This window comes from Sulfitobacter sp. IGS-18 (assembly GCF_059628195.1).
In genome coordinates, this window is the sequence record NZ_CM184556.1 from 1,289,234 (window position 1) to 1,515,071 (window position 225,838).

At 63.9% G+C, this 225,838-nt stretch carries 207 protein-coding genes, 3 tRNA genes, 1 other RNA gene, 1 pseudogene and 1 riboswitch (2 of these 213 cut by a window edge); of the genes and pseudogenes, 122 read left to right on the forward strand and 90 right to left on the reverse strand.

Annotated elements, in window-relative coordinates; translation table 11 throughout:
• Together ACWNZ3_RS06210 and ACWNZ3_RS06215 are read left to right on the forward strand one after the other, a co-directional pair.
• On the forward strand, positions 1-111 hold the end of the coding sequence (locus tag ACWNZ3_RS06210) for a TRAP transporter small permease subunit (protein WP_269365088.1). It extends 519 nt beyond the left edge of the window; only the last 111 of its 630 coding nucleotides appear in the window; its start codon lies beyond the left edge, outside the window; it ends in the stop codon at positions 109-111.
• Positions 111-1,511, forward strand: coding sequence for a TRAP transporter large permease (locus tag ACWNZ3_RS06215; RefSeq protein WP_269365087.1), 1,401 nt, complete (start codon positions 111-113; stop codon positions 1,509-1,511). Before ACWNZ3_RS06210 ends, ACWNZ3_RS06215 begins: the two co-directional genes overlap by 1 nt.
• A gap of 6 nt (positions 1,512-1,517) precedes the next feature.
• Here the strand turns inward: ACWNZ3_RS06215 and ACWNZ3_RS06220 are convergent, their stop codons facing one another.
• Positions 1,518-2,603: an AI-2E family transporter gene (locus ACWNZ3_RS06220; protein ID WP_274576336.1), complete on the reverse strand. Its 1,086-nt coding sequence runs from the start codon at positions 2,601-2,603 to the stop codon at positions 1,518-1,520.
• A gap of 189 nt (positions 2,604-2,792) precedes the next feature.
• Between ACWNZ3_RS06220 and ACWNZ3_RS06225 the strand changes: the two genes are divergently transcribed.
• Complete coding sequence (locus ACWNZ3_RS06225; protein ID WP_496901560.1) at positions 2,793-4,463, forward strand: thiamine pyrophosphate-dependent enzyme; 1,671 nt, start codon at positions 2,793-2,795, stop codon at positions 4,461-4,463.
• A gap of 30 nt (positions 4,464-4,493) precedes the next feature.
• Here ACWNZ3_RS06225 and ACWNZ3_RS06230 read toward each other — a convergent pair whose 3' ends face one another.
• Complete coding sequence (locus tag ACWNZ3_RS06230; protein WP_496901561.1) at positions 4,494-6,146, reverse strand: sulfatase-like hydrolase/transferase; 1,653 nt, start codon at positions 6,144-6,146, stop codon at positions 4,494-4,496.
• 120 nt (positions 6,147-6,266) lie between these two features.
• Positions 6,267-6,731 carry a DUF3237 domain-containing protein gene (locus ACWNZ3_RS06235; protein WP_274576328.1) on the reverse strand — a complete coding sequence of 155 codons (465 nt, stop codon included), beginning with the start codon at positions 6,729-6,731 and terminating at the stop codon, positions 6,267-6,269.
• 113 nt (positions 6,732-6,844) lie between these two features.
• On the opposite strand from ACWNZ3_RS06235, the gene ACWNZ3_RS06240 reads away from it, so the two are divergent.
• Genes ACWNZ3_RS06240 through ACWNZ3_RS06250 form a run of 3 tightly spaced genes read left to right on the forward strand, consistent with a single transcriptional unit; the run spans position 6,845 to position 9,876 of the window.
• Positions 6,845-7,297 (forward strand): MarR family winged helix-turn-helix transcriptional regulator, encoded by a 453-nt coding sequence (locus ACWNZ3_RS06240; RefSeq protein ID WP_269365076.1) that lies wholly within the window; start codon positions 6,845-6,847, stop codon positions 7,295-7,297.
• Positions 7,294-8,067: an SDR family NAD(P)-dependent oxidoreductase gene (locus ACWNZ3_RS06245; protein ID WP_496901562.1), complete on the forward strand. Its 774-nt coding sequence runs from the start codon at positions 7,294-7,296 to the stop codon at positions 8,065-8,067. Before ACWNZ3_RS06240 ends, ACWNZ3_RS06245 begins: the two co-directional genes overlap by 4 nt.
• 15 nt (positions 8,068-8,082) lie before the next feature.
• Entirely contained in the window at positions 8,083-9,876 is a 1,794-nt protein-coding gene (locus ACWNZ3_RS06250; protein ID WP_496901563.1) for a feruloyl-CoA synthase, read from the forward strand.
• A gap of 4 nt (positions 9,877-9,880) precedes the next feature.
• Here the strand turns inward: ACWNZ3_RS06250 and ACWNZ3_RS06255 are convergent, their stop codons facing one another.
• From ACWNZ3_RS06255 to ACWNZ3_RS06275, 5 genes are all read right to left on the reverse strand, one after another.
• Positions 9,881-11,065 (reverse strand): MFS transporter, encoded by a 1,185-nt coding sequence (locus ACWNZ3_RS06255; protein WP_496901564.1) that lies wholly within the window; start codon positions 11,063-11,065, stop codon positions 9,881-9,883.
• A 79-nt stretch (positions 11,066-11,144) separates the two neighbouring features.
• Positions 11,145-12,476 (reverse strand): TRAP transporter large permease, encoded by a 1,332-nt coding sequence (locus tag ACWNZ3_RS06260; RefSeq protein WP_274576320.1) that lies wholly within the window; start codon positions 12,474-12,476, stop codon positions 11,145-11,147.
• A 2-nt stretch (positions 12,477-12,478) separates the two neighbouring features.
• Positions 12,479-12,997, reverse strand: coding sequence for a TRAP transporter small permease (locus ACWNZ3_RS06265; RefSeq protein WP_274576319.1), 519 nt, complete (start codon positions 12,995-12,997; stop codon positions 12,479-12,481).
• A gap of 61 nt (positions 12,998-13,058) precedes the next feature.
• Complete coding sequence (locus ACWNZ3_RS06270) at positions 13,059-14,096, reverse strand: TRAP transporter substrate-binding protein (RefSeq protein WP_269365064.1); 1,038 nt, start codon at positions 14,094-14,096, stop codon at positions 13,059-13,061.
• 58 nt (positions 14,097-14,154) lie between these two features.
• Positions 14,155-14,937 carry a crotonase/enoyl-CoA hydratase family protein gene (locus tag ACWNZ3_RS06275; RefSeq protein ID WP_269365063.1) on the reverse strand — a complete coding sequence of 261 codons (783 nt, stop codon included), beginning with the start codon at positions 14,935-14,937 and terminating at the stop codon, positions 14,155-14,157.
• A gap of 102 nt (positions 14,938-15,039) precedes the next feature.
• On the opposite strand from ACWNZ3_RS06275, the gene ACWNZ3_RS06280 reads away from it, so the two are divergent.
• From ACWNZ3_RS06280 to ACWNZ3_RS06345, 14 genes are all read left to right on the forward strand, one after another.
• Positions 15,040-15,927: an amidohydrolase family protein gene (locus ACWNZ3_RS06280; RefSeq protein ID WP_269365061.1), complete on the forward strand. Its 888-nt coding sequence runs from the start codon at positions 15,040-15,042 to the stop codon at positions 15,925-15,927.
• Positions 15,928-15,972: 45 nt separating this feature from the next.
• Positions 15,973-17,619, forward strand: a complete 1,647-nt coding sequence (locus ACWNZ3_RS06285) for a tannase/feruloyl esterase family alpha/beta hydrolase (RefSeq protein ID WP_496901565.1) — start codon at positions 15,973-15,975, stop codon at positions 17,617-17,619.
• Positions 17,620-17,681: 62 nt separating this feature from the next.
• Positions 17,682-18,860: a cytochrome P450 gene (locus tag ACWNZ3_RS06290; RefSeq protein ID WP_269365057.1), complete on the forward strand. Its 1,179-nt coding sequence runs from the start codon at positions 17,682-17,684 to the stop codon at positions 18,858-18,860.
• 148 nt (positions 18,861-19,008) lie between these two features.
• Entirely contained in the window at positions 19,009-20,034 is a 1,026-nt protein-coding gene (locus ACWNZ3_RS06295) for a LacI family DNA-binding transcriptional regulator (RefSeq protein WP_496901566.1), read from the forward strand.
• A gap of 95 nt (positions 20,035-20,129) precedes the next feature.
• Positions 20,130-21,446 (forward strand): ABC transporter substrate-binding protein, encoded by a 1,317-nt coding sequence (locus ACWNZ3_RS06300; RefSeq protein ID WP_274576312.1) that lies wholly within the window; start codon positions 20,130-20,132, stop codon positions 21,444-21,446.
• A 128-nt stretch (positions 21,447-21,574) separates the two neighbouring features.
• Positions 21,575-22,441, forward strand: a complete 867-nt coding sequence (locus tag ACWNZ3_RS06305; RefSeq protein ID WP_114273084.1) for a carbohydrate ABC transporter permease — start codon at positions 21,575-21,577, stop codon at positions 22,439-22,441.
• 15 nt (positions 22,442-22,456) lie between these two features.
• Positions 22,457-23,287, forward strand: a complete 831-nt coding sequence (locus ACWNZ3_RS06310; RefSeq protein WP_269365051.1) for a carbohydrate ABC transporter permease — start codon at positions 22,457-22,459, stop codon at positions 23,285-23,287.
• Between the two features lie 12 nt (positions 23,288-23,299).
• Positions 23,300-24,304, forward strand: coding sequence for an ABC transporter ATP-binding protein (locus tag ACWNZ3_RS06315; RefSeq protein ID WP_496901567.1), 1,005 nt, complete (start codon positions 23,300-23,302; stop codon positions 24,302-24,304).
• A complete protein-coding gene (locus ACWNZ3_RS06320) occupies positions 24,301-25,074 on the forward strand; it encodes an L-iditol 2-dehydrogenase (protein WP_496901568.1) in 774 nt (257 codons plus the stop codon). The genes ACWNZ3_RS06315 and ACWNZ3_RS06320 overlap by 4 nt, the downstream gene beginning before the upstream one ends.
• Before the next feature lies 1 nt (position 25,075).
• Complete coding sequence (locus tag ACWNZ3_RS06325) at positions 25,076-26,560, forward strand: mannitol dehydrogenase family protein (RefSeq protein ID WP_496901569.1); 1,485 nt, start codon at positions 25,076-25,078, stop codon at positions 26,558-26,560.
• Positions 26,561-26,871: 311 nt separating this feature from the next.
• Entirely contained in the window at positions 26,872-27,834 is a 963-nt protein-coding gene (gene dusA / locus ACWNZ3_RS06330) for a tRNA dihydrouridine(20/20a) synthase DusA (protein WP_496901570.1), read from the forward strand.
• A gap of 27 nt (positions 27,835-27,861) precedes the next feature.
• The gene (locus ACWNZ3_RS06335) at positions 27,862-28,683 is read left to right on the forward strand and encodes a sulfite exporter TauE/SafE family protein (RefSeq protein ID WP_496901571.1); all 822 of its coding nucleotides are present in this window, start codon (positions 27,862-27,864) and stop codon (positions 28,681-28,683) included.
• On the forward strand, positions 28,680-29,414 hold the full coding sequence (locus tag ACWNZ3_RS06340; protein ID WP_496901572.1) for a hypothetical protein: 735 nt from the start codon (positions 28,680-28,682) through the stop codon (positions 29,412-29,414). The genes ACWNZ3_RS06335 and ACWNZ3_RS06340 overlap by 4 nt, the downstream gene beginning before the upstream one ends.
• Before the next feature lie 174 nt (positions 29,415-29,588).
• Complete coding sequence (locus ACWNZ3_RS06345; RefSeq protein ID WP_496901573.1) at positions 29,589-29,753, forward strand: hypothetical protein; 165 nt, start codon at positions 29,589-29,591, stop codon at positions 29,751-29,753.
• Positions 29,754-29,775: 22 nt separating this feature from the next.
• Here ACWNZ3_RS06345 and ACWNZ3_RS06350 read toward each other — a convergent pair whose 3' ends face one another.
• Genes ACWNZ3_RS06350 through ccmI form a run of 3 tightly spaced genes read right to left on the reverse strand, consistent with a single transcriptional unit; the run spans position 29,776 to position 31,713 of the window.
• Positions 29,776-30,015, reverse strand: coding sequence for a DUF1289 domain-containing protein (locus ACWNZ3_RS06350; RefSeq protein ID WP_269365015.1), 240 nt, complete (start codon positions 30,013-30,015; stop codon positions 29,776-29,778).
• Positions 30,008-30,496 (reverse strand): Holliday junction resolvase RuvX, encoded by a 489-nt coding sequence (ruvX, locus tag ACWNZ3_RS06355; RefSeq protein WP_269365013.1) that lies wholly within the window; start codon positions 30,494-30,496, stop codon positions 30,008-30,010. The genes ACWNZ3_RS06350 and ruvX overlap by 8 nt, the downstream gene beginning before the upstream one ends.
• Positions 30,493-31,713: a c-type cytochrome biogenesis protein CcmI gene (ccmI, locus tag ACWNZ3_RS06360; RefSeq protein ID WP_496901574.1), complete on the reverse strand. Its 1,221-nt coding sequence runs from the start codon at positions 31,711-31,713 to the stop codon at positions 30,493-30,495. The genes ruvX and ccmI overlap by 4 nt, the downstream gene beginning before the upstream one ends.
• 232 nt (positions 31,714-31,945) lie before the next feature.
• On the opposite strand from ccmI, the gene ACWNZ3_RS06365 reads away from it, so the two are divergent.
• From ACWNZ3_RS06365 to ACWNZ3_RS06400, 8 genes are all read left to right on the forward strand, one after another.
• Positions 31,946-33,190 (forward strand): sarcosine oxidase subunit beta family protein, encoded by a 1,245-nt coding sequence (locus ACWNZ3_RS06365; RefSeq protein ID WP_269365010.1) that lies wholly within the window; start codon positions 31,946-31,948, stop codon positions 33,188-33,190.
• Positions 33,191-33,338: 148 nt separating this feature from the next.
• Positions 33,339-33,668: a hypothetical protein gene (locus tag ACWNZ3_RS06370; protein ID WP_274576297.1), complete on the forward strand. Its 330-nt coding sequence runs from the start codon at positions 33,339-33,341 to the stop codon at positions 33,666-33,668.
• A gap of 111 nt (positions 33,669-33,779) precedes the next feature.
• Entirely contained in the window at positions 33,780-34,106 is a 327-nt protein-coding gene (locus tag ACWNZ3_RS06375) for a sarcosine oxidase subunit delta (protein WP_269365186.1), read from the forward strand.
• Between the two features lie 82 nt (positions 34,107-34,188).
• On the forward strand, positions 34,189-37,206 hold the full coding sequence (locus tag ACWNZ3_RS06380; protein WP_496901575.1) for a sarcosine oxidase subunit alpha family protein: 3,018 nt from the start codon (positions 34,189-34,191) through the stop codon (positions 37,204-37,206).
• Positions 37,199-37,783: a sarcosine oxidase subunit gamma gene (locus tag ACWNZ3_RS06385; protein WP_269365004.1), complete on the forward strand. Its 585-nt coding sequence runs from the start codon at positions 37,199-37,201 to the stop codon at positions 37,781-37,783. The genes ACWNZ3_RS06380 and ACWNZ3_RS06385 overlap by 8 nt, the downstream gene beginning before the upstream one ends.
• 134 nt (positions 37,784-37,917) lie before the next feature.
• The gene (locus ACWNZ3_RS06390; RefSeq protein ID WP_114273101.1) at positions 37,918-38,517 is read left to right on the forward strand and encodes a superoxide dismutase; all 600 of its coding nucleotides are present in this window, start codon (positions 37,918-37,920) and stop codon (positions 38,515-38,517) included.
• A 723-nt stretch (positions 38,518-39,240) separates the two neighbouring features.
• Positions 39,241-39,450, forward strand: coding sequence for a hypothetical protein (locus ACWNZ3_RS06395; RefSeq protein ID WP_269365001.1), 210 nt, complete (start codon positions 39,241-39,243; stop codon positions 39,448-39,450).
• Entirely contained in the window at positions 39,447-39,899 is a 453-nt protein-coding gene (locus ACWNZ3_RS06400; protein ID WP_269364999.1) for a host attachment family protein, read from the forward strand. Before ACWNZ3_RS06395 ends, ACWNZ3_RS06400 begins: the two co-directional genes overlap by 4 nt.
• A gap of 46 nt (positions 39,900-39,945) precedes the next feature.
• Here the strand turns inward: ACWNZ3_RS06400 and ACWNZ3_RS06405 are convergent, their stop codons facing one another.
• Positions 39,946-40,509, reverse strand: coding sequence for an LOG family protein (locus ACWNZ3_RS06405; RefSeq protein WP_496901577.1), 564 nt, complete (start codon positions 40,507-40,509; stop codon positions 39,946-39,948).
• A 103-nt stretch (positions 40,510-40,612) separates the two neighbouring features.
• Between ACWNZ3_RS06405 and ACWNZ3_RS06410 the strand changes: the two genes are divergently transcribed.
• On the forward strand, positions 40,613-42,109 hold the full coding sequence (locus tag ACWNZ3_RS06410) for a LysM peptidoglycan-binding domain-containing protein (protein WP_496901578.1): 1,497 nt from the start codon (positions 40,613-40,615) through the stop codon (positions 42,107-42,109).
• A gap of 115 nt (positions 42,110-42,224) precedes the next feature.
• Positions 42,225-44,084 carry an ABCB family ABC transporter ATP-binding protein/permease gene (locus tag ACWNZ3_RS06415; RefSeq protein ID WP_496901579.1) on the forward strand — a complete coding sequence of 620 codons (1,860 nt, stop codon included), beginning with the start codon at positions 42,225-42,227 and terminating at the stop codon, positions 44,082-44,084.
• A 234-nt stretch (positions 44,085-44,318) separates the two neighbouring features.
• Here the strand turns inward: ACWNZ3_RS06415 and ACWNZ3_RS06420 are convergent, their stop codons facing one another.
• Together ACWNZ3_RS06420 and ACWNZ3_RS06425 are read right to left on the reverse strand one after the other, a co-directional pair.
• Positions 44,319-48,206 (reverse strand): efflux RND transporter permease subunit, encoded by a 3,888-nt coding sequence (locus ACWNZ3_RS06420; RefSeq protein ID WP_496901580.1) that lies wholly within the window; start codon positions 48,204-48,206, stop codon positions 44,319-44,321.
• Positions 48,203-49,459: an efflux RND transporter periplasmic adaptor subunit gene (locus tag ACWNZ3_RS06425; protein WP_269364989.1), complete on the reverse strand. Its 1,257-nt coding sequence runs from the start codon at positions 49,457-49,459 to the stop codon at positions 48,203-48,205. The genes ACWNZ3_RS06420 and ACWNZ3_RS06425 overlap by 4 nt, the downstream gene beginning before the upstream one ends.
• 232 nt (positions 49,460-49,691) lie before the next feature.
• On the opposite strand from ACWNZ3_RS06425, the gene ACWNZ3_RS06430 reads away from it, so the two are divergent.
• The 3 genes from ACWNZ3_RS06430 to der are packed head-to-tail and all read left to right on the forward strand — an operon-like array spanning position 49,692 to position 53,325.
• Positions 49,692-50,399, forward strand: a complete 708-nt coding sequence (locus ACWNZ3_RS06430; RefSeq protein WP_496901581.1) for a hypothetical protein — start codon at positions 49,692-49,694, stop codon at positions 50,397-50,399.
• 38 nt (positions 50,400-50,437) lie between these two features.
• Positions 50,438-51,805, forward strand: a complete 1,368-nt coding sequence (locus ACWNZ3_RS06435; protein ID WP_496901582.1) for a PQQ-like beta-propeller repeat protein — start codon at positions 50,438-50,440, stop codon at positions 51,803-51,805.
• A 56-nt stretch (positions 51,806-51,861) separates the two neighbouring features.
• Positions 51,862-53,325, forward strand: coding sequence for a ribosome biogenesis GTPase Der (gene der / locus ACWNZ3_RS06440; protein WP_114273110.1), 1,464 nt, complete (start codon positions 51,862-51,864; stop codon positions 53,323-53,325).
• A 164-nt stretch (positions 53,326-53,489) separates the two neighbouring features.
• Here der and ACWNZ3_RS06445 read toward each other — a convergent pair whose 3' ends face one another.
• The 3 genes from ACWNZ3_RS06445 to ACWNZ3_RS06455 all read right to left on the reverse strand — a co-directional run bounded on the left by ACWNZ3_RS06445 (position 53,490) and on the right by ACWNZ3_RS06455 (position 57,184).
• A complete protein-coding gene (locus ACWNZ3_RS06445) occupies positions 53,490-54,206 on the reverse strand; it encodes a TspO-related membrane protein (protein ID WP_496901583.1) in 717 nt (238 codons plus the stop codon).
• A 96-nt stretch (positions 54,207-54,302) separates the two neighbouring features.
• Positions 54,303-55,595: a serine--tRNA ligase gene (serS, locus tag ACWNZ3_RS06450; RefSeq protein ID WP_496901584.1), complete on the reverse strand. Its 1,293-nt coding sequence runs from the start codon at positions 55,593-55,595 to the stop codon at positions 54,303-54,305.
• A gap of 68 nt (positions 55,596-55,663) precedes the next feature.
• Complete coding sequence (locus tag ACWNZ3_RS06455; RefSeq protein ID WP_496901585.1) at positions 55,664-57,184, reverse strand: pentapeptide repeat-containing protein; 1,521 nt, start codon at positions 57,182-57,184, stop codon at positions 55,664-55,666.
• A gap of 169 nt (positions 57,185-57,353) precedes the next feature.
• On the opposite strand from ACWNZ3_RS06455, the gene yajC reads away from it, so the two are divergent.
• From yajC to secF, 3 genes are read left to right on the forward strand one after another with little or no spacing between them, the layout of a single operon-like run.
• Entirely contained in the window at positions 57,354-57,632 is a 279-nt protein-coding gene (yajC, locus tag ACWNZ3_RS06460) for a preprotein translocase subunit YajC (protein ID WP_067289430.1), read from the forward strand.
• A 34-nt stretch (positions 57,633-57,666) separates the two neighbouring features.
• A complete protein-coding gene (gene secD / locus ACWNZ3_RS06465; RefSeq protein ID WP_496901586.1) occupies positions 57,667-59,316 on the forward strand; it encodes a protein translocase subunit SecD in 1,650 nt (549 codons plus the stop codon).
• A 1-nt stretch (position 59,317) separates the two neighbouring features.
• The gene (gene secF / locus ACWNZ3_RS06470; protein WP_269364969.1) at positions 59,318-60,286 is read left to right on the forward strand and encodes a protein translocase subunit SecF; all 969 of its coding nucleotides are present in this window, start codon (positions 59,318-59,320) and stop codon (positions 60,284-60,286) included.
• Positions 60,287-60,412: 126 nt separating this feature from the next.
• Here secF and ACWNZ3_RS06475 read toward each other — a convergent pair whose 3' ends face one another.
• From ACWNZ3_RS06475 to ACWNZ3_RS06495, 5 genes are all read right to left on the reverse strand, one after another.
• Complete coding sequence (locus tag ACWNZ3_RS06475) at positions 60,413-61,420, reverse strand: DUF6925 family protein (RefSeq protein ID WP_496901587.1); 1,008 nt, start codon at positions 61,418-61,420, stop codon at positions 60,413-60,415.
• A 6-nt stretch (positions 61,421-61,426) separates the two neighbouring features.
• On the reverse strand, positions 61,427-61,582 hold the full coding sequence (locus tag ACWNZ3_RS06480) for an adenosylcobinamide amidohydrolase (protein ID WP_496901588.1): 156 nt from the start codon (positions 61,580-61,582) through the stop codon (positions 61,427-61,429).
• Positions 61,579-61,890 (reverse strand): adenosylcobinamide amidohydrolase, encoded by a 312-nt coding sequence (locus ACWNZ3_RS06485; protein WP_496901589.1) that lies wholly within the window; start codon positions 61,888-61,890, stop codon positions 61,579-61,581. Before ACWNZ3_RS06485 ends, ACWNZ3_RS06480 begins: the two co-directional genes overlap by 4 nt.
• Entirely contained in the window at positions 61,887-62,483 is a 597-nt protein-coding gene (locus tag ACWNZ3_RS06490) for a hypothetical protein (protein ID WP_496901590.1), read from the reverse strand. The genes ACWNZ3_RS06485 and ACWNZ3_RS06490 overlap by 4 nt, the downstream gene beginning before the upstream one ends.
• Before the next feature lie 281 nt (positions 62,484-62,764).
• On the reverse strand, positions 62,765-63,361 hold the full coding sequence (locus ACWNZ3_RS06495; protein ID WP_496901591.1) for a TonB-dependent receptor: 597 nt from the start codon (positions 63,359-63,361) through the stop codon (positions 62,765-62,767).
• A 125-nt stretch (positions 63,362-63,486) separates the two neighbouring features.
• A riboswitch (cobalamin riboswitch) is annotated at positions 63,487-63,693 on the reverse strand.
• Between the two features lie 164 nt (positions 63,694-63,857).
• On the opposite strand from ACWNZ3_RS06495, the gene ACWNZ3_RS06500 reads away from it, so the two are divergent.
• The 6 genes from ACWNZ3_RS06500 to ACWNZ3_RS06525 all read left to right on the forward strand — a co-directional run bounded on the left by ACWNZ3_RS06500 (position 63,858) and on the right by ACWNZ3_RS06525 (position 67,070).
• Positions 63,858-64,211, forward strand: coding sequence for an Mth938-like domain-containing protein (locus ACWNZ3_RS06500; protein WP_269365579.1), 354 nt, complete (start codon positions 63,858-63,860; stop codon positions 64,209-64,211).
• Positions 64,212-64,300: 89 nt separating this feature from the next.
• Complete coding sequence (gene ccmA, locus ACWNZ3_RS06505; protein ID WP_496901592.1) at positions 64,301-64,918, forward strand: heme ABC exporter ATP-binding protein CcmA; 618 nt, start codon at positions 64,301-64,303, stop codon at positions 64,916-64,918.
• Positions 64,915-65,571 (forward strand): heme exporter protein CcmB, encoded by a 657-nt coding sequence (gene ccmB / locus ACWNZ3_RS06510; protein ID WP_274576265.1) that lies wholly within the window; start codon positions 64,915-64,917, stop codon positions 65,569-65,571. Before ccmA ends, ccmB begins: the two co-directional genes overlap by 4 nt.
• 83 nt (positions 65,572-65,654) lie before the next feature.
• Complete coding sequence (locus tag ACWNZ3_RS06515; protein ID WP_269365577.1) at positions 65,655-66,389, forward strand: heme ABC transporter permease; 735 nt, start codon at positions 65,655-65,657, stop codon at positions 66,387-66,389.
• Positions 66,389-66,544, forward strand: a complete 156-nt coding sequence (gene ccmD, locus ACWNZ3_RS06520) for a heme exporter protein CcmD (protein WP_496901593.1) — start codon at positions 66,389-66,391, stop codon at positions 66,542-66,544. The genes ACWNZ3_RS06515 and ccmD overlap by 1 nt, the downstream gene beginning before the upstream one ends.
• Positions 66,537-67,070 carry a DsbE family thiol:disulfide interchange protein gene (locus tag ACWNZ3_RS06525; protein WP_496901594.1) on the forward strand — a complete coding sequence of 178 codons (534 nt, stop codon included), beginning with the start codon at positions 66,537-66,539 and terminating at the stop codon, positions 67,068-67,070. The genes ccmD and ACWNZ3_RS06525 overlap by 8 nt, the downstream gene beginning before the upstream one ends.
• Positions 67,071-67,139: 69 nt before the next feature.
• On the opposite strand, the gene ACWNZ3_RS06530 is transcribed toward ACWNZ3_RS06525, so the two are convergent.
• Positions 67,140-67,826, reverse strand: a complete 687-nt coding sequence (locus ACWNZ3_RS06530) for an SDR family NAD(P)-dependent oxidoreductase (RefSeq protein ID WP_496901595.1) — start codon at positions 67,824-67,826, stop codon at positions 67,140-67,142.
• Positions 67,827-68,027: 201 nt separating this feature from the next.
• Positions 68,028-70,817, reverse strand: coding sequence for an aconitate hydratase AcnA (gene acnA / locus ACWNZ3_RS06535; protein WP_496901596.1), 2,790 nt, complete (start codon positions 70,815-70,817; stop codon positions 68,028-68,030).
• 224 nt (positions 70,818-71,041) lie between these two features.
• Between acnA and ACWNZ3_RS06540 the strand changes: the two genes are divergently transcribed.
• The 3 genes from ACWNZ3_RS06540 to ACWNZ3_RS06550 all read left to right on the forward strand — a co-directional run bounded on the left by ACWNZ3_RS06540 (position 71,042) and on the right by ACWNZ3_RS06550 (position 73,000).
• Complete coding sequence (locus ACWNZ3_RS06540; protein WP_496901597.1) at positions 71,042-71,740, forward strand: DUF1223 domain-containing protein; 699 nt, start codon at positions 71,042-71,044, stop codon at positions 71,738-71,740.
• Positions 71,741-72,186: 446 nt separating this feature from the next.
• On the forward strand, positions 72,187-72,708 hold the full coding sequence (locus ACWNZ3_RS06545) for a GFA family protein (RefSeq protein ID WP_496901598.1): 522 nt from the start codon (positions 72,187-72,189) through the stop codon (positions 72,706-72,708).
• The gene (locus ACWNZ3_RS06550; protein ID WP_496901599.1) at positions 72,701-73,000 is read left to right on the forward strand and encodes a DUF6958 family protein; all 300 of its coding nucleotides are present in this window, start codon (positions 72,701-72,703) and stop codon (positions 72,998-73,000) included. Before ACWNZ3_RS06545 ends, ACWNZ3_RS06550 begins: the two co-directional genes overlap by 8 nt.
• 399 nt (positions 73,001-73,399) lie before the next feature.
• Here ACWNZ3_RS06550 and ACWNZ3_RS06555 read toward each other — a convergent pair whose 3' ends face one another.
• From ACWNZ3_RS06555 to purB, 4 genes are all read right to left on the reverse strand, one after another.
• Positions 73,400-74,296: a lysophospholipid acyltransferase family protein gene (locus tag ACWNZ3_RS06555; protein WP_496901600.1), complete on the reverse strand. Its 897-nt coding sequence runs from the start codon at positions 74,294-74,296 to the stop codon at positions 73,400-73,402.
• A gap of 81 nt (positions 74,297-74,377) precedes the next feature.
• Positions 74,378-75,457 (reverse strand): flagellar motor switch protein FliG, encoded by a 1,080-nt coding sequence (locus tag ACWNZ3_RS06560; RefSeq protein ID WP_496901601.1) that lies wholly within the window; start codon positions 75,455-75,457, stop codon positions 74,378-74,380.
• A gap of 62 nt (positions 75,458-75,519) precedes the next feature.
• Complete coding sequence (locus tag ACWNZ3_RS06565; RefSeq protein ID WP_496901602.1) at positions 75,520-76,047, reverse strand: hypothetical protein; 528 nt, start codon at positions 76,045-76,047, stop codon at positions 75,520-75,522.
• A 1,052-nt stretch (positions 76,048-77,099) separates the two neighbouring features.
• The gene (gene purB, locus ACWNZ3_RS06570; RefSeq protein WP_269365554.1) at positions 77,100-78,419 is read right to left on the reverse strand and encodes an adenylosuccinate lyase; all 1,320 of its coding nucleotides are present in this window, start codon (positions 78,417-78,419) and stop codon (positions 77,100-77,102) included.
• 205 nt (positions 78,420-78,624) lie between these two features.
• On the opposite strand from purB, the gene ACWNZ3_RS06575 reads away from it, so the two are divergent.
• Positions 78,625-78,843, forward strand: coding sequence for a DUF6500 family protein (locus tag ACWNZ3_RS06575; RefSeq protein ID WP_496901603.1), 219 nt, complete (start codon positions 78,625-78,627; stop codon positions 78,841-78,843).
• Between the two features lie 14 nt (positions 78,844-78,857).
• Here the strand turns inward: ACWNZ3_RS06575 and ACWNZ3_RS06580 are convergent, their stop codons facing one another.
• A complete protein-coding gene (locus ACWNZ3_RS06580) occupies positions 78,858-80,072 on the reverse strand; it encodes a bifunctional alpha/beta hydrolase/OsmC family protein (protein ID WP_496901604.1) in 1,215 nt (404 codons plus the stop codon).
• A gap of 163 nt (positions 80,073-80,235) precedes the next feature.
• On the opposite strand from ACWNZ3_RS06580, the gene ACWNZ3_RS06585 reads away from it, so the two are divergent.
• Entirely contained in the window at positions 80,236-81,390 is a 1,155-nt protein-coding gene (locus ACWNZ3_RS06585) for a trans-sulfuration enzyme family protein (RefSeq protein WP_496901605.1), read from the forward strand.
• A gap of 424 nt (positions 81,391-81,814) precedes the next feature.
• Here the strand turns inward: ACWNZ3_RS06585 and ACWNZ3_RS06590 are convergent, their stop codons facing one another.
• Complete coding sequence (locus ACWNZ3_RS06590; protein WP_496901606.1) at positions 81,815-82,495, reverse strand: DUF1295 domain-containing protein; 681 nt, start codon at positions 82,493-82,495, stop codon at positions 81,815-81,817.
• Between ACWNZ3_RS06590 and ACWNZ3_RS06595 the strand changes: the two genes are divergently transcribed.
• Complete coding sequence (locus ACWNZ3_RS06595) at positions 82,460-82,687, forward strand: hypothetical protein (RefSeq protein ID WP_496901607.1); 228 nt, start codon at positions 82,460-82,462, stop codon at positions 82,685-82,687. The two genes, ACWNZ3_RS06590 and ACWNZ3_RS06595, sit on opposite strands and share 36 nt — an antisense overlap.
• Complete coding sequence (locus tag ACWNZ3_RS06600) at positions 82,671-83,147, forward strand: TetR/AcrR family transcriptional regulator (protein WP_496901609.1); 477 nt, start codon at positions 82,671-82,673, stop codon at positions 83,145-83,147. Before ACWNZ3_RS06595 ends, ACWNZ3_RS06600 begins: the two co-directional genes overlap by 17 nt.
• A gap of 13 nt (positions 83,148-83,160) precedes the next feature.
• On the opposite strand, the gene dddP is transcribed toward ACWNZ3_RS06600, so the two are convergent.
• Positions 83,161-84,504, reverse strand: a complete 1,344-nt coding sequence (dddP, locus tag ACWNZ3_RS06605) for a dimethylsulfonioproprionate lyase DddP (protein WP_496901610.1) — start codon at positions 84,502-84,504, stop codon at positions 83,161-83,163.
• 123 nt (positions 84,505-84,627) lie between these two features.
• Between dddP and ACWNZ3_RS06610 the strand changes: the two genes are divergently transcribed.
• A complete protein-coding gene (locus tag ACWNZ3_RS06610; protein ID WP_269365543.1) occupies positions 84,628-85,344 on the forward strand; it encodes a heme-dependent oxidative N-demethylase family protein in 717 nt (238 codons plus the stop codon).
• Positions 85,345-85,843: 499 nt separating this feature from the next.
• On the opposite strand, the gene ACWNZ3_RS06615 is transcribed toward ACWNZ3_RS06610, so the two are convergent.
• The 5 genes from ACWNZ3_RS06615 to ACWNZ3_RS06635 all read right to left on the reverse strand — a co-directional run bounded on the left by ACWNZ3_RS06615 (position 85,844) and on the right by ACWNZ3_RS06635 (position 89,660).
• Positions 85,844-86,296, reverse strand: coding sequence for a glyoxalase superfamily protein (locus tag ACWNZ3_RS06615; RefSeq protein ID WP_496901611.1), 453 nt, complete (start codon positions 86,294-86,296; stop codon positions 85,844-85,846).
• A 264-nt stretch (positions 86,297-86,560) separates the two neighbouring features.
• Complete coding sequence (locus tag ACWNZ3_RS06620; RefSeq protein ID WP_496901612.1) at positions 86,561-87,364, reverse strand: lytic murein transglycosylase; 804 nt, start codon at positions 87,362-87,364, stop codon at positions 86,561-86,563.
• Between the two features lie 110 nt (positions 87,365-87,474).
• Entirely contained in the window at positions 87,475-87,723 is a 249-nt protein-coding gene (locus tag ACWNZ3_RS06625) for a hypothetical protein (RefSeq protein WP_274576231.1), read from the reverse strand.
• A gap of 160 nt (positions 87,724-87,883) precedes the next feature.
• On the reverse strand, positions 87,884-89,290 hold the full coding sequence (gene glnA / locus ACWNZ3_RS06630; RefSeq protein WP_269365535.1) for a type I glutamate--ammonia ligase: 1,407 nt from the start codon (positions 89,288-89,290) through the stop codon (positions 87,884-87,886).
• Positions 89,291-89,321: 31 nt separating this feature from the next.
• Positions 89,322-89,660: a P-II family nitrogen regulator gene (locus tag ACWNZ3_RS06635; RefSeq protein ID WP_114273140.1), complete on the reverse strand. Its 339-nt coding sequence runs from the start codon at positions 89,658-89,660 to the stop codon at positions 89,322-89,324.
• Positions 89,661-89,835: 175 nt separating this feature from the next.
• Between ACWNZ3_RS06635 and ACWNZ3_RS06640 the strand changes: the two genes are divergently transcribed.
• Positions 89,836-91,440: an NAD(P)H-hydrate dehydratase gene (locus ACWNZ3_RS06640; protein WP_496901613.1), complete on the forward strand. Its 1,605-nt coding sequence runs from the start codon at positions 89,836-89,838 to the stop codon at positions 91,438-91,440.
• 2 nt (positions 91,441-91,442) lie between these two features.
• Here the strand turns inward: ACWNZ3_RS06640 and ACWNZ3_RS06645 are convergent, their stop codons facing one another.
• Positions 91,443-91,964, reverse strand: a complete 522-nt coding sequence (locus ACWNZ3_RS06645) for a Hint domain-containing protein (protein ID WP_496901614.1) — start codon at positions 91,962-91,964, stop codon at positions 91,443-91,445.
• 163 nt (positions 91,965-92,127) lie between these two features.
• Between ACWNZ3_RS06645 and ACWNZ3_RS06650 the strand changes: the two genes are divergently transcribed.
• The 15 genes and pseudogenes from ACWNZ3_RS06650 (at position 92,128) to ACWNZ3_RS06720 (ending at position 119,227) form a co-directional block, all read left to right on the forward strand.
• Positions 92,128-92,211: transfer RNA gene (locus ACWNZ3_RS06650), tRNA-Leu, on the forward strand.
• Between the two features lie 307 nt (positions 92,212-92,518).
• Positions 92,519-93,228 (forward strand): annotated as a pseudogene (locus ACWNZ3_RS06655) (IS6 family transposase).
• Between the two features lie 300 nt (positions 93,229-93,528).
• Positions 93,529-95,532 (forward strand): ICP22 family protein, encoded by a 2,004-nt coding sequence (locus ACWNZ3_RS06660; RefSeq protein ID WP_496901615.1) that lies wholly within the window; start codon positions 93,529-93,531, stop codon positions 95,530-95,532.
• A 24-nt stretch (positions 95,533-95,556) separates the two neighbouring features.
• Positions 95,557-96,825 (forward strand): AAA family ATPase, encoded by a 1,269-nt coding sequence (locus ACWNZ3_RS06665; protein WP_496901616.1) that lies wholly within the window; start codon positions 95,557-95,559, stop codon positions 96,823-96,825.
• Positions 96,825-97,826: a DUF58 domain-containing protein gene (locus ACWNZ3_RS06670; protein ID WP_496901617.1), complete on the forward strand. Its 1,002-nt coding sequence runs from the start codon at positions 96,825-96,827 to the stop codon at positions 97,824-97,826. Before ACWNZ3_RS06665 ends, ACWNZ3_RS06670 begins: the two co-directional genes overlap by 1 nt.
• A 14-nt stretch (positions 97,827-97,840) precedes the next feature.
• Entirely contained in the window at positions 97,841-99,535 is a 1,695-nt protein-coding gene (locus ACWNZ3_RS06675) for a hypothetical protein (protein ID WP_496901618.1), read from the forward strand.
• Positions 99,535-102,114: a VWA domain-containing protein gene (locus ACWNZ3_RS06680; protein WP_496901619.1), complete on the forward strand. Its 2,580-nt coding sequence runs from the start codon at positions 99,535-99,537 to the stop codon at positions 102,112-102,114. The genes ACWNZ3_RS06675 and ACWNZ3_RS06680 overlap by 1 nt, the downstream gene beginning before the upstream one ends.
• Positions 102,111-102,965, forward strand: coding sequence for a hypothetical protein (locus ACWNZ3_RS06685; protein ID WP_496901620.1), 855 nt, complete (start codon positions 102,111-102,113; stop codon positions 102,963-102,965). Before ACWNZ3_RS06680 ends, ACWNZ3_RS06685 begins: the two co-directional genes overlap by 4 nt.
• 21 nt (positions 102,966-102,986) lie before the next feature.
• Positions 102,987-104,048 (forward strand): AAA family ATPase, encoded by a 1,062-nt coding sequence (locus ACWNZ3_RS06690; protein ID WP_496901621.1) that lies wholly within the window; start codon positions 102,987-102,989, stop codon positions 104,046-104,048.
• Complete coding sequence (locus ACWNZ3_RS06695) at positions 104,045-105,733, forward strand: hypothetical protein (protein WP_496901622.1); 1,689 nt, start codon at positions 104,045-104,047, stop codon at positions 105,731-105,733. Before ACWNZ3_RS06690 ends, ACWNZ3_RS06695 begins: the two co-directional genes overlap by 4 nt.
• Positions 105,726-107,831 carry a hypothetical protein gene (locus ACWNZ3_RS06700; protein ID WP_496901623.1) on the forward strand — a complete coding sequence of 702 codons (2,106 nt, stop codon included), beginning with the start codon at positions 105,726-105,728 and terminating at the stop codon, positions 107,829-107,831. The genes ACWNZ3_RS06695 and ACWNZ3_RS06700 overlap by 8 nt, the downstream gene beginning before the upstream one ends.
• A complete protein-coding gene (locus ACWNZ3_RS06705; protein ID WP_496901624.1) occupies positions 107,828-108,301 on the forward strand; it encodes a hypothetical protein in 474 nt (157 codons plus the stop codon). The genes ACWNZ3_RS06700 and ACWNZ3_RS06705 overlap by 4 nt, the downstream gene beginning before the upstream one ends.
• A 53-nt stretch (positions 108,302-108,354) precedes the next feature.
• Entirely contained in the window at positions 108,355-109,566 is a 1,212-nt protein-coding gene (locus ACWNZ3_RS06710) for a hypothetical protein (protein ID WP_496901625.1), read from the forward strand.
• Entirely contained in the window at positions 109,563-118,088 is an 8,526-nt protein-coding gene (locus ACWNZ3_RS06715; RefSeq protein ID WP_496901626.1) for a hypothetical protein, read from the forward strand. Before ACWNZ3_RS06710 ends, ACWNZ3_RS06715 begins: the two co-directional genes overlap by 4 nt.
• On the forward strand, positions 118,085-119,227 hold the full coding sequence (locus tag ACWNZ3_RS06720) for a hypothetical protein (protein WP_496901627.1): 1,143 nt from the start codon (positions 118,085-118,087) through the stop codon (positions 119,225-119,227). Before ACWNZ3_RS06715 ends, ACWNZ3_RS06720 begins: the two co-directional genes overlap by 4 nt.
• 81 nt (positions 119,228-119,308) lie before the next feature.
• On the opposite strand, the gene ACWNZ3_RS06725 is transcribed toward ACWNZ3_RS06720, so the two are convergent.
• The 9 genes from ACWNZ3_RS06725 to katG all read right to left on the reverse strand — a co-directional run bounded on the left by ACWNZ3_RS06725 (position 119,309) and on the right by katG (position 129,178).
• A complete protein-coding gene (locus ACWNZ3_RS06725) occupies positions 119,309-119,572 on the reverse strand; it encodes a hypothetical protein (protein WP_496901628.1) in 264 nt (87 codons plus the stop codon).
• Positions 119,573-119,807: 235 nt separating this feature from the next.
• Positions 119,808-120,257, reverse strand: coding sequence for an HGGxSTG domain-containing protein (locus ACWNZ3_RS06730; protein ID WP_496901629.1), 450 nt, complete (start codon positions 120,255-120,257; stop codon positions 119,808-119,810).
• A 465-nt stretch (positions 120,258-120,722) separates the two neighbouring features.
• Positions 120,723-122,240, reverse strand: a complete 1,518-nt coding sequence (locus tag ACWNZ3_RS06735) for a YfjI family protein (RefSeq protein ID WP_496901630.1) — start codon at positions 122,238-122,240, stop codon at positions 120,723-120,725.
• On the reverse strand, positions 122,237-123,109 hold the full coding sequence (locus ACWNZ3_RS06740) for a DUF7146 domain-containing protein (RefSeq protein ID WP_496901631.1): 873 nt from the start codon (positions 123,107-123,109) through the stop codon (positions 122,237-122,239). Before ACWNZ3_RS06740 ends, ACWNZ3_RS06735 begins: the two co-directional genes overlap by 4 nt.
• A gap of 121 nt (positions 123,110-123,230) precedes the next feature.
• On the reverse strand, positions 123,231-123,452 hold the full coding sequence (locus ACWNZ3_RS06745; RefSeq protein WP_496901632.1) for a helix-turn-helix transcriptional regulator: 222 nt from the start codon (positions 123,450-123,452) through the stop codon (positions 123,231-123,233).
• 50 nt (positions 123,453-123,502) lie between these two features.
• Complete coding sequence (locus tag ACWNZ3_RS06750) at positions 123,503-124,150, reverse strand: hypothetical protein (RefSeq protein ID WP_496901633.1); 648 nt, start codon at positions 124,148-124,150, stop codon at positions 123,503-123,505.
• Positions 124,147-125,337 carry a tyrosine-type recombinase/integrase gene (locus tag ACWNZ3_RS06755; protein ID WP_496901634.1) on the reverse strand — a complete coding sequence of 397 codons (1,191 nt, stop codon included), beginning with the start codon at positions 125,335-125,337 and terminating at the stop codon, positions 124,147-124,149. Before ACWNZ3_RS06755 ends, ACWNZ3_RS06750 begins: the two co-directional genes overlap by 4 nt.
• A 513-nt stretch (positions 125,338-125,850) precedes the next feature.
• Complete coding sequence (locus ACWNZ3_RS06760) at positions 125,851-126,855, reverse strand: aminoglycoside phosphotransferase family protein (RefSeq protein ID WP_496901635.1); 1,005 nt, start codon at positions 126,853-126,855, stop codon at positions 125,851-125,853.
• Between the two features lie 97 nt (positions 126,856-126,952).
• Positions 126,953-129,178: a catalase/peroxidase HPI gene (gene katG / locus ACWNZ3_RS06765; protein ID WP_496901636.1), complete on the reverse strand. Its 2,226-nt coding sequence runs from the start codon at positions 129,176-129,178 to the stop codon at positions 126,953-126,955.
• Between the two features lie 96 nt (positions 129,179-129,274).
• On the opposite strand from katG, the gene ACWNZ3_RS06770 reads away from it, so the two are divergent.
• On the forward strand, positions 129,275-130,201 hold the full coding sequence (locus ACWNZ3_RS06770) for a hydrogen peroxide-inducible genes activator (RefSeq protein WP_496901637.1): 927 nt from the start codon (positions 129,275-129,277) through the stop codon (positions 130,199-130,201).
• Between the two features lie 156 nt (positions 130,202-130,357).
• On the forward strand, positions 130,358-132,946 hold the full coding sequence (locus ACWNZ3_RS06775) for a methyl-accepting chemotaxis protein (RefSeq protein WP_496901638.1): 2,589 nt from the start codon (positions 130,358-130,360) through the stop codon (positions 132,944-132,946).
• A gap of 89 nt (positions 132,947-133,035) precedes the next feature.
• Here ACWNZ3_RS06775 and metG read toward each other — a convergent pair whose 3' ends face one another.
• Together metG and ACWNZ3_RS06785 are read right to left on the reverse strand one after the other, a co-directional pair.
• A complete protein-coding gene (metG, locus tag ACWNZ3_RS06780) occupies positions 133,036-134,748 on the reverse strand; it encodes a methionine--tRNA ligase (RefSeq protein WP_496901639.1) in 1,713 nt (570 codons plus the stop codon).
• A 64-nt stretch (positions 134,749-134,812) separates the two neighbouring features.
• Complete coding sequence (locus tag ACWNZ3_RS06785) at positions 134,813-136,045, reverse strand: MFS transporter (RefSeq protein WP_269365519.1); 1,233 nt, start codon at positions 136,043-136,045, stop codon at positions 134,813-134,815.
• Positions 136,046-136,227: 182 nt separating this feature from the next.
• Here ACWNZ3_RS06785 and ACWNZ3_RS06790 point away from each other — a divergent pair, with 182 nt between their 5' ends.
• Positions 136,228-137,271 carry an aldo/keto reductase gene (locus ACWNZ3_RS06790; RefSeq protein ID WP_496901640.1) on the forward strand — a complete coding sequence of 348 codons (1,044 nt, stop codon included), beginning with the start codon at positions 136,228-136,230 and terminating at the stop codon, positions 137,269-137,271.
• A 464-nt stretch (positions 137,272-137,735) separates the two neighbouring features.
• Here the strand turns inward: ACWNZ3_RS06790 and ACWNZ3_RS06795 are convergent, their stop codons facing one another.
• Positions 137,736-138,683 carry a GlxA family transcriptional regulator gene (locus ACWNZ3_RS06795; RefSeq protein ID WP_496901641.1) on the reverse strand — a complete coding sequence of 316 codons (948 nt, stop codon included), beginning with the start codon at positions 138,681-138,683 and terminating at the stop codon, positions 137,736-137,738.
• A 79-nt stretch (positions 138,684-138,762) separates the two neighbouring features.
• Between ACWNZ3_RS06795 and bcoG the strand changes: the two genes are divergently transcribed.
• Genes bcoG through ACWNZ3_RS06815 form a run of 4 tightly spaced genes read left to right on the forward strand, consistent with a single transcriptional unit; the run spans position 138,763 to position 141,801 of the window.
• On the forward strand, positions 138,763-139,674 hold the full coding sequence (gene bcoG / locus ACWNZ3_RS06800) for a 3-dehydrocarnitine:acetyl-CoA trimethylamine transferase BcoG (protein ID WP_114273172.1): 912 nt from the start codon (positions 138,763-138,765) through the stop codon (positions 139,672-139,674).
• A gap of 5 nt (positions 139,675-139,679) precedes the next feature.
• Entirely contained in the window at positions 139,680-140,162 is a 483-nt protein-coding gene (locus ACWNZ3_RS06805; RefSeq protein WP_496901642.1) for a lipocalin/fatty-acid binding family protein, read from the forward strand.
• Positions 140,159-140,332 carry a hypothetical protein gene (locus ACWNZ3_RS06810; protein ID WP_496901643.1) on the forward strand — a complete coding sequence of 58 codons (174 nt, stop codon included), beginning with the start codon at positions 140,159-140,161 and terminating at the stop codon, positions 140,330-140,332. The genes ACWNZ3_RS06805 and ACWNZ3_RS06810 overlap by 4 nt, the downstream gene beginning before the upstream one ends.
• Entirely contained in the window at positions 140,329-141,801 is a 1,473-nt protein-coding gene (locus ACWNZ3_RS06815) for a carnitine 3-dehydrogenase (protein WP_496901644.1), read from the forward strand. The genes ACWNZ3_RS06810 and ACWNZ3_RS06815 overlap by 4 nt, the downstream gene beginning before the upstream one ends.
• Positions 141,802-142,081: 280 nt before the next feature.
• Here ACWNZ3_RS06815 and ACWNZ3_RS06820 read toward each other — a convergent pair whose 3' ends face one another.
• On the reverse strand, positions 142,082-142,942 hold the full coding sequence (locus tag ACWNZ3_RS06820; protein ID WP_496901645.1) for a helix-turn-helix domain-containing protein: 861 nt from the start codon (positions 142,940-142,942) through the stop codon (positions 142,082-142,084).
• A gap of 107 nt (positions 142,943-143,049) precedes the next feature.
• On the opposite strand from ACWNZ3_RS06820, the gene ACWNZ3_RS06825 reads away from it, so the two are divergent.
• On the forward strand, positions 143,050-144,003 hold the full coding sequence (locus tag ACWNZ3_RS06825; protein WP_496901646.1) for a fatty acid desaturase: 954 nt from the start codon (positions 143,050-143,052) through the stop codon (positions 144,001-144,003).
• Between the two features lie 14 nt (positions 144,004-144,017).
• Positions 144,018-144,935 (forward strand): EamA family transporter, encoded by a 918-nt coding sequence (locus ACWNZ3_RS06830; protein ID WP_114273153.1) that lies wholly within the window; start codon positions 144,018-144,020, stop codon positions 144,933-144,935.
• 178 nt (positions 144,936-145,113) lie between these two features.
• Here the strand turns inward: ACWNZ3_RS06830 and ACWNZ3_RS06835 are convergent, their stop codons facing one another.
• Together ACWNZ3_RS06835 and ACWNZ3_RS06840 are read right to left on the reverse strand one after the other, a co-directional pair.
• Positions 145,114-145,809 (reverse strand): NUDIX hydrolase, encoded by a 696-nt coding sequence (locus ACWNZ3_RS06835; protein ID WP_496901647.1) that lies wholly within the window; start codon positions 145,807-145,809, stop codon positions 145,114-145,116.
• A 35-nt stretch (positions 145,810-145,844) separates the two neighbouring features.
• On the reverse strand, positions 145,845-146,261 hold the full coding sequence (locus ACWNZ3_RS06840) for a DUF983 domain-containing protein (RefSeq protein ID WP_114273154.1): 417 nt from the start codon (positions 146,259-146,261) through the stop codon (positions 145,845-145,847).
• Between the two features lie 201 nt (positions 146,262-146,462).
• On the opposite strand from ACWNZ3_RS06840, the gene ACWNZ3_RS06845 reads away from it, so the two are divergent.
• From ACWNZ3_RS06845 to ACWNZ3_RS06865, 5 genes are all read left to right on the forward strand, one after another.
• On the forward strand, positions 146,463-147,023 hold the full coding sequence (locus ACWNZ3_RS06845) for an EF-hand domain-containing protein (protein ID WP_496901648.1): 561 nt from the start codon (positions 146,463-146,465) through the stop codon (positions 147,021-147,023).
• A 55-nt stretch (positions 147,024-147,078) separates the two neighbouring features.
• Positions 147,079-147,660, forward strand: a complete 582-nt coding sequence (locus ACWNZ3_RS06850) for an RNA polymerase sigma factor (protein WP_496901649.1) — start codon at positions 147,079-147,081, stop codon at positions 147,658-147,660.
• Entirely contained in the window at positions 147,657-148,004 is a 348-nt protein-coding gene (locus tag ACWNZ3_RS06855) for a hypothetical protein (protein WP_269365495.1), read from the forward strand. Before ACWNZ3_RS06850 ends, ACWNZ3_RS06855 begins: the two co-directional genes overlap by 4 nt.
• Positions 148,005-148,040: 36 nt before the next feature.
• Entirely contained in the window at positions 148,041-148,529 is a 489-nt protein-coding gene (locus tag ACWNZ3_RS06860) for a periplasmic heavy metal sensor (RefSeq protein WP_496901650.1), read from the forward strand.
• Positions 148,530-149,305: 776 nt separating this feature from the next.
• Entirely contained in the window at positions 149,306-149,797 is a 492-nt protein-coding gene (locus ACWNZ3_RS06865; protein ID WP_496901651.1) for a hypothetical protein, read from the forward strand.
• A 139-nt stretch (positions 149,798-149,936) separates the two neighbouring features.
• Here the strand turns inward: ACWNZ3_RS06865 and ACWNZ3_RS06870 are convergent, their stop codons facing one another.
• From ACWNZ3_RS06870 to ACWNZ3_RS06880, 3 genes are read right to left on the reverse strand one after another with little or no spacing between them, the layout of a single operon-like run.
• Positions 149,937-150,512: a TadE/TadG family type IV pilus assembly protein gene (locus ACWNZ3_RS06870; RefSeq protein ID WP_496901652.1), complete on the reverse strand. Its 576-nt coding sequence runs from the start codon at positions 150,510-150,512 to the stop codon at positions 149,937-149,939.
• A complete protein-coding gene (locus ACWNZ3_RS06875) occupies positions 150,509-151,048 on the reverse strand; it encodes a TadE/TadG family type IV pilus assembly protein (RefSeq protein WP_269365486.1) in 540 nt (179 codons plus the stop codon). The genes ACWNZ3_RS06870 and ACWNZ3_RS06875 overlap by 4 nt, the downstream gene beginning before the upstream one ends.
• Positions 151,045-152,460: a pilus assembly protein TadG-related protein gene (locus ACWNZ3_RS06880; RefSeq protein WP_269365484.1), complete on the reverse strand. Its 1,416-nt coding sequence runs from the start codon at positions 152,458-152,460 to the stop codon at positions 151,045-151,047. Before ACWNZ3_RS06880 ends, ACWNZ3_RS06875 begins: the two co-directional genes overlap by 4 nt.
• 344 nt (positions 152,461-152,804) lie before the next feature.
• Here ACWNZ3_RS06880 and ACWNZ3_RS06885 point away from each other — a divergent pair, with 344 nt between their 5' ends.
• The 8 genes from ACWNZ3_RS06885 to rpoD all read left to right on the forward strand — a co-directional run bounded on the left by ACWNZ3_RS06885 (position 152,805) and on the right by rpoD (position 163,995).
• The gene (locus ACWNZ3_RS06885) at positions 152,805-154,235 is read left to right on the forward strand and encodes a Glu/Leu/Phe/Val family dehydrogenase (protein WP_269365481.1); all 1,431 of its coding nucleotides are present in this window, start codon (positions 152,805-152,807) and stop codon (positions 154,233-154,235) included.
• 157 nt (positions 154,236-154,392) lie between these two features.
• Entirely contained in the window at positions 154,393-155,646 is a 1,254-nt protein-coding gene (locus tag ACWNZ3_RS06890; RefSeq protein ID WP_269365480.1) for a sarcosine oxidase subunit beta family protein, read from the forward strand.
• Positions 155,647-155,739: 93 nt separating this feature from the next.
• Entirely contained in the window at positions 155,740-156,012 is a 273-nt protein-coding gene (locus ACWNZ3_RS06895; protein ID WP_269365478.1) for a sarcosine oxidase subunit delta, read from the forward strand.
• Positions 156,009-158,942 (forward strand): sarcosine oxidase subunit alpha family protein, encoded by a 2,934-nt coding sequence (locus tag ACWNZ3_RS06900; RefSeq protein WP_496901653.1) that lies wholly within the window; start codon positions 156,009-156,011, stop codon positions 158,940-158,942. Before ACWNZ3_RS06895 ends, ACWNZ3_RS06900 begins: the two co-directional genes overlap by 4 nt.
• Complete coding sequence (locus tag ACWNZ3_RS06905; RefSeq protein ID WP_496901654.1) at positions 158,935-159,477, forward strand: sarcosine oxidase subunit gamma; 543 nt, start codon at positions 158,935-158,937, stop codon at positions 159,475-159,477. Before ACWNZ3_RS06900 ends, ACWNZ3_RS06905 begins: the two co-directional genes overlap by 8 nt.
• A 31-nt stretch (positions 159,478-159,508) precedes the next feature.
• Positions 159,509-159,811, forward strand: a complete 303-nt coding sequence (locus ACWNZ3_RS06910) for a hypothetical protein (RefSeq protein WP_269365474.1) — start codon at positions 159,509-159,511, stop codon at positions 159,809-159,811.
• A gap of 102 nt (positions 159,812-159,913) precedes the next feature.
• The gene (dnaG, locus tag ACWNZ3_RS06915) at positions 159,914-161,884 is read left to right on the forward strand and encodes a DNA primase (protein WP_496901655.1); all 1,971 of its coding nucleotides are present in this window, start codon (positions 159,914-159,916) and stop codon (positions 161,882-161,884) included.
• Between the two features lie 128 nt (positions 161,885-162,012).
• Positions 162,013-163,995 (forward strand): RNA polymerase sigma factor RpoD, encoded by a 1,983-nt coding sequence (gene rpoD, locus ACWNZ3_RS06920; protein ID WP_269365470.1) that lies wholly within the window; start codon positions 162,013-162,015, stop codon positions 163,993-163,995.
• An 81-nt stretch (positions 163,996-164,076) separates the two neighbouring features.
• Here rpoD and ACWNZ3_RS06925 read toward each other — a convergent pair whose 3' ends face one another.
• Positions 164,077-164,946 (reverse strand): SDR family oxidoreductase, encoded by an 870-nt coding sequence (locus tag ACWNZ3_RS06925; RefSeq protein ID WP_496901656.1) that lies wholly within the window; start codon positions 164,944-164,946, stop codon positions 164,077-164,079.
• Between the two features lie 77 nt (positions 164,947-165,023).
• On the opposite strand from ACWNZ3_RS06925, the gene ACWNZ3_RS06930 reads away from it, so the two are divergent.
• The 6 genes from ACWNZ3_RS06930 to ribD all read left to right on the forward strand — a co-directional run bounded on the left by ACWNZ3_RS06930 (position 165,024) and on the right by ribD (position 168,764).
• Positions 165,024-165,440, forward strand: a complete 417-nt coding sequence (locus ACWNZ3_RS06930) for a winged helix-turn-helix transcriptional regulator (RefSeq protein WP_269365467.1) — start codon at positions 165,024-165,026, stop codon at positions 165,438-165,440.
• The gene (locus ACWNZ3_RS06935) at positions 165,437-165,892 is read left to right on the forward strand and encodes a thiol-disulfide oxidoreductase DCC family protein (RefSeq protein WP_496901657.1); all 456 of its coding nucleotides are present in this window, start codon (positions 165,437-165,439) and stop codon (positions 165,890-165,892) included. The genes ACWNZ3_RS06930 and ACWNZ3_RS06935 overlap by 4 nt, the downstream gene beginning before the upstream one ends.
• 137 nt (positions 165,893-166,029) lie before the next feature.
• Complete coding sequence (locus ACWNZ3_RS06940; RefSeq protein ID WP_496901658.1) at positions 166,030-166,476, forward strand: hypothetical protein; 447 nt, start codon at positions 166,030-166,032, stop codon at positions 166,474-166,476.
• Between the two features lie 62 nt (positions 166,477-166,538).
• Positions 166,539-166,961: a secondary thiamine-phosphate synthase enzyme YjbQ gene (locus tag ACWNZ3_RS06945; protein ID WP_496901659.1), complete on the forward strand. Its 423-nt coding sequence runs from the start codon at positions 166,539-166,541 to the stop codon at positions 166,959-166,961.
• A gap of 235 nt (positions 166,962-167,196) precedes the next feature.
• On the forward strand, positions 167,197-167,664 hold the full coding sequence (nrdR, locus tag ACWNZ3_RS06950; RefSeq protein ID WP_067289253.1) for a transcriptional regulator NrdR: 468 nt from the start codon (positions 167,197-167,199) through the stop codon (positions 167,662-167,664).
• A 29-nt stretch (positions 167,665-167,693) separates the two neighbouring features.
• Positions 167,694-168,764, forward strand: a complete 1,071-nt coding sequence (gene ribD, locus ACWNZ3_RS06955) for a bifunctional diaminohydroxyphosphoribosylaminopyrimidine deaminase/5-amino-6-(5-phosphoribosylamino)uracil reductase RibD (RefSeq protein ID WP_496901886.1) — start codon at positions 167,694-167,696, stop codon at positions 168,762-168,764.
• A 152-nt stretch (positions 168,765-168,916) separates the two neighbouring features.
• Here ribD and ACWNZ3_RS06960 read toward each other — a convergent pair whose 3' ends face one another.
• The 3 genes from ACWNZ3_RS06960 to ACWNZ3_RS06970 all read right to left on the reverse strand — a co-directional run bounded on the left by ACWNZ3_RS06960 (position 168,917) and on the right by ACWNZ3_RS06970 (position 173,503).
• Positions 168,917-170,959, reverse strand: a complete 2,043-nt coding sequence (locus ACWNZ3_RS06960) for a capsule polysaccharide biogenesis protein (protein WP_496901660.1) — start codon at positions 170,957-170,959, stop codon at positions 168,917-168,919.
• Between the two features lie 5 nt (positions 170,960-170,964).
• On the reverse strand, positions 170,965-172,095 hold the full coding sequence (locus tag ACWNZ3_RS06965; protein WP_269365461.1) for a polysaccharide biosynthesis/export family protein: 1,131 nt from the start codon (positions 172,093-172,095) through the stop codon (positions 170,965-170,967).
• 115 nt (positions 172,096-172,210) lie between these two features.
• Positions 172,211-173,503 carry a capsule polysaccharide biogenesis protein gene (locus ACWNZ3_RS06970; RefSeq protein ID WP_496901661.1) on the reverse strand — a complete coding sequence of 431 codons (1,293 nt, stop codon included), beginning with the start codon at positions 173,501-173,503 and terminating at the stop codon, positions 172,211-172,213.
• 130 nt (positions 173,504-173,633) lie between these two features.
• Between ACWNZ3_RS06970 and ACWNZ3_RS06975 the strand changes: the two genes are divergently transcribed.
• The 6 genes from ACWNZ3_RS06975 (at position 173,634) to ACWNZ3_RS07000 (ending at position 177,356) form a co-directional block, all read left to right on the forward strand.
• The gene (locus tag ACWNZ3_RS06975; protein ID WP_496901662.1) at positions 173,634-174,227 is read left to right on the forward strand and encodes a riboflavin synthase; all 594 of its coding nucleotides are present in this window, start codon (positions 173,634-173,636) and stop codon (positions 174,225-174,227) included.
• A complete protein-coding gene (locus ACWNZ3_RS06980; protein WP_496901663.1) occupies positions 174,224-174,790 on the forward strand; it encodes a hypothetical protein in 567 nt (188 codons plus the stop codon). The genes ACWNZ3_RS06975 and ACWNZ3_RS06980 overlap by 4 nt, the downstream gene beginning before the upstream one ends.
• Positions 174,791-174,955: 165 nt before the next feature.
• Positions 174,956-176,080, forward strand: a complete 1,125-nt coding sequence (gene ribB, locus ACWNZ3_RS06985; protein WP_269365454.1) for a 3,4-dihydroxy-2-butanone-4-phosphate synthase — start codon at positions 174,956-174,958, stop codon at positions 176,078-176,080.
• 3 nt (positions 176,081-176,083) lie between these two features.
• Positions 176,084-176,635 carry a 6,7-dimethyl-8-ribityllumazine synthase gene (locus tag ACWNZ3_RS06990; protein ID WP_269365452.1) on the forward strand — a complete coding sequence of 184 codons (552 nt, stop codon included), beginning with the start codon at positions 176,084-176,086 and terminating at the stop codon, positions 176,633-176,635.
• Entirely contained in the window at positions 176,632-177,105 is a 474-nt protein-coding gene (nusB, locus tag ACWNZ3_RS06995; protein WP_496901664.1) for a transcription antitermination factor NusB, read from the forward strand. Before ACWNZ3_RS06990 ends, nusB begins: the two co-directional genes overlap by 4 nt.
• A 113-nt stretch (positions 177,106-177,218) precedes the next feature.
• The gene (locus ACWNZ3_RS07000; protein ID WP_496901665.1) at positions 177,219-177,356 is read left to right on the forward strand and encodes a hypothetical protein; all 138 of its coding nucleotides are present in this window, start codon (positions 177,219-177,221) and stop codon (positions 177,354-177,356) included.
• 41 nt (positions 177,357-177,397) lie between these two features.
• On the opposite strand, the gene ssrS is transcribed toward ACWNZ3_RS07000, so the two are convergent.
• From ssrS to ACWNZ3_RS07015, 3 genes are all read right to left on the reverse strand, one after another.
• A non-coding RNA gene (gene ssrS / locus ACWNZ3_RS07005) (6S RNA) lies at positions 177,398-177,551 on the reverse strand.
• Positions 177,552-177,601: 50 nt separating this feature from the next.
• Positions 177,602-178,357, reverse strand: coding sequence for a COG3904 family protein (locus tag ACWNZ3_RS07010; protein ID WP_269365447.1), 756 nt, complete (start codon positions 178,355-178,357; stop codon positions 177,602-177,604).
• On the reverse strand, positions 178,354-179,661 hold the full coding sequence (locus ACWNZ3_RS07015) for a hypothetical protein (protein WP_269365445.1): 1,308 nt from the start codon (positions 179,659-179,661) through the stop codon (positions 178,354-178,356). The genes ACWNZ3_RS07010 and ACWNZ3_RS07015 overlap by 4 nt, the downstream gene beginning before the upstream one ends.
• Before the next feature lie 115 nt (positions 179,662-179,776).
• Between ACWNZ3_RS07015 and ACWNZ3_RS07020 the strand changes: the two genes are divergently transcribed.
• Entirely contained in the window at positions 179,777-180,247 is a 471-nt protein-coding gene (locus ACWNZ3_RS07020; protein WP_269365444.1) for an MmcB family DNA repair protein, read from the forward strand.
• A gap of 17 nt (positions 180,248-180,264) precedes the next feature.
• On the opposite strand, the gene ACWNZ3_RS07025 is transcribed toward ACWNZ3_RS07020, so the two are convergent.
• Entirely contained in the window at positions 180,265-180,462 is a 198-nt protein-coding gene (locus ACWNZ3_RS07025) for a DUF6324 family protein (protein ID WP_274577495.1), read from the reverse strand.
• A gap of 81 nt (positions 180,463-180,543) precedes the next feature.
• Here ACWNZ3_RS07025 and ACWNZ3_RS07030 point away from each other — a divergent pair, with 81 nt between their 5' ends.
• Positions 180,544-181,026: a GNAT family N-acetyltransferase gene (locus ACWNZ3_RS07030; RefSeq protein WP_274577496.1), complete on the forward strand. Its 483-nt coding sequence runs from the start codon at positions 180,544-180,546 to the stop codon at positions 181,024-181,026.
• A 566-nt stretch (positions 181,027-181,592) separates the two neighbouring features.
• Positions 181,593-181,669, forward strand: a tRNA-His gene (locus tag ACWNZ3_RS07035).
• 125 nt (positions 181,670-181,794) lie between these two features.
• Here ACWNZ3_RS07035 and ACWNZ3_RS07040 read toward each other — a convergent pair.
• Positions 181,795-182,097: a DUF6476 family protein gene (locus ACWNZ3_RS07040; protein ID WP_269365438.1), complete on the reverse strand. Its 303-nt coding sequence runs from the start codon at positions 182,095-182,097 to the stop codon at positions 181,795-181,797.
• Here ACWNZ3_RS07040 and ACWNZ3_RS07045 point away from each other — a divergent pair.
• The 3 genes from ACWNZ3_RS07045 to ACWNZ3_RS07055 all read left to right on the forward strand — a co-directional run bounded on the left by ACWNZ3_RS07045 (position 182,096) and on the right by ACWNZ3_RS07055 (position 185,307).
• A complete protein-coding gene (locus tag ACWNZ3_RS07045; protein WP_496901666.1) occupies positions 182,096-183,127 on the forward strand; it encodes an RluA family pseudouridine synthase in 1,032 nt (343 codons plus the stop codon). The genes ACWNZ3_RS07040 and ACWNZ3_RS07045 overlap by 2 nt on opposite strands.
• 197 nt (positions 183,128-183,324) lie before the next feature.
• Entirely contained in the window at positions 183,325-184,221 is an 897-nt protein-coding gene (gene rpoH / locus ACWNZ3_RS07050; protein WP_114273427.1) for an RNA polymerase sigma factor RpoH, read from the forward strand.
• Positions 184,222-184,338: 117 nt separating this feature from the next.
• Entirely contained in the window at positions 184,339-185,307 is a 969-nt protein-coding gene (locus tag ACWNZ3_RS07055) for a Gfo/Idh/MocA family protein (protein ID WP_496901667.1), read from the forward strand.
• Here ACWNZ3_RS07055 and ACWNZ3_RS07060 read toward each other — a convergent pair whose 3' ends face one another.
• Positions 185,308-186,483, reverse strand: a complete 1,176-nt coding sequence (locus ACWNZ3_RS07060; RefSeq protein WP_496901668.1) for a dipeptidase — start codon at positions 186,481-186,483, stop codon at positions 185,308-185,310.
• 109 nt (positions 186,484-186,592) lie between these two features.
• Here ACWNZ3_RS07060 and ACWNZ3_RS07065 point away from each other — a divergent pair, with 109 nt between their 5' ends.
• Positions 186,593-186,862: a DksA/TraR family C4-type zinc finger protein gene (locus ACWNZ3_RS07065; RefSeq protein ID WP_274577508.1), complete on the forward strand. Its 270-nt coding sequence runs from the start codon at positions 186,593-186,595 to the stop codon at positions 186,860-186,862.
• Here the strand turns inward: ACWNZ3_RS07065 and ACWNZ3_RS07070 are convergent.
• From ACWNZ3_RS07070 to ACWNZ3_RS07095, 6 genes are all read right to left on the reverse strand, one after another.
• Positions 186,765-187,106, reverse strand: coding sequence for a hypothetical protein (locus ACWNZ3_RS07070; protein WP_496901929.1), 342 nt, complete (start codon positions 187,104-187,106; stop codon positions 186,765-186,767). The genes ACWNZ3_RS07065 and ACWNZ3_RS07070 overlap by 98 nt on opposite strands.
• A 19-nt stretch (positions 187,107-187,125) precedes the next feature.
• A complete protein-coding gene (locus ACWNZ3_RS07075) occupies positions 187,126-188,946 on the reverse strand; it encodes a M3 family oligoendopeptidase (RefSeq protein ID WP_496901669.1) in 1,821 nt (606 codons plus the stop codon).
• Positions 188,947-189,170: 224 nt separating this feature from the next.
• Complete coding sequence (locus tag ACWNZ3_RS07080; RefSeq protein ID WP_496901670.1) at positions 189,171-190,769, reverse strand: ATP-dependent DNA ligase; 1,599 nt, start codon at positions 190,767-190,769, stop codon at positions 189,171-189,173.
• Positions 190,766-191,779: a ligase-associated DNA damage response exonuclease gene (locus tag ACWNZ3_RS07085; RefSeq protein WP_496901671.1), complete on the reverse strand. Its 1,014-nt coding sequence runs from the start codon at positions 191,777-191,779 to the stop codon at positions 190,766-190,768. Before ACWNZ3_RS07085 ends, ACWNZ3_RS07080 begins: the two co-directional genes overlap by 4 nt.
• A gap of 28 nt (positions 191,780-191,807) precedes the next feature.
• On the reverse strand, positions 191,808-192,755 hold the full coding sequence (locus ACWNZ3_RS07090) for an alpha/beta fold hydrolase (RefSeq protein WP_269365423.1): 948 nt from the start codon (positions 192,753-192,755) through the stop codon (positions 191,808-191,810).
• Entirely contained in the window at positions 192,755-193,045 is a 291-nt protein-coding gene (locus ACWNZ3_RS07095) for an SCP2 sterol-binding domain-containing protein (protein WP_269365422.1), read from the reverse strand. Before ACWNZ3_RS07095 ends, ACWNZ3_RS07090 begins: the two co-directional genes overlap by 1 nt.
• Positions 193,046-193,188: 143 nt before the next feature.
• Between ACWNZ3_RS07095 and ACWNZ3_RS07100 the strand changes: the two genes are divergently transcribed.
• From ACWNZ3_RS07100 to ACWNZ3_RS07120, 5 genes are all read left to right on the forward strand, one after another.
• Positions 193,189-193,677, forward strand: a complete 489-nt coding sequence (locus ACWNZ3_RS07100; protein ID WP_274577522.1) for a tetratricopeptide repeat protein — start codon at positions 193,189-193,191, stop codon at positions 193,675-193,677.
• A 13-nt stretch (positions 193,678-193,690) separates the two neighbouring features.
• Complete coding sequence (locus ACWNZ3_RS07105; protein ID WP_496901672.1) at positions 193,691-196,612, forward strand: helicase-related protein; 2,922 nt, start codon at positions 193,691-193,693, stop codon at positions 196,610-196,612.
• Complete coding sequence (locus ACWNZ3_RS07110) at positions 196,613-196,999, forward strand: RNA-binding S4 domain-containing protein (RefSeq protein ID WP_269365415.1); 387 nt, start codon at positions 196,613-196,615, stop codon at positions 196,997-196,999.
• Between the two features lie 52 nt (positions 197,000-197,051).
• A complete protein-coding gene (fdxA, locus tag ACWNZ3_RS07115; protein WP_269365413.1) occupies positions 197,052-197,390 on the forward strand; it encodes a ferredoxin FdxA in 339 nt (112 codons plus the stop codon).
• A 318-nt stretch (positions 197,391-197,708) separates the two neighbouring features.
• Positions 197,709-198,221 carry a CarD family transcriptional regulator gene (locus tag ACWNZ3_RS07120; RefSeq protein WP_067289183.1) on the forward strand — a complete coding sequence of 171 codons (513 nt, stop codon included), beginning with the start codon at positions 197,709-197,711 and terminating at the stop codon, positions 198,219-198,221.
• Positions 198,222-198,278: 57 nt separating this feature from the next.
• On the opposite strand, the gene cobS is transcribed toward ACWNZ3_RS07120, so the two are convergent.
• The gene (gene cobS / locus ACWNZ3_RS07125; RefSeq protein WP_496901673.1) at positions 198,279-199,064 is read right to left on the reverse strand and encodes an adenosylcobinamide-GDP ribazoletransferase; all 786 of its coding nucleotides are present in this window, start codon (positions 199,062-199,064) and stop codon (positions 198,279-198,281) included.
• A gap of 80 nt (positions 199,065-199,144) precedes the next feature.
• On the opposite strand from cobS, the gene cobT reads away from it, so the two are divergent.
• Entirely contained in the window at positions 199,145-200,158 is a 1,014-nt protein-coding gene (cobT, locus tag ACWNZ3_RS07130; RefSeq protein WP_496901674.1) for a nicotinate-nucleotide--dimethylbenzimidazole phosphoribosyltransferase, read from the forward strand.
• Positions 200,159-200,777: 619 nt separating this feature from the next.
• Here cobT and ACWNZ3_RS07135 read toward each other — a convergent pair.
• Entirely contained in the window at positions 200,778-202,694 is a 1,917-nt protein-coding gene (locus ACWNZ3_RS07135; RefSeq protein WP_496901675.1) for a cation:proton antiporter domain-containing protein, read from the reverse strand.
• A 20-nt stretch (positions 202,695-202,714) separates the two neighbouring features.
• Positions 202,715-203,170, reverse strand: a complete 456-nt coding sequence (locus ACWNZ3_RS07140) for an Lrp/AsnC family transcriptional regulator (RefSeq protein ID WP_114273478.1) — start codon at positions 203,168-203,170, stop codon at positions 202,715-202,717.
• Between the two features lie 144 nt (positions 203,171-203,314).
• Here ACWNZ3_RS07140 and hppD point away from each other — a divergent pair, with 144 nt between their 5' ends.
• Entirely contained in the window at positions 203,315-204,409 is a 1,095-nt protein-coding gene (hppD, locus tag ACWNZ3_RS07145) for a 4-hydroxyphenylpyruvate dioxygenase (RefSeq protein ID WP_274578075.1), read from the forward strand.
• Between the two features lie 64 nt (positions 204,410-204,473).
• On the opposite strand, the gene ACWNZ3_RS07150 is transcribed toward hppD, so the two are convergent.
• From ACWNZ3_RS07150 to ACWNZ3_RS07160, 3 genes are all read right to left on the reverse strand, one after another.
• Complete coding sequence (locus ACWNZ3_RS07150) at positions 204,474-207,290, reverse strand: hypothetical protein (RefSeq protein ID WP_496901676.1); 2,817 nt, start codon at positions 207,288-207,290, stop codon at positions 204,474-204,476.
• Between the two features lie 155 nt (positions 207,291-207,445).
• On the reverse strand, positions 207,446-208,738 hold the full coding sequence (locus ACWNZ3_RS07155) for an O-acetylhomoserine aminocarboxypropyltransferase/cysteine synthase family protein (RefSeq protein ID WP_269365401.1): 1,293 nt from the start codon (positions 208,736-208,738) through the stop codon (positions 207,446-207,448).
• Positions 208,739-208,951: 213 nt separating this feature from the next.
• Entirely contained in the window at positions 208,952-209,956 is a 1,005-nt protein-coding gene (locus tag ACWNZ3_RS07160) for a GT-B fold glycosyltransferase domain-containing protein (RefSeq protein ID WP_496901677.1), read from the reverse strand.
• Positions 209,957-210,063: 107 nt separating this feature from the next.
• Here ACWNZ3_RS07160 and ACWNZ3_RS07165 point away from each other — a divergent pair, with 107 nt between their 5' ends.
• The gene (locus tag ACWNZ3_RS07165) at positions 210,064-210,729 is read left to right on the forward strand and encodes a hypothetical protein (protein ID WP_269365398.1); all 666 of its coding nucleotides are present in this window, start codon (positions 210,064-210,066) and stop codon (positions 210,727-210,729) included.
• 26 nt (positions 210,730-210,755) lie between these two features.
• Here ACWNZ3_RS07165 and ACWNZ3_RS07170 read toward each other — a convergent pair whose 3' ends face one another.
• Both ACWNZ3_RS07170 and ACWNZ3_RS07175 read right to left on the reverse strand, forming a co-directional pair.
• A complete protein-coding gene (locus ACWNZ3_RS07170; RefSeq protein ID WP_496901678.1) occupies positions 210,756-212,801 on the reverse strand; it encodes an oxidoreductase in 2,046 nt (681 codons plus the stop codon).
• A gap of 773 nt (positions 212,802-213,574) precedes the next feature.
• Positions 213,575-213,658, reverse strand: a tRNA-Tyr gene (locus ACWNZ3_RS07175).
• Positions 213,659-213,771: 113 nt separating this feature from the next.
• Here ACWNZ3_RS07175 and rlmB point away from each other — a divergent pair.
• From rlmB to ACWNZ3_RS07190, 3 genes are all read left to right on the forward strand, one after another.
• Positions 213,772-214,551 carry a 23S rRNA (guanosine(2251)-2'-O)-methyltransferase RlmB gene (gene rlmB / locus ACWNZ3_RS07180; RefSeq protein ID WP_274578066.1) on the forward strand — a complete coding sequence of 260 codons (780 nt, stop codon included), beginning with the start codon at positions 213,772-213,774 and terminating at the stop codon, positions 214,549-214,551.
• A 12-nt stretch (positions 214,552-214,563) separates the two neighbouring features.
• Positions 214,564-214,875, forward strand: a complete 312-nt coding sequence (locus ACWNZ3_RS07185; RefSeq protein WP_496901679.1) for a hypothetical protein — start codon at positions 214,564-214,566, stop codon at positions 214,873-214,875.
• A 221-nt stretch (positions 214,876-215,096) separates the two neighbouring features.
• Entirely contained in the window at positions 215,097-215,564 is a 468-nt protein-coding gene (locus ACWNZ3_RS07190) for a CoA-binding protein (RefSeq protein WP_274578063.1), read from the forward strand.
• Between the two features lie 145 nt (positions 215,565-215,709).
• On the opposite strand, the gene ACWNZ3_RS07195 is transcribed toward ACWNZ3_RS07190, so the two are convergent.
• From ACWNZ3_RS07195 to hisA, 3 genes are read right to left on the reverse strand one after another with little or no spacing between them, the layout of a single operon-like run.
• The gene (locus ACWNZ3_RS07195) at positions 215,710-216,039 is read right to left on the reverse strand and encodes a phosphoribosyl-ATP diphosphatase (RefSeq protein ID WP_269367129.1); all 330 of its coding nucleotides are present in this window, start codon (positions 216,037-216,039) and stop codon (positions 215,710-215,712) included.
• Positions 216,036-216,797 carry an imidazole glycerol phosphate synthase subunit HisF gene (gene hisF / locus ACWNZ3_RS07200; protein ID WP_269367127.1) on the reverse strand — a complete coding sequence of 254 codons (762 nt, stop codon included), beginning with the start codon at positions 216,795-216,797 and terminating at the stop codon, positions 216,036-216,038. The genes ACWNZ3_RS07195 and hisF overlap by 4 nt, the downstream gene beginning before the upstream one ends.
• A gap of 55 nt (positions 216,798-216,852) precedes the next feature.
• On the reverse strand, positions 216,853-217,572 hold the full coding sequence (hisA, locus tag ACWNZ3_RS07205) for a 1-(5-phosphoribosyl)-5-[(5-phosphoribosylamino)methylideneamino]imidazole-4-carboxamide isomerase (protein ID WP_269367125.1): 720 nt from the start codon (positions 217,570-217,572) through the stop codon (positions 216,853-216,855).
• A 130-nt stretch (positions 217,573-217,702) separates the two neighbouring features.
• Here hisA and ACWNZ3_RS07210 point away from each other — a divergent pair, with 130 nt between their 5' ends.
• Positions 217,703-218,092, forward strand: a complete 390-nt coding sequence (locus ACWNZ3_RS07210) for a DUF2147 domain-containing protein (RefSeq protein WP_269367123.1) — start codon at positions 217,703-217,705, stop codon at positions 218,090-218,092.
• Positions 218,093-218,184: 92 nt separating this feature from the next.
• On the forward strand, positions 218,185-218,592 hold the full coding sequence (locus tag ACWNZ3_RS07215) for a DUF2147 domain-containing protein (protein WP_496901680.1): 408 nt from the start codon (positions 218,185-218,187) through the stop codon (positions 218,590-218,592).
• A 14-nt stretch (positions 218,593-218,606) separates the two neighbouring features.
• On the opposite strand, the gene hisH is transcribed toward ACWNZ3_RS07215, so the two are convergent.
• Together hisH and hisB are read right to left on the reverse strand one after the other, a co-directional pair.
• A complete protein-coding gene (gene hisH, locus ACWNZ3_RS07220) occupies positions 218,607-219,245 on the reverse strand; it encodes an imidazole glycerol phosphate synthase subunit HisH (RefSeq protein ID WP_496901887.1) in 639 nt (212 codons plus the stop codon).
• A 378-nt stretch (positions 219,246-219,623) separates the two neighbouring features.
• A complete protein-coding gene (hisB, locus tag ACWNZ3_RS07225; protein ID WP_496901681.1) occupies positions 219,624-220,211 on the reverse strand; it encodes an imidazoleglycerol-phosphate dehydratase HisB in 588 nt (195 codons plus the stop codon).
• Positions 220,212-220,338: 127 nt separating this feature from the next.
• Between hisB and ACWNZ3_RS07230 the strand changes: the two genes are divergently transcribed.
• A complete protein-coding gene (locus tag ACWNZ3_RS07230) occupies positions 220,339-220,578 on the forward strand; it encodes an Lrp/AsnC family transcriptional regulator (protein WP_067289136.1) in 240 nt (79 codons plus the stop codon).
• Positions 220,578-220,928 carry a hypothetical protein gene (locus tag ACWNZ3_RS07235; RefSeq protein WP_269367115.1) on the forward strand — a complete coding sequence of 117 codons (351 nt, stop codon included), beginning with the start codon at positions 220,578-220,580 and terminating at the stop codon, positions 220,926-220,928. Before ACWNZ3_RS07230 ends, ACWNZ3_RS07235 begins: the two co-directional genes overlap by 1 nt.
• 141 nt (positions 220,929-221,069) lie before the next feature.
• Here the strand turns inward: ACWNZ3_RS07235 and ACWNZ3_RS07240 are convergent, their stop codons facing one another.
• The 6 genes from ACWNZ3_RS07240 to urtB form a co-directional block, all read right to left on the reverse strand.
• Positions 221,070-222,050 carry a response regulator gene (locus ACWNZ3_RS07240; RefSeq protein WP_496901682.1) on the reverse strand — a complete coding sequence of 327 codons (981 nt, stop codon included), beginning with the start codon at positions 222,048-222,050 and terminating at the stop codon, positions 221,070-221,072.
• A 153-nt stretch (positions 222,051-222,203) separates the two neighbouring features.
• On the reverse strand, positions 222,204-222,899 hold the full coding sequence (gene urtE, locus ACWNZ3_RS07245) for an urea ABC transporter ATP-binding subunit UrtE (protein ID WP_269367111.1): 696 nt from the start codon (positions 222,897-222,899) through the stop codon (positions 222,204-222,206).
• Positions 222,892-223,641: an urea ABC transporter ATP-binding protein UrtD gene (gene urtD / locus ACWNZ3_RS07250; RefSeq protein ID WP_269367109.1), complete on the reverse strand. Its 750-nt coding sequence runs from the start codon at positions 223,639-223,641 to the stop codon at positions 222,892-222,894. Before urtD ends, urtE begins: the two co-directional genes overlap by 8 nt.
• Positions 223,638-224,804 carry an urea ABC transporter permease subunit UrtC gene (gene urtC / locus ACWNZ3_RS07255; protein WP_269367107.1) on the reverse strand — a complete coding sequence of 389 codons (1,167 nt, stop codon included), beginning with the start codon at positions 224,802-224,804 and terminating at the stop codon, positions 223,638-223,640. The genes urtD and urtC overlap by 4 nt, the downstream gene beginning before the upstream one ends.
• 25 nt (positions 224,805-224,829) lie before the next feature.
• Entirely contained in the window at positions 224,830-225,237 is a 408-nt protein-coding gene (locus ACWNZ3_RS07260) for a DUF6636 domain-containing protein (protein WP_496901683.1), read from the reverse strand.
• A gap of 66 nt (positions 225,238-225,303) precedes the next feature.
• Positions 225,304-225,838: the 3' portion of an urea ABC transporter permease subunit UrtB gene (urtB, locus tag ACWNZ3_RS07265; protein ID WP_496901684.1), read on the reverse strand. The gene runs 1,397 nt beyond the window's last position; only the last 535 of its 1,932 coding nucleotides appear in the window; its start codon lies off the right edge, out of view; the stop codon is at positions 225,304-225,306.

Below are 225,838 nucleotides of genomic sequence, written 5' to 3' on the forward strand. Positions count from 1 at the left end.
TATGGCCGCGCGCTGGTGCTGGGGCTGGAGAACCCGGCGGGGGTGCCGCTGAACCTGACCATTGAAGAACAGGCGATGGCCGAGGCCCGCGCGCTTGAGGAGAACGGCTGATGGAGCCCATTGAAATTGGCCTTTGGGTTTCGGGTGGCATGCTGGTCATGGTCGTGCTGGGCATGCGGGTGGCATTCGCCGCCGGTCTGGCGGGTTTTCTCGGGCTGTGCTGGCTGCGCTGGAACGGCTTTGACTATGACCCTGCGCGCCTGTGGAAAGCGATAGAGATCAGCGTCAAGATCGCAGGGCTGACCCCCCATTCCAAAGTCAGCGCCCAGGTGCTCAGCCTGATCCCGGTTTTCATCATGATCGGCTATCTTGCCTATTACGCCAAGCTGACGACGGCGCTGTTCGAGGCCTGCAAACGCTGGGTTGCCTGGGTGCCGGGGGGGCTGGCGGTATCAACCGTCTTTGCCACCGCCGGCTTTGCCGCCGTGTCGGGCGCATCGGTGGCGACCGCGGCGGTCTTTGCGCGCATTGCGATCCCCGAGATGCTGAAAGTGGGCTATAACAAGAAATTCGCAGCCGGTGTGGTGGCGGCAGGGGGCACGCTCGCCTCGCTGATTCCGCCCTCGGCCATCCTGGTGATCTATGCGATCATCGTGGAGCAGGACGTGGGCAAGCTCCTGCTTGCCGGATTCGTTCCCGGTGCATTCTCTGCCGTGGTCTACGGCGGGCTGATCGTCGGGATTGCGATGATCTGGAAGAACGTCGGCCCCCCGGTGACGGGCTTCAGCTGGAAACAGCGCTTTGAAAGCCTGCCGCCCGCGCTGCCGATCCTTGCGGTGGTCGTGATCATCATCTTCTTTGTCTACAACCCCTTTGGCGACGCCTGGGGCACCCCCACCGAAGGCGGTGCCGTGGGCGCCTTCATCGTGTTCCTGATGGCGCTCTATCGCGGCATGCGGTGGGGGCAGCTGAAAGAGGCGCTGCTGGAGACCGCCAAGCTGACGGTGATGATCTTTACCATCATCTGGGGCGTGCTGATCTATGTCCGCTTCCTGGGGTTTGCGGAACTGCCCGATGCCTTTGCCTCCTGGATCACCTCGCTTGAGATGTCGCCGCTGGTGATCCTGATCTGCATCCTGCTGGCCTATGCGGTGCTGGGCATGTTCATGGATGCCATCGGCATGCTGCTGCTGACCCTGCCGGTGGTCTATCCGGCGGTCATGGCGCTGAACGGCGGCGAGCTGGTGTCGGCGGCCGACAGCGCCTTTGGCATGTCCGGGCCGATGTGCGCGATCTGGTTCGGTATCCTTGTGGTGAAGATGGCCGAATTCTGCCTGATCACCCCGCCCATCGGCCTGAACTGCTTTGTCGTGGCGGGGGTGCGCGATGATCTGACGGTGCAGGATGTGTTCAAGGGCGTGGCGCCGTTCTTTTTCGCTGATGCGGTGACCATCGCGCTGCTGGTCGCCTTTCCCGGCATTGTCCTGTGGTTGCCGTCGCTGGCGGGGTAAGGGCCGTCAGGCCGCATCGGGTTCTTCATCGGCATCGGGCAATTTCCTGTCCTCGGAGGACAGGAAAAGCCCGATGGTGCGCAGCGGTTCGAAATTTTCGCAGACCGCCTTGAAGACCACCAGGAAGGGCACCGCCACCAAAGCGCCCGGAATGCCCCAGAGCCATCCCCAGAACACCACGGTCAGGAACACGGCAACCGTGTTCATCGCCAGCCGTCGGCCCACCAGAAAAGGTGTCAGCACCTGACCTTCAAGACTGGTCAGCGCCATGTATCCCAAAGGGGCCAGCAGCGCATAGCCGATGCTGTCAAAGGTCACGATGGCAAAGGCCCCGACAAGCACGGAGCCGATGATGCCGCCCAGATAGGGCAGAAAGTTCAGCAGGAAGGCCGCGATTCCCCAGACATAGGCCTGGGGCATGCCAAGCGCGCTGAGATAGGCAAAAAGCGCCAGACCCAATCCGGCGTTGATCAGCGTGATCGTCAACAGATAGCGCGAGACGCGCCGCTCGATGTTGTAGACCGTGGTCAGGATGCGCTTCTTGCCCGCCATGGTGGGAAAGGCCTGCACCATCTTGAGATAGAACAGCTCGCCCGAGGACAGCAGAAACATCGCCAGGATCAGCGTCACGATCAGGGATGCGCCGATCTGGGTGACGGTATCGAAAGCGGTGTCCAGCAGGCCCGGTTGCTGCACGATCACCTCGGGACTTGCGTCTTTCGATTTGGTGATCTTCTCGACCTCTTCGGTGGCGGTGCGCACCCCTTCGACCGCATCGGTCATCATGCGCAGCTTTTGCTGGATCTCTGCGCCCATTCTGGGCAATTCATCACTCCAGACCGCAACGGTGCCCGCGGACCCGCCGACAACGATGATGATCAGCAGGGCGGTCAGCGATACCAGCACCGCGCCCGAAACCGCATGGGGAATCCCGGCGCGGTAAAGTCCCCTGACCAGCGGGCTGAGGGTCAGCGCCAGCAGGAAACCCAGCATGATCGGCAGGATCAGATCGCGGGCAAAATAGCAGGTACCAAAAAGCGCGACGAGCACCAGGAACTGCAGGGATCGTCGGATCGAGGTCAGGTTGTCCAATGAGGTCTCCGGCAGCGGCAGATGCAAGGCAGTGCAGACTCAACACCCGCCGCTTGCAAAAGGTTCCGCGAATTCCGCCGGGGGATGATTCCGCAGTTTCGGCATTTCGCGGTTTCACTGGCGCGGCTTTACAGGCAGCTTGTGCGCAATTTCAGGGATTCGCGACCAAACGGGAAGGACATGCGCATCATGGCACGACACGGGGGACAATTGCTGGTGGACAGCCTGGTGGCGCTGGGCGCAACCAAGAGCTTTGGCGTGCCGGGGGAAAGCTATCTGGCGGTGCTGGACGGGATGCATGACACCGGCGGCACATTCGATTTTGTCCTGTGCCGGAACGAGGGCGGTGCCGCCTTCATGGCCGCCGCATGGGGCAAGCTGACCGGCAGTCCCGGCATCTGCATGGTCACGCGCGGGCCGGGGGCGACCAATGCCTCCATCGGGGTGCATACCGCGCATCAGGATTCCGCGCCGATGATCCTTTTCGTCGGGCAGATCGGCACCGACCAGCGGGGGAGGGAAGCGTTTCAGGAGGTCGATTACCGCGCCGTTTTCGGCACCCTTGCAAAATGGGCGGTCGAGATTGATCACGTGGACCGCATTCCCGAGATCCTGGCGCGGGCCTGGACAATGGCCACAACGGGCCGTCCCGGCCCGGTGGTCGTGGCCCTGCCGGAGGACATGCTGACCAGCATGAGCGATGCAGAGCCCCTGACCAGTCCCGCCCGGATCGAAGAGCCGGCCCCCAGTGCCGCCACAATGCAGGATGCGCTGGCGATGCTGGGCGCCTCCGAGCGTCCGCTGATCCTGACGGGCGGTTGCAACTGGACCGACGCCGGGCGCGCCGCCCTGGAAGAATTCGCCGAAGCCGCCGATATTCCCGTGGTCGCGGCCTTCCGCTTTCAGGACCGGTTCAACAACCTGTCCCCGGTCTATTGTGGCGAGGCAGGGGTGGGGATGCCGCCCCATGTCAAGGATCTGATCCGCAATGCCGATACCATTCTGGCGATCAACATCCGCTTTGGCGAGATGACGACAGATGCCTACAGGCTGCTTGATGTCCCGCATCCGAAACAGAAGATCATCCATGTCCACGGCTCCAGCGAGGAGATCGGCAAGATCTACATTCCGACCCTCGGCATCACCGCCGGCCCCAACGCCTTTGCCGCAGCGCTGACCCCGATCACCGGCGGCTGGGCCGACTGGCGTGCCAAGGGCCGCGCGGCATGGGAGGCAGGCTTTGACGCGCCTGCGCAGCCGTCGCCCGTCGACATGGCGATTGCCACCGCCCATCTGCGCGCGGTCCTGCCAGAAGATGCGATCCTGACCAATGGGGCGGGGAATTTCACCGTCTGGCCCAACAAGTTCTACAAGTTCGGCCCCAGGGCGCGGTTGCTGGCCCCGCAATCGGGGGCCATGGGATACGGCCTGCCTGCGGCCATCGCGGCCAAGGTGGCACATCCGGAGCGTACCGTGGTCTGCTTTGCGGGCGACGGGGATTTCCAGATGAACTGTCAGGAACTGGCCACCGCCGCACAGGCGGGCGCACAGCCGATCGTGCTGATCGTGAACAATGGCATCTATGGCACCATCCGCGCCCATCAGGAGCACCACTATCCAGAACGGGTGTCCGGCACGACCATGGTGAACCCGGACTTCACCACGCTTGCCAAGGCCTACGGTTTCCATGCCGAAAGGGTTGAGACCACCGCCGATTTCGCAGCCGCCTTTGACCGGGCACTGGCCTCTGAGACCGGCGCGGTGCTGGATCTGAACGTCTCTGCCGAGGCGCTGACGCCCCGCATGACCCTGTCACAGATGCGCGACGCCGGGCTGGCCGCAACAAAAGCCACAGGCTGAAGCGCCGCGCCTGCGGCTCCGTGGCCGCCTTCAGCTGCGGGGCGGCCCCGCCGGGGTCAGCGCGGCAAAGGGTTTGCCCGTGGCTGCCTCGTACTCGACCTCATCCCAGAAGCCGATCAGGATACCTTGCTCCGCCGCCATGCCCTGCTTTGAAAGCACCGCTTTGGTTGCGGTGATCCTGCTGTGGTGGCGCGTGGCCCAGGCCAGAAGCGCCTTTTCCATCCGCGCCCGGACGGCGACATGTTCTTCGGTCTGCGACCGCCCGATGTCCGTCACCTCGTCGGGGTCGATCTCAAGGTCGAACATCACCGGGTCGAACCCTTCGCAGCGCACGTATTTCCAGCGCCCGTCAAAGATCATCACCGTGCGGGCGTCCTCTTGCGGCATGTTCAGCGCCTTGGCCATCTCCGACCAGCTGTAGTCATGTTCGCTGATCGTATAGCGGCGCGCGAAACCTTCGGTGCCCTGCAGCAGCGGTGTCAGGTCGCGGCCCTCGATCACATGGGGCATCCCAGGGCAGCCAAGGGCCCGCATGAAGGTCGGCGCGAGATCGATCATCTCCACCAGTTCATCGCTGACACTGCCGCGCGTCGCTTCGGCTTCGGGGCGCGGATCGGCGATGATCAGCGGCACCTTGACCGCCATCTCGTGATAGAAATCCTTGTCGCCCATCCAATGGTCGCCCATGTAATCGCCGTGATCTGAGGTGAAGGCGACGATGGTGTTTTCACTCAGCCCGGCCGTGTCCATCCAGGTGAAGAGACGGCCAAGGTTGTCGTCGAGCTGCTTGATCAGCCCCATATAGGCCGGGATCACATGTTCGCGGACATGGTCGCGGGAAAAGCTCTGGCAGACCCGCGCCTGCAGATAGGCGGCCATCAGCGGATGATCGGTATCGCGTTCGGATGCGTGGCGGATCGGATCGACGACATGGGTGGCATCATACATGTCGTGATAGGGGGCGGGCACGATATAGGGCCAATGCGGCTTGATATAGCTCAGGTGGCACAGCCAGGGTTCATCGCGCGTCATCGCGTCCTGCATGAAGGCGATGGCGCGGTCGGTCATATATGCGGTTTCGGAATGTTCCTCGGGGACGTTCGCAGGCAGCCGGGAATTCTTCAGCAGCCAGCCGGACAGCCGCGCGCCGTCCGCGTCCAGCCCTGAATTGGCAAAGTCGCCCCAGGGGTTGGCGCTGTCAAAGCCGTGGCGCACCAGATAATCGTCATAGGCTGACCACTGCTGGCGCGGGCTGTCGGGGTGCAACCCGTCATCGCGCTCAAAGGGATCGAAACCGCATTGCGACTGGCGCACGCCGATTTCGCTGGCGGGGTCGATGCCCAGCCAGGCCATGCCATCGCGGTCGGCGATCATATGGGTCTTGCCCACCAGCGCCGCATGCGCCCCCGCGGCCCGCAGGTGATCCCCCAGCGTGGGTTCCCCGACCCGCAGCGGCATCCCGTTCCAGGTGGAACCATGGCTGCGCACATAGCGCCCGGTATAGGCGCTCATCCTGCTGGGGCCGCACACCGGCGATTGCACCCGTGCCGAGGTGAAACGCACCCCGCGCGCCGCCAGCGCGTCGATGTTCGGCGTATGCAGATGGGGGTGGCCATAGCAGCTCAGATAATCAAAGCGCAGCTGGTCGGCCATGATCCACAGGACATTCGGGCATTTCGACATGTGAGGGCTTCTTTGGGTTGCTTCGGGTCCATGACAATGCGTCAACCCGTTGATGAAGCAGCACCTCCTGCCGGTCAAGACAGGCGCGCCCTGGGTCAGCCCGTTTGCGGCGGGGCTGTCCTATCTGATGGCGTAAAGGCGGACATGGACCTGTTGCAGATGCCGCGCGCCCACGCCCATGAACAGCGTCCGGTTCACCCAGTCATAACGCGCATCGCCGGTTTCAAGCCGCGCATGGGTGCGCATGTAATAGCTGTCGGCGGATACCTCTTCGCCCCGCATGATCGCTGCCAGCACTTCCGGCGGGCCATGGCGCAATCCGTAGTTCACGATCTCGATGGTGGCGCCGTCGTGGGTTTCCATCGCGTAACGGGTGTCGAGTTCGGCCAGACCGTCCGCAAAGACGGTCTGCCAATCCGCGCCGAGGTTCAGCAGCTTGCCACGCAGCAACGGGCCGCTGACCGTGCCGCCGACAATGGGGATGATCCGTCGCTGCCCCGCCCGGCCCGGTCCCATCTCGCGGATCGGGTCCAGCGCCACACTCAGGTCGCAGGCGTGTTCCAGTCTGGGTTCGGGCAGGTTCATCGGCTAGATCCTTATCTCATTAAACTGTTTACCTGCTAAACAATATCCTGTAAACTTCCCCCAGACAAACAGGGGAGGTGCGCAGTATGGCTGCAGGGGCAAAGGTCCGGGAGATGGACCAGGATGATGATGACGTCATATCCGACCTTGAACAGTTTGTCGGCTACAACCTCAAGCGCGCCTATGTGATCGTCCAGGCTGATTTCCGTAATGCCCTGGGGCAGGATGCGCTGGCTCCGAGGGTGTTCTCGGCACTGTCGCTGGCGGTTCAGTTTCCCCACATCTCGCAGAGCAAACTGGCCCGCAAGCTGGGGATTGAACGGTCCGGCCTCGTGGCCATCGTCGATGAGCTGGAAGGGCTGGGGTATCTTTCGCGCGCAACCGTGCCGGGGGACCGCCGGGTTCAGGCGCTGGTGCCGACAGAGAAGGGGTGCCGCGCCTATGCGGAGGCGGTTGCCACCGTGCGGGCCCATGAAAAGGCGTTGCTGGCCGATCTGACAGCGGCAGAGCAGCAGACCCTGATCCGCCTGCTGCGCAAGATCAGATCGAAAGGAGAAACGGAATGACCTTGCAGGACTGGAGCGGCCATGCCGCGATCGTCACCGGTGGCGCTTCGGGTTTGGGTGCGGCGACCGCCGCCCGCCTCGCTGAGGCCGGGCTGAAGGTAATGTTGTTCGATCTGAATGCGGATCAGGGAGAGGCCCATGCCGCCCGCATCGGCGGCGCGTTCAGCCGCGTGGATGTTTCTGACCCCGCTTCCGTGGCAGAGGGGATCGCGGCGGCGGAGGCGGCCTTTGGCGTGCCGCGCGTCCTGGTGAATTGCGCGGGCATCGGCGGCGCTGCCAAGACCGTCTCGCGCGGGGCGGCACATGATCCCGACTTGTTTCAGAAAACCATCATGGTGAACCTGATGGGCAGCTTCAACTGCGCCTCGCAGACGGCGGCGCGCATGGTCGCCGCAGACCCGGTGGATGACGACGGTGCGCGCGGCGTGATCGTCAACACCGCCTCTGTCGCGGCTTTTGACGGGCAAATCGGCCAGGTGGCCTATTCCGCGTCGAAAGGCGGCATCGTGGGCATGACCCTGCCGATGGCCCGCGATCTGGCCGACAAGGGCATTCGCGTCTGTACCGTGGCACCGGGGCTGTTCCTGACACCGCTTCTGGATGAACTGCCCGAGGAGGTGCAGACCGCGCTTGGCGCGCAGGTGCCATTCCCCTCGCGCCTGGGCGATCCGGAGGAATATGCCGAGATGGTCAACCACATCACCGTGAACAAGATGCTGAACGGCGAGGTGATCCGCCTTGATGGCGGCATCCGCATGGCCCCCCGGTAAAGACAGGAACCTGTGATGAAAACCGAGACCGGATTGAAAGCGTCGGACTTCTGGCGGCCGGCGTTCGACTATGAGACTCGGCCCGACGGCACGATCCTGATGCGCCAGCGCGGCGCGCTGGGCGACTTCGAGGCGACGCTGGCGGATTACTTTGACAAATGGGCAGATGCCACGCCGGACAACACATGGATTGCCCGCCGCCACCAGGGCGGCGACTGGCGGCGCATCTCATACGGCACGGCGCGCAATCAGATCCGCGCCATCGGGGCATCCTTGCTGGCGATGGGGCTGGGGCCGGACAGGCCGCTGCTGATCCTGTCGGAAAACAGCCTGGAACACGCGCTGCTGGGCATGGCCTGCGCCTATGTCGGCATTCCCTACGCCCCGGTTTCCCCCGCCTATGCGCTGGTGTCCAAAGACCATGCGAAACTGCGCGACATCGCCGCGACATTGAATCCAGGCGCGCTTTATGCCGATGACGGCGACGCCTTTGCGCCCGCGTTCAGCGCCATCGCCGAGGAAGGCCGGCAGGTCATTGCCCTGCGCAACGCCGGGCAGGGGGCGGTCAGCTTTGAGGAGTTGCTGGCCGGTGATCCTTCCGGGGCAGAGGCCGCGCGGGCCGCGCTGAGTGATGAGACGGTGGTGAAATACCTGTTCACCTCGGGTTCCACCGGTTCGCCCAAGGCGGTGATCAACACCAACCGCATGATCTGCGCCAGCCAGGCGATGATCCGCGACTGCTACCGTTTCGTGACGCGCAAGCCGCCGGTGGTGCTGGACTGGGCGCCGTGGAACCACACTGCGGCAGGCAACAAGGTGTTCTACATGGTGACCACCAATGGCGGCACCTATTACATCGACGATGGCCGCCCGGTGCCGGGCAAGTTCGACGAGACCCTGCGCAACCTGCGCGATGTCGCCTGCAGCTGGTATTTCAATGTCCCCGTGGGCTACGACATGCTGGTTGCGGAACTGGAAAAAGACGCGGCCCTGGCCGAGAATTTCTTTCGCGACCTGGGCATGATGTTCTATGCGGGGGCCGGGATGGCGCAGCTGACCTGGGACCGCCTGCGCGCCGCCGGGCGCAAGGCGACGGGGCGCGAGGTGCTGTTGGCCACCGGGCTGGGCGCCACCGAAACCGCCCCCTTTGCGCTGGCCTGCACCGATGTGCAGGAAAAATCCGGCAACATCGGCGTGCCGGCGCTTGGGCTGACCCTGAAACTGGTGCCCAACGGCGGCAAGCTGGAGGCGCGGCTCAAGGGGCCGACGATCACGCCGGGCTATTATGGTGACCCCGCCAAGACGGCAGAGGCCTTTGACGAGGAAGGCTTCTATTGCTTTGGCGATGCGCTGCGGCCTGCCGACCCGGATGATTACGCCAAAGGGTTCTTCTTTGACGGGCGCATTGCCGAGAATTTCAAGCTGACCACCGGCACCTGGGTCGCGGTGGGCGCGGTGCGCGCGGCGCTGGTCGATGCCCTGGGCGGTTTGGTCCGGGATGTGGTGATCGTGGGCGAAAACCGCAGCGCACTGGGCGCCCTGCTGCTTTTGTCGGACAAGGGGGCCGCAATGGCGGAGGCCGCATTGCGCACAGCCCTGGGCGAGAAACTGGCCCAGGCTGCCAAATCCGCCACCGGCTCTGCCGCGCGGGTGCGCCGGGCGGTTGTCCTGCAGGATGCTCCCAGCTTTGATCGGGGTGAGGTGACCGAAAAGGGATCTTTGAACCAGCGCGCGATGCGCTCGAACAATGAAGAGCTGATTGAACGCCTCTATGCGGATGATCCGGACCCGGATGTGATCACGGTCTGACCGTTCAGGCCTCGGCAGCGCTCGCCCCGCGCCGCGCCAGACCCCGGCGCAGGGCAAGTGCGGCCTCAACCACGGCCAGCAGGGTGATGAGGATCAGCAGGGGCGTCGTGCCTACCTCAACGATCATCCAGCCTGCGATCAGCGGAAAACCGAAGATGCCGATGAAATAGGTCAGCGCGAACAATTGCAGGGTCTGCGCGCCCAGATCGTCATCTGCGTCGTCGGCGGCCATCGCCACCAGCACGGGATAGGACACGCCGTAACCAAGACCGAAAAGCACCGCGACCAGCACGTAAAGCGGCAGGCTGTCGCCGCTGACCACGAAAAGGGCAAGCCCCGCGCACATCAGGCATTGCAGCAGCGCGATGGTCATATAAGGGTTCGCGCCCCCGGTGAACCGCGCCATGACCAGCCGGAAAATTACCGAGGTCAGCGTGTAACTCATGAAGAAATAGGCGTAATCCAGCCCCCGCGCATCGGCAAAGACGGTCTGGAAATTGTTCAGCCCGGCAAAGATGCTGGCCCCGAGAAAAACCATGAAGACCGGCAGCCGGGCGGGTGATCTGAGCACGCCGGCGACCGCCGCCAGCGTGATCCGCGAAGGTGCCTCGGGCCGGGCGTTGACCGCCTGCGCCTTGATCGGGCGGTCCAGGGCAAGGAACAATGCAGCGCTGACAAGGCATAGCGCGCCGTTCAGCACAAAGGCGTCGCGGATGGTAAAGCCCGCATCCTCCATCGCAGAGGCGATCACCGGGGCAAAGCCGAACCCGGCCATCACAAAGACCGAGAGCAGGGTGAAGTAACGCACCCGCTCGTCCGCGCGCACCAGCCGGGACATGACGATGGGCCCCAGCGAATAGGTCAGCCCCCAGCCGAACCCCAGAAGCAGGCTTGCCGCCGCCAGTCCCGGGCCAACGCCCGGCACGGTGCCATAAAGGAACAGGGAGGCGGAGATGGCGATACAGGCCATGCCCAGCGTGCGCAGGCGGCCCAGAAGGTCCGAGAGGTGCCCGGAGAAATAGACCGTGATCACGGTCGCGGCCGTCGTCAGCAGCAGCATCGTGCCCACGACCTTTTCGTTGGCGCCGAAGCTGTCGAAAAGCCGGGGCAGCATGAAGGTCAGCCCGTAGGCACCGGCCTGAAACAGGATCGCGGCATAGTAGAGCGGAAAGATCAGTTTACGGGACATGGCCGGACCTGCGTGAAGGCGTGTTGCCCCCCGTGGTAGCAGCCGCCGCAGGCGCGGGCCATAGCCGCGCATGCCTGCGTTATTTGAAACTGTCGATGAACCAGACCAGCCAGAGCGTGATTGCCGGGAACGAGGCAAGGATGACAACACGTATGATATCGGTCAGCACAAAGGGCAGGGCACCCTTGTAGGTCTCTGAAATCGGGGTGTCTTTTGCCATCGAGTTGATGATGAACAGGTTCATCCCCACGGGCGGCGTGATCAGCCCCACCTCGACCACGATCAGCACCAGGATGCCGAACCAGAGGCCAAAGTCCGCGGTCGACATGCCAAAGTCCAGCACCATCATGATCGGAAAGATGATCGGGACCGTCAGCAGCACCATTGACAGCGAATCCATCACGCAGCCGAAGACGAGGTACATCAGCAGCACGAGGGTCAGCACGAACCAGGGCGAAAACCCCTGTTCCCCGACCCAGACAGAGGCCGATTGCGGCAGCTGTGTCAGCGACAGGAAGTTGTTGTAGATGCCGGCCCCCAGGATGATCAGAAAGATCATCGCGGTCGATCCGGCGGTGGACAGCACCGCTTCGCGCAGGCGGTCCCATGACATCTCGCCCGATACCAGTGCCACCAGCCCGGTCCCCGCGGCCCCGACCGCGGCGGCTTCGGTGGGGGTGAAAATGCCCGCATAGATCCCGCCGACCACGGTGACGAAGATGGTGATCACCGGCCAGACCTTGCCCAGGGCGATCATGCGTTCGCCCCATGGCACCCGGTCGCGCACGGCGGCGGAATTCGGTGACAGGCGCACCCAGATCGAAATGGCGATCATATAGCCGATGGCGGCCAGGATGCCGGGGATCAGGGCGGCCACGAACAGCTTTTCGATGTTCTGTTCGGCCAGGATCGCATAGATCACCAGGATCACCGAAGGCGGGATCAGGATGCCCAGCGTCCCGCCTGCCGCCAGCGCACCGGTGGACAGTGAATCGGGATAGCCATAGCGGCGCAGCTCGGGCAGGGCGACCTGACCCATGGTGGCGGCGGTCGCCAGCGACGAGCCGCAGATCGCGCCGAACCCGGCGCAGGCCCCCACGGCAGACATCGCCACACCGCCGCGACGGTGGCCCAGAAAGCTCTCTGCAGCCTTGAAAAGAGAGGCCGACATGCCCGACAGCGTCGCAAACTGGCCCATCAGCAGGAACAGCGGAATGATCGAGAAGGAATAGTTGGAAAACGTGCCATAGGTCAGCGTCTTCAACTGGTTCAGGGTCATCATCGGTGTGCCGACGACCAGGTAGGTTCCGCCGACCCCGACCGCGATCATCGCCAGCGCAATGGGCGCGCGCAGAAAGACCAGGATCAGCAGGACCGGAAACGACCAGAGCGCGAGTTCAAAGTTCGACATTTCTATTCCTGTTGTTCCATACCGGCCAGCCTGCGGGCCGAGCGCCAGACGCAAAAGAGGGCAACGATCACGAAGCCGATGGCCCCGACCAGCGAGGCCGCAAATCCCTGCCAGACCGGGATCTGCGCGATCAGGGTGGTTTCGCCGTAAGACAATTTGTCCATCATGCCGAGGTAAAGCCGCCAGGTGCCGATCGCGGCGACAAAGGCCATGCCGATGTTGAACAGCAGGTCCAGCGCCCGGTCGAAGCTGCGCGGCATGAAGCTCTGGAACAGGTCCACCCGTGCATGTGTTTCACGCATCTGCGCCCAGGGCAGAAAGGCAAAGATCGCCGTCGCCATGCCGATTTCCGTGATGTCGTAAATGCCCCGGATCGGGCCGATGCCGATGTCGAGCGGCACAAAGGCACGCCCGATGATCGACATGCAGGTAATCAATGTGATCAGGATCAGGATGCCACCACCCGCAAACGCCAGGCCCCGCGCGATGAAATCAGCCAATCTGTAACTTGCCGCGTACATCCGTCACTTCCCCGTTTGAGGCAGAGGGCCCGCAGGCCCTCTGTGATGTCAGATCAAGACTTCAGGTTGCATTTTCGGCGATCAGGGCCTTGGCCCGGTCGATCAGCCCCTGGCCGTCCAGGCCCTTGCCGTCCATCTCGGCAACCCAGCGGTCGATCACCGGCTGCGCGGCCTCCTTCCAGCGGGCGACTTCTGTCTCATCCAGCTGGATGATGTTGTTGCCGTTCTTGACCGCCAGTTCACGTCCCGGCGCGTCATTGTCCCACATCACCTGCGAGGCGAATTCGGACAGTTTTGCACCGGATTCAGCGTCCAGGATGGCCTTGAGGTCATCCGGCAAGGCGTCATATTTCGCCTTGTTCATCACCAGCACGATGGTCGCGGTATAAAGCGATTCCGCCCCGGTGAATTCGGTGTGGTTCGACACCAGTTCGGACAGGCGCACCGCCGGGGTGACCTCCCAGGGGATCACGGTGGAGTTGATGACACCTTTCGAAAGCGCCTCGGGGATTGCGGGCAGGGGCATGCCGACAGGGGTGGCCCCCAGTTCGGACAGCATGTCGTTGATCACGCGGGTGGGGCCGCGCACGGTCTTGCCCTTCATGTCCTCCAGCTTTTCGATGGGATCGGTGGAGTGGATCACGCCGGGGCCGTGAACCCAGGCACCCAGCACCTTGAAATCGGCATATTCGTTGGACTGGAAATCCTCTTCGACCATCTGCCAGAAAGCCAGCGATGTGGCGACCGGGCTGGTCATCATGAAGGGCAGCTCAAAGACTTCGGTGCGCGGGAAGCGGCCCGGCGTATAGCCGACCACCGTCATCGACAGATCGACGACACCGTCGCGGGCCTGATCCATCAGTTCGGGCGGACGCCCGCCAAGGGACATCGCATCGAAATGCTGCACGTTCAGGCGGCCATCGGAGGCCTCTGCCAGACGCTCGCCCCAGGGCTTGAGGATCTTTGCGGGCACCGTTGCCACGGGGGGCAGGAACTGGTGCAGGCGCAGGGTGACTTCCTGGGCCAATGCAGCGCCGGGCATGGCGGCCAACATGGCCGTGCCGACAGCGGTCGTTTTCAGAAACTCTCTTCTTTTCATGGTCTTCCTCCCTGTTGTTGTCTGTTCCGCCGCGCCGGGCCTCCTCGCCCGGCATGGGTTATCTGAACTTCGGCTCGCGCTTCTCAAGAAAGGCGCGCAGGCCCTCTTTCGCCCCGTCCGAGGTTTGCGACATGGCCGCCGCAAGGCTTTCGGTAAACAGGCCGTCGTGGCGCGACATGTCACTGATCCGAGAGATCGCCTGTATCATGAGGTAATTCGAAAACGGCGCGTTGTCTGCTATTTTCCGTGCAAGCTTGCGCGCCAGGGGCAGGGCTTCACCCGCGCCGACGCTGTAATGCGCAAGCCCCATCGCCAGACCTTCCTCGGCGCCATAGTTGCGGCCCGTCAGCATCATTTCACGCATCCGGTCAGCGCCGATGATGCGGCTCACGCGCACCGTGGCCCCGCCACCGACAAAGATACCGCGCCGCCCCTCGGGCAGCTGGAACCGCACATCAGGCTCCGCGATGCGCACATGTGTCGAGGTGGCGATCTCAAGCCCGCCGCCGATCACCGCGCCAGTCATGGCGGAAATGACGGGCAGGGGGCCGAATTCGATCAGATCGGCCACGCGATGCCAGTTGCGCGAATGGTAGACCCCCGCGACCGGGGCGCGCTGTTCATGTTCGGCCAGATCCAGCCCAGAGCAATAATGCCCGCCCGCGCCGGTCAGGATGACGGCATTCACACCTTCGGGCGGTTTGGAGAAGAATGCATCAAGGTCGCCGACCAGCGCCTCGTTCATTGCGTTCCGCTTTTCCGGGCGGTCGAAAATGATCGTGGCAATGTCGCCGTCAATTTCCACACGCGTGGCTTTGCCGGTGCTCTGGCCATTCTCCATCGGATTCTCCCCCTCCTGGTCGGTCTGGATTTATGTTGTACAGCTTAACAGTTTTCTTGTATAGCGGTTTTTGACGTCAACGTTTTCGGGGAGGCAAACAGGATGGTCGATTTCAGCAAGGTGAAGGCGATTGATTTTCACACCCATGCAGAGGAACCCTGCTGCGACCACCGTGATGACGGGTATAATGAATTTCAAGCGGGCATGGCGGCCTACTTCAAGAATCCCGCCGGGGCCGAAGGCATGTTGCCCACGGTGCAGGACACCGCCAGCTATTACCGCGAACGCAACATCGCGGCGGTGATCTTTCCGGTGGATGCGGAGCGCGAGACAGGGTTTCGCCGCTATTCCAACGAGGAAGTCGCGCAGATCTGCGCCGAGAATGACGACATCCTGATCCCCTTTGCCTCTGTCGATCCGCACAAGGGCAAGGCCGGTGCGCGCGAGGTGCGCCGCCTGGTGCGTGAATTCGGCGTGCGCGGGTTCAAGTTCCACCCCACCATGCAGGGCTTTTTCCCCAATGACCGGGAGGCCTGCTACACCGTGCTGGAAGCCTGCGCCGAAGAGGGGGTGATCACCCTGTTCCATACCGGGCAGACCGGTGTCGGCTCCGGCATGCGGGGCGGCATGGGGATGCGGTTGAAATACTCCAATCCGATGCACCTGGATGACGTGGCGGTGGATTTCCCCGACATGAAGATCATCCTGGCGCATCCGTCGTTCCCCTGGACCGAGGAAGGTCTGGCCGTGGCCCAGCACAAGCCCAACGTCTATTATGACATGTCCGGCTGGTCGCCCAAATATTTCCCCGAGACCTTCATCCGCTATGCCAATTCGATCCTGAAAAAGAAGATGCTCTTCGGCTCGGACTGGCCCGCAATCACGCCCGACCGCTGGCTGGCGGATTTCGAGGCGGCACCCTTCAAGGACGAGGTGCGCCCGCTGATCCTGAAGGAAAACGCGCTGCGCCTGCTGGGAGAAACTGTCTGAGGCGCATGTGAGAATAAGACACACAATTCTGGGAGGAGACCTGTGATGTTGAAGACAATCGGAACAACTGCATTGATGTGCAGCACGGCCACGCTGGCCATGGCACAGATGCAATGCGAAGGATTGACGCCCGAGGCATTGGGCCTGAGCGGTGTCAGCTTTACCGAAGTGGCGGCAGTGCCTGCGGGCGATGACAACCCCGCCGCCCAATGCCGCATCCGCGCCACGACCGCCGAACGCAAGGGCACCGACGGGCGCGACTATGCGCTGCGGTTCGAGCTGGCCCTGCCGGATGTCTGGAACGGCGATTATGTCCACCAGTTCAACGGCGGCAACGACGGCGAGGTCAAACCCGCCACCGGCGGCATGGGCGCGGGCACGGGTGAAGCGACACCTCTGGCGCGCGGTTTTGCCGTCGTCTCCTCCGACGCAGGCCATGATGGCAAGGCGGTGGCGGACGCGGGCCTTGCCGGTGGCGCGCGCTTTGGCTTCGACTTCGAGGCGCGGCAGATGTACGGCTACAAGGCCGTGGCGCTGCTGGACCCGCTGGCCCGCCAGATCGTCGAGGCCTATTACGACAATGAAATCGGCCACAGCTATGGCATTGGCTGCTCCAACGGCGGGCGGCACGCCATGGTCGCCGCATCACGGATGCCGCAGAGCTTCGATGGTCTGCTGATCGGCGCGCCCGGCTTCAACCTGCCCAAGGCGGCGCTGCAACATGCGGTTGACGTGCAGGCGCTGACAGCGGTTACTGGCGATCTGGCCACGGCCTTCAGCCCCGCCGATCTGCAAACGGTTGCCGATGGCATTCTGCAAGCCTGCGATACGCTGGACGGGCTTGAGGACGGGCTGGTGATGGACACTGCCGCCTGTCAGGCCAGCTTTGACAGTGCCGCGCTGCAATGCGCGGAGGGGCAGAATTCCGCCTGCCTGTCGCCCGAACAGGTAACCGCGCTGAACACCATCCACGCAGGCACCCCTGATGGCGGCACCCCGTTCTACAGCGATTTCCCCTGGGATCCCGGCATCGCCGGTAGCGGCTGGCGGTTCTGGAAACTGGAAAGCCCGATCCCGCCATGGGGCAAGAAACCGATCATCGCGGTTATGGGTGCCGCGTCACTCGCGCAGATCTTCACCACGCCCCCGACGGAAGTGGCAGGCGATCCCGCCGCACTGGAACAATTCCTGAAGGATTTTGACCTCACCGCCCGCGCGGACGAGATATTTGCCACCAGCGATGACTTTCCTGAATCGGCAATGGAGGTGATGACACCACCGGGATCGGACAACCCCGAACTGGCGGCTTTCCGCGATGCAGGGGGCAAGATGATGGTGTTCCACGGCGTCTCTGATCCGGTGTTTTCCGTGAATGATACGGCAGATTGGTACGCCAAGCTGGATGCGAACAACGGCGGCAAGGCGGCAGAATTCGCCAGGTTCTACCCGGTGCCCGGCATGACCCATTGTTCGGGCGGCCCCGCGGTGGAAGGGTTTGACATGTTCTCGGACCTGGTCGCATGGGTTGAGAACGGCACCGCGCCGCAGGCCGTGACAGCAACGGCACGGGCGTCGAACCGCGATCTGCCCGAGGCGATGGCGGGCATTTCGCGCCCGCTCTGTCCGGCCTCTCAGGTCGCCCGCTACACCGGCGGCGATGCGGGTATGGCGGAAAGCTTCACTTGCGAATAACATGATTTTCACGGCGCGGGGGCCCCGGCCACCGCGCCATTTCAGCCTGAGAAAGGTTCATGATGCCCACGCTTGCCCCATTGGACGAAAACATCACGCTGGCAGAGCTTGATCGCGACCCATACCCGATCTACCGGCGCCTGCGCGCCGAGGCACCTGTGCTGCGGGTGAAATCCGCGGGACGCACCCTGCTGACCAAGGCGGAAGACACCAAATACGTCAAGGACAACCCGGAGATCTTCAGCTCGGACGATCCAAACACGCCGATGAAGCGGGCCTTCTGGGCCCATACGCTGATGCGCAAGGATGGCGAGGATCACAAGCGCGAGCGGATGGCGATGGCCCCGGCCTTTGCCCCCAAGGTGATCAAGAACGACTGGATGCCGCAATATGTGAAGATCGCCGAGGAATATGTGTCCCGCCTGCCGCGCGGCGAGATTGTCGATATCTTCGCGGTCCTGTCTGGGGCCTATGCGGCGCGGGGGCTGGCGATCCTGCTGGGGATGCCCGAAGCCTCGGACGAGGACATGATGGAATGGTCGCAGGCGCTGATCGAGGGGGCGGGCAATTTCGGCTGGGCCGATGCGCCCTTTGAACGGGCCGACCGTGCCAATACACAGATCCATGCGCTGCTGGACAGCATCCAGGACCGGCACCGCGCCGAGCCGGACAATTCGGCGTTTTCCGTGATGTTGAATGCCGATGATCCGATCGAGGAAAAGCAGATCTATGCCAATATCAAGATCGCCATCGGCGGCGGTATCAACGAGCCGCGCGATGCGCTCAATACCATCCTCTATGGCCTATTGACCCACCCGGACCAACTGGCCGAAGTCCGCAGGAACGATCACTGGGAACAGGCCTTCGAAGAAGGCGTGCGCTGGGTCGCGCCGATCCAGGCTTCATCTCGGCTGGTCACGCAGGATACCGAATTGCGCGGCTACATGATCCCCAAGGGGGATACGGTGATGACCATCCAGGCCAGTGCCAACCGGGATGAGGATATCTATCAAGATGGCGAAACCTATAACGTCTACCGCGACAAGGCCCCGCATCAGGCCTTTGGCAACGGGCCGCATTTCTGCCAGGGCACCCATGTGGCGCGCCGGGCGGTCGGGCAGATCATGCTGCCGATGCTGTTTGACCGTTTCCCGAAGATGAGCATCCCCGACACGGATGCTGTCATCTGGAAGGGCTTCGGCTTTCGCGGCCCGATCCAGATACCGATCCTGCTGCAGTAACGGCAAAGCCTTCTGTATCCCCCCTTTCCGGTCCCGGCGTGCTGAACCGGCAGGCCGCAGCATATGGCATGGCTAATTCGCAAAGAAAGGTTGATACTTTCCGCGCGGAAAGTCATGATTGCGGGTGTAAAAATACTGCGAGGGCCACATGTCATCGAAGACAATCAGGAACATGGAGGAATTTGCCGCCGTCAGCGGTATTTCCCGGCCTACCGTTTCAAAATACTTTCACGATCCCGAAAGCGTCCGGGCCTCGACCCGCGCGAAGATAGAGGCGGCGATCGAGAAATACGATTACCGCCCGAACCTTTACGCGATGAACCAGAACCGCAAGCTGACCAAGAATGTCGGCATCGTGGTGCCGCTGCTGACGGACCCCTATTTTGCGGAAATCGCCCGCAAGCTGGAACGGCATTGCATCGAAGCGGGCTATCACCCCACGCTGTTCAGCTCCCATGGCGATCCCGCGCATGAGACGGATGTGCTGAACTCGCTGCGCGCGATCCGGCCCGCCGGAGTACTGCTGGCCCCTCTGGGCCGTGCTTCCGATCACGGGGCGCTGGAACGTTTCTGCGCGGATGTGCCGACCCTGCTGTTTGACAGCAACGTGGGCGAGCTGGGCCTTGCCTTTGTCGGTTCGGACAATATCCAGTTCACCGCCCATATCACCGATTACCTCTGCCGCACGGGCGAACCGCCGTGCTTTTTCGAGATGAAGCGCCCGACCAACCCCAATGCTCACCGCCGCCGCCAGAGCTATCTCGACGCGATGCAGGCATTCGGCCTTGAGCCGCATGTCATCTCTGTCGAAGGCGATGGCTGGGATTTCGAGGAAATCGGGCGTCTGGGGGGGCATACCGCCTTTTCCGAAGGTCTTTTCCCGACCAATACCATCCTGTGCAGCAATGACCGGCTGGCCATTGGGCTGCTGACGGCCTGCTATGAAAAGGGCGTTGCCGTGGGGCGGGGGCCGGATTGCACCGTGCGCGTGGCGGGGCAGGATGGCCATCCGCATTCGCGCTATACCTGTCCGCCGCTCACCACCATTTCCCATGCCTATGACGCTGTTTCCAAAGCAGCTTCCGATGCCTTGTTCGCGGCAATCAACGGCCAGGTGACCCCCTGGAGCAGCACGCGGCTGGAGGGCAGGCTGATCCTGAGAGACTCCGCGTGATGCGCAAATAGTTTACGCGCGATAAATTTTAGTTGACGCCGCGTACATCTCTCCCTTAGGCTCCGAACAGAACGTCCAACCAGGGAGGATAACGGATGTCTTTGAAGAGCACGCTTGGTGCTGCAACCGCGCTTGGGCTGATCGCAGCCAGCAGCGCATATGCAGACAGCCACAGCCCATCCATCACCATCGCAACCGTCAACAACGGCGACATGATCCGGATGCAGGGCTATACCGATACATTTACCGAAGCGACCGGCATCGCCGTGGAATGGGTTACGCTGGAGGAAAACGTCCTGCGTCAGCGCGTGACCACGGATATCACCACCAAGGGTGGCCAGTTCGACATCATGACCATCGGCATGTACGAAACCCCGATCTGGGGCGCGCAGGGCTGGCTGGTGCCGCTGGACGATCTTTCCGCCGAATATGATGTCGGTGACATCCTGCCCGCGATGGCAGGCGGTCTGTCCCATGACGGCACGCTTTATGCGGCACCTTTCTACGGCGAAAGCTCCATGATCATGTACCGCACGGACCTGATGGAAAAGGCCGGACTGGAAATGCCCGAAGCCCCGACCTGGGACTTCATCGCCGAAGCCGCCGCCGCGATGACCGATCGCGACAATGAAATCAACGGCATCTGCCTGCGCGGCAAGGCCGGCTGGGGCGAAGGTGGCGCCTTGATCACCGCGATGGCCAACTCCTTTGGCGCGCGCTGGTTCGACGAGGACTGGAACGCCCAGTTCGACACCGAGGCCTGGGCCAACACCGTGAACTTCTACAAGAACATGATGGATGCCTCCGGCCCTGCCGGTTATGCGACCAATGGTTTCAACGAAAACCTCTCGCTGTTCCAGCAGGGCAAATGCGGCATGTGGATCGACGCGACGGTTGCGGCCTCCTTCGTCACCAACGCCAATGATTCCACCGTTGCCGACAGCGTCGGTTTTGCGCTGGCACCGGATAACGGCCTGGGCAAGCGGGCCAACTGGCTCTGGGCCTGGGCCCTGGCGATCCCTGCGGGCACCCAGCAGGAAGCCGAAGCCAAGCAGTTCATCGAATGGGCGACCTCCAAGAGCTACATCGAACTGGTGGCCGGAAACGAAGGCTGGGCCAATGTGCCGCCAGGCGCGCGCAAGTCGCTTTACGAGAACCCCGAGTACCAGAAGGTGCCCTTCGCGCAGATGACGCTGGACAGCATCCTGTCGGCTGACCCGGAAAACCCGACCGTCGATCCGGTGCCCTACGTCGGTGTCCAGTTCGCCGCGATCCCCGAGTTTGCCGGTATCGCGACCGAAGTGAGCCAGGAGTTCTCTGCCGCCTATGCCGGTCAGCAATCGGTCGAGGATGCCCTGGCCAAGGCACAGGACATCACCAACGAAGCGATGGAAGCTGCCGGTTACCGGTAAGCCACCGACCTGATCCCATGGGGCGGCGCACCGCCCGCCCCATGGTCTTTGATCACTGCCGATATTTCACCAACGTCCTGTCACCGGACGCCTGAGCCGGCGTTCCGTCAAATAAGGAGACGTATCCCATGGCGACCAAGGCTTCCCGATCCGCCGCCAGACTGATGATGGCCCCCGCCGTGATCCTGCTTTTGGGCTGGATGCTGGTGCCTCTCACGATGACGCTGTGGTTCTCATTCCGAACCTATTTGCCGCTGCGTGGCGGCGACCAGGGCTGGACCGGTTTCGACAACTACGTCCGCTTTGTCACCTCCAGTTCCTTCTGGCCCGCCGTTTCGACCACCCTGATCATCGTCACCGGCGTTCTTGCCATTACCATCGCTCTTGGCGTCCTGCTGGCGATTCTGCTGGATCAGCCGATGTGGGGGCAGGGGGTTGTGCGCATCCTGGTGATTGCACCCTTCTTTGTCATGCCCACCGTCTCGGCGCTGGTCTGGAAGAACATCTTCATGGATCCAACCAACGGACTTTTCGCCCATCTGTGGCGGTTCTTCGGGGCGGACCCGGTCAGCTGGCTGTCGAATGCCGCGACCCCTTCCATCATCCTGATCGTCAGCTGGCAATGGCTGCCCTTCGCGACCCTGATCCTGCTGACCGCGATCCAGTCGCTGGACAGCGAACAGCTTGAGGCCGCCGAAATGGACGGCGCATCACCCCTGGCACGGTTTTTCTACATCACCCTGCCGCACCTTTCCCGCGCCATCACCATCGTGCTGCTAATCCAGACGATCTTTCTGCTGGCCATCTTTGCCGAGATTTTCGTCACCACCGGCGGCGCCTTCGGCACCCGGACGCTGTCCTACCTGATCTTCCAGCGCGTGCTGGAAAGCCAGAACATCGGTCTGGGTTCTGCGGGCGGTGTCTATGCCATCATCCTTGCCAATATCGTTGCCATCTTCCTGATGCGCATCGTCGGCAAGAACCTTGATACCTGAGGGAGGAAGAGACGAATGGCACGTTCCGTCACAACGCAACGCAAGACGATCAACACCACCATCGCGTGGATCATCGGCCTGCTGATCTTCTTTCCGATCCTCTGGACGATCCTGACCAGCTTCAAGACCGAGGCCCAGGCGATCAACGATCCACCCCTGTTCCTGTTCTTTGACTGGACCACGGAGAACTATGCCACCGTGATGGAGCGGTCGAACTACGGGCGCTTCCTGTGGAACTCCATCGTCATCGCGGGTGGCTCAACCCTTCTGGGCATCATCATCGCGGTGCCTGCGGCCTGGTCGATGGCTTTTGTCCCCTCCAAACGGACCAAGGACATCCTGCTGTGGATGCTCTCGACCAAGATGCTGCCGGCGGTGGGGGTGCTCTATCCGATCTACCTGCTGTGCATCCGGCTGGGCGTGCTCGACAACCGCGTGGCGCTGGTCATCATCCTGATGCTGATCAACCTGCCGATCATTGTCTGGATGCTTTACACCTACTTCCGCGAAATTCCCGGCGAAATCCTGGAAGCCGCGCGGATGGACGGGGCCACGCTCAAGGAGGAGATCCTCTATGTGCTGACGCCAATGGCGATCCCCGGCATTGCCTCCACGTTGCTGCTGAACTTCATCCTGGCCTGGAACGAGGCGTTCTGGACCCTGAACCTCACCGCAGCACAGGCGGCACCGCTGACCGCCTTCATCGCCAGCTACTCCAGCCCCGAAGGGCTGTTCTACGCCAAACTCAGCGCAGCATCGACAATGGCCATCGCGCCGATCCTCATCCTTGGCTGGTTCAGCCAGAAACAACTCGTCCGCGGCCTCACCTTTGGCGCCGTGAAATAGGGAACCGGAATTATGGGACAGATTGAACTTAAACAGGTTACGAAATCCTTTGGCGATGTGCAGGTCATCCCGCCGCTGGATCTGACCATCAAGGATGGCGAATTCACCGTCTTCGTCGGCCCCTCGGGCTGTGGCAAGTCCACCCTGCTGCGGCTGATCGCGGGGCTGGAGGACATCACCACCGGCCATATCGAGATCGACGGCCAGGATGCAACGGATGTGGTTCCGGCGCGGCGCGGGCTGGCGATGGTGTTCCAGTCCTATGCGCTTTACCCGCATATGACGGTGCGCAAGAACATCGCCTTCCCGTTGAAGATGGCCAAGATGGACCAGACCGAAATCGACCGGCGCGTGGATGCGGCGGCACAGGTGCTGAACCTGGCCGATTATATCGACCGCCGCCCCGGCCAATTGTCCGGCGGCCAGCGCCAGCGGGTCGCCATCGGCCGCGCCATCGTGCGCGAACCGGCGGCCTTCCTGTTTGATGAGCCGCTGTCAAACCTCGATGCCGCCCTGCGCGTGGGCATGCGGATGGAAATCTCCGAACTGCACAAGAAGCTGGCCACGACGATGATCTACGTCACCCACGACCAGGTAGAGGCGATGACCATGGCCGACAAGATCGTGGTGCTGCAGGCAGGTGTGATCGAACAGGTGGGCAGCCCGCTTGAGCTTTACCGCACCCCGCGCAACACCTTTGTCGCCGGTTTCATCGGGTCGCCCAAGATGAACCTGATCACCGGCGAGGAGGCGGCGAAACATGACGCCCATACCATCGGCATCCGGCCCGAACATATCGACGTTGTCGAAAGCGGCGGCACCTGGCAGGGCACCGTTGGCGTGGCCGAACACCTTGGCTCCGACACGTTTTTTCACATCCACAACACCGGGCTGGCCGACACGCTGACCGTCCGTGCCATCGGTGACATCAGCCTGACCCACGGCGATACGATCCATCTTTCGCCCCGTGCGGATGAAATCCACCGCTTTGATGCAGCAGGATTGCGGATCGGATGAAGCGACTGGCAGGAAAGACCGCGCTGATCACCGGCGCGGCGCGGGGCATCGGACAGGCCTTCGCGGAAGCCTACCTGCGCGAAGGCGCGCAGGTGGTGATCGCGGATATCGACGAGAAACGAGCAGTGCAGACAGCCACGGCGATGGGCGAAAACGCCTACGCCGTGGCAATGGACGTGACCGATCAGGCCAGCATCGACGCAGCGATCGAAGCTGCGGTCGCCCGTTTCGGCAAGATCGACATCCTGGTCAACAACGCCGCGATCTTTACCGCGGCCCCGATCATCGAGATCACCCGCGAGGACTATCAGCGCGCCTTTGACATCAACGTGTCAGGATGCCTTTTCACCCTGCAGGCGGTGGCACGGCAGATGATCGCGCAGGGGGGCGGCGGCAAGATCATCAACCTGGCCAGCCAGGCGGGCCGCCGCGGCGAGAGCCTGGTCGCAGTCTATTGCGCGACCAAGGCGGCGGTCATCAGCCTGACCCAATCTGCCGGCCTGAACCTCATTCAGCACGGCATCAACGTGAACGCCATCGCCCCCGGCGTGGTGGAGGGGGAGCATTGGGACGGCGTCGATGCCTTCTTTGCCAAATACGAGAACAAGGCCCCGGGCCAGAAAAAGCGCGAAGTCGGCGAGGCCGTGCCCTTTGGCCGGATGGGCCGGGCCGGGGACCTGACCGGCATGGCAGTCTTTCTCGCCACTGCCGAGGCGGATTACATCGTTGCACAGACCTACAATGTGGACGGCGGCCAATGGATGAGCTGAGATGAAACTGTCCAACGCCACACTCCCCGACCTGCCCGACGACATCCTGCGGCCGGTATATGACCGCAGCACCCTGACGCCGGGCATTGTCCACATCGGCGTGGGCAATTTCCACCGCGCACATCAGGCATGGTATCTGCACCGGCTGATGCAGCAGGGCGCGGCGCTCGATTGGGCGATCGTGGGCGCCGGGGTGCGCCCCTATGACGAGGCGATGCGCCTGCGGCTGGCCGGGCAGGATTACCTGACCACATTGATCGAATTGTCGCCCTCATCGCAGTCAGCAGAGGTTGTGGGCGCGATGATCGACTATGTGCCGATCAAGGAGGGCAACGGCCCCCTGATCGCCCGGATGGCACAGCCCGACATCCGCATCGTGGCCCTGACGGTGACCGAAGGCGGCTATTTCATCGACCCGGTGAGCAAGGCCTTTGACGCGACCCACGCGGACATACTGCATGATGCGCAGAACCCGGACAATCCGCGCACTGCCTTTGGCGCGATGGTGGCGGCCCTGCGGCTGCGCCGCGACGCGGGCACAGGCCCCTTTACCGCGCAAAGCTGCGACAACCTGCAAGGCAACGGCGATATTCTGCGCCAGATCATCGTCGGCCTGGCCCGGATGCAGGACCCGGAGCTTGCGGGCTGGATCAATGGCAATTGCAGCTTTCCGAATTCGATGGTCGATTCCATCGTGCCCGCCACCGGCCCCGCCCAGATCGCCCAGGCCCGTGCGCTGGGCATCGAGGATGCAGCCCCGGTCTGCCACGAGAATTTCCGCCAATGGGTGATCGAGGATGATTTCTGCGCCGGCAGGCCGGATTGGGATAAGGCGGGGGCAACATTTTCGAACAATGTCCACGCCTATGAAACCATGAAGATCCGGATCCTGAACGCCGGGCACCAGGTGATCGCGAATGCGGGTGAAATCCTGTCGCTTGCCACGATCTCTGACTGCATGGCCGATCCCGAGGTGGGCGGGCTGTTCCGCAAGGTGGCCCTGCGTGAAATCGTGCCCCATGTCTCGCCTGTGCCGGAGATTACCCCGGTGGCCTATGTCGACCTGATCGCGGCGCGGTTCTCCAATCCGAAGATCGAGGATACCACCCGCCGCGTCGCCTTTGACGGCAGTTCGCGGCACAGCGGATTCGTGTTGCCTCTGGTGCGCCGGGCGCTGGCGGGGGGGCTGCCGCTGGACGGTCTGGCCCTGGTCGAGGCCTGCTGGGCGCGGATGTGCGAAGGCACCCGCGAGGATGGCAGCGTGATCGAACCGAACGATCCGATGTGGGACAAGCTGACCGAAACAGCCAAAGCCGCGCGCGACCGCCCCGCCGCCTGGCTGGAGATGAGGGGCATCTACGGCGACCTTGCCGGGCAGGAGGCCTTCTCGCAGCGGTTCGAACATTGGCTGCGTTTGATCTGGCAGCAGGGCGTCCGGTCGGCACTGAAAGAATATTGCACGGCGGATGGCTGCAAACGGGGATAGCGGAAGATGGTCTTTCGCTGTCCTGATGTCCCGTCAACGGAACCAGTCGCGCCTGATCCCACATCCTTTACCGGCGTGGGAGCGATGATCAGTCCGAAAACCGGCACTGCAGGCTGAACGGGGCAACTTTCCGGGAAACCGGGGGCTGTTCATTCGGGATGTGATTCTGTTAGTTCAGCGAATTGCCGGTGGCGCATATCGCGCCGCCGGTGGCGAAAGCTCGAAAATCGCACCGGTCAGGTCAAGGTTCTATGCTGAATTCTGAAAGAAACAGAGCGGTCCACGTCGCGTCCCGCCTCTCGGTCGCCCCGATGATGGATTGGACCGACCGCCATTGCCGTTATCTGCATCGGCTGCTGAGCGGGCGGGCATTGCTGTATACGGAGATGGTGACCGCGCCTGCGCTGGTGCGCGGCGGTGCGGTGCATCTGCTGGAACATGACGTCAGCGAACACCCCGTGGCGCTGCAGCTTGGCGGTTCCGATCCGCGCGAATTGGCGCAGGCGGCGCGGCTGGGCGCGGATGCGGGCTATGACGAAATCAACCTCAACTGCGGCTGCCCTTCTGACCGGGTGCAATCGGGCACCTTTGGTGCGGTGCTGATGAAAGACCCCGCCCGTGTGGCAGAGTGTGTGGCCGAGATGCAGGCGGCGGTGGATGTGGAGGTGACAGTGAAATGCCGCATCGGCGTCGATGATCAGGAACCACGCGACGTCCTGCCGGATTTTCTGGCCCGGATCGTGGCTGCCGGCTGCACCCGTGTCAGCATCCATGCACGCAAGGCCTGGCTGCAGGGGCTCAGCCCCAAGGAAAACCGCGACATCCCGCCGCTGGATTACCCGCTTGTCCACCTGATGAAGGAATATTTCCCCAACCTGCATATTTCGGTCAACGGCGGCATCGGCTCGCTGGAAGAGGCAGAGGCCTTTCTGGACGGGGGGCTGGACGGCGTCATGGTCGGGCGCGCCGCCTATCACAGCCCGGCAGAGATCCTCTGCGCGGCAGACCGGCGCATCTTTGGCGCAGGTCCTGACAGCACGCCGGAACAGGCCGTCCGCGACATGCTCCCCTATATCGAGGCGCATCTGGCGGGGGGCGGGCGGCTGAACCAGATCACCCGGCACATGCTGGGCCTTTTCGCGGGCCGCCCCGGGGCGCGCGGCTGGCGGCGGAGCCTGTCCGAAGGGGCCAGCAAGCCGGGCGCGGGGCCCGAACTGGTGGCGCAGGCACTGGCCGAGATCGAGGCGCTGGCGCAGCAGGCGCAGGCGGTGTAGCAGGGGGCGTCAAAGAGGAGATACCCCATGCCAGAGACGATGCTTTTGATCCAGATGGGGGTGCTTCTGGCCTTTATCGGTGCCTTTGCCGGCGTTCTTGCGGGGCTTCTGGGTGTCGGTGGCGGCATCGTTCTGGTTCCCGCATTTTTCTATGCCTTTCAGACCCTTGGCTATGAGGGGCCGCAGCTGATGCAGATGTGTCTGGCGACCTCCCTGGCGACAATCATCGTCACATCGGTCCGCTCCGTGCTGAGCCATAACCGGAAGGGGGCCGTCGATTGGGACATCCTGCGCGGCTGGGCACCGGGAATCGTGATCGGGGCCGTGCTCGGGATGCTTCTGGTCGCGCAATTGCGCTCGGGCACCTTGCAGGCGATCTTTGGCGGTCTTGCGCTGGTTGTGGGCCTCTATATGGGGCTGGGCCGGTCGGAATGGCGGTTGGGGGCGGCAATGCCGCGGGGGATCACCCGGGCATTGCTCTCGCCCGCTGTCGGCTTCCTGTCGGTGCTCATGGGCATCGGGGGCGGCAGTTTCGGCGTGCCGTTGATGAGCCTTTATGCAACGCCGATTCACCGGGCTGTCGCCACGGCGGCAGGCTTTGGCGTGCTGATCGCGGTGCCATCTGTCATCGGCTTCCTGTTTGTTCCGATGACCACGGGGGTGCCGCCGCTGACCATCGGGACAGTCAACCTCGTCGCCTTTGGCATTGTGATCGCGATGACGCTGATCACCGCGCCGCTGGGGGTCAGGCTGGCCCATGCGATGGACCCGAAACCGCTCAAACGGGTGTTTTCGGTCTTCCTGATCCTCGTGGCGCTGAACATGATCCGCAAGGCACTGGGCTGGTGAGCGGCTTCCGGGTATTCGACCCGGACCCGGCCACCCTGCGCTGGGCGCAGGCAGCGCATCGCGTTGCGCTGGAGCTTGCGCGCGATCCGGCCATCCGTGCCGAAAATCTGCGTCACGCGGGCACCTGGTTTGTCGGCGTGGATGCATTGCCCAATGACCCGGACGGCAGTATCGGCGGTGTGCCGCTTCATGGACCCTGGGTGGATTTCATCGAACCGCCGGACCATTGGCACCGCGCGCAGCTTTCCATCGTCTATCCCGGCTATCCGGGGCAGGACCCGTCAGAGAGTGACGCCAACCACCGGTTCCGCATCAACCGTCATGCCGCGCATGTGGACGGGTTGCTGCCCGAGGGTGCGGCCCGCCGCCGCTACCTGCGCGAGCCGCATGGTTTCATCCTGGGCCTGCCTTTGAACCAGGCGGACGCCGCACCGCTGATGGTCTGGCCGGGCAGTCACAGGATCATGGGCGATGCCCTGCGCCGCGCCATCGGGGACAGCGCCCCGGAAACGGTTGATCTGACCGAAGCCTATGGTGCCGCAAGGCGCCGGGTTTTCGAGGCGATTGAACCGGTGCAGGTTCTGGCCAGACCGGGGCAGGCCACCTTGCTGCACCGCCATCTCTTGCACGGTGTCGCCCCCTGGGCCAAAGGCGCAACAGCCCCGCCGGAGGGTCGGATGATTGCCTATTTCCGGCCACAAATTTCCGCCTCCGCCTGGCTGAACGGCTGAACATCCGCCCGATTTCCCAACAATCACCTCGACTGCGCCTCATTGTTGCCTTTTCCTGCAGCAATTCATGGATCATAAATTTTTTGATCTTGGGACGGCAAAATGAACATTATTCTGACAGGACCCGACGGCGCAGTGGCGTATTGGAACGCCGCTCAGAACGGCCGCAAAACAATGGCATTCGGCAAACTCCAGGCCGCGGCACTGGAACGCAAATGCAGCTTTGCCAGGCTGAGCCGTTTCGCCGCCAATGGCAACCACGCCCCGACCGGCGCCGAAGGGGCGATCACCGCGGATTTCGGGCTCGACCTGCTCTACCAGATTGCCGGCAACCGCTGACAACAACCCGCTTTTATCCGGTTTATTTACCCTGCCGCGCCATGCGCGCGGCCCGGCCGCCCCGGCGTTTGGTCAACTGACCCGCCCGGCCCGGCAATTCCGCCATGATCTCGTGCCGTTCTTCCGGTGTCATCCGGGACCAGCGGCCAATCTCGTCAATCGACCGCAGGCACCCCGTGCACAGCCGCGATTCCGGATGCACCACGCAGATCTTGACGCAGGGGCTTTCGATTTCGGCGCGTTTCCAGATCTCGTCAGTCATCCCCGGCTCCCTGCCTGCGCATCACCGCCAGACGGTCCAGCGCGCCCTGCAGAATATAGCCCGCTGCGACGTGATCAATCACTTCCGCGCGACGCTTTCGTGTCGTATCCGCCTCCAGCAGCGCGCGTTCGGCGGCGACCGTGCTCAACCGCTCGTCCCAGAAGGTGATCGGCAGCGGCAAAAGCCGGTCGAAGTTGCGGGCAAAGGCGCGGGTGGACTGGCAGCGCGGCCCTTCGGAGCCGTCCATGTTGCGCGGCAATCCCAGCACCAACCCGCCGATGCGCCGGTCGCGGATGATCTCTGTCAGGCGCGCGGCATCCAGTCCGAATTTCTTGCGCCGGATGGTTTCCAGCGGTGTTGCCACGCTCAGGAAGCTGTCGCTGACCGCGACACCGATGGTCTTTTCCCCCAGGTCGAGCCCGATCAGCGCGGACATCGGGGGCAGGGCAGCGGCAAATTCCGCCATATCTTCGTATATCATTCCGCCACCCCGGCCTGCTGACCCGCGCGGCTGATGATATCCAGCGCGGCGGCATCCCCGTCAAAGACCTCCACTGCGTTGTCATAGATACGCCGGGCTTCCTCGGCGCGGTCCAGCACCGCCAGCGAGGTGATCAGCCGCGCCCAGTCTGTCGCGGGGCCGCCTTCGGTCGCCAGACGGTCAGACAGGCCTGCCACCATGCCGCCGATCATCTCCATCCGGTCTTGCGCGCTCATTTCCGCCGCGGCCTCGATATCCTGGGCAGAGGGGCCGCGCGCCGCAGTTGGCTGCGGCATTTCATAGTCCACCCCGGCCAGCGCCGCGACCGGCATGATCTGGGCGCGGATCGGGGCGATCCAGGGCGAATCCTCGGGGCCGCGCCGCAGCAACCCGTCCCAGATGCGGAAGGCGACATCCGGGCGTCCGGTCTGCACCATCATCAGCCCGACATAATAGCGCGCCCGCCCGTCCTGCGCATCGCGCGCCAGTGCCGCCCGCAGCGCCGTTTCCGCCTGCGGAGAGACATATCCCCCCGCCGCCAGAATCAGGAACTCGCCGTAATCGCTGTAATCGGCAGCGGTGGCGCTTTCTCCCTTGATCCGTAATACTTCTTGCTGCGCCACTGCCGCCGCCGAGAAATTGCCGATCCTCGCCTCGTTGCTTGCCAGCAGCCGGTGGCCCTGCAAATCCTCCGGCCGCGTCGCGACCGTTTCGCGCAGGCGGGTCATCAGGGTCTGGAATTCTTCGGTAATGCCCGGTTCTGCAGGCATCGGCGGCAGGCTTTCCTCGGCGGTCTGCTGGCTGGGACGGTTCTCGCGCATCTCTTCGGCAAAGGCGATCCTGTCGACCAGGCCCAGATCACCATAGCCCGGCGCACCCACAGTGCGGTAAAGCAGCAAGGACCCGGCAACCACCACAAGCGCCAGCAGCCCATAAAGGACGCGCGGTGAACCCCTGCCGGCAGCGAGGGTTTTCCCGGCTGTGGAACCCACCGCCAGAATGCGGCGCGAAATCTCTGTCCTTGCGCGTTCGGCATCCTCGGCGGGGATGACGCCACGTGCCACGTCGCGTTCCACTTCGGCCAATTGGTCGCGGTAGACCCGCAGATCATAGGATGCCGCATCCTCCGTCCCGGCCCTTGCGCCACGCGCCATCGCGCGCCCCAAAAGGGCAGCGACCATGATCGCCATCGCGCAGGTGATGATCCAGAACGTCATGCAGTCCCCGACAGATTCGAATTCAAGAATACCTAGTCATTCAACCCCATGCACAAAAGGGGACATTTTGACCACCCTCACGGCGCGCCTGCAACAATCGCGACCCATGTCGCAAATTTGCCAAGGAGTGCCGTGGCCATTATTCCTTTTTTGGTCAAGACAGCCAGAACGGGGTAAGCGACCGCGCACCACCCGAATCTGCCTACTCCAGCCAAGCAGGGACCCAGAGAGCATGAAGAAATATTCCGTTTTTGCAGTGGCCCGTGAAGCGATGCGCCACCACAGCGGTTGGACCCGAGCCTGGCGCGATGCCGAGCCGAAAAAGCGCTATGATGTGATCATCATCGGCGCGGGCGGGCACGGGCTGGCCACGGCCTATTACCTGGGCAAGAACTTTGGCATCACCAATGTGGCGATCCTGGAAAAGGGCTGGCTGGGGGGCGGCAACACCGGCCGGAACACCACCATCATCCGCTCCAACTATCTGCAGGATCCGTCAGCGGCGATCTATGAAAAGGCGCGCTCGCTCTACGAAACCATGAGCCAGGACCTGAACTACAACGTGATGTTCAGCCCCCGTGGCGTGATCATGCTGGCCCAGACAGAGCACGAGGTGCGCGGATACAAGCGCACCGCCCATGCCAACGCGCTGCAGGGCGTGACCACCGAATTCATCAGCCCCCAGCGAGTCAAGGAACTGGTGCCGATCATCGACCTGGACGGGCCACGCTACCCGGTGCTGGGCGGGCTGTGGCAGGCGCGCGGCGGCACTGCGCGGCACGATGCCGTGGCCTGGGGCTATGCGCGGGCCTGCTCAGACATGGGCATGGATGTGATCCAGAAATGCGAAGTGACCGGCATCCGCCAGACCGGTGGCAAGGTCACCGGTGTCTCCACCACCCGCGGCGACATCGACTGCGACAAGCTGGGCATGGTGGTCGCGGGCCATTCGGGACATCTGGCCGATATGGCCGGTTTCCGCCTGCCGATTGAATCCGTTGCCCTTCAGGCGCTGGTCAGCGAGCCGATCAAACCCTGCATGGATGTGGTTGTGATGGCCAACACCGTGCACGGCTACATGTCGCAATCCGACAAGGGCGAGATGGTGATCGGCGGCGGCACCGACGGCTACAACAATTACACCCAGCGCGGGTCTTTCCACCATATCGAGGAAACCGTGCGCGCCCTGATCGAGACCTTCCCGATGGTCAGCCGCCTGAAGATGCTGCGCCAGTGGGGCGGGATCGTCGATGTCACCGGCGACCGCTCGCCCATCCTGTCCAGGACCCCGGTCGAGGGCATCTTCGTGAACTGCGGCTGGGGCACCGGCGGGTTCAAGGCGATCCCCGGCTCAGGCTGGGCCATGGCGGAACTGATCGCCAAGGGCCGCTCGCCCCTGACCGACGCCTTTGGCCTGAACCGCTTTACCGAAGGCCGCTTCATCGACGAATCCGTCGCGGCAGGGGTGGCACACTGATGGCCGCGCATCCGAAGTTGTCCCGGAGCTTGCACGGCACAGGCGATAATGCGCCGGTGCGTGGTGTTGCGCTGTCCGCAGGCCGGAACCGGTTGGTTACTTCTTTCGTTGTGTCCCTGATCAAGGGAAACAAAGGAGAAACCAGGTCATGGCACATTCCGAGAACACAAACCCCGAGCACCGCACCACAGCGGAGCGCAACACAACAACAACCACAACCACCACGTCGGGCGGCAACAGCGTCGGCATCATCGTCGCGGCGCTGGTCCTTGTCGTGGCGGTCCTTGCCTATTTCGTCTTTGGCGGCGGCTATGATGGCGCCGGCACAGGCGCAAACGACGTCAACATCACCGTCGAAGGCACAGAGCCGTCCGCAACTGCACCTGCCGCAGATGCACCTGCGGCCGACAGCGAAGCGCCTGCCCCTGCCACGGACAACTCCGGCGGCGACGCAACCGCACCTGCTGCAACCGAATAAGACCAACGACACCACCTGCATTCAGGCTGATGCCCCTGCGGGCATCGGCCTTTTTGCCGTTCTCTCGCCCTTTTCGCGCCTGTCTGCGCCCCAATGCCACGGGACATCGCCATGCTGACCATCCATTGTCCGAACTGCGGCGTGACCGCAGAGGAAACCGAATTCCACGCCCACGGCGAGGCGCATCTGAAACGCTTTGGCCCCGGATCATCCGAAGATGAATTCGAAGGCTACCTCTTCATGCGCAAGAACCCCAAGGGCGTGCATTTCGAACGCTGGCGGCACCAATACGGCTGCGGGAAATGGTTCCATGTCGCGCGCTGCACCATGACGCTTGAAATCTTTGGCAGCTACTCGGCCCAGACCGTCGAGCCGCCGCAGGAGATACTGGACCAGATCGCCGACCGCCGCCCCGATGCGCCGGATCCGCGAACATGATCCCGACACCCATTCTCTTTTTGGCCCTGAATATCCCCGCCGGAGGCTCCCGCACCCTCCGCCCGCACAAAGGTTCGCGTTCATGAGCACCAGACTTGCCACAGGCGGACGCCTGCTGAACACCGCCAAACCGGTAAATTTCACCTTCAACGGCAAGCAGTTGCGCGGTTATGAGGGCGATACGCTTGCCTCTGCGCTGCTGGCGAACGACCAGATGCTGATGGGCCGGTCGTTCAAGTACCACCGCCCGCGCGGCGTGGTTGCGGCAGGCCCCGAAGAGCCCAACGCATTGGTCAATCTGGGCCGCGAAGGCCGGTTCGAGCCGAACCAGCGTGTCACCACGACCGAATTGTTCGACGGGCTGGAAGCCTCCAGCCAGAACCACTGGCCCAGCCTGGAATTCGACGTGGGCGCGATCAACACCCACCTCAGCAAGTTTCTGCCCGCGGGCTTCTACTACAAGATGTTCATGTATCCGCGCAGCTTCTGGAAACATGTCTACGAGCCCTTCATCCGCCACTCCGCCGGTCTGGGCAAGGCGCCCAAGGCGCGGGACGAGGACACATACGAGCATTTCCACGCCTTCTGTGACGTTCTGATCGTCGGCGGCGGGGTCGCGGGGCTGGAGGCTGCGCGGACCGCAGGCCGCAGCGGCGCGCGTGTGCTGCTGCTGGAACAGACCAACCACTTTGGCGGGCGCGCGCCGGTCGATGGTGGCACCGTCGATGGCAAGCCTGTGGATAAGTTCGTGGAAGAAATTCTTGAAGAGCTTTCGCAGATGGAAAATGTCCAGCTGCGCCCGCGCACCATGGGGGCAGGGGTCTATGACCACGGCTATGTCCTGGGCTATGAACAGCTGACCGATCACGCACCGGCCAAGGCAGGCCCGCGCCACCGTCTGTGGCGCATCCGGGCAGGTCACGTGATCACCGCCACCGGCGCCATTGAACGCCCCCTCAGCTTTGCCGGAAACGATATTCCCGGTGTGATGCTGGCCGGCGCCATGCGCGATTACCTGGTGAACTTCGGCGTATCGGTCGGGGATCGCACGGTATTGGTCACCAACAACGACAATGCTTACCTTACGGCAATTGCGCTCAAGCAGGCCGGCCTCGACGTGCCTGCGATCCTGGATGCGCGCGTGCTGCCGCAGGACAGCGAGCTGGTCGCGCAGGCCCGTGCCCTGGGCATCCGCATTCTGATGGGCCATGCGATTTCCTCCGTGAAAGGTGGCAAGCGCGTGACCGGTGTCGCGATCTGTTCGCAGGCGGGTGAGGGCGCGGTGCTGGAAGAGATCGCCTGCGATGCGGTTGCCATGTCCGGCGGCTGGTCTCCGGTGGTGCACCTGTGGTCCCATTGCGGCGGAAAGTTGCGCTGGGACAGCAAGCGGGCCTGTTTCAGCCCGGATGTGGATAACCCGCCAAAAGGCGCGGATGGCGTCGGCTTTGTCACCACCGCAGGGGCGGCTTCGGGCATGTTCCCGCTGGACGACGTGCTGCATGACGCGCATGCGGCAGCGGACGGTGTGTTGACGACACTGGGCTTCAAGCTGCCCCGCGACATCAGCGCCCCCAATGCTGCCCGCCGCGAGGAGGCACCGCTGGCACCGGTCTGGATGATGCCCCATGGCGCCAGCGCCAAGCTGCGTGAGAAGACCTGGCTGGACTACCAGAACGACGTCAAGGTCTCTGACGTGCGGCTGGCGGCTCAGGAAGGTTTCGTCAGCGTCGAACACGCCAAGCGCTACACCACGCTGGGCATGGCGACGGATCAGGGGAAACTCAGCAATATCAACGGGCTTGCCACGCTGGCCGGCGCGCTGGATGCAGAGATCCCGACGGTCGGCACCACCACGTTCCGCCCGCCCTATCACCCCATTTCCATGGGCGCGATCGGGGGCGGGGCGCGCGGTGCCACCTTCCAGCCGCTGCGCCGCACCCCGATGCACGGCTGGCACGACGCCAACGGCGCGGAATGGGAGCCCGTGGGCCAGTGGCGCAGGCCCTATGCCTTCAAACGTGGTTCCGAAAGCACCCATGACGCGGTCATGCGCGAAGTGAAGAACGTGCGCGAGAACCTCGGGCTGCTCGATGCTTCCACCCTCGGCAAGATCATCGTCAAGGGGCCGGACGCGGGCCGTTTCCTCGACATGCTATACACCAACATGATGTCGACCCTGAAGCCGGGCAAATGCCGCTATGGGCTGATGTGCAACGAAAACGGTTTCCTGATCGACGACGGCGTGGTTGCCCGGATCGACGAAGACACCTGGCTGTGCCACACCACCACCGGCGGTGCCGAAAGCATCCATGCCCATATGGAGGAATGGCTGCAGACAGAATGGTGGGACTGGCAGGTCTATGTCGCCAATGTGACCGAGCAATATGCGCAGATCGCCGTGGTCGGCCCCAATGCCCGGCAGGCGCTGGAGCGCCTGGGTGGCATGGATGTCAGCAAGGAGACGCTGGGCTTCATGGATTGGGCCGATGGCACGCTGGGCGGCTATCCCTGCCGGGTCTATCGCATCTCCTTCTCGGGTGAGCTGAGCTATGAGATCGCGGTGGATGCCAGCTATGGTCAGGCGCTCTGGGATGCGCTGATGGCGGTGGGTGCCGATCTGGGCGTGATGCCCTATGGCACCGAGGCGCTGCACATCCTGCGCGCCGAAAAGGGCTTCATCATGATCGGGGACGAGACGGACGGCACCGTGATCCCGCAGGATCTGGGCCTGAACTGGGCAATCTCCAAGAAGAAAGAGGATTACCTGGGCAAACGCGCCCAGGCGCGCAGCCATATGACCGACCCCGAGCGCTGGCAACTGGTCGGGCTGGAAACCACCGATGGCAGCACCCTGCCGGATGGTGCCTATGCGGTGGGCGAGGGGACCAACGACAACGGTCAGCGCAACACCATCGGGCGGGTCACCTCCAGCTATCATTCGCCCAACCTCAACAAGGGGATCGCCATGGGGCTGGTCCTGCACGGACCCGACCGCATGGGCGAGGTGATCAGCTTCCCCGGGGTGGACGGCAAGGTTTACGAGGCACGGATCGTCGATCCGGTTTTCTATGACAAGGACGGGGAAAAGCAGAATGTCTGATCCTGTAAGCGCGCTCAAGAATATCTCTGACGACACCGGTCTGGTGACAATATCCGAAATCGGCCCCATCGGCATGATCACCCTGCGCGGCGACCTGTCGGACAAGGCGCTGGTCAAGGCTGCTGTGGCCGCAGGCGGCGTCAACCTGCCCGAGCAGGGACATTGCAACACCCAGGGCAGCCAGGGCATCGCCTGGATGTCGCCGGACGAATTGCTGATCATCTGTGCCTATGCGGATGTGCAGGACCGTCTGGCAGATCTTCGCGAAAAGCTGGCGGGCAGCCATGCGCTGGTGGTCAACGTCTCGGACGCGCGGGCGGTCTTCGACATCAAGGGCGACCACGCGCGCGAGGTGATCGCGAAACTGGCCCCGGTGGACATGCACCCGGATCAGTTCAGCGGCACCATGTTCCGCCGCACCCGCTTTGCCCAGGTGCCTGCCGCCTTCTGGATGCCGGATGGCACCTCGGCACGCATCGTCTGCTTCCGTTCGGTCGCGCAATATATGTTCGACCTGCTGAAAACCGCGGCAATGCCCGGGTCCGAAGTCCGTCACTACGCCGCAGCATCCTCCTGAACCCGGCGGCCGGATCCCGCCCAAGCCCTGCGCGACCCAGAAATCCGGTCGCGCAGGGCCATTGGCCCCTTGACCTTCCCGCCTGACGCGCTTTGTTGTGGGGCAGGAATTCTGAATAACAAGGAGGCCCAAAGATGGCTTTTTCTCTTCCCGACCTTCCCTATGCCCACGATGCGCTTGCCGCCAAGGGCATGAGCGCGGAAACGCTGGAGTTTCACCACGACAAGCACCACAACGCCTATGTCACCAACGGCAACAAGGCGATTGAGGGCACCGAGTGGGAAGGCAAGTCCCTTGAGGAGATCATCAAGGGCACCTACGATGCCTCTGCCGTGGCGCAGAACGGAATTTTCAACAACATCAGCCAGTTGTGGAACCACAACCAGTTCTGGGAAATGATGGGCCCCGACAGCACCGCCATGCCGGGTGAGCTGGAAAAGGCCATCAACGAGAGCTTTGGTTCCGTCGACAAGTTCAAGGACGAGTTCAAGGCCGCAGGCGCCGGTCAGTTCGGCTCCGGCTGGGCATGGCTGGTCAAGGACACCGATGGCGGCCTCAAGGTCACCAAGACGGAAAACGGCGTGAACCCGGTCTGCTTCGGCCAGACGGCCCTGCTGGGCTGTGACGTGTGGGAACATTCCTACTACATCGACTTCCGCAACGCGCGTCCCGACTATCTGTCCAACTTCCTGGACAACCTTGTGAACTGGGAAAACGTCGCTTCCCGTCTCTAACCGAAGAGTTGCTCTCCCAGTCACCGACGCCCGCCGCGATGCGGCAGGCTGGGTGAACTGGGAAAACGTCGCCTCTCGTCTCTGAGGCAAAAGGCGCTCTCCCAGTCACCGACGCCCGCCGCGATGCGGCAGGCTGGGTGAACTGGGAAAACGTCGCCTCTCGTCTCTGAGGCAAAAGGCGCTCTCCCAGTCACCGACGCCCGCCGCGATGCGGCAGGCTGGGTGAACTGGGAAAACGTCGCCTCTCGTCTCTGAGGCAAAAGGCGCTCTCCCAGTCACCGACGCCCGCCGCGATGCGGCAGGCTGGGTGAACTGGGAAAACGTCGCCTCTCGTCTCTGAGGCAAAAGGCGCTCTCCCAGTCACCGACGCCCGCCGCGATGCGGCAGGCTGGGTGAACTGGGAAAACGTCGCCTCTCGTCTCTGAGGCAAACGGCGCTCTCCCAGTCACCGACGCCCGCCGCGATGCGGCAGGCTGGGTGAACTGGGAAAACGTCGCCTCTCGTCTCTGAGGCAAACGGCGCTCTCCCAGTCACCGACGCTCGCCGCGATGCGGCAGGCTGGGTGAACTGGGAAAACGTCGCCTCTCGTCTCTGAGGCACGCTTTGCGAATGAGATCAGACAGATACACCCCGCAGGTCAGCCTGCGGGGTGTTTTCATGTCGGAACCCCGTGGCGTCCTCCTGCGTTTGATCCTTAACCACTCAAAAGACAGGAGGCACCATATGGCAGAGCGACACAGATCCAAAGACGGCAGCAAAGACAGCGACAAGATCATCGGCGAAACCACCGAAATCGGCCAGCAGGGCCGCTCCGGCGGCAATCTCGAACGTGATGTCGCCACGCAGGACGAAAAGAAACGCGCAACTGAAAATCCGGAAGGGACCACCCGCGTCACCGGACAGGACAAACGCAACCATGGAGAGACCGCATGACCAAGCTGACAAACGGCACATGGGTGCTGATCGCTGATGGTGAAAAGGCGCTGTTCCTGGTCAATCAGACCGACGGCGAAGACCCGTTCCTGGAGGTGTTCCGGGAAGAGGCGCAAGACAATCCGCCCAACCGCGAACAGGCCGCAAACCGGCGCGGGCGGTTCAACGACGGCCCCAGCGTCCACCGCTCCGCCGTGCAGGACACCGACTGGCACCAGCTGGCAAAGGATCGTTTCGCCGGGGAACTGGCCGAAATCCTGTACAGAAAAGCGCACCAGGGGGCGTTTGACCGGATCGTGCTGGTCGCACCGCCGCACACCCTGGGCGAGCTGCGGCGCGAGATCCACAAGGAAGTCGCGGACCGGGTTGTCGCGGAGGTTCCGAAAACCCTCACGAACCACCCCGTTGATCAGATCGAAACTCTGGTCGCGAGGGAAATCGCCGCGTAATCAGAGGTTTGAACGCAATGGCTGAAGCGTTGCATCAAGGTGCGCTTCAGCCGAAATGCGCCTTGAGCCCGGCGAGCGTCTCTGCGGCATCCGACACAGGTGTCAGATAGTCCAGCAAGCTGGCATCGGCAAAGCCCTGATCGATCACATGTTTCACCAGCTGCATCAAAGGCTCCCAGTACCCATTTGTATTCACGATGAAAACGGGCTTTTCATGCAGGCCAAGCTGCCGCCAGGTCAGAACCTCGAACAATTCGTCCAATGACCCCGCACCGCCCGGCAGGACCACCACCGCATCGCAGTTCATGAACATCACCTTTTTGCGCTCGTGCATGGTCTCTGTCACCACATAGGTCGTCAGATCGGTCTTGCCGACCTCCCAGGCCACCAGATGCTGCGGGATCACGCCAAAGGTTTCTCCTCCCGCCGCCTGTGCCGCCCGTGCGACACTGCCCATCAGCCCCACATCCCCCGCGCCATAGACCAGCCGCAGGCCCGCTTCTGCCAGGCCTTTGCCCAGGGTCTCTGCGTCTTTCACATAGGCCGGATCGGTGCCGGGGCGGGAGCCGCAGTAGACACAGACAGAGTTCGGTCCAGGGGTATGCGTCATCTCGGCACCTCTTGCATGGAAATTCAAAATCATCCGCAGTGGGATTTTGACCCCTGTTATCGCGCCTGATAGAAAGGCTCAACCTTGGGGAAGGATGGATTGCATGAGCAAGTCAATGGCGGCGCTTGGCGGCCGGTCAGGTGTTCTGACGATTGTGGCCATTGGCGCTGTTGTGATCGGGGTGGCAAGCTGGTTCCAGCTGCGCGGTTCCGAATATCCGCCAAACTCCGCGCCCGTGGCACTTGTCCCCGAGATACCGCAGGCCGAAACGGCCAATGCACCCGCCGCAGCAGATACCGCTGAACCGGCTGAACCGGCGCAAGCCAGTGCAGCGGGGGATCAGGCAGAGGGTGAGGCGGTGGACAACGCCGCCACACAGGATCAGCCTGCGCAGGAGGACGCCAGCCAGATGGCATCTGCCGAGCCCGAACCCGCTCTGGCCTTTGATCTGGCCTTTGATGAGGTCCGCCGGGAAGGTGACGGCATGACGGTCATTGCCGGCCGTGCCGCGCCCGGTGCCCGGATCGACATCCTGCAAGACGGCGCAGCCATCGCCAGCGCCACGGCGGATGGCAGTGGCAAATTCGCGACGCTTGCGATCATCCCGCCGGACGGCAAGGGCCATGTGCTCAGCCTGTCCCAGACCGCGCCGGGGGGACAGATCAGCACTTCCCGCGACCGCATCATCCTGGCACCGACCACCCCGCCCGCGGCAGAGGTCGCGCAAGCCGCCGATATTGCGGCATCTGATGCCGAACCCATTGCAGAACAGACACCCGCAGCCCGGGCTGATGCGCCCGGACCGGAGGTGCCAGGAGAAACCGCTGATCCGCTGCCCGCAGATGAAGCCGTGGCGCAAGCCGCGCGCCCGGAACAAACCACCGCCCCCCAATCTGCGCCCGAAACCGCAGCGGTGCAGAGTGAGCCCGCACCCGATGCGCAACCGGCGGCGGAGGACGACGCGCCGGTCGAGACGGCCGATGCCGAACCGGTGCAAGCGCCAGCCGCATCAGAGCCGGTGACTGCCGCCGCAACATCCGAAGCCACAAACACGCCAGAGCCGGAGCAAGATGTCGCGCTGCTCAAGGCGACGGAGGAGGGGGTGGAACTGCTGAATGCCCCGCGCCCGGATGCCCTGCAATCGGTCGCGCTGGACACCATCAGCTATTCCGACGCCGGACAGGTGCAATTGTCCGGACGTGCGCGGCCCGACACCAGGGTGGTGCGTGTCTATCTGGACAATAAATCGGTGATCAGCCTGCCGGTCGACGAAAACGGCCGTTGGCGCGGCGATCTGCCGGATGTGGATGCCGGTGTCTATACCCTGCGGGTGGACGAGGTGACCCCCGAAGGCAAGGTCTCCAGCCGGGTCGAAACCCCGTTCAAACGCGAATCCGTGGCCACCCTGGAAGCCGCCGGTGCCGGGCAGGACGGCCCGATCAAGGCGATCACGGTGCAAAAGGGCGCGACCCTCTGGGCCATCGCGCGCGAAAGATATGGCGACGGGTTGCTTTACGTCCGGGTGTTCGAGGCGAATTCCGACGCGATCAGAGACCCTGATCTGATCTATCCCGGCCAGGTGTTCGACCTGCCCGACTGACGGCGGGACGCCACGCTTTCGGAAAAAGATGCGCCGGATATTCCGAATATCCCGGTTGCGGTGGCAACCGCCGCTGTCCCGTCTTATGTAGGGTTTCCAGCCGATAGGAACCTTCATGCCGTCAGATACCGCCAGCCCCTCTGCCAAGCGGAGCGATACGCCCCCCGAACTCCTCACAGACGAACAACTTGCAGACCAGGCCGAACGCCAGTCCGCCATGCGCGTGCTGCGCAAGGTCGCGCCCTATCTCTGGCCGCGCGACATGCCCTGGGTCAAACACCGGGTCGTCTGGGCGATGGTCGCCCTGGTGGTGTCCAAGCTGATCTCGGTGGCAACGCCGCTGTTCTACAAGGACGCGGTGGATGCGCTGGCAGGCGAAGGCACCCCGATACTGGCGCTTGGGGCGGTGTCGCTGACCATCGCCTATGGCATGGCCCGGCTGATGAATGTGGGCTTCCAGCAGTTGCGCGATGCGGTCTTTGCCCGTGTCGGACAACGCGCCCTGCGCATGCTGGCGCTGGAAACTTTCGAGCATATCCACAAGCTCTCCATGCGCTATCACATCACCCGCAAGACCGGGGGTCTCAGCCGGATCATCGAACGCGGGGTCAAGGGCGTCGATTTCCTGCTGCGTTTCCTGCTGTTCTCCATCGGGCCACTGATCCTTGAACTGCTGCTGATCGCGGTGATCCTGACGGTGCTTTTCGACTTCTGGTACACCTTGGTCGTGGCGGTGACGATCGCACTTTATGTCTGGTTCACCTTTGCGGTGACCGAATGGCGCGTGAAGCTGCGCCGCGAGATGAACGATCAGGATACCGACGCCAATCAAAAGGCCATCGACAGCCTGCTGAACTATGAGACAGTGAAATATTTCGGCGCGGAAGGCCGCGAGGCCGCCCGCTATGACAGCGCAATGGCGGGCTATGAACAGGCGGCGATCAAGACCAATTATTCGCTGGCTTTCCTGAACTTCGGACAATCCCTGCTGATCACGGCGGGCCTTGTCGCGGTGATGGTCATGGCGGCCATCGGCGTGCAGAAGGGCACGCTGACGGTGGGCGATTTCGTGATGGTCAACGCCTATATGATCCAGATCACCGTACCGCTGAACTTCCTCGGCACGGTCTACCGCGAAATCCGCCAGGCGCTGGTGGACATGGGGCAGATGTTCGGCCTGCTGGAACAACCGGCCGAGATCACCGACAAGCCTGGCGCCACAGAACTGACGGTCACCGGCGGGCGCGTCACCCTGGATGACGTGCGTTTCGGCTATGATCCGGACCGGCAGATTCTGCGGGGCATCAGCCTTGAGGCACAGCCCGGCGAAACCGTGGCCATTGTCGGCTCCACCGGTTCGGGCAAATCCACCATCGGCAGGCTCTTGTTCCGCTTCTACGACGTGCAGGGCGGCGCGCTGCGCATTGACGGGCAGGATCTGCGCGACGTGACCCAGAACAGCCTGCACCGCGCCATCGGCGTGGTGCCGCAGGACACGGTGCTCTTCAACGACACGATCCTCTACAACATCGCCTACGGGCGCGAGGGTGCCACCCGCGAGGAGATCGAGGCCGCCGCCCGCGATGCCCAGATACATGATTTCATCCAGTCCCTGCCGCTGGGCTATGAGACGGCGGTGGGCGAAAGGGGCTTGAAGCTCTCAGGCGGTGAAAAGCAGCGTGTCGGCATCGCGCGGACCCTGCTCAAGGATCCGCCGATCCTGCTGCTGGACGAGGCGACAAGCGCGCTCGACACCGAAACGGAGCAGGAAATTCAGGATGCGCTGCGCCGTGCAGGGCAGGGGCGGACCGTGCTCACCATTGCGCACCGCCTCTCCACAATCGCCGAAGCGGATCGCATCGTGGTGCTGGAAAAGGGCGAAATCGTCGAACAGGGCCGCCACGACGACCTGCTGGCGCGCGGCGGGCGTTATGCGCAGCTCTGGCAGCGCCAGCAATCCGAAGACGCGGCATAGGGCGGCAGGGCGGAAAAATCCGTCTCGCGCGGGTGGGCGACAATGAATGTCAACACGACCTAGTGCCCGAAAGACCTGTCGCATGTCTTGCGACAGCGATCAGGACGGGACCTTTGACGCGGAGATTTCTGCCGTCGATGATGACTGACACCCGGGCCCGGAACAAGCCGAAGGCGACGGGTCGGCTTGCGCCTCACATCACATTGCGCGCTTCCCGGTCGGCCTGCCAGCCGCCTATTCGGCGGCAGACAGGCGTGGCGACATCACCGGCACCGGCGCAGGTACATCATCCCAGATGATCTCCTGCGGCTTCATGCGGCGTGCATCGCGGGCCAGCGCCCAGTCCCGCGCCGCCTGGCTTGCCCGCCCCAGCGACATCCGCGCCAGCAGGCGCGCCACCCAGCGCACATAGGTTGTGGCCCAGACCCGGATCGCCAGCAGCGAGGGCGTCACCATCAGCGTCAGCACCGTCGCGATGCCAAGCCCGAAGACCACCGCCGTGGCCAGCTGCTTCCACCACAGCGCGGTGGGGCTGTCGATGGTATAGCCGCCGGCGGCAAAATCGAGGCTGAGCCCGAACATCATCGGCGCAAGACCCGCCATTGTCGTGATCGTGGTCAGCAGCACCGGCCGGATCCGCGCCTGCGCGGTGCAGATGATCGCCTCGATCCGGGGCATGTAGCGCTCGTATTCCTGGTAGGTGTCGATCAGGATGATGTTGTTGTTCACTACGATCCCGGCCAGAGCCACGATCCCCGTCCCGGTCATGATGATGCTGAAGGTCTGGTCCATGACCAGCATCCCGATCAGCACGCCGGTGGTGGAGAGCACCACCGCCACCAGAACCAGCACCGCGTTGTAAAAGCTGTTGAACTGCGCCAGCAGGATGATGAACATCAGCCCCAGGGCGGCGGTAAAGGCCGAGGACAGGAAGGCCTGGCTTTCGGCCTGGTCCTCCTGGTCGCCGGTCCATTCGGTGGTCACGCCGAGGTCCAGCGGCTTGGTGTCCAGCCATTTGGTCAGTTCCGCGATCCGCTCGTTTGCATTGACCGGCACCAGCCGGAATGCGCCACTGTCCAGCTCGGCCTGCAGGTCGGCACCCTTGCCGGCCTCCGCACGGTCGATCACGGTATAGGCGGCACCCCCCGGCAGGGTCACCTCCGCCGCCGCCCCTGCGTGGGCAGGGCGCAAAGTCGCAATGGTCTCGCCGGTGGCGGCATCGCCACGCACCACTTTCATCAGCCCCGGTGCCACATCGGCCTTGACGTCCAGATACCGTTTCTGGTCGATCCGGTTGATCTCGGCCAGTTTCGGGACCGGCGTGCGGGTGATGAAGTTCGACAGCGGGATCAGCCCGTCGGCGGTGCGCACCTTGAGCGTGTCGAGGGTGGACAGCACCCGGTCCTGCTCGGGCAGGCGCACGCGGATCTCGATCTCCTCGTCCGAGGTATCGACCCGCATCGTGTCCAGCAGCAGGCCCCGGGTGACAAGCTGAACCATCGCCCCGACAGAAACCACATCCGCGCCGTAGCGCCCGGCCTTTTCGACATCCACGTCGATCTGCCAGTCGATGCCGGGCAGGGGGCGGGTGTCTTCGATCAGGGTCAGGCCGGGCGTTTTCTCATATTGCGCGCGGACCTGTTCGGTGGCCTTGACCAGGTCGGTGTAGCTGTCGGATTTCAGCCGCAGATGTACCGGCTTGCCCGAGGCCGGGCCGCGCGCCTGCGCCAGGATCTCGATCCGGATGCCGGGGATCTGCTCAAGCTGCGCGGTCAGGTCGTCGATGATGACATCGCCATCATAGGCCGGGTCCTGGGTATGGCGGGTCACCGTGGTGCCCAGCAGCGGTACAGTGAACCAGGGTTCGACCATCTGCGGACGATCCTCCCAGGGGATCGTCTCGAACTGGACCTGCCCGATGCTGTCCTTGGGGGTCTGCGCCCCGCCGGTGTTGCTGTTCAACCCGCCTTCGCCGGCAAAGGCAAAGACCGTATCAACGCCGGGATGAGCCAGCACGATCTCTTCGGCCTGATGCAGCAGCTGGTCCTTTTCCTCCAGCGACAGGTTGCCTCGCGCCAGCACATAGACAATCGCCTGCTCGGGTTCGGATTCGACAAAGAACTCGACCCCCCTGGAGTTGTTGGTGAAATAGATCAGCACAGTGCCGACAAAGATGAACACCGCGCCCGCCACGGCCAGCGGCATCACCGGGTTGCCCGCGATGAAGGCCATGACATAGCCGAACCCGTTCCGGCGATAGCCTGCATGGATGCGGTCGGGCTCGCGGCGGAACATGCGTGCGACCAGCCAGCGGCCCGCACGGCCCAGACGGGTCATCAGCGCAAAGAGGCAGACCAGCCCCAGCATCAGCCCCCCCAGCGCCAGCGCGCCAACCGCAGCCGCGATCACGATGATCGCAAACACGATGGCAAAGGTGCTGACCACCGAGAACACCGACAGCGCATCCATGCCGCCGAATTGCGCGCCGATCCACTGGAACAGCAGGCCGGGGGCATTGGGCTGGGTCGGGCCCATCAGCAGGACAGCGGGCACGAAAAGCAGCGCCGCGCCGACGAACAGCAGCAGGTGCAGCCACAGCGGCAGCGCCGCCACCGCGTTCATCTGACGCGCCATCCAGTTTTCCAGCCGCCCGGTCACACCGCCCATCACCGGCAGATAGATCAGCGCCACCACCAGCGAGGCCGACAGCACAAAGATCAGCGTGACCGGCAACATGCCCATGAACTCGCCCGGCACACCGGGCCAGAACAGCATCGGCAGGAAGGCGCAAAGCGTTGTCGCGGTAGAGGATATCACCGGCCAGAACATCCGCTTGGCCGCTTCGACATAGGCGCGCATCGGGCCTTCGCCCTCCTGCTGGCGCTTGTCGGCATATTCGACCACCACGATGGCCCCGTCCACCAGCATCCCCACCGCCAGGATCAGGCCGAACATCACGATATTGGACACCGAAATGCCCATCAGCGCGAGGAAGGCGAAGCACAGAAGGAAAGAGGTCGGGATCGCAAAGCCCACCAGCAGGGCGGCGCGGATGCCAAGTGCGGCCAGCACCACGATCATCACCAGCGCCACGGCGGTAAAGACCGAGCCGAGCAGCTGCTGCACCATGCTGTCCACGACGCGGCTCTGGTCGTTGGAGGTGCCGACGGTGACGGCCGCCTGCAGCCCGTCGGGCCAGGCGGCAGCGCGTTCGGCGACGATCTCCTTCACCTGGGCCGCGGTGTCGATCAGGTTGAAACCCTTGCGCTTGACCACCTGCAGCGCCAGCGTCTTTTCATCGTTGAACCGAGCCGTACCCTTGCGGTCCTCGAAGGTGAGGTTGATCTCGGCCAGGTCCCCCAGGGTGACCACCCGGTCGCCATTGGTCTTGACCGGCAGGTTGTAGACATCGGACGGGTCGTCAAAGGACGACGGGATCTTGACCGAGAAGGTGCCCTGGTCGGTCTCGACCTCGCCCGCGGCAATCAGCTGGTTGTTGTTCTGGACCACGCTGATCAATTCGTTCGCCGTGACGTTGTAGGCCTCCAGCCGCAGCGGGTCGATCAGCACTTCCAGCATCTCGTCGCGGTTGCCTGCAATCCCCGCTTCCAGCACCGCATCCAGCCCTTCAAGATCGTCCTGAAGATCGCGGGCCACCCGCGCCATCGTGCGCTCGGGCACCGGGCCGGTCAGGTTCACGATGATGATCGGGAATTCGGAAAAGTTGATCTCGTTGATCGAATAGGTTTCCGCCCCTTCGGGGAAATCGGCCTGGGCGTTGCCCATGGCGTCACGGACATCGGCCATGATCTTGGTCTTGTCCCAGCCGAATTCGAACTCCAGCGCGACGCCGGCGTAGTTTTCCGCCGCCGTGCCGGTCATGGTCTTCAGCCCGTCCAGGTCGGCCAGTTCCGTTTCCATCGGCTTGACCAGCAGGGTTTCGCTGTCAGCGGCGGAAATCCCCGGAAACTGGACCGAAACGAAAAGCGCCGGAATCTCGATGTCCGGCTCGCCTTCCTTGGGCAGGGTGGAATAGGCATAGCCGCCGACCACCAGGCTCAGAAGGATAAAGGCCAGAACCATCCGCGCACGGCTGGCGGCCCAATCGACGATCTCGCTCATTGCGTGACCTCCTGATAGGTCGGATCGACCTGGACACCGGCGGTCACATATTCCTGACCAACCACGATCACATTGGCGGGGTCGGGCAGGCCGGTGACCCAGACACCGCTGGCAGTGTCACGCATGATGTTGACCGGGGCAAAGGAGACAGTGTCGGTTTCGTCCACCATGCGCACGCCCAGGGCCCCGTCATCGTTCAGGGTCATCGCGCTTTGCGGTATCAGATGGGCCTGCACGCCGGCCGCGGCAATGGCGATCTCGGCGGTCTGCCCGTCCCGGATCGTCAGGTCGGGGTTCGGCACTTCGATCTCGACCCGGAAGGTGCGGGTCTGCGGATCGGCGGAACGCGACAGGAAAATCACCTTACCCACGAGGTCATCGCCGCCCGCCGCCAGCCGCGCACCGGCCTGTGCGCCCAGGCTGACGCGGTTTACCTCGGTTTCGGGCACAAAGCCGACCAGCTTGATCGGGTTCAGCTGGATGATTGTCGCGCAAAGGCCACCGGGCTGCAGCAGGCTGCCCAGTTCGGCGGTGTCGCTTTCCAGCAGCCCGTCAAAGGGCGCGGTCATGGTCAGCCGTTCGATTTCCTTTTCCGCACTGGCCACGGCGGCTGTTGCAGCCTCGATGCCCGATTGCGCCGCGCTGAGCCCGGAGGTGGCGGAGCTGACCGCAGCCCGCGCCGTGGCGACCGAAGCATCCGAAGAGGCGACCCGCGTCTGCGAGGCAAAGCCGTCCTCGCTCAGCCGCGAGGCGGCATTCTGGTTGATCTTGGCTTCTTCCAGCTTGGCCTGGGCTTCCTCGACCCGCGCCTGCGCCTCCGGCACCCGGCTCCGGGCTTCGCTCAGCCTTGCCCGGGCTTCCTGCAGGGCGGCCCCGCGGGTGCCTGCGTCCAGCACGCACATCGGATCGCCCTGCGACACTTTGGTTCCCTTGCGCAGCGGGGCGGAGGAGACAACCGCCGAAGTCTCGGCGCGGACATCGACCTCGCGCGCGGCCTCAGTCTGGCCACGAAGAATGACCGCGCTGTCGACCTGCTGCGCCTCGAATCGCCTTACACTGACCTTGACCCGCCGGGTTTCCGGCTGTGGCGCGGCAGCGGGCGTCTCGGGCGCCGCCCCGGCCTGTGCTGCTTCGACCGGCGCATCCGCCGCATCTGCGGCGCCCAACATGGCCATAAGCTGCGGGCGTGCAAGGATCGACATGGCGAGGATGGCAGTCACGGCAATGGCTGCAAGGATAGAGAAAATACGCATCGCGCGGCCTCATGCTTGGGGCGGCTGGCCAAGCCCTCGGCCAGCCGCGTTTTCGGCTATGTAATACTTTAAAAGTGAACTGCCTAGTTTAGTTGAGGGATTTTTTGCGGATTTCTCGCGGGAATCTGTCGAAATGCACGATTTGGTGCAGGTTGCTAGCAGGTTGCTAGCCCTTGGCTTGCTCCCTCCTGCGGGTTAAGAGGTGAAAAACCAAGGACCAGAGGCAGCCCTGATGAGCGACACAGACAGCTTTATCGACGAAGTCAACGAAGAGGTCCGCCGTGACCGGCTGTACCACCTGTTCCGCCGCTATGGCTGGATCGCCGCTTTGGCCGTTGTGCTGATCGTGGGGGGTGCGGCTTGGAATGAATACACCAAAGCGCAGAGCAGGGCGCAGGCCGAGGCGCTGGGCGACGCGATGCTGGCAGCGCTCGCGACCAATGACGTGGCCGCCCGGGCAGAGCAACTGGCCGGGATTGACCCGCAATCGGCCGAGGCCGGGGCGGTATTGCGGTTGCTGACCGCCGCCGAACAGGTCGAAGCCGGTGAGACCGCCGCCGCTGCCCAGACCCTGGAAAGCCTTGCCGTGGACGGCGATGTGCCGGAAATTTACCGCCAGCTGGCCAGTTTCAAGGCAATGACCCTGCCGGATACCGACATGGCTGTGGAAGACCGCCGCCAGGCGCTGGAGGCGATGGCCCAGCCCGGCAACCCGCTGCGGCTGCTGGCCGGTGAACAACTGGCGTTGCTGGACATCGCGCAGGATCAGCCGGAGGCGGCAATTGCCCGCTACCAGGCCATTTTGCAGGATGCGGAAACCACCTCGGACTTGCAACAGCGCGCCCTACAGGTGATTGTGGCGCTGGGTGGAGAACCTGAGCTTGACGAGAACGCGATTGCAGCCGGTGACGCACTCACCGGGCAAGCGGTCGGAAACTGATCAGAACCGGACAAACGGTTTGGGGTGAGGGTACGAGAATGGGCAGGACCATGACGCAAAAGCAGAACCACGGCAGGGCCCGGATGGTGGGCGGGGCGCTGACAGCGCTGCTGCTTCTGACCGCCTGCGCCGAGGAACAGGTCTATCTGCCGGGCAAACGCGAGCCCGTGCGCTCCATCCTGCAGGACCCGGAACTCGCCGCCCCGCTTGAGGGCGAAGAGAAGGGGCCGAACACCAGCCGCGCGATTGCGCTGGGCGGCACCTCGAACAATGCCTCCTGGTCCCATGGCATCGGCACGCCCCAGTACCGCACCACCCATCCCGCGCTGCGCGCCACCGTGCAGCCGATCTGGTCCGTGGACATCGGCGCCGGTGACAGCCGCAAGCAGCGCATTACCGCCGATCCGGTGGTTGCGGGCGGGCGTATCTTCACCCTGGACGCCGACGCGCGGGTCACCGCTGTCTCGACCAGCGGTGAAACCCTGTGGACCCGCGATCTGACACCGGTCACCGACCGGGCCGGGCAGGGCACCGGCGGCGGTCTGGCCGTGGATGGCCAGACGCTTTATGTCTCCATCGGCTACGGGGTGCTGGCGGCACTCGACGTGACAACCGGCGGCGAACGCTGGACCCAGAAGCTTGAGGCCTCAGGCTCGGGCACCCCGACCGTCTATGGCGATCTGGTCTATGTCACTTCGGGCGATGACACCGGCTGGGCGCTGGACAAGGGCACAGGCCGGATCGAATGGCAGGTCGGCGGCAGCAGCAGCGTCAACAATGTGCTGGGCGCACCGGCACCGGCGGTGACGGACAAATTTGTGATCTTTGCCTATGGCACCGGTGAGGTGCAGGGTGTCTTCCGCCGCGGCGGCCTGCCGCGCTGGGACGCTTCCGTTGTGGGCAAACGCCCCGGGCGCGCCCTGTCTTCCGTCTCCGATGTGACCTCCGGGCCGGTCGTGTCGGGCAGCAGCGTCTATGTCGGCAACCAGTCCGGCAGGCTTGCCGCGCTGAACGTCGAAAGCGGCCAGCGTCTGTGGACCGCGCGCGACGGCGCCATCGGCCCGGTCTGGCCGATCGGCGATTCCATCTTTGCGATCACCGAGTTGAACGAACTTGTCAGGCTGGATGCCGGCGACGGCAGCCGCATCTGGGGCATTCCGCTGCCGAATTTCGTCAAGGACAAGCCGCGGCGCCAGTCCGAAGTGGTGGCGCACCACGGCCCCATCGTGGCAGGCGGCCGCGTGATCATCGCATCCAACGACGGGCTGCTGCGCAGCTTTGATCCCACCAATGGCAGCCTGACCGGCACGGTCGAAATCCCCGGCGGCGCAACCACTGCACCTGTGGTGGCCGGCGGCACCCTCTATGTGGTCTCCACCAAGGGGCAATTGCACGCCTACCGCTAATGGTCTAAAGCGCGAGGTTCAGGGGCCGCATCGGCCCTGTCGGAGCCTTGTGAACCATGTCCTTTACCCTTGCCATCGTTGGCCGTCCCAATGTCGGCAAATCCACGCTGTTCAACCGCCTTGTCGGCAAACGCCTCGCACTGGTTGACGACCAGCCCGGCGTGACCCGCGACCTGCGCGAGGGCGCCGCGCGCCTGGCCGACCTGAAATTCACGGTGATCGACACCGCCGGTCTGGAAGAAGTCACCGACGACAGCCTGCAGGGCCGGATGCGCCGCCTGACGGAACGCGCGGTCGACATGGCCGACATCTGCCTCTTCATGATCGACGCCCGCGTCGGCGTGACGCCCACGGACCTCGTCTTTGCCGAGATCCTGCGCAAACGTTCCGCCCATGTGATCCTGGCCGCCAACAAGGCTGAGGGCAAGGCGGCCGATGCCGGCGTGATCGAAGCCTATTCGCTGGGCCTGGGCGAACCGATCCGCCTGTCCGCGGAACATGGCGAGGGTCTGAATGACCTTTATTCCGTGCTGATGCCGCTGGCCGACGCCCATGCCGACAAGGCCGAGACCGATGCGCCCGAAACGGATGTGGACCTGCCCGAAGACGATGGCGAGATCACCGATGCCGTGCCGGAACCGACCAATGCCAAGCCGTTGCAGGTTGCTGTCGTCGGTCGGCCCAACGCGGGAAAATCCACCCTGATCAACCAGATTCTGGGCGAGGACCGGCTGCTGACCGGCCCCGAGGCCGGGATCACCCGCGATGCGATTTCCCTGCGCACCGACTGGAATGGCGTGCCAATGCGCATCTTTGACACCGCAGGCATGCGCAAGAAGGCCAAGGTGCAGGAAAAACTGGAGAAACTCAGCGTCTCCGACGGGCTGCGCGCGGTGAAATTCGCCGAGGTTGTCGTGGTGCTGCTGGACGCCGAAATCCCCTTTGAACAGCAGGACCTGCGCATCGCCGACCTGGCCGAGCGCGAGGGCCGCGCGGTGGTTGTCGCCGTGAACAAATGGGACATAGAGGAAGACCGCCAGGCCAAGCTGAAGGCGCTGAAGGAATCCTTCGAGCGGCTTCTGCCACAGCTGCGCGGCGCGCCGCTGATCACGGTCAGCGCCAAGACGGGCAGGGGCCTCGACCGGCTGCATGACGCCATCATGCGCGCCTATGAGGTCTGGAACCGCCGTGTGACCACCGCGCAGCTGAACCGCTGGCTCTCGGGCATGATGGAGGCGCATCCGCCCCCCGCGCCACAGGGCAAGCGGATCAAACTGCGCTACATGACCCAGGCCAAGACACGGCCCCCCGGTTTCGTGGTCATGTGCAGCCATCCCGACAAGGTGCCGGACAGCTATAACCGCTATCTCGTCAATGGCTTGCGGATCGACTTTGACATGCCCGGCACACCCATCCGCCTTTGGATGCGCGGCCAGAATGACGCGAACCCCTACAAGGGCCGCAAGAAGGCCAAGCCGTCCAAACTGCGCAAACACACCGAAGGCCGTCGCAAGGACTGAGCGGGGAAACGATTTTTTCAAAAAAATCGGGCCGGAGTTTTCAAAAACTCCGCGCTGGGCCTGTCCGCCTGCGCAAAGCCGCGAAGACCACCTCAAGGATCGAGCCAGCGGGCGATTTTTTCAAAAAAATCGGGCCGGAGTTTTCAAAAACTCCGGATCACGTCTCAGCGCCTGCGCATCGCCGCGAGGGTCGGCACCAGCAGCACCACCACGCCACCTGCGGCCAGCCAGGCCACGACCTGCACCGCGTCCCGGTTTGCCACAGCCACAGCCACCAGCGCCCAGATCACCGCCATCCCATAGGTCGGTGCGCGGCGCAGTGCCGATTGCACGAAACAGCCGATGAAAATCGCGATCCCCACAAAAACCAGCGCCGCCGTCTGCTGATCCAGCCAGCCATAGCCGGCCGAGAGCAGCCCCAGTGACACGCAGGCAGCGGCAGACAGCCACCCGGCATAAAGCCCGACCGGCAGCGCAGCCCAGGGGGTATCGGCCACCGGTGCCATGAACAGCGCCGCAAGCGCCGCGATCAGCATCACCCAGATCAGCACCGTTGCCCAGACCGGGCTGGCCAAGGCCACCGCCAGCCATGTGCTGCCCACCGCCAGCGAGATACAAAGCGGCAGGCGCATGTCATGCCACTGCCCGTCACGCGGGGCACGGACCAAGCCCCAGCCGAGGCCCAGAATCAGCCAGCCGTAAATCACGCTCCAGATCGCAAAGGCATAGCCGGCAGGCTGCACCGGCGGATTGTCCTGGCGGACCGGGAACTGATCCGGGGCGAACCCGGCAAATCCATCCACCAGAAAGGGCGAGACGGCAAATGCCACGGCCAGCAGGAAGCAAAGGAGAGCGATCGCGGGGCGCAGGGCAGGGGACATCAGGGGGCCTTCAGGTTACGAGGTTTTCCCAAAGATAGCCGTGATGCGCGTCAAGGCAACGCAGGGCGCACTGGCGCCCCGCGCGGCGGGCTGGCGTCAGACCAGCGCGCCCTCGGCCGACAGCAGGGTCTTGCCCCCCAGATAGGGCGCCAGCACCTCGGGCAGCACGACCGATCCGTCTTCCTGCTGGCCATTCTCCAGCACCGCGATCAGGCAGCGCCCCACGGCCAGACCGGAGCCGTTCAGCGTGTGCAGGAACTGCGGCTTGCCGCCATCGCGCGGCTTGAACCGCGCATTCATCCGCCGCGCCTGGAAATCCCCGGTGGTGGAGACGGAGGAAATCTCGCGGTAGGTGTTCTGCCCCGGCACCCAGGCTTCGATGTCATAGGTGCGCCGCGCGCCGAACCCCATGTCGCCGGTGCACAGGATCACGGTGCGATAGGGGATGCCCAACGCCTCCAGTATGCCCTCCGCACAGCGCAACATCCGCTTTTGCTCCGCGTCGCTTTCGTCGGGGTGGGTGATGCTGACCATCTCCACCTTCTCGAACTGGTGCTGGCGCAACATGCCCGCCGTGTCGCGCCCGGCACTGCCCGCCTCTGACCGGAAGCACAGCGTATGCGCGGTATAGCGGCGCGGCAGATAGCTTTCCTCGACAACCGTGTCGGCCACGATATAGGTCAGCGGCACTTCGGAGGTGGGCACCAGCCACATGCCTTCCTCGGTGCGATAGCTGTCATCCCCAAACTTCGGCAGCTTGTCGGTGCCATACATGGCATCGTCCTTGACCAGCACCGGCGGGTTCACCTCCGTGAGGCCGTTTTCCTCCACATGGGTGTTGATCATGAACTGCGCCAGCGCCCGGTGAATGCGCGCCACCGCCCCCGACAGCAGCACGAAACGGCTGCCGGAAATCTTCGCCGCCGTCTCGAAATCCATCGAGGCTGCGACACCCGCGATGTCGTAATGCTCTTTCGGCGCAAAGCCGAAGGCGGGGATCTCGCCCCAGCGGTTCACCTCGATGTTGTCGCCCTCATCCGCCCCGTCCGGCACGTCATCCGCAGGGGTGTTGGGAATGCGCGCCAGCATGTCGGTCAACTGCGCGTCCAACTCCTTGGCCTCGGCCTGCATGGTGGCCACTTCGGCTTTCTTTTCGCCCACCAGGGCGCGCAGGCGCTCGAATTCCGCCTCATCACCCTTGGCCTTGGCAGCACCGACCAGTTTGGAGGCGGCATTCTGCTCCGCCTGCGCCGCTTCGGCAGCGGAAATCTTGCCCCGCCGTGCCGCGTCCAGTACCAGAACAGCGGCCGAGACCGGCGCATCGCCGCGCCGGGCCAGGGCGGCGTCAAGGGCAGCGGGGTTCTCACGGATGGCGCGGATGTCGTGCATGGGATGCGTCCTTGGGCAATTTGAGTCGTTGCGCCGCCTTATGGCGCAGATCGCGCCGGAACGGTAGGCTATTTGGGATCGGCGGGGTCCTGACCGATGGAACGCTGAAAGTCGCGCCATGCGGTTACGAAATCTTGATGGCTTAACCTATCTTTTGCCCACTGTGCAGGGGCAGCGATACCGTCGGGTAATATGACGCTGGCGTCAGCAAATGTCTCGTTAAGGTGAGGTTCAATCTGTGGCGAGTTCGCAAGACTCATGTTTTGAAAGCATGCTCCTCTGAAATTGGCCTCATCCAATCTGGTCAAATCATCTATCTTAACTTCTCGAAGTTTAGCTCCTTGGAGTTTAGCTCCCCAAAGGTCGGAACGATAAATCTCTGTTTTCCATAGCTCTGCTCCATGCAGAATTGTTTCGCTCAGGTTTGTTTGTTCGCATTTGCATTCCCATAGCGCTGCCCATTGCAACTGACAGCCATTCAAGTTCGTCTTGCGCAGGTCCACGCCTATGAGGGCACTTCCACGAAGATTAGAACCCATGCAGTTCGCTCTCTCCAGATTAGCGCTTGTCAAGTTTGCTCCTTCGAGTTGAGCGTTCTGAAGGTCTGCATTTATCAGTTGTGCCCCATTCAAAAACGCGCATTGCAATTTTGCTCTATAGAACCTTGCGCCTTGAAGTTGTGCTACATTGAGTTGCACACCTTGCATGTTTGCTTCCGAAAAGTTTGCATCGCGCAATTTCGCTTGCCAAAGCTTAGCCTTCTGGAGATGAGCATTGCGAAAATCAGCGCCTTCAAAATTCAGGCGGTTAAGTTCAAAGTTTTGAAGGTTCGTCTTTCGAAGATTCATGGAGATTTTTGAAGCTAGATTGCTTTTTAGTGTCGATAATTTTCCTACTGTTTGCACTGCTCTTTCAATATCGGTCCGTTTTGTCGTCAGACTATTGAGCCAGTCTTCACGTGTCTTTTGCTCATCGAAGGACTGCTTGAACTCTTCTTCACTGACTACGAATAGATCTCTCGTGCTCCAGACAAGATTGTTCGGAATTTCCTCAGGAGGAGCGTCTGTAGCTGAAAGCTCTTGCACATATGCGCATAGAAGAGTTGTTACTCGAATTGCTAGCGATGCATCGGCTCCAACAAGCCCCTCCAACCTGTCAATTGCACCGCTTCGCCGAATTATGTCGTCTTCCCAGCCGTTGCTGGCGATACCTTCATCGCTCCATTTCGTCACCTGTCGCTGCGCGTGCAGATCGGCAACAGCATTGTTCATCTTGTCATTGGTTAACGCCTGATCAACCAAACCGACCTGTCTTTGGGCGACCACGGACCGCCAGACCACAAATGGCGCACCGATCATCGCCACGATGATGCCGGTCAGACCAAATTTTGCGAAACCGTCCTGTGGCACTTCGCCAAAGACAGCCGTGCCCAGCAGCTTGAACGCGGCTGCAATCGCGAGGATGAACAACCCGCCGACAATCAGGGTCCCGGCGACCGTTATCAGCGGCCCGATTGCGCGAGCTTTGTGCCAATCGAACTTCTCAGCGAGGCCGAACCACGCCCGCACGCTGATTTCTTTCCTGTCCAAGAGATCACCCCCTAACCACCTTCCGCAGGATCACCCGCCCTGCGCCCATCTGTCCACCCATTCATTGCCCTTTCCACCTTGCACATGGACCTCACCGCGCTTAGGTTCCGGCAAAATTCGCGGTCGCGCTCTTTGGGGTCGGCCGGCCCCACCCAGAAGGACCATTTCCATGCAAGGTATCCAGCAATTCGTGCCGCTCATCCTGATCTTCGGGATCATGTATTTCCTGTTGATCCGTCCGCAGCAGAAAAAGGCCAAGGAACATCAGGCGATGGTCGCTGGCCTGCGCCGGGGCGACCAGGTGGTCACCCAGGGCGGGCTGATCGGCAAGGTCGTCAAGGTCAAGGAAGACGGCGAGATCGAGGTCGAGATCGCAGACGGCGTCAAGGTGCGGGTGGTGCAATCCACCATCGCCACCGTGGTTTCCAAGACCGAACCCGCCAAATAACCCGGCTTTCCGGCCGTGATGTAAAGGCAAGAGCATGCTTCAGATTGATCTGTGGAAGCGGGTTGTCATTGTCCTGACCTGCGTGGTGGGACTTTGGCTGGCGCTCCCCAACGCGTTTTACAGCCCCGTCGAACAACATAACGACGCGGTCAAGGCCATCGAGCAGGGCGGCGCCACGCCCGAACTTGAAGCGCAGCGCGATCTGTGGCCGGGCTGGATGCCATCGGGGCTGGTCAATCTGGGCCTGGACCTGCGCGGCGGCGCGCATCTGCTGGCGGAAGTCCGGGTGCAGGATGTCTACAAAAGCCGGATGGAGGCCACCTGGCCCGAGGTCCGCGATGCCCTGCGCAGCCTGACCCCGGTGCGCCGGCAAGAGGCCCCGGACGGCGAACTCAGGGTACGCCTGCAGGATGCCTCCAAGATGGCCGAGGCGATGGAGATCCTGCGCGGCCTTGCCCGCCCGGTGCAGACCCTGACCGGGGCCGGGGCCAGCGACATCAACGTGAGCGGCAATGACGGGCTGATCACCATCACCCTCTCCGATGCCGAAAAGCAGGCCACGGATGAACGCACGATGCAGCAATCTCTGGAGATCATCCGCCGCCGCATCGACGAGGTCGGCACCCGCGAACCCACGATCCAGCGCCAGGGATCGGACCGTATCCTGATCCAGGTGCCGGGCATCGGCTCGGCCGCCGAGCTGAAGGCGATCATCGGCACCACCGCTCAGCTGACCTTCAACCCGGTGGTCAGCCGCGGCACCGATGCCAATGCCAACCCCGGCATCGGCAATTCGCTGCTGCCCTCGCTGGACAACGAGGGCGAATATTACACCGTCGAGACCGCCCCGGTGGTCACCGGCGAGGAACTGGTGGATGCGCAGCCCTCCTTTGACCAGAACGGCTCTCCTGCGGTCAGCTTCCGCTTTGACACCACGGGCGCGCGCAAATTCGGCAAATACACCGCCGAGAACATCGGCTCTCCCTTTGCCATCGTGCTGGATGACGAGGTGATCAGCGCACCCGTGATCCAAAGCCATATTCCCGGCGGCTCCGGCATCATCACCGGCAATTTCACGGTCGAGGAATCGACCAACCTCGCGGTGCTGCTGCGCGCCGGTGCGCTGCCCGCCGGCCTCGACTTTCTTGAGGAACGCACCATCGGTCCGGAACTGGGCCAGGACAGCATCGACGCGGGCAAGGTGGCCACCATCGTGGCCTTTGTTGCCGTGCTCGCATTCATGTTCATGAGCTACGGGCTCTTCGGCATCTTTGCCAATATCGCACTGGTCATCAACGTCGGCCTGCTGTTCGGCCTGCTCAGCCTGATCGGCGCCACGCTGACCCTGCCGGGGATCGCCGGGATCGTCCTGACGGTGGGCATGGCGGTGGATGCCAATGTGCTGATCTTCGAACGTATCCGCGAAGAGCTGAAAACCGCCAAGGGCCCGGCACGCGCCATTGCACTGGGCTATGAAAAGGCGCTCAGCGCCATCGTGGACGCCAATATCACCACGCTGATCACCGCCGTGATCCTGTTCGCCATGGGCTCCGGCCCGGTGCGCGGCTTTGCCATCACGCTCGGCTTCGGCATCATCACATCCGTCTTTACCGCGATCTTTGTCACCCGTCTGCTGGTGGTGATCTGGTTTGAACGGGCGCGTCCCAAAACAATTGAGGTCTGACATGCGTTTGCGAATGATCAAGGACGACACGAGTTTCGACTTCTTCGCACGCTGGAAGCTCTGGCTGGGCATTTCGGGCCTGATGATGGTCATCGCCTTTGCCTCCTTCCTGATCCAGGGCCTGAACTATGGCATCGACTTTCGCGGCGGCACCACGATCCGCACCGAAAGCCCGCGCCCCGTGGTTGTTGCGGAATACCGCGATGCGATTGACAAGCTGGGGCTGGGCGACATCACCATCACCGAGGTGTTCGACCCCAGTTTCCGCGACGATCAGAACGTGGCGATGATTCGCATTCAGGCGCAGGACGAACAGCAGGCGGTCACCGTCGAAACCATCGAAGCGGTGGAACAGGCGCTGAAAACCGCGCGGCCCGACATCAAGTTCACTTCGGTCGAATCCGTGGGCCCCAAGGTATCGGGCGAGTTGATCCAGACGGCGGTGATTGCCGTGGCGCTGGCGATCGGGGCGGTGCTGATCTACATCTGGCTGCGCTTTGAATGGCAGTTTGCCGCAGGGGCCGTGCTGGCCCTTGTCCATGACGTGGTGCTGACGATCGGCATCTTCTCCGAGCTTGAAATCCGGTTCGATCTGGCGATCATCGCGGCACTTCTGACCATCGTGGGCTATTCGCTGAACGATACCGTCGTTGTCTTTGACCGGGTGCGGGAGAACCTGCGCAAGTACAAGAAACGCCCCCTGAAAGAGATCCTGAACCTGTCCATCAATGAAACCATGAGCCGGACATTGATGACCTCCTTCACCACCCTGCTGGCGCTGATCGCGCTCTTTGCACTTGGCGGTGACGTGATCCGGGGCTTCGTCTTTGCGATGATCTGGGGTGTGATCGTGGGCACCTATTCCTCGATCTTCGTGGCCTCGGCGATCCTGCTCTATCTCGGCGTCAAGCGCGACTGGTCCAAACCGGATGCGAATGCAGGCAACCAATACGCCAATATTGACGCCTGAGACGCCCGCGCCGGATCGACCGCAGGTTCGGTCCCAGGTGCGGCGCGGATCAGCTTTTGCGCTGCACCATCAGAAACGGGCCTGCGGGTTTCAGCGAAGTGTGATACCGCCAGTACGGCTAGCTTTTCAGTGCCCCGGATTTTCATCATCGGTTTCCGCGGGCAGGGTGCTGGCATCAAATGCAGTGCTCCAGCGGTCCAGCAGCGCGCAATCGCCCTGCAGACGCCGCCATTGCCGCAGCCCGTTGCGCAGCCCGGCGCGCCCGATCCGGGTCGCAGGCTCGGTGATGCTGCCCGGCTCCCGCTCCTGTTCAAGCGCTGCCCGGCACAGTGATTTCGCGGAAAGGTATTCCTGCGAACCCCATGCCTGCAACATTTCCTGAAACCTGTAAAAGGCGGCGCGGTTGAACGCCTTGTCCTCTCCCAGCCGTCCGGAAACCGGGCTCTCGGGGGGATAGCCCGCACAAGGCACCCAGCCTTCGGGGATCGGCGCATTGGCGGAATGGGTGCGCCCTGCGCGCAGAAGTTTTGGCAAGACATGCGTATGTGGCCCCTCGGGGGAGGTGCCGCCGGTATCCGGCCCGCCGATCATCTGAAACACCTCGACCCGGCCCAGCCGGGTCAGGGCAACGCGGTGTGGATGCGCCCTGAGGATGGCAGCCATGGCCGGATTGTCCGGATCCATCAGCGACCGGCCCGCGTTCGCGCGCAGAAGGGCCAGCAATTCGGGATCAGCGGTGCGGATGCAGAAATCGACCTGCGGTTGCGCCAGCCCCATGTCAAACAGGATGGCGGCGCGGTCCTGCGCCCGCAACGCGGCATCGTCCGGGCCGATCTCGGTCAGGATCGCGAGACGGTGCATCATGGCTTGCGCCTCGGGCAGGCAAAGCGACACCGCCTGCGACCAGCGATGGGCCCGGGGGCTGAGTGTTTCATAAGCCACCGGCCGCACATCCGACAGCCGTTCGATCCGCAGGCCGCCGCGGTGCGTCACCTGTGTCAGCGGCGCGGCAAGGGGCGGCGGCACCTCATCGCCAACATGGTGGAATTCGGCAATCGCCCCGAAAGATCCCATGTTCCAACCGGCCTGCGCATCCTGCAATCCCTGTTTCAGCACATTCTCAAGATCAAGCATGGTGTTTCATCCCCTTTGAACTGACCCGCTGTCCGACTTCCATTCCCTGACCCCTTGCAAGGTCGCGCGGTAGACCGCCGCCCCCAGGGCCTCGCCCACATCCGTGTGCAGCCCGGCGTAATCCCCGGGGCCGGCAGGTGCGGCCACCCCTTCGTCGATCACCGGCGTCGGCGCACCTGCGTGGCAATGCTCAGGGCCTCGATCAGCGCTGTCCGCGACAGCCCGGTGTTGAGCCGGACCGCAATGTTGATCGTGCCCCGGTCCCGCGCCTGCCTGTTGACGCGCATCCCCACACGTTCGGCATTCGATAGGCCCAGGGTGGCAATGCAGCGCACAGTTGTCCGGCCCGCCTTTGCGCTCTGGTCGGTGAAACGGGAGACATCGCGCGAGGTCAGAAAGGCCAGGGCATCCTGCATCTCGCGCTCAAGCTCAAGGCTCAGCCAGGGCCGCGCAAGGGAGACGCCGCTCATTCCAGTATGTCCAGCGGCTGAAAGACAAACCCCGATGCCGTTTCTTCCAGAAAGGCGCTGACGCCAAAGGTGTCGCGGACAAGCGCTGGGGTCAGCACCGCCTGCGGTGAGCCGTCGGCGGCAATGCCGCCCTTGTCGACGACGATCAGGCGGGTGCAGTGCCGCGCCGCCAACCCCAGGTCATGCAGTGACACGATCACCGCGCGCGCCTCCGCCGCCAGATCGGCAAAGCTGCCGCGGTATTCCAGCGCGGGGGAGGTCGATTCGCGTCCGTAAAGCGGATTGGAGGAACTGCTGTCCTTCTCGGTCTCAAGCAGCAGGTTCAGCAGATGGCCGGCCTCTGCCACGCTGCGCCCGTCCAGGCCGAAACTCAGCCGGTATTTCAGCGCTTCGGTCCGGGTAAGCGTCGGCGCGCCGCCGTTGAAGGTCGATTCGTGTCTGGTGTTCTCATAGGCCAGCCGATGGGTCAGCCGCCCCTCCAGCATCGCATATTCGCCGTAGACCCCTAGGTCGTGTTGACATTCATTGTCGCCCACCCGCGCGAGACGGATTTTGCCGCTGGCGCCCTGATGTGAGCGCAGCAATGTGATCATTGGAAGCGAACATCCGGGATGGCAGAGGCAAAATCCGCCTCGCCCCGCAGGGGTTTCGCCAAAATTGCCCATTTCTGCGTTACAGCGTCCCGCCTTTACTATAAGGCAAATCACATCGCCAATGTCCCGAGAGCGCGTAGCGCGGCAGGGTATTGGCGCTTCAATTTCAAGGCGGGGCGCGCAAAGAGAGCTTGAAATAGCTGGCTATTCCTGCGCTCTCTTGCCTGGAACTGAGCAATTTTGGACTGAAACGGGTGGGTGACAATGAATGTCAACACGACCTAGCGTCCGTTCGTCGAGGGTGCCGAACTGGGTCGGATCATCCACCACATAACCCGGCGCATCCGGCGCGAAAGAAATGCGGTTGCCGTTGTCCCGTTGCCCAGCTCCAGCGTGGCCGAATAGGTGTCGCCGATCCCGCCTTTTCGGGTAATGATATTGATAACCCCCGCCGAGGCGTTGGAGCCGTAATAGACCGAATGCGGCCCGCGCAGCACCTCGATGCGCTCGATATTGGCGGTTTCCAGACCGCTGAGAATATATTCGCCATCGCCGCCCGAGGCTTCGATCCCGTCGATCAGGATCAGCGTATGGTTTGCCTCGCCGCCGCGCAGGCGGACCTGGGTAAAACTGCTGCCGGATCCGTTGACCGACACGCCCGGCAAGGCGCGCAGGGCGTCCTGCACCGTGGCGATGCCGCGCTCCTCGATCTGTTGTGCCGTGACAACACTCGCCGCGCGGCCCAGTGCCTCGGCCTCGATCGGCGTCAGCCCGCCCGAGACAATGATCTCGCCCAGATCGAAATGATCCTGAGCCAGTGCAGCAGTGGTGAAGTATGGAACGACGGCTGCGGAAGCCAGAGCGGATGCAAGACGCATGAGATACCCTCGGTTGCGACCCCGACGGGCCGCCAGACGTTGAATTGTCTTTTGAGGGATGCCCCCCGCAGACGGTGAAAACACCACAAGCGGAAGCTCCGCAGTCCCGACGCCCCTCGCGCCCGAACAGGGTGAACACCTTGGCAGGTCTCCTGACTCGCGGGTCGTTGCTTGGCCGGACCTTCCCATCACATATGCTGTGACAGTGGTATGCGCCGGCTTTGCTCTCCGCCTACAGTTGCGGGGGCAGTCGTGGATTTGGCCGGAGGGCCGAACCACGTTCCCTATTAACCAGACGGCGAACCGTCCGGACCGAAGTACCCTTTGGATAGCGGCCCGAATCGTTTCGGTAAAGCCTGCATGGAAAAATTCTCTGCGCCGCCCGGCAGGGCCTGCGGCAAAGCACCCCGCCAGGGGCGTCTTTTTACCGCGCTGGCCTATAACGTCAGGGCCGCATCGGCTATGATCGTCCTGCCGCTTTGCAAAGGGATGTGACATGCGCTTGAACGAGATCGTCTTTACGGATGCGAAACCTGTCGAAGGCTATGGCCCCGGCTTTTTCCGCATCGGCGGGCAGGTGATCCATGGCCCGGTGATTGCCGGACCTGGCGGCATTCAGACATGGGCCGGGCTGCAGGACGACGCCGCGCTTCTGGCGCTCAAGGGGCAGGTTGACGTGCTCTTTGTCGGGACCGGCGCCGAGATCGGCCATCTGCCGGAAACCCTGACCGGCCCGCTGGAAGAGGCCGGCATGGGGGTGGAGGCGATGGCATCCCCCGCCGCCTGCCGCACCTACAACATCTTGCTGAGCGAAGGCCGCCGCATTGCCCTCGCGCTGATCCCCGTCTGAGATGCCCGGGCCGTTGTGCCCGCCCCGCCGGGGTGCCGCGCCGCAAATGACCGCTTTTGCACGCCCCGCCAATGGGTTACGCAGGGGGCATGATGTTACGTGTCGATGATCTGACCCTTGCCCGTGGCGGTGTGCCGGTTCTGACCGGTCTCAGCCTTGCGCTGGTGCCGGGTCAGGCGCTGATCCTGCGCGGGCCGAACGGCGCGGGCAAGACTACCCTGTTGCGCAGCATCGCAGGCCTGCAACCGCCGCTTTCGGGCCGCATCGAGGGCGCGCAGGACCGTGTCGCCTATGCCGCCCATGCCGACGGGCTGAAAGCGATGCTGAGCGTGACCGAGAACCTGGCCTTCTGGGCGCGGATCTTTGGCACTTCCGACATCACCCCGGCGCTGGATGCCTTTGACCTGCACGGGCTGGCGGACCGGCTGGCAGGCACCCTGTCGGCAGGGCAGAAACGCCGTCTGGGACTGGCGCGGCTTCTGGTCACCGGGCGGCCGCTCTGGGTGCTGGACGAACCCACCGTTTCGCTCGACACCGGGGCGGTGGCGCTCTTTGCCGCTGCCCTGCGCGCGCATCTGGCACAGGGCGGCGCGGCGCTGATCGCCACCCATATCGACCTGGGGATCGAGGCGCAGGTGCTGGACATCACCCCCTTCCGCGCCAGTGCTGCCACCCGCGCCGGCGCCCGCGACGAGGCCTTTCTGTGAGGGCGCTTCTGATCCGTGATCTGACGCTCGCGCTCCGGGCCGGGGGCGGCTTTGGCCTGGGGCTTGCCTTCTTCCTGATCGTGACGGTGCTGGTGCCCTTCAGCGTCGGCCCGCAGGCGGCGCTCTTGCAGCTCATCGCCCCCGGCGTGCTCTGGCTGGGCGCGCTGCTGGCCTGCCTTTTGTCGCTGGACCGCCTGCTGGCGCTGGATTTCGAGGATGGCACGCTTGACCTGCTGCTCACTGCCCCGCTGCCGCTGGAGGGGGCGCTGAGCGTCAAGGCTCTGGCCCATTGGCTGACCACGGGCCTGCCGCTGGTGCTGGCCGCCCCGGTGCTGGGCGTGCTGCTGAACCTCGCACCGCCAGGCTACCTCTGGCTTGTCGTTTCGCTGGCGCTGGGGACACCGGCTCTGTCGGTCATCGGCTGTTTCGGCGCGGCGCTTACCGTGGGGATCAAACGCGGCGGGCTGCTGCTGTCGCTGCTGGTACTGCCGCTTTACGTGCCGACCCTGATCTTCGGGGCCGAGGTCGCCCGGCGCGGCGCAGGCGGGCAGGAGGTGACCACACCACTGCTGATGCTGGCCGGGATCACCTGCGCGGTGATCGCCCTGATGCCCTTCGCCTCTGCCGCCGTGCTGCGCATGGGGCTGCGATGAGCGGCCCGGCCCCCCATACCCCCGGTCAATCCGTCGCGCCGTCGTCTATTGAGCACCGCCGCGCGGCAGAGTAGGAGTAGCCCATGTCGATCTGGAGTTACGCAAACCCGGTGAAATTTCTCACCCTGAGCGCGCGGGTACAACCCGTGCTCTGGGTGCTGTCGCTGGCCTGTGTCGCGACCGGGCTGATCTGGGGTTTCTTCGGCACGCCCCAGGATTACCGCCAGGGCGCAACGGTCAAGATCATCTACCTGCATGTCCCCGCCGCCCTGATGGCGATCAACGCCTGGTTCATGATGCTGGTCGCCTCGCTGATCTGGCTGATCCGCCGCCACCATGTCAGCGCGCTGGCGGCCAAGGCTGCCGCACCTGTGGGCGTGGTGATGACCGTGATCGCCCTGCTGACCGGCGCGATCTGGGGCCAGCCGATGTGGGGCACCTGGTGGGCCTGGGATCCCCGGCTTACCTCCTTTCTGATCCTGTTCCTGTTCTACCTGGGCTATATTGCCCTGTGGGAAGCCATCGAAGACCCCGACACCGCGGCCGATCTCACCTCGGTCCTGTGCCTTGTCGGGTCGGTCTTTGCCGTGCTCAGCCGATATGCCGTGCAGTTCTGGAACCAGGGTCTGCACCAGGGCACCTCGGTGCCGGTGGCGACAGGCGGGCGCAGTGTAGACGATGTGTTCTTCTACCCGCTGGTGATCTGCATGATCGGCTTTGGCCTGCTCTTTGTCGCGCTGGTGTTCTACCGCACCGGCACGGAAATCCGACTGCGCCGTGCCGCCGCGCTGCGGGCGCGGGCGGGCAGGGCGGCATGATGCCGGAGCTGGGAAAATACGCGGTCGAAGTGCTGTCGGCCTATGCGGTGTCGCTGCTGCTGCTGGCGGTGCTGGTGCTCTGGACCCTGCGTCGGGGCCGCGCCGCACGCGCCACACTGGACGCCGCTGAAAAAGAGGCCGGACGCCATGGTTAAGCCCCTGATGATCGCCCCGCCGCTGATTTTCGCCGCCTTCGTCGCGCTGGCCGCTGTCGGCATGTTCCGCGACGATCCCGAAGGTCTGCCCTCCACCCTGGTTGGCCAGGCTGCCCCCGGCATTCCCGAAGCGGCGCTGGAAGGGTTCCCGCCCGCCACTGCCCGGATGCTGGCATCGGGCGAGGTCACATTGGTGAATTTCTGGGCCAGCTGGTGCCCGCCCTGCCGGGTCGAACACCCCAAACTGCTTGAACTGGCCAAGGCCGGCCTGCCGATTGTCGGGATCAATTTCAAGGATCAGGCAGGCACCGCGCGCAGCTACCTTGAGGATGAGGACAACCCCTTTGTCGGCGTCGGTTTCGACCCGCAGGGGCGCACCGCCATCGACTGGGGCGTGACCGCGCCGCCGGAAACCTTCATCCTGGATGGTGACGGCACCGTGCTGTTCCGCTTTGCCGGGCCGCTGGTCGGGTCTGATTACGAGCAACGCTTCCTGCCCGCGCTGAACGCGGCGCTGGGGCGATAGCGCGGGAAAAGAACTTAATGCCTCCGGCGGGGAATATTTCTTGCCAAAAAGAAAACGGGGGCCCGGCTGTCAGAGCCGGTAGCCGCCCGATACCGTGATGGTCTCCCCGGTGATGAACCCTGCCGCATCCGAGGCGAGGAAGCGGACCACCTTCGCGACATCTTCCGGCACGCCGTGACGCCCCAGGGCGGTCAGATCGGTGAAGGCCTTGATCAGCTCGGGCGGGCGGGGGTTTTCCACCCGTTCGATGGCGCCGGGGGCGACGCCGTTCACGCGAATGCCGCGCGGGCCCAGTTCCTTGGCCATGGCGCGGGTCCAGCTGTTCAGCGCGGCCTTGCTGGCGGAATAGGAGGCAGCTCCGCCTGCGGGGAACTGCGCGTTCACCGATGAGATGTTGATCACCCGCGCCCCCCGCGACAGATGCGGCAGGGCGGCGTTCAGCAGGGCCATGGGGGCCGCCACATTGACCAGATGATTCAGCGCCGGATTGCCATCGTCCATCTCGATCGCACCGGCATTGTTGACGATCACGTCCAGCCGCCCGAAGGTTTTGAGAACTTCCGCGATGATCCGATCCGCCGCCGCAGGGTCGGCCAGATCGGCCCTGATCGCTTGGACCGCCGGATGCGCGCCCAGCAAGGCATCGGGCGGTGTCGCATGATAGGTGGCCGCCACCCGGTGGTCGCCTGCCAGATCCGATGCGATGGCGCGCCCGATCCCCCGCGCCGCGCCGGTCACAAGAACAACTTCCGTCATTTTCCAGGTGCCTTCTGCTCTGCCCCGCCGCAACATCCGGACCCGACGAATTAACTGGTTGTTTACAGAAAGTTACCCGTGGGGATCCGGCTCCCTTGTTTCCTCAACATGGCCCGCGTCACGGCCAAGTGCAACCGGATCACGAAAAAACCCGCCGCGACGGGCGCGGCGGGTTGGTTTCAGTCGCTCTCGCGGGCGGGGTTATTCCGCTGCGATGGCGTCGTCCCTGGCCAGGTCGCGCAGCACGTAATGCAGCACGCCGCCATGTTCGATGTATTCGATCTCGATCGCCGTATCGATCCGGCACTTGATCATGATCTCTTTCTTGCTGCCGTCACCCATGGTGATTTCGCAAGGCACTTCCTGCAGCGGCTTGATGGTGTCGAGACCGGAGATGGACACTGTTTCATCCCCTGTCAGACCCAGCGATTTGCGGGTGTCGCCACCTGTGAACTCGAAGGGGATCACCCCCATGCCCACCAGGTTGGAGCGGTGGATACGCTCAAAGCTTTCCGCGATCACCGCCTTGACGCCCAGCAGGGCCGTGCCCTTGGCCGCCCAGTCGCGCGAGGAGCCGGCACCGTATTGTTCGCCGCCGAAGATCACCAGCGGCGTGCCGTTTTCCTGATGCGCCATGGCCGCGTCAAAGATCGAGGTCTGCTTGCCATCGGGGCCCTTGGTATAGCCGCCCTCGACGCCGTCCAGCATCTCGTTCTTGATGCGGATGTTGGCGAAGGTGCCGCGCATCATGACCTCGTGGTTGCCGCGACGCGAGCCATAGGAGTTGAACTCCCGCACCGGCACCTGACGCTCGACCAGATACTGACCGGCGGGGGTGCTTTCCTTGAAGGAGCCCGCGGGGCTGATGTGGTCGGTGGTGATCATGTCGCCCAGCATCGCAAGAACCTTGGCGTTCTCGATGTTGGTGATCACGCCCGGCTCCGGGGACATGCCCTGGAAATAGGGCGGGTTCTGCACATAGGTGGATTGCGGCGGCCAGTTGTAGGTCTTGGCATCCGTGGTCTCCACGCTCTGCCATTTTTCGTCGCCCTTGAAGACATCGGCATATTTCGACTGGAAGCTCTCGCGCGTCACGGTCTGCTCGACCAGCTCGGCAATCTCCTGCGTCGTGGGCCAGATGTCTTTCAGGTAGACGTCATTGCCGTCCTTGTCCTGACCCAGCACGCCATTGGCCAGATCGACGTTCATGTCACCCACCAGCGCATAGGCCACCACAAGCGGCGGAGACGCGAGGTAGTTGGCACGCACGTCGGGCGAGATGCGCCCTTCGAAGTTGCGGTTGCCCGAGAGGACCGAGGTGCCGATCAGGTCATAATCGTTGATTGCCTTGCTGATCGCAGGCTCCAGCGGGCCGGAGTTGCCGATACAGGTGGTGCAGCCGTAACCGACAAGGTTGAAGCCGATGGCATCCAGATCCTCCTGCAGGTTGGCCGCCTCAAGATAGGCGGAAACAACCTGGGAACCGGGGGCGAGCGATGTCTTGACCCAGGGCTTGCGGGTCAGGCCAAGCGCCCGTGCCTTGCGCGCCACCAGGCCGGCACCGATCATCACATAGGGGTTCGATGTGTTGGTGCAGGAGGTGATGGAGGCAATGACGATGGACCCGTCATGCAGCTGGTAATGGCCATCCTCGGTCTGCACATAGCCGCGCTTGTGGCTGCCTTCGTCACCGGGGATCTCGCGGGGCTCGGGCTGGCCGCCTTCACCTTCCCAGGTGACTTCCTGCGCCTTGGAGGCGTCCTTGCCCGCGCGCAGGCCCTTGACGTATTGGCCGAATGCCGTGTGCGCGGAGGTCAGCGCGATATAGTCCTGAGGACGCTTGGGGCCCGAGATTGCGGGCACGATGGTGCCCATGTCGAGCGTGAGCGTGTCGGTGTAGACCGGTGCATAGTTTTCGTCGCGCCACATGCCGTTCGCGCGGGCATAGGCTTCGACCAGGGCGATGCGGTTCTCGTCACGGCCGGTGGTGCGCATGTAGCGCAGGGTCTCGCCGTCGATCGGGAAGAAGCCGCAGGTGGCGCCGTATTCGGGGGCCATGTTGGCGATGGTCGCGCGGTCTGCCAGCGGCAGGGTATCGAGCCCGTCGCCGTAGAATTCCACGAATTTGCTGACCACGCCCTTTTCACGCAGCATTTCCACGACTTTCAGCACCAGGTCGGTGCCGGTGGTGCCTTCCATCATCTTGCCGGTCAGCTCGAAACCCACGACCTCGGGGATCAGCATGGAGATCGGCTGGCCCAGCATCGCGGCCTCGGCCTCGATCCCGCCGACGCCCCAGCCCAGAACGGCCATGCCGTTGACCATGGTGGTGTGGCTGTCGGTGCCGACCAGCGTGTCGGGATAGGCCACTTCCTCGCCGTTCTGATCCTTGTCGGACCAGACCGTCTGCGCGAGGTATTCCAGGTTCACCTGGTGGCAGATGCCGGTGCCGGGGGGCACGACGCGGAAGTTGTTGAAGGCCTTCTGGCCCCACTTGAGGAAGGTGTAACGCTCGATGTTGCGTTCGTATTCACGGTCCACGTTCATCTGGAAGGCGCGGGGGTTGCCGAATTCGTCGATCATGACCGAGTGGTCGATGACCAGATCCACCGGGTTCAGCGGGTTGATCTTGTCCGGGTCGCCGCCCAGGGCCACCAGACCGTCACGCATCGCGGCAAGGTCGACTACGGCCGGCACGCCGGTGAAATCCTGCATCAGCACGCGGGCCGGACGATAGGCGATCTCGCGCGGGTTCTGCCCGCCTTTCTGCGCCCATTCGGCAAAGGCCTTGATGTCGTCCACGGTGACCGTCTTGCCATCTTCGAAACGCAGCATGTTCTCCAGCACCACCTTGAGGGCGGCAGGCAGTTTGGAGAAATCGCCCAGGCCCGCCGCTTCGGCTGCGGGGATGGAGTAATAGGCGATCTTCTGATCGCCTGCGGTGAGGGTCTTGCGGGTTTTGGCGGTGTCCTGACCAACTTGAATCGTCATGGATAGGCTCCCTTTGCTATGAACAGGTGGCGGTGGTTACGGCCTAGATGACCTATTGCCGCCCATGTTTCAATGGCAATTCCCGGCATAAGCGCGAAATTGTATACTATTGTATACCGAGGCCCGTTAAAATGGCGCTTTGCCATCTCAAGAAACATTGATTGGTTATTTCAAAGGCGCAAAGATACTACTTGCCGGGGTCCCGACTTGCCGAATGGAATCAAATGAAACATCTGCTGCCCCTGGTCACCGCCTTGAGTCTGGCCGCCGCATATCCCGCTGCCTCTCAGCAAAATCCCGTGGTGGTGGAGCTTTTCACCTCCCAGGGATGCTCAAGCTGCCCGCCTGCGGACGCCATGCTGGAAGAACTGGCCGAGCGTGATGACGTGATCGCGCTGGCGTTGCATGTGGACTATTGGGATTACATCGGATGGGAAGATCCCTTTGGCGAAGCCGCCCATGCGGACCGCCAGCGCGCCTATGCGCATACCGCCGGGCGGCGGTCGATCTTCACGCCCGAGATGATCGTGCAGGGCGAGACCGATATCGTCGGCGCCAAGCCGATGAAGCTGGGCAAGGCCATCGCGGAACATGCACAGCGCGCGGCACAGGTCGAATTGACCCTCGCGCGCGAGGGGAATGCCCTGCGGATCGATGCGACGGCGCTGGAGACTCTCGCCGGCCCGGTGACGGTTCATATGCTGCGCTATACCCCGCACCGCACAACGGAGATCGAGCGCGGCGAAAACCAGGGCAAGACACTGGGATATGCGAATATCGTCGAAGGCTGGGAAGTTCTGGGAAGCTGGGACCCCGCAGCGCCTTTGTCGATGACATCGGTTCTGGAAGGCGACAAGCCGGTTGTGGTGATCCTGCAGAGCAAGGGCACCGGACCGATCCTGGCGGCACAAAGGCTGCGGTAGCCTGCCGGGCGCAGGCATGGCTTACGCGTTGCGATGTTTACGTGAAACAGGCGCGACCACCTGACGGGTTGAAATCCTTGGTTTCGGGCCGCGGCAGGTAATTCAGATCAAAACCGAAGCGCGTTCGGGTCCGGACCAAAGGTGGTTCCGGGATCGGGATGGCTTTGGTCCTCTTCTCATCATCAGGCGAATTCCTGACCTGCGTCCTTTGGCGCGGGGGGAGGGCGGGAGCGGGAATATGCCCCGCGACCAGTTCTGTGTCCTGTGCAGGCCCGGTTTCCCAACCCCGGCAAGAGGCAACGATGGTGGCGGTTTGCTCCGTTGACAATATACATACCGCTTGGTATGTATATTGTCATGACGCAACCAGACCAAGATGCACCAGCGCGGAAAGGCCCGGGGGCGGCACGCCGCCCTGGCCCTGCCGGAACCGGGGAGAACGTGACGTGACCAAGATTACCTGCACCTGCGGCAACGTCACGATTGCCCTGGACGGTCCGCCGATTCTGACCGCCGAATGTCATTGCACCTCCTGTCGCGATGCGGCCGGGCGTCTTGCGCCCCGGCCCCCGGTGCAGGAAGAAAACGGCGGCACGCGGTTCGTGATGCAACGCAAGGACCGGCTGCGCGTTCTGAAGGGGTCGGATCATCTTGCTTCTTTCCGCCTGACCCCGAAATCCGGGACCCAACGGATCGTCGCCACCTGCTGCGCCGCGCCGATGTGGCTGGAGTTCAGGGGCGGGCATTGGCTCAGCATCTATGCCGCCCGTTGGCCGGATGGCAGCGCACCTGCGCCCGCGCTGCGGACCATGACCCGCGATGCGCCCCCCGGGACGGCGCTGAGTGACGATATTCACAATGCCGGAACGCAATCGGCGGGCTTCATGGCACGCCTGTTCTGGTCCTGGGTCCGGATGGGGTTTCGTAATCCGCAAGTTGTTGATGTGAAAGGAGTATATCATGCCTGATGACAAGGTTGAGGTTGAAAATCCGAATACTCCGGGGCGCAGCCAGCGCCTGAGCCGCGTGAAATACGATGCGATGCGCGCGGCGCTGCTGCGGGTCTTGCCGGATGATCCGCCGGGCCTGAAGGTGGCCGAGGCAAAGGCGGCGCTGCTGCCCCATCTTGATGCCACATCCTTTCCCGGGGGCGAGAAAGCCGGGTGGTGGCTGAAGGCCGTGCAGCTTGACCTTGAGGCCAAGGGGGTGATTTCGCGGGCGAAGGGCAGCCCGGTGCGGCTGTACCGGTTGACGTCCTGAGCGGCAGTTGTGCGACATGATGCAATCCCTTGATGGGATTAGGGAAATTTCTGTTTCGTTGCACGATGGGCGAGGAGAAAGGGCGGCCTGTGGATGCCTCGCATCGGGGGCGGCGTTCCTGGATGCGCCCCGCCTGGGCCGTTTTCCGCGGGATCTTTTCGCCCGGCCGAGATCCATGACCCTCCCGTGTAGACATGTCATTTTTGACATGTCTACACGGGAGGGTCATGGACGTCTGAACGTCTGAACGCTCAAACCCCCGAGTGGCTATGCTGCTGTCGGGCGTGGCGGCTGCGCGGCTTTGCACTTGGGCTGCGATCCCGGCTTTCCGGGCAGATGGATCACCCCGGCGCGGAACGATTACCCCTGTGTCCCCATCCTCAGGCTGGTGCGGATGCGTTATTCCTCGGGCCGCCAGCGGCGGTGAACCCAGAACCATTGTTCGGGATGCGCGCGCACCTGTGCGGACAGGCTGTCATTCAGCGCCTGGGTCATGGTTTCGGGGTCGCTTGGCGGCACCGGCGCCTCTAGCACGCAGCGGAAATGCACGCCGTCCGGCTGGCGAATGCCATAGAAGGGGATCAGCAGCGCGTCATAGCGCAACGCCAGTTCCGCGGCAGAGACCGCTGTGCGCGCGGGCGCGCCCATGAAATCAAGCACCGGGGCGAATTGCACATGCTGGTCAAACAGCAGCACCAGATGCCCCCCCTCCCGCAGGTGGCGCACGAAACCCGCCGTGCCGCGCCGGCCCTGGGGGAACACCGGCCCGCCGAAAGCCTCCATCGTCTTGACGTAATGCGCGTTGAAATAGGGGTTCTTCATATCGCGGTAGAGTCCGCCGATATCATGGCCGCGCGCCACCAGGGCGGCGCGGGTCGCTTCGTAATTGCCGAAATGCCCGGTGACCAGGATCACCGCCTGGCCCCTGGCGGCGGCCGCTTCCAATGCGGCCATGCCGGGGCCTTCGGGGATGACATCGGCCATGCGCGCCGGGAAATCCTGCGCCGAGTAGTTTTCGATAAAGGTGCGGCCGGCGTTGTTCAGGCAGCCATCCGCGATCTCGCGCCGCCGGGCGGGGGGCAGATCGGGACAGATGCGCGCCAGATTGTCCAGCGCGCGCCTGCGGTAGCCTGCGGCGGGCCCCAGCACCCGCTGCACCAGAGCGCCGACAAAACGCAGCCGAGTCTCATAGGGCAGGGCAAGGGCGCAGCGGATGATCCCGACGATCAGCGCATTGGTCAGGTAGTGGCCCATTTTGCGCGCAAGGGCAGGCGGGGCGGCAGAGCGATCGGGCATGAAACCATGTCATTGATGAAGATCGTCCTGACATAGCCCGCGCAGCACGGCGCAACAAGGGCCGGGACCCGCAGCCGCAGGTCAGGCGCTGTCGTCGCTGTCGTCTTCCGCGTCCACCAGCAGCAGATTGCCGGTGCTTTCCATTTGCCGGATGGTGCGGACAACCTCGCTCATCGCCTCCTCTGCCTCGGCGGCTTTGACCTTGCCCGCATCCTTGATGTCCTCGCGCAGTTGGTCGGCCATGCGGCCCGACATGTTATCCAGAATGAAGGCCATGGTGTCGCCGTACCCCGCCGCCTCGGCCCCGGCCAATGCGGTCAGCAGGCTTGCCGGCGGCACCTCGCGCAGGATGCGCGGTATGTCGCGGCGGGCAATCCGGCTGGGGATATTGGCAAAGGTGAAGATGGCCTTGCGCACGGCATTGGCAAAGCTCTGGTCGGTTTCATCCAGCCCGGTCAGCACATCGTCGCGGGTCAGCGTGCTGGAGGAATTCAGGATCGCACCAACGCGCGATACCGGGTCGCTGTCAAAGGCGCGGGCGGGCTGCGCATCAAGCTGCATGGCCAGGGACAGGCCGATCCGGTCAACCGCATCCGGGGTCACGGCACCGGTCAGCGACACGGCATAGGTGATCCGCCGCGCCTGCGGTCCGGGCAATTGGCCCAGCAGTTCGGCAGCCAGGGGCACGGGCAGTTTCGACAGCATCACCGCTGCCACTTCGACGCTTTCATTCTGCAGCACCGGCAGGAGTTTGTCGGCGCTCAATTCCCTGAGCCGGGCCCAGGGATCGCCCGATTGGCGCACCCCCGCTTCCTTGCGCAGCCGCAGTGCCGTCTGGCGGCTGATCTTGCCGTCCAGCACATCCAGCGCGCCCGCGATGCCGGGGGGGAAGGCCAGGCCGATGCTTTCGATTTCATCGGCGAATTCGGCAACCACGGCGGATAGGGTGTCACGATCCACCAGCCGCATCGACCCCATCTGATGGGTCAGCGCCTCCTGCAGCTCATCGGGCAGATCCTCAAGCGGGATGTCGGCCCCTTCGTTGAGCAGCAGGCGCACCACGATCGCCGCCTTGGCACGCCGGCTGAGAGAAGGCCGCGCGCCGCCCGTGTCAAAAGAGGGCAGCGGCGCGAGGGAGCCCATGGGCACCATGTCGTTCATCTTTGCTGTTTCCTGTCTGAACCGGGGTGGTTGTGACAGGCAAAGATGAACGAATTCTGAAATCAGTAGCTGAAAGTCTGGCCCGTCGCGATGGCCTGCCGCAGCGAGGCCTCGGCCCAGGTGCCGGAGCCGCCATGGGCGCGGATCGCCTTGAGCTGCTCCATGGCATCGGCCACCTTGCCTTCGGCGACAAAGCCTTGACCCATGTAGGACCGGGCCAGCACATTGGCCGGGTTGACCGCCAGCGCGCGCTGGTAATAGCCCATCGCCAGATCGGTCTGGCCCATCTTGCGGTGGGTAAAGCCCAGATAGGTCAGGGTGCGGTCATCGTCCTGGGGCATTTCGGCCAGCACGACCTGCGCATCGGCATAGCGGCCCGCATAGGCCAGTTCGCGCACGGTTTCATATAGGCTGTCCATGTCCAGCCGGCTGTCCTGTGCATCGACGCAGGTCTTGGTTTTCTTGTCATAGACCTGGCCGTCTTCGCACTTGGGTTTTTCCGGCGCGGTTTCATTGCCGCTTCCGGCGGCAAGCAGCGGGCCCGCGGCCAGCGGCAGAACAAGGACTGTTGCGAGGGTAAGAGCCTTCATCAGGAATCTCCGGGCTATCGTTACGAGAGGGTGACTTTTTAAGTTAAAGGTAATCTAGAGAAGAGTAGCATCAAAAGCGCGGAAGTAAGACAGGGTCGCGCGATTGTGACCGCGGGGCCGGCTTTTCGTAACATCGGCGCGGAAACGTGAAAGAGCGCCGACAGGACAGGCAGCGCTCTGTCTTCATCATCTGGCCGGATCAGGTGCTGACCGGCATGCAGGACTTGGTGGCGCTGTCATAGGTCGTGCCGGTGGCACAGGACATCGCCTATTTCTCCTTGCCGTGGAAACATCCCTCCGCAAGGCTGAGTGTGGGCACCGCGGTGAGGGCAAGGGCAATCGCAAGGGTCTTGAACGTCATGATCGGTCTCCTTTTGCTTGATTGGCTTGGGATGAATGGGGCCTGATCCTAATCTACACCGATTGCGCATCATTTCAAACAATCCCGCAACCTCTGCGGTAACCCGGCACCAATCGGCCCGGATTCCGGGCAGGGGTCTGTGATTTGGCACTGCGCCTTTCAGATGCCGGGCAAAACCGATTTTCCTGGAACATCGCTGACGCGGATTGCTCGGGAAAATCGATCTTCGTAGCGAGCGCAGCGAAGGGCAGATCTGGGCCCAAACCTGTACTCTCAAAGCGAAGCCTATTGCCAAAGCAAAGCTTTGGCAGCGCCCGAACCGCCCCCACGGGGCGGGCGCTACTCGCCCACCCCTCGGTTCGGGCGCGACCTGTTTCGGGTGTTGGACATGTCAGCAAAGCCCGCTCACCTGACCTTCACGCGCCTTGCAGAGAAGCGCCGGTAATGGGCCAACATCAGGTGACGACCGCCGCTGACAGGATGCATGAATCCGTTGCACCGAGCCAAAGATGCGCGGCGTTCGACAGCGCCACCGTGCCCCACCGCTGCGGTGGGGGCGGATAAAGTGTTTCCGGCATAAGACGCCAGGGGCAACGGTCAGAGCCTGAAGCGTTTCAGGATATGCCTGACTCGCTTGTTCGCCACCTCTCCCTTCGGTCGAGCGCGAAAAGGGGTCTGCGATGTGTCAGCTTTATCCCGAAACGCTGTGGTCGCCAAAGACGCGGGCAAAGATCGTGTCCACATGTTTGGTGTGATAGCCCATGTCGAATTTCTCTTCGATCTCCGCGGGAGAGAGAGCGGCCAGCACCTCTGCATCGGCCAGAAGCTCGGTCTTGAAATCCGCGCCCTCTTCCCAGACCTTCATCGCGTTGCGCTGCACCAGCCGGTAGCTGTCTTCGCGGCTGACGCCCGCCTGTGTCAGGGCCAGCAGCACGCGCTGGGACATCACCAGACCGCTGAACTTGTTCATGTTGGCCAGCATGTTGTCGGGGTAGATCAGCATCTTGTCGATGACCCCGGTCAACCGGTTCAGCGCGAAATCGAGGGTGATCGTGGTATCGGGGCCAATGGCGCGTTCGACGGATGAGTGCGAGATGTCGCGCTCGTGCCAGAGGGTCACGTTCTCCATGGCCGGGATCACCGCCATGCGCACGGTGCGTGCAAGGCCGGTCAGGTTCTCGGTCAGCACCGGGTTCTTCTTGTGCGGCATTGCCGAGGAACCCTTTTGCCCGGCGGAGAAGAACTCGGCCCCTTCCAGCACCTCGGTACGCTGCATGTGGCGCACTTCGGTCGCGATGTTCTCGATCGAGCTGGCCACCAGCCCGAGCGCGGCAAAGAATGCGGCGTGGCGGTCGCGGGGGATGACCTGGGTGCTGATCGGTTCGGGCGTCAGGCCCAGCTGGGCGCAGACATGTTCCTCGACGCGCGGGTCGATGTTGGCAAAGGTGCCGACAGCGCCGGAAATCGCCCCGGTCGCGATTTCCTCACGCGCGGTTTTCAGGCGGCGCAGGTTGCGGTCCATCTCGGCGTAAAAGCGGGCAAAGGTCAGGCCCATGGTGGTGGGCTCGGCGTGGATGCCGTGGCTGCGGCCGACGCGCAGGGTGTCCTTGTGCTCCAGCGCGCGGCGCTTCAGCGCGGCCAGCAGCGCCTGGGTGTCAGCGATCAGGATGTCGGCGGCGCGGGTCAGCTGCACGTTGAAACAGGTGTCGAGCACATCGGAAGAGGTCATGCCCTGATGCACGAAGCGCGCCTCGTCACTGCCCACATGTTCGGCCAGATGGGTCAGGAAGGCGATGACATCGTGTTTGGTGACGGCTTCGATCTCGTCAATCCGGGCGACGTCGAATTCCACGTCCCTGGCCTTCCAGACCGCCTGCGCATTCTCGCGCGGGATCACGCCAAGCTCGGCCATTGCGTCGCAGGCATGGGCCTCGATCTCGAACCAGATGCGGAACTTGGTCTCGGGAGACCAGATGGAGACCATCTCGGGGCGGGAATAGCGGGGGATCATGGGGCACCTACCTGGAAAGCTGACGTTCGCCCGGTGCATAGACCGGGAGGGGGACAAGGACAAGCGGGCGGCAGCTTTGCACGCGGCGCAACAGCGGCGAAAGCCGGGTTGCGTGGCAGAGACCGGATTGTACATGCCAGATGTTCGCGGTATGTTCCGGTTGCGACGGGTCCAGGCCTGTCAAAGACAGGAAGGACGCGCCCTCATGAGTGCCACGCTCAGAGCCAAAGCCATCGCGGTTTGCAATGAGAAGATCGCAAAGAAGGGAGAGACGGTGGGTCTGTCGTTCTATGCGTTCTTTGCCAACCGCAATGATGACCCGGAACTTCTGATGGAGGCGGCGGAATGGTGGATCAGGACGCATGAGCTTGACCATTTCGAGAAGGCGGTGAAAATCCGGGAGATGATCTCCTCCGGCGTCTGAGCCGCCAGGGGGCGCTAGGCCACCAGTTCCGTGACCACCTCCGAGGACCGCTCAAGCGTGCGGTGCACCGGGCATTTGTCCGCGATTTCCAGCAGGCGCTGGCGCTGGTCCTCTGTCAGATCGCCGGTCAGCCGGATCCGGCGCCGCCAGGTGTCGATCTTGTCACCGGAGCCGGTTTCGGCGTCCTGTGCATGGACCTTGTCATGGCAGACATCCACGCTGACATGATCCAGCGGCCAGCCCTTGCGCCGGGCGTACATGCGGATCGTCATCGAGGTGCAGGCCCCCAGCCCGGCAGAAAGGAAACCATAGGGCGACATGCCCTTGTTGGTGCCGCCATAGGCGTGTGGTTCATCCGCCAGCACATGGTGGTGCGGGCCGCTGTTGATGTCCTGCAGAAAGCCTTCCGCATCCGCTTCGGAGACGCGCAGCACGCCTTCCGGCGCACCGGGGGGCGGGGCCGGGGGCGTCAGCGGCAGGTAGCGGCCCGCCCAGGTGGCGATGACCCCTGCGGCATATTCCGCGTCCCGCGCGCGGGGGATCAGATGTGCGGCGCCATCGAGGCTGACGAAACTCTTGGGGTGTTTGGCAGCCAGGAAGATCTGGCTGGCGTTGTCGATCCCCACGATCTCGTCGGTCGGGGCATGCAGGATCAGCAATGCGGCCTTCAGCCTGGCAATCGCCGGGGCCAGCGCGGCATCCGCCACATCCTCCACAAAGGCTTTGCCGATGCGGAAGGGCCTGCCGCCCAGCGATACCTCTGCCGCGCCCTCGGCCATGATGCGCGGCAGGGCATCGGCAAAGTTATGGGTCACATGGCCGGGGTCGAACGGGGCGCCGATGGTTGCCACCGCCCTGACCTGCGGCAGCAGCGGCGCGGCCTTGAGCACGGCGGCACCGCCCAGCGAATGGCCGATCAGCAGGGCGGGGGCCATGCCGCGCTCCTCCAGATAGCGGGAGGCCGCGATCAGGTCACCGACGTTGGAAGTGAAGGAAGTATTGGCAAATTCCCCCCGGGAGTGGCCCAACCCGGTGAAATCGAACCGCAAGACGGCAATCCCCATGCCTGCCAGCCGGGCCGCGATGCGGCGGGCGGCGGGGATATCCTTGCCGCAGGTGAAACAATGGGCAAAGAGCGCCGTGGCCAGATGCGGCCCGTCCGGCATGTCCAGCCTTGCCGCCAGCTCGTTGCCGTCATGGCCGGGAAAGGTGATGCGCTGGGGGGCCATGGGATACTCCGATACTGGTCTGGTGCCAGAGTGATCCGCTCCGCGGCATCGCGCAAGCCCGGGTCACACCAGTGTGACGCCCCGCGCATCGCCGTGAACGGGGCTGGAAGGGGGCGGGAACCGGGTGTAGCAAGGGGAAATACCTGATCCGGGAGAGCACCTTATGGCCGATACAGCAGACAGAGCATTGCACCCTGCCACCCTTGCGGCGCAGGCGGCGGGGGCCACGGATGAACAGACCGGCGGCGTGGTGCCGGCGGTGCATATGGCAACCACCTTTGCGCGTGACGAATCCTATGCGCAGCTTGTGCCCGGCAATACCTACCTGCGGTCGCACAATGAAAACGTGCGGGTGGCCGAGCGGCTGCTGACGCGGCTGGAAGGGGCGGCGGATACGCTGCTCTTCCCCTCCGGCATGGCGGCGGTGGCGGCAGTGTTCCGGACGGTGCCGAACGGGGCCAGCGTGCTGGTGCAAAGCCAGATCTACTGGGGCACAACCGCCTGGATCAGGGGGTTTTGCGCGCGGCGCGGGATCACGCTGCATGAGGTCGAAGCCGCAGACAGCGATGCCTTTGCCGCGGCCTGTGCCGCGCATCGCCCGGCGATTGCCTGGGTGGAGACGCCGTCGAACCCCTGGCTGCGGATCGTGGATATCGCCGCCGTGGCGGATGCGGCCCATGCGGTGGGTGCCAGGCTGGTGGTGGACAGCACCGCGGCCAGTCCGGTGCTGAGCCAGCCGCTGTCCTTCGGGGCGGATATCGTGATGCATTCGGCGACCAAGGGGATCAACGGCCATTCCGACGTGCTTTCCGGTGCGCTTTGCGTGGCGGATGCGGACAGCGCGATCTGGCAGATGATCCGCGAGGACCGCGACACCGCCGGGGCGGTCATGGCCCCGATGGAGGCCTGGCTGCTGACGCGCGGCATGCGCACCCTGCCGCTGAGGATGCGGGAAATGTCGCGCAATGCCATGGCGCTGGCGGAATTCCTGTCGGACCATCCGCAGGTGGAAGAGGTCATGTACCCCGGCCTGCCGGACCACAAGGGCCATGCGCTGGCCGCCCGCCAGATGCAGGGCGGTTTTGGCGGTTTGCTGTCCTTTGTCGTCAAGGGCGGGGCCGAGGCGGCCTTGCGCGTGGCCGGGCGGTTGCAATTGTTTCACCGCGCCACGTCGCTTGGCGGGGTGGAAAGCCTGGTGGAGCATCGCCATACCATCGAGCCGCATACCGGCATTCCCGAAGGGCTGCTGCGCCTCTCCGTCGGGATCGAGGACGCAGGCGATCTGCGCGATGATCTGGCGCAGGCGCTGGGGCAGTAGCGGGTGTCGCATGCCACGATAAGGCGGCTCGAAGCCCGGATGTTCTGATTCTTGTCGGGAGGTTGGGCGAGGCGATCCTGGCCTTTGACGGGATGCACGAGGGGCTGCTGTGCGGACTTTGTTGCCATGTCCGACATTCGAAACAGGTCGCGCCCGAACCGAGGGGTGGGCGAGTAGCGCCCGCGACACGCCGCAGGCGTGCCTCCTGCAATTGAACTGGCGCGCCTCCGGCAATTGAACTGGCGCGCCTCCGGCGCGACGGGGGCGGTTCGGGCGCTGCCAAAGCTATGCTTTGGCAATGGGTCTTCACTTTGAGGGCACAGGTTGGGGCGCACACCGTACCACTGCTGCGCCAGCCACGCGCGTCCATTTTGCACTCCGCTCTGGTGAGCGGTTTCGGCAATGATCCCCCGCCGACCGCCGCTCAGTAGATAAAGGGCACGAACCGCGCGGTGCGTTTTGCATAGGCCCTGAATTCCGCGCCATAGCGTTCGGCGAGATAGGCGTCGAGCGGCGGGATGTGGTAAAAGACGAACATTGCCGCCATCAGCAGCGGAATCGAAAAGGCCCAGAGCGAGGCTGTCAGCATCGCCCATCCGGTGAACAATATTGTATCACCGAAGTAGTTGATATGCATGGAATATGCGAAGAGACCGCCGGTGTAGCAATGCCCCTTCGCGCCGGGCTGCTGCTTCCAGGCGCGGCGCTGCAGTTCGGATCCGGTGTTCAGGTACGAGCCGATCAGCAGCAGGGCGGCACCCGCCCCGTCCCAGCCGGTGAGAGGCGCGGCGGTGCCCGAGAGGAAGCCCGCACCCAGCAGCAAGAAGCCCAGTTCGAAGACGGCCATGAAGGCGCTTAGCCCCAAAGCCTCCGCAATCGCGACCCGGCGTTGCATCAGCACGAACAGGGTCACCAGATGCCGCAGCCAGTAGAGCAGGGCGCATCCCGCCAGAATCCCGGCGCGGGTGGGGTCGGCCCAGTCGAACGGGCCGAAGGCGAGCCAGAGGGCGATCACAACGATGGCGCCATGCAGTGTGGCAAAGATCAGCTTTATGCGCAGGGAAGGGTCATGCCGGCGGTCGACGCCGCCTTGCGGGGCTGCCATCAATTGTTCCTTTCATGTCCTGCGGATGATGTGGCGGTTTTCGGTTCGGCGGTGTCCGGGGCGCGCCAGAGGTCGGGCATCCACTTCGCCTTTATCGTCCACTTGGTCTATAAAGCGGGGATAGACCTTGCCGATGGGATGTGTCAATTTTTAATTGACCAGATGGACGAAAAAGATGCCGAAAAGAGTTGACCACGAGGCCTACAGCCGGGCGCTGGCCGAACGGGCCGCGGCCTATTTCTCGGCCCATGGCTATGCCGGGACCGGGATGCGCCAGATTGCCGACCATCTGGGCGTGTCGAAAAGTGCGCTCTACCACTATTTCCCGAACAAGGAGGCGCTGTTTCTGGCCTGCACCAGACAGATCATGGCGGGCCTCGATTCCGGCCTGGTCGATCCCGGGGCGTCGGAACAGGAGAACCTGGACCACCTGCTGGAGGTTATGCGGGTGAACTTCGGCGCGGAAATGGCGCTGGTCTTCGACTATCTGCGGGGCAAGACGCGGGCAGAGATCGCACAGGACGAAGCGATGCAGATGGCAATGGAGAGCTACCGCGCGCTGGTCGCGCGCATCGTCGGGCAGGCGCGGGCCGAGAAAACCCTGGCCCGGCTGCTCGGGACCCTGCTGCTGGAATATTGTTCGGGAAAGTGAGGGGCAACAGGGCTCAGCCCCCCATCAGCGCCGCATCCCATTCATATTCGGTCAACCGCTCGAAACCGTCTTCGGTGATCAGCACCTGATCCTCCAGCTTGATGGAAAAATCGCCCCCCTCGGGTGAGACCAGCGCCTCCACGCAAAGTGTCATCCCGGCTTCCAGCGGGTAATCATAGGCCCCGGCCACCGCCTTGTCGGGATAGGCCACCAGCGGCCATTCATCGCAGAGGCCGACGCCGTGCATCAAGCAGCCGTATTTCTGTTTCTGGAATTGCGCATCCAGCACATGGGTGCCTGCGGTCAGCTCCGGGATCATCACACCGGGTTTCAGCATTTCCATGTTCTGCATGATGTGTTCGACGCCATGCTGCATGGCATAGATCATGTCGGGGCGCGGTTTCCGGTCGCCCACCCACCATGTGCGGCTGATGTCCACGCAGATGCCGTAGCTGCCCACCAGATCGGTGTCGAAGGCGATGATTTCATTGTTCTGCACCACACGCGGGCCGCATTCCTGGAACCAGGGATTGGTGCGCGGGCCGGAGGTGAGCAGGCGGGTTTCGATCCATTCGCCGCCGCGTCGGATGTTTTCGGCGTGCAGGACCGCCCAGATGTCATTCTCCGTCACTGACGCCACGGGCACCTGCGCGCGGGCGAAGTCCTCCATCGCGCGGACCGCGGTTTCGCAGGCGTGGCTGGCGCAGCGCATGGCGCGGATTTCCTCGGGGCCCTTGATGGCACGGGATTTCTCGGTGATCTCCTCGCCGTCCACAACGGTGAACCCCTGTGCCTCCAGCGCGCGCAGACCGTGCAGCATGATCTTGTCCACCGCGATCCGCATGTTGCCGGGGCCTGCGTGTTCGGCGCAGAGAAGGCGGACCTCGTTGGCAAAGGTATCGGCGGCCACATCAATCTTGTCGCCCCGGTCGAAATAGAACAGGTCCGCGCCGGAGCGCCGTTCGCGCACCAGCGGGTTGAATTCGCTGAGGAAGATGCCGTTCTTGTAGTCCCAGATCACCATGTAGCCATCGGCGCAGAGCAGCACGGCGCGGAACGGGTTATGGGTGTTCCAGAGCTGCATGTTGGTGCTGTCAGTGGCATAGCGGATGTTCAGCGGGTCGAACATCAGCAGCCCGGCCAGCCCGCGTGCCGCGATCTGCGCGGTCAGCCGTTCCCAGCGGAACTGGCGCATGGCGGGCAGGTCCGGCAGCTGCAGACCCGCTGCCGCCCATTCGTCGAAGGCCAGGCGCGTTGGCCCGATCTCCACCCGGTTGGCATCATTGGGGCTGCCATCGGGCAGCGCCGGGCCATGGGCGGGGTCGATCTTGCGGGTGTCGCGGAAGTGCTTGTTCATGGCGGGCCTCCTTGTATTGGACCACGATGCCGGAGGTGGACGGGGGATGTTTGGTAAAAACCGACCCCCGGAGATGTCGTTTTCGCAGGACGCGGGCAGGGGATGGCGTTAGGTTGCCCGGCGATGAAAGAGATCCTGCACGAAGATTTGCCGCCCGAGATGGCGGTGCCCCCCGCGCTGCCGGGCGTGGCCCCCTGTGCGGCCGACGACTGGCTGCGGGTGGATGAGACCTATGGCGCGCAGATGCGCTACCGGCTGGCCCTGCTGGCGGAAAAGCCGCAGGCGGTGCTGTGGGAACCTGCCGCATCCCGTGACGCCGCGCTCGAAGTGCTGGAGGAAGCTCTGGCGCTGCTGCCGGGGAAAGGCTTTGCGGTGCAGGGGGATCAGGTGCGATGCCCCGATGGCCGCGAGGTGGCGCTGGACCGCACCGCGCCGCTGCGCACGCTGGGGCAACTGGTGCAACAGGACATCTGCGTGATGGACAAGCAGGGCGACCAGCATGTGCTGGTGGCTGCGGTCCTGTGTTTTCCGGCGAACTGGCGGCTGGCGGAAAAGGCGGGCCGCCCGCTGACCGATATCCATCTGCCGGTCGATGCCTATGACGCCGGGATCGCCCGCCGGGTGCAGCGGTTGTTTGACGGGGTGCAGGTGGGCCGCCCGCTGTGGCGGTTCAACCGGCTGGCCTATGGCGATGCCGATCTGCATCAACCCGCCCGGAAGGATCAGGGCCTGGTGCGCCGGTACGAACGGGCAGAGCGGCAATGCGTGGTGCGGATGCCGCGCACGCGGGCCGTGGTTTTCAGCATCCACACCCATGTGGTGCGGCGCGCAGCGGGCTGAGCCGCCGCGCGCCGCTGTGTCACATCGGGTCTATAGCGCTTCAGGTATATCCCGAAGCGCCATAGGTCCGGCACGTTCGGCTGTCGTTTTCCTGACTATGGCGCGCCGCGCGCCGGAGTTTTTGAAAACTCCGGTCCGTTTTCTTTGAAGAAAACGCAAGGCTGGCGGCGGCGCATGTGCCTGGTTCCGGCACGTTCGGCTGTCGTTGCCCTGATTGTGGCGCGCCGTGCGCCGGAGTTTTTGAAAACTCCGGTCCGTTTTCTTTGAAGAAAACGCAAGGCTGGCGGCGGCGCTTGTGCCTGGTTCCGGCACTTTCGGCTGTCGTTTCCCTGATTGTGGCGCGCCGCGCGCCGGAGTTTTTGAAAACTCCGGGCCGTTTTCTTTGAAGAAAACGCAAAGCTGGCGGCGGCGCTTGTGCCTACATCGTTTCGGGATAGGCCTGAAACATCCCACATCACTTTTCGCCTGGGGCCAAAGGGAGGGGCAGCGTACAAGTGATTCAGGTATGTACCGAAGCGCTCTGGCTTAAGGTCGGGCGCTCTAGCACCATATGCGGCTGACCGTCAGAGGTTTTCTGCGGTGACTGGCCATGGGCGTTCACGGTGGTGTTGACCTGCCGCCGGAACGCGCTGAACAGTTCCGAGGTGACCACGTCGATGGGCCGGTCGAACCGCAGGGTCAGCGCCCAGTAGCCCGAGGAGGACTGCCGCGCGGCCTTGACCTCTCCGACAAAGGGATGGCCGAGGTAGCGGCCGGTCACGCGCTGGCCGGGGGCCCAGCCGGGGTGGCTGTTGGCGGCACGGGCGGCGATGGTGTTCCAGTCGCGCGCGCCCCATTGATGGGCCACGGTCTCCAGCGCTTCGGCATGGCTGAGGGTCTGGCCACGGGCAGCCAGATCGGCGCGCAGGCGTTTGGCCTGCGCCTTGAGGACGTCACGGGAAGGGGTAGTCATCTTTACACTCCGTCTCGCATGAAGTGACGTGGGGGTCCGCGTTGCCCATCAATCTTGCGAGATTGAAGGTAGATCATCGTTCAGGACTTCACCGGACTGCGGACGGCAGGGGCCTGACCCTGATGCCCAGATAGGGCGCAGGGTGGATTTGCGCAAGGGCCGGCGCGGCGCATCCGGCGGCACTGTGGCTTTTGAGTATTCCCGGCAGATATTAGAAAAGCACGCGGCACGGGCATGGGTGACGCCCAGGGCCCGAAGGGCCGATCAGCCGTCGATGCGGGCGCCCATGATCGCGATCGCCTGTTGATAGACGGTGGCGGCGTTCCATTGCTTGATCACGCGGAAGTTCGGCTGGCCTTCCTGATAGCCCTGTCCGGGCTGCCAGCCCTTGCGGCGCAGGAAGTTCGCGGTGGAGGCCATGGCATCAGCCTGGTTGTAGAAATCCACCCGCCCGTCGCCATTGCCATCGACACCGTATTGCAGGGCATTGCCCGGCAGGAACTGGGTATGGCCCAATTCGCCGTGCTTGGCGCCCTTGGTGTTCACGGTGATCGCGCCACGGTCCACCAGTTTCAGCGCGCCAATGGCATGCGGCACGAAAAAGCTGGAGCGGCGGCAGTCATAGGCCAGCGTCGTGATCGCGGAGACCACCGATGAATTGCCCATGAACCCGCCAAAGCCGGTTTCCATCCCGTGAATGGCAAGCAGCACGCCCGCAGGCACGCCGTAAGCGCGTTCCAGCGACTGGTAAAATCCCGGGTTCTGCGCCTTGCGCTTGCGGCCCTGCGCCACGATGGTATCGGCCCCGCGCACCTGCATGAACTTGGACAGGGAATATTTGAACGACTTCTGGTTGCGGTCCGCCGCGATGGTGCCGGTGGCATAGCTGGCCTGCGCCAGCGCATCGAGCCCGCGTTGCCCCACACCGGCTGCCTTGGCCTCGCCGGCAAAGGCCGCTTTCCATGCGTTGAACCCGCCCGCATTGTTGCCGCAGGTCGCGGCAAAACCGGGCGCGGCGAGGGCGGTAATAACACTCAATGAAACAACAACAGATTTGAAAGGGCGCATGATAATCCTCAGCCAATTGTAAAACGACGGACAGGCGTGCCGCGACCTGCAGCTTAGACCGGCAGGAACTTCGTGAAAAGGAAAACTCTGAAACGTCGGTGGCAGGCCGCTCAGTAGGACAGGATTTTCGAGGTCAGGATGCTGGCCATCTCCAGCGGGGAACTGGTGGGGCGATCCATCGCGTCCCAGGCAAAAACCGTGCCCCCAGCCATGAAGAAACACAGCATCAGCGGGGTCACCATATAGCTGCCCAGGCTACGCGTGCGGCGCTTTTTGCGCTGGCGGTCCAGCTTGCGGGCATGTTTCTCGATCCGGGCGACTCGGCTGGCAAAGACGGCTTCGTTTGCTGCATTGGGCATATCGGATCTTTCCGCTGGTTCAGGGCCTTTGGCAGTTTCCGGTATCGTCTCAAATTCGGTTCGAATTGTGACCGGCATGGGGTCAATTTCGGAAGGTTCCGGCAAGAAAAAGGGCACCCCCGCAGGGATGCCCATTTGTTTGCTCGATCTCGGGTCGTGATCAGCAGCTGTAATACATGCCGAATTCGACCGGATGGGGGGTGTGCTCGTACTTGTGCACTTCTTCCATCTTCAGCTCGATATAGCCTTCGATCTGGTCGCGGGTGAACACGTCACCGGCCAGCAGGTAGTCCATATCGGCCTGCAGCTCTTCCAGCGCTTCGCGCAGGCTGCCGCAGACTGTCGGGATATCCGCCAGCTCTTCTGCGGGCAGGTCATAGAGGTTCTTGTCCATCGCCTCGCCCGGGTCGATCTTGTTCTTGATCCCGTCAAGGCCGGCCATCAGCAGGGCCGCGAAGCACAGGTAGGGGTTGGACGCCGGATCGGGGAAACGCGCCTCGACACGTTTTGCCTTGGGCGATTCTGTCCACGGAATACGTACGCAGCCCGAGCGGTTGCGCGCGGAATAGGCGCGCAGCACGGGGGCTTCGAAGCCGGGGATCAGGCGCTTGTAGGAGTTAGTCGAGGGGTTGGTGAAGGCGTTCAGCGATTTCGCATGCTTGAGGATGCCGCCAATGTACCACAGGGCTTCCTGGCTCAGGTCGGCATATTTGTCGCCTGCAAACAGCGGCTTGCCGTCTTTCCAGATCGACATGTTCACATGCATGCCGGAGCCGTTGTCGCCATAGATCGGCTTGGGCATGAAGGTCGCGGATTTGCCATAGGCGTGGGCCACGTTGTGGATCACGTATTTGTATTTCTGCAGCTCGTCAGCCTGTTTGGTCAGCGAGCCAAAGATCAGACCCAGTTCGTGCTGGCAGGAGGCAACCTCGTGGTGGTGCTTGTCCACCTTCATGCCGAGCCGTTTCATGGTCGACAGCATCTCGGCGCGCAGGTCCTGTGCCTCGTCAACCGGGTTGACCGGGAAATAGCCGCCCTTCAGGCCGGGGCGGTGGCCCATGTTGCCCATCTCGTAATCCGTATCCGTGTTCCAGGATGCGTCGGAGGCATCAACTTCGTAGGATACCTTGTTGATCGAGTTGGAGAACTTCACGTTGTCGAAGAGGAAGAATTCCGCTTCCGGGCCAAAGAACGACTGGTCGCCGATGCCGGAGGAGATCAGATAGGCTTCGGCCTTTTCGGCGGTGCCGCGCGGGTCACGCTCATAGCTTTCGCCGGTGTCGGGTTCGACGATCGAACAATGCACGCAGATGGTTTTTTCGGCATAGAAGGGGTCGATATAGGCGCTTTCGACATCCAGCATCAGTTTCATGTCGGAAGCTTCGATGCTTTTCCAGCCCGCGATCGAGGAGCCGTCGAACATGAAACCCTCTTCGATGAAGTCCTCGTCCACCAGATCGCTGACGACGGTCACGTGCTGCAGCTTGCCGCGCGTGTCGGTAAAGCGGACATCGACATATTCGATGTCTTCATCCTTGATCTTTTTGAGGAAGTCTTTGGTGCTCATGGGCTGTGATCCTTTTGGCAGGTAATGCAGTTTACAAAGCGTCCGAACCGGTTTCGCCGGTGCGGATGCGGATGGTTTGTTCAACGGGTGTCACGAAGATCTTGCCGTCGCCGATCTTTTCGGTTTTGGCCGCTTCGATGATGGCCGCGATGGCCGCGTCCACCTGGTCGTCGTCCAGCACGACTTCGACCTTCACCTTGGGCAGGAAATCCACGACATATTCCGCACCGCGGTAGAGTTCGGTGTGGCCCTTCTGGCGGCCGAACCCCTTAACCTCGATGACAGAGAGTCCCTGAACGCCGACGTCCTGCAAGGCCTCTTTCACCTCGTCGAGTTTGAAAGGCTTGATGATCGCTTCGATCTTTTTCATGTCGGTCCCTTTTCGCGGAAAGCGTTGGCTTGCAAAGGCATTTCATTTTGACAGAGGGGAATCCATAAAAGGTCCAGCCTCTGTCATGCGGATGCAGGTTAATCCGCACGCTGCGGTGTTAAAATAGGCAAAGCGCCTAAATGATAGGCAGTATTGAAACGGAGCGGGGATCAGCATGGCCGAATTGCTCAGCAGCAAGGAGATGCGTGCCATCGAGGCGCGGGCGATTGACTCGGGCCAGGTGACCGGGCTGGAGCTGATGGAACGGGCCGGGCGCGGTGTTGTCGAGGCGGTTTTCGAGGAATGGCCGGCGCTGGCCGAGGGGCCGCATCGCGCCGTCGTGCTCTGCGGGCCGGGCAACAACGGCGGTGACGGGTTTGTCATCGCGCGGCTGTTGAAGGAGGCAGGCTGGCATGTTGCTGTTTACCTCTACGGTGATGCGGACAAACTGCCGCCGGATGCCAAGGTGAATTACGACCGTTGGGCCGGCATCGGCACAACCGGCGCTCTGGCCGATTGGGAGAGGTCGGAGGGCTGGGGCTGCGATCTGTTGATCGATGCGCTTTTCGGCATCGGCCTGAAGCGCGGATTGAATGCGCTCGGAAATCTCTTCTGGAACATGGAGGACATGGTCGATTGTTTCGCCGTCGAGCCCGGTCACAAGATCGGACGCCCGGCGATTGTCGCGGTGGATATGCCAAGCGGGATCTGCGCGGACAGCGGGCGTGAGTTTCCACACGAGGAGGAGCATCATCGGTTTTCCGTGGCCGCCCATCTGACCGTGACCTTCCACCGGCCCAAGCTGGGGCATTTTCTGGCGGAGGGTCCCCGCCAATGCGGCAAGCTGGTGGTCAAAGGCATCGGCCTTTCGGAGGAGCCTGCCCGCAAAGGGGTTCCGCGCGAACATCACGTCAACCTGTGCGAGGCGGTGCACCTGGACTGGCTGCGCAAGGATGTGAAGGGCCACAAATACGGCCATGGCCATGCGCTGATCTTTTCAGGGGGCGTCGGCAAGGGCGGTGCGGCGCGGCTTGCCGCGCGGGGCGCGCTGCGCATCGGGGCGGGCCTTGTTACCGTGGCCTGTCCGCCCGCCGCATTGATCGAAAACGCCGCACAGCTGAATGCGATCATGCTGCGCAGCGTCAAGGATGCCGCGGCATTGGCCGAGGTGCTAGGCGATGCTCGGATAAATGCGATCTGTATCGGGCCGGGGTTGGGCACCGGGGGGCGCGAGGCCGCGTTGGTGGGGGCTGCGGTGCGTGCAAAGCACACACCCTACGTCGTATTCGACGCGGATGCCTTGACGCTGGTGGCGCAGGATCAGAGCCTTTTCGATGCGCTGCATGACGGCTGTATCCTGACCCCGCATGGTGGCGAGTTCGCGCGGCTTTTTCCCGATATCGCGGCAAGGCTGGCTGCCCCGGCGACCAAAGGCCCGGCCTATTCCAAGGTGGACGCCACGCGGGACGCTGCAAAACGGGCGGGCTGTACCGTTCTTTTCAAGGGGCCCGACAGCGTGATCGCCCATCCCGACGGTAGCTGCAGCGTGCATTCAGCCCAATATGACCGCGCGGCCCCATGGCTTGCCACGGCAGGGTCGGGGGATGTGCTGGCGGGGATGATCACCGGTCTTTTGGCGCGGGGGCAGTTTACGCCTTTTTGCGCGGCTGGAACCGCCGCCTGGCTGCACGTCGAATGCGCGCGCAGCTTTGGCCCCGGCCTGATCGCCGAAGATCTGCCGGAGCAATTGCCGAAGGTTCTGAGGGGTCTGGGCCTGTAGGTTCAGGCGGCGTGCAGCACCGCGCCGCGTGCCTTGGCGGCATCCGCCGTGCCCAGTTCCAGCCCGTCCGCATAAAGGATATGCGGCCCGTCGCAGAAGACCTGGAACAGGGTGGTCTCATGGCTGCCGAGGTCGGTGATGAATTCGTTGTCCACCAGCGCCCGTGCCGCCACAAGCGCGCGTTCGGAGTTGAACAGCGCCCTCGCGCGCCAGTCGCGGATCAGCACCATCTGGTCCCCCGCGAGGATCGCGTCCCGCTCGGGCCGGGTATGGCCGAGGGAGCCTGCGGACAGCCCGATCTGATGCACGATGCGCGTGCTGCGCTGGATGTGCTTGACCTTGGAAATGCCGGTGTCGCGGGTGATGATCTTGTCCCCGACAGAGAGAAATTCCACCGGAATTTCGCCGTCAAGCGTCAGTAACATGGCACCTTGGACCAGTCCTGTGTCCAGGACGGCGTAGGGGGTGTATTGGCCCGCATGGCGATCTTCCTCGCCTACGCGCCCGACCGTATTCGGTTTCATGGGCGTCTCTTTCTTATCTGTACCTGCCTCAGGTTATCCCGAACATATGACAACAACTTGTTAATGTCTTGCCTTTTTTTAGACCGGCGGCCCGGCTTTTTTGGTCTCGCCTATCGCTGCCGGGTTTGGTAATCAGCGGTTCAGGCCGCGAACGGGGCCGCGTGCGGGTGTGGCGGAATTGGTAGACGCACCAGATTTAGGTTCTGGCGCCTTTGGCGTGGGGGTTCGAGTCCCTTCACCCGCACCAACTAAATGTAAATTTCGTATAAAAATCATATTTTTAAGGAGCGTTAATCTTGTCTTATCCCCCTATCTGTACACCCGTGCGGCCGCTCCGGGTTGGCTGATGAAGGAATTTAGCAAATTTCTACCGTGCCACCGTACTGCTGGGGATATTGAATAATCTGTTGACCCAAATCTGCTTGCTCCACGATGCCGTACCCAAATGTTGCCCATTCCTGTTTCCCAGCAAATTTCAGTGCAAGCCTGTCGTCGATCCGGGACTATTGCATTAATCAGTTGGTTTGGCCACTTTTGCGCTTTTAAGGTTGGACATGCTGCGTAATTTCCCGTTCAAGCATCATCGCTTCCCGCGTGAAATCATCTCGTGTGCTTTGCGTTGGTACCTGCCTTACCCACTGTCCTATCAGGATGTTGTCGACCTCCTGGCAGAGCGCGATGCCACCGTCGAGCGGTCGACCATCTATCGCTGGGTTCAGAAATACGGCCCCGAGTTGACCAAGCGCACCGAGAAGCAGTTGAGGCGTGCGATTGGAGACTGGTATGTCGACGAAACCTACATCCCCGTCGGCGGCAAATGGAGCTATCGCTGGCGCGCCATCGATGCCAACGGCCAGATGGTCGACCTCCGCCTAACCGCGCGACGCGATGCCAAGGCTGCAAGGGCCTTTCTCAAAAGGGCCATCCAGCGTGTGCAATTGCACCGGCTAGCTGCGATCATATCGGCAAGGCGCGCAGTCATCGGCTCCTCATTCGAGAGACCAATCTCCATTATGATCCTCATTTTGAAAGCATCCGGCATATCGATCGAAAATGGCGAAACAATCTGATCGAGAGCGATCACGCGGCCATGAAGCGGCTACTCGGATACCGGTAGAGCTTTCGATCCTTGCGAACGGCCAAGACGACCCTCAGCGGCATCGAGACAATCCGCACCATCAAACGCGGACAGATCCATCACAAGAAACCAGGCGTCAAAGGTGAGATCGAATTCATTCGCGGGCTGTTCGAAAACGCTGTGTGAACTTGCCGCGCTACCGCGCGCCAGCAGAAATATTGCAGCAGTCCGGGCTAGGTGGGGCTCCGCCAGTATCCCGTCCCCGATCACTATGCCTGCTTGCCCCGTTTTCACCGATCGGAATCGCCGCATTCGCTGGGGGGTCTTCGCTGATTGATTGTTGTGCCGCAGAGCGGAATAACCTAGCGTTGAAGAACGATATATTTGCAGCGTGGTCAGCCCATCATTTATCCGGTCAATTTTCTCAGAACACCCATCATTACCCCTAGGGGGGATCGGACGCTTTGGCAGATGGGGCCGGCGCGGTTGCTGTGGGGTGTTGCATGTGCCGTCGCTCTGGGCTGGCAAGCAGCGGCGCAGCCGCAGGTGTTTCTGGGGTGGATCGTGGTCGCGCAGGTGCTGCTTGCGTTGGCACTTGGGGTCGCCCTGGTCAGGGGCGGACTGTTCTTGGCGAAACTGCGGTGGCGACGGCGGGCCGATGACCATGACAAATACGATGATACCGCGCTGCTCGCGGGGTCTGAACGGTGCCGGTTCGTCGCCGCGCGGCTCGCCGCGGGTCTGTTGATGCTGATGCCCGTTACCGGGCTTGGCGCGATGCTGGCTGGCTTGCCGTTGTCGGCTGGCCTGCTTGCTTTCGGCATATGCATGGCCGGGCTTGTCGCGGCACCTGCGTTTCGGCTGGGCCGGTCGCTGGCGGCGGGTGTGACCGCCTTTGCCCCGGCCCCGGATGAGTGGGTGACGACGCCGCGCAGATCGTACAAGGCGCTGTCCCATCAGGAATACATAGATAAATCATGCGCTTATGTATATTCACAACCTCAGGAAGGCCGCCCCGGCCGTGATTTCCTCGCGCTTTGTACGCGCGCGGACGATTACTGGCCCGATGTTTCCGTGCTTCCGCATCGACGGTTCCTCGGATGGGTCGTCGCGGCGTTCAAACAGGCAGTCGGCTATCGCTACCATGCGCTTGGAGCTGCGGTTCTGGCCTGGCTGCTGGCGGTTGTCTGGCCGCCGGGCCTGTTGCCGGTGCTGCCCGGCCCCGCGGCGCTGTTCAACACGTTGACACCGCAGCCGGACCCTTCCGCCGACGATATGGAACACCAGGACCAACCGGCGCCGGACAAGGAAGAAGGTGCAGGCCCGGACACGCAGAGGGATGCGCCGTCCGACACGGACGGGCAGGACCGGCAGGATAATTCAGACGGCGACACCGGAGCGGATGGCACTGACGCCGGCTCACAGGATGGGGCGGGTGATGACGACGCCGCCGATCAAGGGCAGCAGAGCGGCGGGTCAGTCCAGTCAGGCGGCGATGACTCGGCAGATGGGGATGCGCAGGATGGTGGCAGCGCGCAGAACGACGCCGGGCAGGGAGCGCAACAGCCCAATTCTGGTGCGGACGGGCAGCAACCAAAGGACAGCGCGGGGCCTGAAGGGCAGGCGGACAGCGGGCAGGGTGCGCAACCGTCCAATGCCGGTCCGGATCGGCAGCAGACTCCCGATAGCGCGGGAAAGCAGTCGCAAGCCGATGATGAGCAGGGCGCGCAACAGCCCGACGCAGGTGGCGATGGACAGCGACCACATGGTGGCGCGAGGCATCAGCCGCAAGCCGACGGTGGTCAGGCTGAGCAGGGGGCCGACGCAGGTCCCAATGGCCAGCAGCAACACGATGGCATGGACAGTGACCCCGATACGGCGCAATCCGGTGCCGCACCGCAGGAGAGAGCCGGGCAGGGGGCCGGGCAGCAACCTCAGGATGATGCCGGACCGGGCGAAGCGGGAGACACCCCGGACACTGGCGCAGAGGATACCGGTGCAGGCGCGGGTGAGAGCGAAAGTTCTGCGGCGGCGGACCCGTCTGCCGATCCAGCCGCACAGGGCGGCGAGGGGGGTGAGCCGGGGGCGGCGGGGCCTGACGGACCGAGCGAGGGAGAGATCGCTGGCGTGACGGATCAGCCGGGCGGGCCGGACGGTCAGGACGAGAACGCACAGACACCGGTCGCCGACATCGGCGCACCGGCGGGCCGGTCGACCCTGGCACCGCCACCCACCGATCCGCCGCCAGGCGCGACCGGGTCCGGGATCGACGTCGCGCCGGTTGTCGCGGCGGGCGGCGCGGAAGGCGAGGGCGGCAACGCCATCGAAACCGACGCGCTCAATCCATTTTCGGTGCGCGCCACGCCACCCGATCCCGTTCTGCTGACCCCGCCCGACCCGGTGACCTATCCCGACACACTCGTGCCGCCGCCGGATCCGGTCCAGACCGTTCCGTCCTGGATCAACGACCTGATGCCAATCGAACGCTAGACCCCGACCAGAAGGATACTGCCCATGTCGAATACATTCATCGACGACGACGACATCCGGTTCCTGCACGATGTGCGCCAACGCACGGAACGCAAGATGAAGGGGATACCGGGCATCATCAACGCGCTGATGATCGCGTTGATCTGTCGCGGGCATGTCCTGCTGGAAGGCAACCCGGGCCTGGGCAAGACCGCCCTGATCCGCGCCTTGTGCGACGCGCTGGGGCTGGTCGATACCGGCACGGAGGGCGAGGACAACTTTGAAAAGGCGGTGGGGCGCATCCAGTTCACACCCGATCTGATGCCGTCGGACATCACCGGCACGCGCCTGCCGGACGGCAACCGCGAACTGCGATTTCAAAAGGGGCCGCTGTTCTGCAAGCTGCTGCTGGCGGATGAGATCAACCGCGCCACCCCCAAGACCCAGGCCGCGATGCTGGAGGCGATGGCCGAATTCCAGGTGACCGTGCTGGGGCAACGCTATGCGCTGTCGCACCCGCTTGACCTGTCCCTGCCGTCGCGGGGGGGCGGCGCGCTGAGGGCCACTGTCGATACCCCGTTTCTGGTGATGGCGACACAGAACCCGGTGGAGCAGGAAGGCACCTATCCACTGCCCGAGGCGCAGCTGGACCGATTCATTTTCAAGGTGCTGATGCCGTTTCCCGCGCGCGATATCCTGCAAATGATCGTGGCCAAGGATGTCGGCGGGCTGCCGGGCCCGGATGCGGATGGCACCGAAGAAGAACCGTTCGATCCGGACGAGACGATGGCGCGTCTGCATAGGATCGGCAAGGCGCTGCGCGCCAACAGGCCCAGCCAGCAGGTGCAGGAACATATCCTCAACGTCGTGCTGGCATCGATCGGGGACATGACGCAACTTGGCCAAAGCGGTCTGAGCGACCGGCGCATCGCCGAACTGCGCGATTTCCACGCCGCACACATCGACTATCCGCTGGGGCCGCGCGCCGCCACCTCGCTGACGTTGGCGACGCTGGGTTGGGCTGTCGTGGCCGAAATCGAAGAAGGGGAGGGCGATCAGGTGGCGTCAAAATCCACCGAAAGCCTGGCCAAGGTGGCGGTTGCGGTGTTGCGGCATCGGATGAAGTTCAAGACCGTCGGCTTCGATTTCGAGGACGACACCGGGTCGGCGCGCGCCGGTTCGAAGCTGTCGCAGGCGGAACAGCATGACAGCCACATCCGCGATTTTCTGCGACTGACCGCGCCCGAAGATGCCGCCTATGTCGCGGCTTTCGGTGCCGCCCTCGACAGCGCGGCTCGGACTGTCCCGCTCTGATGGCGCGGGGGGCCAACGGTCAGCAACTTGGCGTCGCGCCCCCGCTGGATGCGCGGCGCCTGGAACGGCTGCGGCTGGCGCTGCGCCGCACCGTGCCGAGCCGTGGACTTGGCGCGCATCTGCACCGGCGCATGGGCCAGTCGATGGAGTTTCGCGAACATCGGACCTATGTGTTCGGCGACGACATCCGAAAGGTCGATTGGGCCGCGTCGGCCCGGCGCGGCGACGGCGACGATCTGGTGGTGCGCGCGTTCGAGGCCGAGGAACGCCGCACGCTGGTGCTGATCGTCGATTGCCGTCTTGCGATGGCCTTGCCGCAGCCGCTGGAGAAACTGCGGGTCGCGTTCTGGATCGCGCAATGCGTCATGCAGGCCGCCCTTGCCGAGGGCGACAAGGTTCTGTTCGGCACGCTCTTCGGGCCGGATGATACCAGGATCCACAAGGTTGACGGCCCGCGCGGCATGGCCGGGGTACGGCAGATCGCCACAAATCTTCTGGCGCGCCGTCCGACACAGGCCGATTGGGAACAAACGCCGAAGATGCGTGTCGATGCGCTGATCGACGCGCTGCCGCCGGTGGCGGCGGTGGTGGTGATCAGCGACATGCTGTTTCCCGATCAGCAGGGGCGTTTCGCCGCCCTTTCCCGCAGCGCGCAAAAAGGGTTCCGCACGTTTCATGTGGTCGAACTCGACAGTTGGCCGATGGAGCGCGCCGCGCTTGAGGCCGGACCGTTCCGGCTGGCCGGGCAGGAGGGCCGCCGGTTTCGGGATGGCCTGTCCGAGGTCACGCCCGGTTTCCTGCAAGAGGCGGACGCCCGGATCGCGGCGCATCTTAGGGGCTGGCGTAGGCGCATCGCGGGGCCTGGCCTGATCTGGCCGCGTTTGCCCTATGCCCTGCCAGCCACTGTCGCCCCGACGGTGAAAGAGGTTCACGGCTGGTTCCAAAGCACGCTGCCAACCGCGCCGTTCCTGCACGGGCTGCTGTCGCGGGTGGGCCTGTGATGTGGGCCGCCGGGATGTTGGCGGTTGGGGCGCTGGTCGCCACGGTCGCGTTTCATCTGCGCAAGCAGACTTTTCGCGACATTCGTGTCTCCGTCGCTGCCCTGTTGCCCGAGCCGCCGCAGAGCAAGGCCCCCAAGACCCGGATTTCCCTGGTGGCCCCACTGATGTCGCTGCGGTTCTGGATCCGGCTGGCGGTGATCGGTCTGCTCTTGATGGCGCTGGCGCCTTTCCTGTGGGCGCTGGCGCTGCCAGCTGCGCCGGACAGCCGCGCCGTGGTGGTGCGGATCGTGCTGGATACTTCGGCCTCCATGCAGGTCGGTGGGCCGGGCGCGTCCCGGTTCGATCAGGCGCTTGGCGTTTTGGCGGGGCTGCCGGCGCGCATCGCCGCCGCTGCACCGGATGCCTGTACCGAATGGGTCGTCGCGGGGGCACGATTGGCGGCGCTCGATGCCGGGGCCGCCCTGCCCGCGCGGCCCGACCGGGACGGTGCGCCGGTGGGGCGGTTGCTGGCGGCGCTGTCGCCGCAGGTCGCGGGCAGTTGTGGTGCGGTGCCCACCCATGCGGTTGTCGTGACCGACACCGCGCCGCGTCCGGTGCCCGCCCCGGTGTTTGGGGGCCATGTGATCTGGCATCAGGTCGGCGCGCCATTGCCCAACGCGGCCATCGACGCGGTCAGTCTGCTGGGCGGCGGTCTGAGCGGGGTTGCCGCGAAACTGTCGGTGCGCATCGCGGTCTATGGCGCGGACCTGGATACAATCGCGGTGACCGGGCAGGGGCCGGAGGGGCCGCTTGACTTTGCCGTGCGCCGCGATCCGGACCGTGACCGGGGTTGGCTGGCCGAGGCCGAGGTGCGCACCGCCGGTCGCCATTACATCGAAATTGCGCCCGGGGGCGGTTTCGACGGCGATGACCGGGTCACCTTGCAGGTTTCCGACCCTTCCAACGTGGCGGTCGATTGGCAACTGCCCGCGCTTCCTGCCCCCGCCCGGTTCGTCGCGGCACCTCGGCACGGGACCGACGCCATTCGGGTCGCCCCGGTTCAGGCGCTGACCGCTGGCGGCGATCCGGCGCGGGCCGAAAGCTGGCCTGCGGGCCGGTTTCTGGGCACCTACGCGGGCTGGCGGACCGGCATCCCGACCGAGATCGGACCCTTTCTGCACCAGCACCCGATCCTGGCGGGGCTCAACCTTGATGTCTGGGCCGACGGGCCGCCGACGCCCGCCGGTGTTACCCTGCCGCCCGGCTTTGTGCCGGTCCTGCGCGCGGATCTGCCGGGCGCACCGTTTTGGATTGCGGTGCGCGAGACACCAAGGGGCGCGATCGTGCCGACGCCGGTGCCGGGCGGCGATAGCGATCAGGCGCGGCTGGGGGCGGTGGTCTTTTTCAATGCGCTGCGCTGGGTGGCTGAGGGCGGCGGGGCGGATGCGCTGACCCCGGTCTGGCGCGATGCCCAGGGCGGGATCGTGCAAGAGGCGCTGTCGGAAAGCGATACGGCAAGGGCGCTGGCAGAGCCGCCCGACTATGCAAGGTTGGGCGATGCACCACGTGCCGCATCGGTCGGGCCTGCCGACAGTCCGGCTGATGTGGCCGCGTCGTCCGGCACTGGCGCGGAAACCCCGCTTGCCCCTTGGTATGTCCTGGCCGCCCTGGTGATGTTGCTGATCGACCGCGCCATCGGGCCGGTGTGGCGCAGAAGGGATCAGGCGTGATGATCTGCGGCTGGGTCCAGGGGATTGGAGTGGCGGGGCATGTGCTGGACTGTGCCGCCAGCGGGCTGGCCCCGATGCTGGCGGGCGGCGTCGCCGTGGCCGTGGGCCTGGCGACCGTGATCTGGCTGGTGGTGGCCCGACCCGGCCTGTGGGGCACGGTCTGTGGCGGGCTGGCGATCCCTGCCGCGCTTTTGCTGGGGGCAGCCGCCGGATTGCCCGAAGCGCGGCGGATCGCCGACGCGCCGCCCGGCGGGCGGTTGGTGATCCTGCTGGACAATTCCGAAAGCGTGCGCCGTGAGGGCATCGGGACGCTGGAGGCGGCAAGGCGCGGCGCGGCGGACCGGCTTCAGGCCTCGCTCGACGATGCACCGGATCTGGTCGGCTGGTCGGCAGATGTCTGGCAATTCGGCGCAACCGTGCAACAACTCACCCGTGAGGTGCCCGTGCAGAATGCGGTTGCGGCGCTGCGAGGCGTCGCGCTGGACGCCGCTGCACCGGCGGCCCAGACAGACATCGGCGTGGCGCTTTCGGCGGCGCTGCGGTGGATCGGGCAGGGGCCGGGTGCGGGGGCGGTCTGGCTGGTCACTGACGGTCATGCTACCTTGGGCCGGCTGGAGGCGGCGCTGGACCGGGCGGTTGCCGCCGGCGTGCCGATCCATACCTATCCGGTCGGTTCGACCCGTCCACTGGCCGGTCTGCTGGCCCATGATCTGGGGCCGGACCAGGCGATCGGGCGTCCCGCCGTTCTGCGGGGGACCGTGCTGGGCGGTGGCGTTCTGGACTGGAGCATCAACGGGCGCAGTCAGGGCGCGGTGCCCGTGTCCCCCGCCGACGCCCCGCGCGCGTTGCGTCTGACCGCCGATTTCGAGGAACGCGGGCTGAATTTCATGTCCCTGCGGTTCACGCCCGAGGCCAGCCGGACAGCGCCGCGGGAGGAGACGCTTTTCGCTCTGGTACGCGGACCGGCGCGGGTACTGGTCTATGGCGATGCGGCCTGGGTCGATGCCGCGCCCGCCGATGATTTCGTGATCCTGCGCGCTGCACCCGGCGATCCGGTCGATCCGGCGGGTTTCGACGCGGTGGTGATCGACGCGCAGGAGCCCGGCGATTTCCCAGCCGGGTTTTCAGACAGGATGCTTGCGGCGGCGGGGCAGGGCACCGGGTTGTTCATCGTGAACGGGCCGCTGCGCGGCAGCATCGAGGACAAGCAGCGCATGTCTGACTGGGAGCAAACCCCGCTTGGTGACATCATTCCGGTGAACAGCGATCCGCAGGTCTATCTGACCGACCCGCCGAAGCGCGACGTGATGATCGTAATTGACAATTCGAAGTCGATGTCAGGTGACTCCGCGATCCTGGCGGTGCAGACGGCACACGCGCTGATCGACCAACTGCGTCCGGAGGATTCGATCACCATCGTTCCTTTTGCGGATCAGGCCCGCGCGACCTTTGCGCGCGACACATCTGCGGGCAGTACAGTGGGGGATGCAAAGGCCTTCGTCAGCGGTTTGCCGATTGGCGGCGGCACCAACGTGGCGGCTGCCGTTGCGGCAGCGGCGGCGTTGACCGGGAACTACTGCTATCTGTTCTTTATCGGGGATGGGGACGCATATAATCAGAAAATTCGGCAGCAACCGATCTGTTCGATCACCACCATCGGGGTCGCCGGAATCGTGTTGCCCAACTTCGATGTGCCCGACGGGCAGGAAATCACGCTGGCCCCCGGCCAAAGGATGGGAAAGATCGAATTCGAGGTCTTCAAACCCGTGCCGCGCGATTTTTTCTGGCGCGAGGGTGGGTTTCAGTTGCGCCAGCCGCAGGTCGATGCCGATTACGGCCCGAGCATGGCGGTCGACGGCAACGCGCTGAGCTATGTGCGCGAGGAAAGCGAAATCGTGGCGATACGGCTGGAACCGCCGCCCGATCCGATGCTGGTCTTCAGCCCGGCAGAACTGCGCCCGCTGGCGGTGGGGGTGTTCATGGGGGCAATCCCGGCGCAATGGGCGCGCGCGCCCGGCGGTCCGACGGCGGTCGAGGACATCCTGACCCGGCTGGTAGCGTGGAAGGACCCCGACCGTTTCGACATTGCGCTTGCGCTGGACGGCGACCGGTTGACCACCACGATCACCGCGCTGGGCGATGCGCCGCTACCCGCGACGATTTCGGGCACGATCCGGCTGCCCGATGGCACCGCCATTGGTCTCGGGCTGGAACGCGGCACCGTTGCGGGGCAGTTTGTCGGACGCAGCCGCCTGCCCGGCATCCGTCAGGCGCAAAGGGGTGTTTTTCTGCTTGATACCGCCGACCGTGGCAGGGAGACTATTCCCATACAGATCCCCGCCACCACGACAGCGGCACCCAAGACGGATAATTTGAGTGAAATAATGAGTTTCGGGACCGATCACGAGGTGTTGGAGCAGGTTCGTCTGCTGACGGGCGGTCTTGATCTGACCCGTGGCACCCCGCGCATCGGCCAGCAAGGGGCAACGCCCCCGGCGCGTGCGGTCTGGCCCTGGTTGATCGCGCTGGGGGCGATGTTGTTCGCGGCCTCGCTGTATCACCGGGGGACACGGTTGTGACGCTGCCGTCGCCGGTGCGGCGCGAACGGGCGCGGCTGGACCGGCTGCGCGCGGACCGCGACCCGGTCCTTGCCGCTGGGGCGTTGCAGGCGGCGGTCCTGTCGGCGCTGGCGGTCTGCCTTGGCCCGGCGAGCGGGCTGGCCGCGGGGCCCATCGGTGCGCAGCATCAGGCGCAACTGGGCCTGTGGTTCGACGGTCAGGCGCGCGATGCGTGGTCGCGCGCGTCGATCGAGGCGCGGACACGGCGGCGTCTGCTGATGACCGCCCCCGGCGCCTGGAGCGCCGCCCAGCAGGATCTGCTGGGCCTTGCCATTGCGCCCTCCGTCACCGCGCGCCTGCGCGATACCTTCGCCCGGTCGTTCCGCCGCCGAAGCGCGCCGGTGCCCCCCGAAAGCGCGCCCATTCTGCTTGCCCTGTCGGAGCAGGCCTGGGCGGCCTATGGTTTCAACCTTCGGCTGGCCCAGGCGATGCACCGGACTCTGCGGCGCGAGGTGATCCTGCATCCGCCCGACCCGCAGCGCCCGCGCCTGGCCCCGCAGACCTGCTGGCTGCTGATGGACCTGTTTAAGGGTGCGGTGTTTGATGCGGCGGGCGCAGGTGTCATCGCGGCGGCAGAGGCGCGGGCGGTGCAGGCCGCGCGACAAAAGGAGTGGGCCGGATTCTGGGACCAATACGTGTTAATGCGCGCCGCGGGGCAGGGGGCCACCCTGCCGACTGATTTGCGCGGCCTGCCGCTGATCTCGGGCGGAGCGGATCCGCTGGTCGCCCCGACCCGGCACCCCGCCGCTAGACCCGACTGGCACGCGCACGCCCCCGCCTACGCCAGGCACCTGATCGGTGCCGAAACCTGAAACCCAGATCCAGAGAATGACATGTTTGAAGCAGACGGCCTGACGGCGCTTTACCAGGACAATAACCACCGCCGCGCGCTGGACCAGCTCAACGCGGTCGGCGATGTGTTGAAATCCCGGTTCCACGATATGGACGAGGCGGTGGATTGCGTTCTGCTTGCCGCGCTGACGGGCGAGGCGATGGTGATGATCGGCCCCCCCGGAACCGCGAAATCGCGGCTGGTTCGGTCGTTCTGCCACCTGCTGGGACTGGTCAGCGACGGCACGATCACCGGCCATGCGACCGCCAAGGATGTCCGCAAGGAGGATTATTTCGAATACTTGCTGACGCAGTTCACCGAACCCAGCGAGTTGTTCGGGTTCTATGACCTCACGAAGTTGCAGAAGGGCGATGGAATGGTCCGCATCGACACGAACATGATGCAGAAGGCGCGGGTGGTGTTCCTCGATGAGGTGTTCAACGCCTCCAGCGCGATTTTGAATTCGCTGCTGACCTTCATGAACGAACGCATGTTCCATGACCGGGGTGAGCCGGTGCCGACCAATCTGGACCTGATGTTTTCCGCCACCAACCACGTGCCGACCGAACCGGGGCTGGAAGCGGTGTTCGACCGGTTTCTTTTGTGCTGCTGGATGCACAATGTCGTGCACGAAGGCGTACGAACCGCCGACATCCGCGATCTGGTCAAGGCGGGCTGGTCAGAGACACATGCCACCGAACTGAAGGCCGATCCGGACTGGGGCAGCCTGCTGGATACGCTGGCGCATTTGCGCGGCGATATCGACAAACGTACCGGCAGCGGTGAATTGCGCATCGACAGCGCCAGCCCGGTCTGGGCCGATTTTACCGAAATCGTCAACGGGATGTACAAGCACAACCTGTCGGCAATGTCGAACCGGCGGCTGGTCAAGCTGGCCGGGGTGGTCATGGCGCGCAGTCTGTTGCGCAGCGCTGCCGAAGGACTGGACCGGGCCGAGATTCTGCGCGGCGATCTGGATGTGGTCGTCAGGTTTTCCGCCAAGCGGGAGGACCCGGAGGATGTCTCGCTCAAGGCGATGCTGCTGAAAGAGCACACGCAGTGAGCGACAGATTCGGAATGTTGGAATTCGGACTGGTTGGGTCCGCGCACGGGTTGGCACCGGGGCCGGACCCGGGCGACAAAACGCGGACCTCGGCTGTGGCGATATTCGAGGGCATGCAGGACCGCCATGTGCCGGTGACGCCCGCGCTGGCGCAACGGCTGGCACAGCTTGGGACAGCGCGGCGCCCCGCCAGCGTGCCGGTGTGGGGGCGCGGCTACGATCTGGCCGGGGCGGCGATCGGGCTGGATCGGCGGCTGGGCAACAGCGAAGGCTGGAAACGGCTTGCCGATGTCTACCGGATCACGATCGCCGAACCGGTGCTGCGCGTCTCGGCGGTTCATCTCGGGATGGTCTGTCTGGTTGGCCCGGGCACCGATGCCGCGCAGGATGCGGTCGATTATGACGCTTACGCAGCATTGCTTGAACGCAGCGTTGCGGGTCTGCTGGCAGATCCCAAAGAGATGGGGCAGGGGTTCTGGATCGCAGCCGGGGTGACCTTGCTGAGCCATTACCGGGTCGGCCAGCGGACCGTCACGCGCCACGCGGACGATGGCGCGGCGGGGGTCAGCCCGGTGGCCGTTCAGGCCCGGCTGGCGCAACTGGTCTACGAGATCGAGCCGGAATTCCCGAAAAACGCCGTCCGGGTCCACCGGCGGATGAAGCCGATGCGCCGGTCCCACCGCGACCGGGTCGGGTATCGGCCCAAGGAGGGGGGCGTGACCGGGGCGCGGCGCAGTCGGCGGCTCGAAGATTTGCCGGATGCACTGCCATCGGCCTTTGTCCATCCGCGCGACCTGCAACTGGTGATGTGGGCCGAGGAAGGGTTCAACGTGGTCCTGCGGCCGCCAAAGCGGCGGCGGACGCGCGATCTGCTGGCGCTTGGCTATTGTGTGGCCGACCCCGGTTCGGACGCGGCGGCGGTGTTCAAGGCGGCCTGGATCGACGCGATGCCCCGGTTGCGGATCGTGCTGGAGGCGATGCGGTTGACGCAGACCGAACTTGGCTGGGCCGACCGACGCACCCTGGGGCTGGCGACCGCGGGGTTTTCGCTGTCGTCCGAGATCAACGGGATAGTCGGTGTCGGGGCGTCGCCGTTCGGACCGCGCGCGGCGCTTGACCCGATGGCGCTGGCCGGTGACCAGCGGCGCGAGAGCCTGACCCGGCTGGCGCTGGTACCGCGCATCTTTGAGGAAGTGCCGGATACGCTGATCGACAGCGCCACGGGCAGCGCCGAGGATACCGTTGCCGCGCGGCAGGTCGCCGCCGCTGTGATCGCCGCCAGCCTGGCGTCGCGCCAGCCCGCCGCGACCACGGGGGCCCGTGCCGCCGCTGAAACGGACACGCAGCAGATCGTCCTGTCGGACTACGGCGTCGTCTTCGTGTTGCAGGTCTGTCCGGCGGAACCGCGCGTCGGCGAATTCCGGGTGCCCGACTGGTCCGCCGACCGCCGCGCCATCATCGCCGGGATGGGGCTGGATCAGGCCCGGCACGTGCACGCTGCGATGGTGCTGGTGCCCGGCAGGCTGGATCCCGGCCAGGGCTTTACCGTGGTGTCCGACCGCGACCGCCAACCGCAGACCCTGCTGCTGGAGGACGACGGCGATGTCAAGGCGGCGCTTGCACGGCTGATCGGCCTGCTGTCGCTGTGGGTGCAGGACGAAGTGATCGAGGCCGTGCATGGCTGATCCGACCCGCAACATCGGACCGGCCTATGCCATGCAGCCGGTCGGGGCCAGAGTGATCCTGCGGGTCCTGTCGCGCATTGTCGACAGTGGCGAATGGGCCGATGCCGTCGCAATGGGGATATGCATCGCCCTTGGTCAGGACGACCGGCACCAGATTTTCCTGCCGGTTCACCGCAACCAACCCCAGGTCAGCGCGGAGCGGGCCAGAACCCTGCGGGAAAACCTGGTGGAATATGTCCGACAGGAGGGCGGGTTCCGCACGGCCCTGCGGTCGGCCTCGCAATCCTCGACGCCCGACCGGGGCGCACGGCAGATGCTGGCACCCGCGCTGGCCGCGGTGGCGCTGGCCTGCATCACCGGCGCCCGCCTGCGCGAACTGGGCGCATCGCCCAGAGCGCTGGTGCTGTTCGACGGCTATACCGCCGACCGCGCCGCGCAGTCCTTTGCCGACATCGTGCGGCGGGGGCGCAACGCCGAATTTGTCCTTTTAGGCGATGCCGGGGCGTCGGCCAGCGTCTGCGCGGTCTTCCTTGACGATTCGGTGGAGCTGATGGGCAGCGTTTCAACCTATTTCGCGCGGGGCGATATCGACCCGGACGTGCGGTTCATGGCCCCCTGCGAGGTTGGCAGCAGCACGTTGTGGCTGCCGCATGGTGCCAGACAACCCGACGATGAAATGGTGCGCGACCTTGCCGTGATCCTTTCTGTCGGCACCGACACGCCAGAGGCCGCGCAGTTCGCCTTTCTGCCCGACGACGGGGCGGGCGCGAAACTCTTTGCCCTGGGCGATCCCGAACCTGCGCTGCATGCCGTATCGGAGATGGCGCAGGACAGCCCGCCGATACAACCCTTCGATCTGAAGACGATGGAGATGCTGCCCGACACGACGGCACACGCGGAACTGGCCCGCAAGATCGCCGATCAGGGGCACCGTGTCGGTTATGAGGTGGCGCTGGTGCCGGTGCGCCGCGGTGGCGGGCCGGACGGCGGCATCGCAACCCTGCGGGCGCAGATCGAGGCGCTGGAAGAACGCATCGCCGAAATCACCCGGCTGGGTGCCCCGCAGACCCGCCTGCTGCGGTTTTCCGACGCGCAATTGCCCGCCATGATCGACGCGTTGCGCCGATTGCCGCCCGGCATCGTGGCCGATCCGGAATCGGCTCTGCATTATGCCGCCGGTCATTCGGCGGGGCGCGTGGAGCCTGCCCATTACCTCAGGTACGATCCTGCCGATCTGAACCTGGAGGTGCTGGAGGCCACCTGGCGCGCGCGGACCGAGGACCGCAGCATCGCCTATTGGCTGGAACCCTTCGTCGCCCATGCGCGGCAGATCCGAGAGACCCGCACACAGGTCTTTGTGCCTGCCGGGCATTTCCTCGCGCCGTCGCTGGCGCATTTTGGCGGCGACGTGGACGAGACGCTGCAACTTATCTTGGGCAATCTGTTCGACGAGCTGCCGAAGCCCGACAGGGACGAAACCGGGGATGTGCAGATGTTCCTGTTTTCGCCGTCGCCCGATCCCATGCTGCGGCTGGAGGTCGAATACCTCGATGCGCGCACCTTTGCGCCGGTGCGTCAGCATCTGCCGTGGCTGAACGACTATCTGCAAGTGCGCGGCCCCAATGCCGTCGACCGAGCGCAACTGGCCGATGTGGCCGCCAACCTCTATGAGGGCCATTTCGCCGAGATCATGGCCGAGCAGTTGCGCGATACCACCGGCGAGGTCGAGGGAGCCTGGGACGGGGCGCTGTCAGAGGTGGAAGGCACGGCGGCGGGGCTGCTGGGCGATCTGATCCGGGATATGGAGCGCAGCGCTGACCGGATCGCCGACATTCACCGCTATCTCGGCGAGGCCGACCGGTACATGCGATCACTTGAAACCACTATGACACTGGCGGCAAGCGCGCTGTCCGCCGGGGCGCAGGCGCCCAAAATGCTGGCAGGTCATGACGCCGCGATGACCCGCGAGCGCAAGGTTTTCGCCGACCGCATCCAGGCCGAGATCGTCCTGGGCGAAAAACATCTTGAGCAGGCCGAGCGGCGCATCGAGGCCCTGCGCGCGCGGCTTGACCGGATACGCGATTGGGGCCGCAGGTGACAGAGAAGCCAGAAACGCAAGCGCCAAAGGAAGCGGAAACCGTCGATCTGCGAGCGGATTTGCAGCGGCTTGATAGGCTGCTGCCACTTGCAGTGCAGGCGTTGCAGCGCGACCTGCCCGCGCGGACGCCCATCCTGCACGCCCGGAAACGCCTGCGGCACGCGGCAGAGCGACTCGGCACTGCGACATTCAGCCTTTCTGCGCGCTACCGCGCGGCGCAGCACAATGCGATCCGGTCCCGCCGGGGCATTGCCGGTGCAGTGTTCCGCCTCCGCCTTGTGCTGCTGGCAGAACTGCTGCTGGCGCTGCTGCGGCGGTATGGCCTGATCATGCTCGGTCTTGTGATCCTCGCGGGGGTGGTTTGGGGGGTATGGTACTTCCGTGACTGGCTGACGGACTTTCTGCCGCTGCCGGGTCAGCCTGCCGACCCCAGTGCACCTGCGGCTCCGGCCGGGGATGTGCAGTCGTGACCCGGCAGGATGGCCCCCATGCGCCGCCGATCCGCGGCCCCGGGCGATCGCGGATGCGAAGGATCGCGCAGCATCTGCCTGAGGGGCGCGAACGCCCGCTGATGCGGCGGTGGGGCATCGCGCTGCTGTGCGCCGGTGTCGTCACCGGATTGATCCTTGCGGTTGCCCGGCGCAGCTTTGCGACCGATGGTCCGTTCGTGCCGGTCTATTGGCTGCACGACCAGGTATATCTGCCGCTCAAGGGGCAATTCTGGACGGCCATGTTTCCTTATGCGCTGTTGTGGCTGGTGCCGACTACGGTGATCGCCGCGGTGCTGCTGGTCGAATGGCTCAGCCGTCACGGCCCGGTCCGGGCCATACACCGCGCCGCCATTCTGGCGCTGATCGGGCGCGGATACCTGACCTGGGTCCTGATCGGCTGGCGTCCGTCGCGGTTGCGGGGCGACGGGGGCAAATGGGTGCGGCAAACGGCCTCGGGCACTGGGCCCGGTGGCGGCTACCGGGGTTTCATGCGGCGGGTCATCGAGGAGGCTTTCTTCGCCGGATGGGACCGTGCCACGCGCGGCCGGGAGACCGGGATGAAGGCCCTGCCGCCCGGCACCTGCGCCGGGCTGGAGGTGCTGGCCTCGGCCCGCTTGCGGCTCGAAGGGCCGACGCCGCAGGGGTATCTTGCCGCGCTGGAGGTGGTTGTGCTGGCGCAGGTCGCCGGGCGCAGCGACTGGCGCTCCGGCCCCCTGAAGGAGGATTTTGCCCGGCTTGACGAAATCATTTGGCGTGACGCAGAGGCCGCATCCGCGCGGATCGCCGCGCGCGATGTCGCAGCGCTGGGGGCGGTGTTCCGCGAACAGACCGCCACCGCGACCGGCATGGCGCGCGAGGCCGGCGCAGAGCTGTTACAGACAAACGCGACGATGCAGGCCGCCGTGCTGGGCAAGCCGCTGGCCTTGGCGGAGACGACGCCGGTGCAGCTTGCTTGTATCGTATTGCGGTTTGCGAGCCGGGCGGCGGACGGCACCGCAGGGGCGCAGGGCGTGATCTTCCTCGATCTTTGGGCGACGGGTCGGGCGGCGCAGGCGGCTGGCGATCTGGCGGCGCGGCTTCATACCGCCGAACGGCTGATCGACTTTGAAACCTGGGCGGCACTGATCGAAACCGCCGCGATGCAAACCCGCCCGCAGGCCGGGCATCTCGACAGCGTTCTGTCTGCCACAGCCGCCGGGGCGGGCCGCGCGGAGCGGTTTGCCAGAACCGGAGCCGGGCAATGAAGTGGCGCTGGGACGTCGCACGGCAGACCTCGGCGGATCGGCAGCGGGCCGATCTGCGCCGCCGCCAGCGTGACGCCCGCCCGGCAGAGCGGGTGGACCGTGTCAGCCTGACCGTCGCCGCGTTGACGGTATTGCTGCTGGTCGGGATCGCCTGGTTGATCGCCCGCAGCGAAGACCGTGCGGGGCAGTTCGATCCGCCGACCGTCCGGCCCTTGCCCGACGCGCGCATTCTTGAAAACCTCCGCGACGGTACCGCGCCTTTCGTTGCCGGTGTCGCATTGGGCAATGGCGCGGGCGATGTGGTTGTGGCGCGGCGCGATGGCACGCTGACGCAGGTGAACCTGGTCACCGGGGTGCTGCGCAGCCGGGCCAATCCGCTGGATCAGGACGGGCTGGAATCGCCGTTGGCGCTGTTGTCGGCGGGTTGCGGCTGGATCGACCCGACGCAGACCGGGTGCGCCGACCCCGACGCGCTTTTCGCCGTGACCGAGGGGGGCGGCCTGGCCGAACGTCAGCGCGGCAACCGCTGGCGGACGCTGGTGTCGGATCGGCCCTGGACCGGGCTGACCGGCAAGCCGGTGCAACAACAGGCCGTCATCGGATGGGCGGCCAGCGACGATGGCCGGTTTGTGGTGGTCAATGCAGGGGCGGAGGGGCTGGGTCTGTTCGATCAGAACCGCGCCGAATGGATCGTGCCCGTGGACCAGCAGGCCCTGCTGGACGCCGCAAAGGAGGGCTCGGTTCATATCGTGCCTGAAGGCGACGTGTTCTGGTTTGCATCGCGCAACGGGCTGGGCCGTCTGCGCGCGGGCGCGGGCAGACCGGCGCTGGAATGGTCCGAAGACCGGGCGACCGCTTTCCTGCATCTGACCGAGACCCGCAGCCGGGGCATGATGGCCGTGATCGAACGGCGGTGCCCCGGCAACGTCGCGCCCGGATGCCGCGCCGTGGTCGAGGTACGTGGGCTTGATGCCTGGACCCCGCTGATCGGCGAAGAAAACTTGTTTGGCGATCTGACGACCCCGCGGATTTCCCATGTCGCCGAACAGGACGGGCGGCTGATCACCATCGGTCAGGACGGGATTTACCGGTACGACCCGACACGCCGATCCTGGTCACAGCTCAGCGCCGCGCCGGTGGACAGCTATTTCGTGGAAACCGGTGGCGCGCGGATACATGCCGCGATGAACAACGAGATCGTCACTGTGCGGGCCGGGAACGTCTCGGCGCGGTTGGCTGGCAGAAAGGGTCCGTTCACGCAGATCATGCCGATGCCGGGTGGCGGGCTGATCGGTCTGAACGACAAGGCAGAATTGCACGATCTGACCGCCGACAAGGTGCTGGGCTTTCGCGATGCGGGCGCACCTCCGGATGCGGTGCTGCAGACCGGGGCGTCGGTCGGCGATACCGCGCTGGCGCTTGGTCCGGCAGGGGCGTTGGTGCACGACATCGCGAACCGGCGGTACAGCTGGATCCCCGGCGATTCGCTGGACCCTGCGTTTAAGAGGGGCGACATGCGCCTGGTCGCGGCGGCGGGGCAATTCTGGTTGGTCAGGCCGAGGCAGGGTGCGGTGTACCGCATCGCCATCGCCGGTGCCGCGCCGGATCAGACGCTTTCCGTCGATCAGGTGGCGCGCCTGCCCGGCCCCTTGCGCGACCTTGAAGGGGGCAGAGACGCGCTGCGCATCGTGGCGGGTGACGGACGCAGTTACCGGATCACGCCCATGGGCGACGCGGGGGCCCGGACAATCCCAGGGATCGGCAGCGATCGGCAAGGCGACACCACGCTGCGCTTCATGGCTGGTACGGCCAACCGGCTGTTTGCGTCGGACGGATCGCAGGTCTGGAACTACGACGTGACCGCGCGCGACTGGTCCGGGCCGGTCGATGGGCCCGGGTCGGAGGCGATCCGCGATCTGGCCATCGGGCGCGCGGATTTTGTGCTTGGGTCCGGCGGAGGGGTTTTTCGGCGCGAAGACAGCGCCTGGGACAGGATATTCTCGCGCGGGGAGGACGCGGAAATCGGATTGGCGCAGATCACGGATGCGCGGGCCGAAGGCGACGCGCTGTTCCTGGCGGGCCGCGGCCGTGTCCAACGCTACGACACGCAGGCCAGCGCGTTTCGCGCCACCTGGCAGGGCGGTGCCGCCCAGGACGTGCGGGTGGTCGACATCTGGAACGGCCTGCCGGTGTGGCTGTCGGGGGGGCGTCTGATGTACGGCGAAGAGCCGATGACGGGGGCCTTCGTCGAAAGCGCCTTTCGCACCGGTGACGGGTTCCTCGCCGTGGCGCGCGACGGTATCGGAGGCCGTCTGGCGGTTCATTTCCGCACGCCGGATGCGACCCCTGTCTGTACCTTCTTTGGCGCGCCCGCGCCTGCCGGAGCCGTGCGGGATGTCGCCGCCTTGCCCGATGGCCGCGTCCTCGCCGCGACCGACAGCGGTGTCGGTCTGTATGTTCCGCAGCAGCGGCGCTGGGTGGCGGCGGATGCGCTGGTCTTGCCCGACGGCGGACGCTATCACATCACGCCGACCCATCTGATCGCGGTTTCCCGCAGCGTGCTGCGCACGGTGGCGCTGTCGGATCTGGTCCCGATCGAAAGTTGCGCTGTGCCCGAATATCCAGTCGGCTGGGCGCAGGATTTCAACGTCCGATCCGCCGCCTACAACGCCGGGACCGGGCAGGCGGCGCTGCTGGGACCTGGCGGAGACCTCGCGGTCTGGAGCGCGGGCAAGTTGGAGAGCCGGCTGGGCAGGCCCAACACCGGCCCGGTCATGGACGACCTGCGCGGTGTCGTGCAGAACGGCAACGGGTTGCTGTTCAGCACCTACAGCGCCCTTTGGACCTATGATGCCGGGGCGCGGCGATGGAAAACCTATCCGTTGCAGTTTCCAGCCGGGGCCATAAGCGAAGTAGTCGAGGTCGATGTGACCGATCCGGTGGACGGGCGTGCGCGGGTTACGGTGTGGTTGCGCGACGGACGCAGCCTTGGCGGAACCTGGACCGCTGCGGGCGAGGATGTCGATCTGCGCGTTTTGCAAACCGTATCGCTGGCGCGGATCGACACCCCCGCAAGCGAGATCGAGGACATCGCGGCCCGCGAGGGATTGATCGCCGTCGGCGCGCGATCCGGCATCGCGTTCGGCGATCCCGGATCGGCGCGGCTGACCGGGCGGCTGCGCTATGCCCTCGGATCGGCGGTCAAGGCCACGCCGTTGATGGTTGGCGCGACCGTGGCGTTTGTCGAAGGTGACGATATGTCGGCACCCGCTGCTGTGCACATCCTGCCGCAGGGTTACGATCTGGCGGGGCTCAACGGAACGCTAGCGCAGCTGGCGTTTCACCATACGCCGGGCACCGACCGTACCTGGGGACTGTCCAGTGATGGCGCGGTCCTGTGGCGGGTCACGGCGGACGGCAGCCTGCATGCCTGCGATGTTATACCGGGTAAGGCCACACCCGAGACCTGCAAACCTGTGCTGTCTGCGCCGCTGAGCTATGATCCGGTGACGCTTGAGGCTGCTGTGAGGGTGGGCAACGCCCTTTATATGCAGCTTGGAAACGATCTGCTGCGGCTTGACGTCGATCTGCGAAATCCGGTGCCGGTGCGGGGCCTGACCGGGTTGGTGCAGGGCGCGGAATTCTATCGATACGACGAGACGTTACTGGTGCGCGACCCTGCGTCGGGCGCATTGTACCGGGTGCGCGACGATCAGGCGGCGCTGCTGGCCGTTGATGTCGATCAGATCGGCGCTGATGGCGTGGGGTTGATATTGGCGCAGGGCGACAGGCTGCGCCGGATCACGGCTGAGGGGCGCGACGTGCCCTTCGCGACGGCGGACGGTGACGTGCTTCAGAGCCCCGGCTACGACTGGGTGCGGGGCGGAGTCCCGGCGGGGTTGGACGCGGCCGGGGTGCCGGTGGTCGAGGGCAAGGTGCTGGACGATGCGCCTGCGCTGCCAGCTTTCGAGCCGATCCACCGCGTATTTGCTGTTCCGTCCCGTTATTCTGATCTTGCGGTCGCGCTGACGTTCTATGTGCAATACGCCGATGGCAAGGTGCAGGGCTGGACGCTGGCACGGTGCAGCGCCGGCGACCGAACCGGCCTTGAGCTGCCCTGTTACCGGCGGCGCTTTGACGTGGCTTTTGACGCCATCACGCTTGGCCCGTTGCGCGGCCTCTCCGATGCCGCCGCTCCCGATTTGCTGTTCGATAACGCAACGGTGACGCAATCTGCCGATCCGCAACCGGTTCTGACGCTGCGGGACGGTGTGGTCGCTTCATTCCGGCGGCCAGCTGGGATTCCATCGGCCAAGGCCGAGGTGGCGCGCTGGACCGTTGCGCACGACGGCAGGAGCGAACTGGCCCCGGCCCGGTTGGAAAATGCGGTTTCGGTGCTTACCGGGATGCGCAGCTACGAGTCGCGGGCATCGGTATCGAACCGCCTTGCGCGCTGGAATGCTTGGGATCACGGGTGGATCGGATGGGACCGGGAGACGGAAATGATCCGGTTTCAGGGGCCTGACAGGAAGCCTATTCTGATGCCCGCCGACGAGGCGCTGCCCGAAGGTATTGCGCTGCCGATGCATCCGGGCCGTGCGTCGATGACCGGACCGGGGGGGGAGGGTCACGCATGGATCAATCGCTTTGGTCTTTGGCACATCCCGAAGGATACGAACGGTGCGTTATTGATCAGCGCGGCGGGTGCAGCCGATGTGGTGGCGCTGGACAAGGGGCGGTTCCTGCTGTCCGAGGCCAAGGGGATCGACCCGGTGACGGGTGCGGCCCAGACCGACGGCGGCAACCGTATTATCGACCTCGGCAGCCTGCGCGTGCAGGAGAACCTCCGCAACCGGCAGGTCAGCGCGATTGCGCGGCGCGCTGATGCCAGCGGTGTCGATCCGGTGTTTGCCGCCCAGGGGTTTCTGTTCGATCTGCGGCATGCGGTCGGCTGGTTCGGCCCGCAGATCACGCTGGCCAGCGCGATGGGGCTGGTGTCGGCCAGCGCGCTGGACGGGTTCGACCCCGGCCCCGGTACCGGTCGAGTGGCACGCGTGCTGCAGACAGGAGGTGATCGGGTTTTGCTGGCTGCGGACCGGTGGTTCAGCCGACCCATGGGCGGCATGGCGGGCTGGACGCCTCTGCCGGGGGACCCCACGGTGGCGCGCATCGCGGCGCAGATCGAGGGGGCGACATGGCGGATTGATGCGCGCGGGCTGGTGATCGCGGCAGCACCTGACGCGCCCTGGAAAACCTCCGGCACCGGGCTGGCCTTTGACATCGACCAATTGCAGACCCTGACCGGCGACCGCGACACGGTCCTGCTGGCGACCGGCCTTGGAACCCACGTGTTGCGCCGGGCTGCCGAACTGAGCGATCCGGGCAAAGCGGTCACGCAAACGCCCCCCGGCGCGGTGTTCGACATGGTGCCTGAGGTCGGCCAGCCCAACCTGTTTTTCGCCCGGTCCGGCGGCGCGGTGACTGATGTCTGGGACAGCGTCGCGCAGCACTGGCGGGCTGCCGCAGGGGTCGGACGTGCGCCCTGGGAGCGGCGCAAGGCCATCAACACTGCGCAGTTTGAGCTGACAGTTAACGCGGCCCCGGCCGGGAACGCGGCATATCGCACGGTCGAGACGCTGACCGGGGCGTCGCGGCGGGCGTCTTTCGCCTGGCGCAGCGGCGAGAAATTCCCCTTCGACGTCGCCACGGCGTTGCACGCGGACCGTCAGGCGGTCTATCTGGGCACCCGGTTCGGATTGCGCCGGTTGGGGCCGGACGGCACCATGCAGACCGCGATTATGGACATAGCCCGCAACACGACACCAAATGCACCCGCCGAAGCGATCGCCGCTGTCGGTCTGCCCCATGCCACCCCGGACCGTATTCTGATTGGCGGGCGCGATGGCGGCTGTGCGGAACGCAAGGCGGCTGCCGCAGCCTTCGTGCCCTGCATCAGCGCCCTGTCGCTGAGCGAACGCCGCGTGGTGGAAACCGAGCTGTGGTCATGGCGAAAGTCGGATGGCGATATTGCCGGGGTTTACAAGCTTGCCGGGAGGGGCAGCCTGACGATTTCGACCCGTCTCCGGGGCCGCTGGCCGCATGACGTGCTGCGCGGGCAGACCACCTGCGGCGGCACGCGGATCGAATTGTGGGAAGACGGCCGCCACCTGCGCGATCAGGGACAGCTGATCGCGCTGCCCCGCGACGCAGGCGGATGGGCCGGATTGCACTGCCGGACCGGGGCGCTGAACCTGGGGCAGGGGCGTGTGGTGCAGGGCGGGGTCTATCTGCTGGGGTCCGGCGGCGCGGTGAACGAGCGCCAGGCGCAGGGCCGATGGGTGCCCATCGCCACACCGCTGGCCGAGGGCGTGCAGGCGGCAGATCGCGGCACCTGGATCATCGACCGCGCGCGGATGCGGCTGGTCGTCGGCCTGCTGGCGCAATCCTATCAGTTACGGTGGCGCGACGACCTATGGCGCGCCATGGCCTGGGTCGGGGGGCTGCCGCAGATTGATGTCACCCGGGGGTTCGTGACCGGGCGCACCGGGACCGCCGCGCAGGCTGGCGGGTTGGACCGGGTAACGCCGCTGGGTCTGGTGGCACATGATCTGGCCGCCGGTGCACTGCGTCTGGACCCTGACACGTTGCTGGTCCGGGCGGCGGCACCGGTGCCCGCGCTGGCGGATTGTCTTCCCGAACGGCTGGAACGGCTGGACGGCGGTCATCATGCCACGGAAACCCTGCCCGGCAGCCCCGTGCAGTTCCGCTGCGCCGACGGGCGGGTGTTTCGCGAAGCGCCCGGTGCAGCCGTCGATATCGGGGCGCTGACGCCGCTGACACCCGATCCCTTCGCCGCGCGGGTTCTGGTGGGGCCGGACCGGCCCTGGGAATGGACCAAATCCGACACCCAGCCCGGCAAGGCCGCCTTTGTCGAGGCGCGCATCGGCGAAGAGCCGCTGGCGTTGGCGGGGGGACGGTTTTCCGTTGATGGCTATACCAGGGTTCTGGGACCGTTTGCCGACGGACTGAACCTGATCGGGCAGGACGGCTGGTGGCAGTATCCGGGTGACGGACTGGCGCTGTTCGATGCGACGCGTCCGACATCGGTGCCCGCGCCATCGCAGATCGACGCCGCCACCGCCGACCGCCACGCCGAAACGCGCGCCCCTCGTCTGTGCCTGCGTGGCCCGGGCGGATCGGTCGCGCTGGATGCGGATGGCAAACCCGAGCGGGTGGAAATCTGCCGCACCTGGCTGGGCGGCGACCGGTTCTGGCAGTACCGTCAGGTGCTGGACGGCGGTCCGGTCGCCACCGGCGTGGCACGCAACGGCCCCGCGATCTCGCGCGGGATCGAGGCCGGGCGTTTTGCCGATCTGATCGTTGCGGGCGCGCCGCACCTGATGCGGGAGACGGACTTGCGTCTGGCTGTGCCGACCCGCATTGGCGCGATGCTGCTGTCGGCTGACGGCGGTGTCGGCGATTATCTGAAGTTCGACGCCCCGGCGGCACTGATGACCGATGCCGGGGGCCAGGTGTCGGTACTAGGCGTGGATGGATTGAAGGCACCCCGCGACGGGGCGGTGCCGTTTTGCACCGGTGCCGCACGGCTGGGCGATCCGGGGCCTGATGCCTTTGCCATCGAACGGCTTGAAATGATGCATGGTGAGAGGCTGCGCGCCTTTGGCCGCGGCGCGGATGGCGCGCGCAGGGCCGTCTCGATTGCCTGTGCGCCGCAGGATGCACGGGCGACGCCGCTGCGGGCGCAAGCCGAGGTGCGGGGTCGGACCAGACACCGGACGACACTTGCCCTGGCAGGCGGTGCCACGGGGCGTGTCGTGATCGGTGCGCCGGACGGGGAGTTGCGGGCAGGCGACGGACGCGACCGGTTCCTGACCCTGAAGCCGGAAACCGGGCCAGCCGATTTCGGCACCTTGCTGACCGTTCTGGCAGCCGACGGTGCGCGGAATGCTCTGGTTCTGACGCCAGAGGAGCTTTTCGAGGTCGATCTGGACCGGGTGATCTCAGACCTTGCCGAGGTTTCCCCCATGCCGCAGGAGAACGGGCCCGAACCGGTCGTGCCAGAGGCCGCGCCGACCGCAGATCAGCCCGCGCCATCGCCGCCGCAAACGCCGGACCCTGCGCCAACCCCCGCACCCCGGTCCGCGACGCCACAGACGGATCTGGCGATTGACGAGGAGGTACCGGTGCACGCGCCGGAACCGCCTTCGCTTTTCGCGCCGGAGGACGAGACGTTGCGCGATCCGCCCGAAGCGTCGATTGCAGGTTATCCCGGCCCGCAGCCCCCTGACACGGTGATCGACCTGCGCACGGATCGTCAGGCCACGCGCCGGGTGCAGATCGCATTGGTGGCGCTTGGGCTGCTGAACGACACGGTGGATGGACTGGCGGGGCCGAAAACCCGCGCCGCATTGGGGCGCTATCTGAAAGCTTCGGAAACGCCGCGGGACGCGAAACTGACGGTAGAGCAATACTGGCGTTTGACCGGGGAGGTGTACCCATGACCGACACTGCGCCGCCGGACGATACAGTGTTGCCGATGCAGGGCAGCATCCGGTTCCTTTCCCCATCCAAAAGGCTGGGACGCGCGGGCCTGTTTCCTGACAGCATCGAATGGCTGAACCCGCCGTTGCCGGAGGTGCGCATCGTCCCGCGGAAAGTGTCCGAGAAAGACGAAGCGAAGGAGGCTGCGGAGGATGAACCGAAGAAGTCCGAAGACGACGATACGCCTGCGAAAGAAGACGACGATTCAGCTGACAAAGAAGAGGCATCCGATGATACAGCCACGCCGGCTTTCGCCCGTGTCTATCGGTTCGATCTGCGCAAGGGGATTTGGCAAAATGGCGACAACGAGAAACTGGACGGTCGCCTGGACAAGAAAACCAGGAAAGAGCTGACCGGCAAGTTGACCAAGCTGGCGCATAAATTCAATGCAGAGTTCGGGAAGATCGTGACTGCCCACCAGATGCCGGACGCCCTGCGCATGGATTACGGTGGACTTGCCGCCGTGCCACCTCCGGGACGCGCGCGGGGCTTTTCCGTTGCGCGCAAATGGCGGGGCGCAAGCCAGGCCTGGCTGTCGGATCAATTGTCGGAACTGGAACGGTTGGAGGCTTGGCGCAAGGATGTGCGGACGGGTCCGGCGCTGTTGCAGCAACGGCTTGCAGAGCTGTTGGCGCCGATGAATCGGCCCGCACCGATCCGGCTGAGCGTCGATCCCGGCAGTACCCGGACCAAACTGACCTGTGACCTGATCATGCCGCCCGAGGCCCTGCATTTCGGTCTGAGGCCCAAGCTTTCCGGGCAGAGCCTGGAATTTTCCGCCAAAGAGCAGTGGCAACCTGCCCGGGTCTGCGCCGCCGTGGGGCTGTCGCAGGCGGTGGCCTTGGCCCATGCGGTGCGGCTGGTCCTGCCGACGCCGGAGACCCGCCTGTCTGTCCGGCTGAGCGTCGTTTCCGAAAACCGGCATGCCCCCGCGCCGCATCCGGTGCTGGACCTGACGGTTGGTGAGGCGGGCTGGTTGCGCGGGCTAGATGCGGTGGCAAGACTGTCGGTTTTCCAACTTGTCGAAAAGATGCCGCCGGGCCTGACGCTGCTGGACCACGATGGTGTTTTTCAAAACCGGAAAACGCCGCTGACCTGAACGGGAACAGGGGCGGGGTTCAAGTGTCGTGCGGATGCTGAACCGGTCCGTTTCGACAGGCACCGGAATCTCTGTTCTTTCTTATTTTTCGGCCTGGGCGGAAATCATCGCGAGGGTGTCCGCAGCGCTCGCCGCTTCGAGCTGGAAACCCAGGCATTCGGACTCGGCCTTTGCCTCTTCCAGTATGTCGTGCGCAAAGCCGTATTCGTGGCGCGCGAATTGTATCTGGCCATAGACGACCAGCCCGACCAGCTTGTTCAGCCGCAAACCATGGCGGGCGCTCATTGCGATACAGCGCGATACCGCCCCTGCCGCCAGCCCTAACTCGCCCCGTGCCCACCGCATCTGACCGTTGGCAAGATAGACGTTTAGTTTTCGATCAGCGTTGTGCAGGTCAACAATAGGTCAACCTGTCTAACTACATTGTTCCCCGTTTGCACCCGTCTGCTGCGGCAAATGAGATTGGAAAAAGTTTTCAGTTCAGGGGTTTATTGCATAACCTGTTGAAGTTTAAAGGTAGCCATACTTCCGGGAGAAGCGGCTCATAACCTGAAGGTTACTTTTCACTTCCGGTTCACGATCATTGGCTGCCTCTTCTTTTCTCCCACATGTTTCGCGCGGCATAAGAGCACTTCAACCGCCCGGCTATTGTCTTCGGTCCCGTTGACAACCCACCGTGCAGTCGACAACGCCGTTTTCCCACCGTCGGAGCGTTCTTGCATTTATCGCCGCTTCTCGTGCGGGCATTGCATGTAGAAACTACTCGATCATTGACGTCTGGTGAGAAAAACTGTGCATGGGGTCCCTTCCAAACGGGCCTACTGCTCTCAAATAGTCGAACACGCAGGGCGAGTGCGATGTTCCGCAAAGCTCTGGGCGGAGCTTTGGGCAAATACAGGGTCCTTTCCCAACGAATGATCGTAGAAGGTGCCACCCCAGCCGCCCGAGCCACGGCACGAATGCTGGCCCCGTAGCTCAACCTGGCGTCGCGTAGAATGGAACCGCTTTGGTCAGTTAGATTGCTTGACATGAGTCATTTCAAACTGGATAGCACTGCATCTGTAGCAGTAATCTGAATAGTCGCATCTCAAACAGTCACCTAACCCGATAGAAGCGGCAGGATTGCGATATCAACGGCATTCGTATTGCTGGAACTTGATGCTCTGCAACGGTTCATATTTTTGGCTTCCATGCGTTTGTCGCGCACTATCAGTCTCGCGTATTCGACCCCAGCTTTCCCATCCAAAAAATCACCGCCATAGGTCGAGCGAAACGACGTTGCCGGCCCAAGTTTTTGGATAGCCATTGTTCGCAAAACCATGCCGCATGTCGCCGGGTTCGGTTTTCGGGATTTCACGCCGGGGGGCCGCTACATCCGCTACTTTCGCTAGATGGGGCGGGTCTTCAGAGGTCTGTGTAGCGAATGTAGCGGATGTAGCGGGGGTGGGGGGCTGATTTACGATTTTAGCCAGTGCCGCGTGAGGGTTGAAAAGCTTCATGCCACCCTCACGATCCGGTAAGCCAACCGGCGGGCCTGACTGTCGATCACAGCGCCGGGGTCAAGGCGGTGCAACCATCCGTGGTTTTCGAGAATTGTCATCAGCTTCTTGATTGTTACCGTTTCCCTGAGCGCGTTCGGCCCCATAACCACCACGTCACGCGGTACAATGGTTTTCGGATCGCGACCCAGCCCCGCAGCGACACCCGGCCAGCGATCCAGCACCCAGCGGCGCAGTTGCTCAGCCCGGTCGATTTCTTCCGATACCGACGCGGACTCTGCCAGCCGCTTTGCCTCGAACAAATAAAATTGCGCGAGTTCGATTGCATCCGCCATTACATCGGCCTGCACCACAGTTGCGCTCAGATCACTCCAGAGCGTCAGGACGCCCGCGATCCGCGCTGCCTGTTCAGGTGACTTGGACGCGAAGGACTTCACATGCTCCAGTGCGCCGCCAGGGGCCTGCGCCAGTTCGGTACTTTGGTAATATGCGAACAAGAGTGCTCCGGCCTCAGGGGTGAGGCGCAGGGAGCGGGGTTCCAGTTCTTGGGGGTTGGCCTCGCAGGTCGGGAGTGGCTGCGCCAGAATGGCGGAAAGGCGGTCTGACGCAGCTACAATCGCTACATCCGCTACAGCATCGCCCGTTTGCCGCAGGCGGGTGCCAATGGCGCTTGGCGGTTCGGTGATCAGGAACCGTGCCAGGAAGCCTTGGCCGTTTGCGACCTTGTCCGACAACAACGGACGTGCGGCAACCGGCTGCACCATCAGGTGTGCTGCAAGGCGTCTGCCGTAGAGCGTCGTTGCGCCGTCACCTGCGCGCACGCGGTCGATAGCATCCCCACCCCAGAGGCTAGAGAGACCCGCGATTGTCTTGAGGCGGTTATCGCTGTTCATGGCGTGCCCCCCCAGAAAGCCGCCGCCTTCGTCCGAGAACAGGCCAAGGCTCGGCTGCCCGGTCATGTAAAGTTTCACCAGACCTTCCAGCGTCGGCTCGGAAGTGGTCAGCTTGGGCGACAGCGGCATTGCTGGCCCAGCGCCAAGGTTGGCAAGGTCGGCCTCAGCTTCCCGCACTTTCTGCGCATTGCTGGCTGCGGCCTCTTTCACCATGCGATCCCGTTTCGCAGTCCAGAGTTTGTGGGAGCTGTCCCATTCTGTCATGGCTGACCGATAGTCAGCGGCGCGGCTCCGCACAATCTCGCGCAGCCCTGCAATCACCAACTTGTCGCAGGCGCTCTTGCGCTCGCCTGACTGCGCGACTGTGAGGCAAAACAGCGAGACAGGAGAAAAGCCTGCCAAGGTTTCCACATCCGCATGGGCCTGCACCGCTAGGGATGCGACAGACAGGGCCGACTGTGCCGCGATGGCGGCTGGGGCCTGTGTTGCGGCCTGCACGGCCTCTACGCATGCCCTGAGCGGTCCTAGCGCATGGACAGGGTACGCTTCGCCCCGTGGTATCTCACGCATCAGGGGTTGCGGGCCTTCCTCAACATAGGGTGTCGGTTGCAAGACGGTCATGCTGCGACCCCCTGTTGCAGAACGTCGTTCCAGTCCTGCCCGTCTGGGGCTTCCATCATGGCAACCTGCCAGCCCCGCGCTATGGCGGTATGAGCCAGCGATGCAGTTGCGCTGCGCCCTGCCGGGTCGCCGTCTGAGGCAAGGATCAGATCACCGGGCCGCGCGGGCAGGGTCAGCCCCCTGATCCCGCTGGTGGACAATCCAGCCCAAACCGTATGCGGCCCGCTCAAAAGCCCGCTCAGGAGGCTCAGGCCCGTCTCGACGCCCTCGCACACCACAAGAGGACCTGTCGTCTCTGACAGGCGCACTGCCCCGCCTGCGCATGGGCCCAGCATCATCTTTGCCGATTTGTCCAAGCGCTGTCCTTTCTTTGTGAAAAAGGTGCGATGCACCCCGCCCGTCGGGGCGACGTTGCCGATCATTGCGGCGCAGTAGGTGCCACTTGGACCGTGGTAAGCGTCGGGCAACCAGCGCAGCGTGTCGGGAAGCGGACAGGTGATACCCCGTCCCCTCAGATACGCCTCGCCATTGGTGCCATGAATGGACTTGGCTTGATCCCAGAGGGATTGCGCCTTTGCCCGCGACTTCGCGGCCTGCGCATTGCGCAGACGTTCGGCCTGTTCAGCCGCCGTCCGGTCAATCTCAACGTGGCCGGGGGTGATCCCGGCCGCTGTCAGAATGTCCTTGAAGTCGCAGCCGCTCTTTTTGCAGTGCAGCAGCAGTATCCCAGCCTTGGCACCAATTGTGAGCGCATTTTGATCTTTGCGTTGTGCGGACTGGCAGACCGGGCAAGGGGCAACCCCATAGCTGCGGTACCACCTGCCGCCAAGGTTTGTGGTCAGTCGAGCGGGGTCGATCATGTCGGTCATGTCGCGCCCCCCGAAACCTGACGCAAATAACGCGCGATTTGGTTCAGTATTCCGCCCATCAACCGGGCGTTGTCGGGGCGGGGGTACACTATGAGGCTCCGCGCTGGATCATTGCGAAAAGTCATTGGGCGGACTCATCTAGGCCATGTCCAAGCAGGAAGGCGTCCATGGATTGTTCGCACCAGTATAGCCGTCCGCCGAGCTTGATGGGCTTGGGCAGCCGTCCTGCTGCAAGGTCCAGATAGATCGACGACCGGGCGCGGCCGCCAAGCTTATCCCTCAGTTGCGTAAATGTGAGGTACTTGCGCCCACAATATTGTTCGAATTTTGCATTGGCTTTCATCATGACCATCCGTTGTTGTATCGGCTGGTCCTAAGTTGCCTTATCGAATGCTAGCCTGTCGTACCCGAAGTATTCCGGATTACTTCGGAAAGTTCAGGAGCGAGCACAATCTGAAGGCTTTCGCCTAGTTTTTTCTCTTCAGAATAGATTTCGAGAACCCGTTTATATGAGCGCGGAGCCATGAGAAGTTGCTTGTTTGCAAGCGCAACGGCATCACTTGCAGATTCACACGTCTTGCTTGTGGCGTTTCGGGTCGGCTTCATTCCCTTGTCTACGAGGAATTGGACTGCGCAATAGATCTTAAGTCTCCTCACTTCCTTCGTAGGCTGGGCCCGTGGGCGTGGCGGAGGTGTCACTTCTCCACGGAGGTAGCCGCTTAGCCAAAGCTGAAGGCTCCTTGGGATTGGCCACCCGAGCTCCATAACATTTGCAACACCACGGCTGAGGGCAAGAAAGCAAAAGTAATCGGTTTCGGCATACTTTATTAGTTCTTCCGGATCCTCTAGCAGCATTGATGCGCCGTAGTTCTCTGCCCGGTACTCTGTATATCCAGCGTCATCGGTTGTGTCGCACTGGTTGGCGCGCCAAGAGGCCAACCCGTCAAGAGTTGTCCGGTCGCTTTCTGAGTTGCCGGACAGGTGCGGGGCGATCATAAGCTTTGCAATTTCAATAGCTTGCTCAAACGTGGGGGGATTCATCTGGCCACCATCGAGATTACCTGTCCTGCTCCCCCGGTCACATGATCCGCCCAGCGATCAAGCAACAGCCGACGCTGCTCAATAAAGTCCGTGCGGCGGTACGCTCTCTGGACCGATGTACCTGCCACGTGGGCCAACATCGTTTCTGCAACTTCGTGCGGGGCGTCCGTGGTTTCGGCCAACCAATCCCGCAGGCTCGACCTGAACCCATGCGGGCGTTCAGTCATGCCACGCCGCTCCATCAGACGCGACATGGTCGCATCGCTGATCACACCCCTGCGTACGGACGGAAATAGAAATCCCCCCCGCTCAAATGGCTTTGCCAAGTCGATAACACGCAACGCCTCTTCCGAGAGGGGAACCCGAAAGTCTGCCGTTCTGCCGATTTGACCTTTCATGATATCCCCTGGAATAGTCCAGACGTTCTCCTCAATCTGGCCGAGTTCCAGAAAACGAACCGGCTTCGAGCGAACGCCCGTCAAGATCAAGAGACGGAGTGCGAGGTGCGCAACAGTCGCTTCGGAAAGGCTTTCATAGAATTCGGGGACTTTGGTCCATGGAAGCGCAGGAATGTTCTTCACCTTGTGACGGGACTTCCCAAGGAGAGCTTTTGCTTTCAAGGTCGCCTGAAGATCGACATCCAAGCCAAGCGCGGCTGCGTGCTTCAGGACGAGGCCTAGTCGGTCCATCGCCTTCTTCGCCGTCTCGGCCTTGGTGTGCCAGATTGGGGTCAGAACATCACGGATATCGCGCTGGTCAATCTCCTCGACTGGTACACGGCCAAGCTTTGGTAAGACATGAAGCTCAAGCGGCGAGAACCATCGGCCTGCCTTGCCGTCGCCCTTCAGCTCCGCCTTGCGCGCTTCGAAAGCTTCCTCGGCAATCTTTCGCAGAGTATTGTCCACACGCTCTAATTCCCGGGCGCGCTTCGCGCGTTCCTTTATGGGGTCCACTCCGCTTGCAGCTAATCCACGCCATTGATCGGCCAGATCGCGTGCTTGCTTTAATGAAACATCGCGAACGCCACCCAGGCCCATTTCCCGTCGGCGCCCGTGGACCGTGATTCGCAAAACCCACTGTGCACCGCCGTCTTCGCGTTTGTGCAACCAAAGCCCGGCTCCGTCTCCATGCTTACCTACCGCAGCTGATTTTACGAAAGATGCTGATAGCTTATGCTTGCTCCCCATGTTTTATCCACCCTATTATCCCCCTCAATATATCGGATACCCTCGGACGAACCAAGACAGCATCACACATGAAAAATATGTAAGTATGAAGTATTGGACATGTATCGGACACCATCGAGCATCAACATATAGCAATTCAATGCCCTTCACCCGCACCAACTTTTGTTATGCTACCGCGCGGAGCGCTACTTGGGTACAGGTTTGGTTTGAGGTTTGTCCTCTCACCTGCACCATCTTCTAACGTGCCAGGCCAGCGCGCGGCGAAAGTCCGAAATCAGGCCCGCCCGGACCTCGGCGACTAAACGCAAGCCGGGCCATCGCCTGCCCGGGGTGGGCGATACCACTTATGTTCATGGCATTTTATCTTTCTACCATGATGAATCCCATCGGGGCACCCCCAGCCACACCAAATCGCCCGCCCGACCGGCGGGCAGGCGATGGCCCGGCGCCTTCGGCTTGTTCCGGGCTTTGGGTGCCACTGATCAGCGCCAGCACCCCCCAAGGCTCCCGGCTTCAGACCGAGGACAGGCGCGCCCCGGCGCTGCGCCAGCCGGGCAGGGTGTCGTCAAGGTAGCCGGAAATCCCGGTCAGCCCCGCATCCTGCAGGGCAGTCTGCATCTGGCCCAGCACCCTTGGCATGAACCGCAGGTATCCCGGTTTGCCGTCGCGTTTGTTCAGGCGGGGGAACAGCCCGGCAATCCGCGTGTGCCGCTGCGCGCCCAGCAGGTGATAGCGGTGCAGGATCCCGGCATCGGGTCCCATTCCTGCCGGGGCGGCGGCCAGGTAACGCTCCAGCATGCGCGCCTCCAGCCCCGGTGCCAGATCGCGCCGCGCATCCTGTAGCAGGGACAGCAGATCATATTCCGGCGGTCCCAGCACGGCATCCTGAAAATCCAGCAACCCGCAGCGCGCAACGCCCTGACGCCCGGGCAGGAGCATCAGATTGTCGATGTGAAAATCCCGCAGCACCAGCGCATCCTGCGCGGCTTCCAGCGGGGCAAGGGCCTCATGCCAGAGCGCGCGCCAGGGCGCATCGAAACCGGCCACCGGCAGGTCGGGGCGCAGGGCGGGCATGAACCATTGTGAAAAGATGCTGACCTCATCCAGCAGCGTGGCGACATCATAGCGCGGCACAAGCACCTGGACCGCCTGCGGCGCGGCATGCAGATGCAGCAATGCGTCGATGGCAAGTTCGTAAAGCGCCCCCTCATCCGCGCCCTGATCCAGCAGTGCCCCATAGGTCGCGGTGCCGAAATCCTCGATCAGGGCCAGGCCCTTGTCCGCATCCGTGGCCAGCACACTTGGCGCGCTCAGCCCAAGGTCGCTCAGGTGCCGGGCCAGCCGGACAAAGGCGGCAAAACCGGTCGGATCTTGACGATCCTCCATCAGCAGCAGGTCCGCCCCGTTGATCCGCAGATACCGCCGGGCAGAGGCATCGCCGGGCAGGGGGGTGAGCACCGCCTGGCCGTGGCCATGACGGGCGAGAAAGGATTGGTGGTCGGGCTCTGATGTGCTCATGGGCGCATATCGGACATTTTGCGCCATGCTTGCAAGCACCACAAATGCAAACGGCGCCCCGGATCGGGGCGCCGCTTTTTTCGTATTCAGACCCGGATCAGGCGAGGTCGAAGCGGTCCGCTTCCATCACCTTGGTCCACGCCTTGACGAAATCGGCGACAAAGGTGTCGGCCGCATCGTCCGCGCCATAGACCTCGGCCAGCGCCCGCAGCTGCGAGTTGGAGCCAAAGATCAGATCGGCGCGTGTCGCGGTATGGGTGACCTGGCCGGTCTTGCGGTCCGTGGCCTCGAACACCTGCTGGCTGTCGTCGACGGCTTTCCAGGTGTGGGTCATGTCGAGAATGTTGACGAAGAAGTCGTTCGTCAGCGTGCCGGGCTTGTCGGTAAAGACGCCATGCCTGGTGCCGCCGTAGTTTGCACCCAGCACCCGCAGGCCGCCCACCAGCACCGTCATTTCGGGTGCGCTCAAGGTCAGCAGCTGCGCCCGGTCCACCAGCAGTTTCTCGGTCGGTACGGCGAATTCCGCCTTCAGGTAGTTGCGGAAACCATCCGCCTGCGGCTCCAGCACGTCAAAGCTTTCCGCGTCGGTCTGCTCGGCGCTGGCGTCCATGCGGCCGGGGCGGAAGGGCACTTCGAGGGTGTGACCGGCTGCTTTCGCCGCCTGTTCCACGCCGACATTGCCACCCAGCACGATCAGGTCCGCAAGCGAGACCTTCTTGCCGCCGGAGGCGTTGTCGTTGAAGTCGGCCTGGATGGTTTCCAGCGCGTCCAGCACCTTGGCCAGCTTGGCCGGTTCGTTGACTTCCCAGTCCTTCTGCGGGGCCAGACGGATGCGCGCGCCATTGGCACCGCCGCGCTTGTCCGAGCCGCGGAAAGTGGAGGCCGAGGCCCAGGCGACCGAGACCAGTTCAGCGGTGCTGAGACCCGTTGCCAGGATTTTCTCCTTGAGCGCCGCGATGTCGCCCTGATCGACCAGCGGGTGATCCACGGCCGGGATCGGATCCTGCCAGATCAGGTCTTCCGCCGGCACTTCCTTGCCCAGGTAGCGGGTTTTCGGACCCATGTCGCGGTGGGTCAGCTTGAACCAGGCGCGGGCATAGGCATCGGCAAAGACATCCGGGTTTTCAAGGTAATGCCGGGCGATCCTGGCATATTCCGGATCGACCTTCATTGCCATGTCGGCGGTCGTCATCATCGGCTGATGTCTGCGGCTGCCGTCATGGGCATCCGGCACGGTCCCGGCCAGCGCATCGCCTTTCGGCTTCCACTGGTTGGCACCCGCGGGGCTTTTTGTCAGTTCCCATTCGTTGTTCAGCAGAGTCTCAAGATAGGACATGTCCCAGGTCGTCGGCGTTGCGGTCCAGGCGCCTTCGATGCCGGAGGTGATGGCGTGCACGCCGATGCCGCTCTCAAAGCTGCTTTTCCAGCCGAGCCCCATGTCTTCGATGGCGCCTGCTTCGGGTTCGGCACCCACCAGGCTCGCATCGCCCGCGCCATGGGCCTTGCCGAAGGTGTGGCCGCCCGCAGTCAGCGCCACGGTTTCCGCGTCGTCCATCGCCATCCGGGCAAAGGTTTCGCGAATGTCATTGGCCGACAGCTGCGGATCGGGGTTGCCATCGGGACCTTCGGGATTGACGTAGATCAGGCCCATCTGCACGGCGGCCAGCGGGTTTTCCAGGACGCGTTCGCCGGAATAGCGGCTGCCGGGCTTGTCGGAAGTGGCGAGCCATTCCTCTTCGGTGCCCCAGTAGATGTCTTCTTCGGGTTCCCAGATATCTTCGCGGCCCCCGGCGAAGCCGAAGGTCTTGAAGCCCATGGTTTCCATCGCGACGTTGCCGGTCAGGATCATCAGGTCGGCCCAGGACAGGGCGCGGCCATATTTCTGCTTGATCGGCCAGAGCAGGCGGCGGGCCTTGTCCAGGTTGCCGTTGTCGGGCCAGGAGTTCAACGGTGCAAAGCGTTGCGAGCCGGAGCCGGAGCCGCCGCGCCCGTCACCGGTGCGGTATGTCCCGGCGGAGTGCCAGGCCATGCGCACGAACATCGGGCCGTAGTGGCCATAATCCGCAGGCCACCAGTCCTGGCTGTCCGTCATCAGGTCGGCGAGGTCCTTCTTGACCGCATCGAGATCCAGCTTCTTGAACTCCTCGGCATAGTTGAAGGTGTCGCCCATCGGATCGCCGAGCGGGGAATTCTGGTGCAGAATCTTCAGGTTAAGCTGGTTCGGCCACCAATCCTTGTTGGAGCGCATGTCAAAGGTCGTGTGCTTGCCACTGCCGTGCATGACGGGGCAGCCGCCCTTTTGGTCGATATCGTTGCCATCCATTTTATGTCTCCTCAGGTTACGGAATTAGAATCGTTATAACCCGGCAGGCAGGGATTTATAAGTTGGATTTGCTGATTGCATTGATAGTCTAAGGTTATGAAGAATCTTACCATAAGACAGTTTCGTTATTTTGAGGCGATTGCCGAACAGCGCCATTTCGGCCGTGCGGCCCAGGTCTGCGCGATTTCGCAACCCGCACTTTCCGCCCAGATCAAGGAGATGGAGACCACCCTTGGCAAACCGCTGTTCGAGCGGGGGCCAAGACAGGTGCGCCCGACCGCCTTTGGTGTTGAATTTGCAGGCCATGTGCGCGCGGTGCTGGAACAGGTCGAGGCGCTTGAGAATTTTGCCCGCGAGGCGCAGGGCGATCTTGCGGGGCAGTTCCGCCTTGGCGTCATTCCGACAATCGCGCCTTATCTGCTGCCCAGGCTGATCGGCCCGCTGACCGCAGCCTATCCCGGCATTGACCTGCATGTCCGCGAGACGCTGACATCGCGGCTGGTGCAGGAATTGCAGGATGGGCGGCTCGATGCGGCGATCGTGGCGCTGCCGGTCTCTGTGCCCTCGCTGACGGAGGTGCCGGTCTTTTCCGAGCGTTTTGTCTTTGTCCGGCCCGAGGCCGCTGCCGGCCAGCCGGCGCCAGGCGGCAGGGATCTGGCCGACATGCGGGTGCTGCTGCTGGAGGAGGGCCATTGTTTCCGGGATCAGGCGCTGGCTTTCTGCAACCGGCCCGCATCGGTCCCGCGCACCGGTCTGGACGGCAGTTCGCTGGCAACGCTGGTGCAGATGGTCGGCGCGGGGATCGGGGTGACCGTGATCCCGCAGATGGCGGTGCGGGTGGAAACCCGTTCGGCCGCGGTGGATTGGGTGCCCTTTGCCGGACCGCAGCCCAAGCGCACCGTGGGCATGATCTGGCGCAAGGCCAGCCCCCTGACCCGGCACCAGGCCGCATTTGCCCAGCTGGTGCGACAGGCCGCCGGGGATGCGGCGGATATCCGGCCCGAAGAACGCCCGCAGGTCTGAAACCGGGACGGTTTGCCTAAAATCCAATGCATTCGCGCCGCGCCGGAGCCGGGGATGCCCGCATCCGCGTTAAGCGGGTCGTAAGACATGGGTCCCTATGGTTCAGCATCATCGCCCGAGGCCGGGCCGAATCTGTTCTTCGAAGGGAAAATGTCAATGTCAGAACCGGCAAAGAAGCCTGCCCGCGTTCATCCGATGCGCAGCCTGTTTTTCAAGACGGCTCTTATTGTGGCGATTTGCGCCATTGGCGTTGTGGCCGCGATCGAGGTGATCAATATGCGGACCGCACAGGCGCGCCTGCACGATACGATCATGACCCGCGCGACGGAAATGACGGATCTGCTGGCCCTGCAACTGGGCGGGGCCATCAAATTCGAGAATTACGACGCGCTGTCGGAAATCGTGGTGGGTACGCTGGAACACTCCAGACCGGACGCGGTTGCGGCCGCCGCAGTCGATGCGGCGGGGGCCGCCATGCAGGCCGTTCAGGGCCCGCCGCCGGAGCCAGAGTTGCTTGCCTTTGCCCGCGAGGCAATGAAAACTGGTGAACCGGTCGTGGACCGGAACCGGCTGATCATGGCGACGCCAGTCCTTTTCGGAGACCAGAGCCTGCCGGTCGGTGCCATCGCAACGCGCTGGACAGACGAATTCATTCTGGCAGACTACAGGGCTTCGGCCTTTCAAAGCCTTCTGGCCGGGCTGCTGGCGCTGCTTTGCGCGCTGGCCGGCGCGTCCTTTCTGCTGCACAAACTGATCACGGCACCTCTCAACGTACTGGGCCGTTCGATGAAATCTGTGGCGCAGGGGGATTATGAAACCGCTGTCCCGCATACCATCCGCCGGGATGAGATCGGCCTGATGGCCACCCAGCTGGAGGCCCTGCGCGCGGTGCTGCGCGAGGCAGATGCAGCAGCCCATGAAACCGCATTCAAGAGCGCGGCATTTGCAGGGTCTTCGGCCTCCCTGATGATGGTGGATCGTGATTTCCGGGTGATTTTTGCCAACCCTGCCTGCGAGGAACTGGTAAAGGCCAATCTGGAAGAACTGGCAAAGGTATGGCCGGACCTGCAGGGCCAGACCTTGATCGGCGGCGACCTGCGCAATTTCCAGCCCCTGCGGGATGCTGTTGCACAGGTCGAACGTGGCGGCCTGCGCGGCGGAACAGAGACCGCCAACGAGATGGTGCAGATGGGCGACCGCCTGCTGCGGATATCGCTGAATGCGGCGCTGGGGCAGGAGGGGGAGATGATCGGCTGCGTCATTGAATGGACGGACCGGACTGATGCGCAACGCAACGCTGCATTGCACCATGCGCTGGATTCGAACCAGCTGACGGTGGAATACGACCTGAAGGGCAAGATACAGGACGCAAACCAGAACTTCCTTGACCTGATTGACGGGACCAAGGAAGACACCCGCGCGTGCAACCTGGCCTCGATGTTTGCCAAGAACCTCGACGGCGACCACGATGGCAGCAAATTTGTCACAAAGGTCATTTCCGGAGAGCCCATGCGGGGCCGCTTCAACGTCTTTAGCGTCCATGCGCAGAAGACCTTTGTGATCGACGGCAGTTTCGCCGTTCTGACCGACCATAAACGCAAGCCGCACAGGCTCATCTTCCTGGGCAGCGACGTGACGGAGCAGGACCGGGCCATGCGTGCCGCCGAAGCCGCCCGCGAGCAAAGCGCCGCAGAGCAGGCCAATGTGGTCAGCCTGCTTGGCGATGCGCTGAACAAGCTGGCCAATGGCGATCTGCGGGCCGATCTGACCAGCGATATGCCCGCCTCTTACGAAAAGCTGCGCCGCGATTTCAACGGCACGGTCGAATCCCTGCGCGAAGCGATGTCGGCGGTCATGCACAATGCCGATTCAATCCGCAACGAGATTGCAGAAATCACCTCTGCGGCCGACGACCTGTCGCGGCGGACCGAGAAACAGGCGGCAACCCTTGAGGAAACCGCCGCGGCGCTTGATGAACTGACGGTGTCGGTGCGATCGGCCGCCGAAGGTGCCGACGATGCCAGCAGCATGTCCGCCGAAGCGCAGAAAAATGCCCAGCAGGGCGGAGAGATCGCGCGTCAGGCCGTGGCTGCGATGGACGGCATCAGAACCTCTTCGCAGGAGATCTCGAAAATCACCTCCGTCATCGACGATATCGCTTTTCAGACCAATCTGCTGGCGCTGAACGCGGGTGTCGAAGCCGCCCGCGCCGGTGAGGCCGGGCGCGGTTTTGCCGTCGTCGCGACAGAGGTGCGGGCCCTCGCGCAACGCTCCTCGGATGCCGCGCGGGAGATCAACGCGCTGATCTCCTCCAGCGGTGAACAGGTCAGCCAGGGTGTCGATCTGGTGGACCGCACCGGCTCCGCCCTTGCCGCCATCGTAACTTCCGTGTCTGAAATCTCCAACCGGGTGTCGAACATCGCCACATCGGCGCGGGAGCAATCCAGCGGGCTGGCGGAAATCAACACCGCCGTCAACGAGTTGGATCACGTGACCCAGCAAAACGCCGCCATGTTCGAGGAAACCACCGCTGCCAGCCATGCGCTGACCGCCGAGGCCGATGCCCTGGCGGCTGCCGTGGCGCGGTTCCGGCTGAACGGCGAAACCCCGGGCGCAACCGCACCCAGGCCCGCCGCCGCATCGGTGCCCATGACCCCGCCGCGCGCCGTGGCTCCGGCCACCCAGGGCAATGCGGCGCTGGACATGTCACAGGACGTGGATGCAGACGGATGGGAAGAATTCTGAGGCGCGCAGGCGCAGGTCGCCCACCTCGCCGGTCAGGCGCTACCGGATGATCCGGTCAGCTTCAGGAAACGAAAATGCGGGCAGGCGGGTCAGTCCCGTTTGCCCGCAAACCGTTCCGCCCAGGCTTCACGCTCTTCATCGGTGATCTTTGCAAACAAGACCTCCGGCACGTCAAAGCCATGTCCCGGCGGCAGCGCGGCGAGGGCGGCGGGGACGTCATCGGGCCAGACCGGGGCCTCAACCCGCATCGCGGCCAGCAACCGCGCCGCGGCATCGGGGATGAAAGGGGCCGACAGTGTGGCATAAAGCGGGATCAGGTTCAGGGCCAGCCGCACCTGTGCCGCCGCCCTGTCCGGGTCGGTCTTGAACACGGACCAGGGGGCCTGTGCCTGCAGGTATTCGTTGCCCGCCGCCCAGATCGCACGCAATTCGGCGGCTGATTTGCGCACCTCCACCGCATCCATCTGCGCCTGATAGCGTGCGACGCGCGCGGTGATATCCGCGATCAGCGCCTCTTCCTCCGGGCCATAGCTGCCTGCTTCCGGCACCGCCTCGCCGAACTTGGAGCGGCAGAATTTCGTGATCCGGCTGACGAAGTTGCCCAGCACATCGGCAAGGTCCTTGTTCACCGAAGCCTGGAAATTCTCCCAGGTGAATTCCGCATCCGAGGTTTCCGGCGCATGGCTCAACAGCCACCAGCGCCAGTAATCTGCCGGCAGGATCTCAAGCGCCTGATCCATGAACACCCCGCGCCCCCGGGAGGTGGAGAACTGCCCCCCGTCATAGGTCAGGTAGTTGAAGGACTTGATGTAGTCGACGAGCTTCCAGGGCTCGCCCGACCCCATGATCGTCGCCGGAAAGCTGAGGGTGTGGAAGGGCACGTTGTCCTTGCCCATGAACTGGGTATAGCGCACGTCATCGGCCCCCTTGTCGGTGCGCCACCAGCGCTCCCAGTCGGACCCCTTGCCCGCGTCCACCCATTCCTGGGCGGAGGCGATATATTCGATCGGCGCATCGAACCAGACGTAGAACACCTTGCCCTCCATCCCCGGCCAATCGGCATCACCGCGTTTGACCGGCACGCCCCAGTTCAGGTCACGGGTGATGCCCCTGTCCTGCAGCCCGTCGCCGTCATGCAGCCATTTCTTTGCAATGGAGGTGGTCAGCACCGGCCAGTCGGCCTTGGCATTGATCCAGTCGTTCAACTGATCCTTCATCTGGCTCTGGCGCAGCATCAGGTGCTTTGTCTCGCGCATCTCAAGGTCGGTGGCGCCCGAGATCGTGCTGCGCGGATTGATCAGCTCGGCGGGGTCCAGCTGCTTGGTGCAATTGTCGCATTGATCGCCGCGCGCATCCTCGAATCCGCAGTTGGGGCAGGTCCCCTCGACATAGCGATCCGGCAGGAAACGCCCGTCGGTGGGGGAATAGATCTGTTCCTGGGAGACTTCCTCGATCAACCCGGCATCTGCCAGCACACCCGCGAAATGCTGGGTCAACACGCGGTTCTGCGGCGACGAGGACCGCCCGAAATGATCGAAGGACAGCCCGAAGCCTTCGGCGATGCGCGCCTGCACCTGATGCATCTCGGCGCAATATTCGGCCACCGGCTTGCCTGCCTTGGCGGCGGCCAGCTCTGCCGGGGTGCCATGTTCATCGGTGGCACAGAGAAACAGAACCTCATGCCCCCGGCCGCGCAGGTAGCGGGCATATAGGTCGGCGGGCAATTGGCTGCCCACGAGGTTTCCCAGGTGCTTGATGCCGTTGATATAGGGGATCGCGGAAGTGATGAGATGTCGGGTCAAGGGGCCGGCCTTTGGTCAGTGAACAGCGCTGCTTTATCAGCACCGCATGCCGCATGCCAGCCCGTCAATCGCGACGCTGGTTGTCGCGGGCGCGACCCGTGAGCCGTCCGATCAGGAAGCTGGTGCGCGGCGCATAGACATAACGTGTGCGTTTCGCCCCGGTCCGGCCCCTGTGCATCCGCAGCAGGCCAAAGACCACCAGCACCCCATGCCCGACCGAGATCATCATGAAAAGCGCGGAAGGCCCGAAATTCTCGATCAGCACCGAGGCGATATAGGGGGCAAAGATGGCCCCGGCCGCGAACCAGAACATCAGCGCGGCGGAAAGCTCGACCCTTTCGTCGTCGCTGGCAAAGTCATGGGCATGGGCCGCGGCCACCGAATAGATCGGAAAGGTGGTCAGCCCGAACAGCCCGGCGGTCAGGAAGATGCCCACCGTCCCCAGCCCGGCGGAAGAGACCGTGACCCCGCAGGCCATCATCGCCGCCACCGAGAGCCAGATCAGCACCCAGCGCCGGTCGAACTTGTCGGCAAGCCAGCCCACCGGCCATTGCGCAATAGCGCCGCCAAGAACGAAGGCGGTCAGAAACCAGGCGATCTGTGCCGCACTCAGCCCGACTTCCTGGCCGTAGATCGGGCCGACCATCCGGAAGGATGCGCTCGACAGGGCCGCGACCACGACGCCGGCCGCGGCAAGCGGGGAGCGGTCAAAGGCCAGCCGTGGCCGCAGACGCGGCTGGCTTGGTGTTTCGGGCTGCCGCACCGTGGACAGTGTAATCGGCAGCAGGGCGGCACAGCAGACAATCGCAAGGATGTTGTAGGAGACATAGGACGCGGGTGCGAGGATGCCGACGATCATCTGCGCGGCCATCGACCCGGTCATGTCCACGATCCGGTAGATGCCCATGGTGCGCCCGCGCGTTTCATTGGTGACCTTGGCCTGCAGCCAGGCCTCGATCACCGTATAGCAGCCCGCCACGCAAAGCCCCGAGGCGACGCGCATCAATGTCCAGGCAAAGGCATCCACCACCAGCATATGCGCCATCAGCCCGATGGAACCGGCTGCGGTAAAGGCGGCAAAGGCGCGGCTGTGGCCCACCGATCCCATCAGGCGCGGCGCCCACCAGCAACCGATGAAGAAGCCCAGGAAATGCGCGGAGCCGAGCAGGCCGATTTCCTGCCGCGAAAATCCCAGGACAGTGCCGGACAACACATCAAGCGGCCCCACGCCGCCAGAGGACAGCTGCAAAAGGATGACCGAGAAAAACAGGGCGGCAAATGAAATCAGCAAACGCATGGGGCATCATTGGTCCATCCTTGCGCCCAACCCAAGCCGAAACCCGACAGTGCGCGTCGCATTTCAGGGTTTGGTCCCGAAATCTTAATCTTTTGTGAGAAAGTTATGGTCACCTGCCGGGGCATTGACGCTTGCAGCCGGATTGCTGCCGGGTAGTCTGCCCGCCAAACAAGGGGACGACGATGCAAAAACGGAAATTGGGCGGCAGCGACCTGGCCGTGACAGACCTGTGCCTGGGGTCGATGACCTGGGGCACGCAGAACACCGCCGAAGAGGGGCATGACCAGATTGATCTGGCGCTGGATGCGGGGGTGAATTTCATCGACACCGCAGAGATGTATCCGGTCAACCCGATCCGCGCCGAGACCATTGGCCGGACCGAACGGATCATCGGGCTGTGGTTCGAACGCGACAACCGGCGCGCGGAAGTGGTGCTGGCCACCAAACACTCCGGCGAAGGCATGGCCCATGCCCGCGACGGCGCGCCGATTTCGGCAGCGACGATCCCGGCCGCCATCGAAGGGTCCCTGCGCAGGCTGCAGACCGATTACATCGACCTCTACCAGTTTCACTGGCCGAACCGGGGCAGCTACATGTTCCGCAAGAACTGGGATTTCGACCCCTCCGATCAGAACCGCGCGGAAACCATCGCCCATATGGAGGACGCGCTGGGCGCGCTTCAGGCCGAGGTGAAACGCGGCACGATCCGTGCCTTCGGGCTGAGCAATGAAAGCGCCTGGGGCATGAGCCAATGGGCGCATGTGGCCGACCGTATTGGCGGGCCAAGGCCGGTTTCGGTGCAGAATGAATATTCGCTGCTCTGCCGTCTGGCCGATACCGATGTGGCAGAGGCCTGCATCAACGAAAACATTGATCTTTTTGCCTTTTCCCCCCTGGCGGCGGGCCTTTTGACGGGCAAATACCAGGGCGGTGTGGTGCCCGAGGGCTCGCGCATGGCGCTGAACGGCGATCTGGGCGGGCGCAAGACCGAGCGGGTCTTTGACGCGGTTGACGCCTATCTGCAGGTGGCGCGGGATCACGATCTGGACCCGGTGCAGATGGCGCTGGCCTGGTGCCGGGCGCGGCCTTTCATGGGGTCGGTGATCTTTGGCGCGACCAGCACCGCCCATGTGGAACGCGCGCTGGGCGCGGCGGATCTGACGCTCAGCGATGAGGTCAACGCGGCGCTGAACGCGGTCCACAAGGCGCATCCGATGCCCTATTGAGGCGACCTGTCGGATGCAGGGTGTCGAATGCCGCGCATTTCCGCCTCTTGGGGGCGAGTTTTCTGAATCTCGTCAGCGGATCGTGCCAGGCATTTCCGACCCAAACCAGACTTCAGGCGTAGTATGGGGCAAGGTTAGGTGAGCGGGACTTTGCTGCCATGTCCGACATTCGAAACAGGTCGCGCCCGAACCGAGGGGTGGGCGAGTAGCGCCCGCCCCGTGGGGGCGGTTCGGGCGCTGCCAAAGCTTTGCTTTGGCAATGGGTCCTTACTTTGAGAGCACAGGTTGGCCTCCTTCCCGCCCTTCGCCGCATTTTTCACGAATGACCGTTTGGCCCTGTCGCGTCCTTCGGAGGCATCGCTGCGCTCCGGGTCAGCGATGTGACGCAAAAGTCGGGTTTGCCTGGCATCTGACATACGGGCGGAATTTTGGAAAATTCCGGCCCGATTTTTTGAAAAAATCGGCTAGCCTGGCTTGCCTGTCCGCTGTCGCATTTGGCTTGCCGACATCTGGAACCGCGTCCTGAAGGCCCGCGCAAAGCTGGCCGGAGAGCCGAAACCGGTGTTCAGCGCGATCTCCTGCAGCGGCAACCGGGTGTCGCGCACCAGCCGTTCCGCCTGTGACAGCCGCAGGGCAAGGTAATGCGCCTGCGGGGTCACCCCCAGATGGGTCCGGAACTGCTGTTGCAAGGCCCGGTCGGAAACCCCAAGGTCCGCCGCGATGTCCCGCAGGGGCAGGGGCGTTTCCAGCGCCGCCTCCATAAGCTGCTGGGCGCGGGCGGTCAGCCGGGAATGGCGCGGGTTCTGGGCGCGGCTTTGCGGGCGCGGCGGCGCCGGGTCAAAGATGAAGGCGGTGGCGATGCGCCCGGCCAGCGTTGCACCGTGCCGGTCCCCGATCAGGTGCAGCATCATTTCCAGCGCCGGGGCCGCCCCGGCGGAGGTCAGCCGTTTGCCACTGACCTGATAGCGGGTGTTGATCAGCTCAACTGCCGGAAAGTTATGGGAAAACCCTTCGAAATCCTCCCAATGGGTGGTGGCGCTGTGCCCGTCCAGAATACCGGCCCGCGCCATCACCCAGGGGCCGCCGTCGATCCCGGCGACAATCGCGCCCTGCGCCGCGATCCGGCGCAGGCTGGCGGTCAGCTGGGGCGTGGTCTGCGCCTCCACCGCAAAGCCTGCGACGATGATCAGCAGATCGGTGGCAGGCATCTTGTGGATCGGTGCTGCGGGAATTTCCAGACCGCTGGTCAGCTGCACCGCCCGGTCGCGCGGGGTGGCGAAGTGCCATTCATACAGCGGCCGCCCCGCCTGCCGGTTTGCCGCGCGCAGCGGATCGACCGCCGCGGCCAGGGTGAGCGTGTTGCAGCCGTCGAGAACCAGAAGGGTGGTATGGGTGATTTCTGCGGATTTCATCAATCATCCTTCGTATTGTGCAAAGCGTGCTTTGCCAAGTGTCGTCATGATCGCGGCAAGCATCAGAAAGGACCATGCCATGCCGCTGACTATGAACCAGGAGGTGTTCATCACCTGCGCCGTGACCGGATCGGGCAGTACCCAGGACCGCAGCCCGCATGTGCCGCGCAGCCCCGCCCAGATCGCCGAGAGCGCCATTGCGGCGGCCAGGGCCGGGGCCGCGATCGTGCATTGCCATGTGCGCGAGCCCGAAAGCGGGAAACCCAGCCGGGATCTGGCCTATTACCGCGAGGTGACGGAGCGGATCCGCGAATCCGAGACCGACGTGGTGCTGAACCTGACCGCCGGCATGGGGGGCGACATTGTCTTTGGCCCCACCGAACACCCCATGCCCCCGATTGCAGGCACCGACATGATCGGCGCTTCCGAACGGGTCCAACACATCGCGGAATGCCTGCCGGAGATCTGCACGCTGGACTGCGGCACGATGAATTTCGCCGAAGCCGATTACGTGATGACCAACACCCCCGGCATGCTGACCGCCATGGGGTCGATGATGACGCATCTTGGCGTCAAGCCCGAGATCGAGGCCTTTGACACCGGTCACCTTTGGTACGCCAAGCAGCTTGTGAAGGACGGTGTGCTGGACGCGCCGGCACTGGTGCAGCTTTGCATGGGCGTGCCCTGGGGCGCGCCGGACGATCTGAACACCTTCATGGCGATGGTCAATAATGTGCCGGAAGACTGGACGTTTTCCGCCTTTGCGCTGGGGCGCAACCAGATGGCCTATGTCGCCGCCGCGGTGCTGGCGGGCGGCAACGTGCGGGTGGGGCTTGAGGACAACCTCTGGCTCGGCAAGGGGCAACTGGCGGAAAACTGGCAGCTGGTCGAACGGGCCGGGACCATCATCGAGAACATGGGCGCGCGCATCATCGGCCCGGCAGAGGTCCGCGAGAAGCTGGGCCTGACCAAACGGGCGCCCAAGGCGTGAGGCCTTTGCGCGTCATTGCGCTTGGCGGCATTCTGGCGCTGGGGGCCTGTGCGGCAAAACAGGCGGGCTATCCCACTGGCACGCTGCCGCTGCGCAACCCGACGGCCCCGCTGGGCGGCAGCGCGCGCTTCGATCCCGGGCGTTTTTCCGGTGACTGGGTGACACGCGCCTGCATGGGGCCCTGCGTGCCATCGGTCAGCTTTACCCAAAGCCTGACCGGCGCGGTCTCCGAAAGTGACGCGCGGGGCAGCCGCGCCTATCTGCCGGATGCGCCGGGCGTCCTGCGCGCGACGGCGGGCGATGATGTGCTGGTGGTGATGTGGGTTGACGAGGGGTTCCGCACCGCCGCCGTCGGTCTGGCGGACGGCAGCCGCGCCGCGATCATCGACCGCAGCCCGACCGGCGGGGCCGACCGGATCGCAGCGGCGCGCGAGATACTTGATTTCAACGGCTGGGACGTCAGCCAATTGCGGGGGGTGGCACAATGATCGGTGTTCTTCTGATTGTCGGGGCTCTGGCCTTTGGCGCCTTCTGGGTTGGCGGCATGGTGCTGGGGGTGCGTGACACGCCGCCCTTCGGCTGGAGCGTCAGGGCCTGTGCATCGCTCTGTGCGGGGATGGCGCTGGCGGGCGTGATTTTGATGGGATTGAACATATGACCAAGACGGCAGCAATCATCGGCGGCGGTGTGATCGGCGGCGGCTGGGCGGCGCGCTTTGCGCTGAACGGCTGGAACGCGCGCGTGTTCGATCCGGACCCGGAAGCGGCGCGCAAGATCGGCGAGGTCATGGCCAATGCGCGGCGGTCCCTGCCGGGGCTGACCGACGTGGCGCTGCCCGCCGAGGGGGCGATCACCTTTCACGACAGCATCCATGAGGCGGTCGAGGGCGCGGCCTGGATCCAGGAAAGCGTGCCGGAGCGGCTGGACATCAAGCACAAGACCTTTGGTACGATCCAGCAGGCCTGCGATCCGGCCGCGGTCATCGGCTCCTCCACCTCCGGCTTCAAGCCGAGCGAGCTGCAGCAGGGCGCGGCGCGGCCCGAACAGATCATGGTCGCCCATCCCTTCAACCCGGTCTATCTGCTGCCGCTGGTCGAACTGGTGCCGGGCAACGGGATCGACGGGCCGATGGTGGACCGGGCGAAAGAGATCCTGACCGGCCTGGGGATGTATCCACTGCACCTGAAAAAGGAAATCGACGCCCATGTGGCGGATCGGTTTCTTGAGGCGGTCTGGCGCGAGGCGCTGTGGCTGGTCAAGGACGGCATTGCCACGACCGAGGAGATCGACAACGCCATCCGCTATGGTTTCGGCATCCGCTGGGCGCAGATGGGCCTGTTCGAGACCTACCGCGTCGCCGGGGGCGAGGCGGGCATGAAGCATTTCATGGCGCAGTTCGGGCCCTGCCTGCAATGGCCCTGGACAAAGCTCACCGATGTGCCGGAGTTCACCGAGGAGCTGGTGGATCTGATCGCGGGCCAGTCGGACGCGCAATCGGGCGCGCATTCGATCCGGGAACTGGAGCGCATCCGCGACAACAACCTGGTGACCATGATGCGGGGGCTGAAAGCGCAGGACTGGGGCGCAGGCACCCTGCTGAACGCGCAGGACAAGGCCATGCGCTCCGGCACCGCCCTGGGGGCCCGGGCAGCAGACCTGCCCGCCGATGCTCCGGTGCTGACCGCGCGGCGTACCGTGCCGCTGGACTGGACCGATTATAACGGCCATATGACGGAATCGCGCTATCTGCATGCCTTTGCCGATGCCACCGACCGCTTCATGGAGATCATCGGCTGCGATGCGGCATATATCGCCTCGGGTGGCAGTTATTTTACCGCCGAAACCCATATCCGGCACCTGGACGAGGTCCATGCCGGGGCGGTGATCGAGATCCGGACCCGGGTGATCGCCGGGGCGGGCAAGAAGATGCATCTGTTCCATGAGATGACGGAGGGTGACAGGCTGCTGGCCACGGGCGAACATTTCCTGCTGCATGTCTCGCTGGAGACCCGCAAGCCGTCAGTGCCGGGGCCGGCGATCGAGGCGGCGCTGCTGCGCTTTGCCGAAGGGCATGGCGCCCTGACCCGGCCCGATGGGCTGGGCCGGGCCATCGGCGCGCCGCGCTGACCCGGGGGGCAAAGTCCCCGGAGGGCGCGCCGGTGCAGGCCGTGACCAAAAGGCGCGCGCTGCGCGCGCATTCGATTATGGGTTTGCCGCTTCGGGTCTCACCGTCCCAGAGGCCCGGAGCCGCCCGCGATTGATCCCCGGTCTGGCACCGCGCCGCCCGTCCCTCCAGCAAAATAGCCGTCTCCCCGCGATGCGGGGCCCCTCGGCGATTTTGCCGGACCGCCGGTCTGCGCCGCGCCGTCCCGGTCTCAAGCGAGGGCGGCTCCGGACCAGAGGCGGGTCAGCGGATCAGGGCGCGCATCTCGCTCAGCTGATCGGGGAAATCGCGGGCGGTGTTGGAGGCTTCGCGCACGAGGGTGTCGAAGTCCTGGGTGAAAATGTCGATCCGGGCGCGGTCGCGGAAGGCCATGTAGTGGCCGCCGGTATAAAGGACCGCGATGAGCGGGCCGAAGATGGTGATCGGAGCGGAATAAAGCCTGCGGGCGTCGAACTGGTAGAGCCGCAGCCGGGGGTAAAGCTGCCGCGAGAGCCGGATCATATGGTCGCATTGTGCCAGACGGACGGGAGCGGGCAGGCCACGGTAATAGCCTGTGCCACGCACAAAGCAGTCCAGTTCATAAAGCGGCAGGGCGATTTCATATTCGGAGGTGGCGTCCAGCATCAGGTCGAGCCGGTCGCGCGAGGCGTTGATCGCCTGTTGCGCGGTGCGGCGCAGGTGGGGACCATATTCCCAGGCCAGCATGTCGTCGGTTTTCAGCATGTCGGGCAGGGCGGCGGGGACGTGGCGGATCTTGTAACCCCGTGCCTCCTGGTGCCAGACAAAAAGCTGATCATCGACAAAGGCGCGCGGGGCCTGTGACATGGAGATGCTGTTGGACATCAGATCGGCGGCGGATTCAGGGCGGTCCGAAATGCCCAGAAGCCAGTCGGCAGAAACGCCGAGCACCTGGGCGCAGGCACCGACAACATGGCCGCCGGGCAGGCGGGCGCCATGGTCCGAGAGCGCCTGTGACAGGGTGGAACGGTCAACGCCGATGCCGCGTGCCAGCGCGCTCTGGCTGATCCCGGCGGTGCGGATCGCCTGTGCAAGACGGGTGCGAAAGACCTGGGCACGTGTCGATTTGTTGTCTACCTTAGGCATGTGTTAACTTTTATCACCAATTGCAAGCTTTGTTCATCATTATCGGAATGGTCTGATCGCGCAAGGGCGATCACCTTGCGGCAAAGGACTTCCATAAGGAACCAGCGATGCATTTGAGCGAGGCCGGGCAGAACCACGCCACCCCCACCCCCCGGTATCTGCGGTCCGCGCTGCGGGTCATGGCGGGCTGGGAATGGCCCACGATCGGCCTGTTCCTGGCGGTTGTCCTGATCTGGGCTGTTGCGGTGCTGCTGACCTCGGGGGGCGTGTCGCTGATCCTGCTGGTCCTGGCGCTGACGCTGCATTCCTCGCTCAGCCACGAGTTCCTGCATGGCGGCCCGTTCCGCTCGGCGCGGGCAGGCACAATGCTGGGTCTGATACAGCCGGGGCTTTTTGTGCCCTATCTGCGTTTCAAGGCGCTGCATCTGGAACATCACCAGGATTCCCGCCTGACCGATCCCTACGACGATCCGGAAAGCAATTATCTGGACCCCGACCGCTGGGAGCAGCTGCCGCGCTGGCACCGCCGTGTGCTGATGCTGAACAACACCCTTGCGGGCCGGATGTTGCTGGGGCCGCTGGTGGGGATGGGGGCCTTTCTGCGCGATGACCTGCGTCTGATCAGGGCGGGCAATGCCGAAGTCCGCCGCCACTGGCTGCTGCATCTGCCGGGGGTTGTGCTGACGTTGATCGTGGTCTCCTGGTCGCCCTTGCCGGTCTGGTTGTATCTGGTGGCCTGTTACGGTGCCCTGTCGGTGCTGAAGATCCGCACCTTCCTGGAGCATCAGGCCCATGCCCGCGCCTCGGGGCGGACTGTGGTGGTGGAGGACCGGGGGCTGCTGGCGCTGCTGTTTCTGAACAACAATTTCCATGTGGTGCATCACGTGCATCCGCAGCTGCCCTGGTACCGGCTGCCGGGGGTCTATGCGGCGCGGCGGGACAAGTTTCTGCGCCGCAATCATGGCTATGTCTATCGCAGCTATGCCGAGGTGTTCCGCCGGTATCTCTTCTCGGCAAAGGATCCGGTGGCACATCCGCTCTGGCGCGGGTCGCAGGATTGACCTAATCGGTGGGCATGAGTGCTGTTTTGCCCGATCTGTGGATTCTCGTCACCCTTGCCGCCGCATCGTTTCAGACGGTGCGCTTCATGCTGCAAAAACATCTGGCGACGGCGACGCTCTCTGCCGCGGGGGCCACGTTTTCGCGGTTTCTCTATTCGGTTCCCTTCATCCTGCTGTTGCTGGCGGTCTACCTGGTGGCGGCGGACAAGCCGCTTCCGGCCCTGGGTGACGGGTTCTGGCTTTATGGGTTGGCGGGGGCCTCGGCACAGATCCTGGCGACGGTCTGCGTGGTGATGCTGTTCAAGCAGCGCAATTTTGCCGTGGGCATCACCTTCAAGAAAACCGAAGTCATCCAGACCGTGCTGGTGGGCTGGATCGTGCTGGGCGAGGGGGTGTCCCTGCCCGGTTTCGCGGCCATTGCGCTGGGCATCGTCGGGCTGCTGCTGCTTTCCGGCGGGCCGGAGGTGACCGGGTTCCACTGGCGCGACATGCGCAACCGGGCGGCGGGGCTGGGCATCGCCTCGGGCGTGTTGTTCGCGATTTCGGCGGTGACCTACCGGGGCGCCTCGCTGAGCGTGGCGGAGGCCGACCCGATCCTGCGCGCAGCGGTGACGCTGGCGGCGGTGGTGGTGATGCAGACCGTGATCATGCTGGTCTGGCTGCGGTGGCGCGAGCCGGGGCAGATCAGGGCCGTCTGGGCGGCGCGGCGGGTGGCGCTGTGGATCGGGCTGACCTCGATGGGCGGTTCGCTGTGCTGGTTCATCGCCTTCACGCTGCAGAACGCGGCCTATGTGAAGGCGCTGGGGCAGGTTGAACTGATCCTGAGCGTGGCGGCCACCACGCTGTTCTTCCACGAGAAGATCACCAGACGCGAATGGGCCGGGATGGCGGTGCTGGTGGCGTCGATCCTGATGCTGATCCTGGTGATCTGACCGGCGCGATGTCGGGCATGGTCCTTTCGCCCGGGCAAGACAGGTTTCGCCGCGAAACCCAACAATGGGTTAATTTATTTCCGTTGATCGGCCCCGGCGCGCCGCCGCTTCCGCATCCCTTTTGTACCAGAAGCAGATCGTGTTGCGGGCGATGGCCATCATCTGCCCTGTTTCTTTGCTAACCGGTCGGCAGCTTCCCCCGCAGGCGCAGGAACAGGCTTTCCTCATCGTTGTTCTTGAAGAACGGGACGGAGTCGGGCGGGTTGCGGTCGCGGGCGCGGGCCTCGACCTCGGCCATGACGACTTCGGTGATGAAGGGCATGTCAAAGGACCGCGCCTCTGACAGCGGCACCCATTGCAGGTGGCTGAGCTCATCGCAGGCGGCGTCGAAATCATCGAGGTCGGAGGCGATGTCATCGGCATCCACCAGGAAGAACCGCGCGTCAAAGCGGCGCGGGCGGCCCGGCGGGGTGAGCGCGCGGAAGGTGAATTGCAGCGGGGCGGCATGGGGGACATGGCCGGTGGCGGCAAAGCTTTCCCAATCGGGGGGCGGGGGTGTGTCCCAGCTGCCGGGGCGGCCCAGGATCAGGCCGGTTTCCTCCCAGAGTTCGCGGATGGCGGCGACGGCGATGGCATGGGCCAGACCGGGCTCCGCATCCTCTGCGATGCGAGCGGCGCAGGTCTCGGGCAGGGGGCTGGCCAGGGGCACCTCGGCATCGCCCGCATCCACCGCGCCGCCGGGAAAGACGAATTTGTTGGGCATGAAAACAGCCCTGGACCCGCGCTGCCCCATCAGGATGCGCGGCGCGTCGAACCTGTCGCGCAGCACGATCACCGTGGCGGCATTGCGGATCTGGCTTTTGTCGATGGTCATCTGTTCCCCCGGTTCAGCGGTGCCGAAAGGGGAGATCAGGCCGAGGTTGCGAAGCCGCCCATGCCCTTGGCCCATTGAAAGCCGATCATGGCCCCCTTCAGTCTGGGCAGAAGGTAGAGCGAGAGGCCGACGCAGCCAACCGCAAAAATCGTGAACAGGGTCAGCGGCTCCGGACGCCAGGTCACAAAGGCCAGATGCAGTGTCGGGGCCATCAGATGGCCGACAAGCAGGATGGTCAGGTAGGCCGGCCCGTCATCGGCGCGGTGATGGTGGAATTCCTCGCGGCAGACGGCACAGTCGTGGTTGACCTTGAGATAGCCCTTGAGCAGGGGGCCCGAGCCGCAGTTCGGGCATTTGCCGCGCCATCCCCTGCGCATGGCGGGCCAGCGGGCGCGATCCTGGTGGTCGGCCGGGGATGTTTCGATGGAGGCGGTGTCGAGGTTCTGTTGCATGAGCTGTTCCTTGGTCTTGCATCTAAATGGAAGCAAGGCGCGTGAAATGGAAGAGCAAAGGCGGGCCTTGCGGCGCTGTGTCGCAAAGCCTGGCGGGGTTGGGACGAAAAAATCCGGCGTTTCGCGACGGAAGTGAGAGTCCGCCCCGTTAGAGGGGGTATCGCGCCGCACGAAGGGGCGCGGGAACAATGGAGAGATCACATGAAACTTCGAGCACAAGTCCAGTTGGTTGCCCTCAGCACATTGATCGCGGTGGCTGCGGTTGCAGGCGCCCAGGCCAGGACCGGCGACCGCGCCGGGATGTTCAGCAGGATTGACGCCGATGGCGATGGCGCAATCACACAGGAAGAGCTTGCCGCACATGCCGCAGCCCGCTTTGCGGCGGCAGATGCGGACGGTGACGGCTTTCTGACAACGGAAGAGATGACGGCGGCGCGCGATGCGATGCGGCTCGAACGCTCTGCCCGGATGGTCAGGGAACTGGACAAGGATGGCGATGGTGCCCTGAACGCCGAGGAACTTGCCGCGCGGGGCGAAGGCCGCGCAGGCGCGGGGCGGAGCGGCAAATGGCAGGCCCGGATGATGGACCGCATGGATGGCGACAAGGACGGCAAGCTGAGCCTTGAGGAGATGACGGCCCGGCGCGATCCGGCCAGGATGTTCGACAAGCTGGATGCGGATGGTGACGGGACATTGAGCGCCGAGGAATTTGGCAAGATGCGCGGGCATCACGGCAAGCGGCACCACGGCGACAAGGGCTGAGATGCGGTCCGGGCCTGCTTGCCTGGCGGGCCCGGTCGCGCTACGCCCTGAACCTATGCGTCATTTTCCGCCCGATCCCGCCCCCGATACGGAGGCCTTGCTGCTGGCGCGCTATGCCGGCGGCGATGCTGCGGCGGCGCGCCTGCTGGCGGTGCAGCTTGCGCCCCGGCTTTTTGCCCATGCGGTCCGGGTTCTGGGCGACGGTCACGAGGCCGAGGATGTGACGCAGGAGGCTTTGCTGCGCCTGTGGAAGATCGCGCCGGACTGGCGGGCGGGCGAGGCGAAGGTCAGCACCTGGTGTTACCGGGTGGTGGCCAACCTGTGCACGGACCGGCTGCGCAAGCGCCGGTCGGTGCCGCTGGACGAGGTGGCCGAGCCCGAAGACCCGCGCCCGGACGTCGCGCAGCAGTTGCAGCAACGCGCAAGGGTCGATGCCTTGCAGGCTGCCTTGCAAAGCCTGCCGGACCGGCAGCGGCAGGCGGTGGTCCTGCGGCATATCGAGGGGCTGGCCAACCCCGAGATCGCGCAGATCCTCGACATCGGGGTGGAGGCGGTCGAGAGCCTGACGGCGCGGGGCAAGCGGGGGCTTGCGGCGGCCCTTGCGGGGCAGAAAGAGGCATTGGGGTATGAAACATGACTAAGTCAGAACATGACGACGACAGAGCGCTGGAGGCGCTTTTTGCCCGGGCGCGGTCACATCCGCCGGAAATGCCGGAGCATCTGCTGGCGCGGGTCCTTGACGATGCCCGGCACCTGCAACCCACCCGCGCCGGCAGCCTCTTTGGCGGGTGGTGGCGGATGCTGGGTGGTCTGCCGGGTCTGGGCGGGCTGGTCACGGCGACCTGCGTCGGCTTCTGGCTGGGCGTGGCGCCACCTGACGGGATGCCGGACCTGGCCGATCAGATCCTGGGTCAGCAGGTGGTGATGGATGAAACCGCGCCGGATTTGTCCGGTTTCGGATGGGACAGCGAAGAGGGTTGATGGATGGATAAGACAGGCACAGCTGCAAGGCGCCGGATGCGCTGGGTTCTGATTGCGTCGCTGGCGCTGAACCTGATTTTCGTCGGGCTGATTGCCGGGGCGGCCTATCGCCATGCGGGCGGGCCGGGTGCGGGGGATCATGCCCGTGGTCCGGGCGCGCGCAGCTATGCCACGCCCTATGTCAGGGCGTTGCCGCGCGAGGTGCGGCGCGCAATGTTCCGTGACCTGCGCCGGTCGGGCAGCGGCATGCCCAGCCGGTCGGAGCGGCGGGCGCTTTACGACCGGGTGCTTGCCGCCCTGCGCCAGGAGCCGTTTGACGCCGCAGAGGTGGAGGATGTCCTGCGTGAACAGGGGCGCGTGGCGCTGGCGCTGCAGACCGCTGCGGAAGGCGCATGGCTGGCCGAGGTGTCTTCGATGTCGCCGGAGGAACGGGCCGCCTATGCCGACCGGGTCGCGGCGGAGCTGACGCGCAGGCCGGGCAAACACGGAAAGAAGCCGCGTGAGGGCCGTGAAGCCGAGGATTGACGGCGGAATTCCGGGCAGCCGGCTGATTGTTCCGACGTGGGGCGCGCGTGAACGGCTGGGATCTTGCGCTGCTTTTGCAGCCGCAAAGCTGGGACCACGTTTGCCGAATGTTGGGGATCAACCAAAAGATGACATGATTGAGGGTGCGGCCTGGCTTTGCCGAACCCTGACCGGTCTCACATCCGGGGCCTGTGTCAGTTGCTAGGCAAAACCGATTTTTGCGTCACATCGCTGAACCGGAGCGCGGCGCTACGACCGAAGGACGGGGCAGGGGCCAGGCGGTCATTCGTGAAAATTGCAGCGAAGGGCGGGATTGAGCCCTTTCCGCTTTACCAAGCGCGGAATCAAGGCCGCAGGCCGCCGCGCATCGCCGGGCCGTCCCCTGGCACGGCGATTTGGCTGCTGTAATGCCTCATCGTTAGTTAGGATGTGCTTGGCTGCCATAAAGTGCCAGTCACGACGGTCGGATCGCCGCACCACGGCCCGTCGATGCGCGGCTTGGGGTTTCGTTGCCAACGGCAGTTTCGTCCGCTCACCTGACCTTGCCCCATACCACGCCCAAGGTCCGGTCTGGGTCGGAATTGCCTGGCATTCGTGTCGGAATTGCCTGGCACGGCCCACTGACAAGATTCAGAAAATTCGCCGCCGGGGGTCGGAGTTGATGGCGACGGGTGCGCAAATGGGCCACCGGGGCTCGGGCCCGGGCCGCCGTTTCCGCTTTCCGTTTGCAACCCGCCGCAAATGCCTTAGGCAGAACCAAAGCCGAAGGAGCGCCCATGAAATTTGACGACAGCACCGAAGTACTGGCCACCGTGCAGGCCTCTGCCGGGCGGCGCGCCATGGGGATCTGCTGCCTGGGGCTGCTGGGCCTCCTGCTGATCTACATGGCTTTCATGCGTGCGCCGGCCCTGCACTGGCAGCTGTTTCTCATCCTTGTCGGCGCGGGGTCGCTGTGGGTTGCGGATGCCATGCGGCGCGCCACTGCAAGCAAGCTGGAGCTGACGCCGCTGGTCCTGCGCGATGCGGATGGCACCGTGATTGCCCAGGTCGATCAGATCACCGGGATCGACCGGGGATTCTTTGCCTTCAAACCGTCCAATGGCTTCCTGCTCAAACTGGGCGAGGGCGGGGCCCGCCACTGGCGGCCCGGGCTGTGGTGGCGCATGGGCCGCCGGGTCGGGATTGGCGGTATGACACCGGGCAGCCAGACCAAGTTCATGGCAGATGTGCTGGCCGCCCTGCTGGCACAAAAGGACCCGCAGGACTGAGGGTCCGGCGGGTCTGATGTGGCGCTGCGGCGCGGGGCCTATGGCCTTTCAGTTCAAGTTGTATCGCCGAAAGGTGCCGCGCCTTCGGCGTTCCCGGGACATTCCTGTCACAGGATGATTCAGTATAGGGTCGGGCGCCTTAGTTGCAGTATTCCCAGCAGACGCGGGGCGCATAGCGCGGGCGCGTGAAGACGAAGTTCTGGATCTCGCGCTCTTCCAGGCCGGTGGCGAAGGGCGGTACGTATTCGCTCCAGGTTTCGACCAGCAGGACACGTTCATTGTCCGGCATCACCGGCAGGCGGTTGTGCCAGTTCTGCACTTCGGCATTGGTCAATGCAACAGCATTGCCGCGCGTCTGGGACCAGTCGGTGCGGTAGCTGTTGTTGTCCTCGTCGAACCAGATCGAAGTGACCCGCATCGCGGATTTGCCCTCGCTGAGGGAAAGGTACTCGAACAGGTTGTGCACACCGTCAAGGTAATCGTCATCCAACGGCAGTGTCTCGCGGGAAATCGCGTCGCCCACGGTGAAAGCCGCCTTCTGGTTGATCCCGTACATGCGGAATGCATCAAAGATCGAGAATGCGGCAAGAAAGGCCCAGAACATCACCGGCAGGACGATCATCGCCTCGATGGAGATCGACCCGTCCTGCTTGCGCAGGAAATCGCAACGCAGCAGGGCGTTCAGACGGAATTTGAGCAAGGTGGCACGCATCATTTCGGCTCCTGTACAAAGGCGGAGACCGCGATCAGCCGGGCCCGTCCGCTGCCGTCTGTCTCAAGCTCCTTGCCCAGGCCGGTGGTGGCGAAGACAGGCTTGAACTTCACGCAGGCCCGCAGGATCATGATCTCGTGTTCGCGGCCCAGTATGAACCCCCGGACCGGTGTGGCCGGTGCAGAGGTGTCCACGCAGTCGGGCGTCTGGTCAAAGGTGGCGAAGGCGCGGGGCAGCAGCGGGATCATCTCCAGCCGCAGCGTGCTGTCGCAATCCTCGATGAAGCCCGCATTGGCGCAGACGATTTGCTTGATCTGGTTGTGCGCGATCGGTGTGTTCGTGCTCAGCCGGATATAGCGGACAGCGATATCCACACCCCGGTCGAGATACATCTGGCGCATGGAATAGAGGCCCATTTCGACCGCCATCATGAAGGCACCGAACAGGATTGGCACCAGGATGCAGAACTCGATCAGGAAAATCCCGCCCTCTTCGTCCCGGCGGAACCGGAACAGGCGTCTGAAGAAGGGCGTCTTCATTGTGTGAGCCTCAGCTGGTTGATCTGGCGTGCGATGGCTTCAAAGGCATCCTCGATCTCCACACCTTCCACCCGGAAGAAGTGGCTGGGCGAGGAGGCGCAGTCGCGCATTACATTGGCACCGTGGTCGGTCACTTCGAACCCGATGGACCAGACAACGATCTTTGCGTCCTTGGCCGCGCCGCAGATTTTGCTGAGAAGCAAATCGCCCTGGTAATCGGAGTACTTCTGGGTGCGGAAGTTTTGGCGGTAGTAGTAGCTGACGTAGCGATTGACGTACCAGCCGAGGTTGTAGCGGGACCAGTGCACGATTTCGGAGTCCGAATTGTAGTACCAGCTTGGGATGCGGTAGGTCGTGACGTTCTGGCCATCCGTCATGAGGATCACGGTTTTCAGGGTTTCCGGATCGTCATAGCTAGCGGGACGGGACGAGAAGGCCGGGTCGGTCAGCCCGGCGCTGGCCATGCTCTGGTTGATCGGGCGGAAAGAGGGGTCAAGCAGCGCGGTGCCCCATTTCATGCCAAGGAAGATAGAGGTGTTGGCACGGGGTTCAAGCTGGTCGATCTGTGCCTTCAGGGCGCTTGCGTTCTGGCTCAGCGGCTGGATCCGCTCAAAGTCATAGCGCGGACAGACCGTTTCGCTCATCTGGTTCCAGCCCGGATCGTGGTTCTGAAAGTGCTGCATGTGGCTGTAGTGGCTGCCCGATGCATGGAGGAAGGTCTCGTCGAAGTCCGAGTCGGGAAATTCAACGCAATGTGAATAATTGTGAACAGGTTGCACGCCCATCCGATCAAAGATCTCGGGGCCGGCATTCACATGGGCCGAGTAGGGCACGACGGAAACGGAGATCAGATCTTCCGTCTCGTCCCGGATTACGGTGTCGACAAAGACCTTGGCCGCGTTCCGCATGTTCTGGATCTTGTTGTTGGATCCCATCGACCCGGAGATGTCCAGGACCATCGAGATCTCTACTTTTGCGACTTTCTCTTCCGCCTTGGAGCGGGCGGGGACCGACAGGTCGTCAACCCCGAGGGTGTTCATGAACTGCGTCTTGATCGTATTGGTGGCATCCACCGTCACGGTGCGGTAGTTCAGGCCCTCGTCGACATTCACCGCCGAGACGTATTCGGCCATGCCGGATTTGGCGAAGTAATCCCGCACCACCGCTTCGGGGTCCAGGGTCTGGTCCAGGTCGGCGGCCGCCAGAACGGCGCGGTCCGAAACGGCCTGAAGGCGCGTGCGTTCCATTTCGTGGCGCATCATGTCCACACCGATTCCGCAGATCGTCATCATGATCAGGATCATGAAGCAGGCGAAGATGGTGATGGAGCCGTCTTCCGACTTTGAGAAATGGCGGGAGAGTGCCAACAGGTCCCCGGCTGTCAGGCGATTTTCACGTTTACAACGTTTCATATTTGTTAACCTTTCCTACCGAGACACTTTTTGCATGCCGGATTTCGGGCAGTCTTTGCCGTTGGTCCCTTGTGATCGGGCAACATGGCGTAAATTGGGCGGAAAAGTGCCTAAAAACCGCGTTTTATCTGCGTTTTTAGCGCCAATTTCAGGTTTCCGGGGTGGTTGTTTCGAAACTGTAAACTTTAGCCCTCCTATGCTCGGGAATCGAAAATCCTGCCCGGGATTCGGGCGGATGTGCTCAATCTGGTCGCGCTTTGAAAAAACCCGCCTTAGGGTGGGTTTGCCGGGATGCGGCCCGATGAGTCGCTCCTGAGGCCGGACCGAAATGACTGGAGAAGACGATGACCCCATCCAATGAGCCGAGCTTTCGCGAAAGCGTCGATCTGATGTACACCCGCGCAGTCGCGCTGATGGACCTGTCACCGGGGCTGGAGGAGAAGATCAGGGTCTGCAACGCGACCTATACCGTCCGCTTCGGCGTGCGGCTGCGGGGCAAGATCCATACTTTCACCGGCTACCGCTCCGTTCATTCGGAACATATGGAGCCGGTCAAGGGCGGCATCCGCTATGCGCCTGGCGTCAACCAGGACGAGGTCGAGGCGCTGGCGGCGCTGATGACCTATAAATGCGCGCTGGTCGAGGCGCCCTTTGGCGGATCGAAGGGCGGGCTGTGCATCGACCCGCGCGATTACGACGAACACGAGCTGGAACTGATCACGCGCCGCTTTGCCTATGAGCTGATCAAGCGCGATCTGATCAACCCGGCACAGAACGTGCCCGCCCCCGACATGGGCACGGGCGAGCGTGAGATGGCCTGGATCGCGGATCAGTACAAGCGCATGAACACCACCGATATCAACGGCGTGGCCTGTGTGACCGGCAAGCCAACCCATGCGGGCGGTATCCAGGGCCGGACAGAGGCCACCGGGCGGGGCGTGCAATATGCCCTGCATGCGTTCTTCCGCGATCCCAAGGGGATGGAACTGGCCGGTCTGACCGGCGAGCTGGATGGCAAGCGGTTGGTGGTACAGGGCCTGGGCAACGTGGGCTACCACGCCGCCAAGTTCCTGAGCGAGGAAGACGGCTGTCTGGTGACCGCGATCATCGAACGCGACGGCGCGCTGTTCGACGACAAGGGGCTGGATGTGGAGCAGGTGCATCAGTGGATCGTCAAGCACGGCACCATCAAGGGCTATCCCAAAGCGCCGCTTGAACCAGATGGTGCCAAGCTGCTGGAGGCGGAATGCGACGTGCTGATCCCGGCGGCGCTGGAAGGGGTGATCAACCTGTCCAACGCGGACCGGATCAAGGCCCCGCTGATCGTGGAGGCCGCGAACGGCCCGGTCACCGCGGGCGCGGATGAGATCCTGCGCAAGAAGGGGACGGTCATCATTCCCGACATGTATGCCAACGCGGGCGGTGTGACGGTCTCTTATTTCGAATGGGTCAAGAACCTCAGCCACATCCGCTTTGGCCGGATGCAGCGCCGCCAGGAGGAAGCGCGCCACCAGCTGGTCGTGGACGAGCTGGAGCGGCTGAGCGCGGACAGCGGGATCGGCTGGCAGTTGAGCCCGAATTTCAAGGACAAGTACCTGCGCGGCGCGGGCGAGCTTGAGCTGGTCCGTTCCGGTCTCGATGACACGATGCAGACCGCCTATCAGTCCATGGCCGAGGTCTGGCACGGCCGCAACGATGTGGATGACCTGCGCACGGCGGCCTATATCTGTGCAATCGGCAAGGTTGCGGCCAGCTACCGGGCAAAGGGCATCTGACAGCCGCATGCGCCCCGCGGCGACCATATGGCCGGTAAATTGGCGATATGGTCGCCCATGATAAACTTTCTGTCGAAAAGCACCGTGCATCTGGCCGGCGGGCATTGCACCTCTGGGCGGGACTTGGTTCACTTGGTCCAGTCGAGGGGAGTTTCGAATGCGGTTTTCAGGGTGGCGCGTGCTGCGCGAAGGGCTGACCGGCAACAAGGGCTGGACGCAGCATTGGCGCGATCCGGAACCGAAGCCGGAATATGATGCCGTGATCATCGGCGGCGGCGGGCATGGGTTGTCCACCGCCTATTACCTGGCCAGGAACCACGGCATGACCAATATCGCGGTGCTCGAAAAGGGCTACCTCGGTGGAGGCAACGTGGGGCGCAACACGACAATCGTGCGCGCCAATTACTTTCTGCAGGGCAATTCGGAGTTCTATTCCCACTCGCTGAAGCTGTGGGAAGGGATGGAGAAAGACCTGAACTACAACGCGATGCATTCGCAGCGCGGGCTGATCAACCTGTTTCATTCCGACGGCCAGCGCGATGCCTTTGCCCGGCGCGGCAATGCGATGATCAACCAGGGCGACGACGCGGTGCTGCTGGACCGTGAGGGGGTGCGCCGGTATCTGCCCTATCTCGACTTCGACAATGGCCGCTTTCCGATCTACGGCGGGCTGCTGCATCCGCGCGGCGGCACCGCGCGGCATGATGCGGTGGCCTGGGGTTATGCGCGCGGCGCGGACCAGCGCGGTGTGGACCTGATCCAGCAATGCGAAGTGACCGGCATCGACATCGAAAACGGCAAGGTGCGGGGGGTGCAGACCACCCGCGGCCCGATCCGGGCCAGGAAGGTCGGCATCGTGGTGGCGGGTCGCTCGGGCCAGGTGGCCGCCATGGCCGGCATGCGCCTGCCGATCGAAAGCCACATCCTGCAGGCCTTCGTCAGCGAGGGCGTGAAACCGGTGATCGACCATGTGGTCAGCTTTGGCATGGGGCACTTCTATATCAGCCAGTCCGACAAGGGCGGGCTGGTCTTTGGCGGCGATCTGGATTTCTACGCCTCTTATGCGCAGCGCGGCAACATGCCGATGATGGAACATGTGATGGAGGCCGGCATGACCCTGATGCCGATGATCGGCAAGGCCAGGGTGCTGCGCAGCTGGGGCGGGATCATGGACATGACACCCGATGGCAGCCCGATCATCGACAAGACCGATACCGAGGGTTTGTTCATTGACTGCGGCTGGTGTTACGGCGGCTTCAAGGCGGTGCCGGGGTCGGGCTTTTCCTTTGCCCATCTGATGGCGACGGGGGAACATCACGCCCCGGCGGCGAAATTCCGGCTGGACCGGTTCCGCACCGGCAGGGGGTTGATGGACGAGGAGGGCACCGGTGCGCAGCATAACCTTCACTGAGCCCCACGCCGGCCGCGCGCCTGTGGCGGGCGTTGTGGTGTGTATTTCGGGAACAATGAAACGGGGTGTTGGCGCCCTGTCGGAGAGGACCACATGAGGATCGACTGCCCCCTATGCGGATCGCGCGACCGGCGCGAATTCTATTATCAGGGCGCTGCGGTGGCTTTGGCGCGGCCGGCGCCGGATGCCGGTGAGGCCGCCTGGGACGATTACCTGCATCTGCGCGACAATCCGGCGGGGCAGACCCGCGAGCTGTGGCATCACGAGGGAGGCTGTTCGGCCTGGTTGGTGGTAACGCGGGACACGGTCAGCCATGCGATCTCCCGGGTGGTGCTGGCCACTGACGCTGAGGAGGCCGGGGCATGAGGATCGCGGGCAAGGGTCTGATCGACCGCAGCAAAGCTGTCACTTTCCGGTTCGACGGGCGGTCTTACCAGGGGTTCCAGGGCGATACCGTCGCCTCCGCGCTTCTGGCCAATGGTCAAAAGCTGATGGGGCGGTCGTTCAAGTATCACCGTCCGCGTGGCGTGCTGACCGCAGGTTCGGAAGAGCCGAACGCGCTGGTCACGGTCGGCAGGGGCGCAGAGGCGGATCCCAATGTGCGTGCAACCGTGCAGGAGATTTACGACGGGCTGGAGGTGCGCAGCCAGAATGCCTGGCCCTCGCTGGATTTCGACGTGATGGCGGTGAACGACCTGGCCGCGCCCTTTCTGGGGGCGGGGTTCTATTACAAGACCTTCATGTGGCCCGCGAAGTTCTGGGAAGCGGTCTATGAGCCGATCATCCGGCGCGCTGCCGGTCTGGGGGCGCTCAGCGGCAAGCATGATCAGGACCGGTACGAACGCGCCTATGCCTTCTGCGATCTGCTGGTGATCGGGGGTGGGCCCACGGGTTTGATGGCGGCGCTGACGGCGGCACGGGCCGGGGCGGATGTGATCCTGGCGGATGAGGATGCGCGGATGGGCGGGCGGCTGAATGCCGAGACCGGGGTCATCGGCCATCAACCGGGCCATGCCTGGGCGGCGGACATGGTGGCAGAGCTTTCGGCCATGCCGAATGTGCGGCTGATGACGCGCACCACCGTGACCGGGGCCTATGACGGCGGCATGTATGGCGCGCTGGAGCGGGTGAACCACCATGGCGCGCGTCGCGCGAACCTGCCGCTGGAGACCTTCTGGCGCATCCATGCGCGCCGCAGCATCCTGGCGGCCGGGGCGCTGGAACGGCCGGTTGCCTTCCAGAACAACGACCGGCCCGGCGTGATCACGGCCGGGGCGGTGCGGGCCTATCTGAACCGCTGGGGGGTGAGCCCCGGCAAACATGTGACGGTATTCGGCAACAACGACGATGCCCATCGCACGGCACGCGATCTGGCGGCGGCGGGGGTCCATGTGGCGGCGCTGATCGACAGCCGTGCCGATGTGACGGTCGAGGGGGCGGATTTCCCGGTCCACACCGGTGCGCAGGTCTGCAACGCGGCGGGCCGCAAGGAGCTGGAGGCGATCACCATCCGGACGGCCTCGGGCGAACAGGCGATCCAGACCGATTGCCTGGCGATGTCGGGAGGCTGGAACCCCACGGTGCATCTGACCTGCCATATGAACGGACGGCCCCGGTGGGATGCCGGTATTCAGGCATTTGTGCCGAGGCCCGATGCGGTGCCGGGGATGGTTGCGGCAGGGGCCTGCAACGGTGTCTTCCCGACCCGGGCCTGCCTGCAGGCCGGGGTTGATGCGGCGGCAGAAGTGATCGCCGCGCTGGGCATGAAGGCGGGTGCCATGGAGGTGCCCCGGGCAGAGGATGACGCCTATGCGATGGAACCGCTTTGGGCGGTGCCGGGCAAGGGGCGGGCCTGGCTCGATTTCCAGAACGATGTTTCGGTCAAGGATGTGAAACAGGCGGCGGTGGAGAACTTCCGCTCGGTCGAACATATGAAGCGTTACACGACGCAGGGCATGGCGACGGATCAGGGCAAGAATTCCAACGTGGCCGCGCTGGCGATCCTGGCGGATGCCACCGGGCGGGGCATTCCGGAGACCGGAACCACCACCTTCCGCCCGCCCTATGTGCCAGTGGCGATTGCCGCGATGGGGGCAGGGGCGCAGGGCAAGGGCTTTGCGCCGCAGCGTTTCACCACCTCGCACCAGGCGTCAATCGCGATGGGGGCGCCGATGATCGAAGCGGGGCTTTGGTACCGGCCCAGCTATTTCCCCAGGACGGGGGAAAGCGGCTGGCGACAATCCTGTGACCGGGAAGTGGGTCATGTGCGCAAGGCGGTGGGGGTTTGCGATGTCTCCACCCTGGGCAAGATCGACATTCAGGGGCCGGACGCGGCGAAGCTGCTGGATTTCGTCTATACCAACATGTTTTCGACACTGCCGGTCGGGCGGGTGCGCTATGGTCTGATGCTGCGCGAGGATGGCCATGTGATGGATGACGGCACCACCGCACGGCTGGGGGAGGCGCATTACGTGATGACCACCACCACCGCCGCCGCGGGGCAGGTGATGCGGCATCTGGAATTCGTGACCCAATGTCTGCATCCCGAATGGCAGGTCGCCTTTGCCTCGGTCACCGAACAATGGGCGCAGTTTGCCGTGGCCGGGCCAAAGTCGCGCGAGCTGCTGAATGGCCTGCTGGGCGCCGAAATCGACGGCGAAAGCTGGCCCTTCATGGCCTGCGGTGCGGTGGAGGTCTGCGGGGTGCAGGGGCGGCTCTTCCGGATCTCGTTTTCGGGCGAACATGCCTATGAGGTGGCGGTGCCTGCGCGCTTCGGGGCCAGCCTGTTTGACCTGCTGGTCAGCCGCGCCGAGGCGCTGGGCGGCGGGGCCTATGGGATGGAGGCGCTGAACGTGCTCAGGATCGAAAAGGGCTTCATCACCCATGCCGAGATTCACGGGCGCACAACCGCCTTTGACATTGGCATGGGGCGGATGGTCTCGGCCAGGAAGGATTGCATCGGCAAGACCCTGGCGGCGCGGCCCGGTCTGGTGGAGGAGACGCGAGAACAGCTTGTGGGGCTGAAACCTGTGGGCGCGGTCCGGCAGATCAGCGCGGGCGCGCATCTGTTCGACGCGGGCGCAGAGGCGGTGCGCGAGAACGATCAGGGCTATATCACCTCGGTCGGGTTCTCGCCCGATCTGGGGCATATGATCGGGCTGGGTTTCGTCAGGCGCGGCATGGCCCGCGAGGGCGAGGTGATCCGCATGGTGGATCATCTGCGCGGGCTGGAGGCGGATGTCGAGATCTGCCATCCGGTGTTTCTGGATCGTGAAGGGGAGCGGGTGCGTGGTTGAACTGACAGCGAAAACCCCCTGTGACGGGCTGCTGCCGCTGACCATCGGGGATGCGGAGCTGATGGAAGTGACGGCCGGGGCGCTGACCTCTCTTGCCCCTCCGGGCGATGCGGCGGGCTTGGGTGCGGCTTTGGAAAAGGCCCATGGGCTGCGCTGGCCCGGCCCCCTGCGCGCGACCGGCAAGCAGGGCGCGCGTTGCATCTGGTTCGGACGCGGCGAGGCTCTGCTGATGGGTCCCGTGCCCGATCCGGCACTTGCCGATCATGGCGCGGTTGTGGATCAATCCGATGCCTGGGCCGTGGTGCAGCTGAAGGGGCCCGCCGCCGTGGATGTGCTGGCGCGGCTGGTCCCGGTGGACCTGCGCGAAACATCGTTCAAGCGCGGGCACAGCCTGCGCACACAGCTTTACCACATGTCCGCGTCGATCACGAAAACCGGGGCGGACAGCTTCATGATCCTTGTCTTTCGGTCGATGGCAGCCACATTGGTGCATGATATGAAAACAGCGATGGAAGCTGTGGCCGCGCGCGGTTAAGGCGGTGTCAGCACATGAGTGGAGTGACCCAATGGTAAAGTATTTCGTGGTTTCGGCGGTTGTTGCAGCGTTTTGCGGCCCGGCAATGGCAGCCAGCAAGAAGGAAACCGATTGCGGGCATCAGGCGGCTGTGGTTGCCGCCGTTCAGCAGGCGCGGATCGACCGGATCGGCGAACGCAAGGTGCCTGCGCATGTGGCCGCCAAGGCGACATGGCCGGACCGCTACAATACCGCGATCACGCTGGTGACCCCCTGGGTCTACGAGATGAAGATGCGTGACGTGAAATCCCAGGACCTGTCTGCGGCCTGGAAAGAGATGTGCCTGTCACAGTGACCCTCGACCGGGCGGCCTGACCGGGCCGCCGGAACACCAACCTGTTGATGTGCTGACGCGGCACCCGCTGGACGATGGCGGGCGCGGGGCGTAAGATATGGTATGAGCCTGCCACCCGGATTCCTGGACGAATTGCGCAGCCGAGCGAGCCTGTCTCAGGTCGTCGGCCGCAAAGTCATGTGGGATCAGCGCAAGTCCAATCAGGGCAAGGGCGACATGTGGGCGCCTTGCCCCTTTCATCAGGAAAAATCCGCCAGCTTCCATGTCGATGACCGCAAGGGATTCTATTACTGCTTTGGCTGTCACGCCAAGGGGGATGCGATCTCATTCGTGCGCGAGACGGAGAATGTCGGCTTCATGGAGGCGGTGGAGATCCTTGCGCGCGAGGCGGGCATGCCGATGCCCGCACGCGACCCCAGGGCCGCCGAGAAGGCGGACAAGCGCAGCGATCTGGCCGAGGTGATGGAACTGGCGGTGCGCTGGTTCCGCCTGCAACTGCAGACCGGGGCGGCGGCGGAGGCGCGGGCCTATCTGGCGCGGCGGGGGCTGGAGGAAAAGGCGCTCGACCATTGGGAAATCGGCTTTGCGCCGGACAGCTGGCAGGGGCTGTGGGACGCGCTGACCGGCAAGGGCGTGTCGGAGCAGATGATGCTGGATGCGGGGCTGGCCAAGCCTTCGTCCAAGGGCGGCAAACCCTATGACACCTTTCGCGGGCGGATCATGTTCCCGATCCGCGATGCGCGGGGGCGGGCGATTGCCTTTGGTGGCCGGGCGATGGACCCGAACGACAATGCCAAATACCTCAATTCGCCCGAGACCGAATTGTTCGACAAGGGCCGCAGCCTTTACAACGTGCGCGACGCGCGCACGGCGGCGGGCAAGGGGCAACCGCTGCTGGTGGCCGAAGGTTATATGGATGTGATTGCCCTGCATGGCGCGGGCTTCGAGGCGGCGGTGGCCCCCCTGGGCACGGCGATCACCGAAAACCAGTTGCAGATGCTCTGGCGGATCGACCCCGAACCGATCATCACGTTGGATGGCGACACCGCAGGCCAGCGCGCCGCGCTGCGCCTGATCGACCTTGCGCTGCCCCTGCTTGAGGCGGGCCAGTCGCTCCGCTTTGCCATGATGCCAGAGGGGCAGGACCCGGACGATCTGCTGAAAGCGGCGGGACCGGGGGCCTTTCAGAAACTGATAGATCAGGCGATCCCGATGGTGCGGCTGCTGTGGCAACGCGAAACCGAAGGCCGGGTGTTCGACAGCCCCGAACGCAAGGCGGCGCTGGACAAATCCCTGCGCGAGAAGATCAAGCTGATCCGGGATCCGTCAATCCGCAGCCACTACGGCCAGGAGATCAAGGATCTGCGCTGGCAGCTGTTCCGCCCGGGTCCCGGCGCGCGGACCGGCTCTGCCAACCGGGGGGCGCGGCCTGGCGGCAAGTGGCAGGCCCCGCCGCTGGCCCCTTTGCCCAGCACCAAGGCCTCGGTGCTGGCGGGGGGCGACAACCATGTGACCCATCACCTGCGCGAAGCGGTGATCCTGGCCGCCGTGCTGGGCTGCCCGGAGATTGCCGAGGATTTTGAAAGCGGCCTGGAAAGCATGGCCTGTCAGGACCGCACCCATGCGGTGATCCGCGACATGATTCTGCGCCATGCGCCGCAGGGCGCGGCAGTGTTGCGCGAAAAAATTTCCAGCGTGCTGGGGCCGGATGCCCTTGAAAACCTGACCTCACAGCGCCATGTCGCGATCACCCCCTGTATCCGCAACCCGGGCAACACCGAGATGGCCACCATGACCGTGGCCGAGGAACTGGCCAAGCTGGAGGCGGCGCGGGGGCTGAGCGCGGAAATTGCCGAGGCCGAGGAAGACATGGCAGGCACCGCCGACGAAGGGCTGACCTGGCGGTTGAGCGAGGCTGTGCGCAGCGCGGATCAGGCCACGAGGTCGGGGCAGGAAGACAAGGCGGAATATGAGGTGGGCGAGAATGGCGCACGCATGTCCCGCGATGAACGCAGCGCGCTGGACGCGCTGCTTGAGAACATTACCTATGAAAAACCCAAGGGCCGCAGTTGAAAAGTGACCTTTTCGCAGGCTCTTGGGGAAAAAGCAGTACAACGGGTTTAAGAATCACCGCAAACCCCGCATGATTCGCGACAACCGAATCACCACACTGATTCGCGCAACCGCGCTGGAGGACGTTCATGGCCGCTAAGGACACCAACGAAGATACCAAACGGGACGACTCCGACAGCGGTCATTCGCTGGATATGAGCCAGGCTGCCGTCAAGAAGATGATCTCCGAGGCGCGGGAACGGGGCTATATCACCTATGACCAGCTGAACACCGTTCTGCCCCCTGATCAGGTCTCATCCGAACAGATCGAGGATGTGATGTCGATGCTGTCCGAAATGGGCATCAACGTCATCGAGGATGAAGACGCCGAGGAGGAAGACGCCAAGGGGTCCACCGAACTGGCCACCACCGACAGCGCCAAGGAAGTTGCGCTGTCCTCCGGCACCGCCGAGAAACTGGACCGCACCGATGACCCGGTGCGCATGTACCTGCGCGAGATGGGCAGCGTCGAACTGCTGTCCCGCGAGGGCGAAATCGCCATCGCCAAGCGGATCGAGGCCGGCCGCAACACGATGATTGCGGGCCTGTGTGAAAGCCCGCTGACCTTTCAGGCGATCACCATCTGGCGCGACGAACTGCTGTCCGAGGACATCCTGCTGCGCGATGTGATCGACCTTGAGGCGACATTCGGCAACCAGCTGGGCGACGAGGAGGTAACCGCGCCCGTGGTGGCCCCCGGGGGTGCTGCGGACTCCAAGTCGGACGACGACAAGCAGGAGTTGGACGCAGACGGCAACCCGATTGCCAGCGATGACGACGATGACGAAGACGAACAGGCCAACATGAGCCTGGCGGCCATGGAAGCGGCGCTGAAACCGCAGGTCCTGGAAGCGCTGGACATCATCGCCGACGATTACGCCAAGCTGAGCGAAATGCAGGACAGCCGGATTTCCGCCACGCTGAACGAGGATGGATCGTTCTCCAGCAAGCAGGAAGACAAATATCAGAAACTGCGGTCCGAGATCGTGTTGCTGGTCAACGAGCTGCATCTGCACAACAACCGTATCGAGGCGCTGATCGACCAGCTTTACGGCATCAACCGCCGGATCATGCAGATCGACTCCGCCATGGTCAAACTCGCCGACCAGGCCCGCATCAACCGCAAGGAATTTGTCGACGCCTATCGCGGCTACGAGCTGGATCCCAACTGGATGGAGCGGATGGCCGACAAATCCGGTCGCGGCTGGCAGATGTTCATCGAACGCTCTGCCGACAAGGTCGAAGAGCTGCGCGCCGACATGGCGCAGGTCGGTCAATATGTGGGTCTCGACATCTCTGAATTCCGCCGCATCGTGCAGCAGGTTCAGAAGGGCGAGAAAGAAGCCCGTCAGGCCAAGAAGGAAATGGTCGAGGCGAACCTGCGTCTGGTGATCTCGATTGCCAAGAAATACACCAACCGCGGTTTGCAGTTCCTTGATCTCATTCAGGAAGGCAACATCGGCCTGATGAAGGCGGTGGACAAGTTCGAATACCGCCGCGGCTACAAGTTCTCCACCTATGCGACATGGTGGATCCGGCAGGCGATCACCCGGTCCATCGCGGATCAGGCGCGCACCATCCGTATCCCGGTCCATATGATCGAGACGATCAACAAGCTGGTGCGCACCGGTCGCCAGATGCTGCATGAAATCGGCCGCGAGCCGACGCCGGAAGAACTGGCCGAAAAGCTGCAAATGCCGCTGGAGAAGGTCCGCAAGGTGATGAAGATCGCCAAGGAGCCGATTTCCCTGGAGACGCCCATCGGCGACGAGGAAGACAGCCAGCTTGGCGATTTCATCGAGGACAAGAATGCGGTTCTGCCCCTCGACAGCGCCATTCAGGAGAACCTCAAGGAAACCACGACACGGGTTCTGGCCTCGCTCACCCCGCGCGAAGAACGGGTTCTGCGGATGCGCTTCGGCATCGGCATGAACACCGACCACACGCTGGAAGAAGTCGGCCAGCAGTTCAGCGTGACCCGCGAACGTATCCGCCAGATCGAAGCCAAGGCGCTGCGCAAGCTCAAGCACCCGAGCCGGAGCCGGAAGCTGCGGAGTTTCCTGGATCAATAGGCAAGCACCGGCCCGAAAGGGTAGTGTCAGAGATACAAAGGACCGGCGCTGTGCCGGTCCTTTTCTTTTTGACGCAGGGCGTTACCGGGCTGCCAGTGCTGCCCTGATCGCATCCTTCAGCGGCGTTGCAGGCCGCCCGATCAGGGTTTCAAGGTCGGTGCTGTCAGTCTCTAGCGCGCCCTTGGCCGCCTGGGCGTCGCTGTCCGCCAGCACACCTGCGAAACCTTCCGGCAGCCCGGCCGCGACCAGCGCCTGGGCGAAGGCTTCCTGCGGCATGTCCACGTAGGCGACCTCGCTGCCCGCCTCCGCGCTTAAGGTCTGAGCGAATTCTGACAGGGTAAACGCGGGCTGCCCGGCCAGTTCATAGACCTTTCCGGCGGCGTCGTCGCTCAGCAGCGCGACAGCGGCGGCTTCGGCGTAATCGTTGCGGGTGGCGGTTGTGAACCTGCCGTCACCGGCAGCACCGAAATGCTGACCCAGCTTCAGGTCGCTGTCCAGCGCGCCCAGCAGGTTCTCCGTATACCAGCCATTGCGCAACAGCGTGACGGGCAGGCCGGAACTGCGCAGCGCGGCCTCGGTCTCCTTGTGCTCCTGGGCAAGGATCATGGGCGAGCTGTCGGCCCGCAGGATGGAGGTATAGGCGATCAGGCCGACATCTGCGTCCCTGGCGGCGTCGATCACGTTCTGATGCTGGGCGACGCGTTGACCCACCGCGCTGGAGGAGATCAGCAAGACCTTGTGAACCCCCGCCATCGCGCTGCGCAGGCTGGCCGGATCGGTGTAATCCCCGATCCTCGGCTCAACGCCCCGGGCCCTGAGGGCGGCGGCATCCGCTTCCTTGCGCACAAGGCCCGCGATGGCGGCCTCCGGGGCCAGACGTTGCAGATGATCGAGCACGAGCTGGCCCAGCTGGCCGCTCGCCCCGGTGACAAGAATGCTGTTCGAAGACATTTGGTTTTCCTTTCGTTCCGAATCGAGTGTAAGTCTCATTTAGAGACCGCTAAGACATCCCGAAAGGAGGCATCTTCATGTCACAAGGTAACACCGAAGGAACCGCGACCCGGCAAGACCCTGCGTCGCTGAGCGCGCTGCACCCCTCTCCCGACGGGGTCTGCCCGGTGCGCGACCTGCTTGACCATATCGCAGCCAAGTGGACGACCCTCGTGCTTCTGGCGCTGGAGCAGGAGCCGCGACGCTTCAACACCCTGCTGCGGATGCTGCCGGATATTTCGCGGCGGATGCTGACCCAAAGCCTGCGCGACCTAGAGCGCGGCGGGTTCATCGACCGGACCGTATTCCCGACCAAGCCACCGGCCGTTCAATACGCTCTGACGCCGATGGGCCATTCGCTGATGGGACCGATCCGGTCGCTGATCGGCTGGGCCGAGGCCAATGAAACCGCCCTCAACGCGGCCCGCGCCCGTTACGATGCGGCGCAGGCATGATTGGACGGGTTTCACAGCTTGATGCGGCATTGCAGGCCAAGCTGGAGCAGCGCGACCTGATCGTATTTGATGGCGAATGTGTTTTGTGCTCCGGCTTCTTTCGCTTCATGCTGCGCCGCGATCGTTCCCGGCGCTTTGCCTTTGCCACGGCGCAATCGCCCTTGGGGCAATCGCTCTATCAGGCATTGGGGCTGCCGACAGATGATTTTGAGACAAACCTCGTGGTGACGGAAGGGCGGATCCATGGACATCTTGATGCATTCGCGGCAGCGATGGGGGCATCGGGCTGGCCCTGGCGGCTGCTTGGCGGGGTGAAATTCCTCCCACGGTCCATCAAGATGCCGCTTTACCGGCTGATCGCGCGCAACCGGTTCCGCATCTTCGGCCGCTACGATCAATGCATGATCCCGGATGCCCCGCTGCGCGCCCGTTTCGCGCCGGATGGCTTTTGAGGTCCGCTTTTGTCCGGGCATTCCCGGATCCGGGTTGTGGTCGGCGACCGGGGGGCGCAAAAGGTGACACAGCTGTGATTAGACTTGCCCCCAGTTCAGCCTATTTCTGATGGGGTCAGCTAAGCAAAGGATACGACATGCGAAGATTGAGCTTTGCCGCAGTGTCAGTGGCGATTTTGACGGGTGGTCTGTCGGCGGCATCGGCTGCCCCGTCCTATGAAGCGGTCAATCACCTGAAGGTCCATGGCATCTCACCGACGTCGTTCGAGGTCATTGAAGCCCTTGGCGAAGGTGCGCGGGGCATGTGGTGCGCAGCGGCGGATTACGCGATCCACCAGCTTGGCGTGGCGGCGACCCAGCGGCTTTACGTCAAATCGCCCCGCGGCAGGTCGCAAAGCTACAGCGGGCGGGTGGGTGTGGTTTTCACCACCGATGCATCCAGTTTGCCGACCGAACCGTCCCGCTCTGTCGCCGTGCGTGTGGACACGCCCGGCCTGGGCCTGCCGGTCTATCACGCCAACCAGTTCTGCAGGGACTTCTTGCTGGAATTCGAGACCATCCGCTTCCGGCGCGGTCTGAACTGAGGCGATTGTCGGCGGATGAAGGATTGCGTTCAATCAGGGGGCCAGCGGGGCTGATCGGAACCATGCAGACCAGTTTTACCATTTCCACTGCGGGCCAGGGGCTATACCCCCTTACCGACAAGGTCGCGCATTGGGTTGCCGGTCAGGGCGACGGGTTGCTGACGCTTTTGATCTGCCACACCTCGGCCTCTCTTCTGATACAGGAAAACGCCGATCCGGATGTGCAGACCGATCTGCTGGCCTTCTACCAGCGGCTGGTGCCGCCTGCGGATGCTCCCGCCATGAGCTATCTGCGGCACCGCATGGAAGGGCCCGATGACATGCCCGCCCATATCAAGGCGGCGATGCTGCCGGTGAACCTGTCCATTCCCGTGGCTGGCGGGCGGCTGCAACTGGGGACCTGGCAGGGGATCTATCTGTTCGAACATCGCGATGCGCCCCACCGGCGCAGGGTCGCGGCACATTTCAGCGCCGACAGGGGCTGAACGCCTCCGGATCCGGTGGCTCCTGCGGCAAATTTCGTCCCGGTGACCTGCATTTGCCCTGCCTGTTTCCTGCATGGCGCGGCATCGGCGACCGTTGGCTTCAGGTCACATCTGGACACACAACATGTTGCGGCGCATTTCGCCCCTACCCAAAACCTCGCGTAGACCCTATAAGTTTCGGCAAGAGGGCGTATAGCCCCACAAGCGAGGCAGGTTAGAAAAAGGGGGATGGCCGATGCGGTGCCCATTCTGCGGAAATATCGATACCCAAGTTAAGGACAGTCGCCCGGCGGAGGATCACGTTTCCATCCGGCGCAGGCGTTTTTGCCCGGCCTGTGGCGGGCGGTTCACCACCTATGAGCGTGTGCAGCTGCGCGACCTCGTTGTGATCAAGACCAATGGCAAACGCGAGGATTTCGACCGCGACAAGCTGGAACGCTCGATCCGGATCTCGATGCAGAAACGCCCGATAGAGCCCGAGCGGATCGACCAGATGATCAGCGGCATCGTGCGGCGGCTGGAAAGCATGGGCGAAACCGACATCGGTTCCAAGCAGATCGGCGAGATCGTGATGGAAGCGCTGAACCGGATCGACACCGTGGCCTACGTGCGCTTTGCCAGTGTTTACAAGAACTTCCAGGCTGCAGACGATTTCGACAAATTCGTCGCCGAGCTGCGACCCGACCTGCCCAAGGAAGAGTGACCGGGCAGGCGGGCATCGACGCGCGCTTCATGGCGCATGCGCTGACGCTGGGGCGTCGCGGCCAGGGGCGTGTCTGGCCGAACCCGGCGGTGGGCTGCGTGATCGTGGCGGCAGGCCGGATCGTCGGGCGCGGCTGGACCCAGCCCGGCGGCAGGCCCCATGCAGAGACCGAGGCGCTGGCGCAGGCCGGTGCCGCCGCCAGGGGGGCGGATGTCTATGTGACGCTGGAACCCTGTGCGCATCACGGACAGACCCCGCCCTGTGCCAGGGCGCTGATCGAGGCGGGCGTGGCCCGCGTTGTCATCGCGGTTCAGGATCAGGATGCCCGTGTCGACGGGCGCGGTGTGGCCATGCTGCGCGCGGCGGGCATCGAGGTGGTGCAGGGTGTCTGCGAAGCTGAGGCCCGGCGGGATCATGAAGGGTTTTTCAGACGTGTGAGCCAGGGCCAGCCCGTCGTGACATTGAAACTGGCCCAGACATTCGATGGCCGCATTGCCACCGGCACCGGGGAAAGCCAGTGGATCACCGGGCCCGAGGCACGCCGCGCCGTCCACGCCATGCGCGCGCGCCACGATGCGGTGATGGTGGGCGGTGGCACCGCCCGCAAGGACGATCCCAGCCTCACGGTGCGCGATCTGGGGGTCACATGGCAACCCGCCCGGGTGGTTGTGTCACGCCGCCTTGATCTGCCGCTGATGGGCAAACTGGCCCGCAGCGCCGCCGAGGTGCCGCTGATCCTGTGCCATGGCAGGGACGCCGATCCGACCCTTGCGCGCACGTGGCGCGATCTTGGGGCCACCCTGCTGCCCTGCGCCGCACGGGGCGGGCAGCTCGACCCGGTCGATGTGCTGCGGCAGCTCGGCGCACATGGGCTGACGCGGATCTTCTGCGAAGGGGGCAGCGCGCTTGCCGCATCGCTGATCGAGGCGGATCTGGTGGACCAGCTCATCGGTTTCAACGCAGGGCTGATCATCGGGGCAGAGGGGTTGCCGGGCATCGGCGCCATGGGCCTGTCCCGGCTCGCCGCTGCACCACGCTACACCCTGGGCGAAACCCGCCGCATCGGGGCTGACGCCCTGCACATCTGGCACCGCGCCTGACGGGGCCACACCCCCCCTTTCTTTTTGGCTCTATAGCGCTTCGGGATATACCTGAATCACTTGTTCGCTGCCTCTCCCTTCGGTCGAACGCGAAAAGTGATGTTGGATGTTTCAAGTTAATCCCGAAACGCTGTAAATATCCAATCCCGCAGTCACCGCCCGCGCCACAGATGGCTCTGGCTCGCCAGCAGCCCCTGCAGTTTGGACAGCGCCCGGTTGCCCAGGCCCGGCGTCGGAACATTGCCCGAGGCCAGCCGCGCCACCACCACCTCAACCGGGCAGGGCAGGCCGGTTACCGGATCCAGGTAGCGCGGGTAGTCGATCAGCGTGGCATGGACCAACCCCTCCAGCCCCGGTTCCGCCCGCCTGCGCGGCGGCACATCGCCGAGATCGCGGGTCAGCCCCCAGCCTGCATAAAAAGGCACGCCCAGCGTGGTGACCGGCACGTCGCGCAGCAGGGCCTCGAAGCCCAGAAGCGATGTCATGGTCCAGACCTCATCGACCTGTCCCAGCAGCGCGATCGGATCGGCGCGGGTCAGCACGTGATCGGCCAGAGCTGCCGCGGTGTCGCCGCCGGTCCGCAGCCCGGCCTCCACGTCCGGGTGCGGCTTGTAGAGGATCACCGCCTCCGGATGGGCGGCGCGGGCAGCGCGCAGCAGATCCGCATTTGTCCGCACCGCATCGGCACCCGTCCTGATGGAGGCGTCATCCTCCACCTGTCCGGGCACAAGGATGCGCCGCCCATGGGGCAGGGCGCCAAGATCGGCACTGCCGGCAAGGTTGTATTTGCTCAGCCCGGCCTGCCGGATTGCCGCGATCAGGTCCTGGGCGCGTCTGCGTTGATCGGGGCGCAGATCGGCGCGGCGTTCGATCCATTTTTCCAGCCGGCTGGGCCGGGACGGATCGTAATAGATGCCCAGATCGTCACAGACCAGCGACAGGGGCGGCACCAGTTCCGCCCCCAGCCCGCGCGAACGCAGGAACCCGTCCTCGATCCGGCAGGCGTCGCCATGGCCGACATCGGCCTTGCCCGCCCAGACCATCCAGCGGCGCGGGGCGGCGGCGCGGGCACGGGCCGGGTCATCTTCAAAGATCATCGGCCTGGTCCGGCCAAAGAAGCCTTGCAGGGGTTTGCGTTTCCACAGGCTGATCTTTGATCCGGTCCAGCCCAGGTGATCTTCGCGCCAGGCGCGGGTTTGGGCCGCCAGCGCCTCCATCGCGTCTTCAAGCGGGCACAGGCGGTCCCGGTAGGGGTCATACCATTTTGGATAGAGGATCATCGCCGCCGCGAAAAGCTGCGCGCGGGTCAGCACGCGCTGGCGGCGCGGGACCGGGAATTCATCCGTGGTCAGCCCCCAGCCCGCATAGAACGGCTGGCCGAAAACGCGCGGCTTATGCCCGGCAAAGATCGCCTCGAACCCCAGCTGCGAGGACACGGTATAGACGCCAACCGCCCCTTCGAAGAGCTTCCAGGGGCTGACCGCATCCTCCAGCAGGCGCACCCGGTCACTGGTGTCGTCGGGGCCGAAATAGCCGACGCGCTGACCTTGCGTCGTCTCGGGATGGCATTTGATCACCACCGGGCAGCCGGGGTGTTCTTCCTGGGCAAAGACCAGCATTTCCAGAAACCGCGCCCGGTCGGCGTTTGAGGCGGTCACCGAGGCATCACCTCGGGTCTGGTCGATCACCAGCACATAGCCGGGGGCAGGGACCCCGGCCTCCGGTTCGAAGCCGGTGTATTTGGTCAGATGCGCCTCCTGCATCCGGGCGATGGCGCCGCGCGCGCGGTTCAGCAGATTGGTGTCGTCCAGCGGATGGCTGGCCAGAAGGTCTTCCAGCTCAGAGGGTTGGGCGGGGTCGAAATGCAGCCCCTTGTGGTCGATCAGCAGGCCCAGCGGCGGCTCACCGCCGGTGCGGCCCGGGTGGATCGAGCGCAGCAGCGCGTCTTCGATGCGGACCAGTGGAACGCCCCGTTTCGAGGCGACCGCAAGGCCCCGGTGCGCGGTGGGCGAATTGCCCCAGACCGCCACGTGGTCGCCCGCGCGCGGCAGGCCAAGGTGCAGCGAATAGCCCGACAGGCGCAGGATGCGGCGCAGCCGGCGCTGGGTCAGGAAACCGCCGTTATAGACAAAAAGCCGCCGGTCCTTTTCAGGACCGGCGGCGGTTGTGTCGTGGATTTCCGGCCCGAGAGCCATTCAGATCATTCCGTGAGCGAGGTCAGGCTCGCTGCCGATCCGGCGGTGCCGGTAATGGCCGAGATCACCTTGCTCCACTGGGCGAAGGGGGCTTCGGTCACATAGATGGTATCGCCGTCGCGGATGACGAAGTCGCGGGCCATGAACATGCCGTTGGGCTGCGTGAGGTCCAGAACATAGACCATGCGCTGCACGCCGGACAGGTCGTTGCGGCCCAGCACCTGTTCTGCAACTTCCTGCGGTTCGTTGCGGAAGACAAAGACGCCGGTGGGGTCGGCAAGACCGGCGTTCAGGCCGCCGACCTGGGCGATGCCCTCAAGCGCCGAGAGGTTCTGCGTTTCAAAGGGCACACGGGCCTGCCCGCCGGTCGCGCCAAGCGCGGTAAAGGAGCGGGTATCGGCTTCGACCAGGATACGGTCGCCCGCGCGCAGCGCGATGTCGAGTTCGGGATGCTCATAGAGGTCCTGGAACCAGATCTTGCCGCGTTTGGAACCGCGAATGATGGTGATCTGCGCGATTTCAGGTTCAATTGCGACGCCGCCTGCGCGGGCCAGCATGGTCGACAGCGTGCGGGTGGGCCGCTCGATCGGGTAGACGCCCTGCGCCCCGATGCCGCCGACCAGCGACACGGTAGAACCGTCACCCGCCGCGCGGCGGACCTCGACCTGCGGATCGGGGGTCTGTTCACCCAGCCGGTTGGTGATGATGCGGCGGATCGCGTCGGGGGTGTTGCCCGCCGCCTTGATGCGGCCCGCATAGGGGATAAAGATGAAGCCCGCGCCATCAACCTGCACTTCTTCCAGCAGGGTCGCCGGGGCGCCTTCGACACCCAGCAGCGGATCATCGACGTTTTCATAGACGGTGATGCCCAGCACGTCGCCGGGACGGATGGTGTCGGACCCCAGCTGCGAGGCGTTCTTGAATTCTTCGGAGAAGCCAAGTGCGGGGACCACGGCGGTGGCGCGGGTGACACGGTCATTGACCGAGACGATGAAGGCATCGCCTTCCTTCTGCACCGATCCGGAAAAAATCTGTCTTTTGTTCGGGCCCGCCTGTGGCAAGCCGCAGGATGAGATCACGGCCAATGCCGCAAGCACTGCGATGGGCCGCGCCCACCGAAATTTTCTGGTTTTCACTGCCCGGTCTCCTCGACCTGTTCAATCTGCCTCGGGTTTCGCCGATTTTTTCGACGTATTTGGGCGCAGGCTACGTCAGGTAGAATTGAAAATCCAGACAAGTGAGCAGCTTAGGTCAGGTAACGACCCGCAACTGTTGCCTTGGGGCCGCGGTTCCATGTTCCAGCGCGTCATAGGGATCTTCTTCGGCCAGCATCATATCGACCACCTGCCGCAGCAATTGCCGCCGTCCGCGGGCGGCATAGAAACCGCCGGGAATTTGCGAAGTTTCAAGCAGATAGCGCCGGAAATCCTTGTAGGCCTTGTTATCGGGGCGGCTGGCACGGGCAAAAAACTCGGGCAGCGGCTGGTCCGAGACGAATTCGGGCTGGGCATAGACCGCGCGGCCAAAGACCTTGAGCGGAATTCCGCGCCACAGCACCTGCTGTCCGGCGGTGGAATTCACGGTCACCGCACTGCGCGCATCGTTGAGCAGCTGTGCGAGTTTGCCGCCGCGCACGTAATGCACCCGGTCGGAGACGCCCAGCTTGCGCGCAAGGCGCTTCAGGTCGCGGCGCACCGGCACGCGGCCGTCTTCCAGCGGGTGGGCCTTGACCACCAGGTGGTGATGTTTCGGCGCGCCCTTGGCAAAGCCGTCGATCACCAGCTCCAGAAAATCGCCCATGGTGTCGAAGGGGGAATGCATCTGGAACGAACTGTCATGCTCCAGCTGCAGCAGCGCCAGGTGGTAGGGAAAGCCGCCCAGCCGGATGCGCAGGGTGGCGATCAGACGGTCCGCCGCCAGCGCGGGCATCAGCAACAACCGCTTGAGGTAAAGCTGGAATTCCTTGGTCACCGGCAGGCTGCGATGGGGTCGGAAATTGCGGTAGTCGCCGTTCCGGAACATCACGAACCAATGGTAGAGCGCGCCATAGAAAATATGGTGCCGCATGTCGCCCCAATGGCCGGGGGGCAGGGGCGCCTCCATGTCCGAATTGGCCAGCGCCGCCTGCATCTGCGGAATCGTCATCTCCATCAGGCGGGAGTTGCCGTTGGAGCCGCCGCGTTCGTAGGTCACCCAATAGGGCCGCATATAGCCTTCTTCAAAGACATGTATGGTCACGCCGCGCGCCCGGGCTTCGGCCACGGCCTGGGCGTGGATCGGGCGGGTGTCGCCGTAAAGCACGATGTCGGTGATCCGCTTTTCCGCAATCAGCGATTTGAAGGTCTCGGGCCAGTCCTGCGCCGTGCCGCGATAGGGGATATAGCTGCGCGGATGGAACCAGAAGGCCCGGTCGCCCGCGTTGAACCCCACGCGCCAGACCTCTGCCCCCGTCAACCGCAGCATCTTGCCCAGGCGGTTGAAGAAGGGGCCATGCGGCCCCTGCAGGAACAGGAATACCCTTTTTTCGGGCGCGGCGTGGGTCATGTGTATCCTCTGGCAGCTCGGGTCGGCACAGTCTTGCCATGCAATGGGGGCGAAAATGTGGCGCAAGCGGCTCTTGCCGTCCGGTTGGCGTGGGGTTACCTCGGTGGACAGGATAGTCAAGGAGCAGCCCATGTTCACAGGGATCATCACCGATATCGGAACCGTTGTCGCGCTGGCGCAGGAAGGCGACCTGCGCGCGCGGATCAAGACCGCATATGCGACCGACCGGATCGACATGGGCGCTTCGATTGCCAGCGACGGGGTCTGCCTGACGGTGGTGGGCCTTGGCCCGGATTGGTACGAGGTCCAGATCAGCGCCGAGACCGTGGACAAGACCAATATCGGCCATAATGGCTGGCACATTGGCAAACGCGTGAACCTGGAGCGCGCCCTGAAGGTGGGTGATGAGCTGGGCGGGCATATCGTCTCGGGCCATGTGGACGGTGTGGCCGAAGTGGTGGCGATGGCGGATGAGGGTGACAGCACCCGCGTGACCCTGCGCGCGCCGAAGGCGCTGGCGCGCTTTATCGCGCCCAAAGGGTCGGTGGCGCTGAACGGCACATCGCTGACCGTGAACGAGGTCGACGGCTGCGATTTCGGCATCAACTTTATCCCGCATACCAAAGAGGCGACGACCTGGGGTGATGTGGCACTGGGCGACCGCGTGAACCTGGAGATCGACACCCTGGCGCGCTATGTCGCGCGGCTGGGGGAAATGTCATGAAGCCGGGCATCGGGCATAATCAGGGGCCGACCATGGAGCGCGGCCAGAAATGGCGGACCTTCCAGTGGCAAAAGGCGCGCAATGCCGCCATGCCCAAGGCGATCCCGCTGATGGTGGTCAAGATGCATGTGGCGCGCGCCCGTGCGCTGGGGCTGGACTATCCGACCTATGCGGCAGTGCGCAAGGCGACGGGGCGTGATGTCATGGGGCTGCTGTTCTCCTCCAATGCCCTGAGGGTGGTGCGGATGGAGGCGCCGCAGATGCCGGTGGGCCGCGAGGACAAGCTGGCGGCGCTGGAAGGCGCGCAAAAGCTGGCGCTGGTCCATCGCCCATTGAGCCCGACGCTGGTGGCGGCGGCCAATCCGGTGCTGGACGCAACCGCAGCGGCGCCGAAGTTTACCGACAGCTGGGGTGAGATGCGGGCGCATCTGGGCGAGGTGATCACCGCCCAGGGCCTGCTGCGCGATCAGGTGCTGATCATCGGGGACACCGCGCTGGAGCGCGACTGGACCGGTGCGGCACGGGCGGCAGGCTACCTTGAGGCGGGGCGGTACTTTTCCTGAACCCGGTTGGTTGCGGGCCCTGGGCCTGCGGGTGTGAACGCAGGCTGCCGTGCGCTTTGCAGGCGGCTGCTTGGCGTATTTCCGGCATAACGACGCGGCGGCGCGTGCTCTGGTCAAGGGGCGGTGGCTGGGCTATGTGAAGCGTGCCAGACGTGAGGACATGCGATGAATTACGAGACACCGGGACCCGTGGAAGAAGGGCTGTCTTCGGCCATTTCCCCGATTGAAGAGATCATCGAGGAGGCGCGTCAGGGGCGCATGTTCATCCTGGTCGATCACGAGGACCGCGAGAATGAAGGCGATCTGGTGATCCCGGCGGTCCATGCCGATGCGGATGCGATCAATTTCATGGCAACACACGGGCGCGGGCTGATCTGCCTGCCGATGACGGCGCAGCGGGTTGCGACACTGGGGCTGCCGATGATGGCGGTCAACAATTCCTCCCGCCACGAGACGGCCTTTACCGTCAGCATCGAGGCGCGCGAGGGGGTCACGACGGGCATTTCCGCCGCCGACCGCGCGCGCACGGTTGCCGTGGCGATCGACGAACAGGCAGGCGAGGCGGATATCGCCACGCCGGGCCATATCTTTCCCTTGCGCGCCCGCGATGGCGGCGTGCTGGTGCGCGCGGGCCATACGGAGGCGGCGGTGGACATCAGCCGCCTTGCAGGGCTGCATCCCTCCGGCGTGATCTGCGAGATCATGAAGGATGACGGCACCATGGCGCGGCTGCCCGACATGGTCGAATTCGCGGCCAGACATAACCTCAAGATCGGCACCATCAGCGATCTGATTGCCTATCGCCACAAGCATGACAACCTGCTGGTGGAACGCGACGTGCGGCAGGTGACCTCAGCCTATGGCGGCGACTGGCAGATGCGCATCTTTGCCGACAAGATCACCGGCACGGATCATGTGGTGCTGGTCAAGGGCGACATCACCACGCCGGAGCCGGTGCTGGTGCGGACCCATGCGATCAACGCGCTGGAAGACATTCTGGGCCTTGGCCCCAGCCCCGCCGACGAACTGCCCCGCGCCATGCAGATCATCGCCGAGGAGGGGCGCGGCGCGGTGATCCTGTTCCGGGACCCCTTTCCGCGGCTGCGGCTGGACGAGGATGACGAGGACAGCCCCCGCACGATCAAGCGCACCGGGCTTGGCGCGCAGATCCTGTCGGAACTGGGATTGCACCAGCTGGTCCTGCTGACCGACAACCCCGAAACCCGGTATCTGGGCCTTGATGCCTATGCCATCGAAATCGTGGGCACGCGCCCCATCACGGAAGGGTAGAACATGGCTTCTTCGCAGCAACATACGGTCCTGCCGCGTCCCACATTCGATGCACCGGTCAAGGTGCTGATCGTCGTGTCGCCCTATTACAGCGATATTGCCCAGGGGCTGCTGGACGGCGCCAAGGCAGAGCTGGAGGCGGCGGGTGCCGCCTATGAGGTGGTCGAAATGCCCGGCGCGCTGGAAATTCCCACCGCCATCGGGATCAGCGACCGGCGCAGCAACTTTGACGGATATGTGGCGCTGGGCTGCGTGATCCGGGGCGAGACGACCCATTACGAAACCGTCTGCAACGACAGCAGCCGTGCGTTGCAAATGCTGGGTTTGCAGGGGCTTTGCATCGGCAATGGCATCCTGACGGTAGAGAACAAGGCCCAGGCCGATGTGCGCGCCGACCCTGCCGGCCAGAACAAGGGCGGCGGCGCGGCGGCGGCGGCCTTGCATCTGATCGCGCTCGGCCGTAAGTGGGCGCAAACCAGCAAAGGCATCGGCTTCAAACCGCGCGGCGAAGATACGCTGATGGCGGGGGAGGCCGACGGAAACAACATCGCATGAACACGTCACTCTCCGGCAATCAGAAGCGCAAGATGAAATCGGCGGCACGGCTTTATGCCGTGCAGGCGCTGTTCCAGATGGAACATTCCAGCCAGACCGTCGAGGTGGTGCGCCGGGAATTCCTGGAACACCGCTTTGGCGCGGTCTACGAGGGCGACGAAATGCAGGATGGCGACATCGGCCATTTTGCCGAAGTCCTGGAAACGGCCGTGAACTATCAGGCGGCCATCGACCAGATGACAGACCGCGCGCTGGTGGCCAAATGGCCGATCGCGCGGATTGATCCCACCCTGCGGGCCTTGTTCCGCGCCGCCGGTGCGGAATTGCGCGACACCGGGACACCGCCTCGGGTGGTGATCACCGAATATGTCGATGTGGCGCGCGCCTTCTTCCCCGAGGGCAAGGAGCCGAAGTTCGTCAATGCGGTGCTGGATCACATGGCACGCGAGGCGCGGCCCGAGGCGTTTTGATCTCGCTAACCATGCGGTTCGAAAGAGACGCGCCACTTTACCAGTTCTGAAGGTCTTGGCCCTATCAATTCTCCCATAGGCTGTGTGGGGCAGCACCATTTTGGGGTGAGATGATGACGACACTGATCAACGTAATCCGCAACCGCAGCGCAAAGATCGACCTGCATGCCGACAAACGGCCAAGACGCGCGGTCACGCGCGACGAGATCCAGCGCCTGTTCCGCGAGGAACTGGGCGTTCGGGCGGTCTGAAATTCGGGTGGGACGGGCGGCGGCAGCCTTTGGTCTTGTGTGACGGGACCACATCTGCCGGTCAGTATTTATTCCCGAGGACCTGTATGTACAGGTGGGCGCCAGGTAACCGGACCAGGGCCCGGACAGAGCCAGCTCCCTCGGATTTGCTTAAGGCCACTGGAATGTAACGTCTCACGAACAGGGCAGAACCCGCCACTCCCCTGAGATAGAGGCGGCGGGGTCAGTCGGCAAGGGGCCGTCTCTCAATCCCCGCCGATTTCCTGCACGAAACCATAGGCGCGCAGTTCTTCGGGCAGCAGGACATAGATTTCGTCCGGGGGTGTCACCAGCGCATGCTGCATGACCAACGGGTTGATGCCCATCTCTTGCAGATAGCCCATGACCTCGCCCTGGCCGCGCTGGATGTTTTCCACGGCAACAAAGGCGGGCAGGATCGTGCTTTCGCCAAAGTAATGCTGATGCACGCCGACGGAGCCGCCTTCGGGAATATCCCGGCTGACCCCGGCAGCCAGCACATAGGGGCAGGCGGAATAGCAGATGTCGCCGTCGCGCATCGCGGTATTCAGACCGGCAGCGCGCAGTTTGCGCCCCAGTTCCAGCGCATCGCGTACCGATCCGCCGGGGGAGTTCAGGATCACCCCTTCGGGGGGCTGCGCCAGCTCCTCGATCTGCTGGGCAATGCGCGCGCCGTCGCCTTCGCTGATTGTCCCTTCCAGCAGGATCGTCTTGCCCGCCTCTATCGCGGTCAGGACCAGCCGGTCGGGCAGGGGCGTGTCGGGCATCGGGCGGCCCGGTGCCGGGGCGCGGTCGGGGCGGTAGCGGCGGGTCTGGTCGCCGGGCCGGATCGGTTCGGTCAGCGATGGCGCACGCGGGCCAAAGCCGGGCAGGCTCAGCCCGTCGCGCAGATCGCCCCAGAACAGCAGCAGGCCCAGACCCAGCTGAAAGATCAGCACCCCCGTCAGGATCCGGGCGACGGGGTTGCGGCGGATGGTGCTCATGTGGATTTCAGCGGCGTTACCCGCACGGGTTCCTGCGGTTCGGCGATCTCCCGTGACGGGTCGCGGGATGGCGCTGCCGGGGCGCCTGCCGTCTCCATATCGCGCATCGCGGCAAGGGCGGCGCGGATCTCGGCCAGTGTCAGCGTATCCTCGATCGCTGCCCCCTCGCGGCCCGAGCGGATGGCGGTCTGGGTGATGGCAAGGATGAAGACCAGCACCGCAGGCAAGAGGTCAATCGCGATGGCGCCTGCCCAGGAGGGCACGAAATTGCGGGCATAGAGGATCACCGCATCGGCGCTGGAGATGGGCGTATAGGTGGTTTCACTGGGCGGCGGCATCGCCAGAACGGCCTGTGCCGCGCGTTCGAGCGTGGTGGCGCGCTGCGCCAGCACTTCGAGCACCGAGGTGATTGTCGCCCCCTGTGCGCCCCGGTTCTCGGCCGTGCTGCCGTCGAGCTCGGGCAGGACGACCGAGGCGGAAAGATCCTGTGCCGCGCGTTCCACAAGCGAGGCGACGGAGAGCTGGCGCAGCTGGGTGATCAGCCCGGCCAGCCGCACCGCCTGTTCGGAAAATTCAACGGAACGTGCCTCGACCGGGCCGGGTTCGACCGTCAACGCGCGCATCCGGCTGAGGATCTGGTTGCCCTCGGCAAAAGCGGTGGCCACCAGCGGAGTCTGCGTTGCGATCTGCGATTCAAGCCCCGAGAGTTCGGCGGATTTCTGCCGCAGCACCCGGAACACCGCCCCGCGCCCTGCAAGACCTGAGAGATTGCCGGTGGCCTCCTGCTCGCTGAGATCCTCGAAGGACTGGCGCACGCGGGCCACGTCACGCTCAAGCCCCTGTGCCGACAGGGCAATTTCATGGGCGCGTTCCAGCGATCCCTGATAATCCTGCACGGTCTTGGCCAGATGCTGTTCCACCGCCGCAGACCCGGCGAGGGCGGCGGCGTTCAGCCAGCTCGACATGGCGATGATGGCAAGTGATCCCAACCCCATCGCCCCCAGCAGGCCAACGCGGGCGCGGGCGGTGCGCACCGCAGGAAAGAGCCGTAACATATAGGACCAAAAGACAAAAATCCCGACCGACACAGCCACTGAATAGGCAATCGCGGCAAAGGCGGCCATCGCCCCGTTGTCATCCAGCAAGGAGGATACACCGAGGTAGGTATAGATCCCCGAGGCCACCGCCAGCACGCCAAGGGCGGTGCCGGAAAACGTGTCGAGCCAGGTCAGATGCCCCTCCAGCTCGCGCGCGTAACGCACGCCGCGCGCCCGTGCCTGATCCATCGGTTCCTGATCGTCCATGTGCTGCTGCTCCCACCTGCGTCCACCAGCGCACAAGATAGGGTGTGTCAGGTGGTTTTGCCATTGCCGGGGCCGGGGGCTTGCAAATGTTCACGAAATGTTCATTATTTTCGCCATGACCCAGATCGACCTCACCCCGCCACCGCCCGCCCCGCAACCCGGCCAGCTTTTGGCGCGGGGGGTGTGCAGGCACATGGCGAGCCATGGTTTTGCCTGTGTGGAGGAACTGGTGCCTGCCCGGGGGTTGCGGGTGGATGTGATGGCGCTGGGGCCCAAGGGCGAGGTCTGGGTGGTGGAATGCAAATCCTCCCGCGCCGATTTCATGACCGACCAGAAATGGGAGGGCTATCTGGAGTGGGCCGACAGGTTCTTCTGGGCCGTCGATGCGGATTTCCCCACCGAACTGCTGCCGGACGAGACCGGGCTGATCATCGGTGACGCCTATGGCGCGGAAATTGTCCGCATGGGGCCGGAAACCCGGCTGGCGCCCGCACGGCGCAAGGTCATGGTGCAGAAATTCGCCTTTTGCGCGGCGCGCAGGCTGCAGATGCTGCGCGACCCGGATATGCTGCCGGATTGGGGGTAGAGACCGGGGGGTAGAGGTTAACGCTTCTTGCCCTTGCCGCCGCGCGCGCGGTGGGCTGCGGCCATGATTTCCTCGGCAATCTCGACGGCTTCCTCGGGGGTGAAATCCATTGGCAATTCCACACCGCCACCTTCGACGAACAGCCGTACCATGCCCGCATCGGTTGGCCCGATCTGCAGGTTAGCCTCGATATCGCGTTCCGTATTGATTCCCATGGTCTTCTCCGCCGATGATGGGATGCAGGGCTATCCTGACAGGGCTTGCTTGGCAAGCGGCTGTCGCATCATCCTGTGCGCATGACAGAGATCGAGATTCGCAGATTCACCCCCGAAGACCGGGATTGGCTGGTGGAACAGCACGAGGTCCATTACGCGCGGGACGAAGGTTTCGACGCGAGCTTTGGCGTGCTGGTTGCGCAGATCCTAGATGATTTTCTGGCTGAACATGATCCAACCCGCGAACGAGGCTGGATTGCATGGCGTGCGGGGCAACGGCTCGGCTCGATTTTTTGCGTGCGGCTGGAGGAAGATACCGCGAAGTTGCGGCTGTTCCTGTTGACGCCGGATGCACGTGGCCAGGGGTTGGGGCGCCGGATGCTTGAAACCTGCATGGGGTTTGCCCGGGACGCGGGCTATCGGCACATGCAGCTCTGGACCCATGAATCACACCGCGCGGCGGGCGCGCTTTATGCCAGGAACGGCTGGACGCTGAACAGCAGCAGACCGGTTGTGTCCTTCGGGAAAGAGAATGTGGAGCAGGATTGGTCGATCACCCTTTAGGAATGGACCGGCAATCTGGGACCTAGTCACCCGGACTCAAAGTTCGGTTCATTGAATGCAGCTCTCAACGGCAGGTTCGCACCCGACACCGAGGGCGGCCATCCATTTGGCGGGGCATCTCCATTTTTCCATACTTCGCAGCATCTTGCGAGGTCGGAGTTTCGCACCCGCCCTGGGGGGCGGGGTCGGGTGCGAACCGGATCGCAAGCGATCCGGAGGCATGGGGAAATGGTGCGCATTTCGTTTCCGCCATACTAGGCCGTATTGACATTCATTATCGCCCACCCGCGCGAGACGGATTTTGCCGCTGGCGCCCTGATGTGAGCGCAGCAATGTGATCATTGGAAGCGAACATCCGGGATGGCAGAGGCAAAATCCGCCGCGCCCCGCAGGGGGTTCGCCAAAATTGCCCATTTCTGCGCAAAGAGAGCTTGAAAAAGCTGGCTATTCCGCGCTCTCTTGCCTGAAACTGAGCAATTTTGGCCAGAAACGGGTGGGCGATAATGAATGTCAGCACGACCTGGGGTCTTGCATTCCCCGACCTGCTTGGCTAAATCGGCGCCAGTGCCGCCTTAGCTCAGTTGGTTAGAGCGCTTGATTGTGGATCAAGAGGTCCCTGGTTCGAGACCAGGAGGTGGTACCACCCCCCCCCCGCCCGCCAGACGTGATCCGTTAGACCCTTTGGTCTGTTGTGACCTGAACGGGACACCGGGTTGAGAGGCTTGGGGCTTTGCCCCAAACCCCGGAGGTCTTTCAGGCATAAAGTAATCAGGGGGATATGATGTCCACCGTCTGGGTGATCTTGCCGGTCAGCCGGTCGAAGATCAGGATCTGATCCTGATCGGTCACCACCGCGTACCAATGGTCGCCTTGGGTGAAAGCGCGGGCGGCGGCTCCGCCCGGCAGGCTGATCTGATCGGGCAGGTCGGGGGCCCTGTTGCCAAGGCGGGTGACAAGCAGGCCGATCACCACTAGAACGCCGCAGATCATCACCACGGTCAGCACCGTCACCAGCCGCCGCAGGAACCGCAGGTTGGCCGGTTCTGTCATATCGTCATCGGAATCACTCATGTCGCACCGGACCATCACCTTTATCCTGGCGGACAGCCCGCCACCGCGCCTTGATAAGGCGCTGGCCCGCGATGTGCCAGCGCAAGCGGCGCTGTCGCGCACCCGGCTGTCGCGGCTGATCGAACAGGGGGCGGTGCGGGTGGATGGCCAGGTGCTGCGCGACCCGCGCGCCCAGGTGCAGGCCGGCGCACAGGTGGAGATCGGGGTGGAAGAGGCGGAGGAAAGCCACATCCGGCCCGAGGCGATCCCGCTTGAGATCCTCTTCGAGGATGCCGATCTGGTGGTGGTGAACAAGCCCGCAGGCATGGTGGTGCATCCCGCACCGGGCACCCCGTCAGGCACCCTGGTGAATGCGCTGATGGCCCATTGCGGTGACAATCTGTCCGGTGTGGGAGGCATGAAGCGGCCCGGCATCGTTCACCGGATCGACAAGGACACCAGCGGCTTGCTGGTGGTGGCCAAATCGGATGCCGCCCATCACGGGCTGGCCGCGCAATTCGAAAAACATACGGTAAAGCGGTATTATCAGGCGCTGGTCTACGGTGTGCCGGAGGCCAGCGATCCGCGTCTGCGCGGGGTCAGGGGGGCATCCTTCGAGCCGGGGAACATCCTGAAACTGACCACCCAGCTTGCCCGCCACCGCACCGACCGGCAGCGGCAGGCGGTGCTGTTCCAGGGCGGGCGCCATGCGGTGACCCGTGCCCGCACGGTAGAACGCTTTGGCACCCCGCCGGTGCTGGCGCTGATGGAATGCTGGCTTGAGACCGGGCGGACGCATCAGATCAGGGTGCATATGACCCATGCCGGTCACGCGCTGGTGGGCGATCCGACCTATGGCGGCAAGCGCAAGCTGCCCAAGGCGGCGCTGCCCGAAAGCACCGCGGAAGCGGTGCGCGGCTTTGCCCGGCAGGCGTTACATGCCGCCGTGCTGGGGTTTGACCATCCGGTCACGGGCGAGGCGGTCCGCTTTGAAGCGCCGCTGCCTGCGGATATGGCCGATCTGCTGGACCTGCTGCGCCCGGCGGGATGACGCGCACAAGCGCGTGACCGGGTTGAAAGATTCCTTTTTCTTTACCTTTCTTGTGGCAATCTAAAGAAAACCGGCGCTGGTTTGGAAAAAACCGGCGCGGGCCGACTTGAAACACCTGTTAGCGCTGACCATATGGATGTTAAGGCCTTAAACATAACTGTAGAACAGGCCCCCCGAGACTGGGAAAGGGACAATTGATGGCAAATTATGCAAATCTGCCGGCACCGACACCTGAAGGCGGGCTGAACCGCTATATGCAGGAAATCCGCAAGTTCCCCCTGTTGGAACCTGAAGAGGAATACATGCTCGCCAAGCGGTGGGTGGAGGAACAGGACACCGAAGCCGCGCATAAGATGGTCACCAGCCACCTGCGTCTGGCCGCAAAGATCGCCATGGGCTATCGCGGCTATGGACTGCCGCAGGCTGAGGTGATTTCCGAGGCGAATGTGGGCCTGATGCAGGCGGTGAAACGCTTTGACCCTGAAAAGGGCTTCCGCCTTGCCACCTATGCGATGTGGTGGATCCGGGCGTCGATTCAGGAATATATCCTGCGGTCCTGGTCGCTGGTAAAGCTGGGCACGACCTCGGGTCAGAAAAAGCTGTTTTTCAACCTGCGCAAGGCCAAGAACAAGATTGGCGCGCTGGAGGAGGGCGACCTGCGCCCCGAGAACGTCAAGACCATCGCGACCCAGCTGGGCGTGACCGAGGCCGAGGTGATTTCGATGAACCGGCGGATGTCGGGCGGTGACGCCTCGCTGAATGCCACCGTCGGCTCCGAAGGCGAAGGCACCATGCAGTGGCAGGACTGGCTGGAGGACGAAGACGCCGACCAGGCAGGCGATTATGCCGAGCGGGACGAGCTGGAAACCCGGCGCGAAATGCTGGGCGAGGCGCTGGAAGTGCTGAACGATCGCGAAAAGGACATCCTGACCCAGCGCCGGTTGAGCGATGAGACGGTGACGCTTGAGGACCTTTCGGCGCAATATGATGTCAGCCGGGAGCGGATTCGCCAGATCGAGGTGCGCGCCTTTGAAAAGCTGCAAAAGCGGATGCGTGACCTGGCCCGCGAAAAGGGCATGATGGCCGACGCCTGAGCGCTGCCTGAACAGTAACAGACCCCCGCAGCACCCGCTGCGGGGGTTTTTTCTTGTCTGAACTTGTGGTGACAGGCCAATGCGGTAGGCTCCGCCGAAACAAGGATCGGAGAAGACATGACCCATTTGCGTTGGGGCGTCCTGGGGGCGTCGAATTTTGCAAGGCAGCACATGGCCCCCGCCATTCACGCCGCCAGAGGCGCGGAGTTTTCGGCACTCGCCACCTCTTCGGCGGCAAAGGCGGAGGGGTTTCGCGATTTTGCGCCCGGGTTGCGGGTGCATGACAGCTATGAGGCCTTGCTGGCGGATGCGCAGGTGGACGCCGTCTATATCCCGCTGCCGAACCACCTGCATGTGGCATGGACGGTCAAGGCGCTGGAGGCGGGCAAACATGTGTTGTGTGAAAAGCCGCTGGGGCTGAAAGCGGCGGATTTCGAGCCTGTCATTGCCGCGCGGGACCGGACCGGGCTGTTCTGCGCCGAAGCCTTCATGATTACACATCACCCGCAGATGCGGCGGGCACGGGACCTTCTGAAGGAGGGCGCGCTGGGGAACCTGCGCCATGTCAACGTGACATTTTCCTTCTACAACGACGATCTGGGCAACATCCGCAACCAGCCTGATGCGGGCGGTGGCGCCTTGCCCGATATCGGTGTCTATGCCTGCGGCGCGGCGCGCTTCATCACCGGGGCGGAGCCCAGGGAAATTTCCTATGCGGGGATCGAATTCCAGCATGGCGTCGATACCACCGCGCGGATCGCGGGTGATTTTGGCGATTTCACCTATGGCGCCATCGTCTCCACCCGCATGGCCCCGCGGCAAGAGATTGTCTTGCATGGTGACAAGGGCATCCTGCGGCTGTCCTGCCCCTTCAACGCGGGCGTTTTCAATCAGGCGGAACTGCACCTGGAAACCTCGGCCAGCAGCATCACCGTGGAACGCTTTCCGGCGGTCAATCACTACGTCCTGCAGGTCGAGGCCTTTGGCCGCAGCGTGCTGGAGGGGGCAGAGTACCCCTGTTCGCTGGAATTCAGCCAGGGCACGCAGCGGATGATCGACATGATCTATGCCGCGCGCAGGGCCTGATCACTTCAACCGGGCGCGCAGCACGCGGATCATGTTGCCGCCCATGACCTTGGCAATCTGATCCTCGCTGAGCCCTTCATCCAGAAAGGCCTGGGTCAGTGCTGCCAGTTCCGATGTGTCGAAGGCGGTGGTGACCGAGCCGTCAAAGTCCGACCCAAGGGCCACGTGATCCTCGCCCAGCAGGTCGATGGCTGTTCGCGTCATCCTGGCGACCCCGGCGGGGGTGAAATCGCCGCAGGTGACCTCATCCCAATAGCCCATGCCGATCACCCCACCGGTGGCGGCAATCTCGCGCATCAGATCATCCGGGAAGTTGCGCGGCGTTTCGCAATGGGCGGTCACGCCGCTGTGGCTGACGATCAGGGGGATGTCGGTGATTTCAAGCACGTCGCGGGCAACCGCCGGGCTGGAATGGGCGAGGTCCAGCACGAGGCCGCGCTGCGCCACCTGTTCGACAACCGCGCGGCCAAAGTCCGTCAGCCCCTGATTGCCCTTGCCATGCAAGGACCCGCCCAGGGCGTTGTCAAAGAAATGTTGCAGCGCGATGACCCGGTGGCCCGCCGCTTCGAGCTTGTCGAGGTTGGCAATGTCACCCTCCAGCGGATGCGCCCCTTCGATCCCCAGAATGCCGCCAACGACCTTTTGGCCTGCGGCACGGTCCGCCAGCAGGCTGTCCAGATCGGCGCGCGTGCGGATGATGCGGAACTGGTCGGGCAGGGCGGCTTCGACCGCTTCCAGCTTTTCCGCCTGATACAGCGCGCGTTCCAGCAGGCTGTTCCAGGTGCGCGGCGGCCAGAGCTGACCGATGGCCAGCGCGGTCACATTGTCAAAGGCTTCCGCCGAATTCTCCTCGTAATTCTGACCGGCGGGGGATTTGGTCACGGCGGTAAAGACCTGCACCGCCACATTGCCTTCCAGCAGGCGGGGGATGTCGACCTGGCCGTAATCGCTGCGCTGGCTCAGGTCGCGGTTCCACAGCAGCGGGTCCGCGTGCAGGTCGCCGATGACCAGCCTCTCGTGCAGGGCGCGTGCGGCGTCGGACACGGGGTAGGGGTCATGCGGCACAACGGCATTGCGGGATTTCTCGACATAGGCGGGGGCGAAGGCGAAAAAGCCGATCAGGCCCACCGCCACCAGCACCAGGATGACGACAAGAAGTCTTTTGACGATACGCATGGGGGCCTCCGGCTGTTGTTCCTGACAGGTTAACATCCTTCGGCCCGACGCATAGGGGTGACGTGGCGCGACGGGGTGCTATTCTGTGCCTGACATCGGAGGAATGAACATGGCCGGAGGATGGGCGCGCGACGGCGCGGTATCGGAACAGATCGAAGCCTCGATCAACGACGAACTGGCACGGCTCAGGGCGCGGAAGGTGCCGCAGGGCGAGAGCCTGACGCATTGCGCGGAATGTGAAGAAGAAATTCCCCAGCGGCGCCGCGAGGCGCTGCCGGGTGTCAAACTTTGTGTGGATTGCGCCCGGGAACGGGCGGCACGCACGGCGGTGCGGGGCGGGATAAACCGGCGGGGTTCGAAGGATTCGCAGTTGAAGTGACCGGTCTGCGGCGCCCCCGCAGCCGTCGCCACAGCGGCACGACATCAAGCGCCGCGATGTAAAAGCCGGCGGGCAGCATCCACAGGCCCAGAAACGGCAGGATGCTGAACACGCCGCCGATCATCAGCAGGATGCCAAGGACCAGGCGCAATCCGGGCGGCACATGCAGGCGCACCCAGATCAGCACCCGCAGGATGCGCCGTCTGACCTGTTTTCTGTAAAACTGTCGCAGCCCGCCGGGCATATTCTGCGCCTTTTCCCGATCAGTCTTCCATGGCTTCCAATTCGTCGATGAACCCTTCGATCATCGACAGGCCCTTGTCCCAGAACGCCGGGTCCGAGGCATCCAGCCCGAAGGGGGCCAGAAGCTCCTTGTGGTGTTTGGACCCGCCTGCCTTGAGCATGTCGAAATATTTCTCTTCGAAACCTTCCTCACCCTCGGCATAGACGGCGTAAAGCGCGTTCACCAGACCGTCGCCAAAGGCATAGGCATAGACGTAGAAGGGCGAATGCACGAAATGCGGGATATAGGCCCAGAAGGTTTCATAGCCTTCCATGAATTCAAAGGCCGGGCCCAGGCTTTCCGCCTGCACCGACATCCACAGCGCGTTGATGTCGTCGGGCGTCAACTCGCCGCCGCGCCGGGCAGCATGCAGCTTGCATTCGAAATCGTAAAAGGCGATCTGGCGCACAACCGTGTTGATCATGTCCTCGACCTTGCCCGCCAGCAGCACCTTGCGTTCGGCCTGTGATTTCGCCCCGTCCAGCATCTTGCGGAAGGTCAGCATCTCGCCAAAGACGCTTGCGGTTTCGGCCAGTGTCAGCGGGGTGGAGGACAGCATCTCGCCTTGTCCCGCCGCCAGCACCTGATGCACGCCATGGCCCAGTTCATGCGCCAGGGTCATCACGTCGCGCGGTTTGCCAAGATAGTTCAGCATCACATAGGGGTGCACATCGGTCACCGTGGGATGCGCAAAGGCCCCGGGTGCCTTGCCGGGTTTCACACCCGCGTCGATCCAGCCCTTGCGGAAGAACGGCTCGGCCAGGTCGCCCATGCGCGGATCGAAGGCATTATAGGCCTCCATCACCATCTTTTCGGCCTGCGCCCAATTGACGATACGGGGGTCTTCCATCGGCAGGGGCGCGTTGCGGTCCCAGACCTGCATCTTGTCCAGACCCAGCCATTTGCGTTTCAGTTCATAGTACCGGTGGCTGAGGCGCGGATAGGCATCGACCACGGCATTGCGCAGCGCCTCCACCACTTCCGGCTCCACATGGTTGCTGAGGTGGCGGCCGGTCTGGGCCGTCTCCATGCCGCGCCAGCGGTCGATGACTTCCTTTTCCTTGGCCTGGGTGTTGTGTACCCGGGCAAAGGTCTTGATCCGGTCGGCAAACACTTCTGCCAGCGCGCGGGCCGCCGCCTCGCGGGTGTCGCGGTCGGGGTCGGTCAGCAGGTTCAGCGTGCCCTCGATGCCCAATGTGTCGCCCATCACCTCGAATTCCAGGCCCGCGATGGTCTCGTCAAAGATCCGCTCCCAGGCGTCGCCGACGACACCAAGGTCGTGCAGGAAACGCTCCAGCTCGTCCGACAGCTGATAGGGTTTCATCGCGCGGATGCGGTCGAAAACGGGTTTGTAGCGCGCCAGATCGGCATTCTGCGCCAGCAGCCCGTCCAGGTGGTCGTCGGGCAGCTTGTTCAGTTCCAGCGTGAAGAACACCAGCGGCGTGGTGAAATTGGTGATCTTTTCCTGCAGGTCGGACATGAACTTGGCCCGGCCCGCATCGGTGGTCAGCTGGTAGTAGCGCAGCCCGGCAAAGGACATGATGCGCCCGGCGATCTGGTTGATCTTTTCATTGCGCAACACGCAGTCCAGCAGCCCGGCGGCGTCGAGATCCGCCAGCTTGCCCTCGTAATCACCGGCAAAGCTGGCGCAGGCCCCTTCCAGCCAGTCGAGATCGCGTTTCAGTTCCGGCGCATCCTCGCCGGTATAGAGGTCGCTCAGGTCCCATTCCGGCAGGTCGCCCAGGTTCTTGTTGCCGCCGGTGGCGTTAGCGTCATGGACGGGGAAGGGAAGCTGGAACATGTGAGTGACCTTGTGTTGATTTGCCTATTACCTAAGACGGGTGAGGCGCGGGGACAAGGCGGGGGAGGCTGTCTGCCTCCCCCGAACCCCCACCGAGGAATATTTGAGGCCAAAAAGAGAGCCTACAGCATCCCGCCTTTAACCTGATACATCCGGTATCGTCGATGTCCCGAGAGCGCGAAGCGCGGCAGGGTATCGGCGCTTCAAGGTTAAGGCGGGGCGCTTTAGCCATATTGCCGCAGCATTTCGTTCAGATCGTCGAGCGTATTCGCTTCCTGCAGGGGTTTGTCCTGCCGCCAGCGCTTTATCCGGGGAAAGCGCAGGGCGACGCCTGACTTGTGGCGCGGGCTGGGCTGGATGCCTTCAAAGGCAATCTCGAAGACATGATGCGGGGTCACCTTGCGGACCGGGCCGAAACGTTCCAGCGTGTTCTTGCGGACCCAGGCGGTGATCTGGCGGAATTCCGCGTCGGTCAGGCCGGAATAGGCCTTGGTGAAGGGCACAAGGTCATTGCCGTTCCAGACCGCAAAGGTGAAATCCGTGAACAGATTGGCGCGCCGCCCGGACCCCGATTGTGCATAGATCATCACCGCGTCGATGGTCAGCGGGTCCAGCTTCCATTTCCACCAATCGCCCTTCTTGCGCCCCGCCAGATAAGGGCTGTCGGCCCGTTTGAGCATCAGCCCCTCGGCCTGCGCCGCCCGTGCGGCGGACCGCTGTGCGGCAAGCGCGTCCCATGCGTGGAAGGGGATCTGCGGCGACAGGCGGATCGGGGCATCAGCGGGCAGGGTGGCGCAGGCCGCTTCCAGCAGGGCGCGGCGGTCGGCAAAGGGGCGGTGGCGGATGTCCTTGCCCTGCCACTCCAGCAGGTCGTAGGCGTGCAGGACAACGGGCACCTCGGCCAGCAGCTTCTTTGGCACCGTCTTGCGCCCGATCCGGGCCTGCAAGGCGTTGAAGGAGGCGGGTGCCGCGGCAGCGGGCAACCAGACCAGCAATTCACCGTCCAGCACCGTGCCGGAAGGCATATGGTCGATGGCGCGGGCAAGTTCGGGAAAGCGGTCCGTCATCAGCTCTGCGCCGCGCGACCAGACGTAATATTCGCCGTCGCGCAGGATCAACTGGCCGCGGATCCCGTCCCATTTCCATTCCGCGCGCCAGGCGCCGGTGTCGCCCAGCCCCTCCGGTCCCTCCTCCAGCGCATAGGCAAGATAAAAGGGATAGGGGCGCGAGGCATCGGCAGAGGCATCTGCCGCCTCGATCAGCACGTGCCAGGTGGTGTCATCGGGGTGCCAGTTGCCCATCAGCCGATGCGCCAGCTCTGTCTCGGGCTTGCCGGTGGCCCGGGCCAGGGCGCGGGTCATCAGTTTCTGGCTGATGCCGACGCGGAAACCGCCGGTGATCAGCTTGTTGAACAGGAACCGCTCGGTGCCCCCGAGAGCCGCCCATGCGGCAAGGACAAAGGCCTTGCGCTCCGGTTCCGACGCATCGGCAAGGCCGCGCAATTCGGTGATCCAATGGGTCAGGGAACGGTCATCGTCAGAGGGGTTCGGCGGCAGCACCAGCGCGATGGTTTCGGCCAGATCGCCGACAACGGCATAGCTGTCCTCGAACAGCCACAGGGGGATGCCTGCCAGCTCGGCCGCCCATTCGCGCAGGCGGGTGGTGGTGACCGCGCGCTTGGGTCGGCGGCCGGAAAACAGGGCGATTGTCCACAGGCGGTCCGCATCTGTCGCATCGCCAAAGTAATCGGCCAGTGCCGCGACCTTCACATTTGTTTTGGTGCTTTGGTCGATGGTGTTGAAGAGCTGCGCGAACCGCTTCATGTCGCCTCTCCGGCATCGAGAGTCTCGCCTTCGAACTGTGTCGGGATGACCTGAGCCTGCCAGCCGTTTTCGTTCAGGTAACGGGTGAAGACATCCGTGTAACCATGTGTTACATATATGTTTTCAGCGCCGGTTTCCGTGATGGCCGACAGCAGCCCGGACCAATCGGCATGGTCCGAAATCACAAAGCCACGGTCGCCTGCGCGCCTGCGGCGCACACCGCGCAGGGCCATCCAGCCGGAGGCAAAGGCGCTTTCCTGCGGACCGAACCGCCGCGCCCATTTGCTGCCAAGCGCCGAGGGCGGTGACACCACGATCGCACCCGGATGCTGTTTCGGATCGACCGCATCGGTGGCATGGATGGTGGCGGGCAGGCGCAGCCCCTGATCGCGCAATACGGCATTGGTCGCCTCCACCGCGCCATGGGTCAGGATCGGGCCAATCTCAGGGTCCAGCATCGACAGCAGGCGCTGCGCCTTGCCCAGGGCATAGGCCCCGAGAAAGGCAGTCTTGCCCGCGGCGGCGCAGGATGCCCACCAGTTGTTGATCTGCCCGGCGACATCGCGCTGGGGCATCCAGCGGAACACCGGCAGGCCAAAGGTGCTTTCGGTGATGAAATGGTGGCATTTGACCGGTGCGAAGGGTTCGGAGAACCCGTCATCGACCAGCTTGTAATCGCCCGAGACCACCCAGACCTCGCCGCCCAGGGCGACCCTGATCTGTGCGGATCCCGGCACATGCCCGGCGGGGTGAAAGGACACATCCGCGCCGCCGATCCGGCGGGTCTCGCCAAATGCGATGCCTTCGGCGCGGATGTCACCCAGACGATGGCGCATGACGGGCAGGGCGGCATGGGTGGCCAGATAGGACCCCATGCCGCTGCGGGCGTGGTCGGCGTGGCCATGGGTGATCAGCGCACGCTCCACCGGCCGCCAGGGGTCGATGTAGAAATCGCCAGCGGGGCAATAGATGCCTTTTTCGGTGAATGTCAGAACCTTTGTGCGTGCCATGCCAGCCAATATAGCTGGCACCTGCGCCTTAGCGAGTCACCGTGCCCAGAAACAGCTTTTCCATACCGTCCATGATGGCGCTGCGCTGGCTGTCGGAGCCCATCAGGATCTCGTGTTCGGCGCCCTCGACCATTTCCAGCCGTCCGCCCTTCCAGCTTGCCATCCTTGCATGCACATGGGGGGTATTCACGATACGTTCGTTGGTGCCCAGCCAGGTGACGGCGGGCAGGCTGGGGGCAGCGCGGCCCGCCAGATGCTCGGTCTCGGCCAGGGCCTCGCGCAGCCAGATGTAGCTGGGGCCGCCGAGGGAGAGTTCGGGATGCGCGCGCAGCTGGTCGCGCATCATGTCGTACATCTGCGCGTCGGTGGTCAGCATGTTGTCGTCGAAAGGCGCGGTCAGCACATAGGGCTCCTTGACCGTGCCGGGGGGCAGGCCGTGGCCCAGCCCGAAACGCGGCATGTTGCGGGCAAGGATCCCGGCGAGAAAGCGCAGCTGCGGCTTGATGTAGATGCCCCACATCGGCCCGGTAAAGGCGGCAGCCTGAACCCCCAGCCCCTCCATCACGGCGCGCAGCCCGATGCAGCCGCCCATCGAATGGGCCAGCAGGAAGTAAGGCCGGGGCAGGCCAAGTTCGCGCGCCGCGCGCATCATTGCCGCCACGTCCTTCTGATAGTCGGAAAAGACCTCGACATGGCCCACCAGCGGGTCGTCGATCAGCCGGTCGGCCAGCCCCTGACCGCGCCAGTCGACGCTCATCGTGGCCAGGCCGCGCGCAGCGAATTCGCGGGCGGTCACGCCATATTTTTCAATATATTCGGTCCGGCCGGGGAACAGCAGCACGGTGCCCCGCGCATGGTCCAAAGGCCAGGAACCCACCCTGATCCGCTTCCCGTCGGAGGTCATGGCCCAATGGGCCTGACCGCCGTCAGGTCCCGGCATCACATCCGTAAAAAGGGGGGCGGGTTCCAGCTGCATCAGGCCAGGACAGAGGCCAGTTTCATTGCCATGCCCATGTCGCCGTCAACGGCCAGCTTGCCGGACATGAAGGCGGCGGTGGGGTTGGTATCCCCTTCGAGAATCGACTGGAAGGTGTCGGCATCCGCGCTGAGGGTCACATCCGCTTCTTCATCCCCTGCGCGCGCGCCGGTGCTGTCCATCATGATCGCGCCTTCACCCTGGATGTCGAACTTCGCGGTGCCGTCAAAATCAGCCGCGCTCAGCTTTTCGTTCAGGATCGCAACGGCTTGGTTCACAATATCGCTCATTTCGGGCCCTTTTTGGCAAATTGGCTCCGACACGTCTGGATTTGCGGCGGCAGCCTGTTACATTCACTTTTGTTATGCGTATGTTCAGCGTCAACCTCAAACGTCACCTTACGGCACTTGGCACACTAGTGTTGCTTAGTGGCATGACTGTGGCAGATACCGTGCCCCCCGAACTGCTGGAGAAACTGCGCACCGCGCCCGAAGGCGAGGCACCACGGGTTGCCCGCGAGGTGGAAACCACCTGGGGGCGGTCCGGTTCTGCGGCGATGGACCTGTTGCTCAAGCGGGGCCGCGACGCGATGGAGCAAGGAGACTACCTTCTGGCGATTGATCATTTCACCGCGCTGACCGATCATGCGCCGGATTTTGCCGAAGGCTATCACGCGCGGGCAGAGGCGTTTTTCAGGGCCGAACGTTACGGCCCCGCCCTGGACGATCTGGAACGGACCCTGGCCCTGAACCCCCAGCATTTCGAGGCAATTTTCGGTTTTGCCGTCATGGTTCAGGAGTTCGGCGACCTGCGCCGCGCGGCTGACCTGTATCGCCGTGTGCTGGCCATTTATCCCCACCATCCTCATGCGGGCGAGGCCTTGACACGGCTGCAGCGCGACGGGATCGGGCGCGAACTCTGATCGGAGACATCTCGTGGCGAGTGATGCGCGGATCGTGGCCGTTCTGGGCCCGACCAATACCGGCAAGACGACCTATGCCATCGAGCGGATGCTGGCGCACCGGACCGGGGTGATCGGCCTGCCGCTGCGCCTGCTGGCGCGCGAGGTTTATGACCGTATCGTGGCACTTCGCGGCCCTTCGGTGGTGGCGCTGGTCACCGGTGAGGAACGCATCGTGCCGCCCCGCACCCAGTATTGGGTCTGCACGGTCGAGGCGATGCCGGAGGGCATGGGAGCCGATTTTGCCGCCGTGGACGAGATTCAGCTTTGTGCCGATCCCGAGCGGGGCCATGTCTTTACCGACCGTCTGCTGCGCATGCGCGGGCTGCACGAGACGCTGTTCATGGGCTCGGATACCATGCGCGGCACCATCGCGGCGCTGGTGCCCAAAGTGCAGTTCATGCACCGCGAGCGCATGTCAGAATTGATCTATTCAGGTCAGAAAAAGATAAGTCGCATGCGCCCACGCAGCGCGATTGTCGGGTTTTCGGTTGAGAATGTATATGCGATTGCCGAGCTGATCCGCCGCCAGAAGGGCGGTGCGGCAGTGGTGATGGGCGCGCTTTCCCCCCGCACGCGCAACGCGCAGGTCGATATGTACCAGAACGGCGAGGTCGATTTCCTGGTGGCGACCGATGCCATTGGGATGGGGTTGAACCTGGATGTGGATCATGTCGCCTTCTCCAGCCTGACCAAGTTCGATGGCCGCCGGATGCGCCAGCTGGCCCCCAATGAACTGGCACAGATCGCGGGCCGCGCCGGGCGCGGGTTCAAATCCGGCACATTCGGCACCACCGGCGATGCCCCGGCACTGGATGATGCGGTGGCGCGGGCGATCATGGATCACCAGTTCACCCCGCAGAACAAGATCAACTGGCGCAACCACGCGCTGCAGTTCGGCTCCATCGACCGGCTGATCGAAACGCTGGAGGCAAAGCCCGAGGACGAACGCCTGGTCCGCGCGCGCGAAGCGGATGATCTGCGCGCGCTCAAGGCGCTGGGGCAGGTGATCGAAGTGTTCGCCCGCGCCAGTGACGGGCCATCAGTGAAATTGCTCTGGGATGTCTGCCGCATTCCCGACTTCCGCGGCATCAGCCATGCCGAACATGCCGACCTTCTGGAACGCATTTTCTGCGACCTGCACCAGTCGGGCCGCATCCCCGATGACTGGCTCGCGCGACAAATCAAACGCATAGATCGAACCGATGGCGACATTGATGCGTTGTCAAAGCGACTGGCGTTTATCCGCACATGGACCTATGTGGCGCAACGCAAAGGGTGGACCGGAGACGAAAGTCATTGGCGCGGGGCAACCCGTGTCGTAGAAGACCGACTGTCGGACGCCTTGCACGAACGTCTGACCCAGAGATTTGTAGATCGGCGCACATCCGTGCTTTTGCGCCGGCTAGGACAGAAGGAAGCCATGGTGGCCGATGTAAACGAGACCGGTGAAGTTACTGTTGAAGGTGAATACGTAGGCAAGCTGGACGGGTTCCGTTTCCGCGCCGACAAGGGTGCCGGCGGGGCGGAGGAAAAGACCATCAAGTCTGCCGCCCTTCAGGCGCTGGCACCGCAGTTTCATCTGCGGGCGGATCGGTTCTACAACGCCCCTGACACGGAAATCGACTTTACCGAGCAGGGCGGCCTCATGTGGGGGTCTTCTGCAGTGGGCAAATTGGTGCCGGGCAGCGATGCGCTCAAGCCGCAGGTCGAGGTTTTTGTCGATGACGTGGCCGGACCCGAGGTTGTCCAGAAAGTGCAGCGCCGGTTGCAGCATTTCATCGACCGCAAGATTGCAGCATTGTTCGAGCCGCTGTTGTCGCTGGCGCGGGACGAGGCGCTGGCCGGGCTTGCCAAGGGCTTTGCCTTTCAGCTGGTCGAGAATTTCGGCATCCTCCCCCGTGCCCAGGTTGCCGAAGATGTGAAGGCCCTGGATCAGGATGCCCGTGGCGCGCTGCGCAAACATGGCATCCGCTTTGGCCAGTTCACCATTTTCATGCCGCTGCTGCTGAAACCCGCGCCGACACGGCTGCGGCTGGTGCTGTGGTCCCTGGCGAAGGGATTGAACGAATTTCCTGAATCGCCCCCGCCTGGCCTGGTCACGATCCCGGTCGAGGCGGATGCGCCGCAGGGGGCCGACACGATGTCGGGGTATCGCAATGCCGGGGCACGTGCGATCCGCATCGACATGCTGGAACGGCTGGCCGACATGCTGCGTGGCGAGGATTCGCGCGGCGGCTTCGAGGCCAAGGCAGACATGCTGTCGATCACCGGCATGACGCTGGAGCAATTTGCAGAGCTGATGCAGGGTCTGGGCTACAAGGCCGAAAAGGGCGAGCGGGAAAAGGTAAAACCGGTCGATATGACAACGCCGAAGGATGGCGCGCCCAAGGTCACGGAGGAGCCTGCCGAAACACCCGACACGCCGGTGATGGATGTGGCGGCGGAAGAACCCGCAGGCGGAATCACCGCAGAGCCCGCAGCAGAGGCGCCGGCCGATGTGCCGGAACCCGTGGCCGACATGCCCGATGAGGGCACCGCCCCGGTGGCGGCGGATGTGCCCGAGACGCCGAAGGCGGAAGAGCAGATCCCCCAGGTCTCCGAAGGCGAGACACCGCAGGGAACCGCCGCCGATGCAGGCATCGCGGCACCGGAAACCGAAGTCTTCTATACCTTCACCTGGGGCCGCGCACCGCGTGCCAACACCAACCAGCGCCGCGGCGGGGCCGGGGGCGACCGGCCCAAGGGCAAGGGCAAACCCCGCAAGGGTGCGCCGCGCGGCGACAAGGGGGCAAAGGCGCAGAACTTCTCGGCGCGTCCCCCCAGGAAGGAAAAGCAGATCGACCCGGACAACCCCTTTGCCGCAGCCCTGATGGGGCTGAAGGACAACAAGTAAATGTCAGAACCCGCGCCGAAACTGCGCGTGGACAAATGGCTGTGGCAGGCGCGGTTCTTCAAGACCCGCTCGCTGGCTGCGGCGCGGGTCTCTGACGGGGCGGTGCGGATCAACGGGGTGGTGACGACCAAACGGGCCAGCATGGTCGGCGCAGGCGACGTGCTGACCTTTGCCACCGGCGATCATGTGCGCGTCATCCGGGTGGAGGCGCTGGGGACAAGACGCGGCCCGGCACCCGAGGCGCAGGGGCTTTACACCGACATGTCCCCGCCAGCCCCCCGATCAGAGGACAAACTGCCTGAAAATCCGGCCTTTGACGGAAAAGGTCGCCCGACAAAGAAGGACCGGCGCATGCTTGATCTTTCTAAGTCCCGGCACCTTGAATGATCCCTTGCGCTGATTTACTCAGACCCTCAGCGACCCTGACAGAGATCCCCGCATGACCTATATCGTCAACGATGCCTGCATTGCCTGTAAATACACCGACTGCGTCGAAGTCTGTCCGGTGGATTGCTTCTATGAGGGTGAGAACATGCTGGTCATCCACCCCGATGAATGCATTGACTGCGGCGTCTGCGAACCGGAATGCCCCGCCGATGCGATCCGCCCGGACACGGAGCCGGACATGGAAAAATGGGTGGAGTTTAACCGAAAGTATTCAGAGCTTTGGCCGGTGATCATCACCAAGAAGGATCCGCTGCCCGAAGCCGAGGAACGCGACGGCGAGACCGGCAAGCTGGAGAAGTATTTCTCCGAAAGACCCGGCGAGGGCGGGTGATTCGCAAAGTTTCTTCACCTGCAACATGAAGAAATGCCCGTAATCCGTTGTTATTTAAAGGCGCGCGTCAATGTTACCAAGGGTCATCTTTCGGATGCCCCTTTTTTGTGCTATGATGCAGCAACGCTGACAATGACGGTCAATCTCTTCGGATGCGGACGTTCAAATATTATGCCGCCATCAGGGGTTTAAAACACCATTCCACGATCAAGCGCAGCCGGATGTGGCAGGAAACAGCCGCAAGCCGGATGCGCGTTTGACCGTCGGTTCAGCACTGCAATCAACAGCGGGAGATCCCCGCGCTTCAGGAGCCGCCACATGACCAAATCGAAAAAGCTTGATTTCCGCCCCAATGAGTTTGTTGTCTACCCCGCCCATGGCGTCGGGCAGATCATCTCGATCGAGGAGCAGGAAGTCGCCGGCATCTCGCTGGAGCTCTTCGTGATTTCATTCGAGAAAGACAAGATGACCCTGCGTGTGCCGACTCACAAGGCAACCGAGATCGGGATGCGTGCGCTGTCCTCGCCTGACGTGATCACCCATGCCATGAAGACCCTCAAGGGCAAGGCCAAGGTCAAGCGCGCCATGTGGTCCCGCCGGGCGCAGGAATACGAGCAAAAGATCAACTCCGGCGATCTGATCGCGATTGCCGAGGTCGTGCGCGACCTGCACCGGACCGACGACCAGCGCGAGCAGAGCTATTCCGAGCGCCAGCTTTATGAAGCGGCGCTTGAGCGTCTGACCCGTGAAGTGGCCGCCGTCAGCGGTGGCGATGAAAACGCCGCAGCCAAGCAGGTTGGCGACGTGCTGGACAGCCGCGTCGCGGCCTGATCCGGTTCCAGAGCAATAATAGCGCCGCGTCCCATCAGGGGCGCGGCGTTTTGCTTTTCAGCTCAGGGCAAAGGCGCTGATCGACAGCAGGCAGCCGATTTCGACAATCTGCTGTGTGGCCCCCAGCACATCACCGGTCTGGCCCGCGATCTTGGCCCGTGCCAGCAGGCCCGTCGCGAAGGTCAGCAGGATGCTGACAAGGATCGTTGCGAACCATCCTGCGGTGAACAGGGCCGCGCAAAACCCGATGGCAACCGCAGCCATCAGGGCAGGCGGTGCGGGGATGCCGGTTTGCCGCGACAAGCCCTTGTCGCGGGCCTGCGGCAGGCGCGCCATGGTCCAGACCATGGCAGCCCGCGATACCATTGCCGCCGGGATCAGCGCTGCTGTCAGCGCCCCGGCGTCGATCAGCATCGTGATCAGCTGCCAGCGCAGCACCAGCGAGAGCACGAGGGCGATCACCCCATAGGTGCCGATCTGGCTGTCCTTCATGATCTCCAGCCGCCGCTCCCGGGTCCAGCCGCCCCAGAAGCCATCGGCGCAATCGGCCAGCCCGTCTTCGTGCATGGCACCGGTCAGCACCACGGTGACGGCAATCACGAACATTGCCTGCACCGGGGCAGGCAGGCCAAGACCGCCCAGCAGCCAGGCCACAAGCAAAGCCGCGACAGCAACCACCAGACCGACCAGCGGATAGGCCCAGGCGGCCTGTGCGGGCGGGCGGCTGCCCGATGCGGCAAAGGCCTGCGCAGGCAGGGGCAGTCGGGTCAGCAGCCCCAGCGCGATGACAAGGTCTTGGGGCTGAAATGCCTGCCGCCCTCCGGGAATGTCGCTTCTATCCAAAATTCCGCCCCTTGTGCCCTTTCCGCGCTCAGGCGCTGTCGATAGACAGGGGCAATTCATCATTCAAGCCGAGCATGCCCATGACCCAGCCTTTTGCAAGTCTCTCTGCGTTCCGCGACCTTCTGGCCGCGCCTGAGGGCGTTGACCAGGTGGCCCTTGCGGCAGCGGCGGATCACAACGGACAGCTGACCAAGCCGCCGGGATCGCTGGGCCGTCTTGAGGATCTGGCCCTGTGGTATCGCGGCTGGCGCGGCGGCGACAGGGCCGAGATTGCAGCGCCCCAGGTCATTGTCTTTGCGGGCAATCACGGGGTCGCGGCGCGCGGGGTGTCGGCCTTTCCAGCAGAAGTGACCGGCCAGATGGTGCTGAACTTTCAGGCGGGCGGCGCGGCGGTCAACCAGTTGGCGCGGGTGGCGGGGGCCTCGATGACGGTGGTGCCGCTGGACCTCGACCGGCCCACGGCAGATTTCACCACGGGTCCTGCGATGACAGAGGCCGAACTGGTCGCGGCGCTTGCCGCAGGCTGGAATGCGGTGGATGTCACCGCCGATCTGCTGGTGGTGGGCGAGATGGGGATTGCCAATACCACAAGTGCGGCCGCACTTGCCCTTGCGCTGCTGGGCGGCGATGCGGCGGAGTGGACCGGGCGCGGCACCGGGGTCGATGATGCGGCGCTGGCGGTCAAGACGGAAGTGGTGCGCGCGGGCGTGGCGCTGCATGGCGGGCAGGGCGACGGGCTGGAGACCCTGCGCCGCCTGGGTGGGCGCGAGCTGGCCGGGATGGCCGGCGCGATGGCGCGGGCGCGCAGCCTGCGCATTCCGGTGATCCTCGACGGTTTCATCTGTTGCGCGGCGGCGCTGTGTCTGGAACATACCCGGGCTGGAGCGCTGGATCACGCCGTTGCAGGCCATCTGAGTGCCGAAGGCGGTCACGCGCGTCTGTTGCAGGCGCTGAACAAGGAGCCGCTGCTACAGCTGGGCCTGCGGCTGGGCGAAGCCTCCGGCGGGACGCTTGCGATTTCCGTGCTGAAAGCGGCGCTGGCCTGCCATGGCGGGATGGCAACCTTTGCTCAGGCGGGTGTCAGCGACGGCTGAACCCGGGGAACCTGCGCCGATGGCCCTTTCGGAAAGATCAGACTCACCTGACGCTGCTTTAGAATGAAGTGCCAGGCAATTCTGACCCAAACCGGCCTTTCGACGCGGGGTGCGCGAGGGGCTGCCGTGCGGGACAAAACTGCCGCTTGATCACTGGGAACCAAAGCCCGGAATCAAGCCGAAGGCGCCGGGCCATCGCCTGCCCGCCCGTCGCACCGAAGGTGCGCCGTTGATCGTCGGCATGCCTTTGGCATGACGGGTAGGCGATTTGGTGAGACTGGGTGATACTCTGAGAGGTATCATCACGGTTGAGAAATCAAGTGGCATGGACAGAGGTCAGGATCGCCCACCCCGGGCAGGCGACGGCCCGGCTTGTGCTTGATGTCGGCGGTGGAGGCGGCTCGATCCCAACCTTCGCTGCATTCTCACGAAGACCGCTTGGCCCCGCCTCGACCATCGGACGTAGCGCCGCGCTCTGGCCCAGGGATGTGACACAACGCCCGGTTTGCTTACACCCACAGCGTATCGGGACAAACCTGCAACACCGCACATCACTTTTCGCATTCGACCGAAGGGAGAGGCAGCGAACAAGTGATCCAAGTATATCCCGGATCGCTTTTTAAGCGCGCTTCTTCTCTTCGTGGTCGACGCGGTTGAGAAAGGCGGTTTCGAGGTCCTTCTGCAGCTCCTTCGCGCGGGCCACATAGGCCTTGTTCTGCGAGGGGTCGATGTCCGGACGCCAGAGCGCGGCCAGTTCGCGCACCGACTTGCGGTCATGGGCATAGAACATGCGCTGCGCCTCGGCGGCCTCGTATTCCGACAGGCCAAGGTTTTCCAGCACATAGCGGCCGGCCCGCAGCGAGCTGTCGAACATCTCGCGCACAATGTCATCCGCCCCGGCCTGATACTGGCGGTAGACGTCGGTGCGGTCATGGGCACGGGCGACGATATGCAGATCGGGCCGTTCCTTGCGGGCATAGGCGATCAGCTGCAAGGCCGATTTCTGGTCGTCCAGCGCAACCACAAGCACGCTGGCCTCGCGCAGACCCGCCTTGCGCAGGATGTCGGGGCGGGTGGGGTCCCCCAGAAAGGCCTTGAACCCGAAGCGGCGCATCACCGCGATCGTATCGGGGTTGTGGTCCAGCACCACGGTCTGGAAACCGCTGGCCTGCACCAGCCGGTTCACGATCTGGCCGAAGCGTCCGATGCCCGCAATGATCACCGGCCCGGATTCGTCGATCTCATCGGGGGTCAGGGGCCCGTGTTTGACGTCCATCCGCCGGCTGATCCGGTCATAGAGGATGAACAGCAGCGGCGTGATCAGCATCGACAGCGCGATCACCAGCAGCAGGGTCTCCGCAATCGCGCCCGGCATGACGCCGGTGGCGACCGAGAAGCTGACCAGCACAAAGCCGAATTCGCCCGCCTGCGCGAGGCTGAGGGCAAAGAGCCACTGGTCCCGTCCCCTGAGCCGGAAGATCCGCCCCAGCATGCCCAGGATCAGCCCCTTGACCACGATCACCAGCACCGCCATCCCCACCAGCAGGATCGGCTTGCTGAACAGCAGTTCAAAATTGATCCCGGCCCCCACGGTGACAAAGAACAGGCCCAGCAACAGGCCCTTGAAGGGTTCAAGGTCGGTCTCCAGCTCGTGGCGGAACTCGGACGATGCCAGAACCACACCCGCCAGAAAGGCGCCAAGGGCGGGGGAGAGGCCCACCAGCATCATCAGAAAGGAAATGCCGACAACGATCAGCAGGGCCAGCGCGGTATACATCTCGCGCAGGTTGGCGGAATGGATGAAGCGAAAGACAGGGCGGGTAAAGAACACGCCGACAATGATGATCGACAGGACCGCGCCGATGGTGACCAGCGTGATGCCCCAGCCGGGCAGGCCCTGGACAAAGTCGAAGGCCGCCGTTGCAGCAGCTGGGCCGTGATCGCCCGCTTCCGCGCCATGGGCCGCATCCACCTGCTCGGGGTTAAGCGATATCGACCCGTCCGGCAGGATGCCACCAATGCTGCCGCTGGCCAGCAGGGGCAGCAGCGCCAGGATCGGGATCACCGCGATATCCTGGGTCAGCAGCACCGAAAAGACGCTGCGCCCGCCGCCGGTCTGCATCAGGTTCTTCTCGGACAGGGTCTGCAACACGATGGCGGTCGACGACAGCGCCAGCGTCAGCCCCACCGCCAGCGACACGTTCCAGGGCTGGCCATATGACATCGCGACCCCCATCAGGGCCGCCGAGGTCAGGATGATCTGAAGCCCGCCCAGCCCCAGCAACCTGTGCCGCATGTCCCACAGGGCGCGCGGCTCCAGCTCCAGCCCGATGAGGAACAGCATCATGACCACGCCGAATTCCGCGAAATGCTGCAGATCCTTGGTCTCGGACCCGACAAGGCCCAGCACCGGGCCAATCAGGATGCCTGCCGCCAGATACCCCAGCACCGACCCCAGCCCCAGACGGGCGGCGATGGGCACCGCGATCACCGCAGCTGCAAGATAGATCGAGGCCTGGAACAGGAAGCCTTCCATGTGGGTCCTTTCAAAAGGGTTCAGGTGGGCAGAGGCCCATCGCGTTTGAGCTGGTCCATCACGATCTGGCTGTGCACCCTGGATACAGCCGGATGCGGCAGCAAGACCTCGTGAATCAGCCGGTTCAGGCTGGGTAAGTCCTCACAATAGACACGCAGCAGGTAATCCGCATCCCCCGTCATGGTCCAGACGCTCACAATCTCGGCACGGCTGGCCATAAGTCGCGCAAAACTGCGTGAATGGTCGGGACCATGGGTGCCCAGGTGGACCTGGACAAACCCCTGCACGTTCAGGCCCAGGCGAACGGGATCCAGCCGGGCGGTATAGCCCTGAATATAGCCTTCGCTTTCCAGCCGCTGCCGCCGCCTGCCTGCCTGCGAGGGCGACAGGTTCAGCGTCTCGCCCAGCTCTTGCGCCGTCAGATGGGCGTCGCGCTGCAGGGCGGCCAGCAGTCTTGTGTCGATATCATCCAACATGATGCGCATTTCCCGCGTGTAATTCAGGTATCATGCGGTATTTATGTGTAAATTACCAGAACCTTCCCCAATTATGCGCAGCATTGGCAGGCATCGGAACTTATCCTGAGCCCAACAGTTCCACATTTGTTGAGGAGGCTTCTCATGGGACCTTTCCCGCACGACGCACCGAAATCCAAAATCACCGCCGAGAACCCCGCAGGCACCGACGGTTTCGAATTTGTCGAATTCGCATCGGAGAATCCGCAGGAACTGCGCGATCTCTTTGCCCGGATGGGTTATGCCCATGTGGCCAACCACAAGACCAGGAAGATCGAGCTTTGGCAGCAGGGTGACATCACCTATGTGCTGAACGCCGATCCCGACAGTTTTGCCGCCCGGTTCGTGGCCGAACACGGCCCCTGCGCCCCGTCAATGGGCTGGCGCGTGGTCGATGCCAAGCGGGCGCTTGCACATGCGCTCGCCAATGGGGCCGAGGAATATACCGGCGACGGCAAGGTGCTGGATGTGCCCGCGATCATGGGGATCGGCGGCTCGCTGCTCTATTTTGTGGATCAATACTACGACACCTCGCCCTACAACTGGGAATACGACTGGATTGCCACTTCCAAGCCCGAAGGCGTCGGGTTCTATTATCTCGATCACCTGACCCACAATGTGTTCAAGGGCAACATGGACGTCTGGTTCAAGTTCTACGGCGATCTGTTCAACTTCCGCGAAATCCGCTTTTTCGACATCGAGGGCAAGTTCACCGGGCTGACCAGCCGCGCGCTGACATCGCCCTGTGGCCGCATCCGCATCCCGATCAACGAGGACCGTGACGAGAAGGGCCAGATCGTGGCCTATCTCAAGAAATACAAGGGCGAAGGCATTCAGCACATCGCCGTCGGCGCGCGCAACATCTACGATGCGACCGACGCCATCGCGGAGAAGGGCGTGCAGTTCATGCCCGGCCCGCCCGAGACCTATTACAAGATGAGCAAGGACCGCGTGACCGGCCACGAGGAACCGCTGGAGCGGATGCAGAAACACGGCATCCTGATCGACGGCGAAGGCGTGGTGGATGGCGGCGAAACCCGCATCCTGTTGCAGATCTTCTCGAAAACCGTGATCGGCCCGATCTTTTTCGAATTCATCGAACGCAAGGGCGATGACGGATTTGGGGAAGGCAACTTCAAGGCGCTGTTCGAAAGCATCGAGCAGGAACAGCTCGACAGCGGCGAACTGAAAGCCTCCTGAGCGGCGCAATCCGGAATGATGAGTGGTGAGGGGCGGGCCTGCGGGCGCTGCCCCTTTCAGCTTCTCAGCCTCTTGGCATGGTCAGCACGACAGACCGGCCACCCTTGGTATAGCGCAGTTCGGCATCCCCGATGGCAGAGACGCGGCCGCCGTCGATCCGGTCGCCCACGACAACTTTCTTGTACCTCCCGTTGCCCAGACGGACCAGCGCGCGGCGGTTCGATGGCTTCCCGTAGACACCGATCAGATTGACCTTGCGCAGGTTGATGGCGTTCTTGACCGTCGCCTGTTTCGCAACCGAGGTCTTTGACGGGATGCTGGGGGAGACCGTGCGCGGTGCGACGCTGCCTGCACTGGCGACGCGGGTTTCCTCTGCCGGCGCCGTGCGTTCGGCACGTTTGACGATACGGTCAAAGTTGCGGGGCCGCGTGTCGGGCCGGGCCGAGGCGGCAACGGCAAATTTCGTCGGGTTCTCAAAAGCGGTCGGCTGTGCGGGTGTCTCCAGCGCCAGTGCCACCGCTTCGGTGGTATCGGCGGGGTCAATCGCCGGTGCGGCGGCCTCTGCCGCCTGTTCCTGCACCGATTGCGGACGCAATGCGGGGCGGTACTGGCGCAGCTCGTCAATGGTCAACCCGTCGAACTGCGCACGTTCCGCATTCTCGATCAGCCCGCCGGGCCGGGTCCTGGGCCGGAAGGCGGCCAGCAGGTTCAGCTCCGGCACATCCTCTGCGGTTTCCGCGGTCTGGGGCTGATAGCGGGCCATGATGGTATCGGGGGGCAGGACATCGGGTTTGCCCAGATAGATGGTGACGCCCTCGGGGTTCACCGTTCCTGCCGATGTCGGAATCACCAGGCCATTTGCGCCGATGGCAAAGCGGGTCCCTGCAGCGGCAGGGTTCGCGACCTCGCCCAGGGCAGTGTCGGTCAGCAGACTTTCCAGCGCGGGCAGGGCAATTGCATCCGCAGCGGTGCTGACCGGGTCGATGCTGGTCAGGTAAAGATCTTCGATTGCGATTTCGCCTGCCGGATCCGGCGGCACGATGGGGGCGCGGGGCCAGATCCCGGTGGCCGCGTATTTTGCTTCAAGCTCGGCCTCGCTGAGGTCCAGCTCGACCGGGGGCAGGGGCTCGCGCAGGGCGTCGAGCACGGCACCGTCTTCCTCGGTCAAGCCGCTGTCCAGTGCGGCGGTCTGCACCGGGTCGTTGGTTTCGGGCGCGGGTTGCTCGGGCAGCGGCGTGTCCGGGGCCGCGGCCACTTCCGGCGTGGGGCGCGGACCGAACAGCCGCGACAGGCTCATGCCCTCGTCAAGGAAGACCGAGGCCCAGGCCGCGACACCGGCCAGGAACACCAGCAGCACCGCCGTCAGGATCAGGCCGAGGAAACGGGGCTTGCCGCCAACTTCGGTCCGGCGGGCACCAAAAACGGTCATCCGCTCCGCTTCGGATACTGCTGCGCCGCCGGGCTGCGGGGCCGGACTGGCCGGGATGCGCCTTTCGGGCGCGGATGCCCCTTTGCGCCTGCGGCTCAGGAAACCACCGCGTGCGGGCGCGGGGGCAGCGGCAGGCGCGGTAACTTCCGGCCTCGGGACAGGCGTGTCAAAGGAAGAACTGTCCGGCCGGAGCACCGCATCCTCGCCGGTGGGCAGGGCGGTGGGCGCGCCGAGCGATGGTTCGCGCCGCGCACCTTCAAGTGAGGGTGCCGCCGATCCGCCGCGCCGACTGGCGAATCCGGCAGGTTCCGCACGCAGCGGCGGCAGGGGGGCAACGGGTGTCGCCTTTTCCGCCCGCGCGGCCCGCAGGGAGGGTATGACAGGCACATCCTGCACTGCCCCGGCCTCGGCCGGATCGGCAGGGCTGTCAGAGGTGGCGGCATCCGGCTTGTCTTCTGCGGGGGCAATCCTGGCTGTTTCGGGTTCCGGCGTGACAACCACCGGTGCGGCCCCGATCGGCGGGGCCGGCACGGCAGGTGTTGGTGCCGGGGCCGGGGGCAGTTTGACGGCGCGGTCCTCACCCTTCTCCGCTGCAGGTCTTGCTGCTTCGGGTTCCGATGGCGGCGGCGGCGGGGCGCTCCGGGATGTGGCCGCTGCCTCAGGTGCTTTTGCCGTCGCGTCGCCACGCGGTGCGGCGGGTGCGTCCGGTGCGGCAGGCTTTTCAGCGGCAGTTGCCTCCGGCTTTGGCGTCTCGGCGGATGTGGCCTCAACCGGTTCAGCTTCTGCCGTGTCATCGGGCGCAGCTGTGGAGGCGGCAGGCGGCGCCGCCCTGTCAGGTTTCTGAACGGCAGCATCCGGTGCGGCAGGCGCAGGTCCGGCCGCGACCGGGCCGTCCGGCACGGTGACATTGCCGATCACGACGACGGCGATGCCATCGGCCTCCACGGTTTCGCCGTCCTCCAGCAGTTCCGAGGCCGCCTCTGTCTGGCCAAAGAAAGGCTCCCCCAGGTAGGGGCTGTTGCCCGGTACGGCGGCAAAGCTGACCGGGTGAAAACGGTGTTCCACGGCGAAGGCCTCAGCCTCAGCCAGGGTTTCGCGGGCCACGGCGGCCACATGGGTGCGCGGCCCGTCGAGGCTGATGTCAAAGGCAAGATCCGAGACCGCGTAAGGGGTGGCCCCGTCCAGCGCCGCGCGGGCGGCTTCGCGGCGGTCCGCTTCGGACATGCCGGGGGTGTCGATGGTCAGATACTTGATCTGCGCGTCCGGCAGCAGCAGCTTGCTGCGCAGGCCGGCCGGTTCCAGCGCGGTGGCGGATTTCCGCAGGACGGCAAGATCTGCGTTCAGGTCATCGGCGGTCAGCGCCACCTCGCCGACAATACGCCAGCCTCCGGCCGCACGATGCAGCAGCCGAATTCCTTCAAAAGACAGCGAAAGGGCAAAATCTGGCTTCATCGTCACAACTTTAACACAGTGGTTCTGCGCTTTACAGGGCACCTTCCCGGTGAAGCGTAGGTTAGCGCAGGGTCCCGCGCAAGAAAAGCCACACTCCCGGCAACGGGAGTGTCCGGCAGGGGGCAGGGGCCCGGTTCAGGCCCCTGCCGCCCAGGTCAGCCTGCCGCCTTGCTGAGCGCCTGATCAAGGTCCGCAATCAGGTCGTCCGGGTCCTCGGTGCCGACGGAGATCCGCACCACATTGGGGCCCGCACCGGCGGCAACCTGCTGTTCGGTGCTGAGTTGGCGGTGCGTGGTCGAGGCCGAGTGGATCACCAGCGATCTTGTATCGCCCAGGTTGGCGACATGGCTGAAGATCTCAAGCGCTTCGACCAGTTTCACACAGGCCTCGTAGCCGCCCTTGACCGCGATGGTGAAAAGCGCGCCCGCGCCTTTCGGGCAGAGCTTGGTCCCGCGTTCGTAATAGGGGGAGGATTTCAGGCCGGCATAGGTCACCGCGTCGATCCGGTCGTCCTTTTCCAGCCATTCCGCGATCTTCCTGGCGTTGGCCACATGGCGGTCCATGCGCAGGGACAGGGTTTCGATCCCCATCAGGGTGTAATGTGCCGCCTGGGGGTTCATCGTCATGCCCAGGTCGCGCAGCCCGATGGCAATGCCGTGGAAAGTATAGGCCAGCGCGCCGAAGGTCTCGTGGAATTTCAGACCGTGGTAGGCGGGTTCGGGCTGGCTCAGCGAGGGGAACTTGTCATTCGCGGACCAGTCGAACTTGCCTGAATCCACCACGCAGCCCCCGGTGACGGTGCCGTTGCCGGTGAGATACTTCGTGGTCGAATGCACCACCAGTGTCGCGCCATGTTCGATGGGACGGCAGAGGTAGGGCGTGGCGGAGGTATTGTCGATGATCAGCGGCACGCCGGCCTCATCGGCGATGTCGGCAATGGCGCGGACGTCCATGATATAGCCGCCGGGGTTCGCGATGGCCTCGCCAAAGATGGCGCGGGTGTCGTCGTCCACCGCCGCGCGGACCGCGTCGAGGTCATCGAAATCGACGAATTTGCAGGACCAGCCAAAGCGTTTGATGGTCTGGCTGAACTGGGTGACGGTGCCGCCGTAAAGCCGGGTGGAGGCAATGATGTTCTTGCCCGGCCCCATCAGCGGGAAAATCGCCATGATCTGGGCCGCATGGCCCGAAGAGCAGCAGACCGCGCCGACGCCGCCTTCGAGGGTGGCGATGCGTTCCTGCAGGACAGCGACGGTGGGGTTGGTCAGGCGCGAATAGATGAAGCCCACTTCCTGCAGGTTGAACAGCGCCGCCGCGTGGTCGGTGTCGCGGAACACATAGGCGGTGGTCTGGTAGATCGGCGTCTGGCGCGCCCCGGTGGCCGGGTCCGGGCGGGCCCCCGCGTGGATTTGCAGCGTGTCGAAGCCGTAGGTGGGTCCGTCGGTCATGGTCTCTCTCCCAAGGGTGTTTGCCACATGGGTAAGCGATTGGCCTGTGCCACACAAGAGAGCGGCGCGGGGGACGGCGGTGCGCAGGCGTGACCAAAAGGCGCGGCTGCGCCGCATGCGATTACAGGTGCCCGTGGCGGGCCTGAGCCCATCGCGCCGGCGTTGCGCGGATGCGGGACGCTGTGCCGTGTATTTTGGGAACAATGAAGCGGATCAGCGAATCCAGAAGCCGTTTTTCTTGATCCGGTTGCGGAGCGCCTGTTCCTTGCGCGGCAGGTCGTTCTGATCGAAAAGCGCGCGGACCTTGTGGCCGCGGCTTTGGTAGACCATGCGTTTGACCGCTTCGGAGCCCTTGAGCACCTTCTTGAGCCTGTTGGGGGCGGTGACGCGTTCCAGCACCTGGATCGCATGGTCGCTTTCGCGGGCGTAGAGCAGGGGCAGCAGGCGGTAGTGGCAGGTGATGCTGCCGTCCAGCAGGCCCGGCGGCAGGCTGTCCTTGCCGCCGCCCAGGGCATGGATGACCAGCGGCAGGGCGATCTGGTCAAGCCAGGGATCGAAGCTTTGCGCGCAGAGTTCGACCGGCGGGTTGTCGCGGATCGCCAGGGCGTATTCCAGGAACTTTTCGCCGAAGACATGGGGGCAGCGGTAATAGAAGAACCCGGCGTTGAAGTAGAGGTAGCGCTGCCAGTATTCATCTGGCTGGGTCAGGTCGAGGCTGCTGTCGAAATCCAGATCGAACATGTCATAGAGGCTTTTCCACAGCCCCGCGTAGCCTGGCCCGTAGAGCTGCGGGATCGGCCAGGTGCCTTCGCGGCGCAGGGAGGCGCCGGGGCGGTCGAAATCGAAAGGCACATCCGAAAGCGCGCCGGTGATCAGCGTGTCGGTGTCGAAAAACACGAAGGGTTCACCCTTTGGCAGGGCGCCGAGCATCTCGATCTTGTTGCCATAGGGGTAGCTGCTGCCGAAATACCGGCTGTCGAAGGGAATGATCTCGGCCCCGAGGTCGGCCAGGGCGGCGCGGATGTCGGCGGTCTGAATCCGGGGGTCCGATTTCCACAGCGGGCCGGGTTGCGGCTCCATCACCAGCAGGCGGCCTTTGAAATCCGGGCTCATCTCGCGCAGGGAGGCGGCAAGGATCAGCGCCTCGTAGGACAGCCGTCCGGCCTGTCCCACAACCGCAATGTTGTAGGTTTGCGATTGCACGGGTTTGCGTGCCATACTTTGATTGCCCCTGTGACCTGCCCTGTTTTTTCTTGGGGTGACTATAGGGGCATATGCAATTTCGCAAAAGGCGGCATTTGGGCCGGGAGTGAGGGATTGAAGTGATGTTGGATTTCTTTTTTGCCATTTTGGCGGCAGGTGCGCATGGGGCCGGGGAGGCTGCACCCATGCCCAGGGAAACGGCAGTGGCCGAGGCGGCGGCCCCCGCGGCCCCCGTGGCACCGGCTGCGCCACCTGCCAGCGTATCGGTCGGGCAGGGATCGGTCGTGATCGGGCAGGGGACCCTGCTGGAAGGGGTGCCTGCCACGCCTGCGCCTGCCACGGCGCCTGTTGCCGCAGCCCCGGCACCCGCGCAGATCCCGTTCAACATGGCGGTCGTGCCCGCGGGCCTTGTGGCAGAGCCGCAGACCCCCAGCGGCAAGTTCACCACCGCGGGTGAAATCAAGCCGATCCTGAACGCGACAAAGGGCAATTGGGTGGCTGTGCGCCAATACGGCGGCAAGGACCTGCTTTACATCACCCATCTGTGGAGCTGGCGCTGCGGCCTGTCCGCCATTGCGATTTCCGTGAACGGTGAGGCGATGCAGAACTGGCCCTTGCCGCCCTGTCACCTGGAATATGCGACACCCAATGCGATCCTGGAAGAGGATGGGCTGCCCTATCTGTCCTTGCGCGAAGGGGCGGTTGAAAGCATCACGATCCAGATCGTCTATGACGATCTGAGCATGGATATGGCCAGTTTCGACCGCAGCGCCGTGCTGATCCCGTGAACCTGTGATCCTGTGTGATGGCGCGGTCAGATATCCTTCATCAGCCTGAGCGCGTCATAGATCGCCGCATGGGTGTTGCGCGATGATACGGCGTCGCCGATCCGGAACAGCTGGAATGTGCCGTCGGGATTGCGGGTGATCTGCTGCGGCCGGCCTGCAATCAATGCGTTGTGGTCGACTTCGCCGCCATTGCGAGAGGCCGCGCGCAGGTCGAAATAGAGATCGTCCAGCGGGCGGGTGCCATAGTTGACCACCACCTGATCATAGCTGGCCTGATAGCTGTGATCGCTGTAGTCGGTGCCGATGGTCGCGGTCAGGCGGTTGCCGTCGCGGGTGACATCCAGCAGGCGGCGGGTGACGGTAAAGGTCACGTCCTTGTCCGACAGGTTCTTCAGGTAGGGCGTCAGCGTCATCCCCATCACCTCGGGGGAGAAGGTGCGGTCGGGTGTCATCACCTCGACCTTCGATCCGGCGATGGCGGCGATTTCGGCGGCCTGCAGGGCCGGGTGGTCCCCGCTCTCGTCGTAGATCAGCACATGGCCCGCCGGTTTCACGTCGCCTGCGATCAGGTCCCAGGCGGTGACGACCTCCGGCAGGTCGCCTTGTGTTTCGTAAAGCTCCGTATTGGGCAGGCCGCCGGTGGCGATGATCACCACATCGGGGTTCAGCGCCAGGACATCTGCCGCCTCGGCCCAGGTGTCGAAGTGGAATGTGACGTCGCGCGCCATGCATTGGGCCATGCGCCAGTCGATGATGCCGATCATGTCGCGGCGGCGCGGGCTTTGCGCGGTCAGTCGGATCTGGCCGCCGGGGAGGGCGGCGGCTTCGAAGACGGTCACATCATGGCCCCGTTCGGCGGCGACGCGCGCGGCCTCCAGCCCGGCGGGGCCTGCGCCCACGATCACGATCTTGCGGCGCGCGCTGGCGGGGGGGATGCGGTGCGGCATGGTCAGCTCGCGCCCGGTGGCGGCATTGTGGATGCACAATGCCTCGCCCGCCTGATAGATGCGGTCGAGACAATAGGTGGCCCCGACACAGGGGCGGATATCGTCTTCGCGCCCTTCCACGATCTTCTGCACGATATGGGGGTCGGCCATATGCGCACGGGTCATGCCGACCATGTCCAGCAGCCCCTCCCGCACCGCGTGGCGGGCTGTCGCCACGTCCGGGATCTTGGCGGCGTGGAACACCGGCAGGTCGGCGATCTGCTTGATGCGGCCCGCGAAATCCAGATGCGGGGCAGATTGCATGCCCTGCACCGGGATGACATTGACCATCGCCGGGTCACTGTGGACCCGCCCCCGGATCACATTGAGGAAATCAAGCTGGCCGTCCGCGCAAAGCCTTTTGGTGATCTCGACCCCTTCCGCTTCGTCGATGCCGCCCTTTTGTGCCTCATCGGCGGTATAGCGGAAGCCGACGATGAAATCCCTGCCCACCCGTTTGCGCACGGCGCTCAGCACATCCATGGGAAAGCGCATGCGGTTTTCCAGGGTATCGGCGCCATAGGGTCCGGTCAGCTGGTTGGTCAGCGGCGACCAGAACTGATCGAGCAGGTGGCCGTAGACCTCCAGTTCGATCCCGTCCATGCCGCCCGCCTGCATCCTTTCGGCGGCATCGGCAAAGTCGTTGATGATACGTTCGATGTCCCAATCCTCGACCAGCTTGGGAAAGGCGCGGTGCGCCGCCTCCCGGTGGCGGGTGGAGGAAACCGAAGGCAGCCAGTCGCCCTTGTTCCAGACGGTGCGCCGGCCGAGGTGGGTGAGCTGGATCATGACGGCACAGCCATGGGCGTGCAGGGCGTCGGTCAGGTCGCGGGTATGAGGAACAACCTCGTCCCGGTAGGCGAGGATGTTGTTGAACACCGGCGGGCTGTCGCGTGCGACGGAGGCCGAACCGGCGGTCATCGCCATTGCCACGCCCGCCTTTGCCCGTTCCTCATGATAGGCGATGTAGCGGTCCCGGGGCATGCCGTCCTGCGCATAGGCCGGTTCATGGGCGGTGGTCATGATCCGGTTCTTCAGGGTCAGGTGCTTGAGCTGGAAGGGTTGCAGCAGGGGATCGGTGGACATCGGGACAGGCCTTCCGGGGCAGGGATTTTCGGCAAAGGTCAATGACGGCGCTGCCCGCTGTCAATCTGCAAAGCGGCATTGATATGCGAAAGCCGACAAATCGGGGCGGTCATGTCTGCTCATGTCACCCGGGGGTGTGGAACGTCGCGCAGCATTGACTTGATGCACCCGGATTTCCTGAATTCTGTCAACGAGCCGCGTCATGCGATATGGGGCCGAAGGTCGGGCGTTTCTGAGCCAACCCGGACCTTCGGCGCGGTATGGGTCAGGGACCAGTGTGAGGGACATTGCTGCCGTCGATCACTGGCACCCAGGCCCGGAACAAGCCGAAGGCGCCGGGCCATCGCCTGCCCGCCCCTCGGGTAGGCGATTTGGTGAGGCTGGGTGTTCCCTCGTTGGGATTCGTCACGGTTGAGAAATAAGGTGGCATGAACATAGCTCGGCATCGCCCACCCCGGGCAGGCGCTGGCCCGGCTGACGCCTCATGTAACTCCGGGCTCTTTCCTGCCGTTCGCTGCGATCTGCGCGAAGGTCCGCTAGGCGTCCTGCATCTCCGGGTCGGGCGCGCGTCCGGGGGAATGGGGGCGCTGACCTTAACGGATGGGAGGAAAGTGGTGGGCGACCCTGGAATCGAACCCGGGCAGTGCGTCTCCGCGAGGGAACCGCAGGTGGCCCCTGCCACATGGGGGGCGCAGGAACGATCCGGGGGATCGTTCGGCTCGGGCACGCGTCCGGGGGAATGGGGGCGCTGACCTTTACGGATGGGAGGAAAGTGGTGGGCGACCCTGGAATCGAACCAGGCGTGCGTCTCCGCGAGGGAGTTACAGTCCCCTGCCACACCTTGCGGCCTGTCGCCCACTTTCGCCTGATGCATTGCGCCCGGCGTGGGGGCGTGATTACAAGCGACCCTGAGAGGCGTCAAGGCGAAATTGACGCCGGAGCGGCCGGTCGGGGCACAAGGGATGATGCGATGAAAAAGCCGAAATGGGTGGTGCAGAAAGAGCAGGACAAGAAAGCCGAGGCGCAGGCGACGGTCTGGCTGTTCGGTCTGCATGCGGTGCGTGATGCCCTGGTCAATCCGGAACGGGAAAAGCTGACGCTGATGGTCACCCCCAATGCGCTGGCCAAGCTGGAAGATGCGGTTGCCCAGGCCGGTATCACGCCGGAGGTTGTGGACCCGCGCAAGTTCCGCCCGCCGCTTGACCCGTCATCGGTGCATCAGGGCGCGGTGCTTGAGGTCAGGCCGCTGAACTGGGGCCGGCTGGAGGATGTCTGCATCGGGCAGACCACGGCGCCGCGCGTGCTGTTGCTGGACCGGGTGACGGATCCGCATAACGTGGGGGCGATTCTGCGCTCTGCCGAAGTGCTGGGGGCCTCGGCGGTGATCGGCACGCGGCACCATTCCGCGCCCGAGACCGGGGCGCTTGCCAAGACGGCGTCAGGGGCGCTGGAGCGTCAGCCCTATCTGCGGGTCCGCAACCTGGCCGATGCGATCCGGGCGCTGCAGGGCATGGGCTATCTGGTGCTGGGGCTGGACGGGGAGGCCGCGACCACCATCGAGGCCGCCGTGGAGGGCCGTCGCGACCGGCCCGTGGCGCTGGTGCTGGGGGCCGAAGGCCCCGGCCTGCGTGAAAAGACCCGCGAGACCGTGGATGCCCTGGTACGGATTGACGCAGCCGGGCAATTCGGCTCGCTCAATGTCTCAAATGCTGCGGCGATTGCCCTATATGCTGTCAGAGAGAACGGCTGACGGGGCAGAGATTTGACCTATCCGACCAAGATCGCGACCTGCTGTTACTGCGGGACACGCGCGGCGCTGACACTGGACCGGGGACGGCATGAGTTGTCCTGCGCGCAATGTGCCGCACCGCTGCACGATCTCAAGGCCCTGCCGGTCAGGGACAAACCGCGCAAGACGGGAATCAGCCATCAGCCCGCTCTGCGCCGCTCTCCCGCCGCGCCCGGGTCCGAGGCAAAGCCGCACCGCAGGTCAAAGAAGCGCAAGCCGCGCAAATCGCTCTGGCGCCGCATGGCCGAGGAGGCCCTTGACGTGGTCGAGGACATCTTTGATTGAGCGGCTGCAGATCGGCGAAATCCTGCCCGCTGTTCACCTGATCTTCACAAAATTGCGCAACCCCTTTTTCTGTCTCGGATCCTACCTATCTTTGAGACAAGACGGCGGGCCCGGAACGCCCGTGCGTCATTTTACTGTCCCTCGTTCCGTACCTTATGCGCCCCCTGAAATATTCAGGCGGGCGCCTTTTTTACGGGATCAATGCAGGATAGAGTTTGCCGATGACCTATTCTGATGCCTTGCTGAAAGACATATTGACCCGCACCCGGCGGATCGCGGTGGTGGGCGTGTCGCTGAACCCGGTGCGGCCAAGCTATTACGTGGCGCGTTACCTGGGGCTGCGCGGCTATAGCGTGATCCCGGTCAACCCGCTGCATGAGGGCGCAGAGGTCTTTGGCCGCGAGGTGCTTGGATCGCTGTCGCAGATCGAGGGCGGGGTCGACATGGTCGATATCTTTCGCCGGTCCGAAGCGGTGCCCGGGATCGTCGAGGAGGCGCTGGCCTGTTTTCCGGAGTTGCAGACCATCTGGATGCAGATCGGTGTCGAACACGCCGAAGCCGCGGCCCTGGCAGAGGCGCGGGGTGTGACGGTGATCCAGAATCGTTGTCCCAAGATCGAATATCAGCGGCTGCATGGCGAGCTGCGCATGGGCGGCTTTGCCACGGGGATGATTTCCAGCAAGCTGTGATCTGCAGGACGCGCTGCGCGCGGCACGATCCATTCTTGCTGATGAGGGGGCTTTGCCCCCTCAAACTCCCCCGGGCATTCCGGGCGGAAGTATCACGCGAGGTCTGCTGTGTCAGGTATCTCGTCAGACGCTGTACAGCAGCGGATCAGCGGGAGGCTTTTTCCGCGAGGCCCGATTGCGACTGGCGGCGGGAAAGTTCATCCATCACGTCGGAGAGGGGGACATCACGGGCGGCGAGCATGACCAGCAGGTGGTAGAGCACATCCGCGGCCTCCGACGTGAGCGCCGTCTTGTCGTCTTTCACCGCTTCGATGATGGCCTCGATGGCTTCCTCGCCGAATTTTTCGGCGCATTTCTCGGGGCCTTTTGCCAGCAATTGCGCGGTCCAGCTGCTGTCAGGGGCCGCACCCTTGCGGCTGAGGATGGTGGCATAGAGGGCGTCGAGCGTGCCGTTTGCGGGAGTCGCTTGGGTCATGTCAGCCTCATCGGGATGCCGGCGGCGGCCATGTGCTGTTTGGCCTCGTGAATGGTGAATTCGCCGAAATGGAAGATCGAGGCGGCCAGCACGGCGGAGGCGCCGCCCTCGGTCACGCCTTCGACAAGATGGTCGAGCGTGCCGACACCACCCGAGGCGATCACCGGCACGTTTACCGCGTCAGAGATGGCGCGGGTCAGCGGCAGGTTGAAGCCGGATTTGGTGCCATCGCGGTCCATGGAGGTGAGCAGGATTTCGCCCGCGCCTTTTTCGGCAACGGTACGGGCGAAAGCGACGGCGTCGATGCCGGTGGATTTGCGACCGCCATGGGTGAAAATCTCCCATTTGCCGGGGGAGACCGTCTTGGCGTCGATGGCGACCACGATGCATTGGCTGCCGAAATGATCGGCGGCTTCGGCGACGACATCCGGATTGGCAACGGCGGCGGAATTGAAGCTGACCTTGTCGGCCCCGGCCAGCAGGAGGGCGCGCACATCCGCCGCGCTCCGCACGCCGCCGCCGACGGTCAGGGGGATGTAGCAATGTTCGGCGGTGCGGCGCACCAGGTCGAACATCGTGCCGCGATTCTCATGAGTGGCGTGGATGTCGAGAAAACACAGCTCGTCGGCACCTGCGGCGTCATAGGCGATGGCGGCATCGACGGGATCGCCCGCGTCGCGCAGGCCGACGAAGTTCACACCTTTGACCACCCGGCCATCGGCCACGTCGAGGCAGGGGATGATGCGGGTTTTCAACATGTCTCTGGTCCGGGCGTGGGGCGGGGGTGGATTGTGTATTTCAGGAACAATGAAATCACCGGGACAGGGTTGAGAGCGCGGTGGCAAGGTCGATTGCCCCGTCATAAAGGGCGCGGCCCGAAATGGCACCTTCGATCACGCCGGTGTCGCGCAGGGCGATCAGATCATCAAGCGAGGACACGCCGCCGGAGGCGATGACGGGAATGCGGACCGCGCGGGCCAGGGCGGCGGTGGCCTCGATATTGGGGCCGCCCATGGCGCCGTCGCGCATGATGTCGGTGTAGATGATCGCGGCGACGCCCGCGTCCTCGAAGGATTTCGCGAGGTCGGTGACCAGCACATCGGTTTCATTGGCCCAGCCCTTGGTCGCGACGCGGCCCTCGCGCGCGTCGATGCCGACGGCGACCTTGCCGGGAAAGGCGCGGGCGGCTTCGCGGACCAGATCGGGGTTTTCCACGGCGACTGTGCCCAGGATGACGCGGGCAAGCCCCTTGTCGAGCCAGGAGTCAATCGTGGCCATGTCGCGGATGCCGCCGCCCAGCTGGGCGGGGACCTTGCAGGCTTTCAGGATCGCCTCCACCGGGGCGGCATTGACCGGGGTGCCGGCAAAGGCACCGTTGAGATCCACCAGATGCAGCCATTGGCAGCCGGCCTCGACAAAGCTGCGGGCCTGGGCGGCGGGATCGTCGTTGAACACGGTGGAGCTTTCCATGTCACCGTGGACCAGGCGCACGGCCTGTCCGTCCTTGAGGTCAATGGCGGGATAGAGGATCATCGGCGGGTCCTGTGCTGATTTGCACGCGCGGTTTTGCATGCATGGGCGGGATTTGCAACGCGACCTCAGGTCAGGCTTGCCAGAAACCGGGCGCTGATCCAGACTATGCCGCAAAAGGGGAGGATATTGCATGAAAAAACTGATGACAGCGGCGGCACTGGCCTTTGGTCTGGCCGGGGCGGCCCAGGCGGCAGACCCGGCGGTTGGCACCTGGCAGACCCAGGTCGATGACGGGGCCTATGCCCATGTGAAGATGGCCCCCTGTGGCGGCGCGATTTGCGGCACCATTGCGCGGACCTTCAACGACAGTGGCGAATACAAGTCGCCCAACCTTGGCAAGACGCTGGTGATCGACATGGTGCCGGAAGGCGGCGGGAACTACGCGGGCAAGGTCTGGCGGCCGTCGAATGGCAAGATCTACATCGGCAAGATGAATGTCTCGGGCAATGCGCTGAAACTGTCGGGATGCGTGGCGGGCGGTCTGATCTGTTCGAAACAGACCTGGAAGCGGATCAACTGATCCGCTTTCCGGCCATTGCGCCGGGGATGTGAGTTTTCAGGGGGCTGAACCGGGTATGCCGGTGTCATTGCGGGAAAGTTGAGGTGCGGTTCATGCGGGCGCTGCGCGGGGGCGCGATTGCCCTGATCCTCTGTCTGTCATCACATGCCGTCGCGCAGGGAAGGGATGCGGCCGAAATCCCGCGCGGCCTTTGGCAGACCGAACCGGACGGGCTGGGGGTCGTATTGCATCTGCGCACGCGCAGATGCGGGCGCGACCTCTGCGCGCTGGTCGAGCGGGCCAAGAACCGGCGGGGGTATGACGCAAGGTCCGATGCGGTGGGCGCGAAGGTGCTTTGGAACCTGCGTGCACAGCCCGATGGCAGCTTTCTGGGCGAATATAGCGTGCGCGATGGTGAACGCTATGGGCAGACCCGGGTCAGGGCGGTGGGGGGCGCATTGCATTTGCAGGCCTGCACTGCGGCAACCTGCAAGAACCTCGTCTGGACGCGGATCAGATAGCCCTGGCTGAACGTCTATGGCGCCCATTTCAGGAAGTTCGAGATCAGCCGCAATCCGGTGGCCTGCGATTTCTCGGGGTGGAACTGCATGCCCAGCATGGTGTCGCGCCCGATGATGGCGGTGACATCGCCTGCATAATCGACATGGGCCAGCCGCTGGGCCGGGTTGTTCACCGCCATATGGTAGGAATGCACGAAATAGGCGTGGTCGCCTGTCTTGATGCCGTCAAAGACGGCATGCGGATGGTCGATCACCAGATCGTTCCAGCCCATATGAGGGACCTTCAGGCTGCGGTCGGCGGGCGCGATACGGGTGACCTCGCCGCCGATCCAGTCCAGGCCCGGCGTGTCGCGGTATTCGCGGCCCATCGTGGCCATCAGCTGCATGCCGACACAGATGCCCAGAAACGGGCGGCCCTTGACCTCGACCGCTTCGACCATGGCATCGAACACACCACCTGCGCCCTTCAGTGCCGCCATGCAGGCGGGAAAGGCACCGTCGCCCGGCAGGACGATCCGGTCGGCGCGTGCCACCACATCGGCCTCGGAGGTGACGGTGACCTCGCCTGCGTCCGCTTCGCGGGCCATGCGTTCAAAGGCCTTGTGGGCGGAATGCAGGTTGCCGCTTTCATAGTCGATGATGGCGGTCAGCATGGGCATCTGTCCCCTTGTGAATGGCGGGAGTGAAGGGATTTCCTGTGGGCGGCTGCGGATGGCCGGGGACGGGGCGGACCTGCGGGCAGCAGATGAAGACATGTCATATATGACATGTCTTCATGGGAGTGTCTGGGATAGCCTCTGGCATCAAGGGAGCGTCTGGCCTTATGGCAGCGTCTGGCACTACGGGAGAGTCTGGCATCAAGGGAGTGACTGGCCTCATGGCAGCGTCCGGGCGCGCAGGCGGGTACGGTGGCAAATGCAAGGTTCCGGCAGGATGCGCCTTGCAGGCCGGTGGCTGAAAACCTGCCGTTCTGTGGCACATCCACCGGTTGCCATTGACGACCACCGCCGCCGTCATCCCCTGCATCGGGGTCAAAGCGCACCCTTGGTGGAGGGGATATCGCCCGATTTGCGCGGATCGACCTCAACGGCCTCGCGCAGCGCACGGGCGACGGATTTGAACGCCGCCTCGACGATATGGTGGCTGTTCAGCCCATGCAGCATGTCCACATGCAGGGTGATGCCGCCCTGGGTGCTGAAAGCCTGGAAGAATTCGCGCACAAGCTCCGTGTCGAAGGTCCCGATCTTGTCGGTCGGCAGATCGACATTCCACACCAGGAAGGGCCGGGCCGACAGGTCAAGGGCGCAGCGCAGCAGGGCGTCATCCATCGGCAGCAGGCAGGACCCGTAGCGCCGGATGCCACGCTTGTCCCCCAGCGCCCTGGCCAGCGCCTGGCCCAGCGTGATGCCCACATCCTCGACCGTGTGGTGATCGTCGATGTGCAGATCGCCGGTGGCGCGGACCTTCATGTCGATCAGCGAGTGGCGCGCCAGTTGATCCAGCATGTGATCAAAGAAACCCACGCCGGTCTGGTTGTCATAGCTGCCGGTGCCGTCAAGATTGATCTCGACGCTGACATCGGTTTCGGCGGTGGTGCGGGTCAGGCTGGTCTGGCGCATATCGGGCCCCTCTGGCTGGCGTCAGCAGCCTTATAGCAGTGCTGGCCCCGACGCCAAGACCGGATGAGGGATTGCAGGCGACCGGGCCTTGTGTCAGCCTGAGGAGAGCGCAATTTTCGAGAGTCCGATGACCACCTGTGTTTTTATCCAGATCAGATGCCGCCCCGGTACAACCTACCGCGTGGCCGAGGAAATTGCCCTGCGCGAGATCCATTCCGAACTCTATTCGACCTCGGGCGAATACGACCTGCTGATGAAGCTCTATATCCCCAAGGGGGAGGATGTGGGCGTGTTCATCAATGACCATCTGCTGACCATTGAGGGGATCGAAAGGTCTATGACCACCATGACCTTCAAGGTCTTTTGATGGCGCGTCAGGCATTTTTCGGAACCCTGGCACTTGTTTTCTCCAGCGTCGCCGGGCCGGTCACTGCGGCCGAAAAGGTCTATGAAGGCAGCGAGGCCGCGGCGCTGCGCTGTTCCAATACCCTGGCGCTGACGGCCGTGGCGCTTGCGGGGGCCGAGCTGATCAGTGCGGAGGAAAAAGAGGTGATGCTGGGTGTGACGGTCCTGATTCTCGAACACCATGTCACCGGGACCTGGGCGCAGAAGAAAGCGGCGATGGCGGTGGTGCGCGACCGGCGGTCGGTGAGTGAAACGCTGGAAGACTACCGCCGCAGCGCCGCCCGCTGCCTGAGCCAGTTTCCAATCAACTGAGCGCCGCGCGCCAAGGCCATGCCCGGGCGCGCCTGAGATGCTGACCTACAGCGCCCCGCCTTGACCTGATACAGGCCGTATCGCCGATGTCCCGAGAGCGCGCAGCGCGGCAGGGTATCGGCGATTCAAGATCAACACGACCTAGAACACGCCGGCCGGTGATTTTCCGCTCATCTTCGACCTTTGGGCCGCATTGCTGCGGCTGCGCATCATGGCGCGGTCGATGGCGCGGTCGAATGTCTTTTTCACCCGTTGATTGCGGTTGGTATAGGGCGGGATCGGATTGCCGATCGACACTCTGAGGTTCATTGGCGTGCCATCGGCATAGACCGCGGCACCCGAATTCAGCAGCGCATGGGCCTGATCCTCGATCACCGGCCAATCGGGCGGTTCGGCCCCCTGGCTGATGGCCAGAATGATGCCCTTGCCTTCATAGGCCAGCAGCAGGTTGGGATGATCGACCACCTCGACAATGGCGTCGACGACTTCACCCAGGGCAATGGCAAATTCCTGGCTTGTGCAATTGTTGTACAGCGTCTCGATCTCTTCGATCCGGACCGCAAAGACACAGCATTCGTCCAGCGCCTGACGCGAGAGCTGCGACAGGTAATTGCCCAGCGAGAAGGGCAGGATCAGCTGTTTCTGATGCATCAGACGGACGGGACAGCCGATGCCAAAGGCATGTTCGCCCTTCGTGGCATCTGCCACCGGCATCAGCGGGTCGAGACGGGGCGCGCTTTCGGTGGTTTCCGACATCCGTTTTGCCACCCGGATCCGGGTGGTGATCTCTTTGACGTCAAAGGGCTTGGTCACATAGTCGTTGGCCCCGGCGGCAAAGGCACTTTCGATCTTGATGCGGTCCCTGACCGACGTCAGCATGAGGATCGGTGTTTCGCGGTAATCCGGCATGGTGCGGATTTTGCGGCACAGCGAAATTCCGTTCATGCCCGGCATTTCGATATCGAGGATCAGGCAATCGAATCGGGTGTCGTTTTCTTCCAGCATGGTCAGCGCCTGATCGGCGGACTGGGCGCAGGTGATATCGGGCATATCATCCTGACCGAACACGACAGTCAGGAGCTCAAGTACGACCGGATCATCATCAACGGCTAGAAGTCGCATATATCACCTTTTTATCTTTCCACACGAAGGCCTCTACCAACGCAACGATCATTGGCTGCGCTGGTTACACCTAAGCGGGAAAAGCGGGCGAAATTATGACGGCAATGCAATTAAAGATTGTGTAAAACGCAAGAAATCTCCCGTATTGCGGGATCAGAGCGCCAAATCGCTCATCAGTTCTGCCTTGGGGTAGTCCAATTTGGCGCGGCTTCGCTTGACCCTTCCGCCCTCCATCACGACAAAGGCGTCGCCAAGCCGATAGGCGAAATCGGCGTTCTGTTCGACCAGCACGATGGCCATCTGCCCCTGTCCGCGCAGCAGTTCCAGCGCATCGCCGATCTGCTGGATGATATTGGGCTGAATGCCTTCCGTCGGCTCGTCCAGCAGCAGCACCTTGGGGCGGGTGATCAAGGCACGGGCGATGGCCAGCTGCTGTTGCTGACCGCCCGACAGGTCGCCGCCGCGCCGCGATTGCATGTCGCGCAGGACCGGGAACAATTCAAAGATATGATCCGGAATCACATGGTCGGGTTTCGGCAGGCAGGCAAAGCCGGATTGCAGGTTCTCCAGAACGCTCATCATCGGAAAGACCTCGCGGCCCTGCGGGACATAGGCGATGCCGGCCCGCGCTGCCCTGACGGCTGATGACAGGGGCAGGGGGGCGCCGCCGACCTCGGCCCGCTCCGCCTGCGCCGGATGTCGCCCCGCGATTGCCTTCAACAGGCTGGTCTTGCCCACACCGTTGTTGCCCATCACGGCGGTGATCTGCCCCACGGTCGCGGTCATGGAGACGTCGAAGAGGATCTGGCTTTGCCCGTATTTCAGGTCGAGATTCGCAATATCAAGCATGACCGCGCCCCAGGTAGACATCAATGACCGTCGGATCGGCGGTGACATGTTCAAGACGCCCCTCGGCCAGCACCGCGCCCTCGTGCAGCACCGTGACCTTGCAGTCCAGGCGGCGCACGAATTCCATGTCATGTTCCACCACGACCACCGCGCGGGTCTTTGCCGCCTCCCGCAGGATGTCCGTTGTCTTTTCGCGTTCCTCCGCCGTCATGCCTGCGGCGGGTTCATCCACCAGCATCAGGCGGGGTTCCTGGGCCAGCAGCATGCCGATCTCCAGCCATTGTTTCTGACCATGGCTCAGCTCGCCCGCGACGCGGGTCAGACTGTCGCTCAGACCGATTTCTTCGGCGATCTTTTCGATCCGCGCGCCGTTGGCTGCGGTCTTCTTGTGCGTCAGCACCGCAAAGGGCCCGCGCGGGTTCTTCAGTGCCATGGCAAGGTTCTGCCGCACCGTCTGATCCTCGAACACGGTGGGTTTCTGGAACTTGCGCCCGATGCCCTCCTTGGCAATTTCGCTTTCCGACATGCCCAGCAGGGAAATGTTGCGCTCGCCCCAGATCACCTCGCCCTTGTCCGGCTTTGTCTTGCCGGTAACGATGTCCATGAAGGTGGTCTTGCCCGCACCATTCGGCCCGATGATGGCGCGCAATTCGCCCTCGGCAAAGTTGATCGACAGGTTGTTGATCGCCCGGAACCCGTCAAAGGTGACGGTGACGCCATTGACCTCCAGCAGCATGCTCATGACGGTTTCCTCACCAGATAATCGAACAGCCCGCCAATGCCCTTGGGAAAGAACAGCGTGACGGCGACAAAGCTCAGGCCCAGCAGCACCAGCCACCAGTTCGTCCATTGGATCGTGTAGACCCACAGGTTGATGTCCGGCGCCCCGCCGCCGGTGAACCAGGACGACAGCAGCGACACGAAGGCGGCACCGATGACCGCCCCGTAAAGCCGCCCCCGCCCGCCGATGGCGACCCAGACCGCGAGATAGATCGAGGCGATGGGCGCGATCTCTCCCGGGTTGATGATGCCCGCCTGCGGGTAATAGAGCGCCCCGGCGATGCCCGACACGATGGCGGTTATGGTAAAGATGAACAGCTTGTAGCTTTCCACGTGGTAGCCCAGGAAGCGCACCCGCGCCTCATTGTCGCGAATGCCCTTCACCACGCTGCCCATCTTGCCCGACACCACCCAGGCAAAGAACAGATAGCCCGCGCCAAGTGCCAGGGCCGAGACGAGGAAGAACACCAGCGACAGGGCGGCCTGCGAGGTCTGCTCGAATCCGGGGATGTTCTGCAGGCCCGAGAGCCCGTTGTTGCCGCGCAATCCGCTGTCGTTCTGGAACAGGTACAGCGACAGCGCCAGGGTCATCGCCTGGGTCAGGATCGACAGGTAGACACCGGTCACCCGGCTGCGGAAGGCCAGCCAGCCGAAGACCAGCGCCAGCAGGCCGGGAACCAGCACGACCATCAGCAATTGCAGGAACAGATTGTCGGCAAAGGCCCAGATCAGCGGAAATTCCGAACTGCCCACCACGCCGAAGATCTGGTTGCCGATGGCGTCCGAAATCTCTGCCGGGGTGGGGGGCAGGGGCTGACCGGCAAGGCTGCCCAGCACGATGCCCTCGGTGCGCGCATACATCAGCCACATGCCGATGGCATAGCCGCCGATCCCGAAGAAGGCGAAATGCCCCAGGCTGAGAATGCCGCAATAGCCCCAGACCACATCCATCGCGATGGCGATCAGGCACAGGCACAGCGTCTTGCCCAATGTCTTGACGAAAGAGGTGGAGATCACGCCGATGCCGAAACCTTCGGACAGGATGGTGACCCCCAGCGTGAACAGCGCGAGCGCGCAGAGGAACCACAGGATGGAAGGGTTCTGCGCGATGAAACTGCGTCTCATGGCGCGACCCTCCCTGCGCGGGGCGTCAGAAGATCTGCTGCACCCGTCGCGACAGCATGAAGCCATGTCCCTCTGCATTGCGGCAGGTTAGCCCGCTGCGCTCCGACTGGCAGGTGATCTCTGCGAAATGCCCTGTCTCGCCATAGGGCGCCACATCGGTGTAGCTTGATTTGCGCGGCGCGGCCTGGCTGCATTCCATCTGCACCGGACCATAGCGGTTCAGCGTGAAGGTGTGCCCCCAGTAGCCATTGCACCAGCCGGGCCGGGGCAGAACCGGCCCCGATGACCGTTCCGCGATGGTGCAGCTGATGTCGCCGCCCTCCAGCGAGCCGTTGCAATAGATATTGCCCGAGGGCGTTCTGAACCCATAGCCATCCGCCTGCGCCGTTGTGGCCAGCAGAATGATCCCGAGCAATGCGTAAATGACCTTCATCTGAAATTTCCGTGGTTGAATGGGACTGAACCCTCAGGATACCGCGATCATGCGTCATGTGAAGCCTCAATCTGCTGCCGCCCGGCCCTTGAGGGCGACAATGCCCTTGGGACGGAACTGGATGAAAAGAATGATGAAAAGGATCATGTAGGTCTGCGCCGCCAGGGTGTTGGACGGGTTCAGCCATTCGATGCCCTTTTGCAGGAAGCCGATCATCGACGCCCCGGCAAGCGTGCCCCAGACATTGCCGACACCGCCCACGACCACGGTCATGAAGCTTTGAACGATGTAGTCGGCCCCCATCTCGGAGGTGACTTTTGCGTAAAGCCCGATGGCAACGCCCGCGATTCCCGCGATGCCCGATCCCAGACCAAAGGTCAGCATGTTGATCCGGTCCGGGTTGATCCCCATGGAGGCCGCCATGCCGGGGTTCTGGGTCACCGCGCGTACCTCAAGCCCCAGGCGGGTCCGGTTCAGCACCAGCAGGATTAGCGCCAGAAACATGAGCGCCAGGACAAAGATCGCGATGCGGATATAGCTGATGGCAATCACGTCATTGATCACCAGCGCCCCGTCCAGCCAGCCGGGCGAGGTCAGGGGC

Coding starts and splice junctions, on each gene's coding strand:
- ACWNZ3_RS06215 (WP_269365087.1), top strand. CDS start 111: ATGGAGCCCATTGAAATTGGCCTTTGGGTTTCGGGTGGCATGCTGGTC.
- ACWNZ3_RS06225 (WP_496901560.1), top strand. CDS start 2,793: ATGGCACGACACGGGGGACAATTGCTGGTGGACAGCCTGGTGGCGCTG.
- ACWNZ3_RS06230 (WP_496901561.1), bottom strand. CDS start 6,146: ATGTCGAAATGCCCGAATGTCCTGTGGATCATGGCCGACCAGCTGCGC.
- ACWNZ3_RS06235 (WP_274576328.1), bottom strand. CDS start 6,731: ATGAACCTGCCCGAACCCAGACTGGAACACGCCTGCGACCTGAGTGTG.
- ACWNZ3_RS06240 (WP_269365076.1), top strand. CDS start 6,845: ATGGACCAGGATGATGATGACGTCATATCCGACCTTGAACAGTTTGTC.
- ACWNZ3_RS06245 (WP_496901562.1), top strand. CDS start 7,294: ATGACCTTGCAGGACTGGAGCGGCCATGCCGCGATCGTCACCGGTGGC.
- ACWNZ3_RS06250 (WP_496901563.1), top strand. CDS start 8,083: ATGAAAACCGAGACCGGATTGAAAGCGTCGGACTTCTGGCGGCCGGCG.
- ACWNZ3_RS06255 (WP_496901564.1), bottom strand. CDS start 11,065: ATGTCCCGTAAACTGATCTTTCCGCTCTACTATGCCGCGATCCTGTTT.
- ACWNZ3_RS06260 (WP_274576320.1), bottom strand. CDS start 12,476: ATGTCGAACTTTGAACTCGCGCTCTGGTCGTTTCCGGTCCTGCTGATC.
- ACWNZ3_RS06265 (WP_274576319.1), bottom strand. CDS start 12,997: ATGTACGCGGCAAGTTACAGATTGGCTGATTTCATCGCGCGGGGCCTG.
- ACWNZ3_RS06270 (WP_269365064.1), bottom strand. CDS start 14,096: ATGAAAAGAAGAGAGTTTCTGAAAACGACCGCTGTCGGCACGGCCATG.
- ACWNZ3_RS06275 (WP_269365063.1), bottom strand. CDS start 14,937: ATGGAGAATGGCCAGAGCACCGGCAAAGCCACGCGTGTGGAAATTGAC.
- ACWNZ3_RS06280 (WP_269365061.1), top strand. CDS start 15,040: ATGGTCGATTTCAGCAAGGTGAAGGCGATTGATTTTCACACCCATGCA.
- ACWNZ3_RS06285 (WP_496901565.1), top strand. CDS start 15,973: ATGTTGAAGACAATCGGAACAACTGCATTGATGTGCAGCACGGCCACG.
- ACWNZ3_RS06290 (WP_269365057.1), top strand. CDS start 17,682: ATGCCCACGCTTGCCCCATTGGACGAAAACATCACGCTGGCAGAGCTT.
- ACWNZ3_RS06295 (WP_496901566.1), top strand. CDS start 19,009: ATGTCATCGAAGACAATCAGGAACATGGAGGAATTTGCCGCCGTCAGC.
- ACWNZ3_RS06300 (WP_274576312.1), top strand. CDS start 20,130: ATGTCTTTGAAGAGCACGCTTGGTGCTGCAACCGCGCTTGGGCTGATC.
- ACWNZ3_RS06305 (WP_114273084.1), top strand. CDS start 21,575: ATGGCGACCAAGGCTTCCCGATCCGCCGCCAGACTGATGATGGCCCCC.
- ACWNZ3_RS06310 (WP_269365051.1), top strand. CDS start 22,457: ATGGCACGTTCCGTCACAACGCAACGCAAGACGATCAACACCACCATC.
- ACWNZ3_RS06315 (WP_496901567.1), top strand. CDS start 23,300: ATGGGACAGATTGAACTTAAACAGGTTACGAAATCCTTTGGCGATGTG.
- ACWNZ3_RS06320 (WP_496901568.1), top strand. CDS start 24,301: ATGAAGCGACTGGCAGGAAAGACCGCGCTGATCACCGGCGCGGCGCGG.
- ACWNZ3_RS06325 (WP_496901569.1), top strand. CDS start 25,076: ATGAAACTGTCCAACGCCACACTCCCCGACCTGCCCGACGACATCCTG.
- dusA (WP_496901570.1), top strand. CDS start 26,872: ATGATGGATTGGACCGACCGCCATTGCCGTTATCTGCATCGGCTGCTG.
- ACWNZ3_RS06335 (WP_496901571.1), top strand. CDS start 27,862: ATGCCAGAGACGATGCTTTTGATCCAGATGGGGGTGCTTCTGGCCTTT.
- ACWNZ3_RS06345 (WP_496901573.1), top strand. CDS start 29,589: ATGGCATTCGGCAAACTCCAGGCCGCGGCACTGGAACGCAAATGCAGC.
- ACWNZ3_RS06350 (WP_269365015.1), bottom strand. CDS start 30,015: ATGACTGACGAGATCTGGAAACGCGCCGAAATCGAAAGCCCCTGCGTC.
- ruvX (WP_269365013.1), bottom strand. CDS start 30,496: ATGATATACGAAGATATGGCGGAATTTGCCGCTGCCCTGCCCCCGATG.
- ccmI (WP_496901574.1), bottom strand. CDS start 31,713: ATGACGTTCTGGATCATCACCTGCGCGATGGCGATCATGGTCGCTGCC.
- ACWNZ3_RS06365 (WP_269365010.1), top strand. CDS start 31,946: ATGAAGAAATATTCCGTTTTTGCAGTGGCCCGTGAAGCGATGCGCCAC.
- ACWNZ3_RS06370 (WP_274576297.1), top strand. CDS start 33,339: ATGGCACATTCCGAGAACACAAACCCCGAGCACCGCACCACAGCGGAG.
- ACWNZ3_RS06375 (WP_269365186.1), top strand. CDS start 33,780: ATGCTGACCATCCATTGTCCGAACTGCGGCGTGACCGCAGAGGAAACC.
- ACWNZ3_RS06380 (WP_496901575.1), top strand. CDS start 34,189: ATGAGCACCAGACTTGCCACAGGCGGACGCCTGCTGAACACCGCCAAA.
- ACWNZ3_RS06385 (WP_269365004.1), top strand. CDS start 37,199: ATGTCTGATCCTGTAAGCGCGCTCAAGAATATCTCTGACGACACCGGT.
- ACWNZ3_RS06390 (WP_114273101.1), top strand. CDS start 37,918: ATGGCTTTTTCTCTTCCCGACCTTCCCTATGCCCACGATGCGCTTGCC.
- ACWNZ3_RS06395 (WP_269365001.1), top strand. CDS start 39,241: ATGGCAGAGCGACACAGATCCAAAGACGGCAGCAAAGACAGCGACAAG.
- ACWNZ3_RS06400 (WP_269364999.1), top strand. CDS start 39,447: ATGACCAAGCTGACAAACGGCACATGGGTGCTGATCGCTGATGGTGAA.
- ACWNZ3_RS06405 (WP_496901577.1), bottom strand. CDS start 40,509: ATGACGCATACCCCTGGACCGAACTCTGTCTGTGTCTACTGCGGCTCC.
- ACWNZ3_RS06410 (WP_496901578.1), top strand. CDS start 40,613: ATGAGCAAGTCAATGGCGGCGCTTGGCGGCCGGTCAGGTGTTCTGACG.
- ACWNZ3_RS06415 (WP_496901579.1), top strand. CDS start 42,225: ATGCCGTCAGATACCGCCAGCCCCTCTGCCAAGCGGAGCGATACGCCC.
- ACWNZ3_RS06420 (WP_496901580.1), bottom strand. CDS start 48,206: ATGAGCGAGATCGTCGATTGGGCCGCCAGCCGTGCGCGGATGGTTCTG.
- ACWNZ3_RS06425 (WP_269364989.1), bottom strand. CDS start 49,459: ATGCGTATTTTCTCTATCCTTGCAGCCATTGCCGTGACTGCCATCCTC.
- ACWNZ3_RS06430 (WP_496901581.1), top strand. CDS start 49,692: ATGAGCGACACAGACAGCTTTATCGACGAAGTCAACGAAGAGGTCCGC.
- ACWNZ3_RS06435 (WP_496901582.1), top strand. CDS start 50,438: ATGGGCAGGACCATGACGCAAAAGCAGAACCACGGCAGGGCCCGGATG.
- der (WP_114273110.1), top strand. CDS start 51,862: ATGTCCTTTACCCTTGCCATCGTTGGCCGTCCCAATGTCGGCAAATCC.
- ACWNZ3_RS06445 (WP_496901583.1), bottom strand. CDS start 54,206: ATGTCCCCTGCCCTGCGCCCCGCGATCGCTCTCCTTTGCTTCCTGCTG.
- serS (WP_496901584.1), bottom strand. CDS start 55,595: ATGCACGACATCCGCGCCATCCGTGAGAACCCCGCTGCCCTTGACGCC.
- yajC (WP_067289430.1), top strand. CDS start 57,354: ATGCAAGGTATCCAGCAATTCGTGCCGCTCATCCTGATCTTCGGGATC.
- secD (WP_496901586.1), top strand. CDS start 57,667: ATGCTTCAGATTGATCTGTGGAAGCGGGTTGTCATTGTCCTGACCTGC.
- secF (WP_269364969.1), top strand. CDS start 59,318: ATGCGTTTGCGAATGATCAAGGACGACACGAGTTTCGACTTCTTCGCA.
- ACWNZ3_RS06475 (WP_496901587.1), bottom strand. CDS start 61,420: ATGCTTGATCTTGAGAATGTGCTGAAACAGGGATTGCAGGATGCGCAG.
- ACWNZ3_RS06485 (WP_496901589.1), bottom strand. CDS start 61,890: ATGAGCGGCGTCTCCCTTGCGCGGCCCTGGCTGAGCCTTGAGCTTGAG.
- ACWNZ3_RS06490 (WP_496901590.1), bottom strand. CDS start 62,483: ATGATCACATTGCTGCGCTCACATCAGGGCGCCAGCGGCAAAATCCGT.
- ACWNZ3_RS06495 (WP_496901591.1), bottom strand. CDS start 63,361: ATGCGTCTTGCATCCGCTCTGGCTTCCGCAGCCGTCGTTCCATACTTC.
- ACWNZ3_RS06500 (WP_269365579.1), top strand. CDS start 63,858: ATGCGCTTGAACGAGATCGTCTTTACGGATGCGAAACCTGTCGAAGGC.
- ccmA (WP_496901592.1), top strand. CDS start 64,301: ATGATGTTACGTGTCGATGATCTGACCCTTGCCCGTGGCGGTGTGCCG.
- ACWNZ3_RS06515 (WP_269365577.1), top strand. CDS start 65,655: ATGTCGATCTGGAGTTACGCAAACCCGGTGAAATTTCTCACCCTGAGC.
- ccmD (WP_496901593.1), top strand. CDS start 66,389: ATGCCGGAGCTGGGAAAATACGCGGTCGAAGTGCTGTCGGCCTATGCG.
- ACWNZ3_RS06525 (WP_496901594.1), top strand. CDS start 66,537: ATGGTTAAGCCCCTGATGATCGCCCCGCCGCTGATTTTCGCCGCCTTC.
- ACWNZ3_RS06530 (WP_496901595.1), bottom strand. CDS start 67,826: ATGACGGAAGTTGTTCTTGTGACCGGCGCGGCGCGGGGGATCGGGCGC.
- acnA (WP_496901596.1), bottom strand. CDS start 70,817: ATGACGATTCAAGTTGGTCAGGACACCGCCAAAACCCGCAAGACCCTC.
- ACWNZ3_RS06540 (WP_496901597.1), top strand. CDS start 71,042: ATGAAACATCTGCTGCCCCTGGTCACCGCCTTGAGTCTGGCCGCCGCA.
- ACWNZ3_RS06550 (WP_496901599.1), top strand. CDS start 72,701: ATGCCTGATGACAAGGTTGAGGTTGAAAATCCGAATACTCCGGGGCGC.
- ACWNZ3_RS06555 (WP_496901600.1), bottom strand. CDS start 74,296: ATGCCCGATCGCTCTGCCGCCCCGCCTGCCCTTGCGCGCAAAATGGGC.
- ACWNZ3_RS06560 (WP_496901601.1), bottom strand. CDS start 75,457: ATGAACGACATGGTGCCCATGGGCTCCCTCGCGCCGCTGCCCTCTTTT.
- ACWNZ3_RS06565 (WP_496901602.1), bottom strand. CDS start 76,047: ATGAAGGCTCTTACCCTCGCAACAGTCCTTGTTCTGCCGCTGGCCGCG.
- purB (WP_269365554.1), bottom strand. CDS start 78,419: ATGATCCCCCGCTATTCCCGCCCCGAGATGGTCTCCATCTGGTCTCCC.
- ACWNZ3_RS06575 (WP_496901603.1), top strand. CDS start 78,625: ATGAGTGCCACGCTCAGAGCCAAAGCCATCGCGGTTTGCAATGAGAAG.
- ACWNZ3_RS06580 (WP_496901604.1), bottom strand. CDS start 80,072: ATGGCCCCCCAGCGCATCACCTTTCCCGGCCATGACGGCAACGAGCTG.
- ACWNZ3_RS06585 (WP_496901605.1), top strand. CDS start 80,236: ATGGCCGATACAGCAGACAGAGCATTGCACCCTGCCACCCTTGCGGCG.
- ACWNZ3_RS06595 (WP_496901607.1), top strand. CDS start 82,460: ATGCCGGCGGTCGACGCCGCCTTGCGGGGCTGCCATCAATTGTTCCTT.
- ACWNZ3_RS06590 (WP_496901606.1), bottom strand. CDS start 82,495: ATGGCAGCCCCGCAAGGCGGCGTCGACCGCCGGCATGACCCTTCCCTG.
- ACWNZ3_RS06600 (WP_496901609.1), top strand. CDS start 82,671: ATGCCGAAAAGAGTTGACCACGAGGCCTACAGCCGGGCGCTGGCCGAA.
- dddP (WP_496901610.1), bottom strand. CDS start 84,504: ATGAACAAGCACTTCCGCGACACCCGCAAGATCGACCCCGCCCATGGC.
- ACWNZ3_RS06610 (WP_269365543.1), top strand. CDS start 84,628: ATGAAAGAGATCCTGCACGAAGATTTGCCGCCCGAGATGGCGGTGCCC.
- ACWNZ3_RS06615 (WP_496901611.1), bottom strand. CDS start 86,296: ATGACTACCCCTTCCCGTGACGTCCTCAAGGCGCAGGCCAAACGCCTG.
- ACWNZ3_RS06620 (WP_496901612.1), bottom strand. CDS start 87,364: ATGCGCCCTTTCAAATCTGTTGTTGTTTCATTGAGTGTTATTACCGCC.
- ACWNZ3_RS06625 (WP_274576231.1), bottom strand. CDS start 87,723: ATGCCCAATGCAGCAAACGAAGCCGTCTTTGCCAGCCGAGTCGCCCGG.
- glnA (WP_269365535.1), bottom strand. CDS start 89,290: ATGAGCACCAAAGACTTCCTCAAAAAGATCAAGGATGAAGACATCGAA.
- ACWNZ3_RS06635 (WP_114273140.1), bottom strand. CDS start 89,660: ATGAAAAAGATCGAAGCGATCATCAAGCCTTTCAAACTCGACGAGGTG.
- ACWNZ3_RS06640 (WP_496901613.1), top strand. CDS start 89,836: ATGGCCGAATTGCTCAGCAGCAAGGAGATGCGTGCCATCGAGGCGCGG.
- ACWNZ3_RS06645 (WP_496901614.1), bottom strand. CDS start 91,964: ATGAAACCGAATACGGTCGGGCGCGTAGGCGAGGAAGATCGCCATGCG.
- ACWNZ3_RS06665 (WP_496901616.1), top strand. CDS start 95,557: ATGTCGAATACATTCATCGACGACGACGACATCCGGTTCCTGCACGAT.
- ACWNZ3_RS06670 (WP_496901617.1), top strand. CDS start 96,825: ATGGCGCGGGGGGCCAACGGTCAGCAACTTGGCGTCGCGCCCCCGCTG.
- ACWNZ3_RS06675 (WP_496901618.1), top strand. CDS start 97,841: ATGTTGGCGGTTGGGGCGCTGGTCGCCACGGTCGCGTTTCATCTGCGC.
- ACWNZ3_RS06680 (WP_496901619.1), top strand. CDS start 99,535: ATGATCTGCGGCTGGGTCCAGGGGATTGGAGTGGCGGGGCATGTGCTG.
- ACWNZ3_RS06690 (WP_496901621.1), top strand. CDS start 102,987: ATGTTTGAAGCAGACGGCCTGACGGCGCTTTACCAGGACAATAACCAC.
- ACWNZ3_RS06700 (WP_496901623.1), top strand. CDS start 105,726: ATGGCTGATCCGACCCGCAACATCGGACCGGCCTATGCCATGCAGCCG.
- ACWNZ3_RS06710 (WP_496901625.1), top strand. CDS start 108,355: ATGCGAAGGATCGCGCAGCATCTGCCTGAGGGGCGCGAACGCCCGCTG.
- ACWNZ3_RS06715 (WP_496901626.1), top strand. CDS start 109,563: ATGAAGTGGCGCTGGGACGTCGCACGGCAGACCTCGGCGGATCGGCAG.
- ACWNZ3_RS06720 (WP_496901627.1), top strand. CDS start 118,085: ATGACCGACACTGCGCCGCCGGACGATACAGTGTTGCCGATGCAGGGC.
- ACWNZ3_RS06725 (WP_496901628.1), bottom strand. CDS start 119,572: ATGCGGTGGGCACGGGGCGAGTTAGGGCTGGCGGCAGGGGCGGTATCG.
- ACWNZ3_RS06730 (WP_496901629.1), bottom strand. CDS start 120,257: ATGTCAAGCAATCTAACTGACCAAAGCGGTTCCATTCTACGCGACGCC.
- ACWNZ3_RS06735 (WP_496901630.1), bottom strand. CDS start 122,240: ATGACCGTCTTGCAACCGACACCCTATGTTGAGGAAGGCCCGCAACCC.
- ACWNZ3_RS06740 (WP_496901631.1), bottom strand. CDS start 123,109: ATGACCGACATGATCGACCCCGCTCGACTGACCACAAACCTTGGCGGC.
- ACWNZ3_RS06745 (WP_496901632.1), bottom strand. CDS start 123,452: ATGAAAGCCAATGCAAAATTCGAACAATATTGTGGGCGCAAGTACCTC.
- ACWNZ3_RS06750 (WP_496901633.1), bottom strand. CDS start 124,150: ATGAATCCCCCCACGTTTGAGCAAGCTATTGAAATTGCAAAGCTTATG.
- ACWNZ3_RS06755 (WP_496901634.1), bottom strand. CDS start 125,337: ATGGGGAGCAAGCATAAGCTATCAGCATCTTTCGTAAAATCAGCTGCG.
- ACWNZ3_RS06760 (WP_496901635.1), bottom strand. CDS start 126,855: ATGAGCACATCAGAGCCCGACCACCAATCCTTTCTCGCCCGTCATGGC.
- katG (WP_496901636.1), bottom strand. CDS start 129,178: ATGGATGGCAACGATATCGACCAAAAGGGCGGCTGCCCCGTCATGCAC.
- ACWNZ3_RS06770 (WP_496901637.1), top strand. CDS start 129,275: ATGAAGAATCTTACCATAAGACAGTTTCGTTATTTTGAGGCGATTGCC.
- ACWNZ3_RS06775 (WP_496901638.1), top strand. CDS start 130,358: ATGTCAGAACCGGCAAAGAAGCCTGCCCGCGTTCATCCGATGCGCAGC.
- ACWNZ3_RS06785 (WP_269365519.1), bottom strand. CDS start 136,045: ATGCGTTTGCTGATTTCATTTGCCGCCCTGTTTTTCTCGGTCATCCTT.
- ACWNZ3_RS06790 (WP_496901640.1), top strand. CDS start 136,228: ATGCAAAAACGGAAATTGGGCGGCAGCGACCTGGCCGTGACAGACCTG.
- ACWNZ3_RS06795 (WP_496901641.1), bottom strand. CDS start 138,683: ATGAAATCCGCAGAAATCACCCATACCACCCTTCTGGTTCTCGACGGC.
- bcoG (WP_114273172.1), top strand. CDS start 138,763: ATGCCGCTGACTATGAACCAGGAGGTGTTCATCACCTGCGCCGTGACC.
- ACWNZ3_RS06810 (WP_496901643.1), top strand. CDS start 140,159: ATGATCGGTGTTCTTCTGATTGTCGGGGCTCTGGCCTTTGGCGCCTTC.
- ACWNZ3_RS06815 (WP_496901644.1), top strand. CDS start 140,329: ATGACCAAGACGGCAGCAATCATCGGCGGCGGTGTGATCGGCGGCGGC.
- ACWNZ3_RS06820 (WP_496901645.1), bottom strand. CDS start 142,942: ATGCCTAAGGTAGACAACAAATCGACACGTGCCCAGGTCTTTCGCACC.
- ACWNZ3_RS06825 (WP_496901646.1), top strand. CDS start 143,050: ATGCATTTGAGCGAGGCCGGGCAGAACCACGCCACCCCCACCCCCCGG.
- ACWNZ3_RS06830 (WP_114273153.1), top strand. CDS start 144,018: ATGAGTGCTGTTTTGCCCGATCTGTGGATTCTCGTCACCCTTGCCGCC.
- ACWNZ3_RS06835 (WP_496901647.1), bottom strand. CDS start 145,809: ATGACCATCGACAAAAGCCAGATCCGCAATGCCGCCACGGTGATCGTG.
- ACWNZ3_RS06840 (WP_114273154.1), bottom strand. CDS start 146,261: ATGCAACAGAACCTCGACACCGCCTCCATCGAAACATCCCCGGCCGAC.
- ACWNZ3_RS06845 (WP_496901648.1), top strand. CDS start 146,463: ATGAAACTTCGAGCACAAGTCCAGTTGGTTGCCCTCAGCACATTGATC.
- ACWNZ3_RS06850 (WP_496901649.1), top strand. CDS start 147,079: ATGCGTCATTTTCCGCCCGATCCCGCCCCCGATACGGAGGCCTTGCTG.
- ACWNZ3_RS06855 (WP_269365495.1), top strand. CDS start 147,657: ATGACTAAGTCAGAACATGACGACGACAGAGCGCTGGAGGCGCTTTTT.
- ACWNZ3_RS06860 (WP_496901650.1), top strand. CDS start 148,041: ATGCGCTGGGTTCTGATTGCGTCGCTGGCGCTGAACCTGATTTTCGTC.
- ACWNZ3_RS06865 (WP_496901651.1), top strand. CDS start 149,306: ATGAAATTTGACGACAGCACCGAAGTACTGGCCACCGTGCAGGCCTCT.
- ACWNZ3_RS06870 (WP_496901652.1), bottom strand. CDS start 150,512: ATGATGCGTGCCACCTTGCTCAAATTCCGTCTGAACGCCCTGCTGCGT.
- ACWNZ3_RS06875 (WP_269365486.1), bottom strand. CDS start 151,048: ATGAAGACGCCCTTCTTCAGACGCCTGTTCCGGTTCCGCCGGGACGAA.
- ACWNZ3_RS06880 (WP_269365484.1), bottom strand. CDS start 152,460: ATGAAACGTTGTAAACGTGAAAATCGCCTGACAGCCGGGGACCTGTTG.
- ACWNZ3_RS06885 (WP_269365481.1), top strand. CDS start 152,805: ATGACCCCATCCAATGAGCCGAGCTTTCGCGAAAGCGTCGATCTGATG.
- ACWNZ3_RS06890 (WP_269365480.1), top strand. CDS start 154,393: ATGCGGTTTTCAGGGTGGCGCGTGCTGCGCGAAGGGCTGACCGGCAAC.
- ACWNZ3_RS06895 (WP_269365478.1), top strand. CDS start 155,740: ATGAGGATCGACTGCCCCCTATGCGGATCGCGCGACCGGCGCGAATTC.
- ACWNZ3_RS06900 (WP_496901653.1), top strand. CDS start 156,009: ATGAGGATCGCGGGCAAGGGTCTGATCGACCGCAGCAAAGCTGTCACT.
- ACWNZ3_RS06910 (WP_269365474.1), top strand. CDS start 159,509: ATGGTAAAGTATTTCGTGGTTTCGGCGGTTGTTGCAGCGTTTTGCGGC.
- dnaG (WP_496901655.1), top strand. CDS start 159,914: ATGAGCCTGCCACCCGGATTCCTGGACGAATTGCGCAGCCGAGCGAGC.
- rpoD (WP_269365470.1), top strand. CDS start 162,013: ATGGCCGCTAAGGACACCAACGAAGATACCAAACGGGACGACTCCGAC.
- ACWNZ3_RS06925 (WP_496901656.1), bottom strand. CDS start 164,946: ATGTCTTCGAACAGCATTCTTGTCACCGGGGCGAGCGGCCAGCTGGGC.
- ACWNZ3_RS06930 (WP_269365467.1), top strand. CDS start 165,024: ATGTCACAAGGTAACACCGAAGGAACCGCGACCCGGCAAGACCCTGCG.
- ACWNZ3_RS06935 (WP_496901657.1), top strand. CDS start 165,437: ATGATTGGACGGGTTTCACAGCTTGATGCGGCATTGCAGGCCAAGCTG.
- ACWNZ3_RS06940 (WP_496901658.1), top strand. CDS start 166,030: ATGCGAAGATTGAGCTTTGCCGCAGTGTCAGTGGCGATTTTGACGGGT.
- ACWNZ3_RS06945 (WP_496901659.1), top strand. CDS start 166,539: ATGCAGACCAGTTTTACCATTTCCACTGCGGGCCAGGGGCTATACCCC.
- nrdR (WP_067289253.1), top strand. CDS start 167,197: ATGCGGTGCCCATTCTGCGGAAATATCGATACCCAAGTTAAGGACAGT.
- ribD (WP_496901886.1), top strand. CDS start 167,694: ATGGCGCATGCGCTGACGCTGGGGCGTCGCGGCCAGGGGCGTGTCTGG.
- ACWNZ3_RS06960 (WP_496901660.1), bottom strand. CDS start 170,959: ATGGCTCTCGGGCCGGAAATCCACGACACAACCGCCGCCGGTCCTGAA.
- ACWNZ3_RS06970 (WP_496901661.1), bottom strand. CDS start 173,503: ATGACCCACGCCGCGCCCGAAAAAAGGGTATTCCTGTTCCTGCAGGGG.
- ACWNZ3_RS06975 (WP_496901662.1), top strand. CDS start 173,634: ATGTTCACAGGGATCATCACCGATATCGGAACCGTTGTCGCGCTGGCG.
- ACWNZ3_RS06980 (WP_496901663.1), top strand. CDS start 174,224: ATGAAGCCGGGCATCGGGCATAATCAGGGGCCGACCATGGAGCGCGGC.
- ribB (WP_269365454.1), top strand. CDS start 174,956: ATGAATTACGAGACACCGGGACCCGTGGAAGAAGGGCTGTCTTCGGCC.
- ACWNZ3_RS06990 (WP_269365452.1), top strand. CDS start 176,084: ATGGCTTCTTCGCAGCAACATACGGTCCTGCCGCGTCCCACATTCGAT.
- nusB (WP_496901664.1), top strand. CDS start 176,632: ATGAACACGTCACTCTCCGGCAATCAGAAGCGCAAGATGAAATCGGCG.
- ACWNZ3_RS07000 (WP_496901665.1), top strand. CDS start 177,219: ATGACGACACTGATCAACGTAATCCGCAACCGCAGCGCAAAGATCGAC.
- ACWNZ3_RS07010 (WP_269365447.1), bottom strand. CDS start 178,357: ATGAGCACCATCCGCCGCAACCCCGTCGCCCGGATCCTGACGGGGGTG.
- ACWNZ3_RS07015 (WP_269365445.1), bottom strand. CDS start 179,661: ATGGACGATCAGGAACCGATGGATCAGGCACGGGCGCGCGGCGTGCGT.
- ACWNZ3_RS07020 (WP_269365444.1), top strand. CDS start 179,777: ATGACCCAGATCGACCTCACCCCGCCACCGCCCGCCCCGCAACCCGGC.
- ACWNZ3_RS07025 (WP_274577495.1), bottom strand. CDS start 180,462: ATGGGAATCAATACGGAACGCGATATCGAGGCTAACCTGCAGATCGGG.
- ACWNZ3_RS07030 (WP_274577496.1), top strand. CDS start 180,544: ATGACAGAGATCGAGATTCGCAGATTCACCCCCGAAGACCGGGATTGG.
- ACWNZ3_RS07045 (WP_496901666.1), top strand. CDS start 182,096: ATGTCGCACCGGACCATCACCTTTATCCTGGCGGACAGCCCGCCACCG.
- ACWNZ3_RS07040 (WP_269365438.1), bottom strand. CDS start 182,097: ATGAGTGATTCCGATGACGATATGACAGAACCGGCCAACCTGCGGTTC.
- rpoH (WP_114273427.1), top strand. CDS start 183,325: ATGGCAAATTATGCAAATCTGCCGGCACCGACACCTGAAGGCGGGCTG.
- ACWNZ3_RS07055 (WP_496901667.1), top strand. CDS start 184,339: ATGACCCATTTGCGTTGGGGCGTCCTGGGGGCGTCGAATTTTGCAAGG.
- ACWNZ3_RS07060 (WP_496901668.1), bottom strand. CDS start 186,483: ATGCGTATCGTCAAAAGACTTCTTGTCGTCATCCTGGTGCTGGTGGCG.
- ACWNZ3_RS07065 (WP_274577508.1), top strand. CDS start 186,593: ATGGCCGGAGGATGGGCGCGCGACGGCGCGGTATCGGAACAGATCGAA.
- ACWNZ3_RS07070 (WP_496901929.1), bottom strand. CDS start 187,106: ATGCCCGGCGGGCTGCGACAGTTTTACAGAAAACAGGTCAGACGGCGC.
- ACWNZ3_RS07075 (WP_496901669.1), bottom strand. CDS start 188,946: ATGTTCCAGCTTCCCTTCCCCGTCCATGACGCTAACGCCACCGGCGGC.
- ACWNZ3_RS07080 (WP_496901670.1), bottom strand. CDS start 190,769: ATGAAGCGGTTCGCGCAGCTCTTCAACACCATCGACCAAAGCACCAAA.
- ACWNZ3_RS07085 (WP_496901671.1), bottom strand. CDS start 191,779: ATGGCACGCACAAAGGTTCTGACATTCACCGAAAAAGGCATCTATTGC.
- ACWNZ3_RS07090 (WP_269365423.1), bottom strand. CDS start 192,755: ATGCAGCTGGAACCCGCCCCCCTTTTTACGGATGTGATGCCGGGACCT.
- ACWNZ3_RS07095 (WP_269365422.1), bottom strand. CDS start 193,045: ATGAGCGATATTGTGAACCAAGCCGTTGCGATCCTGAACGAAAAGCTG.
- ACWNZ3_RS07100 (WP_274577522.1), top strand. CDS start 193,189: ATGACTGTGGCAGATACCGTGCCCCCCGAACTGCTGGAGAAACTGCGC.
- ACWNZ3_RS07110 (WP_269365415.1), top strand. CDS start 196,613: ATGTCAGAACCCGCGCCGAAACTGCGCGTGGACAAATGGCTGTGGCAG.
- fdxA (WP_269365413.1), top strand. CDS start 197,052: ATGACCTATATCGTCAACGATGCCTGCATTGCCTGTAAATACACCGAC.
- ACWNZ3_RS07120 (WP_067289183.1), top strand. CDS start 197,709: ATGACCAAATCGAAAAAGCTTGATTTCCGCCCCAATGAGTTTGTTGTC.
- cobT (WP_496901674.1), top strand. CDS start 199,145: ATGACCCAGCCTTTTGCAAGTCTCTCTGCGTTCCGCGACCTTCTGGCC.
- ACWNZ3_RS07135 (WP_496901675.1), bottom strand. CDS start 202,694: ATGGAAGGCTTCCTGTTCCAGGCCTCGATCTATCTTGCAGCTGCGGTG.
- ACWNZ3_RS07140 (WP_114273478.1), bottom strand. CDS start 203,170: ATGTTGGATGATATCGACACAAGACTGCTGGCCGCCCTGCAGCGCGAC.
- hppD (WP_274578075.1), top strand. CDS start 203,315: ATGGGACCTTTCCCGCACGACGCACCGAAATCCAAAATCACCGCCGAG.
- ACWNZ3_RS07150 (WP_496901676.1), bottom strand. CDS start 207,290: ATGAAGCCAGATTTTGCCCTTTCGCTGTCTTTTGAAGGAATTCGGCTG.
- ACWNZ3_RS07155 (WP_269365401.1), bottom strand. CDS start 208,738: ATGACCGACGGACCCACCTACGGCTTCGACACGCTGCAAATCCACGCG.
- ACWNZ3_RS07160 (WP_496901677.1), bottom strand. CDS start 209,956: ATGGCACGCAAACCCGTGCAATCGCAAACCTACAACATTGCGGTTGTG.
- ACWNZ3_RS07165 (WP_269365398.1), top strand. CDS start 210,064: ATGTTGGATTTCTTTTTTGCCATTTTGGCGGCAGGTGCGCATGGGGCC.
- ACWNZ3_RS07170 (WP_496901678.1), bottom strand. CDS start 212,801: ATGTCCACCGATCCCCTGCTGCAACCCTTCCAGCTCAAGCACCTGACC.
- rlmB (WP_274578066.1), top strand. CDS start 213,772: ATGAAAAAGCCGAAATGGGTGGTGCAGAAAGAGCAGGACAAGAAAGCC.
- ACWNZ3_RS07190 (WP_274578063.1), top strand. CDS start 215,097: ATGACCTATTCTGATGCCTTGCTGAAAGACATATTGACCCGCACCCGG.
- ACWNZ3_RS07195 (WP_269367129.1), bottom strand. CDS start 216,039: ATGACCCAAGCGACTCCCGCAAACGGCACGCTCGACGCCCTCTATGCC.
- hisF (WP_269367127.1), bottom strand. CDS start 216,797: ATGTTGAAAACCCGCATCATCCCCTGCCTCGACGTGGCCGATGGCCGG.
- hisA (WP_269367125.1), bottom strand. CDS start 217,572: ATGATCCTCTATCCCGCCATTGACCTCAAGGACGGACAGGCCGTGCGC.
- ACWNZ3_RS07210 (WP_269367123.1), top strand. CDS start 217,703: ATGAAAAAACTGATGACAGCGGCGGCACTGGCCTTTGGTCTGGCCGGG.
- ACWNZ3_RS07215 (WP_496901680.1), top strand. CDS start 218,185: ATGCGGGCGCTGCGCGGGGGCGCGATTGCCCTGATCCTCTGTCTGTCA.
- hisH (WP_496901887.1), bottom strand. CDS start 219,245: ATGCTGACCGCCATCATCGACTATGAAAGCGGCAACCTGCATTCCGCC.
- hisB (WP_496901681.1), bottom strand. CDS start 220,211: ATGCGCCAGACCAGCCTGACCCGCACCACCGCCGAAACCGATGTCAGC.
- ACWNZ3_RS07230 (WP_067289136.1), top strand. CDS start 220,339: ATGACCACCTGTGTTTTTATCCAGATCAGATGCCGCCCCGGTACAACC.
- ACWNZ3_RS07235 (WP_269367115.1), top strand. CDS start 220,578: ATGGCGCGTCAGGCATTTTTCGGAACCCTGGCACTTGTTTTCTCCAGC.
- ACWNZ3_RS07240 (WP_496901682.1), bottom strand. CDS start 222,050: ATGCGACTTCTAGCCGTTGATGATGATCCGGTCGTACTTGAGCTCCTG.
- urtE (WP_269367111.1), bottom strand. CDS start 222,899: ATGCTTGATATTGCGAATCTCGACCTGAAATACGGGCAAAGCCAGATC.
- urtD (WP_269367109.1), bottom strand. CDS start 223,641: ATGAGCATGCTGCTGGAGGTCAATGGCGTCACCGTCACCTTTGACGGG.
- urtC (WP_269367107.1), bottom strand. CDS start 224,804: ATGAGACGCAGTTTCATCGCGCAGAACCCTTCCATCCTGTGGTTCCTC.
- ACWNZ3_RS07260 (WP_496901683.1), bottom strand. CDS start 225,237: ATGAAGGTCATTTACGCATTGCTCGGGATCATTCTGCTGGCCACAACG.